The sequence below is a fragment of the Chitinophaga sp. 22620 genome, assembly GCF_052044405.1.
Classification (GTDB): Bacteria; Bacteroidota; Bacteroidia; order Chitinophagales; family Chitinophagaceae; genus Chitinophaga.
The window spans coordinates 57,672-287,580 of record NZ_JBQEMV010000001.1; the positions used below are offsets into that span (position 1 = coordinate 57,672).

Sequence of the window (229,909 nt, forward strand, 5' to 3'; positions counted from 1 at the left end):
TCGTGTTCTATAACTCTTACCTGCCGGAGATCGTTGCGCCTGAATACCAGGACCGTGTGAGCGCACGCGGTTTTTCATTCGGCTACATGGGTAGCGTGCTGATGCAGCTGATAGGCTTTGCATTGGTAACCCTTCATCCTTTCGGCATTACAGACGGCGAAGCCGTACGCATTACTTTCCTCCTTGTCGGCGTCTGGTGGTTCGGTTTCGCGCAGGTCACCTTTAAACGCCTGCCCGCCTCCAAACCCGCCATCAGCGAGCATACCGGCAGCGTGTTCAAAGACGGGTTCGTGGAGCTGAAAAAAGTGTACGCGCAGGTGCGCGTAATGCCCGTCCTGAAAAGGTTCCTCCGGGCGTTTTTCTTTTACAGCATGGGCGTGCAGACCGTGATGATGGTGGCCGTTATTTTCGCCTCGGTGGAACTGAAGATGGAATCTACCAATCTCATTATCTGCGTGGTGCTCATCCAGCTGGTGGCCATTCTCGGCGCATGGGGCATGGCCAGGCTTTCAGGCCGCTTCGGCAACTTTAAGGTGCTGATCGCCACTGTGCTGCTGTGGATCGGGGTATGCATCAACGCCTATTACATTACCACCGAATCACAGTTCTACATCCTCGCGATGGCCGTGGGCCTGGTAATGGGCGGCATCCAGTCGCTGAGCCGCTCCACATACGCCAAGCTGATCCCGGAAACCCGCGACACCGCTTCTTTTTTCTCCTATTACGACGTCACCGAAAAAATGGCCATTGCCATCGGGGTGTTCAGCTTCGGGTATATCGAGCACATGACCAACAACATGCGCACGTCTGTATTGGTATTGATCGGATTTTTCACCATCGGCCTCATCTGGCTTTTTTCTGCTTTGCAGAAACAACGTAGATTAGCAAACGGAAAACCGCAGGCGCCCGCATTCGAAAACAGGGCATAGCCTGCGGGAAGAAAACCTTAACGGATGCAATTACACACGATCAATACCGGCCTTTTTAAACTGGACGGCGGCGCCATGTTCGGCGTTGTGCCCAAAACCATCTGGCAGAAACTGAACCCGCCCGACAGCAACAACATGTGCACCTGGGCCATGCGCTGCCTGCTGATGGAAGATAACAACCGCCTCATCCTGATAGACAACGGCATCGGTAATAAACAGGACGAAAAATTCTTCAGCCACTATTACCTGCATGGCGACGATACGCTGGACAAATCGCTCAAAGCCCTCGGCTACCACCGCGACGACATCACCGACGTATTCCTCACCCACCTGCACTTCGACCATTGCGGCGGCAGCATAGAACGGCAGGGCGACAAGCTGGTGCCTGCCTTCAAAAACGCCACCTACTGGAGCAACGAAGCACACTGGAAATGGGCCACCAATCCCAACGACAGGGAAAAAGCCTCTTTCCTGAAAGAAAATATCCTGCCCATCCAGCAGAGCGGCCAGCTGAAATTCATTGCGCAGCAGGACGGTATTGCATTTACCGACCACATGCGCGTGCGTTTTGCCTTTGGCCATACGGACGCCATGATGCTGCCGGAGATCCGCTACAACGGCCGTACGCTGGTGTACATGGCAGACCTGCTGCCTTCCGCCGGCCACATCCCGCTGCCGTATGTGATGGCCTACGATATGTTCCCGCTCACCACCCTGGAAGAGAAAAAACGCTTCCTCATCGAAGCCAGCGAACGGGAATATGTGCTGTATTTCGAGCACGACCCGGCCATCGAATGCGGCATTTTGCACAGCACCGAAAAAGGCATCAGGCTGAAAGAATCATTCCCGTTAAGCGCATTGTAATCACCCATATAAAACATTTAACCATGCAAAAATTACTTACCCGCATCCTGCCCGTAGCCGCAGCGATTGCGTTTGCAGCCTGCCAGGGCGGAAACACTTCCACCAATACCGCAGCCCTGAAAGATTCACTGGAAATTGATTCCCTCTCCTCCGTTGTGATGACCATCCACGACGAAGGCATGGCCAAAATGATGACCATCCGCCGGCTGAAAGAGCGCGTAGTGGAAGTGAAAGACAGTCTTGCCGCGAAAAAGGCCGACACCGCCGCTTACTTTGTGACCGCCAACCTGCTGGACAGCGCCACCAGCGCGATGAACAGCTGGATGACCGGCTACGACATGGAGTTGAAAGATAAGAACGCACCCGAGAAAAAAGCTTACCTCGAAGCGGAGAGAAAGAAGATCGCAGATGTGCAGGACCTGATGAGCAACAGCATCAAAGGCGCCAAAACCTTACTGAAAGAAGAATAGTCCCTGTCTTAATTAAAAACTGTCCACATGGCTAACCAGGAAGCATTTTCCGAATACATCAAAAACGGCTATACGTTCAAAGGCGAACATTTTAAACTGGGCTGCGCCATGCTGAACGGCGAGGTGGTGACCGGCGCGGATGTGATGCTGCCGCTCAAGACCCTGAACCGCCACGGCCTGATCGCGGGCGCTACCGGCACCGGTAAAACCAAGACCCTGCAGGTGATCGCCGAGGGCCTCAGCGACGCCAGCGTGCCCGTTATGCTCATGGACATCAAGGGCGACCTCAGCGGTATAGCGGCCGCCGGTGCTTCCAATGCAAAGATCGAAGAGCGGTACACGAAGATCGGCGGCACATGGAGCCCCGCGGCTTACCCCGTGGAGCTGCTGAGCCTCAGCCAGGAAAAAGGCGTGCGCCTCCGCGCCACGGTGACCGAATTCGGCCCCGTGCTGCTGTCGAAGATACTGGAGCTGAACGATACGCAGGCCGGCCTGGTAGCCATGATCTTTAAATACTGCGACGATCACAAGCTGCCGCTGCTGGACCTGAAGGACTTTAAAAAAGTGCTGCAGTTCGTTAGCGACGAAGGCAAGAAGGAGCTTGAAAAAGACTACGGCAAAATATCCACCACTTCCACCGGCACCATCCTGCGGAAAGTGATAGAGCTGGAGCAGCAGGGCGGCGCCTTGTTCTTCGGTGAAAAATCCTTTGAAGTGGACGACCTGATGCACATCGGGGACGACGGCCGCGGGAAGATCTCCATTGTGCGCGTAACAGACATACAGGACCGGCCGAAACTCTTTTCCACCTTCATGCTCAGCCTGCTGGCCGAATTGTACGCCACGCTCCCGGAAGAAGGTGATATGGACAAACCCAAGCTGGTGATGTTCATAGACGAGGCGCACCTCATTTTCCAGGAAGCCAGCGACGCGCTGCTGCAGCAGATCGAGACTATCATCAAGCTCATCCGTTCCAAGGGTGTGGGCATCTTTTTCTGCACACAGAACCCGATGGACGTGCCGGCTTCCGTGCTGGGCCAGCTGGGCCTGAAAGTGCAGCACGCCCTTCGCGCGTTCACCGCCAACGACCGCAAGGCCATCAAACAAACGGCGGAGAACTACCCGCTTTCCGATTTCTACAAAACCGATGAGCTGCTCACCCAGATCGGCATTGGCGAAGCGCTGGTAACCTGCCTCAGCGAAAAAGGCACGCCTACGCCACTCGCCGCCACCATGCTGGTAAGCCCCCGTTCGCGGATGGATATTCTCAACCCGGAAGAGCTGGACCAGCTGGTAAGCAGCTCCAAGCTTGTGAAAAAATACAATACCGAGATAGATACCGAAAGCGCTTACGAGATACTGAACGCCAAGCTGGAAGAAGCTGCTGAGCGAACCAAAGCCGAAGAAGAAGCCCCGGCGAAGAAAAGCAGGGCGAAAGAAGAAAAAGGCCTGCTGGAAACGATCATGACCAGCTCAGCCGCAAGGCAGGCAGGCCGTACCGCCGCGAACGTGATCACCCGCAGCCTGCTGGGCGCGCTGGGGCTGGGCGGGCGAAGCAAAAAGAAAACAAGCTGGTTCTAAGCATTAAAAACATTGCCATGGTCAATGTCATAATTGCCGGGCTGGGACTGGTTTACAGCATCCTCGGCGCCTGGATGTGGAAAAAGCCCCCGCGGAAGATCAACCTGCTGGCCGGTTATCGCACGGCCCGGTCCATGAAAAGCCAGGCGGCCTGGGATTTTGCGCAGGTATATGCAGGCAGGCTCATGTGCCTTTGCGGACTGGCTTTGCTGCTGGTGGCGGCACCACTGTTCTGGCTTTCCGGTTACAATTACGAGACAACGAACCCGGCGTTGATTGTATTGCTTCCGATCATTCCGGTAGTTGCAGCTACGATAATTCCTTTATATTTTACAGAGCGAAAACTCAAACAACTTTTCGATAACGAAGGGAATCCGAAAAAATAAAAGATATGTCAGCACCGATCAAAACAGGTTTATGCTCTTACGGCCACAGCGGTTATGCGTTCCATGCGCCGTTCATTCACGTGCACCCGGGCTTTGAGCTTACGGCCGTAGTGGAACGCAGCAAGCACCTCACGCAGCAACGTTATCCATATGTGAAAATTTACCCGGACGTGCAGGCGCTGTTCAAAGACCCGAACCTGGAACTGATCGTGGTGAATACACCCAACTATACACACTACGAGTATTCCAAAGCCGCACTGCTGGCGGGTAAGAACGTGATCGTGGAAAAGCCTTTCACCGTTACTTCCGCCGAAGGCGAAGAACTGATACAGCTCGCCGCTTCCAAAAAATTGCTGCTGAGCGTGTACCAGAACCGCCGTTACGACAGCGATTACAAGATCGTGAAGAAAGTGGTGAACGACGGGCTGCTGGGCGATATCCTGGAAGTAGAGTTCCACTACGACCGTTTTAAGGAAGAGCTGAGCTACAAAGCGCATAAGGAAGTGGCCGCGAAAGGCACCGGCGTACTGTACGATCTAGGCTCGCACCTGATAGACCAGGCGCTGACCATCTTCGGCATGCCCAAAGCCATTTTCGGCGATGTGCGCATCATCCGCAAAGATTCCGTGGTGGATGATTATTTTGAAATGCTGATGTATTACGATACCCTGCGCGTGCGCCTCAAATCCAGCTACCTGGTACGGGAAGCGCTGCCGGCTTACATCCTGCACGGCCGCAAAGGCTCCTTCATCAAATCCAAATCAGACATACAGGAAGCATTGCTCATGAAAGGCGTGCTGCCCGATACGCCGGACTGGGGCGCTGAAGCCGCCAGCGAGTGGGGATTGCTGCACACGGAAATAGACGGCAAGACCGTGAAAGAATACCTTCCAGGCGGCAATGGCAATTACCTGGATTATTACCAGGGCATTTACGCCGCGCTGCGGGAAAACAAACCCAACCCGGTTACACCGGAAGACGGGCTGAATGTCGTAAAAGTTATTGAAGCTGTTTTTAAAAGCAGCGAAGAAGGCCGCGTGATCAATCTTTAGCGGCGGAAAGTATCCCGTCTCCGTCACGCAGCACAAGTCCTTCCGCGATCAGGAACTGCAGGGTGGCCAGCACCCTGCTTTCCTCCGCGTTCACCCGCCTGACAAGATCCTGCACGGAACCTTTTTCCTGCAATGCGTTGAGGATGGCAGTGGCCAGTTTCCCGAACTCACCTTCTTTCAGTTCCCCTTTTTCTTTCTTCACGCATACATCGCAAACACCGCAGGGCTCCGCGTCCTTTTCGCCGAAATAAGCCACCAGCTGCTGTGTGCGGCAGGTATTGCCGTTGCGGGCGTAGTTGGCCATGGCGGCGATGCGCGCTTCCATTACTTTTTTCCGGGCTTCCACGCGGGCCATATTCACTTGCAGAAATTGCGCGCCCACGCGTTCTTCCAGGAAATTCAGCTGGGGATTGTCTTTACGGGGATAATACCGGATGATCGCCTGCCGGTGCAGGAGCTGCAGGTCATGAATCACGTCCTGCTCGCCGATGCGCATAAGCCGGGCGATCTGTTTTTCAAAAATGGGCACCGCATTGTCGAAAATGCCTTCGTAGGTACGGAGCAGAGTTTTAATAAGCGGCTCCATGGCGGGGCTGGCGGTTTCGTATTCGTACAGCGCCTCGCGGCTGGTCGCAAATTCCACGCGCGAAGGCAGGTAAACGCTTTCGCTGAGCTGCCAGACGCCTTCCTGCTCCAGGATGCGCAGCGCGCTGAAAGCGGTGGTAATATTGAGGGAAAAACGTTTTACGAATTCGTTGATGTCGAAGTCGTAGTACACGCCTTCCGTGCCTTTGGGTACCTGTAAGTAATTCACCACTGCCTGGAATACGCCCCTAATTTCTTCAAGGCCGGGAAACTGAAGCGGGATGCGGGCTTCCAGCTCCTGGATATCCCTTTCGGAATAAAGCATCACCGCATAGGCCTTTTGTTCGTCGCGGCCTGCGCGGCCTGCTTCCTGGTAATAGGCTTCAATACTGTCCGGCATATCGGCATGTATCACCATGCGCACATCCGGTTTGTCTATCCCCATTCCGAAGGCATTGGTGCATACCATCACACGTATGTCGCTTTTGATCCAGGCTTCCTGGCGGGTGGAACGTTCGGCGCTGCTGAGGCCCGCGTGGTAATAGCTGGCCGAAATGCCCTGCGCGGAAAGCAGGCCCGCTATCTCCTTGGTCTGCCGCCGGTTCCGGCAGTAAACGATGGCGGAGCCCGGCACGCGGTCCAGTATCTGTTTGATGCGGGTCAGTTTGTTTTCGCCTTCCGCCACGCTGTAGGAAAGGTTCGCCCGGGCAAAACTTTTTACGAATACGGCCGGGTTGCGCAGCTGGAGCTTTTCGCAGATGTCTTCCTTCACTTTCGGTGTAGCCGTGGCCGTTAGCGCCAGCACCGGCGCATCGGGGAACTGTTCCCGGATGCTGGCGATCTGCAGGTACGCCGGCCTGAAATCGTAGCCCCATTGCGAAATACAATGCGCCTCGTCTACCGCGATCAGCTTTACGGGCAGCACATCGCAATACCAGAGGAAGCGGCGGCTTTGCAGGCGCTCCGGCGAAACGTACAGGAATTTTATCTCCCCTTCGCGCGCCAGCGCCAGCACCTTTTCCACGTCGCGGGCCTGCATGCCGGCATAGATCGCAAAAGCGGGAATGCCGCGCTTGTTAAGGTTTTCCACCTGGTCTTTCATCAGCGCGATCAGCGGGGTGATCACCAGGCAAAGCCCATCGTTCATCATGGCCGGCACCTGGAAGCAGATGGATTTGCCGCCGCCGGTGGGCAGCAGCGCCAGCGTATCGCGCCCGGCTGCAACGGACGCCACGATCTCGTCCTGCAGAGGCCTGAACTGCTGGTAACCCCAAAAGCGGTGTAATATGGAAAGTGCCGAAACCATGCGTCAGTGTTTCTGTAAATAGGGTAATGACCAGCCTTTCTTCAGCGCGGTCAAACGGATGCCGATCACCAGCAGAATGCTGCCTACCATGTTCCAGTCCTCGTTCACCCCCAGGTGATGCAGGCCGATATACAATGCTGCGCCGGCCAGGCAGGCCGTGGCGTAGATCTGGCGGCTGAAGATGAGCGGAATTTCATTCACCATCATATCCCTGATCACCCCGCCGAAAATAGCGGAGATCATGCCCAGGATCACCGCGGCCCATGGATGCACACCGTAGAGCAGGGCTTTCTGCAGGCCGATGACGGTATAGAACCCGATACCCAATGTGTCGAACAGGAAAATGGACCGGCGGAAACGCAGCAGCCGCGCGCGGAACAGCACGGTCACCAGTACGCCCAGCCCAATGGCGATGATGTAATTGCTGTCGCTCACCCACACGGGGCGCAGGCCCAGTATGAGGTCGCGCAGGGTGCCGCCGCCAATGGAGGTGACGAATGCGGTGAAGCTCACGCCGAATATGTCGTGGTACATTTTTTTGTCCCAGGCCGCCAATGCGCCTGATATGGCAAAAACAAAAGTACCGATGAGGTCTAACCAGTATATCATTCAGCAAACCGATTGTGATATACGAATTAACGACAATTTTTAATGGTTTACATTTTTGAAGCGGAGGCGGATGGAGTTGATGGCCAGCACTACGTCGGACAAACCCATGATCAGCGCGCCCACAATGGGGTTCAGGAATCCCAGCGCCGCAACGGGAATAGCCACAACATTGTAGATAAAGGCCCAGAAAAGGTTCTGTTTGATGGTGAGATACGTATGTTTCCCCAGCCCGAGCGCCAGCGGCAGGGCGCCGAGGTGGTTGTTCAGCAATATCACGTTGGCGCTCTGCATGGCCACCTGCGTGGAATCGCTGAGCGATATGCCGATGGTAGCCTTTGCCAGGGCAGGCGCGTCGTTGATGCCATCGCCCACCATCGCGGTGGGTGCGGACTGCATCAGCTCGTCTATTTTCTGCAATTTCTGCTCGGGCGATCGTTCGGCGAACACTTCATCGATCCCCAGCTCTTTGGCCAGCTGTTCGCATTTGCGCTGCATATCGCCACTGAGGAGGATGGTGCGGATGCCGCTGCTTTTCAGCTGGCCGATCACGTTCTTCGCTTCGGGGCGCAGCTCGTCGATGAAATCTATCCAGCCTGCGAACGCGCCGTTCCGCAGCAGGTATATGCTATGCGAATCGTCTGTGGTGGCTTCTTTGGCCATGATGTAGGAGCCCAGGCGCCATTCATTCCCTTCTTTGTCTTTAGCCGCCATGCCAACGCCTTTATGTTCGCGTACCTGCTGCAAAACCGTTTCCGGCACGCCTTTCCAGGCCGCGACCAGAGAGCGGGCAATGGGGTGGGAAGAATATTTTTCAAGGCTGAACACGAGGGAGCGGAAGGTATCGTCGCCCATGCCGATGGCTTTCCACTGGCCGATCTGCAATTTGCCGGTGGTAAGCGTACCTGTTTTATCGAATACTATTTGCCGGATGTTGCGGAAAGACTCCAGTGTGTTGGCGCCTTTGATGAGGATGCCGTTGCGCGCGGCGCGGCCCAGGCCCACCATCACAGCGGCCGGCGTGGCAAGGCCCATGGCGCAGGGGCAGGCGATCACCAGCACGGCTACACTCCTCATAATAGCCACATCCAGCGGGGTGCCGCCAATGAAATACCAGCCGAGGAAAGTGACGAGCGCAATGCCCAGCACCGCGGGCACGAAGATGCCGCTGATCTTATCCGCCAGCTTTTGCATGGGCGGTTTGTTATGCTGAGCCTGTTTTACCAGTTCGATGATGTAAGACAAAACGGTATCTTTCCCGGTAGCGGTAATGTACATTTTGATGCTGCCGCTGTCCAGAATAGTACCGCCGATCACTTTATCCTTTTCATTCCGCGACACTGGCTCGCTTTCGCCGGTGATCATGGATTCGTTCACATGGCCGCTGCCCCAGTAAATGGTACCGTCCATGGGTATCTTGTCGCCGGTGTTCACCAGCACGCGGTCGCCTACACGCAGCGCGTTGTTGTCCACTTCGTCGATATGTTCCTGCCCCTCGTTGTTCACATGGATCTTCTTCGCCACCGTATGCTGCATCCTGGCCAGCTCCGCAATGGCCGTGGTGGTGGATTTCACAGACCTTTCCTCCAGCAGGTTGCCCAGGAACACGAGGGTAAGGATGGCCGCGGCTGTTTCGTAGAAGAGGTAATCCGCGCCCATGTTCATCAGCGTACCGGTAAGACTGTAAGCGAATGCGGCGGTGGCGCCGAGCGTGATCAGCACGTCCATATTAGCCATGCCGTTGCGCAGCGAGCGGAAGGCGCTGCGGCCGAAGTGCAGCATGCCCACGATGTAGACCGGCAATGTTAAAGCCAGTTGTACCCAGGCGTTATGCAGCCAATGCCAGCTCACCCACATATGCAGCAGCAGGGGCGCCGTAAACACGAGGCAGAACCAGAATTTGAAGGCAAGCGTGGTATAAAAAGGCCTCCCGGCCGGCCCCTGGTTGGGCAGTACCACTTCGTAACCAAGACTGTTAATACCGCTGATGATCTCACCCGCGTTCGCGCCCTGGGGAACGTTGAAGCTCAGTTCTTCCGTGGCCACGCTGATGGCCACATCTTCCATGCCTTTTTTCTCCAGGTATTTAGAAATGGTAAGGGCGCAGCTGGAGCAGTTCATCCCTTTTACTTTGCAACTGATCGTTTCCATAGCTTTTCAATTATTCCGGGGGGGTAACAGGATGCCCTACAAAATTACCACATACAGCCTTTCGGGACCAGGATTTTTATTGCAACGGCGGTGCTTTTTAGCGCCGCCGGCAGGGCCTTTCCGGCTATGGCCGGGATTTCTCCGGGTGCCGGACTATTATTGCAACAGCGGTGCTTTTTCCGTACCCCCGGCTGCGTGATTAATGGCCCGGAATTGCTAATTTTATGGCTTATACCAGGGATATATAGCGTATGAGGATCACATTTTCACACGAAGAGCTGCCGGAAACCGCCCGCCAGTTCTGGGAAACTTTCACCAATGAGCAGGTTTTTGCGATGAATGGCGAGATGGGCGTGGGAAAGACCACTTTTGTGAAAGCGCTTTGCACTGCCAAAGGAGTAGAAGACTCTACTGCCAGCCCCACTTTTTCGATCATCAACGAATACCGGTACACAGATGCCCGCAAGCGGGAAAAGATCATCTACCACCTGGACCTCTACCGGCTGAAAAGCCTGGAAGAAGCGATAGAAGCGGGGGTGGAAGACTGTCTTTACCATCCGGATGCCATCTGCTTCGTGGAATGGCCGGACGTTGTGGCCCCATTGCTGCCGCAGGATACGGTGTACATATACCTGTCTGTAATGGCGGACCAGCGCAGGAAACTGGTTGCCGGATCGGCCGATCCCGGGGAATTTACGCCGTCCCTGCAATAATAAATGTATCTTTGAAAGTGACCTAACACACTCAATTTTCTACGATTATGGAGCCAAGGCAAAAAACTGTTGTGAGTGCCGGATTTACATATTCCCCGATGGAAGAAACGCTGGATATCCCCACCAAGAATTCCAGGCTGTTCATCGGTATCCCCAAGGAAACATCCTTCCAGGAAAGCCGCATCGCGCTGACGCCCGATGCAGTAAGCATTCTCAGCAACAATGGCCATCACATCGTTGTGGAACATAAAGCCGGCGACGGTTCGCACTTTTATGATACGGACTATTCAGAAGCCGGTGCAGAGATCGTGTATGATAAAAGGGAAGTGTTCAAGGCAGACATCATCGTGAAATCGGCCCCGCTCAACGATGAGGAAATAGAGCTGCTGCGCCCGCACCAGATCGTTATTTCACCCATCCACCTTTCCGTGCTGAAAGCCGAGCAGCTTCAGAAGATGATGGATAAACGCATCACCCTCCTTTCTTTCGAAAACCTGAAAGACGATTCCGGCACCTACCCCATTGTAAGGGCCATGAGTGAAATAGCCGGCGGGGCTGTGATGCTCATTGCAGGGCAATATCTGAGCAATTCCAACAAAGGCAAAGGCATACTGCTGGGCGGCGTTACGGGCATTCCTCCCACCAAGGTGGTGATCATCGGCGCGGGGATTGTAGGCGAATTTGCGGCCCGCACCGCGCTGGCGCTGGGCTCTTCCGTAAAGGTATTCGACAACAACATCTACAAGCTCAAAAGGCTTCAGAACAATATAGGCGTACGTGTATTCACCTCCGTTATCCAGCCAAAGGTACTCGCGGAACAGCTGCGGAACGCCGATGTGGCGGTGGGCGCGCTATCGTCCCAAAGCGGCAGAACGCCCATTGTAGTCAGTGAGAGCATGGTCAGCAACATGAAGGCCGGTTCCGTGATCGTAGATGTGAGCATCGACCGTGGCGGCTGTTTTGAAACCTCTGAAGTGACCACCCACGAGAACCCCGTTTTCAAAAAATACGACGTGATCCATTACTGCGTGCCGAATATCCCTTCCGGCTTCGCGGGCACCGCTTCGCAGGCTATCAGCAACGTACTGATGCCACTGCTGCTGGAAGCCGCGGATGACGGCGGTTTCGAGAACCTGGTGTGGATCAAGCGCGGCGTGCGCAACGGCATTTACCTCTACAAAGGCGCTCTCACCAATTACCACCTCAGCGAGAAGTTCAAGCTGAAGTATACAGACCTTGAGCTGTTGCTGGCGGTGAAGGGATAATCCTGTCAAAACAACGTATACCTCAGCAGCAGCTGCGCGTTGGTAATACTGGAATTCAATGCCAGGAAGGGGCTGATATTATGTGGAAGCACCCACCTCATTTCCGCGTGCAGTTTGTTGTACCTCACGCCGATACCAGCCATTAACGGCAGCATGAACTCCCTTCCGCCGTCCAGGGCTTTTTCAGTGACCACAGGTACGCTGCTGGCCTCCGCATACCGTTTGAGATCATCTTTACCGCCTATGGAGATGGCGCCTGCCACGCCCGCGTTTACATACGGGCGGATGTTGCCTTTCGGATAGGTGTATTTCACCATCGTTTGTATCTGCACGTATTGCAGGTTCACATCCACGTTATATTTGAGGCCGTTACGCATAAAGTCGGAGGTGAAAGCGCGGCTTGTATATACCAGTTCGTTGTTCCAGGAGAACTTCTGGCGGTTGCGGGAAATCGGGATGTCCAGGAAAATACCCAGTACCGGCGTGGCTTTGCTGGCATATTTGCCGTCTGCCAGCGGGTGTGAGCCGGTAAATTTAGTGAAGTTAAGGCTTCCGCCGCCCATTATGCCGATGGTGGCCCGCAGCTGGCGGTCTTCCTTGCGCAGCACTACCTGCTCGCCCGGGTAACGGCAGGCAATGTATTGTTGCAGTATTTTCCGGATCTCAGCTTCGGAATAACCAAGGCGCAGCAGTTTCTGCTGCGGCACGCATCCGGCGGTTAAATTGGCCAGTTGCTGCCGGTAGAAATAGTGGGTTTTGAGCTTGCCGTGATTCCCGGATTCTGTATCGTGAATGTATGTTACTTTTCTTACCAGCTGCGTTACGCTGTCCTTTTCCATCAGGGCAAAGTGCTCCCGGTTGTGCGCGTCGCCGAACACCAGCAGTTTCACAGGGCCGTTCACCAATACGCGGAAAAAGTGCTCGCCCGTAACCGTATCGCGATCCTCAGAGCTGGAAAGCACGCTGACAGCCTCATTGGTAACATCCAGCCAGGCGGCCAGGGAGAGGTAGTGTTCGTCGTTTTCCGCAATGCGGAATCCTTTGATGTCCGCCGGTTTATACGTTTTTTCCACTCCACCATTTTCGCGGAAAACAATCTGCAGGGGGCTTGCATCCCATTTGCGGTAGTCGATACGGCCGGTGGCGCTGTCGCCATTGCGGAGCAGCAGCGTGCCGGGCACGAAGTTTTGCTGCGCGGCAAGCGAAAGCGTTGCCAGAAGGCAGGTACAGGTAAGGTACAGGAATTTCATGTTTGAGTACTTTTGATGCTTTTACGCTTCCATCTTGTAACCCATGAAGAAAGCGGCGAGGATGATAATGCCTACGATGATGCGGTAATAACCCCACATCTTGAAGCCGAATTTCTGCAAGGCTCCTATGAAAAATTTGATGGCCAGCATAGCCACGATAAACGCGACGATGTTGCCGATCACGAGCAGCTTGATATTTTCGCCGGAGCTCATGAGGAGGTCGCGGTGCTTAAGCAGTTTGTAACCGGTGGCGGCGGCCATGGTGGGAACGGCCAGGAAGAAGGAGAACTCGGCGGCGGCATGGCGGGTGAGCTTTTGCTGCATACCGCCGATGATGGTGGCCGCGCTGCGGCTTACGCCCGGAACCAGCGCTATGCACTGGAACAGCCCTATGCGGATGGCCTTGAAATAATCCATTTCCTCGTCTGAAGTGATGGTGGGAGCATTGAACCATTTGTCCACATACAGCAGTAAAATGCCGCCCAGTAAAAGCGTTGCGCCTACCACTTCGGGTTTTTCCAGCAGGCTGTCTATCTGGTCGCCAAGAATATAGCCGAGGCAGAGGGCGGGCAGCACGCCGAGGAAAAGTTTTATATAAAACTGCGGTTTCCCGAAATTGAAGAATTTCTTCCAGTACAGCACCACTACGGCCAGGATGGCTCCCAGCTGGATACATACTTCAAAAAGTTTGGTGAATTCGTCTTTATTGATCCCCATCAGGCTGCTGGCAATGATCATGTGGCCGGTGGACGAAACGGGGATGAATTCTGTCAGTCCTTCTACAATCGCAATAATGATCGCTTCTAAAATGCTCATGGTGCTGAAAAAATAAGAAAAGCGATGAGGTACTCATCGCTGTATGATGTGAATGTTTTCCGTTCTGTTACTGTTTGGGTTTGCGCATGATGGCATATACCTCCACGGCCAGGCCCAGCAGGATCACGATAGGCGCCAGGGTGATGCGGCGGAAGCTGTATACTTCTTCGGGGGAGAAGCGGTTGGGATCGGAGCTGTCGCCGCCCATCATCAGCAGGAAGCCGATCACGATCAGGGCGAGGCCCGCCAGCATCAGCTGGTAATTCATTTTCCCGAAGAGGCTCGGTTGTTGTTCACCTTGTTTAAGTTCTTTAGCCATTATCGTTTCATTAACTTTTGATCAATATAAATCGTCGAGTTTCAGTTTGAGGTATTTCATCACCGCGCGGTGAGTGCTCAGCAGGGAGATCACGATGCCGATGGCGATCAGGCCCAGGAACAGCAGGCTCGTCATCGTATAATCGCGCATCCCTTTCAGTTCGGGCAGGGCCGATTCAGCCATGTACATCAGCGCAATGAGCGCCGCAATGGCCAGGATGGCACTGATGGCGCCGTTGATGATGCTTCTCATATCGAAGGGCTTGGCAATGAACCAGCGCGTTGCCCCAACCATCTGCATGGTTTTGATGAGGAAGCGGTTGCTGTACATGGCCAGGCGGATGGTATTGTCTATGAGGAAAAGCACTACGATCGCCATTACGATGCTGATCACGAGCAGCACCATCCCTATTTTCTGCGCTTTATCCAGCACCTGTGTTACCAAGGCTTTGGGATAGTTCAGCTCACGTACGGCCACGCGGTTCTTGATGTGATCTTCGATCATTTTCAGGCTGTCCGGGTGTACGTAACGTTCATACAGGGTGATGTCTATGCTTGCGTCCAGCGGGTTGTAGCCCAGCACGGCGAAGTTCTCTTCCGGGTTTTCTTTTTTGAATCTTTCCGCTGCCATGTCTTTCGACACATATTCGATCTCTTTCACAAAGGGCATAACGGCCAGGGAATCTTTGAGGAGGTTAGCCTGCTGCTCCTTCACGCTTTCGCGCAGAAACACCTGTAATTCAATGCTTTCCTTGAAATAACGGCTAAGGTTGCGGGCATTGATCATGAAAAGGCCGAGTACGCCGAGCAGGATCAATACCAGTGTAACACCAATGATTGAATAGATATACGACGGCTTCGATTTCTTTGCTGATGATTTCCCTGATTGAGCCATTCCTCTTTAGTTTATGGGCGAAAATAATAAAAATTAGGAGTTATGTTTACATTTGCCATCCCAAACGGTATTTTAACATTTTTTATTATATAGAAATGTGGCCGGTTGGAAAATGGCTTACAAAACCTTAAATTACTACAACCGCCCGGCAATCCGGGCTTTTTACGCATATGGAGTACAATTTCAGGCAGATCGAACGGAAATGGCAGGAGCATTGGGTGAAAAACCATGCATACCGGGTAAGTAACAACAGCAGTAAGCCCAAATGTTATGTGCTGGACATGTTCCCCTACCCTTCCGGGGCAGGTTTGCATGTGGGCCATCCACTTGGGTATATCGCATCGGACATCTACGCCCGCTTCAAACGCCTCAAAGGTTTTAACGTGCTGCACCCTATGGGATACGACGCTTTCGGCCTTCCCGCCGAGCAGTACGCCCTTGAAACCGGGCAGCACCCGGCTGTGACCACGGAGCAGAACATCAATTCCTTCCGCAGCCAGCTGGACAATATCGGGTTCAGCTTCGACTGGGAGCGCGAATTCCGCACCAGCGACCCTTCCTATTACAAATGGACGCAATACATTTTCCTCCAGCTGTTCGACAGCTGGTATAACCGCCATGCCGGCAAAGCCGAGCGTATGGAAACCCTCGTGCGCATTTTTGAGGCGGACGGCAACGCGCATCATGAATGCCCCGGCGACCGGCAGATCCGCTTCAATGCCGATACCTGGAACGGGTATACGTATGAAGAGCAGCAGGCCGTGCTGATGGAATACCGTCTCGCTTACCTCGCGCATGCCGAGGTGAACTGGTGCCCGGCATTAGGCACGGTGCTGGCTAACGACGAGGTGATCAACGGCGTGAGCGAACGCGGCGGTCACCCGGTTATCAAGAAAAAGATGCGCCAGTGGTTCCTCCGCATTACCGAATATGCGGACCGGCTGCTGGAAGGCCTTGACAAGATCACTTTCAGCGAGGCCATGAAAGATATGCAGCGCAACTGGATCGGCAAGAGCCAGGGCGCGGAGATCAAGTTCAACGTGGCGGGCACACTGGATAGCATCGTAGTGTACACCACCCGCCCCGATACCATTTTCGGCGTGGACTTCATGGTGGTTGCGCCCGAGCACGAACTGGTGGAGCGCATTACCACCCAGGAACAATCCAAAGCCATCGCCGCCTATAAGGAATACGTTCAAAGCCGCTCCGAGCGCGAACGTATGGCCGAAGTGAAACAGATCACCGGTTGTTTTACCGGCGCATATGCGGTGAACCCCTTCGACGGGCGGAAAATACCTGTATGGATCTCCGAATACGTGCTGGCAGGTTACGGCACAGGCGCCATCATGGCTGTTCCCTGTGGCGACCAGCGCGACTTTAACTTCGCCAGGCATTTCGATATCCCCGTTACCAATATCCTCGGTCCTGCATTCAATGGTGAAGAAGCCAATCCCACCAAGGAAGGTAAGCTTTACAACAGCGACTTCATCACCGGCATGGAAATGAAAGAGGCTATGGACGCGGTGATCAACAAGATCGAAAGTCTGGGCATCGGTAAAAAGCAGATCAATTACCGCATGCGCGACGCAGGTTTCAGCCGTCAGCGTTACTGGGGCGAGCCTTTCCCGATCGTGTTCCGCAACGGCGTTCCTGAAGCGCTGCCGGAGGATGAACTGCCGCTGGAACTGCCGCACGTCGAAAACTATCGCCCCGGCGAGGAAGGCGAAGGCCCGCTGGCCAATATCACCGAATGGGTGAACCTCCCTGCCGATCCGGGCACTTCACTGCGCCGGGAGACCAATACCATGCCCGGTTACGCCGGCAGCAGCTGGTATTTCCTGCGTTATATGGACCCTCATAACAACGAAACCTTCTGCGACCGGAAAATATCCGATTACTGGGGCCAGGTGGACCTGTACATCGGCGGTACCGAGCATGCCGTGGGGCACCTGCTGTATTCCCGCATGTGGACCAAAGCCTTGTTCGATCTTGGTTATATCGGGTTCGACGAGCCGTATAAGAAGCTCGTGAACCAGGGAATGATCACGGGCAGCAGCAGGCTGGTATACCGTGTGCGCGGCACTAACCAGTACGTATCCGCCGGTCTTAAGGACAAATACGAGACGGACGAGCTGCACGTGGACGTGAACATCGTGGACGGCGTGGAGCTGGATACCGCAGCCTTCCGTGCATGGCGCGCGGATTATGCCAATGCACAATTCATCCTCGAAGATGGAAAATATATCTGCGGCACGCTCTCTGAAAAAATGAGCAAGAGCAAGTTCAACACAGTGAACCCGGACATGCTGGTAGAGAAGTTCGGCGCGGATACTTTCCGGATGTACGAGATGTTCCTGGGCCCGGTGGAGCAGAGCAAACCCTGGGAAACCAAGGGTATTGAAGGCGTGCACCGTTTCCTCAAAAAACTCTGGCGCCTGTTCATGGACGAGCAGAAAGGCCTGATCGTGAAAAGCGGCGAACCGACTGCCGAAGAGCTGAAAGCCCTGCATAAGACCATCCGCAAGATCGAGGAGGATACCGAGCGCCTCTCTTACAACACGGCGGTGAGCGCTTTTATGGTATGCATCAACGAGCTGACGGACCTGAAATGCCACAAAAAAGCCGTGCTGGAGCAGATACTGGTATTGCTCGCGCCTTATGCGCCGCATATCAGCGAAGAGCTGTGGCAGGCTATCGGCAACAGCGGCTCCATCCTGGATGCAACCTTCCCTGTATTCGAGGGAAAGTATATAGTTGAAAGCACCAAGGAGTACCCTGTTTCTGTGAACGGCAAGCTCCGCACCACCATCAACATTTCGCTGGACGCCGGCGAGGAAGAGGTGCGCCAGATCGCACTGTCCAACGAAACCGTGCAGAAGTGGGTGGAAGGCCAGCAGATCAAGAAGGTTATTTTCGTGAAAGGAAAGATGATCAACGTGGTGATCTGATCCCTGTAACGATACCATATAGCCCGGCTGGAAAAGTTTTTCAGCCGGGCTTTTTTGTGCGGTAATGGCCAACCCGTTCGGGATACCATGAGCATTAAATGCCGCGAAGGAAGCCACCAGCATCGGCCAGGCATGTTCGATACCATGAGCATTGCCTGCCGCCAGCCAGGCTAAACCAGCCGGGGATACCTGAGCATTGCATGCCAAAGGATGCGCCAACATTAGCCGGACTTACCTCGCCGGTGAACCGCCTTGCAATTGCCCGGCAAATTTGCCATGCCAACGCCGTCAAACTATCCTGATATGAATACTGCCTCTCCGGATACGACTGCGTCTGAAATACATGATGAAAGGTTTCTTCATCCGCCGATTCCTTCTTAATTTACCGTTAACTAAAATCTCCAGCTTTATGAGAGCTTTACTACCGGGCCTCCTGGCGGCTTTCCTGTACCTGCCCGCCCAGGCACAGACCACAGAAGCCTATTTTACGACTTACCCGACCCTGACCCCTGACGGGCAAACCGTGATCTTCAGCTACGAAGGCGACCTCTGGAAAGCAGATGTACAGCGGCCGCAGGCCACACGCCTCACCGCCATGCAGGGGAATGAGACCCTGCCCAGGGTATCCCCCGACGGCAAATGGATCGCATTCACGGCCACCCAGTTCGGCAACGCGGACATTTTCCTGATACCCATAGAAGGCGGCGAAGTAAGGCAGCTTACCATGCACGAAGCCTCCGACCAGATGGAATCCTGGAGCTGGGATTCCCGCTCGGTATATTTCACTTCCGGCCGCTCCGGTAATGCCACCAGCTACAAGGTAGGCATCGAGGGCGGCACGCCCCTGCGCATATTCCCCCACTATTTCAACCTCATTCACAATATCGCGGAACACCCCACTTCCGGTGAGCTGTTCTTCAACGATACCTGGGAAAGCAGCTTCCAGGCCAACCGCAAACGGTACAAAGGGGATTTTAACCCGGACATCCAGTCGTACATACCCGCCACCAAAGCCTACAAACGTTATACGGACTACCGCGGCAAAGACCTCTGGACTACCATCGACCGTAAAGGGAATATTTACTTCACTTCAGACGAGGCCAATGGCGAATACAATCTCTACACCTTTGCCAACGGCAACAAAAAGGCCCTTACCAGTTTCCCTACTTCCATCAAAAGGCCCTTTGCAAATGCCAATGGCGGCAAAGTGGTGTTCGAGAAGGATTACCAGGTATGGATCTACGACGTAGCCGCCGGCAAATCGGAAAAACTCGCCATCAAACTATTCCGCAACCCTGTGCTCCCGAAAGAACAGGGCTTTGAAGTGAAGGACAAGATCTCTCATTTCGACGTGTCTCCCGACGGCAAAAAGCTCGCCTTCATTTCACGCGGCGAACTGTTCGTTTCAGACATCGAAGGCAAATTCGTACGCCAGCTTTCCCGCCCCGCGGAACGCGCCATGCAGGTGGAATGGCTGGCAGACAACCGTACCCTTCTCTTCAACCAAACCCTCAACGGTTACCTCAACTGGTATACCATCCCGGCAGACGGCAGCGGTTCCGCCAAACAACTCACCAGCGACAAACGCAACAACCGCCAGCTGAACATGAACAAAAACCGCACGCAGGCCGTGTACCTCAGCGGCCGCGATGAAGTGCGCGTGATGGACCTTAAATCCTTCGAATCCAAAACGGTGGTGAAAGACGAGATCTGGGCCTTCCAGAATGCCGACCCGCGCTTTTCTCCCAACGATGAATACATCGTGTTCACCGCCTACCGCAACTTTGAGACGGACATCCTGGTGCATCACCTGAAAAAAAATACCACTACCAACCTTACCAATACAGGGGTAACCGAAACCAATCCCTATTGGTCGCCCGACGGCAAGTACATTTACTTCACTTCTTCCCGTACCAAACCCGCTTATCCCTTCGGCATGAGTAACGCCAAGGTATACCGCATTGCGCTGGAGAAACTGGACGAACCCTTCCGCGCCGATAAATTCGACGAGCTCTTCAAAAAAGAAGAAAAGAAAGAAGAGAAGAAAGATACCTCCAAAAAAGCCGCCGCGCCTGTAGTTACGGATATCTCCATCGATGCCGACAAGATCATGCAGCGCACTGAGCAGGTAGGACCTGACTTCGGTTCCCAGTACGGCCCCTACCATATTTCCCAGAAAGGCGATAAAGCCACCGTATACTTCGCTTCCAATCACTCAGACGGCAAAGGCGCCATGTGGAAAACCGTGATCGAACCCTTTGAAGACAACAAAACGGAAAAGATCGCCGGCTCTGAAAGGGGCGCATCCCCCATCCGTGAAGTAGACGGCAAACTATACGCCCTCTCCGGCGGCAACATCCACAAGCTGAACCCCGACGCCAACAAACTGGACGTCATCAACATCAGCCTGCCTTTCTACCGGAACCTCAGTACTGAATTCCAGCAGATATTTTACGAAACCTGGGCCAACGTGGAAGAAAATTTCTACAATGCCGACTTCCACGGTACCAACTGGACCAGGCTCCGCGACGATTACAGCCGCTTCCTGCCGTACATCAACAACCGCTCGGACCTCCGCATCCTGCTGAACGACCTGCTTGGTGAACTGAACTCCTCGCACCTCGGTTTCAACAGCTCCGGCGATGAAGAAAAGATCAACCTGAGCTACCGCACCATGGAAACCGGCATCCAGTTCGACAACCAGCAACCCTACAAAGTAAGCCGCATCATCGCCAAAAGCAGCGCAGATAAACGCGGTGTGGACATTCGCCCCGGCGATATACTCACCAAGGTGAACGGCACGCCCGTGCAAACGAATCTCTGCCGAGACCAATACTTCACCCGCCCGTCCTTCGAAAGAGAGATCACCCTCACATTCGAGCGTGGCGGCAAACCTTTCGATGTAAGACTTCACCCGCAACCTTACTATTACCTTGGCGACCAGCTCTATGACGAATGGATAGCGGAGAATGAAACACGCGTAGACAAGCTCAGCAACAACAAAGTAGCCTATACCTGCATGAAGAACATGGGTACCGGAGAGCTGGAAAAATTCCTCATAGACATGGCAGCAAAGCTTGGCAGTAAAGACGCCCTCATCCTTGACCTCCGTTACAACACCGGCGGCAATGTGCACGACGAGGTGCTGAAATTCCTGTCTCAACGCCCCTACCTGCAATGGCAATACCGCGAAGGGAAACTCTCTCCCCAGCCGAATTTCGCGCCCGCCGGCAAACCCATCGTGCTGCTGATCAACGAACAATCCCTCAGCGATGCGGAAATGACCGCCGCAGGCTTCAAAGCGCTGAAGCTGGGCAAGATCGTCGGCACCGAATCTTACCGCTGGATCATTTTCACTTCCGGCAAAGGACTGGTCGACGGCTCATTCTACCGCCTCCCCTCCTGGGGCTGCTACACGCTCGATGGTAAAAACCTCGAAAAAGAAGGCGTAGCCCCCGACATCTACGTGAAAACCACTTTCACCGACAGGCTGGAAGATAAAGACCCACAGCTGGAAAGAGCCGTACAGGAAGTGCTGAAGGACATGAAATAAACACACCGGTTTATGCCACTCTTTTTAAAAAAGGACCAGGACCCACCTGGTCCTTTTTTATTGGGCTTTATTGCAGCTCCTGGTCCATGAATGCCCGCAATACCTCCTCCGGTTCCCCTATCGCGCGCAGGGCCGTTCTCACGGCAAATAACGGCACAGGATCCTGGTACATGCGGATCACCACCGGCCGGCCTCCCTCCGGTTGATGCCACTTTTCATAGCCGCCGGCAATAAAGCGGAACACAAAACCCCTGGACGTCAAAAAGGAACGGAAAGCATCGAGGCTGACGGCGGGGTAAGATGAATCTTTCATATGCAGATCGTTTTGGCGGTTAACAAACTACTCAGGCGCAGGCTGAAGAATGCGGTATATCGATCGTGCAGAAAAATCCCCGCACAGCGGAACCATTCTTCATCAGCTCCAGCATATCGTCGAACCCTGCCATATCCGGCAGGGGCGGCCACACCACCTCGCCCCGCAAGGTCCAGCCAAGGCGGGTCATATCCTCTACCAGCGTGCCTTTCAGCAGCATATCCATGAAGTACACCCGCAGCACCACTTCCAGGCAATCTTTGGCTTCCCGCCGCGAAGCACCGTAACCCGTAAGGTCCAGCCCCGGCAAATGCGCAAAATAACAACCCTGCTCATCTTCGAACAGCAGGCCCCGGACCCTTACCGGGCAATAATCCCGGCCCGGCAGGTCAAACGAAAATCTGTCCATATAACGAATTTTTTCACTTGCCCCCCAAATCTAACCACTTATGGAACCCGACGATAAAAATCTGGCCGGGAATATCTCGTGTTAAGAATAGAATATCTCAGGATTTTGAATGTAAACTGAAAAGTATAATTATTAATTTGGCCCCCATGAAAAGGATCACCACCCTACTGCTCTGCCTGTTTGCCGCTTCCACGGCGCTGGCGCAGTCCACCAACATCCGCGTCATGTCTTTCAACATACGCTATAATAACCCGAAAGACAGTATCAATGCCTGGCCCAACAGGAAAGACAAAGTATCTTCCCAGGTCCTGTTCCACCAGCCGCAGCTGCTCGGCGTACAGGAAGCGCTCTGGGACCAGATGGACGACCTCAGCCAGCGCCTCCCCCAATATAAATTCGTGGGAGTGGGCCGCGACGATGGTCAGAAAAAAGGCGAATTCTCCGCTATCTTCTACGATACCACACGCCTGCAGCTGCTGCAATCGAGCACCTTCTGGCTGTCCGAAACCCCGGAAACAGTGGGCAGCAAAGGCTGGGACGCCGCCATCTGCCGCATCGTAACCTATGCCAGGTTCCGCGACCGCAAAACCAAAAAAGAATTCTACCACTTCAATACCCACTTCGATCATATCGGCAAGATCGCCCGCCGCGAAAGTGCGAAGCTGCTGCTGGAAAAAGTTGCAAAAATCAGCGGCAAACTGCCCGCAGTGATCACCGGCGACTTCAACGCCACACCTGCAGACGAACCGATCCGCGTGATCACAGACACGCAGAACCCGCTGCACCTGAAAGACGCCAAGCCCCTCAGCAAAATACCGCACTACGGGCCCGACTGCACTTTCAACAGCTTCAAAGCGCACGAAACCAGCACGGAACCCATCGATTACATCTTCCTGAAAGGAAAATGGACAGTGCTGCAACATGCCACCATCACCCAGTCCTGGAAAGGGCTCTACGCATCGGACCACTACTCCGTGTTTGCCAATCTCAACTTATAAAAGAAAAGGGCCGCTCGGTCAGCGGCCCTTTTTAATATCCCTTACTTCTTTTTATTGTTTCTTTTCTTCCGCAATCCGCGTTGGCGCGTCTTTTCCGCCTACAATGCTGCCGGAGCTTATCGCAATGGCCTCAATAATATCGGCAATGTTCTTCATGTCCATCGATTCCACTTCGTCGTTTACGCTGTGGTAAAGCGTATCCTTATCTATCTGCGTGGTGGAAATAGTATGGGCCGGAACGCCCAGGCGGGCAAGCGTCGCATTGTCTGACCGGTAAAAGAGCCGCTGCTCCGGGTATGGGTCCGGATGGAACTGGAAGCTGGAGCCTTCGAGGTTCTTCTGCAATATCTTCCCGAAATCGGACCGCTCGAAACCCGTGATGAACGCGCTGTTGCGGCCGAATTTGGATTCTTTCCCGATCATTTCGATGTTGAACATGGCGACGATCTTCGCGGGATCGAGCTGTTTGGAAAAGTAGCGCGAGCCGAAGCCGCCGATCTCTTCGGCCGTGAACGTCACGAATATCACGCTGCGCTCAGGCGCATGTTCTTTGAAATAGTTGGCCAGCAGGATCACCGCCGTAACGCCCGATGCGTCATCGTCCGCGCCGTTGGCAATGCTGTCTTCCTCCACGGGTTTCTGTATGCCGATGTGGTCGTAGTGGGCGGAGAAGATCACATATTCATCGGGCTTGCTGCTGCCTTTGATCATTCCGGCCACGTTGTGGAGGAATTTGGGCTCGGAACCTGACGCAAGGGCGGAGTCCAGCGGCACCAGCTTACGGTCCACCATGGCGAAGCGCTGGCGGAAATCCTTTTCACCGGGCAGGGTTTGCAGCCCGGCTTTTTTGAATTCCTCTTCAATGAACAGGGAAGCTTTTTCGATCCCCGGCGTGAAGGTCATGCGGCCCTGCATGCTGTCTGCGGATAAAGTGCTGATGATGCGGCTCACTTCCGTTTCGCTGATCTTTTGCGCCCGGGCGGGCATGATTCCCGCCGCCAGGGCGCCCAGAAGGCATAGTGCGCTTAATTTCATGGCTGATAAAGATTTCGCTAAAAATAATGGAAATATCCTCTACAATTTCTCTTTACTTTTGGATATGAAAGGCGAAGATATGTCCAATTCAAACCTAAGACCAGATGAGAACCGGTTGAGCGCTGCCGAAAAGGAATTTGAGAACAGTATCCGGCCGAGAGAGATCGAGGATTTTTCCGGGCAGGAGCAGATCATTGAGAACCTCAGGATCTTCATCAAAGCGGCTAAAATGCGCGGCGAAGCGCTGGATCACATCCTGTTCCATGGCCCTCCGGGCCTGGGCAAGACCACCCTTTCCCGCATTGTGGCCAACGAGCTGGGCGTGAACATCCGCGAAACCTCCGGCCCCGTGATAGAAAAGCCCGGCGACCTGGCCGGCCTGCTCACCAATCTCGAAACGAACGATGTGCTGTTTGTAGATGAAATACACCGCCTGAGCACCGTGGTGGAGGAATATCTTTATTCTGCCATGGAAGATTACCGGATAGACATCATGATCGATTCCGGCCCCAACGCCCGTTCCGTACAGATCAACCTCCATCCTTTCACGCTGGTGGGCGCCACCACCCGCTCCGGACTGCTAACCGCGCCGCTGCTGAGCCGCTTCGGCATCAAAAGCCGCCTGGAATATTACTCCGCCGCCACGCTGCAAAAGATACTCTGGCGCGCGGCAGGACTGCTGGGCTCCAAGATCACTTCAGACGCTGCGGCCGAGATCGCCCGCCGCTCCCGCGGTACGCCGCGTATTGCCAACGGCCTGCTGCGCCGCGTGCGCGACTTTGCGCAGGTAGTAGGCACCGGTGTGATAGACCTGGAGATCGCGCAATTCAGCCTCAAAGCGCTGAGCGTGGATGAATACGGCCTGGACGAAATGGACAACCGCATCCTGAACGTGATCATCGAGAACTTTAAAGGAGGCCCCGTGGGCATTACCACTATTGCAACCGCCGTGGGCGAAGAAGCCGGCACGCTGGAAGAAGTGTACGAGCCGTTCCTGATACAGGAAGGTTTCATCAAACGCACGCCCCGCGGGCGCGAGGTGACGGAAAAAGCGTATATGCACCTGGGTAAGAGCCCGCTCAAAGGAGGATCCAATCTTTTATTCTGAGGCCGGACGGCATAAAAAAAGCACCGTTGCCGGTGCTTTTCCTTTTAATTTCTTGTTCCCTTAATCTTTCACCACCAGCCTGAAGCCGTTGCCGTGTATGTTCACGATCTCGATATTCTGGTCGTCTTTCAGGTATTTCCTCAGCTTGGCGATGTAAACGTCCATGCTGCGGCCGTTGAAGTATGTATCGCTGCCCCAGATCTTTTTGAGCGCCACTTCGCGCGGCAGCAGGTCGTTCTTATGCTCGCAGAGCATATGCAGCAGCTCGTTCTCTTTGGGGGAAAGCGTATGGCTGTCGTTGGCCTTGGAGAGGGTGCGGAGCCTTGAATTGAAATGATATTGCCCGATCCTGAACTCGAACTGCTCTTCTTCCTTGTTGTTCAGCTCCTGGTTGCGTTTCAGGATAGCTTTTATCTTGAGCAGCAGCAACTCGCTGTCGAAGGGTTTGGAGATGTAATCGTCCGCCCCGAGCTTGTAGCCCTGGATAATGTCTTCCTTCATGGTTTTGGCGGAGAGGAAGAAAAGGGGGATATCGGGGTCCACGTCGCGGATCTCTTCGGCAAGCTTAAAACCATCCATATTGGGCATCATGATATCCAGCAGGCAGATGTCGAATTTCTCGCGGCGGAAGGCTGCCAGCGCCAGAATGCCGTCCCTGCACAATTCCACCTCATAGTCGTTCAGCTCCAGGTAATTTTTCAATACCATGCCGAGGTTGGTATCGTCTTCAGCCAACAGTATCTTAGGTTTGCGTTCTTCCATATCTAAATGATTTTAAGCTGCAACAAATATAACGGATAAAGATGAATCCGGGGGCCGGGCTATCTTTTCTTTACCAGGGCGCTCATGGCATGCCGCAGGTTACTGTAATTGATCATATCCACCTTGATGCTGCCCACGGAAATGGGACTGTCTATACGCAGGGGGATCTTGTTCCCGTCGTCGCTCACCCAAACGGTCATTTGCTCGCCGCCTTCGAAGATGGTGCCTTTAATGAGCAGGGGTCTGAATTTGATGGCCCTGAAGGTGCCGTAGCGGGTGGACACTTCTTCTTTGCCCATGTAGCGGATGTAGATGTTGTACACCTCATCGTCGAGGAACATGGTGAAGGGTATCTTATCTTCCGGTTTGTATTTGGAGAAATCGACATTGCGGGCGTAATAGATGGCGCTGATCACGTCCTGTATGCAATGGGGCACTTTGAAGGTGCCATTGGTGCTGGTAGCCGTGCCGGCTTCGCGGTTGAAACCTACGTTGTTGTAGATCTTATGGCCTCCTTCGTTCACATTGCGGATGAAGCGCATGGGCAGCATGGTGGCCGTGTCTATATAACTTTCGTATTTGTCCCGCACTTTGAAGATCCAGTCGTAGGTGCGGTAGGTGCGCCCTTCGCCGATAACGTGATAGGCGTCTTTGCCGTTGTATTTTTCAAGTTTGGAGGTAAAGGTGGCTTCGCCGGCGCCCACGAAAACGCTGCCGAGGTTGTAGAAGACCTTGAATGTGATGGATTCGCCGGCTTTGAAGCTGGTATTGGTAATGCCACAGAACTGGTCCTGCGCGGCTGCGCCTATGGTAAAAGTTAACCCGCAAAGCAACAATAGAAAATACTTCATCGATCGATCGCTATTTGTCCTTGAAAATTTTTACCCCCAGCAGCAAAATACTGCCGATGGCAGCGGGTAATACCAGGTTTATCAGCCAGATGGCTACGGTGGCGGCCAGTATACCGGCGGTATTGGCGCTCAGCAGCCCGAGAAAATGAAGGCTTACGCTTCCTCTCAACCCGATCTCCGCGATGGCGATGGTTGGGAGCACTGCCATCACAATATAGATCACGTTGATCATGAAAAAGCCCTGCCACCAAACAAATGACACGCCCAACGCATATAATAAAATCAAATATTGTGCCGAGAACACCAGGTAACGCACTGCGCTCAGCAGCAGCAGCTTTTCCAGTTCCTTCGGGGAATATCGGGCTATGATCTGTATGAACACCTTAATTTTCCGGAGCCAGGGTATTTTGTCCACCAGGGTAACAATAATCCGCAACCGAAAATAAAGGATTAACCCGAGCGCGCAAATGACTATGAGTATACTTAACAGTAATTTCTCAGCCACTTGTGGTGCAAAATACCCGTTCCTGCCTGTCAGTTCATATTGATTAATATAATAAATAAACCCGATCAGCCCAAATATGATGGTGGTCATCAGCTGGGAGAAGCTGCCTACGATCGTGGCGGCAATGGCTTTCAGTTTGTTGGGATTGCGGAGGTAGAGGATGCGGCCGCCATATTCCCCGATGCGGTTGGGGGTGTTCACCGAGAGGGAAACGCCGCTGAGGATGGCGCCGAAGGCCCTCGCGAAGGGCACTTCTTCCAGCGGTTTTACGAGCAGCTGCCACTTGCGGGCTTCGAGGCCCCAGTTGGCGAACATCATGACCATGACGAGTATGAGCATCAGCCAGCCCCGTTCCAGTACCATTTCCTTCATATGGGCCCAGGCGGCGGGTAAGTTCTGCTGGTTCTGCACCTGTTGGTAGATCGCGAAGGTTAACCAGATGCACAGTGCCCCGCCCAGCACATAATTGAGGATTATTTTGGTACTTTTGTTCAGACGTTGAAGAGTTTTGGCAAAAATAGTCTCCGCTTGGCAAACAATACAAAAATAATTCTCGGCATAGATCCCGGGACGATCATCATGGGGTATGGATTGATTGCCGTAACGGGCCAGCAGGTGCAGATCATCGAAATGGGCGTGCTGAAAATGAATCCAAAAAAAGACCATTACGAACGGCTCAGGGCGATCCACGACCGTATGATAGGCATTATCAGCCAGCACAAACCCGTTAGTTGCGCCATCGAAGCCCCTTTCTTCGGGAAAAATGTGCAGAGTATGCTCAAGCTCGGAAGAGCCCAGGGAGTGGCCATTGCCACCGCCATGCAGGCGGGGGTGGGCGTATCTGAATATTCCCCCAAGAAAGTCAAGCAATCGATTACAGGCAATGGTAACGCCAATAAGGAACAGGTTTGGCAGATGCTGCAGCGGATCCTGAAGTTTACCGAGCAACCCGAATACCTTGATGCCACGGATGCTCTGGCCGTGGCCGTATGCCACCACTTCCAGGAAACGAGCCCGCTCGCAGCCGCCGGCAAATCAAAAGGCTGGGACAAATTCCTTCAGCAGCATCCCGAAAGGCTTTGCAAGCCGTAGCGTCAAATGAACAAAAGAGGGAGGCTGATGTTTGTTAATTGAGAAATTGTACTTATTTTGAACTAAAATATGGCTGAGGCGCTTTAAACTGTACCGAAATAAAAGCGCAAACTGCAACGTTACAAATGAAATTTTATTCCTTTTATCACCCCTAATATTTTTCGTAGATGGATACGAAGGCTAGAATATTACTAGTGGAGGATGATTATAACCTGGGTGCAATTACCAAAAAACGTCTGGAAGAATCGGGATACGAAGTGACGCATTGCTCTGATGGTGAAATTGCCTGGAAAACGTTTCAAAAAAGCCTGTACGACATATGCCTGCTGGATGTGGTGATGCCCAAAAAGAACGGGTTTGAACTCGCCAAACAGATCAGGCAGCGTAACGACCTTATTCCTATTCTTTTCCTAACCTCCAAGTCGCAAGACGAAGACAAGATCAGCGGATTCAAGCACGGCGCTGACGATTATGTGACCAAACCTTTCTCCATGCAGGAACTGCTGCTGAGAATAGAAGTGTTCCTCAAACGTACCCGCCCGCTGAATGCAGACAAACGCACCACCTTCACCGTTGGCAAAACCACTTTCGACTACGGCGAGCTGAAACTCATGGATAAGTCAGGCAAACTCAAAGCCAGCCTTACCCAGAAAGAAGCAGACCTGCTGAAGTTCTTTTGTGAGAATGCCAACAAAACCCTCAAACGCGAAGAGATCCTGTACCATGTATGGGGTAAAGACGATTATTTCCTGGGAAGGAGTATGGACGTTTTTATCACCAAGATCCGCAAGCACTTCCTGGACGATAAGGATGTGAAGCTGGAGACGCTCCACGGCATCGGTTTTAAATTCTATGTAACGACCTTATAACCTATAATCCCGCTACAATCCGCTCCTGTACCTGTTTAAACTGCTCCGGGCTCAATTTCAGCTTGGCACGCGTAAAGTTCAGATCATCAGCAGAATTAATGGGCACCAGGTGCATATGCGCATGCGGCACTTCGAGGCCTACCACACTAATGCCTACACGATTGCAGGGCACCGCGGCTTCTATGGCCTTCGCAATAGGTTTGGCAAACAACAGCCACTCCGCCATCAGCTCGTCGCTTACGTCGAAGAATTTATCGGTTTCCACTTTGGGCACAATGAGCGTATGCCCCTCCACCAGCGGGAATATATCCAGGAATGCATAGAAATGATCGTTCTCCGCAATGCGGTAGCTGGGTATCTCGCCTTTGATGATCTTGGAAAAAATGGTCATGATAAATAATTAAGCAAATACTAATCTACGGCATAATTCGCATTAAAAAAGGCCCCCAAAACAAAGTTGGCGGGCCTTTTCAATATTCAGCGCCGTATGCAGCTTATACGGTAATGTGATCGATCTTGAACTTCATGGTGCCGTTGGGCGCTACGATATCCGCTTCGTCTCCTACCTTTTTACCCAGCAGGCCCTTGCCGATGGGCGAGGTCACGGAAATCTTACCCAGCTTCAGGTCCGCTTCCTTTTCAGACACCAGCTGGTAAGTCACGGTCTTTTTGTTGGCCAGGTTGGTAATGGTCACTTTACACAGCACGGAAACTTTGGAGGTATCAATAGCATCGGCCTCCACCACCCTGGCGTTGGCAATAATATTTTCCAGTACGGCAATTTTAGCCTCGTGAAGACCCTGCGCCTCTTTGGCGGCATCATATTCCGCGTTTTCCTTCAGGTCCCCCTTTTCCCGCGCCTCGGAAATAGCCTTGGCAATCTCTGCCCTGCCTTTGGTTTTGAGTTGCGTAAGCTCAGCCCTCATTTGTTCAAGGGATTCTTTGGTTACATAATTTACGCCAGACATAACCTTTATTGATTTAGTATAAAGAAAAAAAAATTAACGCCCCCGCTTGCGCAAAGACGTCAATTCAGTATGATTATCGCAAATATAACGAAAAAATGATGTAACGCCTGCACCCGGTCTCACATATAAAAATCGCTAATATAGTGAGTTTCGGCCTGCTAAACGTTTAGCTTTTCCAGTACCACTTTCGCCATTTTAACGCTGGCCTCATGGGAATACCCGGCAATATGAGGGGTGATCACCACCCGCGGATGGTTCAGCAGGAAACGGAACTGCTGCTGCTCTGTTTCATTGAAAGTATCCAGCTTTTCATTCTCCAGCACGTCCAGCCCGGCGCCCGCCAGGGTATCGCTTTCGAGGGCTGCGATCACGTCCGCCGTGCTTACCACTTTACCGCGGGAGGTGTTGAGCAGGTAGATGCGTTTGGCAAAGGAACCGAAGAATTGCAGGTTGGCCAGGTGCCGCGTTTCCTCGTTCAGCGGCAGGTGCAGGCTTACAATGTCCGCCTCGCGGAAAACAGTGTCCAGGTCCGCCTCTTCCACGTATTCGTTACCAAAGCCTTTTTTGTATTTGTCGTATGCCAGTATGCGCATGTCGAAGCCGCGGAGCTTGCGCGCAAAAGCGCTGCCGGTATGGCCGTAGCCGATAATAGCAACGGTTTTGCCACCCAGTTCCCAGGCGCGGTTACCGTCGCGCTCCCAGATGTTCTGCCGCAGCTCCAGGCTGCTTTTGAGCAGGTTGTGCATCAGCATGATGAGCATGCCCACGGCCTGCTCCCCTACTGTTTCGCGGTTGCCTTCGGGGCTGCTGGCGCAGTGAATGCCTTTGCTTTCTGCGTATGCAACGTCTATCAGCTCCATGCCGGAACCCAGCCGGCCGATCCACTCCAGGGAAGCGGCGCGGTCTATCACCGCCTTGTCTACTTTAATACGGGTGGTCACGATCAGGCCGTTCACATCGTGGATCTCCTCCAGCACCTGGTTGTAGGTGATGGAAGGCTGATAGCTGACGGTGTATCCTTTTGCTTCCAGTTCGTTGATGAGATATTCGTGAACTTTAGCCGTGATCAATACTTTCTTACTCATAACATGTGTTCAGCCAGGGCTACAAAATCCGCTACGGAAAGCTCTTCTGCCCTTTTTGTAAATATTGGTTCCTGTAAATATTCTTTATTGAAATGCCCTTTCAGGGGATTGCGCAGCTGTTTCCTCCGCTGGCCGAAAGCCGTTTTTACGAGCAGCTTGAACTTCTTTTCGTTCTTCACTTCGTAAGGCTGTTCCAGCCTGGTAAGCCTTATCACCGCGCTCTTTACCTTGGGCGGCGGGTTGAAGCAGTTCTCATGCACTTCAAACAGGTATTCTATTTTGTAATATACCTGCAGCAGCACGCTCAGGATGCCGTATTCCTTGTTGCCATGGTTGGCGGCGATACGCTGCGCCACTTCTTTCTGGAACATGCCCACCACTACCGGCACCTGGCTTTTCCATTCCAGCACCTGGAACATGATCTGCGTGGAAATGTTGTAAGGGAAATTGCCGATGACGGAGAACTGCCCTTCGTAAGGCGGCTTCATCTCCAGGAAGTTTTCGTTGATCAGCTTCCCGCGGATGGCGGGATAGGTCTGCTCCAGGTATTGCACCTTTTCCGTATCCAGCTCCACCGCTTTGAACTGCACAGGCAGCTCCAGCAGGTATTTGGTGATGGCCCCCGCGCCGGGACCGACCTCCAGCAGCTGCATGCCTTCCTGCACAGGCAGGGCATCCACGATCTGGCGGCACATATTTTCGTCCCGGAGGAAATGCTGGCCTAATGACTTCTTGAGCGTATACATGAAATGGAATAAGCTGCAAATTTAAGGAATCCCCGCCAGTTTGCCCCTGCCCGGGAATCTGTCAACTATTCACCGTATATTTGTCCGGTATTTTTTATACGTACAGCATATGAGTACAGCTACTTCACATACGCACCGCCCCGTAATAGGCATTTCAGTCGGAGACCTGAACAGCATCGGAATGGAGATCATCATCAAGACCTTCGCCGACAACCGTATGCTGGAGATCTGTACCCCGGTGATCTTTGCGTCTAACAAGACCATCAATTTTTACCGGAAGCTGATGAATGAGAACAACTTCAATTACCAGAGCATCAAGGATTTTACGCGGCTCAACCCCAAACAGGTGAGCGTGTTCAACTGCTGGGAAGAGGAAGTGCAGATCACGCCCGGCATTCTCAACGAAACCGGCGGCAAATACGCCGCCCGCTCGCTGGCCGTGGCTATCGAATGCCTGAAAGACAGGCAGATAGAAGGTCTGGTGACCGCTCCCATTCACAAAAAGAATATCCAGAGCAAGGATTTTAATTTCACCGGCCATACCCCCTACCTCCAGCAATCTTTCCAAAGCAAGGACGTGCTGATGTTCATGACCGCTGAAAACATGCGCGTGGGCCTGCTCACCGAGCACGTGCCCGTTGCCGAAATAGCGAAATTCGTGACGAAGGAAAACATCCTCAGCAAGCTGAATATCATGAAAGACAGCCTGGTGAAGGACTTTGGCATAGACAACCCGCGGATCGCCGTGCTGGGCCTCAATCCTCACGCAGGAGACGAAGGGCTGATCGGCGACGAAGAGATCAAACATATTACCCCGGCCATTAAGCAGGCCAAACAAAATGGCATCCTCGCCTTCGGCCCCTACAGCGCCGATGCGTTCTTTGCCCGTGAAATGCACGCCAGCTTCGACGGTGTGCTGGCCATGTACCACGACCAGGGGCTTATTCCTTTCAAATCCCTCGCGCGGGGCGAAGGCGTGAATTATACCGCCGGTCTCCCCATCGTGCGCACCTCCCCTGATCACGGCACCGCTTTCGATATCGCGGGAAAAAATACGGCGGATGAAGCCTCCTTCAGGCAGGCGGTGTTCACCTGCATAGATGTGATCACCCAGCGGCTGCAGTACGAGGAAAATACCCGCAACCCGCTCAAGAAAACGGAACTTATCTCCGAGAAAGGCGCGGTATAACCTACAGGTAAAAGGCCGTCATTTCCATAAAACCTTCCCCTTCTTCATAGAACAGTTCGTTGCGGCCGTTCAGCTTGAATTCTATGTCCTGCAGGGAATCTACCGCGGCCACATCGCCATGCAGCAGGGATACCAGGCGGAATATCTGCGGCCGGCTGTAAGTCTGGAATTTCCCCCCGATAAAACCCTCTATTTTTTTCACCAGATCCCTGTACACCGGCAGCGTATGTTCCGGCACATCATCTTCCGGCAGCAGGTAATCCAGCATCACCACATTCGTTTTGTTCGGTGTTCTGAAAGCCTGCATGGTGTTGAGGAACTGTTCGTCGGTGATGTAATGGATCAACCCTTCAAATACGATAACGGTAGGCTTTTCGGGGGAATACCCCGCATCCCGGAGCTTATCCAGCAGATGCAGGGTATCTGTGATATCCGCCTGAATAAAATGTACCGGGGGCCGTCCTGGCAAAACCCGGCTATATAATGCAGATTTATGTTGAAGATGCGAGCTGTCTATTTCATAGATGCTGCCGATGGCGTTGCGGTAGTTTTCCAGCAGCCAGAGAGACAGCGGGTCCAGCCCGGCGCCCATGATACACACCTGCACGGGCGCGCCGTCCTGCAGATATTGATCGAGCAGGTAGCGGATGAATTTTTTGCGGTAGATAACGATCTCTGTGAAATGTTTGAACATCCGGCTGATCTCCCCGGAGATCTGCTGCACGTCTCCGAGGTCGAGCAGGGCGTAGTAGCGGCCGGTGAGCCCGGAGGTGTAGAGCGGGCGCGCCTGTAGCATCACAATAGCGGCGGTGGGCGCCACTTTGAGTTTTTCAAGTAGTTCCATCTGTGTCTCTTTACGGGTATACAAATGTGCGCTGCGCGGACGATGAAGTTAACACACAGCGCTGCATCCCGTTGTCAGTTATGGAACAGGCTTACTTTCTTTTACCGGCGTATAAATAAGATTGGATGGAATTGACGTATGCCTGGAAAGCCGCTTCCCCCCTGGATGTAATTTTGCAAACGGTCTGCGGGTAATTATCGCGGAACTGTTTGATCACTTCAATGTATTCCGCTTCTTTCAGCTTGTTGATCTGCACGCTCAGGTTGCCCGCCGTGGCGCTGGTCTTTTCTTTCAGGTAAGTGAATTCGGCTTCCTGCTCGCTGATCAGCACGGACATCACGGCCAGCCTTAGCTGGGAATGCAATACCGGGTCCAGTTCTTTAAAGTCCATCAACAGTTGTTTGGTGTAAGAGAAAATTACGGGCAGTTTGGTTTCCTGCCCGTAAAATAATAAAAAAATTATTGCACCTGTTTCATCAGCTCTTTCACATAAGCCTCGCCCCAGTTCGGCGCAATGTCGCTTTCCGGTTTGAAGGAAGAGAATTTTTTCAGCGCCAGGTCGAACATCTCTTTGGCTTTCGTTTTGCTGCCGCCGAAGGCTTCGGGCGTATACAGGAAATTCTGGCCTTTCAGCACGTACACGCGGGGATTTTCGGGGTTCTGTTTCTGCGCGGTTTCCAGCAGTTCAGACGATTCAGGGCCGTATTTCATGCCACGGGTCATGGGGTCCACACCAATGCGCGCGGAAGCTATCAGGGAAAGAATGCAGGAAATTTCGGAATCAGTCCCTTTCAGCGTTTGCGCCTTTTCGATGCTCAGCACCGCTTTGTCGATGATCTCGTCTGTCGTGCTTTTGTTCTGCGTCAGGAATGCCTCGTTTACGCGGCAATAAGCGGCATAATAATAAGGCAGCCATTGTGTTTTTTCAGCTTCCGCAATACGCTCGAAAGTATTGGCAGCCTGTTGCATGCCTGCGGGCGACCAGGTGCTGCTGCTGTCCAGCAGGCCCAGCTGCTGCTTCATGGCGCCGCTGAACTGGTCGCTTTGCGCCTGAACGGTGAAAATAGTGCCGGCTACTGCCATCAGAGAAAAAAGGATCCTTTTCATATGAGTCGGGTTTAAATGTTTATTGTCTGTCTATTACTTCCTGCCTGCGGTCTATACCGAAGCTCATGAACATCCCCACGAAAAAGAAACGTGGCGCCATGGGGCCTACCATGTTCCTCCGCAGCCCGTCGGACGAATAGCGGAAGCCATATTCCTGGTCGTTGCCCAGCACGTTGGTAACCGTTAGCACGAACACGGTGAAGGCTTTGCCTACGGTGGTGAGATAGTTCACGTTCAGCCCGAGCGTATTGAGGCTGCGCGTACGGTCTTTCATGAATTCGCCCTGCGGGCGGTTAGGATTATAATACGGCCTTCCCGTGGCGAATGAATAGGTGGCGCCAAGGTTCAGCTGTATGGAAGGAATGTAATGTTTGTACACGAGCGAAGCGGTATGATCCGCTGCGAAGTCCGGCTGTACCTCGTATGGATAATTGAGGTAATCGCGTTTCGTATCGAGGTAGGAATAGGATATCCAGTAATCCACATTTTTGAAGCTTTTGCGGTCTCTCCAGAACAGCTCCACGCCTTTCGCATAGCCGGTACCGTTATTGTTGAACGAGGGAACGGTCTTCATCAGGTCGTGGTATTTTTTATAGAATACCTCTGTGCGGAAGGTGAAGAACTCCGTCACGCGCTGGTAACTGGCAATGTAGTGGGTGGCGCGCTGGTAATTGAGGTTGCGGAAAAAGCGGAGGTACTGTTGCTCGGGTTTCTGGTAAAACTCGCCGTAGGCAAAGGCTACCTGGCTTTTGGCGTCCAGCTTGTAGGCGAGGGAAGCGCGCGGCGCGATGTTGGCGGCTTTGAGCACGGAAGTGTATTCGAAGCGGGTGCCGAAGCGGCCTACAAAACGCGGTGTGAAATACACATCCGCTTCCGCAAAAGTGGCGGTATAGCTATCTGTATAATCCGCATGCATGTTGTTGAGCGCGCTTCTTTCATCGGCGTACTGGAACTCGCTGCCGAAACGCAGGATGGAGAACTGGCCGAGGTTCTTGCTAAGCACGGCGCGCAGCTGCGTAAAGTCCTGGCGCGCGTTCACATGGCTCGGGGCGGCAGATTTATTGATCGTGTCCATGTACAGCTTGTCGCGGTTGGTGCTGTAAGACGTGCCCAGCTGGATCTTCCAGCCCTTTCCCAAACTTTCTTTATAGCTGATGTTCGTATAGGCGTATTTGTTATCCACCCTGAACTCTTCTTTATCGCCGGGGTATTCCAGGCTTTCTCCAAGAAAGCCGAATTGGTTCCAGCTGCCCGTGAAGAAGATCTTCAGCATGCCGTTCTTCGAGGTTTTGAGGCGGTAGTTGGCGGAGAAGTTCAGGTTCTGCGGCGCTACTACGGGTTCCTGCTGTTGTTTTACGAGTTTGAAGTAAGGGCTCAGGTTTACGTAATCCGCTTCAAAACCGTAGGCTGATTTCTTTTCATTGGAAAGTTTGTCTACCCCCACGCTTGCCCCGATGCTCATAATTCCCAGCGAATACGACGACCGCTCCGGCAGGTCGGTGGATTCGAGGATGAGCGCGCTGGAAAGGCCCTGGCCGTAGAGTGCGGAGTAACCGCCGCTGCTGAAGGTGGTGCCTTTGAACAGGAAAGGGGAAAAGCGGCCGCGGGCAGCAAAGTCGGGCATGCCGGTGGTAAAGGGATTGCGCACGAGCATGCCGTCTATAAAGGTTTGCGTTTCGGTGCCGGTGCCGCCGCGTACGAAGAGCCCTTCTTTTTCGCCCACCTGCTGCGCGCCCGGCAGGGTTTTGAGCGCGCTCACGATGTCGCCGTTGGCGCCCGCCGTGGTCACGATATCCAGCGGCTTGAGCATGGTGTTTTTCTTTTCATCGCTGGCTTCGAAGCTGCCGGCGGAAATGGTCACCATCTTCAGCTCGTTCACGGTTTCTTTCAGCACGAGGTTAAATTCCTGCGGCGCGCCCAGTTCGGCTTTGATCTCCAGCGTCTGGTAACCGGAGAGCGAAGCGGTGAGGATGCGTTCTCCTTTGGCGGAAGTGGTAAAGGAGAAGCTGCCGTCTTTGGCGGAAGTGGCGCCGTCGTAGGAGCCTTTTATGGCGATGTTCACGCCGGCGAGGGGTTTCTTCTTCGCATCGGTGATCCGGCCTTTTACGGCAGTCTGTGCCTGGAGCAAGAGGGGCAGGAGCGTAAAGCAAAGAATGGTTGAAAATAGCTTTAGCATATAGTTAGATTAAATGGCATATCAAAAGTAGACTGGTTTATACTATAAACCAAACGACGGGCGGTGCTACAGGACGCATTGAAAGAGAGTGACCAATCATAATCAATCATTTACGCTTTCAACTATTCGGTAAACGGGGGCAAAAAGCCGGTGAAACCGGTTGGGGGAAGGCAACAAAAAAGCCCCGGCGATATGCCGGGGCTTTCAAATATTCAGAGCAAAAATGCTATTAAGCGAACCTTGGTTTCAGTTCATCTGCCAGGGCCACCATTTTCTTGAGGCCGTCTTCAGGCAGGTTGCCTTTTTTGAATTCGCCCAATACTTCCGGCAGGCGCACTTCCATTTCATGCAGGAAGGCATCTTCGAAAGCGCGGGTGTTTTTCACAGGCACTTCACGCAACAGGCCGTTGGTACCCAGGTAGATGATCGCTACCTGTTTTTCAACGCTGTACGGGCTGAACTGGGGTTGTTTCAGGATCTCCACGTTGCGGGCGCCTTTGTCCAGCACGGATTTGGTAGCCGCATCCAGGTCGCCGCCGAATTTGGAGAACGCTTCCATCTCGCGATAGAGCGCCTGGTCCAGCTTCAGGGTACCGGATACTTTCTTCATGGATTTGATCTGGGCGTTACCACCTACGCGGCTCACGGAGATACCAACGTTGATCGCCGGGCGGATACCTGAGTTGAACAGGTTACCTTCCAGGAAGATCTGGCCGTCGGTGATGGAGATCACGTTCGTGGGGATGTATGCAGATACGTCACCAGCCTGTGTTTCAATGATCGGCAGCGCCGTCAGGGAACCACCGCCTTTAACGAGATGCCTGATGGAATCGGGGCAATCGTTCATCTGCTGTGCGATGTCGTCTCTCGCGATGATCTTCGCAGCGCGTTCGAGCAGGCGGCTATGCAGGTAGAATACGTCGCCGGGATAAGCTTCACGTCCGGGAGGGCGGCGCAGCAGCAGGGATACCTCGCGGTAAGCCACGGCTTGTTTGGACAGGTCATCGTAGATGATCAGCGCCGGGCGGCCGGTGTCGCGGAAGAATTCGCCGATGGCGGCGCCTGCGAACGGAGCGTAGAACTGCAGGGGAGCGGGCTCTGATGCAGAAGCGGCTACGATCACGGTGTAGGCCAGTGCGCCGTTGTCTGCCAGGGTTTTCATCACACCTGCAATGGTGGATGCTTTCTGGCCGATCGCTACGTATATGCAATAAACCGGTTTGCCGGCTTCGTAGAATTCTTTCTGGTTGATGATAGCATCCACGCAGATGGCGGTTTTGCCGGTCTGTCGGTCGCCGATCACCAGCTCACGCTGGCCGCGGCCGATGGGGATCATGGCGTCGATCGCCTTGATACCGGTTTGCAGCGGTTCTTTAACGGGTTCGCGGTAGATTACGCCCGGAGCTTTACGTTCCAGGGGCATTTCATATAATTCGCCAGAGATGGGGCCTTTACCATCGATCGGTTCGCCGAGGGTGTTCACCACGCGGCCTACCATGCCTTCGCCCACCTTGATGGAAGCGATCTGCCTGGTGCGGCGTACGGTAGCGCCTTCTTTGATGCCGGCGGAAGAACCCATCAATACCACACCCACGTTGTCTTCTTCCAGGTTCAATACGATGGCTTTAACGCCGTTCTCGAATTCAACCAGCTCACCGGAGCGAACGTTGTTAAGACCATAAACACGTGCGATACCGTCGCCTACAGAAAGCACGGTACCAACTTCTTCCAGTTCTGCGGAGGCATTGAAGTTGCTCAGTTGCTGGCGTAAGATCGCCGAAATTTCATCTGGCTTAATGTCAACCATTGTTATGTTTTTTTAAAAGAGTCGTTAAGGTTTAAACTAAATATAACGACAACAGCTTTGCGGGTACGCAGCGGCTGCTGTTAAATACAAATTATCTGATCTCGGGCACGTAGATGTTCTTCAGGAACTGTTTCTTGATGTCCATCAGGTCGCGCAGCACGGATGCGTCGAACAGGTTGTTGCCGGTTTCCAGCACAAAACCGCCGATCAGGTCAGGATTTACGGCTGTTTCCAGCTGTATCTTGCGGCCTGCGGATGTTTCCACTTTCTCACGGATCATATTCAGCAGTGCGGGCTCCAGGGGGGCGGCGGAGGTCAGCTTTACATGCGTGATGTTTTTGATCACATTGTATTGCCTGATAAATTCGCCGGCTATTTCAGCCAGTACTGCTTCCCTTCCTTTGATCGCCAGCAGGCGGATAAAACCAGTGGTAATACCGCTGATCTTGCCGTCCAGGATGGCGCCCAGGATCTTTATTTTCTTATCGGCTTTAATTACCGGGCTTCTCAGCAAAGCCACCACGTCCGCATTGCTGCGGGTAATGGCCTGCAACAGCAGTATATCGCTGTGCACTGCATCCAGCTCGTTCCTCTCCACCGCCAGGTCTATCAGCGATTTAGCGTATCTGGTTGCTAAACGGGGATTCTGCATAATTTTTTATTCAGCCGGTTAATTAGTTCATTTTGATTTCAGACGCCAGTTGGCCGATGTAGGCTTCCTGCGCTTTTTTGTCTGACAGTTCTTTGCGCAGCACTTTCTCTGCCACTTCGATCACCAGGGTGCCTACCTGGTTCTTCACTTCTGTAAGCGCCGCCATCTTCTGGTTCTCGATAGCCACGGAAGCGTCCTGTACGATCTTCTTGGCTTCAGCCTGGGCCTGGGCCTTGGCTTCGCTGATGATCTGGTCTTTTAGCTCCTTCGCTTCTTTCAGTATCTTGCTGCGTTCTGCTTTTGCCTCGGCCAGTACGTGTTCATGCTCGGCTTTCATCTGGGCCATTTCCTCTTTCACGCGCTCTGCGGTGGCAATGGAATCTGTAATAGAATCCTCACGCTCTTTCAGGGTGGAAAGGATGGGCTTCCAGGCGAATTTCTTCAGGATCAGGAAAACGATAATGAAGATGAGCAGTGAAATGGTGAACAAGCCTAATTCAGGCATCAACAAATCCATATATCAGTATTTAAATTTTTATTCTTTACGGTTTTGAAGAATTACTGCATCCTTTGCCCTGTGCGCCGGATGCAGTAATAAGTTTGTTCTTACAGAACTACCGCCAGCAGACCGGCGATTACACCGAAGAGGGCAACACCCTCAACCAGCGCAGCTGCCAGGATCATGTTAGCACGGATGTCGTTAGCAGCTTCGGGCTGACGGGCGATGGATTCCAGCGCGCTCTTACCGATGTTGCCTACACCGATACCAGCCGCGATAGCAGCGATACCAGCGCCGATTGCGCCACCAGCTTGTGCCAGACCTGTAGAAGCAGCTTCAGTAGCCTGCATTAAAACAGTTAAAAGTGCCATAATGAAATTGTGTATTTGAAATTAAAAATTAAACAGTTGTCAATTAATGATGCGCGTCATGATGGCCGGTATGCTCCATGGACTGGCCGATGAAAACAGCCGTCAGGTTAGCAAAGATGAAGGCCTGGATGAACGCCACCAGCAGCTCCAGCATCATCATCACGATGTTGAAGGCAATGGTCACCGGCAGGAAGCCGTAACCGATCGCTTTGTTCAGGGAACCGAAAATAAACACCAGGGAAATGATACTCAGGATGATGATGTGGCCGGCCAGGATATTGGCGAACAACCTGATCATCAGGGAAACGGGCTTGGTGAACACGCCGATCAGCTCCACGGGCGCCAGGATAGGCTTTACGAAGCCGGGCACCGGCGGGTTGAAGATGTGGCCCCAGAAATGCCTGTTGGTAGCAGCGAGCATCACCACAAAGCTGATAAGCGCCAGCGCAGCAGTAACGGCAATATTACCGGTTACGTTCGCGGAGCCCGGCAGCAGGCCCAGCAGGTTGTTGATCAGGATGAAGAAGAAGATCGTCAGGATAAAAGGAACGTATTTGTCGCCTTTGGGCCCCGGGATGTTCGGCCTCACCACTTCGTCCCTCATGAAAATGATCACCGGCTCAATAAGGCTCTGGAAGCCTTTGGGCGCCTGGCGGCTGCCACGCAGCCTGTAGGCTTTGGCCACATTCAGCATCAGGATCACCAGCAGCACGGCCGCCAGTATCATGGAGGTAATATTTTTGGTCAGAGACAGGTCGTAGATCTTTTCACCGGTAGGCTGATCGTTCGCGTCTACCGCGATGATCTTGCCTTCTGTATACAGCTTGGGATTCAGGTGATTGGCATGCAGGTAATGGGCGTCCACGATGCGGTAGCCTTCGTAGGACTTATGACCGTGTTCAAATTTGGAAGAAGAGAACATGGAAACGCCACGCTCGGGGTTATACACGATCACCGGCAAAGGCAGGGTAACGTGCAGGTCGCCCAGGCTCAGCAGGTGCCAGTCGTGGGCATCCTTTACGTGGCCAAGGATCACTTCCTTCGCGTTAAAACCTTTCTTTTCTTCGTGCCCGCCTTCAGCATGGGGGTCATGGCCTTCATTGGCTGTGGCAAATGCGCCGGAAACGGCCATTGAAAATACCGTTATCAGGGCTACCAGCTTATATTTGAACCGAGTCAAGGAAATCACCGTTTTCTGAAATTTTGTGCAAAGGTAACCGATTTTACATTAAATAGTAGCGGGGAATGAAAAAACTGACGAGGATCATGTGGAATGAACGGCACCCCGCTAAACGGCTATCTGCCAGCGTCTTAGTATCCTCTACAGCAGCTGAGGGGCCGTTCGTTCATGCTGAAATCCCCCTTCCATTACGATAATATATCATGCAACTAACTTAGTGTATCAACTACACACTTTGGCTTTCCGGCTACATAAAAAGAGAGGCCTGCCCCCTCCGGGCAGGCCTCTCTCCTTTTACTAATTACCGGCTATTTGAACGATATATACTTCTGCTCGTTCTCAATGATCTTATTAAAAAAATCCTTCATCCCTGCAAACACCTCCGGCGTCACGTCTTTATTGGGATCGGTCACGAACTCGCGCCTGATCTTTAATTTGTTGCCGGCCACCTGTTCGTAGCTGAGGGTATAATCCATCCAGTCATATTTCCCTTTAAAACCGGAGGGCACCTGGTTGAACACCTTGCCTTCCGGCAGTTCGATCTCCACTTCGGTTACATATTTTTCGGTGTTCTCATAAGACCAGTACACGAAAGGATATTTCCGTTCCTCATCGGTAAAAATGCCTTGCGTGGCCACCGCCTCGTGGAATGAAGGGCGCAGCATGCTGAAGTCGCCCACGTTCACGATCTCGTTCTTCACCACATAATTCACTTCCTGCGCCACGGTATCCGTCAGGTTGTCCAGGTTGCGGAAGCTGAAGTCTTTCAGTTCCACATGGTTCTTATAAAAGCTGGCTATATCAGACCGTATGCCTTCTTTATTCTCATCCGGCGTGCCATTGCGGAACCGGCCCCGTTGCAGCGAAGCCAGGTTGCCGGTTACGGCGCTGCGCGTTTTCACTTCCACATCCGCCTTGTTCACTTTTACATGAACCTTCCGGATAATGGTGCTGCCATTGCCGCCGGCCGTTGCATCCACTGAAGTTAATTTTTCAGCAGTGCCTTTGTACTGGTAAGGAATAGGCAGCATCTGTGCCAGCTGCACGCTTTGCGGCAGGGCGCCGAAAGGCAGGTAGCGGTCCGTCAGTTCCAGGTAGCGGTGCTGGTTGCCGGCCTTGTATTGCACAATGCAATGGTTAAATTCCATGGAAGGCAGGGTGATGCCCTTCACACCGTTGTTGCGGGTGCTTACCAGCACCATATTGGCCTCCAGCCCCGCTTTGTGGGCAAAGGCCAGAAACAGGGCCGACATGTCTTTACAATCACCCAGCCGGGTGGCCAGCGTTTTTGCCGCGCGCTGCGGAACATATGCACCCTGCCTGAAAGGCACGGAACTGTACCCTATGTTCTCTTCAATGAATTCATATATCTTTTTCGCTTTCTCCATGTCGGACAGCCCGCTTGTTCCCCCGGGGAAAATCTTCGCGAATGCTACGTTCACGTCATATTCCTCGCGGGATTGCATCCTCGTGATATCGCTGTACCATTCGGCTATCATATCCCATGACTTCACCGTGCTAAGATGCAGCACATCCCCGAAATCGTCCACAGAAGGCATAAAGGACTCATGCTTGAAAGCCGGTACATTCTTCATTTCCCAGGTGTAGAGCTTAAAGTCCTCCTGCTTGCTGATGGCCGGCCTGATATCTTTTTTGTTGGAAAAATCGTATCGCAGGGGAACCTGCTCAGCCGCCAGGATGCTGTACCGGGCTGATTTGGTGGGAACAGAAGCGGAGAAATAGAATTTATCCCAGAATTCCCTGCCCAACCGGCCGATGCCGTAGCTGCTCATGCGGTAATGGTAGAAGATGGCATCCCCTGGTTCCAGCTTGGTGAAAACAACCTGGTTGTCATAGATCTCGCCGGGTACTTTGTTGCCGTTCGCTTTTATCACTTCCGCCTTTACGATGGTAATGGTTTCGTATACGCTGTTATAGGGCAGCGTAAGCTCTTTCCAGCTTTCAATGCCGCTGTTGTTGCGCAGGTGTACGGCGGTAAGCACTTCTTTTTCACTCGCGCCGTCAGGATAAAGCACCACGTTCTTTTCGTCGAAGATGTAATAGTGTGAGTGGGTAGTGTCCTCAGGCTTTTTAAAAGCAGCCTGGATGCGGTTATAGACGTCCGCTTCCGGGAAGTAGCTGAAGATATCCTTTTTTCCTTCGAGGCTGCGGATCTGCTTACGGTATGCATACATGCCACCATGCAGGGCCAGCGCCTTTTTGAAATATTCCAGGGCTTTATCTTTATTGTTCTGCTGCAGGTAGCTGTAGCCGATATCTCCCAGCGCTTTGTGATAATACGGGGTAAAGCTGTGCAGCTTATTCTGGTATACAATCGCCGAATCGTATTGCTGGCGGCCGAAGAAGTAAGCAGCCAGCTCTTCATACGGGTTGCTGTCGTAAGGCACGTACTCCAGTATCTTGCGAAGGACCTTTTCGCCTTTTTCCGGCATATTCTGCTTAAAATATTCACTGGCCAGTTTCTTCAGCATTTCATAGTTGAAGGCGCGGGCACAATATTTTTCCAGTACGGCCAGACCAGCTGAGGGATTGCGGTTCAGGTTGGTTTCCAGGTAATGCATCATAGCTACTAAGGAAACATTCTCAGGATAGGCGGCGTATGCTTCTTTCAGCAGCAGTACCATACTATCCAGCTTCTCAAGCCGGCCGATATTGTTGATCCGCTGCAAGGTGGTGGCTTCTGCAGGGCCGGCTTTCGCGATCATTTTATAGACCACATCCAGGGCTTCCTGGTATTTTTTTTCTTCTTCAAGCCGGGTCACTTCCAGGTTCATCATCCAGTAATTATCCGGATCCATTGTTTTAACGGTCTCCAGCTTTTCGGTCATCTCCGTGTGATGGCGCTTTGAAGACAATGTGCGGTAATACTGCAGCTGTATGAAGCTGCTTTGCGGGTATTTTTCAACAAGCGGCGCCAGTATAGCTTTTGCTTTGTCGTTTTCCTCGTTGCGCACGTATACATAGCTCAGCATCACATAATTAGCCAGATCCTTCGGATTTTTTTCGATCTGCCTGCGAAAATACGCTTCTGCAAAATGGGTAACGGGAACCGGCCGGGAAGCGGACAGGTCCCTGGTATAGGGCTGCAGCTTGCTGGTGGAGGTAATGCCTTTCAGCGGCTCATAACGCTCGTCTGTCAGGCGCACGATAAAATTCGGGTTGCTGGTTTCGGTTGTGTACCCGATCTGTACCAATACGCGGTTGTAACCCTTGTTGAGGTGGCATTTCACTTTGTAGAAGTCAAGCTCTGTGGTCTTTTCATCCGGTTCGGAGATCAATTCCTTATCGTTCAGCCATACCCTGAAGGCGCCGCCGCCGCCCAGGCAAAGCAATGCATCTTTTTCAGCGTCTGCATGCACAAAGGTCTGCGTGTACCCGATGGCGGCCGTGGTGGGAAAAACCGTTCCGACAAACAACCAGCCCTGGCGGTTGGTAAGGCTGGGCGTAAACCAATCGATAGCGGTATTGTTGTAGGAAATGAACCCTTTACCGGGTTCCAGCTGCGTTAAAGGACCGTAGTTCTTATTAAAGCCGCTGCCATTGATGTTATCAAAGGGGCCGGCAAACTGCCAGTCTTCCAGCGCCTGCAAGCTCGCGAACATTTCCTTCGACTTTTCCAGTTCCATGGAGCTGTAATAATGGTTGCCTTTGGTGTAGGCGCCAGCCGCTTTCATTGAACCGTTAAACCCGGGAGCGGTAAGCATATGGTCCAGGTTGGAGAGATTATCTGCTTTTTTCTTGCCGTATTCGCTTAATACGCCTTCGTTGAACCAAAGGGCGTACCAGTAAGCTTCCTGCGGGCTGAACTGCCGGGCCGGGTTGTTGTATTTGCTGATCAGCTGCTCGTGAAATCCCTCGTTGGACTCAAAAAGTATGAGGGTCGCCAGGGCGCTGTTCTTATTGTCATTGTTGCGGATGGCTTTTTGAAATAGCTCACGGGCCTTTGTTTTGTCGTTCCGGAGAAGGGCTTCCCACGCTTTTTCGTAATCCCCGGCAATGCCGGTAAGCGGGCGAACGAGGAATAACACGGCCAGGAGGACGGATTGCAGTACAGATTTCATCTGGTGTAAGGTTATAGGGATGATTTAACGGGTCAAATATAACTATCCTGGCAGGAAAACAAAAATCGGTCAGGCGGGGCTCTGGGTCTTCTGGAACTGCATCGTGTACAGCTTATGGTAATACCCTTCCATCCGCAACAGCTCTTCATGGTTCCCCATTTCTTTGATCTCCCCTTTGTCCAGCACAATGATCTGGTCCGCCTTGCTGATCGTGCTGAGCCTGTGCGCGATCACGATCGCGGTGCGCCCGGCTATCAGCTTGTCGATCGCATGCTGGATCAGTTGTTCGGATTCCGTATCAACGGAAGAAGTAGCTTCGTCCAGTATCAGCACCGCAGGATCGTACAGCAGCGCGCGGATAAAGGAGATCAGCTGGCGTTGCCCCAGAGACAGGGTGCTGCCACGTTCCATCACCGGGTAATCGTACCCGCCGGGCAGCTGCAATATAAAGTCATGCATGCCGATCAGCTTCGCGGCATGTTCCACCTGCTCGCGGCTGATGGCCGGGTTGCGCAGGGTGATATTGTCGTAAATGGAACCGGAGAACAGGAACACATCCTGCAGCACCACGCCTATCCGGCTTCTCAGTTCGGAAAGTTTATAATCTGCCAGCGGCACCCCGTCGATGGAAATGCGGCCTTTCTGTATCTCGTACAGCCTGTTCAGGATGCTGATGATGGTGGTTTTTCCTGAACCGGTATGCCCCACCAGCGCAACGGTCTGCCCCGGCTGTGCGTGGAAGGAAATATCTTTCAGCACGTAACGCTCGTCTGTATAGGCGAACCACACGTTCTCGAATTTGATCTCCCCTTTCATGCCGGCGGCGGAATGCGTACCCTTATCCGGCATATATTCCTCGCTGTCCAGCACCTTAAACACGCGCTCGCTGGCCACCATGCCCATTTGCAGGGTATTGAACTTATCCGCCAGGATGCGCAGCGGGCGGAACAGCATATTCAGGTACATGATAAACGCGATCATAACGCCCTGCGTCACTTCGTAGTTCAGCACCTTATTGGCGCCCCACCATACCATCAGCCCCAGCGAAATAGCCAGGATGATCTCCACCACGGGGAAAAACACGGAGTAAGCGAAAATGGCGTCTATATTGGCTTTGCGGTGGTCTTTATTGATCACCCTGAATTTGCCGAACTCCCGGTTCTCCGCTGAAAACGCCTGCACCACCAGCATACCGGTGATGTGCTCCTGCACAAAGGCATTCAAAGCAGCCACTGCGTTGCGCACGCGGTGGAAAGACTTGTTCACCGCCTCCTTGAACCAGTACGTGGCCAGTATCAGCACAGGGAAAGGGGAAAGGCTGATGAGCGTAAGCCGCCAGTCTTCGAAGAACATCACGCCCAGGATGGCCAGTATCATCAGCACATCGGCCACGATGGAAATGATGCCTTCGGAAAAAATATCGTTAATAGCCTCAATGTCGTTGATGGTGCGGGTGGTAAGGGTGCCTATGGGTGTTTTGTCGAAAAAGGAAAGGTTCAGCCTGGTTACCTTGCGGTACACAGCCACGCGAAGATCCTTGATCACAGACTGCCCCAGCCAGTTTGTGATGTATGAAAAGAAAAAACGGACCAGGGTTTCCAGCAACAGCATTACCACCTGTATGATGGTCACGATCACCAGCATCTGTACCCACTGGTTCGTAATGTATTTATCTACGGTGAGCTGTATCAGGTACGGGCGTACCGGGCTGAGCAGCGCCAGCAACACTGTGAGGAACATGGAGACGTAAAAATAGCGCTTGTAAGGCGCTGCAAAGGAGAATACCCGGTTCAGCAGGCTGAAATCAAATACACGTTTGGCCTTTCCGTTGTTCATTCAGTAAAAGTAAATGGATAATCCCAAAATGCAAAAAGGGAGCGGCTGCTCCCTTTTTTAAAATCTTTATGAAGATCAGTTTTCGTCTTTCATCACCTGGCGGTAGGCTTTAATGAAGATGGCGCCCAGGTTCTTGTGCGGCGGCACGTAGTCGTCGAACAGCGGTTTGTTGGCCGGTTCCGCCGCGAATTTCTTGCCAAGGCCGGCCCACATATTCACCCAGTCCACATTCTTCCCGGCGCGTATCAGGTCTTCCAGGCTGCGGATGATGGGTTCGTTCACCCAGCGGGTGCCTACCTGTTTGGAGGAAATGATATGCGCTTCAGGCGCTTTCTCCAGCACGGTGGCCAGGTTGTGGTAGCCGCCGCAGCTGCCGAGTATCACGATGCGGGCGGTGCTTTGCAGGTTATCCAGCGTGGTGTTCACGTGGTAGCTGTGGCCGCGGTGGATAAATATCGTCGGGTGAATGTCTTTTTCATCCAGGTATTCGGCCAGCTTTTCGATCGCGGTCTTGTCCTCCGGTTCTTTCAGCGGGTTATTAGCGAAAATGGTAGTGGGCTTGCCTTTGAGCGAGCTGATGGTGGTCCAGTGCGTATTTTTGCTCACGCTCCACTCGCTGCGCGGGAAGTTGCCCATAAAGCTGGCATAGGAGCTGATCCCGTCTTCATCCCCATAGAAAAACACCTGCTGGTAAATGCGGCCGCTGTCGCTGGGCAGGTCTTTGAACTCCACGTAGTTGATGGGGGGAAGCTTCAGCTTGGCGCTCATCTCGCTGGCCCAGCTGCTGTCGGTACCCTGGCCTTCTTCTGTGAAAATGCTGTTGAGCAGTTCGTAGATGGTCATGCCGCGCTTATCCTTTTTACCGGTCACGAACACGAGATTCTTGCGTACTTCGGTGCGCAGGAAGTCCAGCAGCTTGGGGTCGCGGATGGAGCCGAAGGAATTGGCCACGTCCACGGCGTCTTCCAGGTCAGCCGTTTTTTCCAGGCTGCGCACGAATTTCACCATCAGGTAGTTGGCATTCTCGGGGTCCATCGACTTCAGGAAGTGGTCCAGCGTATTAAAGCCCGCGGCCATGGCAATGAATTTCTTGAAACGGTCGAAGCTCACGAGCATCAGCAGGCTGTCGCCCCTGGAGGGTTTCATGCGCAGCATCATCTGGTCGTAGAGGCCGTTTTTAGCGGCATTGGTATAGCTGGAAGTATACAGCTCTTCCTGCCCGTTGATGATCAGGTAATACAGTTCTTCCGGCGTAAAGTCCTTCACGATGCGGAAACGCACGGCATGCCCTTCGTCGTGCAGATCGTTGATCTCGCGGATGTACCGGAGCGATTTGGCGTGCATGTTCTCCTGCATGGATTTAAGGCCGAGGGGATTCTCCCCGTTGGCTTTCCGCTTCTGCAGGGCGATGGATGCTTTCACCATCTGGCGGAAGTAGTTATCGTCGTCGCTCACGGCCGATTCCAGCTCGCTGAGGGAGGCGGAGCCGTCCAGCAACTGGTCTATGAAAGGCATCAGCTTGGTGCTCTGGGGCGAGCGGCCTATCTGCACGATCTGCTGCACCAGGGGGTCCTGGTTGCGGCGGATGGCGGAGGCGGTGGGCGTGTACGACGTGGCGTAGGTGAGCACTTTATTCGGGTACTGCTTCGCCACTGCGGCTATGATGGAATCGGTGACCGGGTAGTCCAGGTAGGGCCCCAGTTTGGGCATGATATCCTCCAGGTTCTTAAAAGCGTATTTGGAGAACATTTCCGCGCGGGACTCCTGGTAGCCGGGATTTTCCTTGAACGGCTCGATCATCCGCTCCCCTGCTTCGAAGCTGAGCTTGCGGGCAATGGGATAAATGCTGGCCCCTTTGATGTCCGCATGCATCATGGCGCGGTAAGCCTGCACCATGGCGGGCGCTTCTTCCGCGTCTATTCTTTTGAAAGCTCTTTTGGTATTGTAATCTTTGAGGGTCTGCTGCAGGCCTGAAAGGTATTTTACCTTCAAACGGTGATCCAGCGCGGTATCCAGCTCTATTTCGTTCTGGATATCGTCCACCTGTTTGAGGAGGGCATTGGTAACCTGGAGGCTCATGCTCTCGTCGTCTGAAACCTTCACGAAACTATCCTGCTTGCTGTCAAATTTGTCAGCCGCAGTCTGCTCTTTGTCGATATTGTCATGAAAGCCCTGCCGGCTGATGGGGATCTGTACTTTCTGACCATAGGTTAATCCACTGTAAGTAATGCCTAACGCTATGATTAGTAATGTTTTTCTCATATTAGATGATTACGCCTTCTCGAATACTGCAAATTTACTACCAAATATTGCTAAATAATAATTCAGCCAAACCCATATCAATAATCAATAATGCGAAAAATCAATAATATCAGGCGTGAATGGGGAGCGCGGGGAATCAGTATCTTTACATGTGGACGGAGGGCCTGAATTAACAATTACATAATGTTATCTTTTCATGAATGGGAATAATGCTGATTAATTTTGTGCCGTCTTAAAAACCAAATTATGTTGATGGAACCTTCAGTTGCAGTTGGAAAAATCCTGGTAGTGGACGATGAAACCGATATTCTCGAAATCATCAGCTATAACCTGAAGAGCGCCGGATACGAGACCGTTACGGCCAAAGATGGGATAGAAGCGATCCAGAAAGCCAAGATATTCCGCCCCGACCTCATTATGCTGGATATCATGATGCCCAACAAGAACGGCATCGATACCTGCCGCGAGATCAGGAAGCTGCCTGAATTCAAGGAAACCATGGTGCTGTTCCTCACGGCGCTGAACGATGAGAAGAGCGAGATAGAAGGATTGAACATGGGGGCGGACGATTACATTGCAAAGCCCATTAAGCCCAAATTGCTCGTAAGCCGCATCAACGCGCTGTTCCGCAGGCTCAACAAAGTGGAAGAGCAGCAGATGCACCTGGGCGACCTGGTGATAGACCGCGAAAAATTCACTGTTACCTATAAAGGCGTGGAGATCATCCTCGCGAAAAAAGAATTTGAACTCCTCCAGCTCCTGGCTTCCAAACCCGGCCGCGTATTCCTCCGCAACGAGATCCTCAACCAGGTTTGGGGCACCGAAGTGATCGTGGGCGACCGTACCATCGACGTGCACATCCGCAAGATCCGCCAGAAACTGGGCGTGGACCTGATCACCACCGTAAAAGGCGTAGGCTATAAATTCGAACTGTAACCCGCTCCGTATATCCTGTATTCCTCTCCCCGCAGCATGCCCTGTGCGTGACCCTGGCTCCGTGAATTATGGCAAGTAAAAAAATTGGCTTAATTTCCCATTATTACAAAAATTACTCACTCTGGAGTATGTTCAAAGCAAAAAACCTTTCGCCGCAGAAGCTGGCGGGCTTTACAGCGCTGGTGCTTTCCGCCATCATGGCCACCGGTTGCCTTCTTATAGGCGCCACGCTCAGGGAAACCCTCATCGCATTAGGCCTCACCTTCCTGGTGGCGTATTACCTGTACCTCTATACCCTGCAGAACTTCATCTACCGCAAGATCAAGCTTATCTACAAGTTCATTTACCAGACGAAAGCCTCCAAACGCGAGGACTTCTTCAATAAAAACATCCTTCCTCTCAAAACGATCGACGAAGTGAGCGAGGACGTGGAAAAATGGGCTTCCCAGAAAAAGGAAGAGCTGGACAACCTGCGACGCAACGAAGCCTTCCGCAAAGAGTTCCTGCTGAACCTTTCGCATGAGTTAAAAACGCCCATTTTCGCCGTGCAGGGCTACATCCATACCTTGCTGGACGGCGCCATAGAAGACCCTTCCGTCAACAAGATGTTCCTCAAGAACGCCACCAAGAACATCGACCGCCTTTGCCGGCTGATAGACGACCTGGACGAGATATCCAAGCTGGAAAGCGGCGAAATGACCATCAACAAAGAGGTGTTCGTGATACAGGACCTCGTGAAGGATGTGTTCGACACCCTCAGCATCAAGGCCAAGCAGAAGGAAATAAAATTCAGCATCAAAAAAGGCTGCGAAGCACCTGTGCATGTGTATGCGGACAAGGAAAAGATCCGCCAGGTGCTGATCAACCTCATCGAAAACTCCGTGAAATACGGCAAGCAGGACGGGCAGACCATCGCCAGCATTTACAATATGGATGGCAAACGCGTGCTGGTGGAAATTTCCGATACCGGCATCGGTATGGCTGAAGAGCACCTCCCGCGTGTGTTTGAACGTTTTTACCGTACAGACCGTGCGCGCAGCAGGGATATTGGCGGCACCGGGCTGGGCCTCGCCATTGTAAAACATATCGTGGAAGCGCACGACCAGACCATCAACGTGCGCAGCAAAATAGAAGTGGGCTCCACCTTCGGTTTCACCCTGGAACTGGGCAGGGACAGCTGATCTTAAAACTTAACATTGGATTTGTAACCTTTCAAAATTAACACCCGTTTTACAGGTGATTAAAAACTTTTATCCCCCTATCAAATCACCTGTATGAAACATGCTTATTTGTTATTATTGATCACCGGCATTTTTGCTGCCGGGTGTAAGAAAGACAAAAAGAACAACCCTCCCAGCCCCGAGACCCGCATTTACGGCAACTGGAAGCAGGACGGATCGCTGATCCAGACTTTGCCCGGGTATGTGCTTCACACCATCAACTTCCGCCGGGATATGAGTTATACCCTGTATGGCGGCATGGGCCCGGTAAATGAAAGCGGCGCTTACACTGTTTCCCTTACCAATAAGCCCGACTCGGTTGTACTACTGTTGAAGTCCAACGATGGCGGCACACGCACTTTGCAGGTAACGATCGTGGAGGAAGGCCATCTTGCCATTCGCGAATACGGCGATTATTACCCTGTTGAATATTAAACCCGGTTTATGAAACATAGCTATTTATTGCTGCTCGCGGCCGGGCTGTTGGTTGGCGGCTGCACAAAAGAAAAAGTAGTTGTAGTGGAAGAAGTACTCTACAAACCTTATGAATCCCCGGAAGAAAAAGCCATGGGCGTAAATTATTCCCTCGCAGGCCGGTGGGTGATCACCGCAGATGTAATGCAGGATGCGAACGGCATGGGCGCGGACCGCTGGGCCTTCAAGGCAGACAGCACTTATTCGCGATTATATCTCGGTGATATCGGGGAAACCGGCAGTTATAAAACATTCGCCACCACCGGCAACGATGTGATCAACTTCGAACTTTCCGCGGACAGGTCCAACAAGAAAAATTATCTGCTGATAAAGAAAAAATCCTACCGCCATATCCTGGTCAACGGTGTAAACTTTTTCAGGGAGCAGTAATGATCAGAAGCGGTATTGCAGCCTTGCGGTGAACACGTTATCCGCGATATCATCCTCAAACCCTTCTATGCCCGTGGATTCATTCCACACACGGTCGAACCAGAAGGTGGCTTTCATATTTTCATTGAGGTAATACACGTATCCGAAGCCAAAGGTATCGTAACGGATATCGGTAGGAGAAAGGTGTGTGGTGAGGGGTTCTGCTATCTGGCGGCCTTTTACGTCCGTATTAGGATCGTACCAGTCATATTTCAGCACCAGCTGGTGTTTTTTGCTGCCCAGGTGCTGCAGGAAGGTGAAGTATGCCCCGTCGAAATTGCGGATGTAGAGCGGCGCAAAACCCGCGGGTCTCACGGGAATAACGCCGGGCGTTTCACTGTCTCCCAACGTTGCCGTCTGTACGCCGCGGATATATTCCGCTCTCAGCTGGGTAGCGCCCTGCTGGTTGGGGATCACCAGCTGCCCGTCTGCGCCGTAGTAATGGCGCGGGGCTATTTTCCCGATATTGGTCACCGCGGAGTCCACCTTAAAATCGGGATGCCCGTTGGTGGCCGTACCCATGTTGTAAATTTCTTTCGTGAACTGTTCCATGCCGCCGTAGAGCACGCTGGCGCCGACGGACAGCAGCCAGCCCTGCCGGTTGATACGCGTGGGTTTCATGGCCACCCGCGCGATGAGGTCTTTATGGCTGTCGAAGTCCGCGGGGCCGGAGAGGCCCTGGCCGTTGAACAGGCCTACGTCTACTTTCAGCGAATGCAGCGGGTGCGCCCTGTCTCTCGGTTCAAACGTGAGCATGCCTCCCATATCGCGCTCGCTTCTCATCAGTATCTGCGACATACGACCGCGTTCGGGCGCTTCACGGTCGCCCGAGGAGAGGTTCACCTCGTAGCCGAAAGGCCGGGCGAACATACCCATGGTAAGCGCAGCAATGTCCCAGCGGCCGTCGAATATACGGCCCCAGAAATCTCGGATGTTCACACCCCGCTCGGTGCCATCGAACTGGAAAACGAATTGTACGGTGGGGAGGTTTCTTTTATTGTAGTGAGCATAATCAAAGCGCACGCGGCCCCGGCGGAGCATGAAGCGGTTGTTGCTCGCACCGGTAAAGTTACCGCCGGCGTAGCTTTCAATGCCTTTGCCCGACGCATACTGGAACTGCGGCTGCATATAGCCGCTGATCCGCAGGGCGTCGTAACGCATGTACATGGAGATCATTCCCTTGCCCAGGCTGGTGGTCGTGTCGATCATGTCCATCAGGAATTGTGCCTTGGACGCGAAGGAACTAAACATTAAAATTCCGATCAATATTATCTTCCTGGCGGTAGTCTTCATGTTTGTCATACCGCGCAAAAATAGGAAATGCCGCCTTTAAACAAAAACGCCCGTAAACCGGGCGTTTTTGTTTAACCTCACTTTATTACTATTGAATCGTGAAAGGGAATAAGGCAGGAGATGCTGTATAATCAGCACCTGTTACCGTGCATCGGAGATAATATTGCCCCACGGGAAGCGGATTTGCATTAACCGTAAGACTCCATGTAAGCACCCGGCCGTCTTGTTCTTCTTCAAAAAAGGTATGAAGATGCTGCTGATTGGCATCGAGCAGAGTCCATGTGTAAAAATTATCGCCGTATATGGCGGCGGCGAAATGTTGATAAAACGGCGCTCCGTAAGGCACTACCGAGGGTCCGTAAATAGCATTGGTCAGTACGGAATTCCCTGTAACAGGGTACAAATAAGACGCAGCAATCCTGTCATATTCTGAAAAGTGGTCGAATTCGATATTATTTCCGCCGCTGTTCATAACGGAATTGGGGTCTAAAACAGGCGTGCCTGGTATCGCATTGTCCGGGTTCGCAATGTCCGCATGTCTCAGGCCGAGATTATGTCCTAATTCGTGCATGATGAGGAAAGTGCGTTTGCCGGAATATTCCCCCCAAGTCGAACCTGCATTTGCAACGGCGTTCATATCGATCTGGAGCAGGTCGCCAACAGCGCCAAAGGCCGGCCAATCGCCCATTCCAAAAGCCCCTACGCTGCTGAGGTCTCCATCCGTGATGACAAGATCTTCCCAAACACCATCCGGTGTTCTGGATTCGTCGAGGATAAAATTGATCCTGCAATTCAAGAGCACATTCCATTGCGAAATGCCCCACCTGATGCTCTGCATCCATGCAGCATTGGTACGGAGATTACCAGTTACCACCACGTTGATGTTGCAATTCGCATCACCTGAAATGAGGCTTTGATAACTGTGGCGTTGGTTTTCCGTGCCACCGGCTTTTCTCCTTCGGAGGTCTTCGAATACGATACTTTGTTTGAGAGCGATATCTCCTTCAACGATAAAACGTCCGTTCTGCGCAGCTACTTTGATGGTTGTGTCGAAACCTGCTTCATGAAGGTAACGCATCACTTCGGGCGATACGGTTTCTTGGTCCGCGGACATAGCGGTTTCCGTGGGTGCCTGGTCTTTTTTACAGGAAACAATAGTCAGTAGGGCTGCAACCACCGCCAGTCGTGCGGCGGCGAGAATGTGGGATTTTTGCATGGGTAAACAATTTATAAAGGTTTAGGAAAAACAGTGGAATCGGTCTTAAGCTACGGTTAATACAAACTAAATATATCCATTTTCATTCTACGTTTATAAGCCTCCGTATTATGGAATCATTAATAAAAAACGCCCCGACTTTCGTCGGGGCGCCGCGTTAATTATGATCGACAGATGAAATGACTAGTAAACTTTGTTCTGGGGATCGAAGTTGGTCCAGCCGGTGAGCCAGTTGGTAGAACCAAAGGCACCACGGTAAGTAACATTATCGATGCCGGCAAAGGATTTGAACGTACCGCTCAGCGCAGGAGAACCTGTTTTGGGCAGGAAATTCGGGTTAGCCAGGTTGAAAGGATCCGTAAGACCAACAAAGTCAGCGGAAGCAGCAACTGTATTGCCTGCATCAGTCAGCTTGGTAAGGAGCGGAGCAGAAGCCTCAGCGATCATAGCGTCCCTCTGTGCAGAGGTCATCGGGTTAGGATAGCCGGTTGTATACAGGCGGGCAGTCGAAGAATCCGTCCATGCGGTCTTGGCGGTAGCAACTGTAAAAATAATGTTGTTAGAATATGCTGTAGCAGCGTTAGCCAGGAAGTAATCATAAGTAGGCTTGGATTCGAACGCGGTACCGCCTTTCTGGGTACCCAGGATGATGGAGTTCAGGAACACGAAATTGGTAGCTCTTCTCCAGCGGTTGCCATAGTTGTGGTTGCTGGCAGTACCGGCAGCGCCGTTGGGACCTACGATGGTCATGTTGGAGATCACGGGGCGGGTGAACGGTGTCTGGTTGGAAGACTGACCGTCGTTATCGCACTCAATACCGTTACCAGCGTCTCCCGGGTCTACGAACTTAGGATCGCGCAGTGATACAGCGTATTGTACGGTACCAGTGTATCCGAAATCGAAGTCGAAATCGTCATCAGCAGTCGCATAAGCAACCAGGTGGCGGGGGTTTACAGTGCCGCCGAAGATTTCGAAAGCATCGTCGTTGGCATAAGCTGTCATTACATAATCAATAGTAGTACCGCTGCCTACACCGCCGAGGGTGAGGGAGTTGATTTCTGAGTTCTGGAAAGCGGCAATACCAGCGTATTCAATACGCACATACTTCAGTGTGCCTGAATTATCTGCCGCGTCAGTACCACCGTATTGTTCGCCAATACCACCTTCGATCTGGGGATTGGTCTTATTGGTCGGCGCGCTGCCAAGCAGTACGATACCGCCCCAATCGCCAGGACCGCGGGTGCCGGGAGCTTTACCGGAGGTAAATACGATGGGTTTATCCGCAGTACCGATAGCCATCAGCTTGCAACCACGTGTAATGATCAGGGAACCTTTTTCTGTAACGTCGCTTTTAACCACAGTACCCTCTTGAACAGTAAGGGTCGCGCCATTTTTAACTTTCACCTGGCCTTTTAAAATCCATACCCTGTCATTGGTCAGTGTTTTGCTGGTTGTAATATCACCGACAAGTGTTTCAGGCAGAATCGGGTCCAGATCGTCGTCGCCGTCAGTGTCGTTATTCCGGCAGGCAGACAAAAAAACAGCTGCGCCAAATGTAAAGGCAAGAAATTTTGCAAGTTTCATTAGTACTCAGTTTTAAATTTTCGGTGAATATGCTCCGCAAAGGTGTTTGTTGAATGTTACAGGTACTTTAACATAGCGTTACGAAATTGTTAAGGCACCTGTTGTTATATGTTTATTTCTTCTTTCCTAATCCGAATTGATAAGTGAATGTGAGCGACACGTTGGTGCCATATTTGAATGAGCTGATCACCTGGTCATCGCTGTTCTTCTTGTAGCTTTTCTTGTCAGCGCCAACCGGGTTCTGGTAGAAGATCGCCTCATTGTTCAGGATGTCGCTTACATTCAGGCGCAGTTCTCCTTTTTTCCTGATCACTCTTTTGGATATCTGGAAATCGAGGATGTTGCGGCCGTTCTCGTAAATATCCGGGTAGTCTTCAAAGCCTACGAGATAGATGCGGGCACCGATCCTGTTATACAGCACGCCAACCACAAAGTCATTCTCTTCAGCGGCATATTGCAGCCCCGCATTGATCAGGTAAGGGCTCTGGCCCTGGAGGGCACGGGCATTACCATCTGATGTATACCCTTGCAGGTCTACCGTTGAATGGATATAAGAGAAGTTGGTGAATGCCGTCATGCGGTCAAAGAAAGGCTCGGAGCTGATAAAGTCCAATTTTTTCCTCAGTTCCACTTCAAAGCCGAGGGCGGAAGCGGAAGGAGCGTTCCTGAACAACAGCTGGCGCCTGTTCGGGGTCGATCCCGGATCCACATATTGCTCGATCGCATCTTTGAATTGTTTGTAGAACACAGAACCGGTAATGGCTTCGCCCACGCCGGGATAAAGCTCATAGCGGAAGTCGAGGTTCGTAATGTTCGCGCGCTTCAGGTCCGGGTTACCCTGAACGGTGCTGTAGGTAACGAAGTCGTAGTAAACGAAATTGCTCAACTCGCGCAGCTCCGGGCGGCTCACCGTCCTGGAACCAGACAAACGCAGGTTAGACTTTTCGTTCAATGCATAAGAGATGTTCGCGGAAGGCAGGAAATCAAAATAGGTAATATCCCTTTTAATGGACTTGCCGGTTGCATCCGCCGTTTTAATGTACTGGTAATAAGATTCTCCCCTGCCGCCCCAAACGATCCTCCATTTGTCGCCGATCTTGTTGTCGAACTGTACATAACCTGCCATCAGGTCAGATTCAGCGGAGTATTTGTCGGAGTTGTTGGTGATCTCGTTCATCACGAAACCATTGTTCACAATATTTTCGTCAGCAAATATCTGGCCCGGGGCAAGATATTTCAGGGATTCGTTGTAACCTGTGTAGGCAGACCAGATGTAGCCCAGCACCCTGGCTTTGAAATCACGCTGCCGGAATAGCTTCTGGCCTCCGATCTTCACACTCTGCTTTACATCTGAAATATTGAAAGGAACAGTCAGGGAAGCAGTGCCGCCGATGTTGTCTTCCGTCAGGAGAGAATAAAAGCGGGAAGCCTGCCTTGAAGCAGAACCGAAAGGCACCTGCGCCTCGTAGGCTTCAGCGCTGCCAATGTCTTTACGGTAAGACAATATCTTCATATCCGGCTGGTTGCGGTCTATCAGTGAATAGTTCAGGTTCCAGTCCAGTTTCCAGTCCAGTTTGTTCAGCTTATGGCTGCCTTCCAGCTGGGAGTTCAGCAGGGTTTTCATGACCAGTTCCTGGCTGGTTACCAGCAGGTCGGAGTTACTGTCATAGTTTACGCCGGAACGGTCTGTGAAGTTGTTGTCCAGTATACGGTTGAAGATATTTTTGAAGGATATCTTGTTATTACCTTTCACATAAGTGAAGTTGGCGATGGCGCCGATGCTGGTATTATATTTATAAATGTCATCAGAGAAGCGGTAGCTGGCGGCTTTGGTATAGTCGTAGTCAAAGCGGCTGCCAGGCTGAATATTTTCTGCATTACGGTATGTGAGACTGATGATGCTGCCGAATGAACCGTCTTTTTTCAGCCGGATGCGGTTGCCCCATGTAAGCTGGTAGCTCTGTGAAGGCAGGGCGGCGCCGAAGTTTTCCGTAGCGAAACTATTCTTAAAGTCCCTGGTAAGGCTCAGTTGTTTGTCCAGCGGCATCACAGCATATTTGCTGCGGGAAGAAGGGAATGATCCGGGCATCTCGCGCAGGCCGTCGTCGAAGCCCAGCCAGTCATTCTTACCGCGCTGCATGCCTTTTGTATCCTTAAATGTGCTTTGTGAATTATAGCCGTATCCAAGGCTTACGGAAATATAGTTCTCAGTGGGAATGTCTTTCGTGTAAACCTGCACCAGGCCGCCGGCGAATTCACCGGGCATTTCGGGCGATGCGGTTTTGTTGATCACTATATTATCGATGAGGTTGGAAGGAATGATATCGAAGGAGAACGTTTTCCTGTCAGGCTCGGTGCTGGGCAGGATGGCGTTGTTGATGGTAGCGGTATTGTAACGGTCGCTGAGGCCGCGCACGATGATATATTTATTATCCTGGATGCTCGCCCCGCTCACGCGCTTCAGCACTTCGCTGGTATTGCGGTCCGGGGAGCGGCGGATGCTTTCGCCGGAAATACCGCTGGAAATGCTGGGGTTATTTTTCTGCGCAACATACAGCGCGTTGATGGTTTCCTGTTTATAGGAGCCGCGGATCACCACTTCCTGCAGGTCTTTCGATTTAGGTTCATCCAGCGCAATATCCAGGGTTGTCACCTGGCCGTTCTTCACCACTACTTCTGAAATGGATTTGGTCTGGTAACCCATGTATTTAAAATCAAGGGTATAAGTGCCGGGCTCCAGCTGGAGGATGTAACGGCCTTCCACGTCTGTCACGGCGCCTTTGGAGGTATTCTGCACCAGCACTGTAACGCCGATCAGCAGCTCGCCCGTTTTTTTGTCAGTCAGTTTACCGGAGACCTTCCCGGTGTTGTTTTGTGCCTGGACGTTGAAACATCCCAGTAATAAAATCCCGATTAATTGTACAACGATAATGCTTTGTTTCACGATCTATGTTGATTTATGCCGCAAAACTACCGTCAGGTTATTACGCCTATGTTAAGCCAATATTACCAGAATGTTAATTGTTAAGAAATGATTAAAAAATCGTTAAGTCTCCCGGGAAGCAGGAATGCAGCAAGTTAAGGTATAGGTGTGTAGGACGGGCCGGTGAACCGGCCTTGAAAGTATTCAATCAAAAGGGTTTTCAACTGGCTTTACTTTGCCTGCTGAGTTGCTCGATGGATATGTCGAGCGCCCGGTCTGCCCCGTTTCCGCTGCAAGGCGTGATCTGGAACAGCCGCAGGCTTTTATTCATGAATGGTTTCGAGTCCTGGTTACACAGCTCAAGGGTGAAATGGAACTTTTCTTCCAGTTCTTCTTCAAATTCCCGGAGGCTGAGGGTTTCATCGATAGGGTGTTCCACCATGACGTCCTCTTCCAGCCCCGCTTCGCGGAGGGTATCAAATGCATTGGCCAGGGAATGGTGGATATACACGGCCGCGTTGCAATGAAGCAACCGTTGTATCTGCATCTGTAATAAGGATATCGTCATTAATGGATGTAACTTGAGCGTCTTCATCAATATTCTAGCTGGTTTCTCAAACTTACGTTAGCAAGGTTAATTAAATATTACCGCAAGGTTAATTTTAGATGTAATTCCCTGGTTCTTAATTGTACGGTCAGGTGGCAGGGAAAGTAACCACTTTAGCAACCGCGGCCCATTCGGGCAGGCTGACCTCCTCTTCTTCCTCCGGCAGATGGGCTTTCTTTTCGGCGTGCTGGTAAAGTTTCCATTCGCCCTGGTGATATTCGAGGGAGGTAAGGCTTTCCACCCAGTCGCCGGAATTCAGGTAGGTGATGGCTTTGCCGTTGTAATTCATCTGTTTGATCTCCGGCTGGTGGATATGGCCGCAGCATACTACATCAAACTGCTTGTCTGCCGCGATCTCCGCCACCGTCTGCTCAAAATCCGAAATGAATTTCACGGCCTGCTTCACGCCTTCTTTCACTTTTTTGGAAAAAGACATCTTTTCCCGGCCCATTTTTTCCAGCAGGTGGTTCACCAGTCGGTTGAGGATAATGAGGATATCGTACCCCTTTCCGCCGAGCTTGGCGAGCCATTTAGAGTTTTTCATGGTCACGTCGTACACGTCTCCATGGAAGAACCAGTGTTTTTTACCGTCCACGTCCAGGATCAGCTTGTTGTCTATCACAAAATTGCTGAGGCCGAAACCGGCGTATTTGCGCAGGGCTTCGTCGTGGTTGCCCGTGAGATAATACACCTCGGTGCCTTTTCCGATCATTTTGAGGATGCGGCGGATCACTTTGGTATGGGATTTCGGGAAATAACGCTTGCTGAATTGCCAGATATCGATGATATCCCCGTTGAGCACAAGGATGCGGGGATCAATGGAGTCCAGGTACTGGACGAGTTCCTTTGCGTGGCAGCCGTAGATCCCGAGGTGTACGTCGGAGATGACAACTATATCTAATGGGCGTTTGTCTGACATTTTTCGGTTATTCGGAGAAACCCGGGGTTTGATCAAACTATTTAATATAGAGTTTGTTAAATATATGTCTGAGGTACCGGGATCTCCTTTTTCTTATTGCAAAGGAAAAAATGCTATATTACTTTTATATTAATCCAGTGTTACCAAAACATTAATTCTCAAAATTTCTTCGCTCCTATACTTACAGAAAAGCTAATTTTGCGGCAAATTTTTCAACTAACAACAAACTAATATGGGAGGCTTTAATTCTATTGTTAAACTGTTCATGCCGAAAGACAGGGTGTTCTATTCACTTTTTGAAGACGTGGCGGCTAACCTGGTAGAAATGGGCCAGGTGCTTGTTGAGCTGGTGGAAACGAAGGACTTGTCCGTAAGAAAGGATAAAGTGCACCTGATCGAGCGGTTGGAGCACAAGAACGATGACTATACCCATCGAATTTTCGTAGAATTGGGCCAGAACTTCATTACCCCTTTCGACCGGGAGGATATCCACTACCTGGCTTCCACGCTGGATGATGTGGCGGATTACATCCACGGCTCGGCCAAACGTATCGATATTTACAAGGTGAACGAGATGAACGACAGCATCCGTAAGCTGGCGGACCTTATCAACCAGGGCGTTAAGGAACTGGCCCGCGCCATTCCTGAAATGCGTACCATGAGCAATATGAGGGTCATCACCGATGCCTGTGTAAAGATCAACAGCCTTGAGAACCATGCGGATGATATCTACGACCGCGCCATTGCCGACCTGTTCGAGCAGGAAAGCAACGCCGTGGAGCTGATCAAGATGCGCGAGATCTATCAGGCGCTGGAAATCGCAACAGACAAGTGCGAAGATTCCGCCAACGTGATAGAAACCATCATCATCAAATACGCGTAGCCGCAAACTTATACCCATGGCTTTTCTAGTAGTAATCATCATACTGGCTTTCATTTTTGATTATATCAATGGTTTCCACGATGCGGCCAATTCCATCGCCACTATCGTGTCCACCAAGGTGCTCACCCCCTTCCAGGCGGTTCTGTGGGCGGCCCTTTTCAACTTTGCAGCCTTTTTCGTTTCCAAATACATTTACGGGGAGTTCAAGGTGGGGAATACCATCGCCAAATCCGTTTTTGAGAACGCCATCACCCTGAAGGTGATCTTCTCCGGGCTGGTGGCCGCTATTGCCTGGAACCTGCTTACCTGGTGGTACGGGATCCCTTCCAGTTCCTCCCATACCCTCATCGGCGGGTTCATTGGCGCTGCCGTAGCCAACGCCGGCGGCTCCTTCGAAGTGATCAACTACGCCAAAGTACTGCCCACAGTATATTTCATCGTACTTGCGCCCTTCATAGGCATGGTGGTGGCCTTTATTATCACGGTTATCATTGTGAATATCTGTAAAAGGGCCAATCCCTACCGGGCTGAAAACTGGTTCAAACGGCTGCAGCTCGTGTCTTCCGCGGCCTTTTCGCTGGGCCACGGCGGCAACGACGCGCAGAAAGTAATGGGTATCATCGCGGCCGCCATGGTGGCGTACGGCGGCATCCCGGGGGTAAAAAACATCACGGACGTGCCGGATTGGGTTCCATTTGCCTGTTTCACCGCCATCGGCCTGGGTACGCTCAGCGGCGGCTGGAAGATCGTGAAAACGATGGGTACCCGCATCACCAAGGTAACGCCGCTGGAAGGCGTAAGCGCCGAAACCGCGGGCGCCGTTACCCTGTACCTCACGGAAAGCTTCGGCATCCCCGTGAGCACCACCCATACCATCACCGGCGCCATCATCGGCGTGGGCGCCACCAAACGCCTCTCCGCCGTACGCTGGGGGGTAACCGTAAACCTGCTCTGGGCCTGGATACTCACCATTCCCATCAGCGCTTTGCTGGCAGCAGGCGTGTTTTTTGTCGTAAACCTGATACTCTAACCAAGAGTGGTCTTGAAATAACTGAAGCCGCCCCGGGAAAGTACCCGGGGCGGCTTTTTTTGTGTTAATCACAAATTGTTTATGGCAAATTGATCAGACCACCTATTTTTGTGCCTCCAAATATTTGAAAATCCATGAAGGGAATTATACTCGCAGGAGGTTCCGGAACCCGCCTGCACCCCATCACATATGCCATCAGCAAACAGATCATGCCAGTGTATGATAAGCCGATGATCTATTACCCCCTTTCCACCCTCATGCTGGCCGGTATCCGGGAAATACTCATTATCAGCACCCCGCACGACCTGCCTGCCTTTCAACGTCTTTTTGGGGATGGCCGCCAATACGGCCTGGAGCTTTCCTATGCGGAACAGGCAACGCCCAACGGGCTTGCCCAGGCCTTTGTGATCGGCCGGGATTTTATCGGGAACGACAATGTAGCCCTGGTATTGGGAGACAATATATTCTACGGCGCGGGCCTCGGCACGCAGCTGGCCAACAATACCCAGCCTGAGGGCGGGATCGTATATGCCTACCAGGTATCCGACCCTGAGCGCTACGGCGTGGTGGAGTTCGACCAGGATATGAAGGCCGTCAGCATCGAAGAAAAGCCGGAGAAGCCGAAATCGAGCTACGCCGTGCCCGGGCTCTACTTTTACGACAACGAAGTGGTGAATATTGCCGCCGCGCTGCAGCCCAGCCCCCGCGGGGAATACGAGATCACGGATGTGAATAAGGAATACCTCAGGAGGGGAAAGCTCAAAGTATCCATCCTGCCGCGCGGCACCGCCTGGCTGGACACCGGTACTTTCGATTCCCTGATGCAGGCCTCCCAGTTCGTCCAGGTGATCGAACAGCGGCAGGGCATCAAGATCGCCTGCATCGAGGAGATCGCCTACCGTAAAGGCTTCGTGAACAAAACGCAGCTGGAAGAACTGGCCAAACCCCTGGTAAAAAGCGGGTACGGCACTTATCTGATGAACCTGATAAAATAACGCTCTATATTATGCAAAAAGTCCTCGTTACCGGAGGTTGCGGATACATCGGCTCGCATACCATCGTAGACCTGATCAACAACGGATTCGACGTGGTGTCTGTAGACAGCAACATCCGCAGCTCCACCCAGCTCCTGGAAGGGGTGGAAAAGATCACCGGCAAGAAAGTCCGTAATTACAAAGTGGACCTGTGTAACCTGGAAGACACCCATGCCGTGTTCCACGAAAACCGCGACATCGTGGGCGTGATCCACTTTGCCGCCCTCAAAAGCGTGGGAGAGTCTGTAAACGACCCGCTATTCTACTTCCAGAACAACCTGACCTCGCTGGTGAACGTACTGAAATGCATCAAGGAGTTCAACATTCCCAATTTCGTATTCTCTTCTTCCTGCTCCGTATACGGCAATGCCACGGAACTGCCCGTGGTGGAGGAAACGCCGCTCGGCGAAGCCCAGTCTCCCTACGCCCGCACCAAGCAGATGGGCGAGCAGATCATTGAAGACTACAGCCGTGTGAATCCCACCCAGAGCATCCTGCTGCGCTACTTCAATCCCGTGGGCGCGCATTCTTCAGCCCTGATCGGCGAGCTGCCGCTGGGCAAGCCGGACAACCTGGTGCCCGTGATCACGCAGACCGCCATCGGCAAGCTGCCGAAAGTGACCGTTTTCGGCACCCACTACCCCACGCGCGACGGCTCCTGCATCCGCGATTATATTCATGTGATGGATATTGCCAACGCCCATACCAAGGCGATGCAATACCTGATCGGGAAACGCAACAGTAAGAACCTGGAAGTGTTCAACCTCGGTACCGGCACCGGTGTAACCGTACTGGAAGCCATCCACGCATTCGAAAAGATATCCGGCCAGAAGCTGAATTACGAGCTGGGAGCAGAGCGCCCCGGCGATGTGATAGCCATCTACGCCAACAATACCAAAGCCCGCCAGGAACTGGGCTGGGAGCCGAAAGCGGGCATCGAGGACATGATGCGCACGGCCTGGCAGTGGGAAGTGGCGCTGAGAGACCGGGTTTTGAATAATTAAAATATTTTATTTTACTAGCTTTGCGGCTTATAAATTACTGGCATTATGGTAAAAGATATACAAGTACTGAACGAGAAGGAAACCCGCGGCGGATTCGGCGAGGGCATCCTTGAAGCAGGCAAAAGGAATCCCAATGTGATCGCGCTGACGGCGGACCTGCTGGGCTCCATGAAACTCCAGGCGTTCATCAAAGAATTCCCGGACCGCTTTGTACAATGCGGTATCGCCGAAGCCAATATGATCGGCGTGGCGGCAGGTATGACCATCGGCGGCAAGATCCCGTATACTACCACCTTTGCCAACTTCTCCACCGGCCGTGTATATGACCAGATCCGCCAGAGCGTTGCCTATTCCGGCAAAAACGTGAAGATCTGCGCGTCTCACGCCGGCCTTACCCTCGGCGAAGACGGGGCTACCCACCAGATACTGGAAGACATTGGCATGATGAAAATGCTGCCCGGTATGACCGTGATCGTGCCCTGTGACTTTAACCAGACCAAAGCAGCCACCATAGCCGTTGCAGACTATGAAGGCCCGGTATATCTCCGTTTCGGCCGTCCGAAATGGCCGAATTTTACTGCTGAAGACCAAAAATTCGAGATCGGCAAGGCACAAGTGCTCAACGAAGGCACCGACATTACCCTGTTTGCATGCGGCCACCTGGTGTGGAAATGCGTGGAAGCAGGCCGCATCCTCGAAGAAAAAGGCTACAGCGTGGAACTGATCAATATCCACACCATCAAACCGCTGGATGAGGAAGCAGTGATCAGGTCCATCACCAAAACCCGCTGCGCCGTGACCGCCGAAGAGCATAATGTGCTGGGCGGCCTGGGAGACAGCATTGCGCAGGTTGCAGCCCGCCACCTGCCCATTCCCATCGAATACATCGGTACCAAAGATACCTTCGGCGAAAGCGGCAAGCCTACGGACCTGCTGAAAAAATACGGCCTGGATACCCCCCAGATCGTGGAAGCCGCCGAAAAAGCCATTGCCCGTAAAAAAGGTTAAATATTTAAAGGCATTAAACCTTTTGCTGAAAAAACCATCCTAGTGATGGTTTTTTCCGTTTGGGGAACCTGAATCCATGGATAATGGTATATTTATAGTCTACACATCCTCCATGGATACACAACACACTGTTTAACCGCCTATGGCAGTAACGCAAGAAGATAAAGAATTACTGGCGCTTTTCAGGGAACCGGATACAAAGGAGAAGGGATTTACGCTCATTGTGCGCAAATACCAGGAAAGGTTGTACTGGCACGTCAGGCGCCTGGTGATAGATCACGATGATGCCAACGATGTTTTGCAGAACGTATTCATCAAGGTATGGAAGAACCTGGATAATTTCCGGGAGGATGCCCGTTTATACACATGGCTGTATAAAGTTGCCACCAACGAATGCCTCACATTCCTGGAGCAATTGAAGCGCAAATCGGCCATTTCCCTGTCCGACGTGGAAACAGGGCTGGCCAACAAGCTGCAGTCGGACCCGCATTACGACGTGGGGAAAATAGAATGGAAATTACAGAATGCCATCCTCAGCCTGCCTGAAAAACAAAGGGCCGTATTCAACCTGCGTTATTATGATGAAATGCCATATGAAGAAATGAGCAGGGTGCTGGATACGTCTGAAGGCGCGCTGAAAGCTTCTTATCATCATGCGGTGAAAAAAGTGGAAGATTTCCTGAAAAATAATTGATTTTTAAACCATCCGGGATAAATAACGTCTTAATGATATGACGCCCAAAGCAAAAGAAATAGTAGAGGAGTTGGGGCAGATAGCTCCGGAAATAGGCCCGCTGGGCTATCCGCCGGAGTTTAACCTGCCGCCCGGGTACTTTAACCGGTTCCCCGGCGAGCTGATGGCCCGCATCCGGCAGGAAGAGAACGCTGAGGAGGTTGAGCGCGAACTGGCGGAACTGTCTCCCCTGCTGGCCTCCATGCCTCGGAAAACGCCTTATTATACGCCTGCCGGGTATTTCAGCGAACTGGATAAAGAGATGGTGACGAACCGGGAAGCCGAGCCCACCGCCAAAATACTTCCGCTGAACAAACGGATCAGGCTGTTCAAACGCTGCCTGGTAGCCGCCGCCATTGCCGGCGTGATCAGCGTGGGCGCCATATTCGTGGCCAGGGAATATTCCGGCAGCGCGCTGGACCGCCAGCTGGCGCAGATCAGCGACCAGGAGATCGTGGATTATCTTCAATACAATACAGACGAATTTGATAATGAGAATATTTTTACAAATGTTTCGCTGGACGAAGAACTTCCTTCAGTACTGCCCGAAGAGCTGACCAATGAAGAGATAGACAAGATGCTGGAAGAGAATATTTTACAGGAAACACCCTTTAATTAATGCAAGAATGAATCGACGTAAGCTGATCTGGATAGTGCTGGCATTTTTCTGCATGGCCTGGCTGCCCGCCGGCAACCTGCACGCGCAGGACGCCCCGCAGGAAGACGCCGCCGCCAAGCAGGAGAAGATCAAATCCCTGGAACTCCTTTATATTTCCAAGGAACTGGACCTGACGCCCGAAGAAGCCCAGAAATTCTGGCCGGTGTATAACAAATATTCCAAAGAAGTAAATGAACTGATCGCCGAACGCCGGAAAAAGGCAAAAGAACTGAAAAACGTGCCCCGCACCGATAAAGTGGCCGAAGAAGCCATGGATAAGGAACTCGGCTACGAAAAAAAGATGCTGGACATCCGCACCCGCTACAAGCAGGAATTCATGAAAGTGCTCCCCGCCCGGAAAGTGAGCAACCTCTACCGCGCGGAAAGAGAATTCAGGGGCATGATGATCCGGCAGCTGAAAGAAAGAAAGGACAACCGCATGATGCGGCGCCATAAATAATTATCATCAATAAATATGTAGGAAAAAAAAGCGGCCGGCCCTTCTGAGCCGGCTTTTTTTAGCCCGTCATTGCGAGGAGCAGCAGGGCTAAAGCGGGTGGGGCGACGAAGCAATCTCCCACATGGAATGAAGATGGCCCAACATTCGAAGGCTGCTTCGTCGCGGCTCCTGCACAAATAGTATCAGCCGGCTTAAAATTTAGTGGTCGGCAGTTTGGTATCGTGATAAAAAAGGAAGGTCCAGCCCTCCGCCTTTCCCCGCTCCATATATTGCTGCCGCAGCTCCATCGTTTTTTTCCCGTCGTAATCGTATTTCGCAATAAAACGGCTCCGCATCATAGAGATCTGCGGCGCCTCATCTCCCCCGAAAAACACCTTGTCCTCGCCATCGTCTATCAGGAACACCTGGTGGTAAGGGCAATGCCCGCCGCTGTGCTCATAGTGTATATAACCGTCTATCGTGCCATTGCCCTCCGTGAACACCACGTTGTCCCTTTTAGGCAGCAGGTTCACTTCTTCCGCGAGGTACGATTTGCCGTCGTTGGCAATGGCATAATCCAGCTCTTTGCGGCTTACGTAATAGGTGGCATGGGGAAAGCTGAGGGAACGTTCTCCCGTAATAATATCCTCCATGCTCACACCGCCCGCATGGTCCTTATGCAGGTGGCTCATCAGCACCTTGGTCACTTCCATGGGATTGATGCCATTGTCTATCAGGTTCTGGTGCAGCTGCAGAATACCATCCGCATTGCGGAAGCCCAGGCCGGTATCCAGCAGCAGGATGTCCCTGTCTGTGATCACCAGGAAGGGTTGTATCTCCACCAGCAGGGAGCCGGCGCTGCGGTCTTTCATGGAGTCCTTATGTTCGTCGTAAGGAATGAATTTCTTGGTTCCGTCTACTGTAAAACTTCCTTCCGAAAGCGGTATGATTCGTGCCATTCTGCAAAAATAAGCAAAATGAGTATGCGCTTGCTTAGATACATGCAGACTCCGTCGCGCCCCACTTTGGCTCTGCTGCTGCTCGCAATGACGAGCTGTTCACACAACGACGGCATTTGCCCGGCGCCGCATGTAAGCGCCGGCCCAATTATTTGTTGATGATCTTTCTTAAAAGTTCGTCGCCGGTTGAAGCCATATAGCTCACGCTGTTCAGCGAATCGAGTTTGGATTTGGCCCTCATTTCCGGGGAGATGGTGATGGATTCGATCATCTTATCGAGGATGGGCCTGCGTTTGGCGGAAATCGTGTCCGTCAGGTATTTTTCCATCAGAATGCTGGCGATGGGCACTGCATAGGTGGTACTAAAACCGGAGTTCTCCACGATAACGGCTATCGCGATCTTCGGATTGTCTTTCGGTGCAAAACCAACGAACAGCGAGTGGTCTTTCAGCTGCACCGTCTGTCCGTTGATGCGTGCTTTGTTTTCCGCGGTACCTGTTTTACCGCAAACGGCGATACCGTCTATCTGCACGCCTTTGGCGGTGCCTTTGGTCACCACATCTTCCAGGCCCAGCACCACCGAGTTGAACGCTTCGTCTGAAATATTGGCTACGCGGTGTTTTTCTTTGTATGGTTTCAGTACATCAGAACGGTCGTCGTCTATGCTTTCCACGAAATGCGGCACATAATAAAAGCCCCTGTTGGCAATGATGCACATGGCATTGGCAAGCTGCAGCGGCGTAAGGCCCAGTAAACCCTGGCCCATGCCCACATACATCTCGGAGCAGGAATTCCACTGGCCGGCATAACGCCTGTTCATGCGCGCAGTGTCAGGCACATCGCCGCTTTTTTCGTTGGGGATGTCCACGCCCAGCCTTCGCCCAAGACCCATGTCGTTGAGATACGACACCCATTTGGCCTGCCCCGCCCCGATACCGCCCCATTTCCTGTTGTCTACGCTCAGCCGGTAAAGATGCATGAAATAAGCGTTGCAGGAGTTGGCCAGCGCGCTGCGCATGTTGGCCGCATGCCCCACATTGCTGTGCAGGCAGCGGCTGAAGCGGCCGCAATTTCCGTAACCGCCGCGGCAGTCGAAACCGAAGTCCGGCCCTACTACCCCTTCGTCCAGCGCAATGAGGCCGGTGATGGGTTTAAAGGTGGAGCCGGGTGGATAAGAGGCGGAGATCGCGCGGTTGAACATGGGCGACACCGTGTCTGTAAGCAGCCGGCCCAGGTTCTTGGCCCTGTAGGAGCCGGAAAGCAGGTTCGGGTCGAAGGTGGGGCCGCTCACCATTGCGAGGATGCCGCCGGTTTGCGGGTCTATCGCCACGATGCTTCCCACTTTCCCCTTCATCATTTTTTCCCCGAGCAGCTGCAATTCTATATCCATGGCCAGGCGCAGGTTCTTGCCGGCAACGGCGGCCGTGTCGAACTCGCCGTTTTCCAGCGGGCCCTGCGGCCTGTTCAGGTTATCTTTCACCAGGTATTGGATGCCGCGCTGCCCCATCAGTACGTTCTCGTAAGTGCGCTCCAGCCCCGTCATCCCGATGTAATCGCCTTGCTGGTAAGCGCTGTATTTGCCGGAAGTATCGTTCAGCATGCCGGGCGATATTTCGCTGATATAGCCGAACACGTTAGCCCCCACGCCGTAAGGATAGCTGCGCACGGGCCTCAGCACCAGCTCGAAGCCGGGCTGGAACATGTACATGCTTTCCTGCAGCTTGCCGTACACTTCGGGCGTAAGCAGGCTGGCGAATACGGATGGGCGCACCGGCCCTTCCTTCATGCGCGCGTTGGCGATGCGTTTGATGAATTCTTTTTTGTCTATCCCCAGCACTTCACAGAGATACGAAGTGTCTATATTCTTCACGCTGCGCGGGGTCACCATCAGGTCGTACAGCGCTTCGTTGCGCATTACGCTGCGGCCTTTGCGGTCGTAGATAATGCCGCGGCTGGGATAAATTACTTTGCGGAGGTGCGCATTGGCATCCGCCAGCCTGGAGTATTTTGTTTCCACTACCTGCAAATAGAACAATCTGGCTACGATGAGTGCCACCACGCCGAGGCAGATCAGCTGGATCACTCTTTTTCTGGGCTGATTAAAAACAGACATGCAGGTTTCCTTTTAAAAAGATCTCTAAAGTTATTCCGCCTAACGCAGCACCATCTGGCGGTCCGCATCGAGGCGCAGCATAATGAAAATGAGCATGGTGAACGTCATCAGGGAGGAGCCGCCATAGCTCACCAATGGCAGGGGTATGCCTATCACCGGCGCAAGACCGATGGTCATGGAGATATTAATAGCCAGGTGGAAGAAGATAATGCTTGCCACGCCATAGGCGTATACCCGGCTGAATGTCGATCGTTGCCGCTCCGCGATGAAAATGATCCGGAAGAGCAGGGCGATGTAAATACCGAGGAATATGAGGCTGCCGAAGAAGCCGAAGTCTTCTCCGATGGTGCAGAAAATGAAGTCGGTACTTTGTTCCGGCACAAAGTCGAAGCGGGTTTGGGTGCCTTTGAGGTAACCTTTGCCCCAGAGGCCGCCGGAACCGATGGCGATCATACTCTGGCGGGTGTTGTAGGTGGCCTTGGGATCGTTCTCTTTGCCCAGCATTACTTCAATACGGCGCACCTGGTAGTCTTTCAGCACCTTGGTGAAAGCGAACGGCACAACGAACATCACGAAAGCGGAGCAGAATGCCCACAGCCCGATGATCATCACCAGGCGCGAACGTTTGCGCCGTATTTCCCTGCGGCTGAAATAGACCACCAATGCGGCAATGCCGGTAAAGATATACAGCAGCACGTATTTATCCACCAACAGGGCGGACAATACAAGAATGATAGCCGAGAACGCGATCACCAGCAGGATGCCCGGCAGGCCTTCGCGGAACATCACGAGGAAAAAGCAGAAATACACCAGCGCAAGGCCCGTTTCGTCCTGCAAAATGATGAGGCCGAAAGGGATCAGCACCATAGACGCCGCAATCAGGCGGCTGCGCATCTTGGTGAAATCCGTTTCCATGCTGGACAGGTATTTCGCCAATGCCAGGTTGGTGCACAGCTTGGTGAACTCTGCCGGCTGAAAGCGGAACCCGCCCAGTTCCAGCCAGGAGTTGGAACCTTTCACCCCCGTACCGATAGCCAGCACCACCAGCAGCAACAGTATACCGAAGGCATAGAAGAGGTTCGCGGTAGCGGTAAAGAATTTACTGTCTGTGAGCCAGATGCCCAGCGCCAGCACCATAGACACGCCGAACCACAGCACCTGCCTCGCCCAGTTCTTGTTCTGGGAAAGAAGGTTCTGGATCACATGGTCGCCTTCCCGGTACTCCGCGGCAAATATGGCCAGGAAGCCGATAAATACCAGCGCGAGGTACATCCCGAAAATGGGCCAGTCGATGCCTGCTGTGAGTTTCGCTTGTGGGCGGTTCATGGTTTTATTTTGAAAGAATTCTTCTTAATAATGCTTCCCGTTCAATGGAAGAGGCAAACATGTTGTTGAGCGAATCTATTTTGGATCTGGCGCGCATTTCCGTGCTCATGGTAACGGTTTCCATCATTCTTTGCACAATGGGCATACGTTTGGCGGAAATTGTGTCCGTCAGGTATTTTTCCATGAGGATGCTGGCGATAGGCACTGCGTAAGTGGCCCCGAAACCGGCGTTCTCCACGATCACCGCGATGGCGATCTTCGGGTTGTCTCTCGGGGCGAAGCCCACGAACAGCGAGTGGTCCTTCAGCTGCACCACCTTCCCGTCTATCCTCGCCTTGTTTTCGGCGGTACCGGTTTTGCCGCATACGGCAACGCCTTCGATCTGCGCTCCGCGCGCCGTGCCTTTCGATACCACGTCTTCCATCCCCAGTATCACGGAGCTGAAAGCCTCGTCGGAAATGTGTTCCGCTACGGATACTTTCTGTTTGTATTTCCGCAGGATGTCTGAATTGTCGTTATCGATGCCCTCCACGAAATGCGGGATGTAATAGTAGCCCCTGTTGGCAATGATGCACATGGCATTGGCCATTTGCAGCGGCGTCAATATCAGCTGGCCCTGGCCCATGCCCACGTATACCTCCGAGCAGGAATTCCAGGAGCCGCGGTACACGTAGTTCATTCTCGCCGTATCGGGCACCACGCCCCTCACTTCGCCGGGTATGTCTATGCCCAGCCTGCGGCCGAGGCCCATCAGGTTCAGGTAATTGGTCCACTGCACCTGCCCGTTCACTACGCCGCCCCATTTCCGGTTGTCTACAGACAAACGGTAGAGGTGCATGAAATAGGAGTTGCAGGAGTTGGCCAGGGCTACGCGCATGTTGGCCGCGTGGCCGGGATTGCTGTGCGTGCAGCGGATGAAGCGGCCGCACAGGCCGTAGCCGCCATGGCAGGGAAAGCCGAAGTCCGGCGTGATCACGCCTTCGTCCAGCGCTACCAGGCCGGTGATGGGCTTGAAGGTGGAGCCCGGCGGGTAAGCCGCCTGCACTGCGCGGTTGAAGAAAGGTTTGGTGGTATCGAGGTAAAGCTTGTTGTAATTCTGCGAACGGTAAGAACCTGAAAGAAGGTTCGGGTCGAAGGTGGGGCCGCTCACCATGGCCAGGATGCCGCCGGTAGACGGGTCGATGGCTACAATGGAGCCGACCTTGCCCTGCATCATGGCCTCGCCCAATACCTGGAGGTCTATGTCCAGCGCAAGGCGGAGATTTTTACCGGCAACGGCCGCCGTGTCGAACTCGCCGTTTTCCAGCGGGCCCTGCGGCCTGTTGAGGTTGTCTTTCACGAGGTATTGTATACCGCGCTGCCCCATCAGGATATTCTCATAGGTATTTTCCAGACCCGTTCTGCCGATGAAGTCGCCCTGCTGGTAAGCGCTGTAGCGCCCGCTGGAATCGGCCAGCATGGAAGGCGATATTTCGCTGATGTACCCGAGGATGTGGGCGCCCGCGCTATAGGTGTAATTGCGCACGGGCCGCAGCACCAGCTCGAAGCCGGGCTGGAACATGTACATGCTTTCCTGGAGCTTGCCGTATACCTCGGGGGTCAGCAGGCTGGCAAATACAGACGGCCTCACGGGCCCTTCTTTCATGCGGGCCGCGTTGATGCGTTTGATGAATTCTTCGTGTGTGATGGACAATACCTCGCAGAGGTATGCCGTGTCGATATTTTTTACGTTGCGCGGGGTCACCATCAGGTCGTACAGCGCTTCGTTGCGCATTACGCTGCGGCCGTTGCGGTCGTAGATGATGCCCCTGCTGGGATAGATCACCTTGCGGAGGTGCGCGTTGGCGTCCGCCAGCTTTGAATATTTGGTTTCCACTACCTGCAAAAAGAACAACCTCACCACGATGAGGCTCACCATGCCAAGGAAAATCAGTTGGATTACTCTTTTTCTGGGCTGATTAAAAACGGACATGCAGGTATTTTGTTAAAAAATTATCTCTGTATTACTTCCTGCTGAAAAACAACAGCTCATAGATCAAAATGAGGAACAGGCTGGTTGCTGTGCTCAGCAATATTTTTATCAACAGGTACAGGGGATCGGAAAAACTGAAAACGGACAAACAAAAATAAACAATGTGGTGCAACAGCACGAGCACTGATACATAAATGGCAAATTGCGAAGTGCCCATGCTTGTTATGGAAGGCGTGCGCTGCGTTCCTTCAAAGCCGCCCTGCGGCGAAAGGATGTTGAGGATAAAGGGGCGCAGGTAAGCGATGAACACACAGGCCGCCGCATGCAGGCCCATGGTGTCGGTAAACATGTCCAGCGTAATGCCCAGCAAAAATCCGAGCAGCTGCAAAGCGGGCCGGGGAAGGTTGAAAGGCAGCAGCAGGATGAAGAGCATGTACAGGTAAGGGTTTACCAGCTGGTGAATGAGTATCTGGTCCAGCACCAACACCTGGAACAGGATCAATAATATAAACCGGATGATATTTTTTAACAGTACGCTCATTTTAACAGGTTGCGTGTTGAATCTTCCAGCCTGGTCTGCTCATCGCGCAGCAGGTTTTCGATCACATACACATATTGCAGGTTGTAAAAGTTGGTAGCGAGTTTAAGACGGATGGTGTAGGCCGTGCTGGATTTGTCGGACACGTAGAACGTATCTATATAACCCACCGGCAGGTTTTCGGGGAACACGGCGGAGTAACCGCTGGTTACCACTGTATCGCCCTTGTGCAGCTTAGCGCTGCGGGGAATGTCCTTCATCTGTACAAACCCGGCATTCATGCCATCCCAGCCCACGGTGCCCGTTTCGCCGGAGCTGCGCAGGCGGGCGCTCACCCCGAAGTTGGAGGTGTTGCCGGTGCCGCGGCTTTTATAGAGCAGGGAGATCACCACGGCATAGTTCTCGCTTACGCTGCGCACTACGCCCACCACGCCGTTGGGCCCTACCACGCCCATGTTCGGGCGCACGCCGTCTTTACTGCCGCGGCGGATGGTGATGGTATTGATCTCGTTGTTCACGGAATTGTTGATCACTTTGGCCTCGCGGTAGAGGAACTTGCGCACTTCGGTGCTAAGCAGCTTGCGGGCGGTATCGTTGCTGAATTTACGGAGGGTATCGTGCACGATCACGGCGGAAGTGTCCCTGATGTCGAAGCTGCTGGCCAGCTCGTTGTGCAGGCGCAGGTTTTCTCTCACCAGGCTGTCGTTGGTGGCTTTAAGATGGAAATAATACTGAACGTCGTTGTATTGCGTGTAGAGCTTGCCGCTTACGCCGTTGGCGGAGTTGAGGTATACCGCACGCTGGTGGTTGTTGGTCCTGAATACGAAAATAAAGCAGATCACTTCCAGCAGCAGAAACAGAAAGAAGTTGAAGTACCGCCTTAAAAAAATGATCAGATTGCGCACTGGATACGAGTCTAAGGATTCCGTATTTTTATTTCACCCCGGCAGGCCATGACCAACCGGGGTGTAAAGATTTTATTGCATCAGGAAAGGATATTTGCCAATATGTTTCAGGGCAATACCGGTACCTCTGACCACGGCGCGCAGCGGATCGTCTGCTACGTGCACGGGCAGCTTGATCTTCTGGCTGAGGCGCTTGTCCAGCCCGCGCAGCAGGGCCCCGCCACCGGTGAGGTAAAGGCCGCGGCGGTAAATATCCGCTGCCAGCTCGGGAGGGGTTGTTTCCAGCGCTTTCAGGATGGCCTCTTCGATCTTGAAGATGGATTTATCGAGGGCTTCGGCTATTTCCTGGTACGATACCATGATCTGTTTGGGGATGCCGGTCACCAGGTCGCGCCCGTTCACGGGGATGTCGTCCGGCGGATTGTCCAGCTCCTTCAGTGCGGAACCGATGCCGATCTTGATCTGCTCTGCGGTCCTTTCACCGATCAGCAGGGAGTGGTAGCGGCGAAGGGCTTCCATGATATCTGCCGTGAACTCGTCGCCGGCGATGCGGATGCTCTGGTCGCACACGATACCGGCCAGCGCGATCACGGAAATACCGGTGGTACCGCCCCCGATATCGATGATCATGTTACCTACCGGTTCCTCTACGTCTATGCCAATACCAAGGGCGGCTGCCATTGGTTCGTGAATGAGATATACTTCCTTGGCGCCCGCCTGTTCGGCAGAGTCGCGCACGGCGCGCTTTTCCACTTCCGTGATGCTGGAAGGGATGCAGATCACCATTTTCCAGCTTGGCGCAAATAACGGCTTCTTCGGATACACCATTTTGATAAGCTCGCGGAGCATACCCTCTGCAGCATTGAAATCCGCGATCACGCCGTCTTTCAAAGGACGGATCGTGCGCAGGTATTCATGCGTTTTCTCGTGCATCATCATCGCCTTTTTGCCTACAGCAACGATCTTGCCACTGGCGCGTTCTATAGCCACAATGGAAGGTTCGTCCACAACCACCGAATCATTGTGAATGATCAGCGTGTTGGCGGTTCCAAGGTCTATTGCAATCTCCTGAGTTAAAAAGTTAAAGAAGCCCATTGTTTGATACGGTCGAAAATATTTGATGCAAAAATGAATAATTCTAACGAATATACGAGACAATTATTGGATTATTCAACAGATATACAGAAATAAATGAAAGAAATGCTTTATGCATATTTTCGTTATGCCTGAACCCCGTAGATTCTCCTAATTAACAAATTCATAGCCAATGTCCCGCCTGTAATACTTACCCCCGAACGATATGCGCTCTGCCGTCTGTTTTGAATGGGCAAGTGCAAGCTGCAAATCGCTTGCCAAAGATGTGATTGCCAGCACTCTGCCGCCGTTCGTCAACACCCTGTCGCCGTCGGATTTCGTGCCCGCGTGAAACACCAGTTGGTCCTTCGCCGGAGCCGGTATGCCGGTGATCTCCATCCCTTTCTCATATGCTTCGGGGTAACCGCCGCTCACCAGCATAACCGTGGTGGCTGCCCGGGGGTCCTCATATATCTGCAGCTTGTCCAGCTGCCGGCCCGGTACTGCTGCAAACAGCTCCAGCAGGTCGTTCTGCAGGCGCGGCATCACCACTTCCGTTTCAGGATCGCCCATGCGGCAGTTGTATTCTATCACGTACGGAGCGCCGTTCACGCTGATAAGGCCGAAGAAGATGAAACCCTGGTACACGATGTTCTCCGCCGCAAGGCCTTCCACCGTAGGGCGGATCACCTGCTCTTCCACCTGTTTCATAAAAGCCCCGTCTGCAAAAGGCACGGGAGACACGGCGCCCATACCCCCGGTATTGAGACCGGTATCGCCTTCGCCGATGCGCTTGTAATCCTTTGCCACGGGCAGCAGGCGGTAGTTCTTCCCGTCCGTCAGCACGAACACGGAGCATTCGATGCCGGTGAGGAACTGCTCTATCACTACTTTCCGGCCCGCGTCGCCGAACTTGGCGGATTTGATCATCTCGCCGAATTCCTTCACCGCCTCTTCATGGTCCGAGGTGATCACCACGCCTTTGCCGGCCGCCAGCCCGTCTGCCTTCAGCACAATGGGCAGTGAATGCCCGCGCAGGTAAGCCACGCCTTCTTCGAAGTTGTCTGCGCTGAACTCGCGGTAAGCCGCGGTGGGTATGTTGTGGCGGAGCATGAATTCCTTGGCGAAGGCCTTGCTGCCTTCCAGTTTGGCTCCTTCCAGGGAAGGGCCTATCACGGGGATGTGCCGCAAAGCCTCATCCTGCTTGAAATAATCGTAAATGCCGTTCACCAGCGGCTCTTCGGAACCGGGCACCACCATGGCAATCTCATTGCTCAGGCAAAAGCTGCGGATCGCTGCAAAATCGCTCACCCCGATGTTCACATTGGTGCCATGCTGGGCCGTGCCGGCATTGCCAGGGGCAATGAACAGCTGCGTGCAAGCCGGGCTTTGTGTCATTTTCCAGGCCAGGGCATGTTCCCGGCCACCGCTACCTAACAGTAAAATGTTCATAATGGATTGAAACGTAATAAAATGAGGGGAATCTCCGGTGTAGAACGTGATGTAATACCCGCGGAAAATTTTTGCAAAGTACGGTCAAAAAAACCGGTTTTTTCATGTGGATATCTGATTTTCTTTATCTTTCAGCCTTATTTTTATTACGCAACTGTATTATCGTCAAGAAAACAGCAAATCTAAACTGACCATTTATGAATCAACGGGCTACTCAGGTGGGCCACCCGAAAGGACTGTATGTGTTGTTCGCTACAGAAATGTGGGAGCGTTTCAACTATTATGGCATGAGGGCCATCCTTGTACTTTTTCTTACCAAAGCGCTTGCTTTCGATAAGGCTTTCGCCTCCAGCCTTTACGGCAGTTATACCAGCCTTGTTTATCTCACCCCGCTGATAGGCGGGTTTGTGGCAGACCGGTACTGGGGCAACCGCAGGTCCATTATCATCGGCGGCCTGCTGATGGCGCTGGGCGAATTCCTGCTGTTCGGCTGCGCCTCCCTGTACAACACTTCCCAGCAGCTATCCACCTTCCTGTTCTTTTCAGGCCTGGGCTTTATGATCACGGGCAATGGCTTTTTCAAGCCCAACATTTCTTCCATGGTAGGCCAGCTGTACCCTGACGGCGACCGCAGGATCGATGCGGCTTACACTATTTTCTACATGGGCATCAATGTGGGTGGCGCTTTGGGGCCCGCCATCTGCGGCGCTGTAGGCGATACCGGCAACCCGGCGGACTTCAAATGGTCATTCCTCGCGGCGGGCATCGCCATGCTGCTGAGCGTGATCGTATTCCGCTGGCTGAAAGACCATTACATCCGTAAACCTGACGGTACCCCTCTGGGCACTCCGCCCGAAGGCGCGAAACAAGGCAATGCCGTACTGGTGTATATCGGCCTGTTTATTATGTCCGCCGCTATGATCGGTATGCTGTATGTGGATGCGAAGGTGGTACCATTTCTCATTTATCTGCTGCTGCTTGCCGTGATCGTGATCGTCTACCTCGTATTCACCGATAAAACGCTTACCAAAGCAGAGAAAAAAAAGGTGATGGTGATCTTCATCGTATCGTTTTTCGTGATCTTTTTCTGGGCAGCTTTCGAGCAGGCCGGCGCTTCGCTGACCTTCTTTGCGGATGAGCAGACGAACCGGGTGCTGAACTGGAACATCCCTGTGTGGCTGGTTTCCCTGATTTCGGCCATTTTGCTTTATCTGCTGTATAAGGCTTATTCCGGGGCAAGGAAGAACCTGCAGACCGACCCTCCCGGCGTCCGCATCATCATTTACACGTTGCTGACGGCCTGTGTGGTTTATCTCCTCTATGTGAACATTGGCTTCCTGATAAAAGGCCAGCGCTCTATCTTTCTTGGTGAAGTACCGGCCAGTACCTTCCAGTCGCTGAATTCCATTTTCGTAGTGGTGTTCGCCCCGGTATTTGCAGCCGTCTGGCTGAAACTGGGCAAATACGAACCGGCTTCCCCTACGAAAATGGCCATTGGCCTCATGATGCTGGCGGTGGGTTACCTCGTGATCGCCTTCGGCGTGAAAGATGTAGCGCCAGGCGTCAAAGTGACAATGATGTACCTGATCGGCATGTATGCTCTGCACACCTGGGGCGAGCTTTGCCTTTCTCCGATAGGCCTTGCCCTGGTGAACAAACTGGCCCCCATTAAGTTCGCCTCACTGCTAATGGCGGTATGGTTCCTGGCCAACGCGCTCGCCAACAAGCTCGCCGGCGAGCTGAGCGCGCTGTACCCGGATGGCAAAACCACCGTGTTCCTCGGTTACCGCATGAGCAACAACTATGAATTTTTCATGCTTTTTGTAGCTATGGCGGGCATCGCCTCACTGATCCTGTTTGCCCTTACCAAACAGCTCCAGAAGATGATGAATGCCCAATAATGTGTACCGTCCCAAAAAGCATGCAGGTCATAAGGTCTGCATGCTTTTTTATTTACGCACAATAGAAAATCACTATATTTAGGATACCCAATTACAACACTGCTTATGTCTGAAAACAAATTCAAACCTTTTGTTGCGCCTGAGATGACGATGAAAGAGCTGACCCTCAAGAGCATCCTGCTGGGATGCATTGCGGGTGTGATCTTTGGCGCAGCCACCGTATACCTGGCCCTGAAGGCAGGCTTGACCGTATCCGCGTCCATTCCTATCGCCGTGATCGCCATTACGCTGGGGCGGCGGTTCTTTAAGACCACCATCCTGGAGAACAACATTATACAAACTACCGGAAGCGCCGGGGAATCCATCGCCGCGGGCGTGGTGTTCACCCTGCCGGGGTTCCTCTTCCTGTCCGAAGGCAGCGGTGGGGAGTCCTTCTTTGATTATATGACGATCCTGATACTGGCCATATTCGGCGGTATCCTCGGCACGCTGATGATGATACCTTTAAGGCGCTCGCTGATCGTAAAGGAGCACGATACGCTTCCCTACCCTGAAGGAACAGCCTGCGGCTCTGTACTGAAGGCCGGTGAAAAAGGCGGCGAATTTGCCAAAACGGCTTTCCTCGGCCTGGGCTTTGCGCTGGCTTATGCCTTGCTGCAAAAGGTGCTCCATGTGATAGCCGAAGTACCTACCTTCATGACCCGCCAGGCGAACAAGATATTTCCCTCAGCCAAGATCAGCGGCGAGATCACTCCTGAATACCTGGGCGTAGGTTACATTATCGGTCCCAGGATAGCCGGGGTACTGGTAGCGGGCGGCGTGCTGGCCTGGCTCTGCCTGATCCCCCTGCTTGCCTCGCTCATTCCCGGTGAAGTGATTGCCACGCAGCTCGTGAAGCTGGGCCTGCTGGCCAGCCTGGAAACAAGCGGTGGCAGCGGCGCCTGGGATCCCGTTACCCGTACTTTCTCCGATTATTCCGCAGCCATTTACCAGGCATACGTGAAGCAGATCGGTGCAGGCGCAGTAGCGGCGGGCGGTTTTATCACCCTGCTGAAAACCATCCCGACCATCATTTCTTCTTTCAAAGACAGTATGGGCTCGCTGAAAGAAAAAGGCGGCACCACCGCCGTTCCCAGGACTGAAAAAGATATTTCCTTCAAATTCGTGATCGTAGGCAGCATCGTACTTGTGCTGCTGATGGCCTTCCTCCCGCAGCTGCCCGGCGGCTCTATAGGGAATAAACTGCTGATAGGCTTACTGGTCGTGATCTTCGGCGCGTTCTTCGTGACCGTGAGCAGCCGCATCGTAGGCCTTATCGGCAGCAGCAACAACCCGATCTCCGGCATGACCATCGCCACGATCATGGGTACCTGCCTCATCTTTATCGCCATTGGCTGGACGGGTAAAACCTACGAGCCCATGGCCCTGGTGGTAGGCGGCATGATCTGCATCGCGGCGGCAAATGCGGGCGCTACCTCACAGGATCTGAAATCAGGCTACATTGTGGGCGCTACCCCGCGCAACCAGCAGATCGCGTTATTTGCAGGCGCCATCGTATCTTCGCTCGTGATCGGCTGGACTGTGCATATACTGGATACGCCAACCGCGGAAATGGCCTCCAGGGGCATCCAGCATGCCATTGGCACAGAAGCATACCCGGCCCCGCAAGGCACGCTCATGGCCACTCTTATTAAAGGCATCCTGTCTTTTAACCTGGATTGGCAGTTTGTGCTGGTGGGCGTGTTCATCGCCATTACGCTGGAACTTTGCGGGGTTAAATCTTTGTCATTTGCAGTGGGTGCATACCTCCCTCTTTCCACTACATTGCCTATCTTTATCGGCGGTGCCATCCGCGGGCTGGTGGAATGGAAACAGAAACGCTCGGGCGTTAAGCTGACCGCGGAGGAAGAAGAGCTGGGCAAAGGCAACCTCTTCGCAACCGGCCTGGTAGCGGGCGGCGCCGTAGCCGGCGTGATCGTGGCGGTGCTGTCCGTCAATGAAAACGTAGCCTCCGGCCTTGCCAAAGTGAATGCGGAGCATGGTCTTTCGGCAATCATGGGCGGCGGCGGTTACCAATTGCTGGGCGTGCTCTTTTTTGCTATAATGGGTTATACCCTGTACCGCATCGGGCGGCAGAAACAGGAATCCATGGACAAACTGTAAAAACTTAAAAATAATAACACCTATGCCCTCAAAACGCTCCTGTTTAGCTGCTTTGGCTGCCATGGTAATGCTGGCGGCCTGCCAGGGGAAGGAACAGTCGGAAGTGGAACCTAAACGCAGGTTCATTTCCTTTAAAATGGACGGGAAAGTGGCCCTTTCCGAACAATCCAACCGCGCATATTATATGCCCGGCAACACGACGGACGCCGACCCGACGAACGACCATGCCACGATGCTCATCACCGGTTATACCTATAACCGCGATGTGGTCAATATCCGCCTTTCTTCTCCTGAAGCGGAGCTGAAGCCCGGCCGTACATATACCAACAACACGCCCGGCAACCTCTTTGCCATGGAAATGTTCCCTGACTTTGAGCTGCTCACAGCCGATGAAGATTACGGCAGTCTCACCGTGCAGGTGCTGGATATGAAAGATTCCGTGATCAGCGCCAGCTTTTCAGGGGCCATGGTGAGTATGGATGATGGTTCTATCAGGATCATTTCTGACGGGTATTTCAAGATGAAGTACCAGAAAGCGCCCTAGCGGCTGCCTGCAGTAAAAAACATAAAAAATAAAGGAGGCGCTTAACCGGCGCCTCCTTTATTTTCATGCATCATGCGTTACACGGCGATCTTCTCAGCCGGCGTGATCCTCATTTCCACCAGCCTGTTCTGCCGGATAACCCTGATGAACTGGAACTGCCCGATCTTATCGCGGTCCAGCTGGCGGAAAAGCGCATCCGAGGTTTCCACCGGCGTGTCGTTGAAAGACACAACGATATCGCCGTCGGTAATGCCCGCTTTGCCCGCGGGGCTGCCGCTTTCAACGCCGGTTACGAACAGCGCGCTTTTGTTCTTCAGCTCCAGCCCGCTTCTCAGCTTGGGCACCAGGGTAACCTGCTGCAGGCTCAGGCCCAGGTAAGCGCGGCTCACCCTGCCGTTCTTCATCAGCTCCGCCGCTATCATTCTCGCAGTATCTATGCTGATGGCGAAACAGAGGCCCTGCGCGCCGCGGATCATGGCAGTGTTCACTCCTACCACTTCTCCCTTGTAATCTATCAGCGGGCCGCCGGAATTACCCGGGTTCAGCGCCGCGTCCGTCTGGATCAGGCCGTCTATCTGCCGGCCGGTCTCACTGCGCAGCGAACGCCCTAAAGCGCTCACCACGCCGGCGGTAACGGTATGCTGGAACCCCATCGGGTTGCCGATCGCGATCACCAGCTGGCCGATCTGCAGATCTTCGGCACGCCCCAGCTGGGCAGGCTGAAAATCATATGCGCTCGACTTCAGTATGGCAATATCCGTATCGGGATCTTCGCCCGTAAGGGTAGCAGGGTAAACGCTTCCGTCGTGTAACATCACGTTGAAATAACTCCCTTTGTGCACTACATGAGAGTTGGTGAAAAGATAACCGTCGGACGAGAAGAAGAATCCCGATCCGGTGCCGGTCACTTTCCGGTTGGCATCCAGCCGCTCTATTTTTACGACTGACCTGCCGGCGGCTTCCACCGCGTGATGGATGATCTGGGAATAAGCATCCATATAACCTCCTTCTTTCCCCTTCACCCTACCAAAAACAAGCCACCCGGAAAACTTGCCAAATTGACATAAAACCGGTTTCAGGATATGCCCTACATTCGTTCCTCTAATCCAACATTCCATGAAAGTTTTATGCTTAGCCGCAGCAGCCTGCCTGGCCCTGGCCGCCTGCTCCTCCCCCGCAAACCGGAACCAGCAGGCCGCAGACAGTACCCAAACCGCAACAGACAAAAACGCACAGCTCCGCAAAACGATCGACAGTATTGTCACCCAAACGGATGGCAAAGTGGGCGTGGCGATCCAGAACCTGGACACGCGCGATACGCTGACGCTGAACGATACCGCACATTTCCCGATGCAGAGCGCTTACAAATTCCCCATTGCCATGGCCGTGCTGAAACAGGTGGATGAGGGCAAGCTGAAGCTGGACCAGCCCGTGTTCGTCGATAAAAAATGGTATTACAAAACACACAGCCCCCTGCGCGATTCTATCCCCAACGGGAATGTGAACGTACCGCTGAGCCGCCTGGTCAGCCTGATGGTGTCCGCCAGCGACAACGTGGCCTGCGACCTGCTGCTCGACCTCATCGGCGGCGAAGCGGTGGCGAACGACTACATTCACGGCCTCGGCGTAACCGATATCGCGATCGTGGCCAGCGAGAAAAAAATGGCCGCCGCCTGGGAGGTTCAGTTCACCAACTGGGCCCGGCCTTCTGCGTACATCCAGCTGCTGGACATACTGAACAAAGGCACAGCCCTGTCCAAAACCAGCAACGACTTCCTCTGGAAAACCATGCTCGAAACCAGCACAGGCCCGAACCGCATCCGCGGGCTGCTGCCGGAGGAATTACAGGTGATCCACAAAACCGGTACCTCCGGCGTAACGCCCGACGGCCTGGCTGCAGCCACCAATGATGTGGGCATCATTATCCTTCCCAACGGGCAGAAGCTCGCCATCGCGGTATTTGTATCCCTTTCCCATGCAGATGAAGCTACGCGGGAGAAAGTGATTGCACGGATCGCCAAAGCGGCGTATGATAATGCGCTGGGCACGGGGAAATAACACATAAAACAAAAAGCCATCCCGGAGTCGGGATGGCTTTGATATCTCTGAGGTTTTTCAATACTAGATGAAGTTTAGGTGTTCGTACTGTTTTTGCAGTATCGCCTGGTCGTCCGCACCCAGCCACTTCTTCAGCAGGGTGGCGTACACGTTCTTGAAATCCACTTTATACTGCAGGTCGCCTTCGTTGAGGTTCGCCAGGTCGGGGCTTTCGTTGAGAATGCCTTTCTGCTGCAAGCCGCCGCCGATCAGGAACATGTTGTTCGCCGTGCCGTGATCCGTGCCGCCGCTGGCGTTCTGGCCCACGCGCCGCCCGAATTCGGAGAAGGTCATCACCAGCACGTCCTGGAAGCGGTTATTCTTTTTCAGGTCGGTGGTAAAGGAGCCCAGGGCGTCGCTCAGCTGCTCGAAAAGGCGCTGCTGCTGGCCCTGCTGGCCCACGTGCGTATCGAAGCTGCCGTGGCTTACGTAATACACGCTGGTATTAATGTCCGTCATGATCAGCTCCGCGATCGTTTTCATATTGCGGCCCAGTTCCGTACCGGGATATTGTTCCCTGCTCTTGAATGTTTTGTACTGCTGCTGGATATACGATGCGGAAGAGATCGTTTCGGCCATGGTCTTGTACAGGTAATCCACGTTGTGATGCTCGTCGTCGTGCTTTTGTTTGGCCAGCAGTTCCTTGAAGTATTTGTCGTTGCTGGCGCCGAAGAGGCGCTGCGGATCGGTCAGCGCGAGGCCTTTCACCGCATCTCCCTTCAGCGCGAGGCTGAGGGTATCGTCTATTTCGAGGGCCTGGGTGGGTTTATCGCAGCCTTTGCATTGCGCGTCGAGATAGCGGCCCAGCCAGCCGGTGCCCCAGTAATCGCGGGAGTCGCTGGCGCTTTGCCAGATATCCATGGAACGGAAGTGCGAACGGTCGGGATTGGGATACCCCACGCTGTTCAGGATCCCGAGCGAACCATCGTCGTAGAGCGATTTGAAGCTTTTCAGCGCGGGATGTATACCCAGCTCATCCGTGAGCGACAACGCGGCTTCCCTTTTGATGCCGAGGGAAGGGCGGAGCTTGTAATAAATATCATTGCGGTAAGGGATCACGGTATTCAGGCCGTCGTTGCCGCCGGAGAGCTGTACCACCACCAAAACTTTATTGCCTGGCGGCACCAGCTGCCCCTGCTCCATCGCTTTCAGGAATTTCGGCAGCATAAGGCTGGCCGAAGCAAGTGAACCTACCTGTAAGAACCGGCGTCTGTTGATATGCATAATTCGTTGGATTATGATTAACACAATTGATACTCCGGCGTGCTCATTACATCGATCGTTACGGTCTTGATGTAATTTTCACGGGAAGAGTTATCTGAATATTTTTCCAATAATTGTTTGTCGATACCGCTGTTGCGCATCAGCAGCGAAGAAGCGATCGCGTCTGCCAGCTTTTCGCGGGGCGTGTCTTTAAAATCGTCCAGGAACGGCGCCCAATCCACGTTTGCGTTCACCCTGCGCGCGTATTGTTTTTTCAGGAATTCGTTCACCTGCATCGTCATTTTGTAATTCTGCCCTTCGCCCATTTCAGGGGTGATCTCTTTGGGGCGGATATTGAATTCCTGCGAATACAAAATGATCTGCGGCACGCGCATGCGGAACATCAGGCTGGAGCTGTCTATCCAGCTGCGGCCTCCCGGCCATCCGGCTACGTTCGGCGGGTAGAACAATGTTTGCCCCATCACCCGCTGGAACACGAGCATGGCTTCTTCCTGCTCAAACTGCATGGGAATGGACCGGCGCAGGCCCACGATCAGTTCCACCGGGCTCTTGATCCGGGCGCCGATATTTTTTTCCTCGTAGAACCAGTCTGCCATGAATATTTCCTGCATCAGTTCCCGGAGGTCGTAATTGGATTGATAGAATTTCGCTGCCAGCTGGTCGATGCGCGCATCATCCTCTGTTTCGTTCACAAAGTAGCGGTAGATCTTCGCGGTGATGTAACGCGCCGTCTGTTTCTGTTCCAGCAGTATTTTTATCACGTCGTCCCCGTCGAACATGCCGGTTTTGCCAAGCACGGTTTTGCTGCCGGTATCGTGCAGGTTCTTCCTGAAACTGAACTGCCCCATTTCATCGTACCCCCAGCCGGTAAAGGCGCGGGCGGCCTCTTTAATATCTTTTTCGGTATAGTTGCCGCGGCCGAGTGTGAACAGTTCCATCACTTCGCGGGCAAAGTTTTCGTTGGGGCGTTGTTTCCTGTTCTGCTGGTTGTTGAGGAAACCCAGCATGGCGGGGGATTTGGAGACTTCTGTGAGCAGCGTGCCGAAGTTGCTGAGGCCGTGCTGCCGGATCACCTGCAGCAGTTGCTGGTTGAACAGCACGTTCTGCGTGCGGCAGGCGAAATGGCCGTGCCAGAACAGCGCCATCTTTTCCTGCAGGGGATGACCGCTGTTGATCATGGCATGCGTCCACATCACGTTGAGGTCTTTAATGCCGTCCACATTCATTTTCTGAACGGCTTTGCGTTCTTCCGCGCCCATATTCCGCTGGCGGCGGTAATCAGGCAGGTCGGTCTCATCCACTACTTTAATGGATTCCGGGGCCGCGCTGGGGCCAAGGATCACCTTGCGCACCACTTCCTTTCTCCGCTTCTTCGCCCATGAGCGGATCACGGCGGGGTTTTCCCCAAAGCCCGCCCTCCAGCCCAGGTGTTGTAATTGAATTTGTTCGGGAACAACAGCCATATGTTAAAAATTTTGAGTAAGTAAGACGGCTATTTAAAGACATAGTTTAACGATGCTGGCGCCTTTCCGGAAATTTCCGCAAAATTCAAGCCACGGAAGGAAATCCGGTTAATATAAATCCAGCCTGGTTGTTAAATCCGTTGGAAAGCGGGTCAGTACATCTGCATGGTATCGTCTATTTCCTCCGCCCAGGCATGAATGCCGCCCGTAACGTTATATACCTGCTGGAAGCCTGATTTGAGAAGATGTTCCGCCACGGCTTTGCTCCGCATCCCATGGTGGCAGATCACGGCAACGGGGGTTTCTTTGGACAGGCCGGGGATGGATGCGTCTATCCGCCGCATGGGGATATGCAGCGCGCCGTCGATGCGGCAGATATCCCATTCTTCTTTTTCCCGCACGTCTATCAGCTGGAAATCCTCGCCTTCTTCCAGCCAGCGGCTCAGCTCCTTTACGGTGAGGAATTGCATGAGCACGGGGTCGCAGACCTGGTCGCCGTAGGTTTCCTGCAACCGGGTGATGTTGTGGTTGGCAGGGTCCGTCTGGAAAGAGAATACCTGGTGCGTATTGTCGAGGATATTGATCGTAAGCAGTTGATTGGCCAGCGGCTCGCCGATGCCGCAGATCACTTTCACGGCCTCGCTGGCCTGATAGCTGCCTATAATGCCGGGAAGCACGCCCAGCACGCCGATGGCATTGCAGTCCGGCGCATCGCCGGGCTCGGGGAACAGGCAGCGGTAAGTGGCGCTGCCGTTGTAGTTGAATACGCTCACCTGCCCTTCGTACTGGTAAATAGCGCCGGATACAAAGGGTTTGCCCAGTATCACGCAGGCATCGTTGATAAGGTACCGCGTGCCGAAGTTGTCCGTACAATCAATCACCACATCGTATTGCGCAATGATCTCAAGCGCATTGGAAGTGTTCAGGAATGAACGGTGGGGAGCGAACTGTACTTCAGGATTGAGCTGCTGCAGCCTTTCGATGGCGGTTTGCAGCTTGGACCGGCCTTCGTCAGCCGTATTGTAGAGCACCTGGCGTTGCAGGTTGGTGATGGAAATGGTATCTTCTTCAGCGATCCCGATACGGCCTGCGCCCATGGCGGTAAGGTATTGCAGCACCGGCACGCCCAGCCCGCCGGCGCCCACCACCAGGATGGCGGCGTTGCGCAATAATTCCTGCTTCTCAGGGCCAAATCCTGCCAGCCTGATCTGGCGGTCGTATCGGTTCATAAGCTAGTTCTCCCGGTTTAAATTTCGGAATTTTTACAACGCCTGTCAATAGTCGGCCTTGATTTGTTTCCAGGTGCCCTGCAAAGCGGCGGGCAAGGCCGCGGGCTGCCCCGCTTTCATTTCCTTTTTCACATATGCCGCGCGGTTATCCAGGTCCGGGTGACTGCTCAGCCATTCTGAAGGCGCAGCCCCTCCATCTTGTTTGAGTATGCCGAAGAGCCATATGTAACCTTCGGGATTGATGTGCCGCGCTTCCAGCAGCTTCAGCCCGTTCAGGTCCGCTTCTTTTTCCAGCTTGCGGGAATATTCGAGGTTCTTCAGCGTATTCGCATTTTCCACCAGCACCGCCCCAACGCCCGTGAGGTCACCGAAAATGAGGCTCACGGCCATATACGTGCCCAGGCTTTGCATCAGCGAGCGCGTGGTATGCCGCAGCTCCACATGCGAAAATTCGTGAGCCAGAAGGGCCGCCAGCTCTTCGGGCCGCTGCATTTTATCGAGCAGGCCGCTGAACACCACGATGTGGCCGCCGGGCACGGCAAAGGCATTGGTCTGTTTTTCGTCTACCACCGTGATCTGTACCGGGTATTGGGTCCGGATGCCCAGCTCTTTGAAGAACCTGTTCACCAGCTCTGTTTTCTCCGGCAGCACCTTGTATTCTTTGATCAGCGAGTTATACGCTTCATTCCCCATTTTCACTTCATATTCCACCGGCATCGATTTGGCTACACGGCCCGCCAGGAACGGGATAAACCAGAAATACGCCAGCGCCAGCAGGCCGATGATCGCAGCGCCTGTGGTGAGGAATACGGCTGCGGCGGTAGGGAACGTGCGGCCTTTCTGCCGTAATTTCTTTTCCGCGATGTCTGCAAATTCATTGGAAGATACGCGGAGCGTTTGCTGGGGAAGCCCCACATGATGCAATTCCATGCCGCCCGCCGTTTCTTTGCCCTGCCTTACATTGTACCAGTACCAGTGCACCTGGCGCGGGTTGCCGTGCGCGTCCCTGATATGTATCTCGATCCTGTCTTTTTTCAGGCTCACTTCAGCGGCCTGCACGTTATCAGGCGAATCGTAAGTATAATAGCCCTGGTAAAGGTTCATAGGTTATGCGGTTTTCAGGTTTTTGGACATCACCACCAGGTCCACCCATTCACCGTTAGGCTGGCGGATACCTTTGGGGATGCGGCCATGTTCAATGAAATTGAAATTGCGGTACAGCTGTATGGCTCTTTCGTTGGTGGCCAGCACTTCGAAATGAATGGTGGTAAGCTGCGGGTGCTGCTCTGCCCAGCGGATGCCCGCGGTGAGCATACGCCGTCCGATGCCCATGTTCCAGTACTTATGCAGCACGGCCAGGCCCATCAGCGCCATGTGATATTGTTTTTTGAAACGGCTCCGGTTAAGGCTGAAAATACCTGCGATCTCCCCTTCCACATCAGCCACCAGTAAAAGGTTCTCAGGACGCTCCAGGTAGGAGCGGATGAACGCCTCTTCTTCCGCAACGTCCATCTTCATGGCTTCTTCGTGGGTGAAAAGCAGGAAGTCCGTTTCCTTCGTAAACTGCTGGAAACAGGCCAGGCACCCGGCCGCGTCGGCAATGCCGGGCTGGCGGATAACAAGCTGCTGACCGTTTGGAAGAAAATGACGCATGATCACAAATATAAAAAAAGCGGCCCTTGAGCCGCCGTTTTGATTGTAATTCGTTTGAACAAATACTCAGGACGCTTTTGCGTGTTTGGTCACAAAAGCAAGCACGGCGGCTTTCTGGTCCTCGGTGAGCTTTGCTTTGGGGGCCATCCTGTCTATGATTCTCGGCCATCTTTCGCCGGTACGGGTCTCGGGAAGGCGATAGCCATGGCATTTGGCGCATTTTTCCTTGAAAATGGCCTTGCCGTCCGACTCCTCATACTTCGAGAAAGCTGCTTCCACCGCTGCCGTGTCTTTAGGATTCAAGCCACCGGCACATCCGTAAAGCACTACCGCGATCAGACAAAACTGGATTAGTGTTTTCATAATTTGCATTTTAAGACCTGAGAACAAATTAACGTAAAAAATAGAAAAGCGTACGGTTATGACCGTACGCTTTCAAAATTTATACGTTGTTAACACGCATTACGTTGCTTAGGCGATCCTGTCGCTGCCGAAATAAGAACGCAGCGCTTCCGGCAGGATGATGCCTTCGGGCGTCTGGTTATTTTCCAGCAAACAGGCCACTATCCTGGGCAGCGCCAGTGAGCTGCCGTTCAGGGAATGCAGCAGCTGGTTCTTCCCGTTCTCGTCCTTATACCTGATCTTCATCCGGTTGGTCTGGTAGCTCTCGAAGTTGGACACAGAGCTTACCTCCAGCCACTTTTCCTGCGCGGCGGACCATACTTCAAAATCGTAGGTCTGCGCGGAAGTAAAGCTCATATCGCCGCCGCAAAGGTTCAGGATGCGGTAGGGCAGGTTCAGGGAGATGAGCAGCTTTTCCACGTGCTCCACCATTTCCTGCAGTACGGCATATGATTTCTCAGGCTGCACCAGCTGTACCAGCTCCACTTTTTCGAACTGGTGAAGGCGGTTCAGGCCGCGCACATCTTTGCCATAGGAACCGGCTTCGCGGCGGAAGCAGGGCGTGTAGGCGGTCATCCGCACGGGCAGCTCGCTTTCCTTCAGTATCTCGTCGCGGTAAATGTTGGTTACCGGCACTTCCGCGGTGGGTATGAGGTAAAAGTTGTCTTCGGTCACAAAGTACATCTGCCCTTCTTTATCCGGCAGCTGGCCGGTGCCGTAGGCGGAGGCTTCGTTGACCATATAGGGCGGCAGCACTTCCGTATAGCCGTTGGCGGTATTGAAGTCCAGGAAGTAGCTGATCAGCGCGCGTTGCAGGCGGGCGCCCTTGTTTTTATACACGGGAAAACCGCTGCCGGTGATCTTATTTCCCAGCTCAAAATCAATGAGGTCATATTTCTTCGCCAGGTCCCAGTGAGGCACGGAGCCTTCTGCCAGCGTGGGCTTGGCGCCGCCGCTGCGCACTTCCACGTTGTCTTCCGGGGTTTTACCGGCAGGCACATTGGCGCCGGGCAGGTTGGGCAGCTTAACGAGCGTATCGTGCAGTTGTTTTTCCGTTTCCCTGAGCGATTCATCGATCGGGCCAAGGGCCTGTTTGAAGGCGGCAACGTCCTGCTTGCGCGCTTCCGCGCCCGCTTTGTCGCCCGAAGCCATCAGCTTGCCGATCTCTTTTGAGGCCGAATTTACTTTCGCCTGCGTTTCATCATACTCCAATGTAAGTTTCTTCCGCCGGTCGTCCAGCGCCAGCACTTCATCCACGATACCGGGCTCTTTAAAATGCTTTACAGCCAGCCTTTCCAGTACCAGTTCCTTGTTCTGACGAATAAATTGTACCTGTAACATGTATTGCTCTTGAATTTCGACAAAGATAACGGGGTTCTCCCTTAACTCAAATATTTCCCTACAATTGGCACCCTGCGGCCCACGCCAAAGGCTTTGGACGATACGCGGATGATGGGGCAGAACTGGTTCCGCTTGTATTCGTTGGTGTTCACCATTTTCAGCGTACGGGCCACCAGCGCTGCGTCATAACCGCGGGCAATGATCTCTCTCGGGCCCTGGGTGCGCTCGATGTACTGGTAGAGTATCCTGTCCAGCACGGCGTAATCGGGCAGGCTGTCGCTGTCTTTCTGGTTGGGCCGCAGCTCCGCGGAAGGGGCTTTGTCGATGATGTTGTAAGGAATGATCTCCCGGTCGCGGTTGATGTAACGCGCAAGGGCATATACCTGCATCTTGTACACGTCTCCCAGCACAGAAAGGCCGCCGGCCATATCGCCGTACAGCGTGCCGTAGCCGGTGCTCAGCTCGCTTTTGTTGGAGGTATTCAGCAGGATGTAGCCGAACTTGTTGCTCAGCGCCATCAGCAGGTTGCCGCGGATGCGGCTCTGGGTGTTCTCTTCGGCCACGTTAAAGGGAAGGCCGTGGAAGAAGGGGTCCAGCGTATCGAGGAAACACTCATAAATATTGTTGATGCGGATCACGTCGTACGGATTCTCCAGGTTGCGGGAGAGCTGCACGGCATCGTCCACGGAATGTTCGGTGGAATAAGGGGAAGGCATCAGGATGGCTCGCACGTTCTCCTTGCCCAGGGCTTCCACGGCCAGGGCCAGGGTAACGGCGCTGTCTATACCGCCGGAAGAGCCGAGGATGGCCTGTTTGAAGCCCATCTTCCCGAAATAATCGCGGATGCCCAGCACGATGGCGTCGTGTATGCGATGGATGTTATGGTCAAATTCCAGCTCTTCGAGGGCAACGGCTTTCGGCGTGGCACTGCCGGTGGCTTTTGCCTTAGGCAGCTTATCGAGCGAAAAACTACCCATGGCCTCTTCGAAGAAAGGCATTTGCAGCGCGATATTGCCGTCTGCATCAAACACCATGGAACCGCCGTCGAACACGATCTCGGTCTGCGAGCCCACGGTATTGCAGTAGTACATAGGCAGGCGGTATTTGAGCACATTGGCGCGGATGATCTCCCGGCGGCTCTCGTCGTGGTTGTAATCGAAGGGAGAGGCGGACAGGTTGATCATCACATCGGGTTCCTGCGCCATCAGCCGGTCCATGGGGCAAACGCGGTAAAGCGGGTTGTCTCCCAGGTTCCAGATATCCTCGCAAACGGTAACGGCCAGTTTTTTTCCTTTGAAGGGGATCACCTGCCATTCATAGCCGGGCTCGAAATAGCGGTGCTCGTCGAACACATCGTAGGTAGGCAGCAGCGTTTTATGGATCACCTGCTGCACTTTGCCTTCGTACAGGAACCAGGCCGCGTTGAAAAGGTCTTTCCCTTCGATATTGGGGTTCCGGTGCGGAGCGCCTACCAGCACGGCCGTGCGGTGGGTGTGGGCTTTTATCTCGTCGATGGCCGCATAGCTGCGGGCAATGAAATCTTCAAACTCCAGGAAATCCCTCGGGGGATAACCGCAAACGCAAAGTTCTGAAAATACCACCAGGTCTGCCCCCTGCTGCTCTGCTTCTTTGATCGCATGGATGATCTTGGCGGTGTTGGCTTCGAAATTCCCGATATGATAGTTCTGCTGGGCTAAAAAGATGTTCATCCGTTCCTTTTTTTCTGCTGCAAAGGTACGCCTAATCGATGGTTTAAAAATAAACCCCGAGGCGCACAACGAAGTTGTTGGTATTGATGCGGCCATCGTCCCACTTGCTGTTGCGGGTCACGTCTATGAAGTTGTTCTGGTAGATCACGCCCAGTGTGCCGGTGAGGGTTTGGGTGAGGGGGTAATCTATGCCGCCGCCCAGTATCAGCCCGGCTGTAAGGGGATTGATGTCTTTGAAGATATTCACCTTGTCGAACTTCTGCTGCCCGCTGATCACATTGGCCCTGCCCCTGATGGGAATGCCTGTGAAACCGCCGAACTGGCCCCAGATACCCACACCCTGGTCTGTATCCGTACGCAGCTTGAGGGTCACCGGCACTTCGATGTACTGGAGGCGGATATCGTATTCGGAGGCGGCCGCGTTATAATCATCCAGCCCGATGCCGGTGTTGTACTGCATCACGCTGCCCATGTGGCTGATCTGGAGGCCGGAGCCGATGGCGTAATTGCCACTTTCGTCCAGGAAGAAGTCTGCCAGGATGCCGTAGCTGAAATAAAAACGGCCGCTGTTGCGCTCCACGCCGTTGTCTTGCGCTTTCAGGAACGAGGCGCCGGGGTCCAGCTTGAAGCCGAGGCGCATTTTACGGCCTGTTCTTTCAGACAGGGAATTGCTCAGGGTTTGCGCCTGCACGGCGGAAAAGATCAGCAGCGAACAAACAAGCAGCAAAGATTTCGGGAATAGGTTGTTATGCAATATTTTTACCATTTCTAAAGTTTTATTAGGCGATGCAAAATTATAAGAATAAATATTTCCTGTTCACCTTATTCCTGACGGCCTGGATAATTTCAGGATGCGGCGGCGGGAAGAATGTTCCTGATGTGAGCCACATACCTGTAGATGTTACTATCCAGCGGTTCGACAAAGAATTTTTCCGTATCGATACCAATAACGTGCCCGCAGGCTTAAAATTGCTGGAAAAAGCCTATCCTCACTTCGCCCCCGCCTATTTTTCACAGGTGCTCAACTTCGGCCCGCTGGCCGATACTAACCGGCTGATGCCCGTGCAGGTGCGCAATTTCCTGGCCAATAAGGATTTCAGGGCTTTGCAGGATTCGGTGGAAGCGCACTTCAGTAATATCGAACCGCTGGAAGCTGAGCTGACGCAGGCTTTCAGGCTTACGAAATATTATGTCACCAGGTTCAACGCACCCAAAGTGGTGACCTTTATTTCTGCGATCGCCAATTACGGCGCGGTAACGGTGGACTCTACCGTTGGCATCGGGCTGGATATGCATATGGGTGCGGATTTCCCGATCTATGGCATGCTGCCCGATTACCCGGCTTACCTCGTGCGGAAGTTCACGCCGGAATACATCCCGGTGAACGTGATGAAGGTGGTGCAGCAGGACCTTTACCCCCCGCACGAAGAAGGCTCGCAGCTGGTCGCGAACCTCATAGACCTGGGCAGGCAACAGTATTTCCTGGAAAAAGTCTTACCTGAAACGCCGGAGGAAGTGAGGCTCGGCTATACGAAAGAGCAGCTGGATTTTTGTAAGGAGAACGAGGAAATGATATGGCAGTATTTTGTGCAGAATAAGCTGCTCTATACTACGGATTGGCAGGACATTATGCGGTATACCGGCGAAGGCCCTTCCACGCAAGGCATGCCCGCGGGCGCGCCGGGACAGATAGGCGCTTATACAGGCTACCGCATTGTGCAGGCTTACATGCGCAGGAACCCGGAGGTATCGCTGGAGCAGCTGATGGCAACAAAAGATGTGATGACGATCTTCAATAAAGCGAAGTACAGGCCGTAAAGGGGAAATGATATCTGAACCTTGAGCTGGATAAAAACAGTACAGGGAAATATAACCGGGCCGGGAAGCCGGTATGGGCGGCGGAGCGCCGTATATTAGTTCATTTTGAACGGAACCACCATCTGGAATTCGGGGATCTTCACGTCGAACAGCTTTTTATTGAGCTGGTTTTCCATCTGGTAAGTACCGTACATTTTACCGATCTCCGTGCGGAGGTTGGAACCGGAAACGTACTGATAGCTTTCATTGGGCGCCAGCAGCGGCTGTACGCCTACCACTCCTTCCCCTTCCACTTCACGGTGAGAGCCGTTGGAATCGATGATATACCAGTGGCGGCGGAGCAATTTTATCGGAAATGTGTTGTTATTTTCAATGGTGATGCGGTATGCAAACATGAACTCACTTCCTATCGGATTGGAGTAATCCGGCTGATAGAACGTTTCCACGCTGATCGTGATTCCTTCTGTGACCTTCTTGACCATATGATCAACCTTTAACGTAAAAATAAGGAAAATACCCACGTTGCAACATTTTTTTATCATACCCCGGGGGTTTTAACGAATCTTTAGGTTATTTCCACACCATCCAGCTCGCGGACGTTGTGCTCTGCAAGCCTGGCGGCCTTCTCGAAGGGAATGTCGTAGTACCCGAACCGCATCCAGTCCGCCAGGTAACGCCGCAAAAAGCCCCAGAAACCATATTCACGGTACTGGCGTACATGCCGCACTTCATGCCGCACCCAGCGGGTGTTCCGGAGAAATTCGGCCCGGCTTACCCCATGCAGGTGTATCACCCGCCCGAAAACGATGGCGATATTGCTGCTGCCCATCTTCCAGGCAGCCAGGCGGGCCACTTTCGAATTTTCCCTGATCCGGCAATGAAGCGTTTCCATGGCCGCAATTTAATGGAAAATGAAACACGGCCGCCACAGCCGGAAAAGCAGCAGCAGCGGGCCGCTCATCATGAAACCGCCGGCCCCTTGATGACAGTCGCCGGCCTTTCAGCCGGGAACTTTCGCGGTCAAAAATACCCGTAACTGCAACGTGCCGGCGCCGGGCCGGCTTTGCAGTTACGGTTGAAACCCAGTTGGCACAGGTATTTCAGCTAAATGGGGGAAAATTATTTTCCATGGGTGGCCCGCAAAAGGCCAAGCCCTTCGAAAACTCCGGTAAAGATCACAGCAGGTTATTTCCCCAGCGAAAACCTCCTCGAAATATTAAAGCCCCATCTGAACTGGCCCTGCGTCCAGGTGGTGACGGTTTCGGGGATGAACTGGTTTTCCAGCACGGCCGTGGAGTTCGTGAAATTCATATGGAACACGTGGCCGCCCGTTTCGATCTCCACCCCTACGCCCAGCGAGTTGTAGAACTCTATGCCCCGGGATTTGTAATAATCCTTGCTTTCTTCGTCGCGGAAAGGCACGAAATAATCAACCACCAGCGCCATCCGCTTGGAAAACCGTAAACGGCCGCCCACGCCCATGGCGAACATATTGTTCATATCCTTATAACCCACGCGGTTGCGGTGCACGTAAGTGGGCAGCAGCGCCAGCGACATAAAGTCGCCGAACTTGCGGGAGATAATGGCCTGGGCCGTGTAGCTCAGGCGGCTGCTGAATTTATCGAAATAATTCACATCGCTTTTTTCCGGGCTGCTTTTCATGCCGGTCACCACCGCGTTGCCAAACACGGTAACGCCTACGGGTATACGGTTATCCATGGTTTGCTGCAGCACTTTGAACTTGCCCAGCACTTCGTACATCTGGGAAAAGTTCCCGCTGCCCTTGGTGCGGCTGACGCCCGCGGTGAGGCGGTCTGTAATGCCGTATTCAAAAGCGATGCGGATGTCCGTTGAATTGTCCAGCCCGAAAAAGGTGCTGCTGCCGCCGCCGGAGCCGCCCAGATCGCCAAAGCGGTGCGCCACGCGGAAATCCAGGTCGCCTTTGGAGAGCGTTTCGTTGCTCTGCCCGTTGATGATGCGGGTACTTTTAAAAGTGGCGATCACAGGGTCGCGGCGAACGGAATCCTTCCCGAACATTTCGCCCAGGTCGTCCTGCGCCATCGCGGCGGGCGCCGCCAGCAGCAGAACAGGTAACATGCGGAGTTTCAACATATCGTTGGTTTGTTATTTTTTGTTTCTGTTTATTGGTTCTGGCTTGCCGGTTGGTAGGCCGCTTCCAGCGTTACTTCCACCACCTCGGCCACGTTCTTCACCACCAGGCTGGGGATCTTGATGTTATGGTCCGCCACGCGCACGTTGAATTTGGCGCTGGCAGCCAGTTTGCCGTTCTGCACGGTAAGCGTTCCCTTCTCTTTGTACGTTTTGGTAACACCATGTATCTGCAGGCTGCCCTCCACGGTCACCGGGTACACGCCATCCTTCGTCAGGTCCGGGTTTTCCAGCACCTTGCCTTTAAATTCGGCATGCGGGAACTTGTCGCTTTCCAGGTAGTTTTCGTTAAAATGCTCCTGCATCAGCTTTTTCTTAAACTGGAAGGTATTGATGGGCACCTTGAAATAAATGGCCCTGGTAGCGGTATTGATGGCGGAAACGCCCTGCGTGGTCTTCGCTTCTATGTCTTCCAGCGGCGCGCTGGAATAGAAGCGGAACATCACGTTGCGGCATGATTGTATGTTCTGCGCAAAACCGCACAGGCAGCTACAGAGAAGGCAACATATAATGACGAGCTTTTTCATAAAAAATTTTAACAGGTGATCAATCCGGCATGCCATTGCTCACCCAGCAGGCGATGGAATCGCGCACGGCGCGGGGCAGCGGCGGGAAGGACATGCTTTGCGGCATATCGGCATTCTGGCCGGTAACGCGTGCTGTCCAGGATGCGCCGTTGGTGGTGATGTAACTTTTTAATTTTGCCAGCGTCGAGAAATCGGCCAGCAGCGGCGAGCCTGATCCCGGGTGGCAGCTCCGGTTGGTGCAGTTCTGCTGGATGATGGTATACACGCGTGCGCTTTTAATGTCTACGCTGGCGCAGGCCGATGGTGTTTCCGGTTCCGGCGCCTGCTCTGAGGTACAGGCCGCCAATCCGCAGGCGGCGAGGAAAATCAGGTTGTTCAATAATCGTTGCATAGTCTTGTGAGTTCGTGTTAAATGGGCTTACATAGGTTTTTATACGGCACGTATAGAGCATAGGTTGCCTTCCTCCGAAAGATAATAAACAAAATGAGGGCTTCCATTCCTTATTTTTGCACCAAATCTTTGTGCTTTGAACACCGAACAGCTTTACCGGCATTACCTTCAGCACCCGAGCGTACAAACGGATACCCGCAAGCTGCGCGCGGGCGATATTTTCTTCGCCCTCCGCGGGCCTAACTTCAACGGCAACGAATACGCCGCAACCGCGCTGGACGCCGGGGCCAGCCTTGCCGTGGTGGACGATCCGGCATATCATACACAGCCTGAAAAAATGATGCTGGTGCCCGACGTGCTCGCTGCCTTGCAGGACCTTGCGCGGCATCACCGCCGGCAGTTGCAGATACCCTTTATCGGCATTACCGGCACTAACGGGAAAACCACTACGAAAGAAATGGTGCGCACCGTTTTGGGCGCCGCCTTCCGCACGCATGCCACCGAGGGGAACCTCAATAATCATATCGGCGTACCGCTCACTATACTCAGCATCCCGCTGAACGCGGAAATGGCGGTGATAGAAATGGGCGCCAACCACCGCGGGGAAATAGCCGGGTATTGCAAAGTGGCCCTGCCCACGCACGGCCTCATCACCAATATCGGGAAGGCGCACCTGGAAGGGTTCGGCAGCGAAGAAGGCGTGCGCCTGGCCAAGGGCGAGCTGTACGACCACCTGCGGGAGAACGGCGGAACGGTGTTCGTTTGCAAAGATTATCCCTACCTCGTAGACATGAGCAAGGGCATTGATAATATTATCACCTACGGGCGGGGCGAAGCGGATTACGCGGGCGCGCCTTTCCCCGGAACCGCGCTGCTGGAGCTGGAAGCGGTGGAAGCCGGCCATGTGCGCACGCAGCTGGTGGGCGAATACAACTTCCCCAATGTAATGGCCGCCGTTGCCATCGGGTTGCATTTTAAAGTGCCGGGAGAGGCCATCAGGAAAGCGATCGAAGGATATGTGCCTTCCAACAACCGTTCGCAGATCGTGCAGCGGGGAGGCAATACGTTTATCATGGATGCCTACAACGCCAACCCATCCAGCATGAAAGCGGCGGTGGAAAACTTCGCTGCGCTTGACGCAGCGCAGAAAGTATTGTTGCTGGGCGCTATGAAGGAATTAGGGGAAGACAGTGAAAAAGAACACCAGGCGCTGGCGGAGCTGTTGCAGCAAAGACATTGGAAAGCGGTAGTGCTGGTAGGAAAAGAATTTGCCCGGGTGAACCACCCCTACATTTATTTTGAAACTGCGGAAGAGGCCCGTAAATGGCTGGAACAGCAGCGTTACGAGGGCGCTCATATCCTGGTAAAAGGAAGCCGCAGCGTGGGGATGGAAAAAGTGCTCGGCTAAATCTGCTTACCACTGTCGAAGTGTGCGACGCAACGGCGGCTCAATAGTTATTCCTGCGCTGGTTCCCAGCAAAGCCCGTCATTAAAAAAATAAACCTGCGAGTTAAAAAACTCACAGGTTTTCATAACCTATGCCAACTTTAGAGTTATGTTCAAAGCCCACAGGGGCTTGTAATTGCTTATACAGTAAGTATTCCTTACTTACTATATTATCAACGCACGATTAAATAAAAGGTTTAAACAGACGTGACATTTTTTTAGACAAAACCCCAAGTCACTGATTTACAACCGCTCTTGCGTCAACTCCACCAATATGCCGGCGGTACCTTTGGGATGCAGAAAACAAACTAGCTTGTTGTCTGCACCGGGTTTGGGCTCCGTATTCAGCAGCTCGAACCCTTCTGATTGCAGGCGGGCCATTTCCGCTTTAATATCTGCCACTTCGAAGGCGATGTGATGCACCCCTTCTCCCCTTTTGGCGAGGAACTTCGCGATAGGACTGCTTTCTTCCGCCGCTTCCAGCAGCTCGATCTTGGTATCCCCCTGCCTGAAAAACGCCGTGGAAACGCCTTCGGAGGCTATATCCTCGGTCTTGTAACAGGACGTATTCAGCAATTTCTCGAAGAGAGGTACGGAATCCGCCAGCGACTTCACGGCGATCCCGATGTGTTCCACTTTTAACATAATCTTTAAGCTTTGAAATATAGACGGAAGCTATCGCCCCACCGGCCTTTATTGATGGCCGGACCGGCCAAAAGTAGAACTTATATCGTAATTTTGCGGGATGCAGCAGCCGCCGGTATACCTGGATTATAACGCCACCACGCCCTGCGATCCGCGGGTGGTGGAAACCATGCTGCCGTTCTTTACGCGGCACTTCGGCAATGCTGCGTCGCGCAACCATGCATTCGGCTGGGCCGCGGAAGGGGCGGTGGACCATGCAAGGCAGCAGCTGGCGCGGCTCATCGGCGCGGATGCGCAGGAGATCATATTCACCTCCGGCGCCACCGAAGCGGTGAACCTCGGCATCAAAGGGCTCTTTGAAGCATACGCCGGAAAAGGCAATCACATCATTACCGCGGAAACAGAGCACAAAGCCGTGCTCGACACGCTGAGCCACCTCGAAAAACAGGGCGCTTCCGTTACCCGGCTGAAAGTGAATGCCGCAGGGCTGATCAGCCCGGATGAGCTGGAAGCCGCCATCACGGCTGAAACCATCCTGATCGCCATCATGTACGCCAACAACGAGACCGGCGTGATCCAGCCCATAGCGGAGATCAGCCGCATAGCGCAGGAAAAGGGCGTGATCCTGTTCACAGACGGCACGCAGGCCGTTGGCAAAATACCGCTGAACGTGCAGCAGGAAGGCATCGGCATGATGGCTTTCAGCGCACACAAGCTGTACGGGCCCAAAGGCGTGGGCGCGTTGTACATAAGGCGGCGCGGCCCCCGGGTGAAGATCATCGCCCAGATGGACGGGGGCGGCCATGAGCGGGGCATACGCTCCGGCACACTGAACGTTCCGGCCATTGCCGGGTTCGGGAAAGCCTGCGAGCTCGCAGCCGCCGAAATGGCAGCCGTTGCCGACCGCTTATCTGCCATGCGCGACAGGCTGGAAACCACCATCCTGGCCCGGGAACACGCCACGGTAAACGGTTCCGGCGCACCCAGGCTGCCGCATGTGACCAATATCGGCTTCCATGGCATGCAGGGCGACGCTTTGCTGAGGTCCATAAGCCGGCAAATTGCCGTATCTTCGGGCTCAGCCTGCACTTCAGCCAATCCCGAACCCAGCCATGTATTGCTGGCCATGGGGGTGGAAGATGAACTGGCACGCTCTTCGCTCAGGTTTGCCTTAGGAAGGTACACCACCGACGCAGAGATAGATTTTGCCATTGCAGCCGTGGACAATACGATCCGTGAATTCAATGAAATTTTAAAATAAAAGGGAACGATCATGATTTATATAAGCGATAAAGCCAAACAAAAAGTAGACGCATTGAGGGCCGAAGGCACCCTGGGGGCGGACGCTTTCCTGCGGGTGTCCGTAGTGGGCGGCGGCTGCTCGGGCCTGAGCTACAAGCTGGATTTCGACACAGAGACCAAACCGAAAGACCAGGTGTTTGAAGATAAAGGCATTAAAGTGGTAACAGACCTGAAAAGCTTCCTGTACCTCTGCAACACCACCCTCGAATTCTCCGAAGGCCTCAATGGTAAAGGGTTCTATTTCAACAACCCGAACGCCGCCCGCACCTGCGCGTGTGGAGACAGCTTCGCAGTATAACCGCCATTACATACGATTTTAACGGGAAAAGCCGTTTGGAAACTATTCCGGACGGCTTTTTTCTTGTTTAAAAAGAAATAACGGATAACTAAAAATTCAAATATTCTATATTTGTCACCGTCTATGTACGCGATATTCAAAAAAGACATTCACCAGTTTTTCAGCAGTATTACGGGCTATGTGGCCATTATCCTGTTCCTGCTTGCCAACGGGCTCTTCCTCTTCGTTTTCCCGGACACCAGCCTGCTGGACGCCGGGTATGCCAACCTGGACGGTCTTTTTGAACTGGCCCCCATGATCTTCCTCCTCCTGATACCCGCCATCACCATGCGCAGCCTGGCAGATGAGTTCAGGAACGGCACCATGGAGCTGCTCAGCACCAAACCCCTCACCTGGTGGCAGATCGTTTGGGGGAAATACTGGGCCTGCCTGCTGATCGTGCTCATCGCGCTCATACCCACCGTTGTATACTACATTGCCATGGCTCAGCTGGCCGCAACGAACAACGGTCTCGACGGGGGCAGCATCCTCGGCTCCTACATCGGGCTGCTGCTGCTGGGGGGCGTGTTCACCGCCACCGGCATCTGGGCGTCCTCTCTCACCGGCAACGCCGTGGTGGCCTTTCTCATCGCTATCTTCACCTGCTTCATACTGTACAACGGCTTCGATGCGCTCAGCAGGGTTGCTGTGTTTTCAGGCGGGGCGGACTATTACCTTAAAATGGCCGGCATCCGTTACCATTACGACAGCATCAGCCGCGGCGTGGTAGACAGCCGCGACATCATTTATTTTTTCAGTCTTACCGGCCTGATGCTCTACCTCACTAAAATTTCACTGGAACGCAAAATCTGGCAGGGATAATGGAAGTAACGAGAAAGGATAAACGAAAAAAATACCTCCAGCGCACGCTGGGCGTACTCGCCGTGATCGTCGCGCTGAATGTGGCCGCCGCCTACCTGCATGGCCGCTGGGACCTTACCGCCGAAAAACGCTATACCCTCGCCGCTTCCACCCGCAGCCTGCTCAAAAACCTGGATGCGCCGGTGACCATAGAAGTGTATCTCAAAGGCAAATACCCCGCGGGTTTCCGCCAGCTGGCCGATGCCACGCGCGAGCTGCTGGAAGAATTCCAGCAATACGGCGGCAATAATATCCGGTTTACCTTCCTCAATCCAGGTACAGACCTGCCCGATTCCATGCGCACCAGCTTCCAGGATTCCCTGATGGCGCGCGGCATACTGCCGTTCAATTTGCAGGTGCAGGAAGACGGGAAGGATGCTTTCGCTGAAAGGCTCATTTTCCCCGGCGCCGTTATCCAGTACAAAGGCCGCGAAAACGCGGTGAACCTGCTGAAAAGCCAGGGCGGGCTGGACCCGATGGCCGCGCTCAACAACTCAGAAGCCCTGCTCGAATATAAATTCGCCAATGCCATTTACCAGCTGCAACAGGAAGAACGCCCGCTGGTAGGTTATATGCTGGGCCACGGCGAGCCTGAAGGCCCCAACATCTACGACGCCCTTAAGACCCTGCACGAACAATACCAGGTGGATACCATCAACCTCCGCTCCGATTCCCATATCCCGCGCGAGTTTGACGCCATCATGTTTGTTCGCCCCGCCGAAACTTTTACAGACGAAGACAAGCTGAAAATAGACCAGTACGTGATGAACGGCGGCAAAGTGATCTGGTTCATCGATAATCTCAATGCTTCCGTAGACAGTCTTAGAGGCCGCGATTTCGTGGCCTTCGACCGCGGGCTGCAACTGGAAGACCTGCTCTTCAAATACGGCGCCCGTGTGAACCTGGACCTGGTGCAGGACCTGCAGAGCGATGTGATACCGTTGGTGGTAGGCAACATCGGCGATAAACCGCAGATCCAGCCTGTGCCTTTTCCTTTCTTCCCGCTTTTCACGCCTACCAATGCGCATCCCATCGTGAAGAACATGGACCTCGTGATGAGCCGCTTCGCCAATTCCGTGGACACCGTTAAAGGCGGGGACATCCGGAAGACCGTGCTGCTGGCCAGTTCAGAGCATAGCCGCGTGCTCCGCGGGCCCGTGCAGGTAACCCTCGAAAGCGTGCAGCAGCAGCCCAACCCGAGAGATTACCGCCTGCGCAACGTGCCCGTGGCCGTATTGCTCGAAGGGCGCTTCCCCTCCCTGTTCAACCACCGGCTGGGCGCGGCAGAGCAAAAAGCGCTGGAAACCGCTTCAGGAAAGCCTTTCAAAGCAATGGCAGACACCATCGGGAAAATGATCGTGGTGGGGGATGCCGATATTATCACTAATGCTGTTTCCCAGAAAAGCGGCCCTTTGCAAATGGGCGTGAATGAGTTTAATCCGCAATATGTTTTCGCCAACAAAGAATTTTTCCTCAACAGCATCGAATACCTGACCAGCAAAACGCCGATCATGGATACCCGTAATAAGGAGCTGACCCTCAGGCTGCTGGACCCCGAAAAAGTGAAAAACGGCCGCACTAAATGGCAGGTCATTGCGTTTGCCGTTCCCATCGGTGTTATCCTGTTGTTTGCCATGGTTTTCCAGTTCATCCGCCAACGCAAGTATGCCGGGTAAAACCCCGGGGAATCCATTATCTTTGCTGTTCATTAAATTTTCCGCTTTGCATGACACCGCAACAATGGACGTACACCGTATTTGGTATTGTTATCGTCTTGGCCCTGATTTTCGACCTTGGGCTTTTAAGTAAAAAAGGTGAAGTTATTTCCATTAAAAAAGCGCTGGTTCAAACCTGCTTCTGGGTTGCCCTGTCATTCGGCTTTTTTGCATTTATCTGGCATGAGGACGGTTCCAAAATGGCGATCGAATACCTCAGCGCCTACCTCATGGAATGGTCGCTTTCCATCGACAACATTTTCGTATTCATCCTGATCTTCGGGTTCTTCAAGATCAAAGAGACCGCCTATGCGCGGGTGCTCCTGATCGGCATTCTCATGGCTATCGTGTTCCGCGCCATTTTCATTACCGTTGGCGTGGCCCTGATCGCTCAGTTCGGCTGGATACTGTACATATTCGGCGCATTTCTTGTATACACCGGCATCAAGATGTTCATGGTGGACCAGCACGAAGAATTCAAGCCCGAAGAGAACTTTGCATACCGTTTTATGCAGAAATACATGCGCATTTCGCACGCCGAGCCGCATGACCGTTTTACCATCAAACACAGCGGCAAGGTGTATTTCACTTCCCTGGCCGTGGTGGTGGTAATGCTTGCCGTGACGGACATCGTGTTTGCGCTGGATTCCATCCCGGCAGTATTTGCCATTTCGAAAGAACCGCTGGTAGTGTACACTTCCAACATCTTCGCCGTACTGGGCCTGCGTTCCCTGTTCTTCCTGCTCAGGGGCGCTGTAGACAAGTTCGATTACCTGCAGCAGGGTATCGCCATCGTGCTGGTGTTCATCGGTCTCAAAATGCTGGCCGAGATCTGGCACTTCAAGCTGCCGGTTTGGGTGAGCCTCATGGTGATCGTAGTGTGCCTGGCAGGTTCTATTGTGTATTCCATTATATTCGACAAGAAGCTCCCGGTGAAGCCGGTTGAAGAAGAGATAGAAAGTTAGTTAGTCCGGAAAGCGCCCGGGAAAGAGAGTCCCCGGGCGCTTTGTTATTAAAACCATATTAAATTGTATACAGCAGAAAGTATCAGCAAGATCCTGAAGGGCGAATTGATGCAACAGACCGGGTACCCGGAGATCGAACATATTTTGCTGGACAGCCGCAAATTACTTGTTGCCGAAACATCCTTGTTCATTCCCCTCGTCAGCGACCGCCGCAACGCCCACCAGTACATCGATGAGCTGTACCAGAAGGGCGTCAGCAACTTTGTCGTAAGCGAACCCGTAGCCGCAGGTCTTTATCCGAAAGCCAACATCATCCTCGTTAAGAACACCTTGCAGGCGCTGCACGCGCTGGTGGCTTACCACCGCCAGCAGTTCCACATCCCGGTGATAGGCATCACCGGCAGCAACGGCAAAACCATCGTTAAAGAATGGCTCTTCCAGTTGCTGGAAAAGGACTACAACATTGTGCGCAGCCCCAAGAGCTATAATTCGCAGATCGGCGTGCCTTTGTCTGTCTGGCAAATGAAACCCGAGAACCAGCTCGCCATTTTTGAAGCCGGTATTTCACAGCCCGGCGAAATGGTGAACCTCGAAAAGGTCATCCGCCCTACCATCGGCATCTTCACCAATATCGGCGAAGCCCACAACGAAGGTTTCCTGAACATCCGGCAGAAAGTGAACGAAAAGCTCGTGCTCTTCACCCGCGCCGATGTGCTCATTTATTGCAAAGATTACCTTGCGCTGAACGAATGCGTGAACAACTTCCACAACCTCGTTGGCAAGCGCGAGATCGACAACGACCTGCAATTGCTTACCTGGAGCCGCAAAACGGAAGCGGACCTGCGTATCATCGGCGTGGACAAGAACGATAACCATACCCGCATAGACGCGTTGTACAAACAGGATCCGGTCTTCATCCGCATTCCTTTTACGGACGAAGGTTCTATCGAGAACGCCATCCATTGCTGGGCGCTCATGCTCCACCTCGGCAAGCCGCACGATGTGATCCAGGACCGAATGGACCACCTCGGCAACATCGCCATGCGCCTGGAAATGAAGCAGGGCATCAACAATTCAAGCATCATCAACGACAGCTACAATTCCGATCTGGGCTCGCTGGCCATTGCGCTGGACTTCCTGCAACAGCAGCGCCAGCATCCTACCCGCACGGTGATCCTCAGCGACATCCTGCAATCCGGCAAAAGCGAAGGCTCCCTTTACGAAGAAGTGGCCGGCATGCTGGAAAAAAAGGGTATCCAGAAGCTGATCGGCATTGGCAAACATATTTCCCGGGAAAAGCAGAGCTTCCAGAAAGTGCACAGCACCTTCTATGCATCCACCGAAGAGTTCCTGCAAAAAGTGGACACAGCGGATTTCCAGAATGAGTCCATTCTCGTGAAAGGCGCGCGGGTGTTCCAGTTCGAGCGCATCGGCAAGCTGCTGGAACAGAAAGCGCACCAGACCATCCTGGAGATCAACCTCAGCGCCATCGCGCACAACGTGAAAGCGTACCAGGCCCTGCTGAAGCCCGGCACCAAGCTGATGGCCATGGTGAAAGCCTTTGCTTACGGCAGCGGCACTTTCGAGATCGCCAGCCTGCTGCAGTTCCATGGCGTTGACTATCTCGCCGTGGCTTATGCGGATGAAGGCGTGGACCTGCGCCGCGCGGGCATTACGTTGCCCATCATGGTCATGAACCCCGAGCCCAGCAGCTTCGACGCTATCCTTCAATGGAACCTGGAACCGGAACTGTATTCCATGTACACCCTCGAACAATTCGAAGAATCCGTCCGTTACGCGAATAAAACCAATTATCCCGTGCACATCAAGCTGGACACGGGAATGCACCGCCTTGGCTTCGAGCAGCACGAGATCGCCGAGCTGGCGCAGCGCCTGAATGCAGAAGGTTTATTTAAAGTGCAGTCTATTTTCAGCCACCTTGCCGCCAGCGAAGACCCCGCCATGGACGCATTCACCAAAACGCAGGCAGAACGGTTCGCCAAAATGAGCGCCGCGCTCCAGCAGCAGCTGGGCTACGGCGTGATCCGCCACATTGCCAACAGCGCCGCCATTCACCGCCACCCTGACCTCCAGCTGGATATGGTGCGCCTCGGCATCGGCATGTACGGGGTGGACAGTGTGGGTGAATTCCAGGATAAGCTGCGGAACGTGAGCACATTAAAGACCACTGTGGCGCAGGTGAAACGCATTCCCGCCGGGGACACCGTGGGCTACGGCGCTACCTGGAAGGCCGGGAAACCCGCCGTGATAGCCACCGTGCGCATCGGGTATGCGGACGGGTACAAACGCTCGCTGGGCAACGGGAAAGGGCAAATGAAAGTACGCGGCAAACTCGCGCCCGTAGCGGGCGTAGTGGCTATGGACATGCTCATGCTGGACGTCACCCATATTCCTGACGTTACCGAAGGCGATGAAGTGATCGTGTTCGGGGAAGACCTTTCCGTACAGCAGCTTGCCAGGTGGGCCGGCACCATTGCATACGAAATACTGACAAGCATTTCACAGCGGGTAAAACGTGTATATTACCAGGAATAAAACAAGCTGTTAACGGGCTACCATCTTTGAAATAATACATTATTTTTGGAAAAATTTGAAGTTTTGAAATACCGACACATTGTTTTAATAGTAGTGCTGATCCTGGTGGTAGACCAGGCATTGAAGTTCTGGATCAAGACCCATATGACCATTGCTGAACAGTTTCCCGTGATCTCCGACTGGTTCTTCATTCATTTCATTGAAAATGAAGGCATGGCCTACGGCCTGAAGTTCGGCGGCGAATTCGGGAAGATCGCCCTTACCTTGTTCCGCCTCATTGCGGTGGTGATCGGTTTTTTTTATATGAGAAAACTGGTGAAGGAAAAATATCACAATGGTTTGCTGGTTTGCGGCGCGCTCATACTGGCCGGCGCGGCGGGCAACCTGATAGACAGTATGTTCTACGGCCTGATCTTTTCCGAAAGCACCCGTTACGAGCTGGCACAGTTCATGCCTGCCGGCGGCGGATATGGTACTTTCCTGCATGGCAATGTGGTAGACATGCTGTATTTCCCGCTGTTCGACGGAACTTTACCTAGCTGGGTGCCTTTCTGGGGCGGGGAACATTTCATTTTCTTCAGGCCGGTGTTCAACATCGCGGATGCGGCTATATCCGTGGGCGTTATCACCATCCTGCTGTTCCAGAAGCGGTTCCTGCACAGGAAGACCGACGCGGAAAACCAGCCGGTGGGTACTACGCAGCAGGCGGTGTAAGTTGGATTATTTTATTGCAGATAAAAAAAGGAAAGGCGCATTACAGCGCCTTTTTTATTGCGTATAATGCCCGTCAACTATGCGCCAGCATAGATATAAATCCGAGATATTCCACCCAACCGGATAGCTGTCCGCAATAAACAGCATCCTCCCGCGATACTGCGCCGGGATAACATAACACCGCAGGCCTGGCGCACCCTGGCCTTATTTGAAGCCTTGCCCCAGGGCGCGATACCGCTGCCAGGCCCCTGCCTCCGTCATTTTTTAAAACCCGGGCACAAATATTTGGATATACCAGGGATTAGCTATATTTTTAGTCCACAATTCCTGTAGACTATATTAGTATTATAATTTATGTCGCATAATGAGGTGATAGATAAGGCTGAGCAACGCGTAGCTACCGTTGAAACACAAAAGGTGCTGATCGACCTCGTTAACGAGGACAATAAAAAACAGCGCTGGATATGGGTGACCATCGGTATTTCCATTCTCGTGGTGCTTGCAGGCCTCTGGTTCACTTACTACTACGGCATTTCGCACGATACGCAAACCCGCATTGCGCGGTTCGCCAGGAATGTGTTTACCGACAAACTGCTGTTCTTCATGGGTGTGGGCCTTACCGCACAGATGATAGACGGTGCGCTGGGGATGGCTTATGGCGCTACCTCCTCGTCGCTGCTGCTGGGGCTGGGCGTTTCGCCGGCTATGACCAGCACCAGCGTACACGTGGCCGAGGTGTTCACCACCGGCGCGTCGGGCATTGCCCACTTCAAGCTGGGTAACGTGAACAAAAAACTTTTCCTCCACCTGCTCATCCCGGGCATGATAGGCGCCGTCACCGGCGCTTACCTTTTATCCGACAAAATAGACGGCGACATCATCAAACCCTTCATGAGCGCATATCTCATGATCCTGGGCATACTCATCCTGCGTAAAGCGCTGCAGCGCAACAAACCCAAGAGCAAAACCAAAAGGCTGGGCCCGCTGGCTTTTTTCGGCGGTTTCATGGACGCTATCGGCGGCGGCGGCTGGGGCCCGATCGTAACCTCCACCCTGCTCAGCAAGGGCCGCACGGTGAACTATACCATCGGTTCGGTGAATGCCGCAGAGTTCTTTATCTCCGTTTCGAGCGCGGGCACTTTCCTGTTATTCAACGGCGTAGACAGCTGGCAGGTGATCATCGGCCTGATACTCGGCGGCGTGATCGCATCTCCCTTTGCGGCCGTACTGGTAAAGAAAATGAAGCGGAAACCGCTGATGATCATGGTGGGCGTTCTGGTAATAGCCATGAGCCTCCGCACCATCATCATGGTATTCTGGAAATGATCATTATTCAAACGAAATCGAAATACAATAAAAAAAGAGGCTCGCCGGAGCCTCTTTTTTTTATGCGTTGAAAGGATGTTATTGGATCTTGCCGACCATGTTGGCGGGTATCACCCAGGCGTCGAATTCCTCCGGCGTAACATAACCCAGCTTCACGGCCATTTCCTTCAGCGTAGTGCCTTCTTTATGCGCTTTCTGCGCAATTTCAGCCGCCTTGTAATAACCGATCTTCGTGTTGAGGGCTGTTACCAGCATCAGTGAATTATCCACGTGTTTTTTGATGTTCTCTTCGATCGGCGCGATGCCTTCGGCGCATTTGTCGTTGAAGCTCACGCAACCGTCGCCGATGAGGCGGGCGGAGTGCAGGAAATTATAGATCATCATCGGTTTGAACACGTTCAGCTCAAAGTGGCCGGTAGCACCGCCAATGTTGATGGCCACATCGTTGCCCAATACCTGCGCGGCGATCATGGTGAGCGCCTCGCACTGCGTGGGATTCACTTTGCCGGGCATGATGGAAGAACCGGGCTCATTGTCGGGTATGAACAATTCGCCGATGCCGGAGCGGGGGCCGGAGCTGAGCATACGGATGTCGTTGGCGATCTTCATGAGGCTCACAGCCACTGTTTTTAATGCGCCGTGGGCTTCCACGATCGCGTCGTGCGCGGCCAGCGATTCGAATTTGTTCTCGGCGGTCACGAAAGGCAGACCGGTGAGCTCGGCGATCTTCTTCGCCACGTTCTCCGCATAACCTTCGGGCGTGTTAATGCCGGTACCCACCGCAGTGCCGCCCAGGGCCAGCTCGCTGAGGTGCGGCAGGGTGTTATTGATAGCGCGCAGGCCATGGTCCAGCTGGGAAACGTACCCGCTGATCTCCTGGCCGAGCGTGAGCGGCGTGGCATCCATAAAGTGGGTGCGGCCGATCTTCACGACGTGCATGAATTCTTTTGATTTTTTCGCGAGGGTGTCGCGCAGCTTTTTGATACCGGGGATCGTTACTTCCAGCAGCATTTTGTAAGCCGCAATGTGCATGGCAGTGGGGAAGGTATCGTTGGAAGACTGGGATTTATTCACATCGTCGTTCGGATGCACCACTTTGTCCTTATCGGTCAGCTGCCCGCCGTTGATCACGTGGGCGCGGTAGGCCACCACTTCGTTCACGTTCATGTTGCTCTGGGTGCCTGAGCCGGTTTGCCAAACCACGAGCGGGAATTCCGCGTCCAGCTTGCCTTCCAGTATCTCGTCGCACACTTTCCCGATGAGTTCCGCTTTTTCTTTCGGCAACACGCCGGCTTCCTGGTTGGTGAGCGCGGCGGCTTTCTTCAGGTAAGCGAAGGCGCGGATGATCTCTTTGGGCATCCTGTTAATGTCCTGCGCAATCCTGAAATTGTCGATGGAACGTTGGGTTTGGGCGCCGTAATACGCGTTGGCCGGCACTTTCACCTCGCCCATCGTGTCTTTCTCTATCCTGAAATCCATATGCTATAATTTTGGACCACAAAAATACAATTCGGAACGGCAAATCCGCCCCTATTCCCCTTTAAATTGAGGCTGCCGTTTCTGGATAAAGGCTTCCGCCCCTTCCTGCAAGTCTTTCGTGGCAAAACAGGCCGCAAATTCCGCGATCTCGGTTTCGAAACCGCCTTCTTCTTCCATCTTAAAATAAGCGTTCACACATTTGATCACGCGTGAAATGGCCAGGGGCGCCTTGCTTTGTATTTTTTTCAGCAGCTGGCGCGTTTTGTCCAGCAGGGCTTCCTGGGTGGTAACGTGATTCACCAGCCCCAGCTGGCGGGCTTCTTCGGCGCCGATCAGGTCCGCCGTCATCATCAGTTCCAGCGCTTTTCCTTTGCCGATCAGCTGTACCAGCCGCTGCGTGCCGCCATAACCCGGGATGATCCCCAGGTTCACTTCGGGCTGGCCGAACTTCGCATTGTCGCTCGCCACCCTGAAATGGCAGGCCATAGCCAGCTCGCAGCCGCCGCCCAGGGCAAACCCGTTCACCGCGGCCACTATCGGTTTATGACTTTCTTCTATCCGCTGGAATATGGTATGGCCTTTTTTAGCGAGCTCCCCGCCCTGCTCGGGCGAGAGCGACAGGAACTCCGAAATATCCGCGCCCGCAATAAATGCCTTCTGCCCCGCGCCGGTGATCAGCGCGGCGTCTACCCCGGGGTTGGTATAGATCTCGTCTATGGCCAGGGCCAGCTCCTGCATTACTTCCTGGTTGAGGGCGTTCATCTTGTCCGGCCGGTTGATGGTGATCTCCAGGATACCATCCTTCAATTCGGTGCTCAGTGTATTATACATATCGGAAAAGTTTTTATTTGCTTTGGCGTTTAAATTTAAGCCTAAAATCCGGCATGGCGGAAATGAAAAAAGGCTGCACCTGCGTACAGCCCCTTTCGTTGGTCATAGCTATCGATGAGTTTATTTGTCCTCTATTTCGGTCCTTTTTTCGATGATCACCTTGGTGCCTTTACGGTACTTGGTTTTGGTCTGGTGGTAATCATGCGTTTTGCATTTGAAGCCGCCGCTGAAGCTGTAGCTCAGCGTCACGAACATCATATTGGCTTTGATATCCTTGTAGGGCGTGGTTTTTACGCCGTTCACAGTTTCGGTGTAGTCTTTATTGAAGAAATCGTTCAGGTAATACTGCACTTTCACGCCAAACCCGGGCGGGAAGCGGAAACCGGCGAATACCGAGGGCATCAGGATGTCCGTACGGTCGGAGAACCATTCGTTGAACTTGCTTTTCTTGTCGCCGTCCAGGAAATATTTTTCTTTATAGTTGAACGCCAGGTCGTACTCGCCGCCGGCGAAGAAAAAGAACCCGTCGCGCAGGTTACCCACCTTGATACCCAGGGGCACGCCGAGGGTGTATACCCTTTGTTTCAGCTTCACGGAGTCGTTGGGTTTGGTAATAAGCCCTATATTCTTGATATTCAACCCGGTAAAGATGCCGAAGTTGTTGGAAAAGTCGTAGTTGTAATTGGTGCCGACGTTGAAGAACATGGTAAAACGCGGGATGTTGCGCACATGCTCGCCGTTGTTGGTCACCTTGGCGAAAGACAGCAGGGGGCCGTTGCCGCCGGCTGTAATATAGCCCTGGCGGGGCTTGGGCGGGGCATAAATATGGAAATGATAAGACACTTTTTTCTTGACCTCTACGGATGATTCAATAGTGTCGTTCTGCGCCCTGAGCCCTGTGGTAGCGGCCAGGCCGAGAATAAGCATAGTGTAGCGGATAAAGTTCATAAGTTTCAACTTTTGCGGTTTATTGGATTTCACAACGTCAGGCCGGCCCGTCGGGGCTCCCTTCTCTGCCAAGGGAGATATCTTATCTTGCTGCCGTTATATGGAAAAGACGACCCGGTTTTTAAAAAGTTACAAAAAATGTTAAAATTCCCGGTGTTCTTTGGTCCAGTCCGTGATGTAGCCCGCTATTTCCTGGGTATGGGTGCCCGGGGGGAAGAGCTTGCCCACCCCGAGGGCGTACAGTTCCTGCATATCCGCATCGGGGATGATGCCGCCGCCGGTGAGCAGCACGTCGTTCATCCCTTTTTCCTTCATGAGGTTGATGATCTTGGGAAAAACCGTCATATGCGCGCCGGACAGGATGCTGATGCCGATAGCGTCCACATCTTCCTGCAAAGCCGCGTTCACCACCATTTCCGGCGTTTGCCGCAGGCCGGTGTAAATTACTTCCATACCCGCGTCGCGCAGGGCGGAAGCGATCACTTTGGCGCCGCGGTCGTGACCGTCGAGGCCTACTTTCGCTACCAGCACGCGGATGGGGCGTTGATTCGGGTTGACCATAATACTTTATTGGATTGTAAATGTAGTATTTTCCCCGAAAGTGGGATTTACGGGGTGTAAGCACTTTATATTACATTTGCAATTCGGCAAAAGCTACAATTTTTATGAGCGAAGAAAGATCACTGAATTTTTTAGAACAGATCGTGGAAGAGGATATCGCCAAAGGCGCGAACGGAGGGCGGGTGCTCACCCGTTTCCCGCCGGAGCCCAACGGGTACCTGCACATTGGCCATGCCAAAAGCATCTGCCTCAATTTCGGACTGGCTAAAAAATACAACGGGCAAACGAACCTCCGGTTTGATGATACCAATCCCATCACCGAGGATACTGAATACGTGGATTCCATCAAAGCCGATATCCAATGGCTGGGCTTTGAATGGGCCAATGAACTCTATGCCTCCGATTACTTCGAACAGCTGTACCAGTTTGCAGTTGAGCTCATCAAAAAAGGCCTTGCCTATGTGGACGATTCCAGCGCCGCTGAAATAGCCGCCCTGAAAGGCACGCCCACCGAAGCAGGAAAGAACAGCCCCTACCGCGACCGCAGCGTGGAGGAAAACCTCCGCCTTTTCGCCGAAATGCGCGAGGGCAAACATCCTGACGGTTCCAAGGTACTGCGCGCCAAAATAGACATGGCTTCGCCCAATATGCACATGCGCGACCCGCTGATGTACCGCATCAAACACGCACATCACCACCGCACCGGCGATGCCTGGAGCATTTACCCGATGTACGATTTCGCGCACGGGCAAAGCGACAGCATCGAGCAGATCACGCATTCCATCTGTACGCTGGAGTTTGTACCGCACCGCCCGCTGTACGACTGGTTCATCGAAAAGCTGGACATATTCCCTTCGCACCAATATGAGTTCGCGCGGCTGAACCTGACCTATACCGTCATGAGCAAACGCAAGCTGCTGCAGCTGGTGAACGAAGGCCACGTTACCGGTTGGGACGATCCGCGCATGCCTACCCTCAGCGCTTACCGCCGCCGCGGCTATACGCCTGCCAGCATCCGCAACTTCGCGGAGCGCGTAGGCGTACAAAAGCGCGATAACCTGATAGACGTGGGCCTGCTGGAATTTTGCATCCGCGAGGAGCTGAACAGAACCGCCAACCGCGTAATGGCCGTGCTGGACCCGGTGAAGCTGGTGATCACCAACTACCCGGAAAACCAGGCGGCAGAACTGCCGGCAGAAAACAACCCGGAGGATGAATCGGCCGGTTCACGCACCGTTACATTCAGCAATACGCTTTACATAGAGCGGGAAGATTTTATGGAAGATCCTCCCAAGAAGTTCTTCCGCCTGGGCCCCGGCCTGGCTGTGCGCCTGAAGTACGCATACATCATCAAATGCGACAGCTTTGAGAAAGATGCGGACGGCAACGTGACCACGATATATTGTTCTTACATCCCGGAAAGCCTTAGCGGTGGAGACACCAGCGGCCTGAAGGTAAAAGGCACCATTCACTGGGTAAGCGCCGCGCATGCGGCCAAAGCAGAAGTTCGCCTGTACGACCGGCTGTTTTCCGTGGAAAATCCCGCGGCGGAGGAAGGAGATTTCAAATCCTTCATCAATCCTGATTCCTTGCAGGTAATTCCCGAGGCGTACGTGGAGCCGGTGCTGCTGGATGCAAAGCCAGGCGACCGTTTCCAGTTCCTGCGCATGGGATATTTCTGTGCGGACACTGATTCGAAGCCCGGCAAGCCGGTGTTTAACAGGACTGTTACCCTGAAGGATACCTGGGCGAAAGAAGCGAAGAAAAGCTAACAACAATGTTTTTATGCATAGAAGCCGCCCTGGTAAGCCCCGGGCGGCTTTTTTCATCCCCGGCCATCCTCCGCTCAAACCCATGTCAGTCCCGTATCTCCCCCGTGTCAAAGCCGGGGATAAAGCATGGATAAAGCGTGTTTAGTAGTACTTGAAAGCGTGGGGGTATCAGAAATGTACCGCGATTATCCGGCCAAAGCCTTATCAGGCCCGCATCTCCCGTATATTAAAGGAAGATTAAAGTACTTGAAAGAAACGGTATCAGAAATGTACCGCTATTATCCGGCCAACCCCGGCTCAGGCCTGCATCTTCCCAAATTCAAATCCGTGGATAATATGTAGTCCGTCATTGCGAGGAGCAGCAAGGAATCCTGTGCAGCAGTAAGCGCGACGAAGCAATCTCCCAATATTGCGTCTATCAATCCAATGCAGGAGATTGCTTCGTCGCCCCTCCCACTTTGGCTCGGCTGCTTCTCGCAATGACGAATTGCCCTTGCTTCGTCGCCCCCGCTTTGGCTCTGCTGCCTCGCAATGACGAGATCTGCTGCCAACGCTGCCCTTATCTTACTATTGAAAAGCAACCAGCGCCAGCCTGATGCGTTCCACCGTTTCCGCCTTGCCGATCGTTTCAGCAATGGTGAACACGGGCGGGCCGAACTTGCCGCCGCAAAGCATGATCCTGAAAGGCAGCTGCAACTCGCCGGGCTTAATGCCTTTGGCGGTCGCCAGCTGCTTGAAGCTTTCTTCGATCGGCGCGAAGCTGAAATCTTCCAGCCCGTTCAGCACGCTGGCCCATTCTTCGAAAAATGCCTGCTTTTCCGCGCTCCATTTGGGTTTCACGGCATCGAGATCATATTTTTCCGGGCGGATGAAGAAAAAGAAACCATGGTCCCAGATCTCGTTCACGAAATGGCAGCGCTCTTTTACCAGGCCGGCTACAGTGGCCACGTACGCAGGTTCCGGCGCTACGCCTTTTTCCCGGAGCACGGGTTGCAGCAATTCGGCCAGGCGGCTGTTGTCTGTTTTAAGGATGTATTGGTGGTTGAACCATTTGGCCTTATCGTAGTCGAACTTGGCGCCGCCCTTGTGCACACGTTCGATGGAGAACTTTTCGATCAGCTCTTCCATAGAAAATATCTCCTGCTCCGAACCGTCGTTCCAACCGAGCACGGCCAGCATATTGATGAATGCCTCCGGCAGGAAACCGTTTTCACGGAAGCCTTTGGTCAGCTCGTTTGTATTGGGATCGGTCCAGTTCATGGCGTAAACGGGGAAGCCTAAACGGTCGCCGTCGCGCTTGCTGAGCTTGCCATTCCCATCCGGCTTGAGGATGAGCGGAAGATGCGCCCATTCCGGCATTTCCTTTTCCCAGCCCAGGTATTTCCACAGCAGGATATGCACCGGCGCGGAAGGCAGCCATTCTTCACCGCGGAAGGCGTGGGATATCTTCATCAGGTAATCGTCTACCACCACGGCCAGGTGATAAGTGGGCATGCCGTCTGCCTTCAGCAGCACCTTATCGTCCACCGTACTGGTCTGGAAGCTTACGGTGCCGCGGATCATGTCCGTAAAATGCAGTTCCTCGTTTTCCGGCATTTTGATGCGGATCACGTGGGGAGCGCCTTTATCCAGCAATGCTTTTACTTCTGCCGCTTCCAGCGTGAGCGAGTTGCGCATGACGCGGCGGATGGAGTGGTTGTATTGAGGGGAATGGTTGCCGCGGGCTTTTTCCACTTCGCGCATGGCTTCCAGTTCTTCCGGGGTATCGAATGCGTAGTAGGCATGGCCTGATTGCACCAGCTGTTCTGCATATTGCCGGTACAGCGCTTTTCGCTCGCTCTGGCGGTAGGGTGCGAAAGGGCCGCCTTTGTGAGGGCCTTCGTCCGCGTCCAGCCCGCACCAGCGGAGGCATTCAATGATATATTCCTCAGCTCCCGGCACATAACGGGTCTGGTCCGTATCTTCAATCCGCAGCACAAATTCGCCGCCATGGTGGCGGGCAAACAGGTAATTGAACAACACCGTGCGCACGCCGCCGAGGTGTAAACCGCCGGTTGGGCTGGGTGCAAAGCGCACCCGTACTTTTTTATGATCCATACGGCGCAAAAATAATAATTTCGGGCTTGGGAATCATGATTCAAATCCCGGCAATATGTTCTATTTTACGAAAACACCCGCTTTCCTCAAAACACTGTACAAAAGCTGCATCTGGAACTTCTCTCCCGCTGTTCCCGCTGTATACCTTACGTTCGACGACGGGCCTCACCCCAAAGCCACGCCCTTCGTGCTGGAACAGCTGAAGAAATACAAAGCCAAAGGCACTTTTTTCTGTATCGGGAAGAACGTGGTGGAACACCCCGACATTTACCAGCAGATATTGCTGGATGGCCACGCCGTAGGCAATCATACCCACAATCACCTCAATGGCTGGAAAAGCCCTACAGATAAGTATCTCGACAATATCCGCGAAGCCGCGGGATATATCCGTTCCAATCTTTTCAGGCCGCCGTACGGCCGCATTTCCCCGTTCCAGATCAGGGAACTGAAAAAAGACTACAGGATCATTATGTGGGACATCCTCAGCGCGGACTTCGACAAGGAGCTGACCGGCGAGGAATGTGTGCAGAACGTGGTGTTTAAGCTGCAACCCGGCTCCATCGTGGTGTTTCACGACAGCGAGAAAGCCTGGGACCGGATGAACTATGCGCTGCCCAGGATATTGGAGCATTGCAAACGCCAGGGCTGGCGTTGTGAGGCGATCCTCTAGCCTGGTTCATCCCAATAAAAAACGCCCCGGCGTTCACCGGGACGTTCCTCAAAAAGATATGGCAGTAAAGCTTTATTAAGGCTTCAGGGTAATTTCTTTTGTTTTGTCGCCTACGGTCAGGATGGCTTTATTGTCGCAGGTACCTTCGCCGTAGTTGATGGAGGCGGTGTGTGCATTTACGGTAACGGACAGTTCGCCTTTGTCTATCCATGAGCAGGAAATTTTCCTGTGCAGCGGGCTCTTGATCAGGATGTTCGCGCTGCTGGTGCTGTCTTCCAGCTTGGCGTGGCCGGTCAGTTCATATGCATCGTCCAGGATAGACAGTGTTCCGCCGCCTGCTTTCTGCTGCAGGGTACGGGTGCCGCTGTAGTTTATTACAGTTCCGTTGGGATAAGTGAGCTTGCCGCCGGCAACCGCGTAAGTGTAACCGAAACCGCCGTTGGAGGAGAGGTTAGTGAGCGTTTGCGTGCCTTCCACTTTAATCCCGTTCACGAAATAGTTCTCAAAAGTAATGGTAGCGGTGGCGCCGGTGAGCCAAAACATTTTATCCACTTCAACGATGATCTTTCCTTTACGGGTGCGGCCGTTGTTTTCCGTACAGCCGATACCGTAGTCGATGGTGACTGTTTTCGGGAAAGTGATCAGGTCTGGTGGAGTGAAGCTGATCTCCACACCCGCGCAACGGGCAAGGCCTTCTGTGGGCGCGGACTGGCGCTTTTGGCCATTCAGTCCCTGTTGGGTGGCGTTCACATCTATCACCTCGGTAAATGCATCTTCGTATATAGCGTTGATCTCGGTTTCTTTTTCGGCGGCAGATATGGTAAGCACGTCTCTTTGTTCATCAGCGCCCGTTTTATCGTCTTTCTTACAGGCGAAGAAAATGGTGATAGCGCCAATGGCCAATGCAGTAACAGTTAGAACTTTGTTGGTGTTAAAATAGTGTTTCATCATAGTAGTTTTTATAGGTATTGGCTTGTTGAGACTGTACCTTTGCGGAAAGGTTTAACTCAGATATTACAAAATACAAGAAAATAAAGATAAACAATTAATTGAAAAAAACAATATGTAATGAACTGGATTGACACGCATGCCCATTTATATTCCCGTGAATTTGAATCCGACAGGACTGAAATGGTGGGGCGGGCCATCCGGCAGGGCGTGAACAGGTTGTTGCTGCCGAACATAGACGAGGATTCCATAGCCGGTATGCTGGCGCTGGAGGCCGAATTCCCGGGAGAATGCCTGCCTATGATGGGTATACATCCCGTTTACGTGAAAGAAAACGCTGAAGCCCAGTTGGCTATTGTACAGCAATGGCTCGAAAAACGGAAATTCTGGGGTGTGGGCGAGATCGGGCTTGATTTTTACTGGGATACCACCTTCCGGGAACAACAATACCTGGCTTTCAGGCGGCAATTGCAGCTGTCTGCCGAGCATGGGCTGCCGGTATCTATCCATAGCCGGGAGGCCACACGGGCATGTATAGACGTAGTGAAGGAGTTCCCCGCGGGCAGGCTGAGCGGGGTGTTCCATTGTTTTTCCGGCACCCGCGACGAGGCGCAGGAAGTGATAGACCTGGGGTTTTACCTGGGTATCGGCGGGGTGGTGACTTTTAAGAAAGCGGGGTTGGACGTGCTGCTGGAGGATATTGACCTGCAACACGTAGTGCTGGAGACGGATGCGCCTTACCTGGCGCCGGTTCCGTACAGGGGCAAAAGGAACGAGAGCGCATACATCCCGTTGATCGCCCAGCGGATCGCAGATGTAAAAAATCTAAAAATTGAAGAAGTAGCTGCGATTACGACGGGTAATGCACAGAAATTATTCAAAACGCTCTAACTGATAAGTGAATACATTTGCATGCAATTCTATCTGAGATAAATGACGAAGATTCTTATCATCTATACCGGTGGCACCGTGGGGATGATTTACGACGAAAAGACGACAGCACTGCGGCCCATCGGCTTCAATGAGATCAGGAACAATCTACCCGAGCTTTACCGGATGGGAATCGATTTCTACGTTTACGCCTTTAATCCTCCCATGGATTCGTCGGACATGCACCCGGAGATCTGGTCTGAACTGGCCGGCATCATCGAAGACCGGTACGACCGGTACGACGGGTTCGTGATCCTGCATGGCTCCGATACCATGGCGTTTACCGCATCCGCGCTCAGCTTCATGCTCGAAAATCTTTCCAAGCCCGTGATCCTCACCGGCAGCCAGCTGCCCATTGGCAAGATCAGGACCGACGCGAAAGAGAACATCATCACCGCCATGGAGATCGCCTCTACCAAAAGCAACGGCCACTGTATGGTGCCCGAGGTCTGCATTTATTTCGACTTCATGCTCTTCCGCGGCAACCGCGCCAAGAAGTATAACGCGGAAAAGTTCGAGGCCTTTTATTCTATGAACTATCCCGCGCTGGCAGAGGCCGGCATCGACATCAAATACAAGAACAACTACATGTTGCCCGCGCCTGAAAAGGGTTTGGTGGTGCACAAGAATATGGACCCGAACATCGGCGTGCTGAAAATATTCCCCGGCATTACCCGCAAGGCGGTGGAAGCCATCGTGAACACGCCCGGTATGCGCGGCCTGCTGCTGGAAACCTTTGGCAGCGGCAATGCCACTACACAGTCATGGTTCACCGAATGCCTGCAAAAGGCGGCGGACAAAGGGATCATTATGGTGGATATTACCCAGTGCGACGGCGGTTCCGTGGAGCTGGGCAAATATGAAACCAGCCAGCACCTGCAAAAGATAGGCGTGGTAAGCGGTCATGATATGACCTTTGAAGCAGCCACCACCAAGCTGATGTACCTGCTGGGCCAGGACCTGGATGCGGCTGAAATAAAACGCCTGATAGAAACACCCATGCGCGGCGAGCTGACGCCGACCGTGGTGCCGGATCCCGAATAAAGCCGAAAGGTGCTACATTGCGGCCAGCAATCCTCTCAGCGTATCCACATCTTTCTTCAGCTTATCCTGCACGATCTTTTGTTTCTGCGACGCGGAGAGGGATTCTTCCGCCGTGGAGATCAGCGGGTATTCCAGGTGCAGAGAGATGGGCGCTTTGATGTTCAGTTCTTTTATCTTTTTGAAATAAGCCTTAAAATCCACCATTCCCTCGCCCAGCGGCACGTTTTCCAGCACGTATTTGCCGTTCTGTTTCGTCCAGCGTACGTCTTTGATCACGATGGTGTTGATATGCGGGCTGATCAGCTGAAGCCCGAGCGGCCAGCTGTTGGCGCCTTCCACGGTGGCGTGGCGGATGTCGTACTGCACGCCGGCCCAGGCGGGGTCCACCTCTTTGATCATTTCATGGAGGTCCCACACAGCGGCGCCGATCCTCAGGCCGGAATGGTTCTGGTAGGCGGCTTTGACGTTATATTTCCTGTTCAATTCCGCCAGTGCTTTCAGCTGCTTGCCGCGGTTGCGGAGGCTCTCCTGCAGCGGCTTTCCCTTTTCATACTCATACCAGCCCATCCGGTAATACTGGATGCCTTCCGCTGCAGCGGCCTGCAACACCGGCGCCGTAGCCGGATCGTCCGCATACAGGATGGCGGTGGTCATCAGCTTCGCCGAGATCCCCGCTTTATGCGCTGCCGCAACGGCTTTGGGAAGATCCTGCGCCACCTTGTCCGGCGTAACGTGCCCTTCCGGCCTCACCGTATAATCCACGCCATTGAGCCCTGCTGCTGCAAAGGTTTCGCAGAGCATGCTGAAATCCATCCATTTGAACTGGAAAGGTTTGGAGAAGCCGTGTATTTCCCATTCCGCAGCGGGGAAGCCCATAGAACGGAGTGGGATGGCTGCGCCGGCCATGGCGAGGGTTTGCAGGAAGGAGCGGCGGGTATATGGCATGATCTTGGGTTTTCAGTAAAATATTAATTTTAATCTTATGAAAAAAGACTTCAGCAGTTTAAAACGGCCCCGCCACCCGATGCCCGATTTTATTGATGAGGCATTGACGAGCCATCAATTATACGGGAAATACGAAGCCCGGCCGGCTTATCAGCAGAACGATTATATCTGGTGGATCAGCAGTGCGAAGCGGGAGGAAACGCGGCAGAAACGGCTGAAACAGATGCTGGATGAGCTGAAGAAAGGGGATAAGTATATGAATATGGCCTATAACGGCAAATAAAAACCGGAAATTCCCGGAAATTCTTGGATTTTTTGGCCAAAGCGTTATCTTTGCAGCCCTGAATTGAAGAATTCAACCGTACGGAGGAGTGCAGGAGTGGTTGAACTGGCACGCCTGGAAAGTGTGTATAGGAGAAATCCTATCAAGGGTTCGAATCCCTTCTCCTCCGCTAAAGGAAATGATCAGTATTGATTGTTTCCTTTTTTTTATGCCCTCAGGGGACTGATTTATTAAAGCAGCTGTTTTCTGTTTCCCATGCGGGAAAGCGCCCGACAGGTAATATCTGCAAAAGTTTACATAAAGAATTGCTCAGAAATAATTTTACCGTCTTTGACAGTATATACACAGATCTCCTTCATCTGCTGACGATCCATGCCTTTTATTTTGAGGTCCATCGTTAGCACAAAAGAGAATGAATTGCCGGCAATCTGCGGCTCGGAGACGGTTGTGCCGTACCGGGATTCTACCATGGAGCTGAACTTCCTGTCTTTCTCCATTAAAGCGCTTAGCCCCTTCGTTTCTTTCTCGAAACCTGGTACTTCGAAAGGTTCTATGCTCACCGCATCATCCGCGTATAGTTCTGCTTGCGCCAGGCTAAATTGTTCATTGCGGCAATAATTTGCCAAACGGTCTGCAATTTGTTCTACTGTCATAAGAGTAAATTATGTAGTTAAAATTACAATTTCGCGTAGCAATTACAGCGGCCTAAAAAGTCTGTATTATTTGCATGAAACTAATGGCGTGGCATTGTCAAGATCGCGGCTGGCGGGATATGCGGCATCGTACAATATGAGCGCCAGGGCCCGTCTGGGTGTGGACCCAATAACCCGCCCGCGGTGCGCGCTGTTTCCCGGGACGAGATAGGATTGCCCGGCACCAAGACGTTGGCTGCTTTCTGACCTTTCTATACACTGTTCGCCACCGACTATGTAGAATACTTCCGGGCCGGAATGCGTGTGGATTGGTGTTGTGGATCCTGGCATAAGCAGAGATGATAGCACCCGCATCATATATCGGTCCGCCGGAGGCAGCTCAAAAGGACCTATCTCGTCGATGTGCTCACCGCCTTGATGGTCCCCAGCTTTGGCCCCGACAGTCAACAGCCAAAAAGAGCCATGTGCTTCAGTTGCCACACTATTGGCACCGGCTGCTTTCATCGCGGCTTCCAGCGAGTTAAAGCGATCTATATGCCAGTATAGTGCCTTTGCCAGAGACCCAACCAGGAGCCTGTTGGTCAGAATCGTACAACCTTCCTCTCCACGCCGTTCAGGAGAATTTTCCATACACTTTACAGGTGAGCGCGTGATTGCAACCTTCGCATTTTTATTGTCCCTCGTTGTTGCACAAGAACACACCAACAAGAATAAGATCAGGGAAATACAAATTCTTCGTTTCATACGATTACGTTTGGTGAATATTATAAAATAAACGTTAAGCGCCTGTATACTTTTCCTGGTGGCCGTCTACCGGGCACCAGGCCGCTATTTTCTGAGGCCCCGGAATATGAAGGATTTAACGTTACCAGCCGTGTAACAAGTGAATGCCAATTTGCCTGCCTTTCTATTGAAACATCTTTAACCAAAAAATTTTAGCATGAAAACGACATCTTTGTTATGCACAGCTATGCAAAAATTTATACTGTCGGCAATCCTGGCAATGCCAGTTTCAATTGCGGCTCTTGCTCAAACTGGCCAATTACAGGAGCGGAATAAAGATGTGATTCTTAAATACCAGGAACGGATCAATAGTGGCGACGCCAACGGCGCAGTACAATATATCTCAAAAGATATGAAAAATTTCGGGAAAGTGGTAGGGCAGGACGGTGTTCGCGCCGTACTCAATGACGTCTTTACTACATTCCCGGACTGGCGGGCGGAAACTGTAGAAATTGCGGCGGTTGGAGACGCCGTTATAGCGCGCCAAAAGGTCAGCGGTACTCATCTCGGAATTAGCAAAATTCCGGTAAACGGAGGCCTGCTGGTAAACGTTCTCCCAACAGGCAACCGTTTCGAAGTCCCGCACCTCCATTGGTATACAATTCGTGATGGGAAAATCGTTGAACATCATGGTAACCGGGATGATCTTGGCATGATGCAGCAACTAGGACTGGTACCCAGATCACTGCCTGCACCCGGGATTCAACCGCAGCCGGACAATACCACTAATTGCTACCCGTTCAAAGCACCCAGGAACCTTTCAGGATAGCGGCTGCCGGAAACAATACCGGCAGGCATCAAGGCGTCAATGCTGTCAAGATCTTCCCTGGTAAGCTGAACATGCCCAGACGCGATATTTTCCTCAAGATGTTTTATTCTTTTCGAGCCCGGAATGGTGATAATGTCGCTGCCCTGTGCAAGTACCCATGCAATGGCCAGCTGAGCGGGTGTGCAGTTTTTATGTGATGCCAATGTCCTGATCTTTTCAACCAGCTCCAGGTTTTTATAAAAGTTTTCGCCCTGGTAACGCGGCATGTTTGCACGGCTGTCTTTAATATCCTCCGGTTTCCTGAAATCCCCGCTCAGGAAGCCGCGACTTAAAGGCGCGTAAGCAACGAGGCCAATACCTAATTCACGTATAGTTGGAAGCACTTCTGCCTCGATGTCCCTGCTCCATAACGAGTATTCTATCTGCAGCGCGGTGACGGGATGTACGGCGGCCGCCCTGCGAATGGTTTTCGCCGATGCTTCCGACAAACCAATGTAACGGATCACGCCCTTTTGTACGAGATCGGCCAGCGCGCCGATCGTTTCTTCGACCGGAACATTGGGATCTATCCTTCCAGGCGTGTAAAGATCGATATAATCGGTCTTCAGCCGGCGCAGGCTGTAAAATACGGCATTGCGCAGGTGATCCGGACGTGCATTTACCGGCCCCGGAGTCATGCCTCCGTTGGCGCCCGCCGTAACCAGCTGGCCTGTTTTTACAGAAAGGAAAGCATCTTTGCGTTTGCCTTTGATAGCCTGGCCGATCAGCTCCTCGTTGTGGCCAACATTATAATAATCCGCTGTGTCCAAAAAATTGTGGCCGAGTTCAAGCGCCCGCTCAATGGTGGCGATGGATTCCTTTTCCTCCGGTTGCCCGTATGCGCCGGACATGCCCATGCATCCTAAACCTACAGCGGATACCAACGGGCCGTTTGTTCCTAATGTTCTTTTCATTGTTGCTCTTTTTGATGAAACAAAAATGAACAGAACATTCCCGAAGAACCCGGACAAAACGTATTACTTGCCTGACAAATCCTGAAAGAACCCGGCAATCGTTTTACCGGTCACCTTTTTAAACAACCTGGAGAAGTATTCGGGGTCGTTAAATCCTAGCTCAAAGGCAAGCTCCTTAATAGAGGAGCTTTCGTTATAATACAACCGGCGGCGCGCTTCGAGTATCAGGCGGTTGATGATGAACTCCTTGGGCGAAAGACCTGAATAATGTTTGACAATATTATATAAGCTATTAGTGTTGATCGCCAATTCTCCGGCGATGTCCCTGATCCTGGGATGCTCCGTAAGGTTGTTCTCTACAAACACCTTAAAACCGATGTATTTGGAAAGCCTGCTGTCCGCGGGATGCTGATCGGCGTTGAAATATGCGGAATTTATTTCAGCCAGCAAGCTGTTGAGATACGCCAGTATAAGTTCCGGATCGGTGTTCATAACGCTCAGTAACCCCAGCAGTATCTCGAAGATCGATTTTATCCTGGCAGCGGCAGATGATTCAAAGGTGATCTTTGAGGCATTCAAAGGGTTCACCAGGAAAGGATATTGTTTAGGCAACAGGGAAAGGCAGCTTTCATCAAAACCGATCTTAAAATAATCCGCGTTCTCATCCGGGTACGCAAGCTCATGTACCTGGTGGGGAAGAACAACCAGCAGCTCGTTTGCGTTTACGCTGAATTGCTGAAGGTCGACACGGTGTTGCGCGCAGCCATCCACCATAAAAAGAAAGAAATAATATGCTCTGCGGTGGATATACCCATATTTACGGACCTCTTCAGCCGTCAGGTGACCAAAGCCCGGCGTTACAAGGCGTATCGGCAGCTTGTCGTTCTGTTTGATGGCGTCCAGGAGAAAATCCATGTTTGATCTTTACAAAATCAGTAAAATAATTACGGCTCAGCCTGCATCATTGTATATAACCGGCATCTGCCCTTTCCATTGATTCCAGAGGGCCTCATCTGTTATCAGCCTGGCCATAAAATGGGCCACGTTTATACGGCTCGTTTTTCCCGGGTTAAAGATCGCGCTTCTTGTTGGCGATTGATGCAGCGAATACCCGGTTACATTTTCCAGGTCAATTAAAGTATCAGGGCGTACAACTACCCACTCAGCCGAGGGATTTCCCGGCCCGATGTTAACCCTTAAGTAATCGGCTGCCGCTTCATTGTCAGGATGCGGTGGCAGCAATACCCGCAGCACTCCTATTATAATTCTTTGCCCGAATGAAACCGGCTCATCCAGATCCCTGTTGCTATTCCCTGCCGTATTCATCAGTACAAATTTTATTGGCTTTTCAGATGTGGTTTTTGCAATTGCCTCACATATCAACCTTACCGTTCCCGCAACCAACTTCCCTGGTTTTCCATAAATGCCTTTCCAGGTCATGTTATGCCCAAGGCAGCACGCTACTGCCTGACAGCCGGAAAGATGATTTACCATATCGTCCACACTGATCTCTGTAACGTTCCCCTTAATTATTTCCACGCCCTCATGGTTGCTCCAGGTGCCAGGGATATTACCCGAAGAACGGACAATGATCCTGACCCTTTGTCCTGATCTTAACAGTTGTTCCACTAATAGTTTTCCTGTTGCACCGCTTGCTCCTGCTACTAAAGTTTTCATATCGCTGTGGTTGTATTTCCGGAAAGTGAACAGGCTATCAGCATTTTGATCCGGCATCAAATTACGCTTTCCCCAGCCTTTTCGACATCTCATTAATCCAGATCGGGGCAAAAGGAGAAGTACAATCTTTGGAAGTAGGGTAATCGCGGTAGATGCCCAGCTTTTCACCGATGGCAATTGCCCGTTTCCGGTGAGCGGGAAAATAAATACCGATCTGCGCAAGGGCGGAATTCATCGTCCATTGCACTTCCGGTGCGGCTTTTGCCATTTCAGATTCGATCCGGTTGAGAAGGGCAGGAATGTCCAGTCCCTCCGGCTCCCTGGCGATCCGTCCGCTGGTCAGGCTCCAGCCCGCACGGGCGGCCCAGGTGTTTTTTGAATTCATCCATTTTTCACGGAAACTTTCTTTGGCCGGGTGGTTCTTCACAATGTAGGAATTCAGCCAGTCCGCTATCTGCGGAATTCTGCCAGATTGCACCATTTCTTCCAGTTCCGCGGGCGGTAATTTTTTGGGGTTAGTGACCAATATCGCCACCAGTCTTGCTTCCATGTTTCCGGTCTTCCACAAGGCCTTCGCCAACTCATTATCCGCTTTTATCGGTTTTGCCAGCGTCCTGATATCCCCCATCTTGACGCCGAATTGATTGTCGTCCGCCCCGTGCTTTTTGTTTTGAAGACGCAGCTTCTCGTTGCCGAGGGCTTCAAGCTTTTCGAGTATTTCTTCAACTGTCATGTTGCAATATTTTTAATGGATGCTAACGTTAAGGCTTCTCTCACAACTGCATGGCCTGTTTGTATGTTCCTCAAATTTAGCGCAAAGATCTTCCTGGTTCAATCTTGAATTAAAACCAAATACAAAATAGTGATTTTCAATAAAATATGTATTATTGAGATGATCACCCCGGCTGACTGAATAAACCACTTTCTGAAAACAAGCTCAAATCTGGACCCATATCTAAATAGGAATCCTAACTAATATTGCTCATTATTTACCACTCAAAAACTTCAGCAATGAGCAAAGCAAAATTTTATCATGCCGGTTGCCCGGTTTGCGTTAGCGCGGAACAGGATATCGTGAATCTTATAGGACAGGACAAGGTGGAGGTGATTCACCTGGGCGAAAAGCGGAACCTGATCGCACAGGCTGAAAAAGTAGGGGTAAAATCTGTGCCTGCACTGGTAACCGATAATGGAAATGTGCTCCACATCAACTTTGGCGCTTCGCTGGAAGCCGTAAAAGGGTAATGCAAACGGAAATGCCCCACAGGGCTGCCTCCCGGGGCAGCCCTGCTTAACCAACATCCCTACAACAACTTCTGCATGGCCTTCAGGCCGCGCTCCAGCTCTTCCGCAGTCAGGGATGCATAACCAAGCCGCAACGCATTCAATGGTTTCCCGGCAAATGAAAAAGGTTCCGTTGGAATGATGGACACATTCTGCTGCAGCAGTTTTGACGCCAGCTTCCCGGTATCCAGCTGCTTTTTTAATTGTACCCAGTAGGCCAGGCCTCCGCTGGGCTTCCGGAAGTTCACTTTATCGCCTAGATATTCCAGTAGTTTATTCTCCATATTCTCCCTCCGTTCTTCATACACCTTATAAGCCCTTCGCGCATGTTTACGGATAGCGCCTTCTTCCATCAGCTCGGCAATGGCATGTTCCATCACATTGTCTCCCTGCACATCTATCATTTTCCGCAGCGACGCCGCGGCGTTCACGAAAGCTTCCGGCCCTGAGATATACCCCAGCCGCACCGCAGGCGCTACTACCTTGCTCAGCGAGCTGATATAGATCACATTCGCGGCATTCTCATGGCTGGCCAACGGCAACAGGCTTTTGGAACTGAAGTGAAATTCATGGTCATAGTCGTCTTCAATAATCGCAAAACCAAACCGGTTGGACAGTTCGATCAGCTTCAACCGCCTGTCGATCTTCATACTGACGGTGGTGGGAAACTGGTGATGCGGCGTTACATACACGGCCTTGATCTTTGATCTCGCGCAAACCTTTTCAAGGGTGTCTATGCAGATCCCTTCATCATCCGCCCGTACCGGCACCAGCTTAGCCCCGCATTGCGTAAAGGTGTTCCAGGCGGGGGCATAGCCGGGGTCTTCCACCGCTATCCTGTCCCCTTTCTCCACCATGGAATTGGCGGTCAGGTACAAAGCCATCTGGCTGCCCCTGGTAATGCAAAGGCGTTCTTTATCGGCGTTCAGGCCGCGGTCGTGCAGCAGCATCTTTGCGATGGCGGTCCTGATCGTTTCCGTGCCCTTCGGATTGCCATAGCCCATCATCCGCCATCTTGCATTCTGCTGGAAAATGCGCTTATAGCTTCTCACCAGTTCTTCCATGGGCGCCAGCCGCACATCGGGCAGGCCGTCATCAAAAGCGATCAGGTTTTTACCGGCTGGCTTGAACGGAGCGCCTTCCATGGCCATCTGCCTGAACGCAAAGTTCGGCGCGGCCGGCGTTTGTTTTTTATGGCGGTACAGGGTGGTTTGAAGCGGCAGCTTTTCGGAAACAAACGTGCCCCTTTTGCTGACGGAAACCAGCCAGCCTTCAGCAAGCAACTCATCAAAAGCAAGGATGATCGTTTTCCGGTTCACTTCCAGATCCTCCGCCAGCTGCCGGGTACCGGGAAGCGGAGTGCCGGGTACCAACCGCCCTCTTTTTATTTCTTCAATGATCCCATCGGCTATTTGCCTGTAAACGGGCCGTTCACAATCGAAATTCAGCGAAATAACGGTCTTCCAGGGGCGCAGTTTCTGGACCATATGCTTTTCTTATTTCTGGATTACTAAGATGGTCCAAAGTTACTTCATTTTTGCTGTATCAATTATTCACCCAAAAAATTACCAGATATGATCACAACAAAAGAAAAGGAACAGTTTTCCTCGAAAGACTTTCACCAGACGTTTGCCCGGCCCACATTCGTTATGCCCGGCAAGCTCATTCACAGGAACGTGGAACAGGCAGGCGAGCACAACCAGTTTTCCACGGAAAGAAAACACCCGGTGTTCTTCGTCGATCTGCCCACAAAAAACGTCAGCATGACCATTGGCGGCCTGCTTCCCGGCCAGTTGACGAACCGCCACCGCCATACTTACGAAACCGTATTGTATGTCATTGAAGGCAAAGGTTACACCGAGATCGAAGGCCAGCAGGTAGAATGGCAGGCGGGGGACGCCGTGTACATTCCCAGCTGGGCATGGCACCGCCATCAGAACCTGAGCGATGAAAAACCGGCAAAGTACATCGCCTGCGAAAATGCCCCGCAGCTTCAAAACCTGGGCGTAGCGCTCCGCGAAGAAGAAGGAAGGGATCTCTAAACAGGAAGGGCCTTCAGCGGCCCTTTCTTTCATTTAAACAACACATATCATGCAAAAGAACATACCATTCAAAGGCATCATCGCCTACCCGATCACGCCGTTCACCGAAAACGAAACGGTGGATATCCCCTTATTCAAACAATTGGTGGAACGGCTGGTCTCTTCGGGTTCGCATGGCATTGCACCATTGGGCAGCACAGGCGTTTTGCCCTATCTCAGCGACGAAGAAAAAGAAGCGGTAACGGTAGCAACCCTGCAGCAGGTGGCAGGCAGGGTACCGGTGCTTGCCGGCGTATCCAACCTCACCACGGAACGCACCATTTACCATGCAAAATTTGCGGAACAGGCGGGGGCGGACGCGGTGATGATCATTCCCATGTCGTACTGGAAGTTGACGGATGAAGAGATCTTCCGTCATTACGAAGCGGTTGCCGGGAAGATCTCCATTCCCATTATGGCATACAATAACCCGGCTACCAGCGGGGTGGATATGTCGCCGGCCCTTTTGAAACGTCTGCTGCAGATACCGAACGTTACTATGATCAAGGAAAGCACAGGCGATGTGCAGCGGATGCATTACCTGCGGAAAGAGCTGGGAGACGAGGTGGCTTTTTACAACGGCTCCAATCCCCTTGCCCTGGCCGCATTTGCCGCCGGGGCCACCGGGTGGTGCACCGCAGCGCCCAATCTCATCCCGGAACTGAACCTGGACCTATACCAGGCGGTTGCCGGAAACAACTATGAAGCCGCCAGGGATATTTTCTACAGGCAGCTCCGCCTGTTGCAATTCATCGTCAGCAAAGGTCTGCCAAGGGCTATAAAGGCTGGTTTAAAATTGAAAGGCATAGACGCGGGGTACCTGCGTTCACCCTTACAACCTTTAACGGCCGAAGAAACGGGGCAACTGCAAAACATTCTCCGGGATTGTGTGGCAGAAACAGTTTAGTGTTAAAAGAAGGGAGCGGTCTGCTCCCTTCTTTTAAGAAATTATGCTGCTATTGGAAAAATTTAAGACGTCGCAATCCCCTCCTCTTCCATCAGCCATTCTCCATATTTCCCTAACGCATCGATCACCGGCAAAGCTTTTTCCGCCTTCGCGGTGAGCCGGTACTCCACCCTCGGCGGCTTTTCTATATAGATATGCCGCGTCACCATTCCTTTTTCTTCCAGTTCTCTCAGCTGCGAATTCAGCATTTTATGGGAAATATGCGGTATCAGGTTTTTCAGGTCGCCATACCTGACAGGGCCATTACGCAGGGCCAACAACACCGGCATTTTCCAGGTGCCGCCGATAAATGCCATCGCCAGTTCAACCGGGTTGTAGTATACCCGGCTGCGATAGATAAAATCTTTCATGAAGTAAATTTATTCATTTGAAAATCAATTCGTTAAACACAACTGCCTTTATCGACAAAAAAGTATATAAAGCAAAGTAAATCAAACCGATCGTTAGATTTGCCCTCCTTAAAAAAATTGAAAATATGCATAATAAAGAATGGGCTACCGTACCGGTTTTACCTTGCGTTGAACTCGAAGAAACCCTCGCTTTCTGGGAACTGCTGGGGTTCACAACCACCTACAGGCAGCTGCGCCCGTACCAGTATGGCGCGGTAGGCCGCGGAGGATATGAATTGCATTTCGTGCGGGTGAAAGGGGTAGGCCCATCCAACAACTACAGCGGCTGCCTTATAATGGTCGCCGATGCTGAAAAAGTGCACCAGGACTTTACCCGCAGCTTCAAAAAAGGATACGGCAAGGTTCCCGGCGCCGGAACACCGAGAATATCCCGGATGAAGCCCGGGCAAACAAGGTTCACGCTCACAGATGTGGCGGGAAATTCCATCATCTTTATCAGCTACGGCGAAAAAGACCAGGAAACCTACAGCAAAGCTGATGAAGCCTCGCTCACCCCTTTACAAAAATCCATTGCCACAGCCGTCCGCTTCAGCGATTTCAAAAACGACGAACGGGCCGCCGCCAAAACGCTGGACGCCGCGCTGAAACGCGAAGGCAAAGAATCCAAACTGGATATCGCGGAAGCCCTGCTGATGCGGCTGGACCTGGCCCGCATCCTGAAAGAACATAAAAGGGAAAAGGAATGCAGAACGGGATTAATGAGCCTGATGATCACGGTAGATGAACTGGCGTTGCTGAAACAGCGGCTGAATGCGCATTATTGGAAGTTGCTGGAGGGGTTGATGTAGGTCAGGGGATTAACAATTTTAACCTTGTAATCAGATCAGGGAGAAAAGTTTCTTTAATCATCCAGACGATCTTATAATCAATGCCGAAATAATCGTGTACGATCCGGTTCCTGAAGCCCCTGATACGGTGCCAGTCAATATCCGGATACTTCTCTTTGAATTCATCTGGCAACCGGTTGGCAGCTTCACCAATAACTTCAAAATTCCGGATCACCGCGTCAACCACCATGTCATTCTTCACAAAGTCCTCAAAAGACATCGAGCGGGAATAAGTCAGTATCTTATTCCCGCTCTCAATAATATCTTCGATCAGTAACTCAGGATTGCGTTTAGACATACACGATCTCCGGTTCAATTTCCTTGTAATATTTTTCCTTGATACCGTTTTTTGAAACAAGATCCACAGGCCGCTTTAATCTCTTTTCAAGGAAATCAGCCAAATCAATAAACTCAATTCCTACCGGCCCGCTAAAGTCTACAATAATGTCTATATCGCTGGAAGACCGGAAATCGTCGCGCACAACAGAGCCGAATAAGCCGATCAGGTTGACATGATATTTTTCGACCAGCTCTGGCTTTAATTCGAAGAGAACTTTCTTTATGGAGTTCAACTGTATCATGATACAAATATAGACAATCTGGTTTTAATATGATCACCGCTCCGAAATCCCCGGCCTGCCCGGCAGGTAGTACTCACAGCGGTACACCAGGAATTTCCTCACCAGCCGCTCCCCTCTTTTTACTTCGATGGGATGCAAGGGATATACATGCCGGAAATACCTCCGCAGCGAATCTGCAAAATGTTTCTCGGCTACCTCGTTGCCGATGCGGGGAATGGAGTTGATGAACAGCGCGTTCTTCCCTTTCAGCGCCGCCAGCCGCGTACCCACGTAATCGAATTGCAGCGCGGGCTTGCGGATGATGTTCTGCCCGTACACCATTTCGTCCATATAAAAGTTCAATACCGCGCTGGTTTTGTAATCATCTGCGGAAAAGACGAAGTCCGCAGGATAAGCGCGTTTCAGCGCCATCACGGCTCTCGCCATGCGGCCCCAGCCTACCCACACATCGTCTGACCGCACAGGAACAGGATACCAGCGCAGCTCTATGGCCAGGGCAATATGTATCACCACCGCCAGCGCCTGCTGCCAGTTGATCATCTTACGGGAAAAATACCGGCTGACCCATATCACGCCCGTAATGTAAGCCGGCATCATCCAGTTGAGCTTCACCCAGTAGATGAAGGAAATGGAAAGGAACGCGAGGAATACGGGCAGGAAAAAACACAGGAGGAACAATGTATGATCCGGCACGGTCCATAGTTTCGCTTTGTATTTGCGGATGGTCTTGTACAGGATCCATAACAGTGCAAAAAACAACACCGGCGCCAGGATCGCCGCCTGGTGGGCAAGCACGCCGAAAAAATCAATGAGGCTGAATTCAATTCCTCCTGCCCTGCCCGTGGACTGGAACCTGAACGAAACAAAATCATGCTGCACATTCCACCACACCACAGGGCTTAAAGCCAGGATCATTAACACAAATGATAACCAGGGCCAGCCCGTACCCAGCCACTTCCGGTGCGTGGCAGACAATGCCAGGTACAATAAAAGTCCAGCGGGAAGGAACACCGCTGTGTACTTGCTGTCAAAGGCAAGGCCCATCATAACGCCCGCCAGCAGCCAGTATACCTTCTTCTCCAGGAACACAGCCTTGTAAAGGCAAAGCAGGCTCAACGTCCAGCAGAGCATCAGCGGCACATCCGGCGTAGACACCAGGGACAGGATGGTGACCATGAGCGTGGAACTGAACAGCAGCAAAGCATTGGAAGCCCGCCCCCGGCTGAGGAACCGCAGCGAAAGCCGGTAAAAAAAAGCGAGGGTCAGCAGCGTAACGACCGTATCCGCCAATTTCACGGCGTATACCTTTTTCCCCAGAACAGCCGTGAAGATCTCCAGCACCCAGGCAATGCCGGGCGGATGATCGTAATACGACGCAGCCGGATGCTCGGCGTAGAAGGTGTAATACGCATCCTGCGGCATCAGTCCCATTAAACCAATAAAAGCCAGTCTTAACAACAGGATGAACAAGGCAGACAATACCAGCCACCGGTTTTCAGTGTAAGCAGTATGCAGGTCATCCCGGAAACTTTTTATCTTCATATCCGGATGTAAACAGTAAACAGTTATCTCGACAATTTGACATAGCCAGAATCGTTCCGGAATTTTCCGGCTATCTTCCTTCCTGAAACGTATAACCTGTTATTTTTCATATATTTATTCACGTCTAACCGGCAACTTTAACATCGCTGTAACAGTCCCTCAAAACATGAAAAGATACCTGCCCCTTATTTTACTGCTGTGCCTGGTGAAACTGGCCATACATATGGCCGGGAACCACAACTATGATTTCATGCGCGACGAGCTGCTGCACCTGAGCGCGGGCCATCATCCCGCCTGGGGTTATTACGAGTTCCCGCCTTTCATCGGCTGGGTGGCGAGGGTGTCCATTTTCCTGTTCGGGCATTCGCTGGTTGGTATGCGGCTTTTCGCCACGCTGGCGGGAGTTGTTATTGTCGCATTATGCTGCCTGATGGCCATGGAGCTGGGCGGGAAGAAATGGGCTGTTTTTCTTGCAGGGGTTTGCGCGTTGGCATTCCTGCCTTATTACCGCAATCATTTTTTATTTCAGCCCGTCGCGTTCGACCAGCTCTTCTGGGCGCTGGGTTTTTATTTCGTGTTGCGTTATGTGAATACGAAGCGCAATGTATACCTCGTGTACACAGGCATCACAGCGGGTTTCGGGCTGATGAACAAATATACTTTCGTGATATGGATCGCCGGTATTTTGCTTGCGCTGCTCTTTCATGATAAAGCGAAGGTGTACCGCAACAAGTGGCTCTATATCGGCGGGGGCATCGCTTTGCTGATCTTCCTGCCGAACATCATCTGGCAATACCGACATGGCATTCCCTTTTTTCTGCACCTGGAGCAACTAAGCAAAACGCAGCTGGAAAAGAACAGCGTGTTCGAATTCATAATGATGCAGGCATTAACTCCGTTCACTTTGCTGCTGAGCCTTGGCGGCTTGTATTTCGTTATGCGAAGGCCGCAATGGCGTTTCCTGGGAATTGCTTTCCTGCTGATGTTTGTATTGATGTGGGCGCTGCGTTCAAAGTCTTATTATTTCTTTGCCGCTTACCCGCCTATGTTCGCCGCCGGCGCCGTTTGGCTGGAAGCGCTTACCAGCAGGCGGCCTCGCTGGAATATCGCCGTGGCTGCGGTGATGATGGGTTTCGCACTTCTTGCGCTGCCATTGTTAATTCCCGTTCTCCCCATCGAAAGATTTGTAAAATACGCCCGCATCAAACCTGACGCAGAAGGCCGTTACGAGCTCACCAGCGATTATGCGGATATGTTCGGGTGGAGGGAACAGGTGCGGCTGGCAGACAGCATCTACAACACCCTCCCGCCTGAAGACCGGCAGCAATGCATCTTCTGGGCGGAGAACTACGGCGAGGCAGGCGCCATACGGATACTGGGCAACCGTGAGCCGGTATGCCGCCACGGCAGCTTCTGGACCTGGGGGCCGGGGCCGCTATCCGGCGAAGTTGCCATCAGTATAGGTAACGAAGCCGATGTGGTGGACATGATCTATGAAGAACATCAGCTCATCCGGATCATCAAACACCCTTACGCGATCGATGAGGAAAATAATATCCCCGTATACCTCTGCCGTAAACCCAAGATAAAGCTGAAAGACATCTGGCCTACGCTGGAGAAACGGGTGTTTGAATAGCTCAGTTTTTCTTCAGCAGCCATTTCACCAGGTCTGCGGCTGCACTCATATATATATCATCTAAAAAAAGAAGGACCGGAATAATACCAGTCCTTTTTCTATTTTGTGCCGGTTAACAACAATAAGTACTTTTAATTTGTTTATAGCTCAAAACCTGAACCTTATGGAAATTAAATCATCCACGAAGTATTTTGCGGAACTGGTAGGCACCTTTGCCCTTGTATTATTTGGCTGCGGTGCGGCGGTTGTATCCGGCGTTTCGCTTACAGGCCCTGCGGGGATAGGCATCCTGGGTATCGCGTTTGCCTTCGGGCTCGCGGTGCTGGCGATGTGTTATGCCATCGGCGGCATATCAGGCTGCCACATCAATCCCGCTATCACCATTGCCATGCTGGTAGCCGGTAAGATCAAAGGCAGCGAAGCGCTGGGCTACATTATTTCCCAGCTGATCGGCGCCGTGCTCGGCGCGGCCGTATTGTATGCCATACAAAGCGGCCTAAGCGGCTGGGCGCCCGGCGAATGGGCATTAGGCTCCAATGGATGGGGCGAAGGTTATGGCGCGGGGTATAATACCGCTTCCGCGTTCATCGCCGAAGCAGTGCTCACTTTCCTGTTCCTCTTCGTGATCTTCGGCGCCACCGGTAAATGGGGCAACGGAGCCATGGCCGGTATGGCCATCGGGTTAACGCTCACGCTTATTCACATGGTGGCTATTCCCATCACCGGCACGTCTGTGAACCCTGCAAGAAGCTTCGGCCCTGCGCTTTTTGCCGGCGGCAAGGCCATGGCACAGCTCTGGCTTTTCGTAGTGGCGCCCATCGTGGGAGGCATTGCAGCTGCGCTCGTATGGCGCGTGCTGGAGAAAAAATAAAGCGTATTCACTGAATAACACCGGGCCTGACCGTACCACTGCTGGTAGGTTCAGGCCCGGCGCTTTTTATGCTATATTATTGGTTTTCGCAAACGATGTGTATGATTCCGGTGCCGCAGAGGAAACCCTCATGTATTTAAAAAGCCGCCCCGTTTAGCTGACGGGGCGGCTTTGATCTATGCAGGCACGTTAGACGTGATCCTTTCCCTTGCCGCGCGGGCGGCAGCTACCATGTTTTCGAGCGCAGCTTTTGTTTCAGGCCACTTGCGGGTTTTGAGCCCGCAGTCCGGGTTTACCCAGAGGTTGCGCAGCGGCAGCAGCTCCGCCGCTTTTTGCAGCAGCTGCACCATTTCTTCCACACCGGGCACACGCGGCGAATGAATATCGTATACCCCCGGGCCTATTTCGTTCGGGTACTTAAAATCCGCGAACGCTTCCAGCAACTCCATCTGCGACCGCGATGTTTCTATCGTGATCACATCCGCATCCATCGCTGCAATATGTGCAATGATGTCGTTGAATTCGCTGTAGCACATGTGGGTATGCACCTGGGTATCGTCCTTCACGCCACAAACAGCTACCCTGAAGGCTTTCACAGCCCATTCCAGGTATGTATCACGGTCGGCTTTCCTCAATGGCAACCCTTCCCGGATGGCCGGTTCATCCACCTGTATGATGCCAATGCCCCCTTCTTCCAATGCCACGGCTTCGTCGCGGATGGCCAGGGCTATCTGGCTGGTGGTAACGGAACGCGGCTGGTCGTTGCGTACAAACGACCATTGCAGGATCGTTACAGGCCCGGTGAGCATGGCTTTCATGGGCAGGGCCGTGCAGGATTGCGCGAACTTCGTCCAGCGGAGGGTCATGTCCGCAGGGCGGCTCACGTCGCCATAGATTACGGGCGGTTTCACGCAGCGGCTGCCGTAGCTCTGTACCCAGCCGTTTTGGGTGAAGGCGAAACCGTCCAGCATTTCACCGAAATATTCGACCATATCATTCCTTTCAAACTCGCCATGCACGAGCACATCCAGCCCCAGTTCTTCCTGCAGCCTGATGGCGTTCACGGTAGCCTGTTCAAGCGCGGCCTCGTATTGTTCCGAAGGGAGCCCTCCTTTCCGCCACTGCGCCCGCAGCTGGCGGATATCGTCCGTTTGCGGGAAGGAGCCGATAGTGGTGGTGGGGAATAACGGCAAGTTGAAACGCGCAGCCTGCAACTGCTGCCTCGATCCAAAGGGGCTTTGCCTCCGGGCATCGTCGTCCGTAATGGCCGCTGTACGGGCCTTTACAGCTGGCTTATGAATTCTTCCGGAAGCGTTTCTTTCAGCGATAGCTGTGCGGTTCAGTTCCAGCAGGCTGTTGTTGCCGTGGAAAATAGCGTCCAGCGCCGCCACTTCTTCCAGCTTCTGTTTCGCGAACGCCATCCAGGATTTCATTTCCTCGTCCAGCGCTGTTTCCAGGTCCAGGTCGGCAGGGGTATGCAGCAGCGAGCAGGACGGTGCTATCATCACCCGGTCTTCACCGAGCGCTTCAACGGCTTTTCGTATGTGCGGCAACGATATTTCGTAATTATTTTTCCAGATGTTGCGGCCATCTACCACACCTAACGACAGGGAGGTTTTCGGCGGAAGCAACGGAAGCAGCTCATCCAGCTGCTGCGGCGCCCTTACGAGGTCCAGGTGCAGGCAGCAGACGGGCAGGCTGGCTGCCAGCTCTGCATTGTCGCGCAGGCCTTCGAAGTAGGTCGCTACCATTAGTTTGAGGCCTTTGCATTGTTTGCTGATCTCCGTATAGGCATAACGGTAGGCCGCCTTTTCTTCTTCACGGAGGTCCATGGCCAGGAAAGGCTCGTCCAGCTGCACCCATTCCGCGCCTTGCTCCCGCAGCTTTTGCAGGGCGCTGATGTAAACGGGCAGCAGGTTGCGCAGCAGGTCAATGCGGTGGAAGCCGCTTTCTTTTTCCTTTCCCAATAAAAGATAAGATACAGGGCCAATGAGCACCGGCTTGGGCAGGGCATTCAGCGTATGCCGCGCGGCGTCGAACGCATTGAATACCTTGTTGCTCAGCAGGCGGAATGGCTGGTCTTTTTTGAATTCCGGCACGATGTAATGATAATTAGTGTCGAACCACTTCGTCATTTCCATGGCGGTAATGTCCAGCCCATGCTGCTGGTAGCCGCGCGCCATAGCAAAATAAAGATCGATCTCGGCGTTCTCCGCTACTTCCGTTACCACGGGGGCATAGCGGTCGGGCACTGCACCGAGCAGCAGGGTCATGTCCAGCACATGATCATAAAAGCTGAAATCGTTGCAGGGCACGAGGTTCATGCCGGCGGCCTGCTGCAGCTGCCAGTGCTCTTCCTGCAACCGTTTGGCGGCCAGGAACAGCTCGCTGCGGCCAATGCGGCCCTGCCAATAGTGCTCACAGGCTTTTTTAAGCTGTCTTTGGGCTCCCATGCGCGGGTAGCCGAGGCTGTGTTTAAGCATACGTAAAACTTTTTGGTTAAAACATTAATGTGCATTAATGCTCCTTACAGTTTCCGGTACGCTTCCAGGATTGTGTAGTAGATAAGGAATGAAAAGGCACGACGGGCCATGCCCATCCGTTCCCGACTGCTGCTTCTAATCGCGAAAGCATTTGTCTTACACAGCGGGGCAAGTATCCTGGCTCGTAACATCATTACCGTTCTTCTCACCCCGTTCAGGTCGGGGGCAATGAACATCGGTGGCAATGATTCAGGTGCGTTACTTACAGTTGCGCGACAGCCCGTGATTTACACACGGTTCCTTATTAAAGACGGCTTTCGCCGTCTACCTCGCTGTGGAAAGAATGAATAAAAGTAAAGAACTCAGGGTCAAAGATAGGAAGGTACCCGGTCATTTCCTACTAACAGGCACAGGCGAACGTTAATACGCATTAACCAAAAACGATTTTGGCACAGTATATGCAAATGTCACTTTGTACCATTTAACCGTATACTCCCTGACACCTGTGGCCTGGCCATTGAAAGAACAAGTAGTATACCTGTATACGCGTCTCAAATTATTCAAGCATCCATTTTAGCAGCATAAGGTGAAGCCGGAACCCCGGCCGGAAGAGCTATGCCCTTTATGCTGCGTGGAACAACCATGTTTTTTGATATGAAAAGGATTTTGGTAATTGTGGATGATCTGCTGATGATTCATGTGATAGAACTGATCATACAGAAAGAGGGATACGATGCAGACCTGGCCTATAACGGAAAAGAAGCTACTCTTTTGCTTCGCATGTATGATTATGATCTTGTCATTGCAGATCTTAAGCTGCCATTTCCGCACCTGCAGGAACTGGCGGAAGCGCTGCGCCATCAACGGTCGCAGAAGCCTTTCTCCATCCTGGCAATTGTCCCCGCAGCATTCCTGACCGGCACGGTGGAAAGCTGGTTCGGCTTCGATGCGGATGAAACTGTAACCCGGCCTTTCTGCCCATTCGAGTTAACCGGCACGATCAAGCGCCTGCTGGCGCTTTGATTGTTGGCAGGCCTGGTTTTCCGGGCCTGCGTTTTTTATTTTTAGCGATCTTCGCCATATGGACCCTTTTTCCGTTTCCGTCAACGGCCAGCTTTACGAGGTTACGCCTTACGTAAAGGGCTACACCGTTTCCTTTCACATCGATGCGCCGGGAAGCCGCATTTCCTTTGAACTGGACGAGGAAGACAACCTACGCGCCATCACTACCGGCGAACCCGTGGATGCCGCGCTGGTAGAGCAGCTTGCCGCTGCAATTGTACAGCACTTTGGTTGAAATGCCAATATTTTTAGCTAGATTTGCTAATAATAATAGCATTATGATCGCCCTTGTTGACTGTAACAATTTCTATGTCAGCTGCGAACGGCTCTTCCACCCCCGGTTTCTCCGCCGGCCCGTGGTAGTGCTGAGCAATAACGACGGCTGCGTGGTAGCCCGCTCCGAAGAAGCCAAGGCCCTCGGCATCGCCATGGGCGACCCCGCCTTTACCATCGAAAAAACACTGAAAGCGCACAACGTCGTCATGTTCTCTTCGAATTATACCCTTTATGGCAGCCTCAGCAACCGCGTAATGCGGATACTCGCCCATTATTCCCCTGACATGGAAGTGTATAGTATAGACGAGGCTTTCCTGGACCTTTCGGGCATGAAAGACCTCCCGGGCATTGCGGCCGCCATACGTAAACATGTTTTCGACGAAGTCGGCCTGCCGGTATCCGTAGGCGTTGCCCCCACCAAAACGCTCGCCAAAATGGCAAACCGGTATGCCAAAAAGCACCACCGCCGCGCAGGCGTATGGGTCATGGATACGGAAGACGGCATCCGCGAAGTGATGGCCGCCACCGCCGTGGAAGATATATGGGGCATTGGCGCCCAGTATGCGGATAAGCTGCACAAAAAAGGATTTCATACGGCGCTGGAGCTTTCCCGCGCGCCGGACGACTGGATAAGGAAAGAAATGACCGTCACAGGCCTTCGCCTGGTGCTTGAATTGCGCGGCACCCCCAGCATACCCATGCAGGAAGCCGAGCCGCCCAAAAAAGCCATCTGCGTGGCCCGCTCTTTCGGGCAGATATTGACGGAGAAGAACGACCTGCGCGAAACGCTGGCCAATTACACAGCGATCTGCGCGCAGAAACTCCGCAGGCAGCAAAGCTGCGCAGCCGCTATACAGGTTTTCCTGTCCACCAATTACTTCCGCACGCAGGACAAACAATATCACCGCTCCATCACCCTGCACCTGCCCGTTCCCACCAACAGCACACCCACCCTGATACATTTCGCCATGGATGCGCTGGACCGTATCTACCGCCCCGGGTATAATTATAAAAAGGTTGGCGCCCTGGTGCTGGACCTGGTGCCGGAAACCAGCGTGCAACAGAATTTATTTTCGGAAAAGGACCATGCGCGCGAAGCAAAGCTCATGAAAGCGCTGGACGGCATCCATCAACATTTTCACGGCAAGCAGGTCGTAAAATTCGCGGTGCAGGGCAAGGGGGAAAAAGGTAAAATAAAGCGCGACCGGCTTTCTAAATGTTATACCACGCGGCTCACTGAAATTCTTCATTGTAAAACATAACCATATGCACAACCCGCTTTCCATTTTACGTGCCATGGTGCTGGATGGGCTCATCCAGGCGGGACATGTATACTTTGTACGTCAGTCCTACCCCAGAGGCATGTTCAAGAACATCAAGGAATCGCTGCTGATCACGCCTTACAAAAGCGCGGGCGAAGCGAACCTTCATTACAACGCCATTATTGCTGACCCGCGGCGGTATATCTACAGCATATACCATCCCGGCGACAGGGAAAAATTGTATCATGCGGCCAGCCAGCCCGAGGGCTACTGCGTTTATATCGCGTTGCTAAAAGACAGGGAATGGAAGCCCGGCCATTCCTTCGCTGCGGCCCTCAGGCGCTACATGCGGCTGCACGGCAGCAGTCCGGACGGGAGGGTAAGCTTATCTGCCGAACTGTCCATCCGCTTTGGAGAACTTTTTATTAATTTGAAGCGGCATCTGAAGGATGATGATTTTAAGATCCCCCTTTCCGAAATAGAAAAAATATAACGCGATGTGCTACGACCTTGCCTTTTCCGCCACCATCCAATCGGTGTTTGATTATCTCCCTGAGCTTAAAGACATGGGCAACCTGGATATGTCCTTTGAACCGACCTTTCACAAAGTAGCGCAGGCTTATCCCAAATGGCCGGTGGTGGTGAATGATAAGGGCACGCTGAAGCTGATGAAGTTCGAATGGGGCGTGATACCGAATTATATGAAAACGCCGGAAGAGATCAAAAAAGGCCGGAAGTGGATGGTGAACGCCCGTTCGGAAAAAGTGCTGGATACAAAAGCGTACTGGAGCCGCATCCGTTCAAACCGTTGCCTGGTACCGGCTACAGGCTTTTTTGAACACCGGGAGATCCCGGGATGGAAAAACAAAGTGCCTTATTATATCCGGCTGAAGAACCGAGATATGTTTTTCATTGCAGGGCTATACGCCTATTCGCATCTGCCCAACCCTGAAACCGGCGAGCTGCCCGGCACTTTCACCGTGCTCACCCGCGATGCCAACGACATTATGAGCCGCATTCACAACGGCGGCGATAATGCCGGCCGCATGCCGCTGATATTGCCGGTGGAATATGAACAGGAATGGCTCCGGCCGGACCTTTCGGACGAAGGCATCCGGCGCATTCTCAGCTATTCCCTTCCTTCGGATGAAATGGCTTACTGGACAGTAAATTCCGTACGCAAGGCGAAGCCTGATGATGAAGGAGTGATTGAGAAAGTGGAATATGCGGACCTGCCCGCATTATGACGCCTTGATGATCCTGAGCGGGTATGGCGTTTCTTTGCTGAGGTATTTATCCATCACGGAATACAGCCGGTCGAACTCTACCGGCTTGATCAGGTATTCGTTCACGCCCGCATCCAGCGCTTCTTTCTGCTGCTCGCGGAACGCGTCCGCCGAAATGGCGATCACGGGAATGTGCCGCAGCTCGGGGTCTTCACGGAGGAAGCGGATCACTTCGTTGCCGCTGAGCTTGGGCATATGCATATCCATGATGATCAGGTCAGGACGGCAGGTATGCGCCATTTCCAGGCCTTCCTCGCCGTTGTTCGCAATATGCAGTGAAATACCCAGGTGCGAGAAGAAACGCTCCATGATCATTTGATTGATCTCGCTGTCTTCCATCAGCAACACCCTTCTTTCTGCGGGGAAAGCGGCGTATTCCTTGCGTTCGTCGCGGGATTGCTCTTCGGGCCTGGCGGAAGCCTGCTCCACCAGCGGCAGGGTAACCGTAAAAGCGGAGCCCTGGCCGGGTTCGCTCCAAACTTCGATATCGCCGCCCATCAGTTCGGTAATGCGCCGTGAAATAGTAAGGCCGAGGCCGGTGCCGCCGAAGTTCTGGTGAATGGTTTCATCCGCCTGCTCGTAGGGCTGGAAGATCAGTTTCTGTTTTTCCTTCGGTATGCCCACGCCTTCATCCGCCACGCGGATGCACCACTGCGCGGGCTCCTGCGGGTAAATATGCAGTGTTACCTTTTTGCCGGAAGGCGTGAATTTGAGCGCATTGCCCAGCAGGTTATTGAGTATCTGCGTAAGATGCAGCCTGTCTCCCACCACTTCGCCGGGCAGCTTGTGATCTACCTGCAGCTGCAGCTGCACGCCTTTTACTTTTGCGGCATCCTGGTAAATATTCACCACGCTGCGGATCCATTCACGGAGCACGAAAGGTTCGGGACGCAGCTCGTCGGTTTTCCCCGCTTCTATCCTTGCCAGTTCCAGCACGTTATTGATAATGTCCAGCAGACTGTGGCTGCTGTTGTGTATGTTATCGATCATATGCAGGATGCTGCGCGGGATCTTGTTGCGGTTGGCCGGCTCGTGGAGCATCAGGAAACTGATGCCGATGATGGCATTCAGCGGGTTGCGTATCTCATGGCTGATCTCGCGGAGGAACGCCGATTTGGCGGCATTGGCATGCTCAGCTTCGTCGCGGGCCCTCATCAGGTCCTGCTTGAGCGATTCCAGTTCGGCCACGTATCCCTTCAGCTGCTGATCCTGGTCGCGGAGCTGGCTGTTGCTGGTCCTGAGGTTTAACAGCATATCTTCCAGCGCAATATTGCTTTTACGCAGCTGCGTGGTGCGGTTGCGCACTTCTGTTTCCAGCTTGGCGTTGTAATTTTCCAGTTTCGTATAGGCGGCAGCCAGTTCCGCTTCTTTGGTCACCACCAGCTCGTTCTTCTTTTTCAGGGAATCGTTCCGTTTGTTCAGGCGCTTCACCAGCCCGCTGATGTTGATCTGGTAAAAACTGATCACGATCCCGTTCAGCAGTAGCACGATGGACATGATCAGCCAGCGGAACATGAAAGTAAGGTCCCGGCTCATTTCCATCGGCTCTATCACCATAAAATAATAATTGGTTTCCAGCAGCACCAGGCAGGTGAGGATGAGGGAGAGGCAAATGAATTTCAGTTCCTTTTCTTGGTGTGAGCAGATCAGCAGCGGCACGCCAATAAGGAACAGCCCCAGGAAATGCACCTGTGTGCTTTCCCCGAAAGTAACGCCATAATACAGCATCACCATGCAGAACACGAACATGAGGCCGAACTTGGCAGAAGAATATTTTTTATGATGGTTGAGCCAGAGGATAGAGAGGAAGCCGGCTACAAATCCGATGGCGGTGTAAAGAATAGTATAGTCGCCGGACATAAGGGATAGCGATACCCCGCAAAAGGTACACAACAGGGCTGTCAGGAAGCTGAAGGAATTGACGACCATGATCTTGCGGCCGTCGCCGTCTTTCATATCCGAGGAAAGCCCTGTTTTTTTAATGATATTGAACCATTGGCTGATCATGTAGTGCTAAATTGCCCGTCAGAAGTTACAGCTTTTTTCACAGTCTGTCAACAATCTTCTGAAACAGTTTTTGGTTGATATTATTTTGGTTTTCAATAATTTAAATTGATTTGTCTGACTAAGTACCACTTAATCAACAACAACTGATTAACAAAAAAGGTTTACCCAAAAAGGACTAGCCCGATGAAGATCGGGCCAGGAAATTTACTCTCCAATTTATATTTGAACTTACTGGTATACAAGTTTTCCGGTCCCGGGCCGAAATTAACCACACAAAACGTGAAGAATTGTTAATTGGTCGTTAATGAAAGTCAGGATTGCCGTAAAGGAACAGGTCCGGGGAGAACCCCAGACCTGTTAAATACGCTCCAATTTAACTCATTGAAAGCTCGTTACAAACGTAATTGACCTCCAATGACAAACCAAAGGTATATTCCCGTCCGTGGAGGAAGTGTTAAAAGCTTGTTATTAAGAAAAGCTGTTGCAGCAGGATAGCTTTCCCCGCCTTGACCATCATTTTTGAAAAACCTTTCCTTTCCGCCGGTTGTTTCTTAAATTGATCAACGTCAGGTTCCTGCTATGACGGTTGTCAGCACAAACCACCGCCAGGCAGGCTACTTTTGCGATATAAACTCCATATCATGCCCTCTGTAGAAATCCTCTCCCGCATACAATTTGCCTTCACTATAGCCTTCCATTACATCTATCCCCCGCTGAGCATCGGGCTGGGCGTATGCCTCGTGATCATGGAAGGCATGTACCTGCGCACGGGCATCAAGATGTACGAAGACATCACCCGGTTCTGGATCAAGATCTTCGCGCTCATATTCGGCATCGGCGTGGCTACCGGCATTGTTATGGAATTTGAATTCGGCACCAACTGGGCCACTTATTCCCGCTATGTGGGCGATGTGTTCGGCAGCGCGCTGGCCGCGGAAGGCATTTTTGCCTTCGCGCTGGAATCAGGCTTCCTCGGCATACTGATCTTCGGCTGGAACCGCGTAAGCAAAGGCGTTCACTTCTTCTCCACCCTCATGGTCGCGCTTGGCTCTATCTTCTCGGCAATATGGATCGTAGTGGCCAACTCCTGGCAGCAAACGCCCACGGGGTATGTAATTGAAGGAGAAGGGCTGGAAGCGCGGGCCGTTATCACGGACTTCTGGGAAATGGTGTTCAACCCATCCTCGGTGGACCGTTTGTCGCATGTGCTGATAGGCGCTTTCCTGGCGGGCTCCTTCCTCGTAATGAGCGTAGCCGCCTGGTATATCCTGAAAAACAGATTCGTTACGCCCGCAAAAGCGATGTTCAAAGTGGGGTTGACCGTTGCCGCCATCAGCGCACTGGCGCAGCTGTTCACCGGGCACCGCTCCGCGGAATATGTAAGCGAATACCAGCCCGCCAAGCTCGCGGCCATGGAAGGCCACTTCGACAGCTCGGCCGTAGCAGATATGTACATCGTTGGCTGGGTGGACAAAGCTTCCGGGAAAACCGCCGGCATCCGCATCCCCGGCGGGCTTTCCTTTCTCACGCACGGCAGCTTCTCCGCTCCCGTTACCGGCCTGAACGCTTTCCCGGAAAACCAGCGGCCCGGGGCGGTGAACTTTGTTTTCCAGACCTATCACCTCATGGTGGCCATCGGCGTTACGCTCATCGGGCTTACGTTGCTGGCGGCATTCCTGCTCTGGAAGAAAAAATTGTTCAACCAGCGGTGGCTCATGACCATCTTCGTTTGGGCGGTACTGTTGCCGCAGATCGCCAACCAGGCAGGCTGGTACGCCGCGGAAGTAGGCCGCCAGCCCTGGGTGGTGTATGGCCTCCTCCGTACCTCCGACGCATTGAGCAAGGACGTGAAAGCCAACCAGGTCGTGTTTTCGCTGGTGCTTTTTACGTTGGTGTATACCCTTCTTTTTATATTGTTCCTGTACCTGCTGAACAAGAAGATTCAGCACGGGCCGGCCATGACGCCCAATGAAGAAGAAGAAAGCGACGAATTTTCTAAACGTAATATCAAACAGCTGCAGGCGCCTGAACATTCCTGATAAAACGATCAAATTATGGAAACAATTCTTGGATTAGACCTCCCCACCCTGTGGTTTCTCGTGATAGGCGGGCTTATTACCGGCTATGGCGTGCTGGACGGGTTCGACCTGGGGGCGGGAAGCCTTCATCTTTTTTTTAACAAGGAGGAAAGCAGGCGCATCGCGCTCAATGCCATCGGGCCGGTGTGGGACGGGAATGAAGTGTGGCTGGTGATTGCCGGGGGCGCCCTGTTTGCAGGCTTCCCGCTGGTGTACGGCACTATCCTGTCTATTTTTTACATTCCTTTTATGCTGTTCCTCGTGGCGCTCATTTTCCGCGCCATCTCGATAGAATTCAGGAGCAAGGAGCCGATGGCCTGGTGGCGGAAGATGTGGGACATCAGCTATATGGCTTCCAGCACGCTCATCACGCTGCTGTTGGGGCTGGTGCTGGGCAACCTCATCCATGGCATTCCCATCAACGCGAAGCATGAATTCACGGGCGACCTGCTCACTTTCTTCAACCCTTACGCCATCCTCATCGCCTTCACCACCCTTTCGCTGTTCATGCTGCATGGCTCAATTTATCTTGTCATGAAAACAGAGAACCGCCTCTATGCAAAACTGACCGTGCTGGTGAACAACTGCAGTAAATTCTTTATCCTCTGCTTCATTCTCGCCAGCATGTCCACCCTCATCTATATCCCGCATATGACGGATGAATTCAAGCAAAACCCATGGTTGTTCGGCCTGCCGCTGCTGGCTGTGCTGACGGTACTGAACATCAAAAGGAATATCGACAGCCGCAAATACTTCACCGCCTTCGTTTTCTCCAGCTGCATCACCGCCATACTGCTGATCCTGTTCGCCATCGGGCTTTATCCCAATATTGTTATTTCCACTACCAACCCGGCTTACAGCATCAGCATTTACGAGGCCGCATCATCTCCCAAATCGTTGAGGATCATGCTTTTGATGGCCGCGATCGGCACGCCGCTGGTAATTTCCTACACCATATTCGTTTTCTGGACCTTCAGGGGTAAAGTGAAGCTGAATGAAATGAGCTATTAGGCCCAACACCTTGATTAAGAAGCAAAAAGAAGCCCCGATAAGGAATTATCAGGGCTTTACCATTTAACCTAACTATATGCTGTAACAGCAACTAGTATTATAGAAATATCTTGATTTCATGTTTGTTGCTATTGGTTAGACGTCCTTATCAAATAAAACATGTGCGTTGAAACATGTTTTTCTGCGTCATACCATTTGACCATCCGGAAAGTCTTTGGTTTAAATACGTCAAAAAAATACCCGGGGTTTCCCGGACATCCGGGAAAATGTAAATTTGAAGCATGAACCGTATAGACCGCCTGACTGCCATACTTGTACAACTCCAGGGAAAAAAGATCGTCAAGGCCCAGGAAATAGCCGACCGCTACAACCTGAGCCTCCGCACCGTGTACCGCGATGTGAAGGCGCTCATGGAAGCCGGCGTGCCCATTGGTTCCGAAGCCGGCACCGGCTATTACATCGTGGACGGATATCATCTGCCCCCTGTTATGTTCAACCGTACGGAAGCCGCTGCATTGCTTACCGGTGAAAAACTCATGGAAAAGCACAGCGACCGTTCCAATCATCAGCAGTTCAGCAATGCCATGCAAAAGATCCGGGCGGTGCTTCGCGGCAGCGACAAAGATTTCCTCGAATCGCTGGACGATAATATCGCCGTGCTGCGCAGCCCGCGGGTGTCTACCGAAGACCAGTTCCCCAACCGCTTCCTCAGCGATATACAAGACGGTGTGGCCCGGCAGCGCGTGCTGTCTATGGAATATTATTCCTATCACAGCGATTCCGTGAGCCGCCGCGAAATTGAGCCCATCGGCATCTTTCACATGCACAGCAGCTGGCACCTGATCGGGTATTGCCGCCTGCGCAACGATTACCGCGACTTCAGGGCGGACCGGATCAAGAACCTCCACCTGACGGATCAGCAGTTCGACAAAAGCAAACGCATGAGCCTTCAGCAGTACATTACCCGGGAATTCAAAGCTGAGCACGAACAGCCGGTGCTGATAAAAGCGCGCTTTTCCTACGACGTTGCCCGATACCTCCGCGAGCAGAAGTATTATTTCGGCGTAGTGCATGAAAAAAATGAAGAGCAATACGTCGAAATGCATTTCATGTACCAGCAGCTGGAGTACTTCGCGCGCTGGCTGCTGATGCTGGGCAACGGCGCCACTGTGCTGGAACCGGAAAGCCTGAAGGACATCACGCGCAAACAGATCAAATTGCTCAGCGAACATTACAGCTGCTGACATAAGGCTGTCACAACCCCGGTGTTCTTTTGCATAAACCGATGTATATGCAAAAGACGATCCTTTCCAAAGAACTAAAACAATACTACCGCGCCAAAGTCACTCCCGAACTGATCACCGTTGCCGCTGCCAACTACATTTTCGTGGAAGGCGGGGGCGATCCTGATGCCGGCCGGTTCAAAGCGAAGATCAAAGCGCTGTATGCCGTGGCATACAACATCAAAAAGATCAACAAATTCCAGGGCATGGATTTTAAAGTGGCCGCGCTGGAAGGCCTCTGGTGGACCGAAAGCGGCGAACCGGTAAGCAACAGCCCCCGCGGCGAATGGCATTGGAAGCTGCAGATCCAGATGCCGCCATTTGTAACCAGGAATGATTTCAAACAGGCGGTAGCGTTGGCAGCGAATAAAAACCCTGCCCACCTCCATGAACTGCAATGGGAAAACCAGCCCGCCGCGCTGGCCGTGCAGATACTGCATACCGGTCCCCACAGCGCCGAAGCAGCCACCATTGAAAAGCTGGATGATTATATCCGCCAGCACAACCTGGAAGTAAGCGGCGCGCATCATGAGATCTATCTCAGCGACCCGGGCAAAACTGCTGCGGAAAAGCTGAAAACGATCATCAGGCTCGATGTAAAATCTTCAAAGATCTAGACATCAAAGCTACCTGTAAATGTTGAAGGGAATTTGAAGCTGTTTTATTTGTCGTCCCCGCCGATGCCCAGCAGTTCGATGGCCTGGGAGGCTGCGATCTGGCTGGCGTCTTTTTTATTGAAGGCCTTGCCGGTGCATATCAGCTCGCCGTTGAGCATGGCGCCCACGGTGAAAATGCGGCGGCCATTGTCCATTTGCTCTTCGATGAGCTCAAACTCCAGCGTTTTGCCGTTTTTGTTGGCCCAGCCGTAGAGCTTGTTCTTGTGGTTCATTTCCACGGTTTCGAGCGCCTCCAGGTCGATGTAAGGAACTAGGATGCGTTTGTGGACGAACTGTTTGGTCTGGTTGTAACCGCGGTCCAGGTAAACGGCGCCCACCAGGGCTTCCAGGGTATTGCCGAAGATCTGGCTGATCTTGAGGAAGGAATTGTATTTGTCGTAGATGGTGAGTTTGCGCAGGCCCATTTTGATGGCTATATCGTTGAGCTGCTGGCGGTTCACGATCTTGGAACGCATCTCGGTGAGATAACCTTCCGTTTTGTAGGGGTATTTTTTGAAGAGGTAATCACCGATGATAGCTCCCAGGATGGCATCGCCGAGGTACTCCAGCCGCTCGTTGCTTTCGAGGAATTTCTCTTTGCTGGAGCGGTGGCTAAGGGCTACCTCGTACAAGGCCAGGTTACCCGGATGGAATCCGAGTAAATTGTAAAGGTCTTTGTACAGGCGTCTTTTCCCGTAGATGATCTTATATAAGAAACCTGGAAGTATTTTCACACAGTCAAGGAACAAATGTTTTGAAAATAACCGAAGCATTATGCCCGCCGAACCCGAAGGTATTGCTGAGGGCTGCTCTTACTTGTCTTTTTTGTGCTACGTTAAAGGTAAAGTTCAACCTGGCATCCAGTTGGGGATCGTCAGTGAAGTGGTTGATGGTGGGGGGCACGAGGCCTTCCAAAATACTTTTGATAATGGTAATGCTCTCCACAGCACCGGCCGCTCCGAGCAGATGCCCGGTCATGGATTTGGTGGAGCTGATATTCAGTTTGTATGCAGCTTCACCGAATACTTGCTGAATGGCCTTTACCTCCGCAATGTCTCCAAGGGGGGTAGAGGTCCCGTGAACGTTGATATAATCTATGTCTTCCGCATGGAGGTTGGCATCTTTCAGGGCTGCTTTCATCACGTTCAGCGCGCCCAGCCCCTCGGGGTGGGGTGCGGTGATGTGGTGTGCGTCCGCTGTAGCGCCGCCGCCGGCGAGCTCAACATAGATCTTTGCACCACGGGCCATGGCATGTTCGTAGCTTTCCAGCACCAAAGCGCCGGCGCCCTCGCCCATTACAAAACCATCGCGGTCCAGGTCAAACGGCCTGGAAGCGGTTTTCGGATCATCGTTCCGCTCGCTCAATGCCTTCATGGCGTTAAATCCGCCCACACAGGGTTCATTGATGATGTTTTCCGATCCGCCGGTAATGATGATGTCCGCCTTACCGTAGCGGATAGTATACATGGCTTCTATGATGGCGTTGGTAGCGGAGGCGCAAGCCGACACTACCGAAAAGTTAGGGCCTCTGAAACCATGACGCATGGATATATGCCCTGCGGCTATATCCAGGATCAGGCGGGTGATCAGGAAAGGACTGAACCGGGGTGTACCGTCCCCGGCGTGAAATTCCTTTAACTCGTTGGTAAAGTTGATCATCCCGCCAACACCTGTGCCCCAGATAACACCCACCCGGTCCACATCCACAGAATTCCGGTCGATCTTGGCATCTGCCACAGCCTGGTCGGCTGCAATCACGGCTGTTTGTGTGAAAGGGTCCATCTTGCGGGCGTCCTTCCTGTCCATATAATTGGAAGCATCGAAGTCTTTCAGCTCGCAGGCAAAGCGGGTTTTGAATTTGGAAGCATCAAACTGCTTGATATAATCAGCGCCGGATACACCGTTCGCCAATCCCTGCCAAAAGGCATCAACGGAATTGCCGAGCGGTGTCAGCGCGCCTAAACCTGTAACGACTACTCGTCTTGGTTGCATTAAAACAGTTCTGGTTGTTGGATTATTTTACGTGTTCTTCCAGGTAAGCTACTGCCTGGCCAACAGTGGTGATAGTTTCTGCTTGTTCGTCAGGAATGGAGATGTTGAATTCTTTTTCGAATTCCATGATCAGTTCTACCGTATCCAAAGAGTCAGCGCCTAAGTCGTTGGTGAAGCTGGCTTCAGGAGTTACCTCGGCCTCGTCAACGCCTAATTTGTCAATAATGATCTTTTTAACTCTTGATGCAATGTCTGACATAATTTTAAGTGTTTTTGGTTTAAAACTTGACTGCAAAAATATAATTTTTATTCAATTGCCAAGGATATCAGTCAATTTTAACCCAGAATTTCCAATTTACTAACACGCCCGGCACCACTGCAATTCCCGCGTTTAACACGCCCTTGGCAGGTTCCAGCGGATTCCATATGCACGAAAACGCTCATGTCTTTTTACGTTTTACCTCCTCCTTTTACTCCCCTTTACGCCATTATATATACTATATACACCAAACACCACACCCTCTTCAGCCATTATATGCCATTTATGTGTTATGACATATAAGTTGACCATTCAACCTTTTATACCACCACTTAACCACATTTAAAACCGGATCGCCAACGGCTTAACGTCCAACTATTATATTTGTCCGGTTATGAAATCCCGTAACTTGCGGTAACGGGCCCACCATAACTTAACCCGGGGCGAACACTGGCTTCAGACACGGTATTCCGGCAACAGTTAAACTATTATACTCATTTGAAACATGCGAAATAAGACCACTAGAATCGTTCTGTTATTCCTCGTATTGGCAGTAGCCGGCTTCTTTATCTATAAGCTGGCGGCGAAAAGCAACAATCCTAAAGAACCCGAAGCCCCCCGCGGTGGCGCAACAGCAGGAGCAGGCAGGGGCGGCGGAGCCGGAAGGCCCATCCTCGTAGATGCATACGTCGTAACGCCCATCAAGCTGGACGAGAACATCGAAGCCAGCGGTACCCTCCAAAGCAACGAAGAAGTGGAACTCAAACCGGAGATCACCGGCCGCATCACTAAAATATTCTTTAAAGAAGGAGCCAAAGTAAGCAAAGGCACCCTCCTCATTAAATTATACGATGGCGACATCCTCGCCCAGATACGCAAGCTGGAGCTGCAACAGCAGTTGGCCAAAACCACGCTCACCCGTCAGCAACAGCTGTTGAAGATCAACGGTATCAGCCAGCAGGATGTGGATGTGACCAGCAACCAGGTGAGCGCCTATTCAGCGGATATCGAATACAACCGCGCCCAGCTGCAAAAAACGGAGATCAGGGCTCCCTTCAGCGGCACCCTCGGCCTGCGCAATGTAAGCGAAGGCGCCATCGTGGGCTCTACCACTATCATGACCACCCTCCAACAGCTGGACCCACTGAAAATCGATTTTGCATCTCCAGAGAAGTATAAGAACGCCATCCGTAAAGGCGACCCCGTTACCTTTACCGTAGCTGGCGACACCGTTAAATACCGCGGCAGCATTTATGCTATAGATCCAAAGATAGACCTGGCCACCCGCAGCGTGAAGATCCGCGCCGTCGTGCCCAATCCCACCGGCAGGCTGTTCCCGGGCTCTTTCGCCAAAACGACCATTCAGCTGAAAGACAATCCGAATGCCATCATGATCCCGTCTCAGGCTGTAATACCCGGCACCCGCTTCAAGCAGGTGATCGTGGCAGACAGCGGGAAGGCCCGGTTCGTGAACGTGGAAACCGGCGTCCGGAATGAAAATAATGTGCAGATAACCGACGGAATACAGGTAGGCGACACCGTGATCACCACCGGTATATTGCAGCTTAAACCGGGTATGCCGTTCAAATATAACAAGGTGCAGTAAGTGCGTTGACTATGTGCAACGATCATTGATTAACGCTAACAGATATTATCATGAGTTTACCTTCCATGTCCCTCAAACGGCCGGTACTAGCCATTGTGATGAACATCATCATAGTGATCTTCGGTCTCGTGGGCTTTACTTTCCTGGGCGTGCGCGACTTCCCCGCGATCGACCCGCCCGTTGTGAACGTGCGCGCCTCCTACCCCGGCGCGAATTCAGACATCATTGAAACACAGATCACCGAAGTACTGGAAAAAGCCATCAACGGCGTAGCCGGTATTAAAAATATATCCTCTCTCAGCAGCCAGGGCAGCAGCAACATCACCGTGGAGTTCGAGCTCGGCGAAGACCTGGAAGCAGCCACCAACGACGTGCGCGACAAAGTGAGCCAGGCGCAGCGGAACCTCCCGCAAGACCTGGAAGCCCCGCCCGTTGTGTCTAAAGCAGACGCCAACTCCGATGCCATCATCTCCATGACCGTGCAGAGCAACACGCACAACCAGCTGGAGATCACGGAATATGCGACCAACGTGCTCCTGGAAAGGCTGCAGACCATTCCCGGCGTTTCCGCCATCCAGGTATGGGGTGAAAAGAAATACGCCATGCGTATCTGGCTCGACCCTTCGCGCCTTTCCGCCTACAGCCTTACACCCGGCGACGTGCAGGATGCGCTGGCCCGGGAGAACGTGGAGTTGCCTTCCGGTAAGATCGCCGGCAACGCCACGGAACTGACCGTACGTACCTTTGGCCGCCTCGATACGGAAGAGGAATTCAACAACCTGATCATCAAAACCGTGAACGGCGCAGAGATACACCTCCGCGACGTTGGCCAGGCAGTGCTGGGCCCCGAGAACGAAGAAACGCAGCTGAAGGAATCCAATATCCCGCAGATCGCGCTGGCGCTCATTCCGCAGCCGGGCTCCAACTACGTGGCCATTTCAGAAGAATTCTATAAAAGATATGAAGACCTGAAGAAGGAAGTGCCCGACGATTACACGCTGAACATTGCGATGGACAATACCGCATTCATCAAGAAGAGTATCCTTGAAGTGCAGGAAACGCTTGTTATCGCACTGGTGCTTGTGATCCTGATCGTATACCTCTTCTTCCGCGACTGGCTCATGGCCCTCCGCCCGATCGTGGACATTCCCGTTTCGCTGATCGGCGCGTTCTTCATCATGTACGTCTGCGGCTTCACTATCAACATCCTCACCCTGCTGGCCATCGTACTGGCAACGGGGCTGGTGGTGGACGACGGTATCGTGGTAACGGAGAACATCTATAAAAAGATCGAAGCGGGCATGCCCAAAATGCGCGCCGCCAAAGAAGGCTCGGAAGAGATCTTCTTCGCGGTGATCGCCACTTCCATCACACTGGCATTCGTATTCCTTCCCATCATCTTCCTCCAGGGCTTCGTGGGAAGCCTGTTCCGGGAATTCGGTATCGTGGTGGCGGGCGCCGTGCTGATCTCCGCATTTGTGTCGCTCACGCTCACGCCTGTACTGAACGTTAAGCTCGCGCGTAAAACACATAAACATTCCTGGTTCTACGAAAAAACAGAACCTTTCTTCAGCGGCCTCGAGAACGGTTACAAACGTTCGCTGGAAGCGTTCATGAAAGTACGCTGGATGGCATTCGTGGTGATCGCGGGCTGCCTGGTCATGATCTACTTCCTGTTCAGCAACCTGCAATCTGAACTGGCGCCGGTGGAAGACCGCAGCACGTTCCGCCTTTCCGTTACAGCGCCGGAAGGCACTTCCTACGACGCTATGGACAAATACGTGACCAGCCTTGTAGACTTCATGATCGATTCCATCCCGGAAAAGAAAGTGATCCTTTCCGTGACAGCGCCCGGCTTCTCCGGCGCAGGCTCGGTGAACACCGCCTTTTCTTTCGTGACGCTGCCCGAACCTCATGACAGGACCCGTTCGCAGAAAGATATCGTGAACATGGTGAACCGAAACATGTACCGCTTCCCGCAGGGCAAGGTATTCGCCATCGAGCAGCAAACCATCCAGGTGGGCCGCCGCGGCGGTCTTCCCGTAGCCTTCGTATTGCAAAACGTGAACTTCGAAAAGCTCGCCGCCGTGATACCGAAGTTTATGGACGAAGCTTCCGCCAACCCTGTATTCCAGGGAGTGGACGTGGACCTGAAGTTCAACAAACCCGAGCTGCGCATTTCTATTAACCGCGCAAAAGCAAGCGAGCTGGGCGTTTCAGTGGCCGACATTTCCTCCACCCTCCAGCTGGCATTGAGCAACCGCCGCTTCGGTTATTTCATCCGCAACGGCAAACAATACCAGGTAATGGGCCAGGTGTTCCGCGCAGACCGCGACGACCCGATAGACCTGCAAAGCATTTATGTGCGCAATACCCGTGGTGAAGCCATCCAGCTGGACAACCTGGTGAGCATCCAGGAAGAGACCAGCCCGCCGGTTATTTATCACTTCAACCGTATGAAATCCGCCACCATCTCCGCCGGTCTTGCCCCGGGCAAAACCATCGGCGACGGTATAGACGCGATGAATGCCATTTATGCGAAACTCCAGAAAGAAGGCGTGATAGACGAATCGTTTGCCACCGCGCTCAGCGGCTCCAGCCGCGACTATGCGGAGAGCGGCTCCAATACCATGTTCGCCCTCCTGCTCGCTCTGGTGCTCATTTATCTCGTACTGGCCGCGCAGTTCGAAAGCTGGGTGGATCCCTTCATCATCATGCTCACCGTACCCATGGCGTTCGCCGGCGCATTCCTGTCGCTCAAGCTGTTCGGGCAAACCTGGAACATCTTCTCCCAGATCGGGGTGATCATGCTGATAGGGCTTGTAACGAAGAACGGCATCCTGATCGTGGAATTCGCCAACCACATGCGCGACGCAGGCAAGCAGAAAATGCGGGCCGCGGTGGACGGCTCCGTGATGCGCCTCCGCCCGATCCTGATGACGAGCCTCGCGATGGCGCTGGGCGCGCTGCCGATCGCCATGAGCCTCGGCGCGGCCTCTACCAGCCGCATACCGCTTGGTATCGTAATTGTGGGCGGTATCATGTTCTCCCTCGTGCTCACGCTGTACGTGATCCCCGCGATCTATACATACCTGAGCCGCAGAGGAAAGATCAGCGGATCCGACGAAGAAACAGCAGAACAGGAATCTCCCGAAGCAGCAGCCGCTGTATCGCACGCATAAGAATCATCGCTCCCGGCAACGGGAAACGGTAAACTGAATAAAATGAAATTGAACAGAAAATTATTGACGGGGATATTCTTTCTTCAGCTGGCAATAAGCGCTAAAGCACAGGAAGTGCTTACGCTGGAGCAGGCGATAGACCTGGGTTTAAAGAATAACTTCGATATACGGCTGGCCCGCAATGATGCGGATTTAGCCGCCAACGACAACGCATACGCCAACTTCGCTTTTGCGCCGCGCCTGAACGGCACTGCTTCCAATGTATGGAACAACACCGCTACCAAACAGGAATTTGGCAATGGAACCAAAAGAGATACCAGCGGCATCAAGAACCGGCAGCTGCAGGCCGCCATCAACCTCAACTGGACGCTGTTCGACGGGCTCAAGATGTTCGCCACCCGCAACCGCATCCAGGCCATCGAGATTCTGGGCGAGCTGAATGTGAAGAACCAGGTGGAAAATTCTATCGCCAATATCATCAACAGCTATTACAACATTGCCCAGCAAAAGCAGCAGCTGCGCGCACTGGCGGAACAGATGAGCATTTCAGACGAACGGGTGAAGCTCTCCGACGCCAAGTTCCAGACCGGCCTCGCGCCCAAAACAGACTGGCTGCAGGCCAAAGTGGATTACAATGCACAACGTGCCAACTGGCTCCGCCAGCAAACGGTCATCGAGCAAAGCAAGGCCGCGCTCAACCAGCTGCTGGGCATTTCAGACGGCAACCTCAACTATGATGTGAACGACAGCATCCCGGTAAATCTTTCCCTTTCTTACGGAGAAATATTGCAGAACCTGCCGAACACCAATCCGCAATTGCAGGTGGCCCGCCAGAACCTTGAAATATCAAAGCTGGTGCTGAAAGAAAGAAAAGGCGAGTTTTTCCCGGTGATCGCTTTCAATTCCGCATATAACTTCTCACAATCCAACGCCAGCGCGGCCATCAACCAGTTCAGCCCGATATTCAACCAGAACAGGGGCTTCAACTACGGTTTCTCCGCCACGGTCCCGATATTCAACGGCCTCAATGCACATCGCGCGCTGAAAGCGGCCAAGCTGGATATTGCCTACCAGCAGCTGTCGATCGAGAACACGCAGTCGCAGGTGAACCTGCTGCTCACCAATGCTTTCAAAGATTATGAATATTATAAAATGTCTTTAACGCTGGAGCAGGAAAGTGTAGACCTTGCGCGGGAAAATACCATGGTGGCGCTGGAGCGTTTCAGGCAGGGCGTATCCACCACGCTGGAAGTGAAAGAAGCGCAGCAAAGCCTTGAACTGGCCTCCTACAGGCTCATCCAGGCGAGGTACAATACCAAAGTAGCGGAAACGGAGCTGCACAGGCTGAAGGGTTCCCTGTTGAAATAACGCATTCATACCAATAAAAAAAGCGGCTCAGAAGGCCGCTTTTTTTATGAAATATTATTGTGCCGGTGTAGTGTCTTTTCGTAGTATCCCGTGCTGCTTCTGGTATTTTTCAAACGCTTGTTTAATGAACAGCATCAGGTCGTAGTCCGAAGCGCTCAACAGGAAATTGTAAGAGGGGCGGTAATGCAGCATGAAGGAATCCAGTTCCGGGCTTTCCAGTTTGGTCATGCGCTGCACCAGGTCGGGATTGTAACGGTGATCGATATGTTTTTCTTCTTCCCAGTATTTCAGCTGTTCGCCGAACGCTTCCTTGCGTTTGCGGGCTTTGCTGGGGATGAGATAACTTAGTGCGGTGATGGGATTGGAAGGCAGCGTTTTCAGCACATCCAATGCGCCGGGGCGTTTGTACCCGAAATATTTCTCATATTCGTCGCGCATGGCCAGCGAGTCCTGCTTGTAAATGCGGCCGCGGATGTTCACGCCCTGCAGGCCGAAGATGTGCCTTTTCATTTGTACATTCTGCGTACCGGAAATGCCCGGGGTAATGATCTGGGTGCGCACGTAGCTGATCATGCTAAATTCAATGGTATCTCCCGGCATCGCCTCGATATAATAACGGCCGGTTTCGTTGCTCACGGTACCCATGCCGGAGCGTTTATTCCAGACACTGACGGAGGGCAGGCCCGTGCGGGTATCGGCATCGGTCACCATACCCATCAGGCGGATCTGGGCGGCCACTTTCTGTAAACCCGGTACCAGGAACAAGGCCAGTGCAACAGTGTATCTGATCAGAACATGCTTCATACTATTCAATCAAAATTAGCGTTCCCGGATCAAAAGAAACGTTAAAAATATTTATCACACAAGTCATCCAATGCCCGGATTTCCCTAAATTCGGCAAACAACCATTCAAATACTGCGCCATGGCCCGAAAGATACTTTTCTGCACCCAACGGTACCTCTACCTGAAAGAACGCATTCTTGCCCTGGCGCCGGACGACTGGGAAGACGGCCAAATGACCATCCGGGACTTCCCCGACGGGGAACATTACCATCGTATAACCAGCAACGTTAGCGGAAAAGAAGCGGTGCTTATCGGCGGAACAATAGACGATAAGGAAACCCTTGAGCTCTTCGACATTGCCCATGGCTGCATACAGAACGGGGCGCTGTGCATCAGCCTTGTGATCCCCTATTTCGGATATTCCACCATGGAAAGGGCTGTAAAATACGGCGAAATCGTGAAAGCCAAGAACCGCGCCATCCTTTTCTCCGCCCTGCCCACCACTTCGCTGGGCGCAAAGGTGATACTGATAGACCTGCATGTGGACGGCATCTCCTATTATTTTGAAAGCAATATCCGCCCGGTGCACCTTTACGGTAAAACATTCGTGCGCAACGCCGCCCTCGAGATAGCGCAAGGCAGGCCGTTCGTAATGGCCAGTACAGACGCCGGCCGCGCCAAATGGGTGGAATCCCTCGCCAACGACCTCCATGTTTCCGCCGCATTCGTCTTCAAAAAACGGCTTTCCGGCGAAGAAACAGACATCACCGCCATCAGCGCCAACGTGCAGGACCAGCTGGTCATTATTTACGACGATATGATCCGCACCGGCGGCTCCCTTCTCCAGGCCGCAGCGGCCTACCGCGACGCGGGCGCCAGCAGTATTGCCGTGATCACCACTCACGGCATCTTTGCCGGCAACGGTTTTGAAAAGATCAGGAACAGCGGGCTGGTGGAAAAGCTGGTATGTACGGACACCCATCCGAATGCCCTGCAGATCAAGGATCCCTTCCTGGAAGTGAAATCCGTTGCGCCGCTGATACTCGAATATTTACTGGAGGTTCCGGTATGAGCCATAACTTTGCCGCATGTTAACGATCCGGACCATAGAATACGGCAGCTGCGACTACCACGATATGGTGGCCCTGCGCGATAAAATACTGCGCCGCCCGCTGGGGCTCACGTTTTCGCCCGAATATTTACAGCAGGAGATCGCCGATGTGCTTATCGGCGGTTTCGAAAATGAAAAGATCATCGGCTGTTGCATACTCAGCCCGGTGGATGAGAACACCGTGCAGTTAAGACAAATGGCGGTAGACGAAACTATGCAGGGGAGCGGCACAGGCAGCAAAATTCTCGCTTACGCGGAGCAGCAGGCAAAGACAAACGGCTTTTCGGAACTGATGATGCATGCGCGTAAAGAGGCCGTTCCTTTTTATGAAAAAAACGGTTACCAGGTGCGCGGGGAAGAATTTACGGAAGTGAATATACCGCACTATGAAATGTTCAGGCGGCTGTAATCCTCGAAAGTGGATTGCATCAGCGAACTGAAACCGATACGGGCTTCCTCGTTCTCGAATGCGCTGGTGGGAATGAGAAAAAACGTGCGTTTGTCGCGGTAAATAAAAAAGAAATTCCGCGTTTCTATGATCTGTGAAAATATCTTCCAGGGCATGCTGCGCTCTCCCTGCCCGGTTGAAATAGCCATCCCTTCTTCGTTGTAACGCAGGCGTATATTGTCTTTGAAAGTAGCGGCCTTGTTGTAGGTGGAAACCGGCAGCAAATACCAGAAAGCCCAGCCCAACACCACCATCATGACGCAGATGCCGAGCAGGGCATTAAAATTCACCACGTTGAACAGGTAACCTGTAACAGTAGCGATCAGTAAAATTATGAGGGTATTGCGAAATACTTTGATTTCGCCCCGGCGGAGAAAGTGAAATCGTAATGCATTAATAACCTCTTCCTTGTTGTAAGTGAACTGTAGCAAATGCATTCAACGAACTTACGAAATTATTTTGAAGCGGTCAAAGACATTGGTGTGTCCAGGTCGTCACAAGTAGACACTGGCGCATTGTTTTTGCGAATGGAAGAAGTAACGTTGCGTTTATCGCTGAGGTCTTCCTCGTTGAGACCGGGGAAGTTCTTCTTGATAAATTTCAGGTATTGCTGAAGCACCTTGGGATCTACTTTGAATGGAGCCACAACATCTAAGCCGTCATCACCTTTTAAAGGAGTGTTGCTGTTCACGCGGGTTTCATTCTGTAAATACCATTTATAGAGGTCAACGATGGCCTTTTGCATTTCAGCTTCTTCCACCTTTTCCACTTTGTTGGAAGACTGGGGCAATCCCCAAATAAAATCTTCCACCCTCGTAGCGGTTTTGGCTTTTGCACCCTTGTCCGGCTTATCGCCGTTGTTATTTGTTTTATCGCCATTATGGGCGAACGCTGCAGCGGTTGTGACTGTACCCAGTATCAACATGAACAACAGCTTTTTCATACGGGTAAGATTTAATGACCTAAAAATACAAAATAACTGAGATATTTTACCCCTAATTGACGAACAGGTACTTCTACGGTACAAACTGCACATATCCAGGTACTAATCGCAGGGTGTGTATTTAAAAGACGACCGTTAAATCAAAAAGTTGCAGCTTTCCCTGAATTATTTCCTCAGTTCCTGCTGGTTCACCTCGAATCTGCCCAAAACCTGTTTCCCCTTGTCCATGAACTCCAGCTTCAGCACCCGCCCCCCTTTGGGGCCTGAAACGCTGATCTGTGCGAAGTTTTGGGTCACTACCAGCGTGCCCGGCACACGGTAGGGATTGTCTTTTTCATTCCCAAGCAGCACCCCTCCCACACCGGAAGTAAGCGGCGAACTGGTGATGTCGTACAGCGGGTAATTATTCTTCCGGGGCAGCTTTACCACCTCGGAATGGTGACGGTCACCCGTCAGGAAGAGGATGCCGGGGATGTGGTTTTGCTCCAGGAAATTCATAAAGTCATGATACTCAACCGGGAAATGATGAAAGCTGTCATAAATGGAGATGGGATTGAGCGCCTGGCTGCCGGTCACGATGATCTTAAAGGAAGCATTGCTGGTGAGCAGGGCGTTCTTCAGCCACTCCATCTGCTGGTCCCCGTACATTTTTTTGGCGGGGTTGGGCTGGCCGTTGACGCTGTCAGGCAGCTCGCCCGCGCTGGACCAGTACCGCCCGTCCAGCAGGAAAAAGTCCACATCGCTGAAGCTGTAGCGGGTGTAAATGCCTTTGCCTTCTTCCCCGAAGCTGGGGTTGGGCCAGTATTGGGAGAACACTTCGCGGCTCTGCTCACGGAAGATGTAGGATTTATTGGAGTTGTTGGGCCCGTAGTCGTGATCGTCCCAAACAGCGTAATGCGGCATGGCTTGCAGGAAACGCTGCAAAACCGGCAGCGACCTGTCGCGGTGGGCGCGGTATTGCAGACCGGGCACGGAATGGTAGTCTGCATCGCGGGTATACCAGTTGTCGCCCAGCCACATCATAAAATCAGCCGGCACGGCGGCCATGGTCTCGAAAATGGAGGAATCGTTGCCATAGGGTTTGCCCGGGCGGTCGTATGCCGGTTCATTAAAATAGGCGCAGGAGCCGGTGAGGAAAGTAAAATCCGGTGCGGGCCGGCGGTTTTGCCAGAGCGTTTTGGTGGAAAAAGCGGATCTTTTCACCGCTTTCCCGTCCAGCAGCACTTCATATTCATAGGCCGTGCCCGGTTCCAGGTTCACGAGCTGTATTTTGACGGGATTGTAGCGTTTGCCCAGTTCCCCGGTAAAACGTTCCGTTCTGGCGGCGGCCGGTTTCCCTTTTTCGTAATACCTAATGGCGGCCTGTTTCACGGAAGGGGCCGCTTCCAGCCAGATAATAACGTCGCGCAGCTCTACAGAACCCGCCATGGGGCCGGCAACGAGGGCTTTCTGCTGGGCTGTGGCCGGCAGTATCCAGAGCAGCAGGAATAAAAAGGAGACGGATCGCATGAAACAGCATTTTATCAAATATAATATTCCCGGCCCCTGCGGAGAAGGGGATTTTGAATAATTTTACGTTAACATGGAAGCATATATCAACTGGAGCGGGGGCAAAGATGCCGCTTTTGCTCTCTGGCAGCTGCGGCAAACGCCCGGGTACGAGGTGAAGCATTTGTTCACCACATTAAGCGGGGCATTCCGCCGCGTGTCTATGCACGGGGTAAGGGAAGAGCTGCTGGACGAGCAGGCCCGGCAAACGGGGCTGCCCGTAAAAAAGGCATTCCTGCCGGAACATGCGTCCATGGAGGATTACAACCATATCATGCGCGAAGCGCTGGACGAGTTCCAGGCTGCCGGGATACGGCATGCCGTGTTCGGCGACATTTTCCTGGAAGACCTGCGGGCCTACCGCGAAAACCAGCTGGCGCAGGCGGGCATGGAAGGGGTGTTCCCGCTCTGGAAGCAGGACAGTGCAACGCTGGTCCGGAACTTCATTGCAGCCGGCTTTAAAGCGGTGATAGTATGCGTAAACGCGAAATATTTGCCGGCTTCCTTTGCCGGGAGACTGATAGATGAAGCCTTCCTCGCCGATCTGCCCCCGGGAGTGGATCCATGCGGGGAGAACGGTGAGTTCCACAGCTTTGTTTTCGACGGCCCCCTGTTTGCCGCGCCCGTGCCGTTCACCATCGGCGAAACCGTGGAGCGGGTATATTCCCCGGCGGGGAACCAGGGCAGCAATTGTTATAAAGATGATGATGGTGATAACTGCTTTCAAAAGGAAGAACCGGCGAATTGGGATACCCGTTTCTATTTCTGCGACCTGCTGCCGGCATAACCGGGATACCGGGCTTTTCTCTATAAAAGAACAAAAGCAATGGAAAAATCCATTGCTTTCGAGAGTCATTTACTGTGCAAGAAGATTCTCGCGGTGTAGGAATATTTGGTTTTTCATAGGACAGTAACCATATAAAAAATTAATACTTTAACAAATATAAAAATAATTAAATAACTACAACTCCTTTCGTTTATAAATTGAAAACCCGCAAAATCTGCCCCTTAAAATGAATTTTTTAAAACTGAAAGGTCATTTTTTGAATAAAATCGAACAAAAAATAACCACCTGCGCAAAATCGGTCTTGGCGGGCCGCAGTGATTTGTTAATGAAAATGCCCTTTTTTGTTAACCCGCTGGAGTCAAGGCGGTAAAAAAGCGCCTTCCTGTTAACATTTAAATTACCCGGGAAATTTAAGAGCAGGGGGAATAATCACTAAACAGCTGTAAGCCTGTTCGTTATAAACGGAATAGATCCCGGCCGTTATTTTTCGCAAAATTTTTAAGAAAGAAGGAGAAGTGAAACTGAATAAAGGCAAAAGATACTTTTATCTCTGGAAGTGGTGCTTTCTTGATTAGGCTGCGAAAAAAATGCATGCAGCTTCAAACGTACCTGTTTGTTCAATTTTTCTAAAAAAAATTTCCGGAAGGCACGAAATGCGCTGCAATTGATTTGCACAATAAAAATTCAAATGAAAGAGGGGAAAAGAAGGCCTTCGCTGAAATCCTTTGTGGGAGAGGGTATAAAAGAAAAAGGGCACTTAGAAAAGCGCCCTCAATTTGTTACTATCCTATGAAAACCCTATTTGTATACAAAGGTATATCTATGTTAACTTTATCTGAAATTTTTAAACCCGAATAACAAATAATTAACAAAGTTTCTATTCGTCACGATCGCCACAAACCCAATACCATCGCAGATTTCAGCGGACCGTTCATTCTCATCTTTTTCACAAAACTTGTTAAACGCTTTTAAAGAAACGGTATTCCACTGCGCTTTCCAATCAGCTGCAACCCATGCTGTTGCCGCAATTCAGGCATTTATAACAGGTTCCTGAACGCACCGTGATGTGCCCGCAGGTGTTACAGGCCGGCGCATCGCTCTGCATGCTGCGCATGTAATCCTGCGTGCTGCTTTCCCCGCTGGATGCCGCTACCGGCTGCGGTTTTACCGCTTTCGGCCCGCTTGAGCCGGAGCTGTTTCCCATCACACGCACGTTGGACAATTCGGGTTTCACCACCGGCTCGTCCCACTCCTCTTCGCCGGTATTGCCCGGCGCATCCAGGATGTGCACAAGGTCTGTTCTGCCCAGGTATTCATAACCCAGCACACGGAAAATATAATCGATCAGCGAAGTGGACGACTTGATGTTCGGGTGATCCACCATGCCGGCAGGCTCAAAGCGCGTGAACACGAACTTATCTACAAACTCTTCCAGCGGCACTCCGTACTGCAAACCTACAGACACTGCGATCGCAAAGCAGTTCATCAGGCTGCGGAGGGTGGAGCCTTCTTTTGCAAGGTCTATGAAGATCTCGCCCAGCGTCCCGTCGTTGTATTCGCCGGTGCGCAGGAAGATGGGCTGCCCGCCCACTTTTGCTTTCTGCGTGAAGCCGCGGCGCTTCCCTGGCAGCGTTTTTCTTTCCACGATGCGCGACAGCGCGCGTTTCAGCGAAGTGTCCGAGCTGGCGATCATCCTTTTGTTCAGCTCTTCCAGCAGCTCGTCTATCGTGAGCTTGTTCATTTCCACGATCATCTGGCCGGGCGCTTCTGTAGCGGGTTCCGCAGCTTCGGCGGATTTTTTCTTTTTGTCGCTTTTGTTGCTGAGCGGCTGGCTCAGCTTGGAGCCGTCGCGGTAAAGCGCGCAGGCTTTCAGGCCCAGCTCCCAGCTCAGCTTATAAGAATCAGCGATCTCTTCCACCACCGCTTCGTTCGGAAGGTTGATGGTTTTGGAAATAGCGCCGGAAATGAACGGCTGCGTTGCGCCCATCATGCGGATGTGGCCGTGGGCGTGGATGTATCTTTCGCCTTTTTTGCCGCATTTATTGGCGCAATCGAACACGGGGAGATGGGCATCCTTGAGGTAGGGAGCGCCTTCCACGGTCATGGTGCCGCATACATAGTCGTTCGCGGCCTCCATCTGCTCGTCTGTAAAGCCCAGCTCATGCAGCAGGCTGAATTCCATGCTGAAATACTGTTCCGGCTTGAATCCCAGTCTTTGCAGGCATTCTTCGCCCAATGTATATACGTTGAACACAAAAGCGATATCGAAAGAAGAGGCCACGGCCGTATCCAGCTTTTTGATCTCTTCGGAGATAAATCCTTTTTCGCTCAGGCTTTGCGGGTTGATGTAAGGTGCCCCGGCGAAGCTGCCGGTGCCTTTTGCGTAATCCACGATCGCTTTGATCTCGTTTTCTTTATATCCCAGGTGCCTCAGCGCGGAAGGTATGGATTGGTTGATGATCTTGAAATAACCGCCGCCGGAGAGTTTTTTGAACTTCACCAGGGCAAAATCAGGCTCCACGCCGGTTGTATCGCAATCCATCACCAGCCCGATAGTGCCGGTGGGCGCAATCACGGTGGCCTGCGCGTTGCGGTAGCCGTGTTTCTCACCCAGCTTCACCGCGTCGTCCCAGGCTTTGGTGGCGGCTTTCAGTAGGTAATCGGGGCAATACCTCGCATTAATGCCTTGTGGCTTGATCTCGATCCCTTCATACGCATCGGCTGCATCATAAGCGGCCGCGCGGTGGTTGCGCATTACACGCAGCATGTCTTCTTTATTCTCGGCGTATTTCGGGAAAGCGCCCAAATGGGCGGCTATTTCGGCGGAAGTTTTATAGGACACGCCGGTCATGATCGCCGTAATGGCGCCGGCGATGCCGCGCGCTTCTTCGCTGTCGTACGCAATGCCGCTCACCATCAGCATAGAGCCGAGGTTGGCGTAACCCAGGCCCAGGGTGCGGTATTCGTAGCTGAGCTGGGCCACTTCTTTGGAGGGGAACTGCGCCATGAGCACGGAAATCTCCAGCACGGTGGTCCACAGCCTTACGGTGTATTCAAATCCCGGTACGTCGAACAGGCTCTTTTCTTCGTTGAAGAAGCGGCGCAGGTTCACGGAAGCCAGGTTGCAGGCGGTATTGTCCAGGAACATGTATTCGGAGCAGGGATTGGACGCGTTGATGCGGCCACCCTGGGGACAGGTATGCCATTCGTTGATGGTAGTATCGTACTGGGTGCCGGGGTCCGCACAGCGCCAGGCCGCATAGGCGATCTGGTTCCAGAGGTCGGCGGCTTTCACGGTTTTCATCACTTTCCCGTTCATGCGGGCTTTCAGCTCCCAATCCCCATCCGCTTCCAGGGCATGGAAGAAGCTGTTGGGGATGCGCACGGAGTTGTTGGAGTTCTGCCCGGAAACGGTGCGGTAGGCGTCTCCTTCATAATCGGAGGAATAGCCGGCTGCGATGAGGGCGCCTACTTTCTTTTCCTCTTCCACTTTCCAGTTGATGAATTCCAGCACTTCGGGGTGATCCAGGTCCAGGCACACCATTTTAGCCGCCCTGCGGGTGGTGCCGCCGGATTTGATGGCGCCTGCCGCCCTGTCCCCTATTTTCAGGAAGCTCATCAGCCCGCTGGAAGTACCGCCGCCGCTGAGCTTCTCGCCTTCGCCGCGGATCTGGGAGAAGTTGGTGCCCACCCCGGAGCCGTATTTGAAGATGCGGGCTTCACGCACCCAGAGGTCCATGATGCCGCCATCGTTCACCAGGTCGTCGCTCACGCTGAGAATAAAGCAGGCGTGCGGCTGGGGCCTTTCGTATGCGGAGGTGGATTTTTCGAGTTTGCCGGTTTTTTGTTCCACGTAATAATGGCCCTGCGGCTTGCCTTTAATGCCGTAGCTTTCGTGGAGGCCGGTATTGAACCATTGGGGGGAATTGGGTACGCAGGCCTGGTTGAGCATACCGTACACCAGTTCTTCATAGAACACCTGCGCGTCTGAAGCGGAAGCGAAATAGCCATATTTTTCGCCCCACACGCGCCAGCAGTTCGCCATGCGGTGAACCACCTGTTTCACGGAGGTTTCGCGGCCCGTGGAGCCGTCTGCCTGCGGTACGCCGGCCTTCCTGAAGTATTTCTGGGCCAGGATGTCCGTCGCTATCTGCGACCACGCCCTGGGCACTTCCACATTATTCATCTCGAACACTACATCCCCACCCGGGTTGCGGATAACGGACGAGCGCATATCATATTCGAACTGATCGTAGGGACTAACACCTTCCCGGGTAAAGTGGCGGGAAAAAGCGAGGCCGCCAGCCTTATTAACTTGATTTTTCATGCCCTAGAAATTTTTAACAGGATTGAACAAAAATTGATACCGATTACACTTTTGGAGTGGGATTACTAAAATAATTTTAAATGCTCTTCACGCCAATTAGTCTTATCCACAGCCTGTGCATAAGGGCGCATTAACAAACTACGGCCGTTAGGCAGTTTAAAAGACCGCTTTTCACCTCAAATCAATTGCAAAATCAATACCATGCATATTTATTTAACCCTGTGCCTTATTAGAAAAAAATTTATACATTTGCTTCAACCGGAACAATGCAAAATTAATGTACAGAAAAATATACAGTTCCTTTATCGAGAGAAAGGCAAAAGGTATAAAGTCATTCGCAGTTCTGATAGACCCTGACAAGGTTACACCTGCGGGGATTGCTGATCTGACTGCCAAATGCACTGAAGCGAAGGTTGATTATATTTTCCTGGGAGGAAGTCTTGTTATCACGAACCATTTAGACGAAGTGGTGCAGCAGATCAAGGCTACCTGTTCCATTCCGGTGATATTATTCCCCGGCAGCCCGTCGCAGGTATCGCGATACGCTGATGCTTTGCTTTATCTCTCCATGATCTCCGGCCGTAATGCTGAATTGCTGATCGGCCAGCATGTGGTTTCGGCCGCCGCTGTAAAAAAGAGCGGGCTGGAAGTGATCTCCACGGGGTATATGGTTATAGACGGCGGCGCTCCTACCACCGTTTCCTACATCAGCAATGCAACGCCCATCCCGGCGGATAAAGATGATATTGCCATGTGTACTGCCATGGCGGGCGACATGCTCGGCATGAAGGTCATATATATGGACGCCGGCAGCGGCGCGCGCAAACCTATTACAGAATCCATGATCCACCGCGTAGCCAGCCAGGTAGAAGTGCCGGTGATCGTTGGCGGCGGCATCCGCGATGCGGAAAAAGCTTACCTGAACTGTAAGGCCGGCGCAGACATCATTGTGGTGGGCAACGCTATCGAAAAAGATACTTCCCTGATCCGCGAGATCGCGGAAGCCGTTCATAGCGCTCCCGTAAAGGCCGCACGTTAACCCCTCTTTCTTCTTTATTATCCCTGCCTGCCATTTTTTGGAAAAAAATTTATTGTCTAGCCGGAAGAATTTGTTAAAAAAATTGCGGAGGTTATATATCTTGTGCATGATTTTATTAACAAACCAAACCAACCAGTAATTACCGGCACCCCGAATGTGCAGTTGTATCCGTGAATTGACGGGAAACCCTGGTATCATAGCAGCATTAGCATTTTCATTCTGTTGTTTTCAGCAACCTTTCCATATTCCAGCAAAATTTTTTAATCGGGCTAGTAATATATTTCTGCCGCCAGGTGGCAATAAAGGCATTATGCGTCTTTATGGCCATTATGGCCTTTTTTCATAAGCATAATTTAACGGGCTGTTCTTTTCAGGACAGCTCTTTGTTTTCAGGCCTATTCCGCTACAGGAAAGGATTTCAGCCAATAAAAAAAGGAAAGGCCGCAACCTTTCCTTCCCTGGATAATATATCTTCCTCTTTGCCTAGAGGCTCATCATTTCCTTAAATTTCACCGCCTGCCTGCGGCTCACTTCTATCTTCTCCCCTCCGCGCATTTCCAGCAGCAGCCCGCCGTTAAAGTAGGTGTCTATCCTTTCTATCATCCGCAGGTTCACGATATGCTTGCGGTTGGCGCGGAAGAACACCCGTTCGTCCAGCCGTTCTTCCAGCGCGTTCAGCGATTTCAGGATCAGCGGCTTGTTGGTCTCGAAATACACGCGGGCGTAGTTGCCCACGCTTTCGAACAGGCGGATCTCCTGGAGCTTCACAAACCAGCAGCGGTCCCCGTCTTTCACGAACACCTGGTCGTTTTCCCCCAGGATGTTGCGGATGCCGGAAGCGGCCGCCAGGCGCTCTTTTTCGTCTACCTGGTGCAGTTTATGAATGGCGTCCGCCAGGCGTTTGGGCTCAATGGGCTTCAGCAGGTAATCCAGCGCGTTATACTCGAACGCTTTGAGGGCATATTCGTCGTAAGCCGTGGTAAAGATCACCTGGGGCGTTCTTTCCAGTTCCGCCAGCAGGTCGAAGCCGGTCTTGTCCGGCATCTGGATGTCGAGGAACAGCAGGTCGGGCCGCAGCGATTCTATCTTTTCCATGCCGTCTTTCGCATTCACCGCTTCCCCTACCACCACGATCTCCGGGTGGTCCGCCAGCAGCTTCTTGAGTTCGCTCCTGGCCAGTCGTTCATCGTCTATGATCAATGCTTTTTTCATGATACAGTCTGTCTTTTTCGGTTGATGATGTGATGTTCGTCCAAAAGACGCCTTAAATATACTGAAATTCAGATAGTTAGAGTATTGGCATTTGTACTTTGGCTTCTACCATGGCATTATCCAGGTTATAGATCTCGAAAGAAGCCCTTTTGCCGAACAGGATACCGAGGCGCTGCCGGGTGCTTGCCAGGCCAAAGCCATTGCCGTTCAGGTCTTCCACGATCTGCCCGGTGTTCCTGATGGTGATCTCGTGGCGCATATCGTGCACATGCGAGCCTATCAGTATCAGCCCTCCGTTCACTTCCCGGGAAATGCCGTGCTTGATGGCGTTTTCCACCAGGGTTTGCAGCATCAGCGGCGGTACAGGCAGTTCCAGCGTTTCCGGGTCTATGTCGTACTGTACTTTCAATCGCTCTTCAAACCTGATATTCTCCAATGCAAGATAATCTTTTACTATGCTCAGTTCGTTTTCCAGGCTCACCGTCTCCGCTTTGTCCGCCTGCATGGAATTCCGCAGGATATTGCTCAGCTCGGTGATGGCCGTCCGCGCGCGGCGCGGGTTTTCGTCTACCAGCGCGCGGATGCTGTTGAGCGCGTTGAAGATGAAATGCGGGTTCAGCTGGCTTTTGATCGTTTTCAGCTCCAGCGTGCGCACAGTGGCTTCAAGCTTCAGCTGGCCCACCTGCGAATTGCGGCTCTCTTCCACGTAATGCCAGAGAAAATAGATCACCGCCCAAAGGGCCATGAATATGGTCTGCGAGAAGAAGGCCCTCATCCAGCTGTCCTTAAAATCGCCGTCCGGCTGGCCGAGCACGAAATGTGAGATACAGGCCAGCAGGAACGAATCCACGATGGAGCACACGAGGATGCCGAAAAAGAAGTAGATCGCCACGTTCTCAAACGGCTTCTCGATCCATTTGTATTTGACGATAACCGCCCTGAATCCATGCGTGATAAGTATCCCCAGCAAACAATAAGAGAGGATGTACTGTACCTGCGCGGCATCTATCTGATAGAAAAAAAAGCCGAAGAACAAGAAAAGAAAGGCATTAGCTCCCCACCCGAGTATCTGGCACCACCAATATTTTGATATGCGTTTAAACATCCATGAAAAGTTAGCAAAGTCTTATGACAAACTTCGCGTCTGACCAAAAATACCACCTGGCCCACAGGGAGTGAACCCAATTTTTATCAATGGTTGCAGGGGCGTTTAAGTGGGAGGCTCGGAATAAGCGTAAAAACATGTATTTTTGGGCATTAAACCCTAATGCTGATATGGAAATTACGGCCGGTCAATTACTGAGCCAGATCGAATACCCGTCTGATCTGCGAAAATTGAGCAAGGAGCAGCTGCACCAGGTGTGCGACGAGCTGCGCCAGTTCATTATTGACGTAGTGAGTGTACACGGCGGCCACTTCGGGGCCAGCCTGGGTGTGGTGGAGCTTACCGTAGCGCTGCATTATGCATTTAATACGCCTTACGACCAGCTGGTGTGGGACGTGGGCCACCAGGCCTACGGGCATAAGATCCTCACCGGCCGGAAGAATGTGTTCCATACCAACCGGAAATACAAAGGCATCAGCGGTTTCCCCAACCGCGGCGAAAGCGAATACGATACTTTCGGGGTAGGCCACTCCAGCACCTCCATCGGGGCGGCGCTGGGCATGGCCATCGCCTCCAAAAATAAAGGTGAGCACGACCGGCAGCATATTGCCGTGATCGGAGACGGCGCCATGACTGCCGGGATGGCCTTCGAAGCGCTGAACCACGCAGGCGTGGCCAATGCCAACCTGCTGGTCATCCTGAACGACAACTGCATGTCCATAGACCCGAACGTGGGCGCCCTCAAGGAATACCTGACCGATATCACCACTTCCCATACCTACAACAAGTTCCGCGACGACGTGTGGAACCTGCTCGGGAAGCTGCCTATCGGCAAGAATTTCACCAGGGACATGGCTTCCAAGCTGGAAGCCAGCGTAAAAGGCATGGTGTCCAAATCCAGCAACCTGTTCGAAAGCCTCAACCTGCGCTACTTTGGCGCGATAGACGGGCACAACATCACCAAGCTGGTGGATACCCTGCAGGACCTGAAGAACATCCCGGGCCCCAAGCTGCTGCATATCAATACCACCAAAGGGAAAGGATATGCGCTGGCTGAAAAGGACCAGACCAAGTGGCACGCTCCCGGCCTGTTCGACAAGATCACCGGCGAGATCTATAAAAAGGTCATAGAAGCCCCCCAGCCGCCCAAATACCAGGACGTTTTCGGCCATACCATCATTGAGCTGGCCGAACTGAATAAAACCATCATGGGCATTACGCCCGCCATGCCTTCCGGCTCTTCCCTCAAATGGATGATGGAGCAGATGCCGGACCGCGCGATAGACGTGGGCATCTGCGAACAGCACGCCGTAACGCTTTCCGCCGGGCTTGCCACGCAGGGCATGACGGTGTTCTGCAACATCTACTCCTCTTTTATGCAACGGGCTTACGACCAGGTAGTGCACGATGTGGCCATCCAGCACCTGCCGGTGATCTTTTGCCTGGACAGGGCGGGCCTTGTGGGGGAAGACGGCGCCACGCACCACGGCGCATACGATATTCCCTACATGCGCTGCATCCCGAACATGATCGTGAGCGCGCCCATGAACGAAGAAGAGCTCCGCAACCTGATGTATACCGCACAGCTCCCGTCCAACAAATCGCCCTTCGTGATCCGCTACCCGCGCGGCGAAGGCGTGATGCCGGACTGGCGCAGGCCTTTCTCTGAAATAAAAGTAGGCACGGGTCGCAAGATCCAGGACGGCCGCGATGTTGCCATTCTTTCCCTCGGCCACCCGGGCAACTTTGTGACCGAAGCCATGAAAGAACTGATGACGGACGGGCTGCAACCCGCGCATTACGACATGCGCTTCGTGAAACCGCTGGATACCGGCATGCTGCATGATATCTTCCAGCGTTACGACCGCGTGATCACCGTTGAAGACGGCGCGCTCCAGGGCGGCTTCGGTAGCGCAGTGCTGGAATTTATGGCGGATAATGATTACAAGGCGGAAATAAAGCGCCTGGGCATCCCCGACCGGTTGATCGAGCACGGGAAACCCGCCGAATTGCAGCGCGAAGCAGGCTACGACGCTGCCGCCATCGCTTCGGCCGTACGCGAGATGCTTCGCAGTAAAATAACCGTTCACTCCAGCTTATAAAGGCCGTACACGTCCCGGGCCGCTGGTCCGGGACGTCTTTTATCATGCGCGACCTCTACATACAACTACGCATTACCCGCATTATCCAGGAAACGCCGGACGCCTTCACTTATCATTTTGAAAGTGCGGACGGGAAGCCGGTGAAATATCTTGCCGGGCAGTTCCTTACCTTCCTGGTTCAGCTGCACGGCACCGAATACCGCCGTTCCTATTCCCTCAGCTCCACACCGGGCATAGACGATTTCCTGGCCGTTACCGTCAAACGCATTGCCAACGGGGAAATTTCCCGTTATATCCTCCGCAGCTGGATGCTGGGTGATGTGGTCACTTCGTTGCTGCCTTCCGGGCGTTTTACGCTGGACAGCGAGCCGGCGCTTCACCGCGATATCATCCTGCTGGGCGCGGGCAGCGGCATCACTCCCCTCTTCTCCATCCTGCAGCAGGCCCTGCATACGGAAAAAGCGGCGCACATCACGCTCATTTACAGCAACCGCGACGAGAAGAACGCCATCTTCCGCGAACGCCTCCTGGAGCTGCAATCGAAGTTCCCCGAGCGTTTCACCATCGTCTGGCTTTACAGCGATCCCGCCGATGCTTCCGGCGTTTACCGGCGTATGAGCAACAGCCTGCTGGAAATGATCGCGCCGAAGCACCTGCATTACCCGCGGGAAGCGGCACAGTTCTACATTTGCGGCCCGGCGGAATATATGCGGATGGCGCAGTTTACGCTTATATTCATGGGCTTCCGGGAAGACCAGCTGCACAAGGAAAATTTCGTGGTGAACACCGAGGCGAAGATCGCGCGCGTACAGATACCGCAGGATACCACGCTGAAGCAGGTGCACCTGAAACATGCAGGCAACGTACAAACGCTGATGGTGCCCGGCAATGAGAACATCCTGCATGCGGCGCTGCGCCAGCAGGTAGCCTTGCCTTACAGCTGCAAAGGCGGCGTTTGCGGCTCCTGCATTGCCACCTGCACACAGGGAAAGGTCTGGATGTCCGTCAACGAAGTGCTGACCGAAAAAGAGCTGGCAAAAGGGCTTGTGCTTACCTGCACCGGTTATGCGCAGACGGATGAAGTAATGCTGGAGTGGTAGTGAAAAACAAACACCTTTGTGGCCCAAACCCGCTACAGGTCTAAATTGGCCAGTTCCCCGAATTTACCTACATTCAACACTCAAACTACTGAGATGAGCCATACTGCGTTGAAAACCGCAAGCCTTTTCCTGGTCTTCGGGCTTATCTGGCTGGCGGGCTACAACCGTTTACTGGTGCCGTTTACACAGTTATTCCCAGGCCTGGGCCCCGGGTTGCTGCCCTACTTGATGAATGCCTTTTTTATTGTTGTTTCCACTGTTCTCATCTACTTCATTATCCGTCACGATTTCCTGCGCAACAACACCTATTCCACCCAATACCGGCAGCTGTTCTACGAGCACCCGGTGCCGATGTGGATCTACCAGTGGGGTACGTTGAAATTCCTGGCGGTGAACAATGCGGCGGTCAGCAAATACGGTTTCAGCAGGAAGGAATTTGAAGCGATGGACATCCTTTCCATCCGTGAGCCGTCGTCTATCCCGGCGGTGCTGGACGATGTGAAGCGGACCGATAAAAACCTGGACTACCGCGGCATCTGGCAGCACAGGAAGAAGAACGGCGAATTGTTTTACGTGGAATTGTATTCACATACCACCCGTTACAATGGCAAAGAAGCGCGTATCGTGATGGCGATAGATATTGATTCGGAAGTGCGCAACACGATCAAAGCGAAAGACATTGGCACGCGATACGAACTGCTGGCGCAGGTTACGCAGGATTGTATCTATTACTGGGACCTGCTTTCAGGGCGGGTTACGCGCAACCACGGACCTGCGACCATGTTCGGATACAAAGAAGAAGAGGTACTGGAGCATGTGGATTGGTGGAAAGAAAATGTTCATCCCGAAGACATTCAACAGGTGATGGATTCTTTCGGGGAATGCCTGCAAAGCAAGAGCATGCACTGGAATACCGCATACCGTTTCCGTTGTGCTGACGGGAATTACAAGTATGTGCTGGACCGCGCGCATGTCCTTTACAACGATCATGGAAACGCTATGCGCGTGATAGGGGCTATACAGGATGTGGACGAGTCGATGCGGCACGAGGAAGAACGCCGGCAGTTCATCCGCCTGTTGCAGGAACAGAATGAAAAGCTCCAGGAAATTGCGCGCATCAATTCACATGAAATACGGCGGCCCGTGTCCAACATCATGGGCATACTGGCCATGCTGGACCTGGAAAAGAATGAACCTGCGCTGAACGGCCGGCTGTTCGGGCTCCTGCAGCAAAGCACGGCAGAGCTGGACGCTACCCTGTTCAGGATACGGGACAAACTGCAGCAAATGAGAGAATAATAAAACCCAGGCTAACGGAACGATTCAAACCGGGAAAACTCCCCTCTCAGCTCATCATGTAATTTGTGAAATACCTGCATGCGGTCGTGCAGCCGGTCGTAGTCGTCTACGGGCCTGTCGTGGTGAATGATTGCCGGGCGGCCGTACCCCATCGATTTTGCGGATTGTTTCAGATCGTGGAACATTTCATCAGCTACTTCCAACTGGCGGATGAACTGGTTCTGAAAGTGCTCTATTTCCACCATTCTTTCATGGTTGGCCTGGCGGGCGCCGGCCATTTCTTCTAACCTGTTCCTCATTGTGCGCAGGCTGCCACGCACCTGGTCTACTTCGCCTTTCCAGGCACTCAGCTGTGCCTGCAGGTCAGATGACTGTGTTGGTACTTCCATGAGATATTGATTTAAGTTAAATGTTTGACGAGCGTAACCATCATACATCCATGCTGTTAAGTCAATATGTCCATTCCCTTCACTTCTAATTTACGACACTTTTCATTACGGGTAAAAATAAACCCGGTGGAATTTATCCACCGGGCTGAATCCTTTCTACACAGCCATCGGCAGGTCCATGAGCAGGAATTCCGTATTCTCCAATGTTGTAACATTCAATTGTTCCAGGTCTGTAACTGCAATGGCATCGCGCGCGCCAAGGGTTTCGCCGCCGGCTTCCAGGCTGCCGGAAAGCACGAACAGGTATACGCCGTTGCCTTCCTGTTTGGGCTGATATCCAAACTGCCGGCCTTTATCGAAGTTGCCGAGGCTGAACCAGGCATCCTGGTTGATCAGCAGGGTATCGTTGTTCTCTTCGGGCGATACCACCAGCTGCAGTTTGTTCTGCCGGCCGGCGGGATCGAATGTTTTCTGGTCGTACCGCGGCGCGATGTCGCGCTTCTTGGGGAAGAGCCATATCTGCAGGAATTTCACCGGTTCTGTTTTTGAAGCGTTGAACTCCGAGTGCTGTATGCCCGTGCCCGCGCTCATGATCTGTACGTCGTGCTGGTTGATGATCTTGTGGCGGCCGGTATTGTCCTTATGTTCCAGCGCGCCGGTCAGGGGAATGCTGACGATCTCCATGTTGTCGTGCGGGTGCGCGCCAAAGCCCATTCCGCCTTTTACTGTATCATCATTCAGCACGCGCAATGCACCGAAGTGAATGCGTTCAGGGTTGTAATAACCGGCGAAGCTGAAAGTGTGATAGCTCTGTAACCAGTTGTGGTCTGCAAATCCGCGGGTGTTTCCGCGATGAATAACTGTTTTCATAATGTCCTCCTGTATTTTCTATTGCAAATTTCCGCATAAAACAGGCGCTGCGCAATGGACATTCCGGCTAAAAGGGTGGACAATTTATTCTCTTTGAAACAAAGGAGGGATAAGGGTTTCAAGACAACGCCCCTGCTGCAAAAACAAAGGCCGGATCATGTCGTCCGGCCTTTGATATGCTGTATGCTGAAGCGGCTTACACCAGCTTTGCATCCATGGTGATCTCGGTGTTGAGCAGCTTTGAAATGGGGCAGTTCAGCTTTGCGTCTTCCGCCATTTCAGCAAACTTGGCGGCATCCAGGCCGGGTACGCTGGCAGTTACTTCCAGGTGAATGTTGGGAATGGCGCCCGCTTCGAAGGTCACAATGCTCTTCGTGTCTATGCTGGTGGGGGTAAGGCCCGCGCCGGAAATGATGAAGCTCAGCTTCATGCTGAAGCAGCCTGCATGCGCGGCAGCGATCAGCTCTTCGGGGTTGGTGCCGATGCCGTCTTCAAAGCGGCTTGAAAAAGAATACTGGGTATCTTTCAGTACGCCTGTTTGTGTGGAAACCGTGCCTTTCCCTTCTTTACCGGTGCCTTTCCAATTGGCAGTTGCGGATCTTTTCATGAGTTAAAATTTTTTATTTGGGTGAATTATGAACGATAAGAGGTCTTAAAATTAATGAATTGGAATTAAAAAAACCGGGCGAATTGCTTCACCCGGCTTTACCTAAAACCCTGACAACCTTACTACACTTAATTCTATAAATTCCTTCGCATTTCTCTCCATTCCCTGCATGCTGCATTTACCGTCTCCCCGCGCTATAACCAACCGCCGCAACTACAACCCTGCGCAGGTTCCTGTCTTCCAGTCCTGATTTCATCGTAAGCAGCCGCGTTACATCCTTTCACCAGGCACACTATCGTCAGTGATCTTTATCTTATTGTTAAGCTTGTTTTACCAGCTGTACGCCAAGAATGAGGCGCACATCGTCGCTCACTACCAGGCCGCCGGCTTCTGTGGTGGCAGACCAGGAAAGACCGAAGTCTTTGCGGTTGATCTTGCCGGTCAGCTCAAAGCCTGCTTTGGTCTGGCCCCAGGGGTCTACGGTGATGCCGTTGTATTCCACGTTCAGTTCTACGGGTTTGGAAACGCCCCGGATGCTGAGATCGCCTTTCAGGATGAAATTTTCGGCGTCTTTTTTCTTCACTTCGGTAGAGGTGAAAGTAATTTTCGGGTGATTGGGGGCGTCAAAGAAATCGGCGCCCTTCAGGTGCTCATCCCTTTGTGCGTTCTTTGTGCTCACGCTGTTCACGTTGGCTTCGAAGGAGATCTTCGCATCGGAGAAATCTTCCGCGCCGGCTTCAACGGTAGCGTCGTATTCCGCAAAGTGGCCTGTCACGTTGGTGATCATCAGGTGTTTCACTTTAAATTCGATCTCGCTGTGTAAAGGATCAATTTTCCAGGTTGTCATTTTGTTTGGTTTTAAAGTTTTGTGTGATTTATTATCAGGATCTAATTCAGGCGTCCCATTTTGCCGTTGTTGTAATCTTCCACGGCCTGCACGATGTCTTCTTTCGTATTCATCACGAAGGGGCCGTAAGAGAAAACCGGTTCGTTGATCGGCTCGCCGTTCAGCACCAGCAGCGAAGCATCGGTAACGGCGGTAACCGTGATCGTTTCGCCTTTGGTGTCAAACACCGCGAGCTGCACGCCTTTGGCGGTATGCGTATCGTTGAAGCGGGCTTCGCCCTTCAGTACCACGATGCCGGTGTTGTAACCGTCCGGCAGCGTCAGCTCTATGCTTTTGCCGGCTTTCAGCTGTACATCGAACAGGTTCAGCGGGGTAAAGGTTTTTGCAGCTCCTTTTTGTCCATCAAATTCCCCGGCAATTACACGGAGGTAACTTCCGTCTCCCAGGTCCGCCACCGGTATATCTTTCTTTTCGAGGCCCTGGTAGCGGGGCGGGTCCATTTTATGGGCTTTGGGCAGGTTCACCCAGAGCTGCACCATTTCAAGCGTGCCGCCGCTGCGGGTGAATTCGCGCTCGTGCTTTTCTTCATGCACCACGCCGGAGGCAGCCGTCATCCACTGCACGTCGCCGGCACCGATCTTGCCGGAATTGCCGCCGGAATCGCGGTGCTCCAGTGCGCCCTGGTAGGCGATGGTCACCGTTTCAAATCCGCGGTGCGGGTGCTCGTCCACACCGCGCGGCTGGTCCGAAGGCGGGAAATAATGCGGCGCAGCATAATCAAGCAGGAAAAAGGGGCTGAGCTGCCTGCTGCCGATGCGGTTGCCGTTCGGGAAGAGGTTCTGCACCCTGAATCCGTCGCCCACCATATGGGTCTGGGCGCCTTCGTAAATTTTTGCTACTTGTTTTGTGCTTTTCATATTGTGTATCTCCTTAAAGACAACACAAAATTACATGTTGTAACACCTAATAGAAATGGATAGAAAGCGTTAAAGGGTGTACTTTTTTATGTGGCGCGGCGATTGATCGGGCATGTTGAGGCCGGTAAAAACAAAATGTCCCGGAATATCTATCCCCGGGACATCGTAATAAACTGAAAATCAATACATTTATACTCTCGCCAGTTCCTTGAATTCGGAGGGGGACTGGTTCGTGTACTTTTTAAAGAAGCGGGAGAAATAATGCGGGTCCTCAAACCCCAGCTTATAGGCGATCTCCTTCGCCGTAAGGTCGGTGTTATAAAGATAGCGCTGGGCTTCCAGGATCACGCGGTTACGGATGTGCTCGCCGGCGGTGATGCCGGACAGCGACTTGCTGATCTCGTTCAGCAGCACGGGCTTTATATGCAGTAACGCGGCGTATTCGGACACGTTCTTCAGCTCCTTGTACTTTTCCTCGATCAGCGTCTTAAAGTTCATAAAAAGGGCGCTGTTGTGCTTTGCCTGGTATTCCGGTATCACGGCCACCGGCGTGGTGGTATGCCGCGAAGCCACGATCAGGAAATATTGCAGCAGGTTCTGGAAAGCCACCGCATAGCCGGGCGCTTTGCCCTCTATTTCCCGCATCATGCGCTGTACCATCCATTCCAGCTCCTTTTCATCGTCGGGGTCGCTCAGGTGTATCACGGAACTGAAGGCGTCGTTCACAAAAAGGCCTTTGCGCACGCTGGCCATGTCCGACTGGTCGCTGGGGCACATCAGGGAGTCGTGAAAGGCGATCATATAACCGTCCACCTTCTCCGAAAGCTTCAGCTGGTGCACCTGGCCGGGCGCGAGGAAAAACAGCGTATTGCGTTTTACCACGTGGGTCACCGTATCGATCGTGTGGGTAAGCTCACCTTTTTTGATCCAGTAAATGGTGTAGAAGTTGTGCCGGTGCGGGGCGGACTGGTGGTCGAAAAAAGCGCAGCCCAGGTTGCAAAGCGTGGACACGCTGAACTCATACTGCTCGTCCGCCACGTGGGCGTATTCTGATAGTGAAACTACCCCGATCTGTTCTTTTTTTTCCGCCATATGTTTAATCTTCAAATACTACGGGAGCGTCTTCCGGCCTTTCGGAAGGATCCACGTAGTCGATGATAAAGTTATTCCTGCCCTCGCCCACCATAATGCTCAGGTATTTGGCCTGCACCAGCTCCAGCATGCCCAGGAACAGGAAAATGGCATGCACGCGGTCTTTACAGTGGTCGAATATCTTTTCGAAAGCCATGGTCTTTTCGGTACGCGCCAGGTCCATCATATATTCCCTGGAGCCTTCCATGGTGTAATCGTATTTGTACACAACGTGCTGCGGCTTGTTGCTGCGCTCTTTCACGCGCTGCATCACCTTTTCGAAAGTTTTGGTGAGCTTGAAGAGCGTAAGCGTCTGCACTTCGGAGCCTTCGCTGGTAGCCTCCCCTATTTCGGCGAGCTCCTTCGCGATATTCCCTCTTTTTACCTGCAGCATACGGTCCGCTTCCTGCTCTGCCAGCTCGGCGGCGGCCTGCTTGAAGCGTTTGTATTCAAGTATCTTGTCCACCAGCTCCTGGCGCGGGTCTATCTCGTTCCCCGCTTCGTCCAGCTCCTTGCGCGGCAGCAGCATTTTAGCCTTGATGCGCATGAGGGTGGAGATGAAGAGGATGAACTCGCTGGCCAGCTCGATGTTCAGGTTTTCCATGTGGTGGATGTACTCCAGGAAGTCCTTGGTGAGGCCGAAGATGGGTATATTGTATATGTCCAGCTCATCCCTTTCAATGAAGAACAGCAGCAGGTCGAAAGGGCCTTCGAACTGGGGGAGCTTGATTTTATATATTTCCGGGTCGTTACTCATATTTTAAATAATAAAACCTGCCGGGCGGGGCCGACAGGTTTATCAAAAATAATGAATTTCCGGGGGAATCAGAATTTAGCCGTCAGACCCACGCCGATCGTCTGCTTGATCTGCAGCCGCGGCCCCATGGCGCCGGTTTCCTTGTTCTCGAACACCCGCACATCGTCGTCGTAGATCATATCCACGCTGATATTGGCTGATATCCACTTATTTACCTTCAGGGCGATCAGGTTGGTCCAGAACACGTCGATATTGCCGGGATTGTGCTTATAGTTGGAAAACAGCTCCAGCTTGGATTTGTAGGTCACATTTTTCATGATCTCCTTGTTCCAGGTGGCGGATACGTAGGCGCCGAACTCGGATTTCACGTGTTTGCCGGTGTCTACCCCGTAGGAGCCTTTGGCGGAAAGGGTATCGTCCATTACCACTACCCAGCGGGCGGTGATGGGGGACATAAAGAGCGAAAATTCGTCGTTCGGCTTAAAATCCACGCCTGGAGAGAGGATAATGTAAGCCGGGGCGAAGAATTTGGACACGAATTCCTTGGTGGAGTCTGTCGGGTAAAGGTACCCTTCAGTGAACTGGGTGCGGAGGTTGAACAGGCCGCTCAGGTACCAGTTCTTACCGATCTCATACCCGTATTTGGAGGTGAAATCTATCCGGTCGTCGCTTTTGCGGGTGCCGAGGCTGGTGGTGTTCACGTAGCCATAGGCCAGGTCGATGTTATTGTCCCAGTTGTGCCGGTCCTTTTTGTAATTGGCAAAGCCGGCGAAAGTGGCCAGCATGGAAAGGGAGAGCTTGTCGCCGCCCGCGGCCCAGTTGGTGAGCGATCCCTGGTTGAAGGTGAGGCCGAAGGCGCCGCCTTTTTTCCATAGCCTGCCGGTGGTGTCTTTTTCGGTGTTCTTGAGTTTCCCGGCAGCTTCCTCGCGGATTTTTTTCATGCTGTCGTCTTGCGCTTTTACGGTAACGCATGCCATTACGCACACCGTTAAGAGCCATTTGATTTTTTTCATGATACGATCGGTTATACAGGTGTAATAGTGAACGGTTGGCCGCATGGGCAGCCAACCGTTGTATTAAAAAAGAGGTGTATTATTTTTGTTTGAGCTCGTCGCGTATCTCCATCAGCAGTTTCTCCTGCGTGGTGAGTACGGGTTCTGCAGGCGCAGCGGGTTCTTCTTTTTTCATCCGGTTGATGCCTTTGATCACGAGGAACAGCGCGAAGGCGATGATAATGAATTCAACGCACGACTGGATAAACAAACCGTATTTGATCTCAGCGGCTCCCACTTTTACTGCGAGTCCTTTGAAATCAAAACCGCCGATCAATACACCAACAATGGGCATCAGGATAGCATCCACGAGTGCGCTTACAATCTTCCCGAAAGCGGCACCGATCACGATACCTACCGCCAGGTCGATCACATTTCCCTTCATGGCAAATGCTTTAAATTCACTGAAAAAAGACATACGCTAAGGTTTTAGAGTTAAGAAAATGGTGCTTTAACGTCTGCAAGATTAATGATTTATACTTTTTTCTCCGCATTATTTTTGTTTTGGGGCAGCTTCGGGAACTTCATTTTCAGCGATTTCAGTGTATCCCTTACCGTTTGCGCGATCAGGAATTCCTTGTACCAGTTATGGTCGCTCGGCACAATGATCCACGGCACTTTATTGCAATTCCTGAACACGTCCTCATACATTTTCCAGTACGTTTTGAAAAGCTTTGCTTCGGCAAAATCCTTTTCGTTGTACTTCCACATTTTCCTCGGGTCCTGCGTGCGTTCTTCCAGGCGGGCCTGTTGCGCGCCGGGAGACACGTGCAGGTAGAATTTCAGGATATGCGTATTGTTATGCTCCTCCAGCAGCTGCTCGAACCCGTTGATGGCAGCAAAACGTTTCTTCGCCGTATCATCGTCTATCCATTTATGCACCCGCTGCACCAGCACATCTTCGTAATGCGAACGGTTGAACACCTGTATCATGCCTTTCGCCGGCGCATGCTGGTGGATCCTCCAGAGGAAATCATGATCCAGTTCCAGCTCGGTGGGCGCTTTGAAAGGCTGAACGGTTACGCCCATGGGGTTCATGGTGCCGAACACGTCCCTGATCACGCCGTCTTTGCCGCTGGCGTCCATGCCCTGTAATACAACCAATAAGCTGTGTTTATGTTCAGCATAGAGCAGGTTTTGCAGCTCGTCCAGCTCTTCAACAATAAGTTTTAGCGCTTCCTTGGTCTTTTCCTTGTCAGCTTTTTTAGGTGCGGTGGTTGCAATGTCAGCGAGTTTGATCTGAGGCATAAGCGGATGTTTTCTAAATTTAATCAAATTACCGGATGCCGGGAATCGGTATCTTTGCGGTTCTATGAACCAACGCGTGCTTAACTGGGGAATCTTCCTGCTGCTGTCACTCACCTGGGGCAGTTCTTTCATTTTAATGAAACTGGGGCTTGAATCATTCAGCCCGTACCAGGTGGCCAGCATCCGGCTGATATCCGCAGGGCTTGCGCTGCTGCCGGTCTTCGTCCGCTACATCGGGCAAACGCCGGCTAAAAAGATCCCGGTGATCATCCTTTCCGGTCTATTAGGTAACGGAATTCCCGCGTATTTGTTCTGTATTGCCGAAACCCGGATAGACAGCTCGCTGGCGGGCATGCTCAATTCCTTCACCCCCGTGTTCGCCCTGATCTTCACCGTCGCCCTCTTTCACGCGCCGGTAGCGAAGCGGCAGCTAACGGGGCTGGCTATTGGTTTTGTTGGCGTCATCTGCCTGTTCCTCGCCAAAGGGATCGATGCGAATGCTTACTGGTATTATGGTTTCTTCGTGATCATGGCTACTGCCTGTTACGGGTTGAACATTGCGCTGGTGCATCATTACCTGAAAGAGTTCGCTTCCCTGCAGCTGGTGTCGGTCTCTTTATTTTTCATGGCGCTGTTTGCCCTGCCTGTTTTGCTCTTCAGCGATTTCTTCACTGTTTTCGGGAAGGCTGAAGGGGCTTACACCAGCCTGGCGGCCAGCGTAACGCTTGGCTTGTTGGGTACCGGCGTGGCTTCCATCCTGTTCTACCAGCTTATCCGCTCGGCCGGGGCCATCTTCGCGTCTATGGTTACATACGGCCTGCCCGTTGTGGCCATCGGCTGGGGCTTCCTGGCGGGGGAAGATATCAATTCCCTGCAGGTGATCTGCCTGGCGGTGATCATGGGCGGCGTTTACCTGGTGAACCGTAAATAAAAAGAGACGGGCTGTGAACCCATCTCCTCCTGGTATTTTTCAAGCGGCATTAAATTGCCATGATCTCCTTGTCCTTTGCCGCGCAATGCTTGTCGATAATGCCGATGTATTTGTCCGTCAGCACCTGTACTTCTGCTTCGGCATCCTTCGCGATATCTTCACTCAGCCCGTCTTTCTGCAATTTCTTGATCGCTTCAATGCCGTCGCGGCGGATGTTGCGGATGGCTACTTTCGCATGTTCGCCTTCGCCGTTCACTCTTTTCACCAGCTCTTTACGGCGTTCTTCCGTAAGCGGCGGCAGGAATAAGCGGATAATGATGCCGTCGTTCTGGGGGTTCAGCCCGATATTGGATGCAATGATCGCTCTTTCGATCGGCTGAAGCATGTTTTTTTCCCAGGGCTGGATGGTAAGGGTGCGGGCGTCGGCAACGCTTACGTTGGCAACCTGGTTGAGGGCGGTAGGCGCACCATAATAATCTACGGTAATGCCGTCCAGGATCTGGGGATTGGCTTTACCGGCGCGTATCTTGGTCAGCTCGGTTTCCAGGTGCGAAATAGCCTTTTGCATGGAATCTTTTGCATCATCCAGGATTAAATTAAGTTCGTCTTGCATAAGAATTAATACTTAAAGTGCTTGCAAACCTACATGAAATCTTTTAATCATCAAAGGATGAGCAACAGTTGGAACGGCTTGAAAGGAAGTGATGTTTATTTGTCCTGCAGCACGGATTCGGTATTCACGCGCAGAATTTTCGGCTTGGTAATGCTGGGCCTGCTGTCTGCCACTTCGGTTGCAGCCACCATAGCCGGCTTGGGAGTTTCTCTCCGTTTTTTCAGGAAAAAGAGGGCAGTGGTTGCGGCAAACGCCAGGCTGCCGGTAAGCAGCAGGAGGTAAGTGGTACCTATATTCTGAAGGCTGTAGGCCATGAAAATGAAAGCGATGTTGGAGAGCACGGCGATCAGCGTAGCCTGGCTATGCGTAAGCCCCAGGGCCAGCATGTAGTGGTGAATGTGATGCCGGTCTGCCGTGAACGGGGAACGCCCGCGGCTCATCCTGATGGCAAATACACGCAGCGTGTCGAACAGGGGGATGATCAGCACGGCAAAAGCGATGGCGGGAACGGCCTGCAGCGGGAAGGTACCGGCAGGGTTACCGGCCACTTCTATGAATTTCACGATCAGGGTTGCATTCACAAGGCCTACCAGCAGGGAGCCGGTGTCGCCCATGAAGATCCTGGCCGGGGTAATGTTATAAATGAGGAACGCCGCCAGGCCTGCTGCTAATGCAAAGCCCATTACGGCATACAATACTTCGTTCACATACAAAAAGTAAGCACCCAGCACGGCTGAAACCAGGAGGCCTACACTGCCCGCCAGCCCGTCAATCCCGTCTATCAGGTTAAAGGCATTCACGACAACAATGAAGGTGAAATAGGTGAGCAGCAGGCTGAAGTGATAAGGCAGCTCGCCGATGCCAAAAGCGCCGTACATGTTCCTGATCTGCAGGTTACCGAGATAAATGATGGCAAAAGCAGCCACCAGCTGGCCTATGAGCTTTTTTACAGGGGAAAGGCCCACGATATCATCCTTCATACCTACGATGAAAATGATGAAAAACGCTGCCAGAAGATATTGCAATGGGAAAGTCTGCTGTGAGGGAACACAAACGGCGGTAGCCAGCACGAAACCGGCAAAGAATCCCAAACCACCTAAAGTGGGGATCCGTATTTTATGCGATTTGCGCTCATCTGGTTCGTCATATAGATGTTTCAACTCCGCCACCCTGATCAGAACCGGGATAGCAAAATAGGTTATAACGAAACTCAGGACAGTCGCGATAATTACATTCTCCATACGGGGGGTTGTGGTGCAAAGATATTAATTTCAGTGATATGCGTATCAAAAAATTTTAAAGCTCAAAGATTTATGCCATCCTTGGAAAAAATCACTCAATACGCTGAGAATCTGGGTAATTTCTTATTACTTTTGCGGCTCATAAAATGCCAATTATCATGCCAGAACTGAAAGATATCGCCACGCAGATCAGGCGGGACATTGTACGGATGGTACATGCCGTACAAAGCGGTCACCCCGGTGGTTCCCTGGGTTGTACGGAATTCTTTACTGCCTTGTACTTCAAGGTAATGGAGCACACCCCCGTACCCTTCGATATGGATGGTAAGGACCAGGACCTGTTTTTCTTGTCAAACGGACACATTTCCCCCGTGTTCTACAGTGCCCTGGCCAGGTCCGGTTATTTCCCGGTATCTGAACTGGCTACTTTCCGTAAAATAGATTCCCGCCTGCAGGGCCACCCCACCACCCACGAGCATCTGCCCGGCATAAGGGTAGCCAGCGGCTCCCTGGGCCAGGGTATGAGCGTAGCCCTCGGCGCAGCCCTCAGCAAAAAACTGAATAAAGACCCCAAGATCGTATACTCCCTCCATGGAGACGGCGAGCTTGATGAAGGCCAGAACTGGGAAGCCATCATGTTTGCCGCGCACCACAAAGTGGATAATATTATCGCCACGGTTGACTACAACGGCCAGCAGATAGACGGTCCTACAGACAAAGTAATGGGCCTTGGCGACCTGGATGCCAAGTTCTTCTCCTTCGGCTGGAAAGTGCTGCAAATGAACGGAAACGATATGGACGATGTGCTTGCCACGCTCGCAAAAGCCAAAAGCCTTACCGGCAAAGGCCAGCCCATTGTTATTCTCATGAAAACTGCCATGGGTAAAGGTGTGGACTTCATGGAAGGCTCCCACGAATGGCATGGCATCGCTCCTAACGACGAACAGCTGGCCAAAGCATTGGCGCAGTTGCCTGAAACACTGGGCGATTATTGATCCGTTAAATCAAACATTGAAATATAAAGCGCGTCCGGGCTGAGCCGGGACGCGCTTTTTTTATGGATGGGTCAGGTAGCTTTGAGCGCGATCTCCTGCCGCGCCGCCCTTTGCGCAGGGTACCAGCTCGCCAGCACGCCTATTACGAGAATGGTAATGATCACCAGGATAAAATCCTCATAATGCATTTCAACAGGGAATGCATCGATCAGGAAAGAACCGCCGCCGAGTTTGATCAACCCGAAATGTTGCTGCAATAAACAGATGGTGATGGCCAGGCTGAACCCGATGATGCTGCCGGCCCCCGCGATGATGAGCCCTTCCAGGAGGAATATCCGTTGGATGAGGCTGTTTCGCCCTCCCATGGCTTTGAGGATGGTGATGTCTTTTTGTTTTTCTATGACGAGCATAGACAGCGAGCCGATCATATTGAAGGCCGCGATCACGAGTATGAAACTGAGGAAAACGTATACGACCCATTTCTCCGTTTGCATCACGTTGTAAATGGTCGCGTTCTGTTCCACGCGGGTCTGCACCTTCACTTTTTCGCCGAGCAGCTCTTGCAATGCGCGTTTTGTTTTTTGTTCTGAAAAGCCCGGCAGTACAGCTATTTCAAGGGAAGTTACTTCCCCGGGCTGCATGTCGAGCAGGCTGCGGAGGAAGTTGATATCCACCAGCACATATTTGCTGTCGAATTCCTGCTGTATCGCGAAAGTGCCCGCAGGATAAATGACGCCTGAATTCACGGCCTGTTCGGGCAGGGCCGTGCTGAAAACGGCCTCGTCGCGTTTTGGCATGTACACGTTCACCGGCACGCTGCTGTGCTCCACATCCACGCCCAGCGCGCTTTCTATGCCAAGGCCCACAACGGCCTGGTAGCCGGTTTCATGGGAAATGTCGTATGCGCCGCGGATGATCTTGTCCTGCACGCCGGCAACATGCGAAAAAGCGCTGTCTACGCCTTTCAGCACCGCTATCGTTTGTTCGTTCCCGTTACGCAGCACCGCTTTTTCCTCGATGCTGGCGGAAAGGTTTGCCACGCCGCGGATGCGCGCAACCGCCTGTAATTGCTCCGGTGTGAAAAGGATGGTTTTGCCGGTGGCCGGCACTACTTTTAAAGTGGGGTAAAAAGAAGAATAGAGGGATTTCACGAGGCCGGTGAACCCGTTGAACACGCTGAGCACGGTGATGAGCGCGGCGGTGCCTACGGCAATGGCGCCAACGCTCACCCATGCAATGATATTGATGGCGTTGGTGGATTTACGGGCCCGGAAGTAACGAAGTGCGAATTGCCAGATCATTTCTTCTCTTTCTCTTCGTTGATCTTTTTAAAGAGCTCTTCCATCTTGAACACATGATCCAGCGTATCGTCCAGGAAGAAGGTGAGCTCAGGCACGCGGCGAAGCTGCTTGCCCACGCGGTTTCCCAGCTCGCGGCGTATCTCGCTCATTTTCTCGTTCATCCGCCCCAGCATTTCCTCGGGAGATTTTATCTGGAACATGCTTAAATAAACCCTCGCTTCCAGCAGGTCGGGGGTCATCTTAACGGATGAGATCGAGATCATCCCTCCTTCTGTTACGTTGAATCCCATGCGCATGAAAATATCGCTGAGTTCCTGCTGCACCAGCTGCCCTACCTGTTTTTGCCTTTTTGTTTCCTGCATTTTTCTATATTTAAGCTGTACTCTCAAATCCTCCCCTCGCGGGAATTGCCCAAAAATAACCAATTTTAGCGGTTCACAGCATCATCAGCCTCATGCATTGTGGTATCATTTTTGGAGCTTAGGAGCGTGCCAAACGGTACCTTATTTGTTCATCAAACTAATTGCGACCTATGATTTCCGTAATTATACCAGTGCTCAACGAAGGCGCCACCATACGCCAGGTAATCAAGACGATCAGGAAAACCTCCAGGCCCATAGAGATCATTGTCGTAGACGATAATTCAACGGATCATACGGTTGAGGAAGCCCTTAAGGAAAAAGTACGCGTGATCACCAGCAGCCAGCGCGGCAAGGGAATTTCCATGCGGGAAGGCATGATGGCTGCGAAGCATGATATTGTGATGTATGTGGACGGCGATATTCTCACGTACCCGGATCATCTCGTGGAATTGCTGACCGATCCTATCATGAACGACGAAGCCGATTTTGTCAAATCATTTTTTGAAAGACAGGCCGGCCGTGTAACACAGCTGGTTGCCAAACCGCTCCTCAGCATACTTTTCCCGGAGCTGGCCGGCTTCAACCAGCCGCTGAGCGGCATGATCGCGGCGCGCGCATCATTCCTCAAAAATGTGCATTTTGAAAATGATTACGGGGTAGACATCGGGTTGCTCATAGACATGCACCTGAAGCAGGCGCGCATCCGCGAAGTGAATATCGGCAGGCTGGAAAACGCCATGCAGACCTGGGAGCAGCTCAGTAAAATGAGCCGCGAGGTTTCGCGCACCATTCTGAAAAAAGCAGAGAGCATTCCGTTGCAGAACCTGGAAACGCTGGGCAATATCAATATCATCCGCGAGCAGATGGAGTATTCCATCCTCGAATCTATCGACAAGCTGGAGAAGATGGTGATCTTTAACCTGGACGAAACCGTGTTCACGCAAAATTACACCTACCTCGCGGCCGTCGCCTTTGAGCAGGAAGAGCCGCTGGTGCAGGTGCTGCAGCATTATTCGGACCCGATCTCCATCATCAGGCGGTCCGCTGCTTTGTTCCAGGGCCGCAACCTGGCGGAGCTGCTGGAAGTGGCGGATGAAATTCCCGTAACGCCAGACATCCGGCATGTGATCCGGGAGCTGAAGCGGCGCGGGTACATCTGTGGTTTTATCACAGACGGTTTCGAATGCGTGGCGAATCATATGAAGAATAAGCTGGGGGCCGACTTTGCGTTTGCCAACCGGCTGCATCTCGTTCACAGCGTGGCTACGGGCGAAGTGAGCATCCCTGATTATTTCCTGAAGGGAAGCGGCGCCTCGGCCGAGTATAACAAAAGCAATATCCTGAAGTACATTGCCGAGAAATACCACATCCAGCCGCAGAACATCATTTATGTGGGCAACGGGGAAAGCGACAGCGCCATGTTGCAGGAAGCGGGAATTGGTGTGGCATACCATCCACAATATGTAGAAGCGGCTACTGTGGCGGACAAGGTCATTGAAGATGTTTGCATGGCACCGCTGCTGGATATTGCAGTGGCGAGCCCTGAAAAAAACGTGATCCGCTGGCCCACCAAAAAGCAGGTGCGCAACATCGGGCTGGGCAGCCTGGCGGCGCTGGCAACAGCGGGGTTGATCTACCTGGCCGCGCGGCAGGTGCGCAAAGCGTTTCAGCCGGAATGTGCGGATGAGGCGCAGCTGAAACCTGCCTGATTGCAAATTTCTGATCTCCTCCGTTTTTCCGAGATATTACCGGCCGGGCTTAAGAAAGTCCCGGCCTTTTTTCTGCCCCCGGAAACACATTCCTTTTACATTCGTGTACAGAATCGCGGTGACACGGGTCACTTTCCGGCATCGGTTTTTTGCTTTTGCCGTTTTAACATGGATGTATGAAAAAGGGCCGTCCTTCCGGACAGCCCTTTACATCTTTATCATTACCGGCCGGGGCCGGGAACATTATTATTTGCTTTTTGCCAGTTTGGCTTCGATGCTGAGCGTAGCATGCGGCACTGCTTTCAGGCGTGCTTTTTCGATCAGCTTGCCGGTTACGCGGCAGATGCCGTAAGTTTTGTTCTCAATACGCACCAGGGCTTTCTCCAGGTGGTCGATGAACTGGATCTGGCGGCTGGCCATCTGGTTCAGCTGTTCGCGTTCCTGGGAACCGCTGCCATCTTCCATGCTCATGTATTTGTTCTCGGTATCGTCTGTACCTGCTTCGTCCTTGCGGGTGATCAGGCCCTGGAGGTATACCAGTTCTTTTTTCGCTGCTTCCAGTTTTTTCATGATGATCTCCCTGAATTCCTGTAACTCGGGGTCGCTATAGCGATATATCGGGCCGGTAGGAGCTTCCGGCTGATCCAGCACTGATTTGGTGAATTCCGGAGAATAAGTCACGGTTTTCATTACCGGGCGGCTGCCGGCGGCTTTTGAAGGAGTCCTGGAAGACGGTTTCTCAGTAGTCCTTCTGGCAGGTTCTTCTACCCTGGTCTTTTTTACTGGCTCCTTGTCTGATTTATCCTGTTTACTCTTTGATGCCATTATATCTACTTTTTCTACGGGTTTAGAAATAAACGGTTCCGGCCGCGGCGTTTGCTTTTCAGCAGGCTTGCCGGCAACCACGGCGGCCGGTTTGGCCTTCGGCGCGGGGGCGGGAGCCGTTTTCTTTACGGGCGCTTTGGCAGCAAGCGGTTTCTTCGCTGCCGGAGCTTTAGCTGCCGGCGCTTTCGCCGGCGCGGGCTTTACTGCTTTGACGGGCTTTTTGGCCGCTGCCGCTTTCTTTTTGGCAGGAACTGCTTTCGAAGGGGCTGCTTTTGCCGCTACTTTCTTTACTGCCGCTTTTTTTGGTGCGGGCTTCGCTGCTTTAGGCGCCGCCTTTTTAGCAGCAGCCTTTTTAGGCGCAGCCGCAACCTTTTTAGCCGCCGCCGGTTTAGGCGCAGCTTTCTTAGGTGCAGCAGCAGCTTTCTTAGCTACAGCTTTCTTGGCAGGAACCGCCTTCTTGGTAGTTTTACTAGCAACCTTCTTCTTTGTTGCCATGGGATTAGCTTTTTTTGTTAACTAATACGTTGAACTTAAGATCGTTAACCTCTACTTCCACGCCCTCCTGTAATTGCGGCACTATCTCCAAACTATCTGCCAAAATTTCCGTGCAAATATAGTCATTAAAGTTAATTATCGCCGATTTCAGGGCATCTACATCAGCCACTTTTACAGCAATCCGGTCAGTTAATTCAAAATCACTGTCCTTCCGTATCTTCTGGATCCGGTTGACCAGCTCGCGTGCATTGCCTTCGTCCAATAAAACAGGGGTGATGGTGATATCAAGCGCCACAGTCAGCGAACCTTTGTTCGCCACCGTCCATCCGGGAATGTCTTCCGAAATGATCTCAACATCGGTTAACTGAATCGGAATCTGCTCATTCTCAACTATTAAGCCAAAACTGCCGTTCTTCTCCAGCTCAGAAATCTCGTGCTGCGTAAATGCGCTGATCGCACCTGCCACCGCCTTCATTCTGGCTCCCATACGGCTTCCAAGAGTTTTGAAGTTTGGCTTAATCTTTTTCTTGATAAAACCTTCGGTTTCGGTAAGATACTCAATACTTTTTACATTCACTTCGCTTTTTATCAAATGCTCCACCAACCCCAGTTGTTCCCGCATATGCGGGTTCATTACAGGGATAAGTATCTTCTGCAAAGGCTGCCTTACCTTAATATTGGTCTTCTTCCTCAGGCTCAGCACCAGCGAGGAAACGTCCTGCGCCAGCTGCATCCTTTCTTCCAGGTCCGGGTCTATGGCTGCTTCGTCTGCCACGGGGAACCTCGTGAGGTGAACGCTTTCTTCCTGCTGCCTGCCGCTCACGCTGTTCAGGTTGCGGTACAGCCAGTCTGTAAAGAAAGGGCTCACCGGCGCCATCAGCTGTGCGATCTTTTCCAGGCACTCGTACAGCGTCTGGTAAGCGCTGATCTTATCCTGCTCGTACTCCCCTTTCCAGAAACGGCGGCGGCAAAGGCGCACATACCAGTTGCTCAGGTGCTCATCCACAAATTCCTGCACCGCGCGGCCCGCCTGTGTGGGCTCGTAGTCCTCCAGGCTGCCGGTCACCTGCTTCACAAGGGTATTCAGCAGTGAAATGATCCACCGGTCGATCTCAGGGCGCTGGTTCAGCGGGATATATGCTTCCCTGAACGCGAAATTGTCCAGGTTTGCGTACATCGCGAAGAAGTTGTACGTATTATATAATGTACCGAACAGTTTCCGTTGCACCTCTTTAATGCCGTCCACGTCGAACTTCATGTTGTCCCAGGGCGAGGCATTGGTGATCATGTACCAGCGGGTGGCATCTGCGCCGAATTGCCCGATGGTGGCAAACGGATCCACCACATTCCCCAGGCGCTTACTCATTTTGTTGCCGTTCTTGTCCAGCACAAGGCCGTTAGAAACGACTGTTTTATACGCCACGCTGTCGAAAAGCATCACTGCCAGGGCGTGAAGTGTATAAAACCATCCACGGGTCTGGTCCACCCCTTCGGCAATGAAGTTCGCCGGGAAGGCCTGCCCTTTTTCCAGCATCTCCCTGTTCTCGAAGGGATAATGCCACTGGGCCACGGGCATGGCGCCTGAATCGAACCAAACATCTATCAGGTCCGGTTCGCGGCGCATCGGTTTGCCGGTGGAGCTTACCAGGATGATATCGTCCACATAAGGTTTATGCAGGTCGAGGATGCCCTCGTGGAGGTAATGTTTATTGACGTCGCCGCCCAGCACTTCATTGGCCAGCCTGATACCCTCGTTCAGTTCGGCGATGCTGCCGATGCAGATCTCTTCGGTACCGTCTTCCGTGCGCCAGATGGGCAGGGGCGTGCCCCAGTAACGGCTGCGGGAAAGGTTCCAGTCCACCATGTTCTCCAGCCAGCTGCCAAAGCGGCCGGTGCCGGTGGAGGCGGGTTTCCAGTTGATGGTCTTGTTCAGCTCCACCATCCGGTCTTTCATGGCCGTGGTTTTGATGAACCATGCGTCCAGCGGGTAATACAGCACGGGTTTGTCCGTACGCCAGCAATGCGGGTAGGTGTGCTCGTATTTCTCCACTTTAAAGGCGCGGTTCTCTTTTTTGAGCTTTACGGCTATATCCACGTCCACGTCCTTATAGTCCGGGTCGTTCTTATAATCTTTTACATAACGGCCGGAGAATTCACCCACGTTGTCGGTGAATTTACCCTGGCGGTCCACCAGCGTCAGGATGCCGATGCCGTATTTTTTGCCGACGCGGTTATCGTCCGCACCGAAGGCAGGGGCGGTATGCACGATGCCGGTACCGTCTTCGGTGGTCACAAAATCGCCGATCAGCACGCGGAACGGATCGCCTTCCTCGGGTTTGGCGTAAGGCAGCAGCTGTTCATAACGGATGTTCTCCAGTTCGCTTCCTTTAAAGCCGGCCAGTATCTTCCAGGGCAGCACTTTGGTATCTGCCGTATAGGCTTCAAAGTCAGCATTCTCCCCTTCGGGTTTGAAGTATTTCCCCGCCAGATCCTTCGCCAGCACCACGTTGATGGGCAAATGGGTGTAGGGATTGAAGGTTTTCACCAGCACATATTCGATATTGGCGCCCACGGTAAGGCCCAGGTTGCTGGGAAGCGTCCAGGGAGTGGTGGTCCAGGCCAGGAAAAACACCTCGCCGGAGCCGGCGGCATCGAAGAGGAACTGTGAGCGGTCCGACTGCAGGGCTTTGAACATGGCCACGATGGTCGTGTCTTTCACGTCCTTGTAAGTACCGGGCTGGTTCAGCTCATGGGAGCTGAGGCCGGTGCCCGCAGCCGGCGAGTATGGCTGGATGCTGACGCTTTTATAGAGTAACCCTTTTTTATATAATTGCTGCAGGCACCACCACAGGCTTTCGATGTAGGAATTGTCGAAAGTGATGTAAGGATGCTCAAGGTCAACCCAGTAGCCCATTTTGCGGGTCAGGTCTTCCCAGCGGTCTTTATATTTTAATACTTCCTTGCGGCAGGTATCATTATATTCTGCGATGGAGATCTTTTTGCCGATGTCTTCCTTGGTGATGCCGAGTGCTTTCTCCACCCCCAGCTCTACCGGCAGGCCGTGTGTATCCCAGCCGCTTTTCCTTTTCACCTGGAATCCCTGCATGGTCTTGTAACGGCAAACGAGGTCTTTCAGGGCGCGGGAGATCACGTGGTGAATGCCGGGGAGGCCGTTGGCGCTGGGAGGGCCTTCGTAAAATACGAAAGGGGCCGCACCGTCGCGGTTCGAGATGCTTTTCTCAAAAACCTGGTGCGTTTCCCACGCTTGCAGTATATCCTGTTCTATTTGCGGTAAATTCAGTTGATTGTATTCCTGATATTTGCTGGACATAAACAATTTCCCACCCGGGTGCTTAAGTTTGGTATTTAAAATTCTGCAAAGTTACGAAAATACAGGCAGGTTTCAGAGAGCCGCTGTCGTTCATAAAAAATAACAGATTTATGAAAAAAATGCGGGCAAAATTGACTAATTTGCAATAAACTATGCTTGCTTTGCGTTTTTGGCATTGTTTTGGTTAGGATTCTGAAGAGTCTAACGCGATTATAAACCATATCTTTTATGAAAAAAGTAACGTTATTAATATGCGCTGCCATCTTCACATCCGGCATAGCGTTTTCACAACAGAAATCATCTAAAAAAACCAAAACGACCGCCAAAAAAGTGGAAGCACCGGCTCCCGTAAAGGACGCATTTGCACAGAATGCCGAATTTTCAGCCGCTACAGATGCACAATGGAGCAAAACCTCCGGCGGCAACTGGATCGCTTCCTTCAACAGGGAAAATGTGAAGACCGCTGTTGAATATAACGCAGAAGGCGCCTGGGTGGCTACCCGCAGTTCTTTCGAGACCGGCAACCTGCCTGAGAGCGTTTTGGGAACATTGAAGAACAAATACCCGTCCGCAGTTGTTAAAGAAGGGTGGAAAATTGAAAGAGCGGATGTGGCAGCATATTTTAAAGTAAATATCGACGATAACGGGACTGCCAAAACCGTACTGCTGAACGATGCTGGCACTATTGTTGATTAAAGATATTTACTACAAAAACATTCATTAAGTATTTCATAGGTATAGGGATAAATAGGACAGACCCTGCTCTTTTGGGCGGGGTTTTTCTTTTGTGCCAACCGCCGGGCGGCGCAGGGAATAAAAAAAGCCGTCACAGGAAAGTAACGGCTTTATGCAAATTACGGTGGAAAAACTTACTGACTGGCAGTGCAGATTAGGTCTTTGTGGTGTTTGATATGCACTGCTTTTTATAATGGCTTTACTATCGTCTGCAAGCTTTTCCTTAGGTCAAATCTGATAAGGAAGCTTATGAGGAACCGTGGATAGACATCCAAAGATCGTAGCACAAAGAAAGTACAATCTGCAGACTGGTGTTTATCGGATCGGGAAAAGTAATGATCGTAAAAGGAAAAACCGGTTAACGGAGCAGTAACTCACAAGGTTTCAGCCCTGTATGTTTTTTGAATGCAGTGGAGAAATGGGAAATGCAGGAATATCCCATCATAATGGCTACCTCTGAAACGGATAAGCCTCTTTCATATAAAAGGCCTTTGGCCTTTTCCATCCTTTCTTTCTGGAAATAATCGTAGATGGTGGTGCCGTACACCGCTTTGAAACCTTTTTTGAGGTAACATTCGTTCATGGCCACCCTTCTCGCCAGGTCACGGATCGTGATCGGAGCGTCCAGCTGCTCCAGCAGGATGCTGCGCGCTTTTTCGATCTTCTCGCGGTCTTCCAGGTGCGTCAGGAAGCGGCAGCCGTAGCGCTCTTCCGTATCGTTCTGGATAAACTGGTCGGAGCTGAAAAGCAAAAGCTCCAGGGCCTTGCTCTGCAGGAAAATATTTTTCAGGATACCTTCGTAATTATGATGTACCATCTGCTCCAGCACGGCTTTGCTCTTGGTGCAGGGCTGGATGGTTTTTACGAAAGGTTTCTTGGACTGAAGCTCAAAGAGGGAGAAAGAAGTGTTACCTTTTTGCAGGGATTGTATGAAAGCAGGTTGAAAACGCACGGTGATCAGGTCTACGGACGGCAGCTTGGTGTTGCAGTCCGCATGTTTATGACCTTCGATACAAACCTGGTCGGTACAATTAGGTTTCTGGCAATATTTGTTGCCCGCCACGCAATACCGCAGCTCGATAGCTGCGCTTTTTCCACGTTTTGCGGGCTGGTACACCACCATCGCCACATCTTCCACGGGTAACGGGCGTTCGTACACGAAACGCTGGAGGGAATAATCAAGGCAATCAGGAACCGCTACGTTATCGGCCTCTGCAAGCTGCAACTGGTCGCCCATGGCGGGTTGCGGAATAGCGAGCGTTAATATTTCCTGTATTTCTTTCATATTAGAGCCACAAAATTAACGAATCGTAGTTATAATTCTTACAGTTTGACAAAGCCGTTACAAATCCCCGCCCCCGGGGGCGAATTGGTACAGATTTAGCAACAGTAAAGGCGCATGAAGAAGTCCTGGAAGATCATACTAACGGTGGCGGCTATCCTTGCCGCGGTTGTGCTGGGTACCGGCTGGTACCTGAGCGTTCATTGGAAAAACATACTGGACAAAGAATTGCGCCGCTACGTCAGCCAGGGCTCGGATAGTTTATATACCCTCGCCTACGGGAAGATCAACCTGAACCTGCTCACGGGCAGCGTAAGCATACAGAATGTGGCCCTGCTGCCCGACACTGCGGTATATGACCGGCTGGTAAAAGAGCAGCGCGCGCCCCAGGTGATCTACAACGCCAAAATGAACCGGGTGCAGGTTTCGGGGCTGAAGATCTGGCGGTATTTCAGGAACAAGCAGGTAGACGCGGCCGGCTTCACCCTGTCCGAGCCCGAAATTACCGTGGTGCGGGACCTCCGGAGCCGCGATACCACGCCCCGCCGCAGCTTCTACGCTTCCATGAACGAGCTGATCCACGATTTCCGCATCCGGCAGGTCAACCTCTCCAATACCAAATTATCCTATGTGCAGATCGGGGAAGACAGCAGCCGCAGGCTCACCCGCTTCGAAAACCTGGATGTGCGCCTGCGCGACCTGCAGATCGATTCCATGACCGAAAAGGACCTTTCCCGGGTGCTGTACGCCCAGAATTTCGACATCACGCTCCAGCAGTGGGACTACCGCACGCCGGACAGCCTCTACTGGCTGCACGTGAACAATATCAGTTACAATGCCGTGGAAAAGGTGGCCGAGGTGGAAAGCGTGAAGCTGGAGCCGCGCTACAACAGGGCTGATTTCGATAAAAAGAAAGGAACGCAGACAGACCGCTTCGAGCTGGCGTTCAACCACATCCGCGCGGAGGGCATGAGGCTCGAAGACCTGCTGCAGCAGGCGATCTTCATAAAAAGCGTAAGTATAGACGGCGGCGAGCTTCATGCTTACCGGAACCGGGCGATGCCCTACCCGCCGGGAGATAAATACGGCGGCTTCCCCAACCAGCTGCTGGCCAAGCTGAAAATGCCCCTCACCATAGATACCCTCAAGGTACAGGGCGTGAACCTGTCCTACAGCGAGTTCAACCCCGGCAGCGGGCAAACGGGCAAGATCGAATTCCACCAGGCAGGGGGCATCTTTACGCATATCACGAACCAGGATTCGCTTATCCGGCAAAACAATCACTGCATCGCGGAGCTGCATGCGATACTGATGCGCACCGGCAAGCTGAGGGCCCGCTTCGACCTGACCCTGAACGATCCTTCCGGCGCCTTCGGCGTTTCGGGCCAGCTCAGGGATATGGACGGGCGGGAAATGAACCCCGCCACCAAGCCGCTCGGGGAAGTGAGCATCCGCTCGGCCAATATACGGGAGATGGATTTTAACTTCCGCGGCAACGAAAGGTCCTGCTCCGGCACTTTCAAGCTCCTGTACTCCGACCTGAAGATCGATTTCCTGAAAGACATGAAGACCGCGAAAGGCAAGAAACGGAAAAAAGGGCTGGTGAGCTTCCTGGCGAACGTGATGGCGCTGCACAACGAGAACCCGACGCCAGACAGGCCCGTGCGTATGGCCAGGCCCAGGTTCGAGCGCCATCCGAAAAAGTCTTTCTTTAACCTCATCTGGAAGACCATTTTCACCGGCATCAAAGAAACTGTGTTGACAGATGCGGCATCAGGCCTGATGTAGATGACGCGAGCCAACGAAGGCCGGTCATTGCGAGAAGCAGCGGAGCTATAGCGGGAGGGCGACGAAGCAATCTCCACTACTGGATTGATGTACTCCNTAATGGAGGAGATTGCTTCGTCGCCCTCCTGCACAAAATTCCCCGCTGCTCCTCGCAATGACGGTTTTTTCGCCTCATGCATACCCTGCGGCATTTCCGCAATTCACAACCTGTCCACACCCCTCAAATAAGGCCATTTTTTCATGGAAATTAGGCTGATTTTTCGTACATTTGCTGGATTGTCTACCGTTTTGTTAAAAATAGATTTTCAGCTAAAAATATGAGTGAAGAACTAGTGCAAGCAACTACCCCCAGCAACGTTTATGATGCGGGTAGTATTCAAGTATTGGAAGGGTTGGAAGCGGTGCGTAAACGTCCGGCCATGTATATCGGCGATATTGGGGTGAAAGGTTTACACCACCTCGTATACGAAGTAGTCGATAACTCCATCGATGAAGCGCTCGCCGGCTATTGCAAAAACATCGAGGTAACGATCTGCGAGGATAACTCTGTCCGCGTAAAGGACGACGGGCGCGGCATCCCTACCGGTATGCACGCCAAGGAAAAACGCTCTGCGCTGGAAGTGGTAATGACCGTACTGCACGCGGGCGGTAAGTTCGACAAGAACACCTACAAGGTATCCGGCGGTTTGCACGGCGTGGGTGTGAGTTGCGTGAACGCCTTGAGCGATCCTTTGCATGTAACGGTTCATACCCAGGGCAAGATCTTCGAGCAGGAATACAGGATGGGGCAACCCCAGTATTCCGTACGCGAGATCGGCGAAACCGACGTTACCGGCACTACCGTCCATTTTAAGCCAGACGCCACTATTTTCAATGAAACAGTTTATAACCGCGAAACCCTTGCCGGCCGCCTGCGCGAACTGGCCTTCCTGAACAGGAAGATCCGCATCACCCTTACCGATGAGCGCGAAAAGGACGAGAACGGCAACGCTTTCTGCGAAGTATTTTACAGCGAAGGCGGTATCATTGAATTCGTGGAACTGATGGACAAGAACGGGCGCCGCAACCCGCTGGTGCCCCAGCCCATCTACATCGAAACGCACGACGCAGCCTCCAACGTGGCCGTGGAAGTGGCTTTGCTGTACAACGATTCTTTCAACGAGCACATTTTTTCCTACGTAAATAATATCAACACCATCGAAGGCGGTACCCACGTGGCCGGCTTCCGCAGGGCTATCACCCGCGTGTTCAAAGCCTATGGCGATAAGAACAAGATGTTCGAGAAATCGAAGGTAGAGGTAACGGGAGACGACTTCCGCGAAGGCCTCAGCTGCATCGTGAGCGTTAAAGTTCCCGAACCGCAGTTTGAAGGGCAGACCAAAACCAAGCTGGGCAACTCAGACGTGATGGGCATTGTAGACAGTGCAGTGGCCAACGTGCTGAACGATTACCTGGAAGAAAATCCCCGCGAGGCCAAGACCATCATCAATAAAGTGGTGCTGGCCGCACAGGCGCGCGAAGCCGCCCGCAAGGCAAGGCAGATGGTACAGCGCAAGAGCGTGATGACCGGAAGCGGCCTTCCCGGCAAGCTGGCGGACTGCTCCGACAACGACCCCGCCAAATGCGAGCTGTACCTCGTCGAAGGTGATTCCGCGGGTGGTACTGCCAAGCAGGGCCGCAACCGTAACTTCCAGGCCATCCTGCCGCTGCGCGGTAAGATACTGAACGTGGAGAAAGCGCTCGAACATAAGATCTACGAGAACGAGGAGATCAAGAATATATTCACCGCCCTCGGCGTTACCATCGGCACCCCTGAAGATGAAAAAGCCCTGAACCTCAGCAAGCTGCGCTATCACAAGCTCATCATCATGACGGATGCCGACGTGGACGGAAGCCACATTGCCACCCTCATCCTCACCTTCGTGTTCCGTTACATGAAGGAAATGGTGGAGCAGGGTTATGTTTACCTCGCCCAGCCGCCTTTGTACCAGGTGAAAAAAGGCAAAGACCACATCTACGCCTGGACGGATGAACAGCGTAAGGCGGCCGTGACCAAACTGGCCGGCGGCGGCAAGGAAGACAATGTGTCCATCCAGCGTTATAAAGGTCTGGGTGAAATGAACGCCGAACAGTTGTGGGACACTACGATGAACCCGGACGTACGCACGCTGAAGCAGGTAACGATAGACAGCGCTTTTGAAGCCGACCGCATCTTTACCATGCTGATGGGCGATGAAGTACCTCCGCGCAGGGAATTCATTGAGTCTCACGCGAAATACGCAAAGATCGACGCATAAACATTTTTATAAAAAGCAAAAGCCACCCAAACGGGTGGCTTTTTTTATTAACACTACATTACTTATTCATAAAATATTTTCTTAATTTATAAATAAATATTATATTGCATCCGCATTCGTTACCTATACCGACAGAATAATACCCATTACCTATGAAAACCAGATATTTTCTCCCGGCCATCGGCCTTATAGCCGGTTTATGCTTCACCGCCTGCGAAAAGAAAGATCCTTTCAAGGATAACAAAAGCGAAGGTTACCTGACCATGAAGCTGGACGGGCAGGAATTAACGGTGACCAAACAGCTGACCGGCAGCCTCCACGATACCACCACCAACGCCATGCTGGTAGTAAGCGGCATGACCAGCGACAACCAGCTGCTCACGATCAACATTCTTCTTCCCAACAAACAATTAAAACCCGGCACCTATTCCCTGGACCTGAACGGTTTCAATTCCATCGGCTGGATGAAATCGCTGGGTTCCCCTGAAAGTTATTCCGCCGATGATCTTACACTGGGCGCCGCTTCCAGCGTGGTGGTAGAATCCATCAGCGAAACGCGTGCAAAAGGCACTTTCACCGGCCTGCTCATTCACGACGCCGATGAAACCAAAAAGAAAACCGTTACCGAAGGAAAATTCGATGTAACGGTGCTGAAAATGTACTAAGCTCTTTTAATATACCATGTCCTATTTATCCCAACTTACCTGAACTGATGCCTGAGGCATCAAGTAGCAAAATAGAAATGAAAGACAGTTAAAAAACGACAGTAGAAAAGTCATTCGTCTTCCGGCGCAACATGACATCAGACAAGCAAAAAGGGCTACCAGTGACGACTGGAAGCCCTTTTTCTTTTATAGTTTCAGTTCAGTATAACTTATTTGATACCGAATACGGCCCTGACTTCCGCGCGTACCTTGATGGTTTTGAAATCGATGTTGGAATCAGGCGCGCCGCCCATGTCTGCAGCAGCGGCTTTGAACATTCTTTCGTTAGCCATTTGGGGGCGTACGTCGCTGTACTGGTCGGTATTAAATTCCTGTATCTCGATCACGTTGCCGATCTTTTCATCGATAGCGCTCAGCAGGTATTCAGCTTTGTCTTTGGCGGCTTTCAGCGCGTTGATCTTCACCTGCTTGCGGTATTCTTCCATTTTGCTGCTGGAAAAAGAGGCAATGTTCACGCTTTCGATACCTTCTTCGTCCACGGCGGCGAGGATGCCGTTGATCTTGTCCAGCCTGTTCAGCTTAAGGCGGTACTGTTTACGCGCCATAAAGTCTTCAGCTGTTTTTTTCTTCTTCCACCACTGGTCGTAGTTGTAGCCGAACACGTTTTCGATGGTGAAGTTTTCTTTGGCGATGCCCGCGGCTTCCACGGCTTTCTGCAGCTGTGATTCCAGCGTGGTGATGGCCACTTTCTGCGTTTTGTTCTTCATGTATTCACGCAGCGTGATGTTGAGCCAGATCTCGTCGGGGGTGATCTCAATTTCCGCAGAACCATTCACTTCGATCTTTTTCACCGGGGGTTTGGTTTCAGTAGTTTGGGCGAAGGATGTAGCTGTCATAATGAGTGCCATTAATAATACGGTTAATCTTTTCATTGCTTTCAGTTTTAAATTCACAGTCAGGATGCAGGGGAATACCTGGTTTCCATATGCCCTTTCAGGCTTTAACTTTTCTTTGTGTTTTTTTAAAAAGTCAGGTTAATAATGAGGGTGTAACGTTCGGGGCAAAGATATGTTACAATTGATTAACTGCGTGCATCCGCCATTTTACGGAGGAAGTTGTGAAGGTCGTTCATGTTCTTGATACGGTCCACGATCAGCATGAAGTTCTTGCCGATCTGCTTGAGGCGCGCGTTGTTGGTGCGCGTCTGGATATAATGCAGGATGTGCTGGAAAGTGGGTGATTCGAAGTACGGGCTGTCAGGATTATTAATAAAATAACAACGCAGCGTTTCGTCTTTCAGGATCATTTTTTCGAAGCCCAGCTCTATGGCCATCCAGCGGCAGCGGATCATCGTGAAAAGGTCGGCCACCGGCTCGGGAATAGCCCCGAAGCGGTCTTCCATGCCTTTAATGAATTCTTCCAGCTTGTCTTCTTTCGTGATATTATCCAGCTCCTGGTAGAGGTTCAGCCTTTCCTGTATGCTTTCCACGTAAGAATCGGGAATGAGTATTTCCAGGTCGGTATCGATCGTACAGTCGTTGATGAAGTCTTTCTTTTCTTCGAGCTGCTCTTTGAACAGGTCTTTGAAGTCCGTTTGTTTCAGCTCGCGGATCGCTTCGTCCAGGATCTTCTGGTACATGTCAAAACCGATCTCTGCGATGAAACCGCTTTGTTCGCCGCCCAGCAGGTTGCCCGCGCCCCGGATGTCCAGGTCGCGCATGGCTATCTGGAAGCCGCTGCCCAGCTCGCTGTGCTGCTCCAGTGTGGAAAGGCGCTTGCGGCTGTCTGCCGGCAGGGTGCTCATGGGCGGCGCCAGCAGGTAACAGAAAGCTTTTTTATTGCTGCGCCCTACCCTTCCGCGCAGCTGGTGCAGGTCGCTGAGGCCGAAGTGATGGGCGTTGTTGATGATGATGGTATTGGCATTGGAAATGTCCACGCCGCTTTCCACGATATTGGTGCACACCAGCACGTCGTATTTACGGTCAATGAAATCGAGGATCACTTCTTCCAGCTTATGCCCTTCCAGCTGGCCATGCGCTGTGGCAATGCTCAGGTCAGGGCAAAGCTCCTGTATGAGGCCGGCCATTTCGCGGAGGCCGTTGATGCGGTTGTGAATGAAATACACCTGCCCCCCGCGCTCGGTTTCGTAATAGATCGCATCGCGGATCTGCTCTTTATCCCATACCGTTACTTCCGTTTCGATAGGCTGGCGGTTTGGAGGCGGCGTATTGATCACGGAAAGGTCGCGGGCGCCCATGAGGGAGAACTGCAGCGTTCTTGGGATAGGCGTGGCCGTAAGGGTGAGCGTATCCACGTTCACCTTCATGGTCTTCAGCTTTTCCTTGGCGGTTACGCCGAACTTCTGCTCTTCGTCTATCACCATCACACCCAGGTCCTTAAACTTCACTTCTTTTCCCAGCAGCGCATGCGTGCCGATGATGATGTCTATTTTTCCTTCTTCGAGGCGCTTGAGCGTTTCTTTCTTTTCTTTCGCGGATTTGAAGCGGTTGATATAGTCCACGGTGCAGGGGAAATCCTTCAACCGGTCGGAGAATGTTTTATAGTGCTGGAAAGCGAGGATGGTAGTGGGCACCAGTACCGCGGCCTGCTTGCCATCCACCACTGTTTTGAACGCGGCGCGCACGGCCACTTCGGTTTTGCCGAAGCCCACATCGCCGCACACGAGCCTGTCCATCGGGGAAGGTGATTCCATATCGCGTTTTACGTCTGCCGTGGCTTTGCTTTGGTCAGGCGTGTCTTCGTAAATGAAAGAGGCTTCCAGCTCTGTCTGGAGGTATGTATCCGGCGTATGCGCAAACCCTTGCTGGGCTTTACGCGCGGCGTAGAGTTTGATGAGGTCTTTGGCGATGTCCTTCACTTCGGTCTTCGCCTTTTCCTTCAGCTTTTCCCACGCGTCGCTGCCAAGCTTGTTCACTTTCGGCGCTATGCCTTCCTTGCCGGTATATTTGCTGATCTTGTGCAGTGAGTTGATGTTCACATACAGCAGGTCGTTGTTCTTGTAAATGATGCGGATCGCTTCCTGCATCTTCCCGCCCGATTCTATCTTCTGCAGGCCGCTGTACACGCCCACGCCGTGATCGATGTGGGTCACATAGTCGCCGGGCTGCAGTTCTTTCAACGTTTTGAGGGTGATGGCCTTGTTCTTGTTGTAGGCCTGCTTCACCTTGTATTTGTGATAACGCTGGAAGATCTGGTGGTCTGTATAACAAACCACTTTCAGGTCATTGTCTATGAAGCCGGTGCTGATGGCTACAGGGATCGGGAAGAAGGGGATATCCGCTTTCAGGTCTTCAAAAATACTCCGCAAACGCTCCAGCTGGCGCGGGTTTTCGGCGAAGATGAAGATGGAGGACCTGGTAGTGTTGTGTTTGCCGAGGTCTTTTATCAGCAGGTCGAACTGGCGGTTGAACACCGGCTGTTCCGCGGTATGATATGCAATTTCCTGTACGCCTGCCGGTACTTTATCGAAATTAAAATGCGGGCCGAACACGATGCAGGAACGCTGCAACAGCTGCTGCATCAGGTTTTCAGCGGTTTCAAAGTCTTCGCCGGAAAGCTGCATCTCTTCATCTTCCGTTACGCGCACCTTGTTGCCGGTTTGCAGCCAGTCCGCCAGCCGCTCTTCCATCTGGCCTATCACCCCTTGTACATAAGAGGGGTCTTTGATCCAGACCACGGTATTTTCCGGCAGGAAGTCTGCCAGGCTCATTTTCTGGTGGGTAATGGCCCGCGTGTCCATATTGGCGATGAGCGTTACCTGCATGAGCTTGCGTTCGCTGAGCTGGGTTTCCGGGTCGAAGAGGCGGATGGAATCCACTTCGTCGCCGAACAGTTCCATGCGGTAAGGCTTTTCGTTGCCGAAGGAATAGATGTCGAGGATACCGCCGCGCACTGCGTACTGGCCGGGGCCGTATACAAAGTCGGAATGTTCGAAGCCCCAGCTGACGAGCTTTTCCAGCAATGCGTCCACCTTGAGGGTTTCGCCCACTTTTATGTTCACCATGTTGGCATTGTAGGCGGTGTTGCCGGCTACTTTTTCGTAAAGGGCTTCCGGGTAGGTGACCAGCACTTTTTTGTGCACCCTGCCGCCCGTCAGTTTCATGAGGGCTTCGGTGCGCAGCATGCTGTGACTGCTGTTATATTCCTGGAACTGGCCCGTTTTCTTGAAGGAATCCGGGAAATAGAAGATATCCAGTGCCTGGGTCAGCTGCTCCAGGTCGTTGTGGAAATAAGCGGCCTCCTCTTTGTCGTTGAGGATGATGAGGTGGTTGAGCTCGGTGGCGTTCCAGGCGGACGAAGCTACGAAGGCTGCCGCGCTGCCGGTGAGGCCGGTTAGGTGAAAATAGCCGGGAGTGGGCAATATGATCCCGTCCGCCAGTGTTTTCAGGCGGGGGTCGCGTTCATATAACTGTAAAACACCCTGCAAATTCATGAAGATGGCAAAGATAATGCATTTTCGACAGATGCGATTTGAGGGTTGATTTCGGTTATTGTTAATTTTTTGCGTAATTTAAATCAGGTCAGATCTGAGATAAGTTCATTTTACATAAATCCTTCATACATGTCCGAACACGAATGGTATACAGGCGTGGTAACGAAGATTGTGAATGAGACGCATAATACAAGGAGGTACTGGATCCGCATTCCAGAAAAGGCCGCTTTCGAGTTTAAGCCGGGTCAGTTTGTTACCCTGGACCTTCCTATCCACGAGAAGAAAAACAAGCGCTGGCGCAGCTATTCCATCGCCAGCCATCCTAACGGCAGCCCGGAGATCGAGCTGGTGATCGTATTGCTGGAAGGCGGCGCGGGCACCACTTACCTGTTCAACGAGGTGCGGGAGGGCAGCGAACTGCTGCTGCAGGGCCCGCTGGGCAAGTTCACCCTGCCCGAGCCCATGGAAAAAGATCTTTTCCTGGTGTGCACCGGCACGGGCATTGCGCCCTTCCGGTCCATGGTGCACCACCTTCACCTGCACCAGCTTCCCCATCCCAACATCTACCTCATTTTCGGCGTGCGCTACGAAAAGGATATGCTGTACAAAGAGGAAATGCGCCAGCTGGAAGCGGAAATGCCGGGATTCCACTACATCCCCACCCTTTCCCGCGAAGACCATCCATCCTGGACCGGCCGTAAGGGTTACGTGCATTCAGTGTACGAGGACCTGCTGGCAGACCGCAGGCCGGCCAATTTTTTCCTCTGCGGCTGGAAAGCGATGATCGACGAAGCGAAGCAGAAGATACAGGCGATGGGGTACGACCGGCATGATATTCATTTGGAGTTGTATGGATGACCGGTACACTTTTGATACGCACCGGTATCAAAAGTGATACGGACACGCTTTAAAGTACCCTTATCCACGGGTTTGATACGGGTTTGGTACGGGTCTGATACGGCTAAAGGACGGGTTAATATTAAAGAAGATATGCAAAAAAACAGGGGCTGGCCTAAGAAGGCCAGCCCCTGTTTTCTATGTTCAGTTCGGTCAGTTCATTAATCCATCATAGATTTCATCACCATCTCTTTCACGCTGGTGAGCGGGATACGTTCCTGTTCCATGCTGTCGCGGTGACGAACGGTTACGGTGCCGTCTTCTTTCGTCTGGTGATCGATAGTTACGCAGAAAGGCGTACCGATCGCATCCTGGCGGCGGTAACGTTTGCCGATGCTGTCTTTTTCCTCGTAATAGCAGTAAAAGTTTTTCTTGCAATCGGCCATCAGCTCTTTCGCGATCTCAGGCAGGCCGTCCTTTTTCGTTAAAGGAAGAATAGCCAGCTTGATCGGCGCGAGCTTCGGCGGGAATTTCAGCACCACGCGGCTGTCCTGCTTTTCGGCCGTGCTCAGATCCTGCTCTTCGTAAGCTTCGCTCAGCACCATCAGGCAGCAGCGGTCCAGGCCGATAGATGTTTCCACCACGTAAGGGATGTAGTTCTGGTTGATCTCGGGATCGAAGTACTGCATCTTTTTACCGGAGTATTGCTGGTGCTGGCTCAGGTCGAAATCCGTACGGGAGTGGATGCCTTCCACTTCCTTGAAACCGATCGGGAAATTATATTCGATGTCCACCGCCGCATCAGCGTAGTGGGCCAGCTTGGCGTGGTCGTGGTATTGCAGGTGCGCGGGGTTCAGGCCCAGGCTCTTGTGCCATTTCATACGCTCTTCTTTCCAGTAAGCATACCACTCCTGCTGGGTGCCTGGGCGAACGAAGAACTGCATCTCCATCTGCTCGAACTCGCGCATGCGGAATACGAACTGGCGGGCAACGATCTCGTTGCGGAAAGCTTTACCCACCTGCGCAATACCGAAAGGTATCTTCATCCTGCCGGTTTTCTGCACGTTCAGGAAATTCACGAAAATACCCTGCGCGGTTTCCGGGCGGAGGTATATTTCGCTGGCGTCTTCGGCCACGCTCCCCAGCTGGGTGGAGAACATGAGGTTGAACTGGCGGATGTCCGTCCAGTTGGCCGTGCCGCTCACGCCGCAAACGATCTTTTTATCTTCGATGAACTTTTTCAGTCCTGCGTAATCATTTTCTTTCAGCAACGCTTCCATATTGGCGATCACGGCGTCTTTCTCTGCCTCGGGCAACGTGTCGGCATAAGCTTCTACCAGGTGGTCCACCCGGTAACGTTTCTTGCTGTCCTTGTTATCGATCATGGGATCGCTGAAGTTGTCCACGTGGCCGGAAGCTTTCCAGATGGTGGGGTGCATGAAGATCGCGGAGTCTATGCCCACGATGTTCTCATGCATCTGCGTCATGCTTTTCCACCAGTAATCACGAATGTTTTTCTTCAGCTCAGCGCCGTACTGGCCGTAGTCATATACCGCGCTCAACCCGTCGTATATTTCGCTGGATTGGAAAATAAAACCGTATTCTTTACAGTGCGAAATGATCGCCTGGAACTTATTCTGATCTGTTGCCATAGTCGCGCAAATATAAAATCGAATTTCGAAACAACGTATTATATTAATATTACACTTTCAATGTAATGATTATCTGAGCTTTTCATTGTCCTTATGCCGGCTGGCGTCGCGGATGTTCTTTTTATCGAAGTTCTTTTCCAGCGCCACATCCAGGTCTATCCCGGTTTGATTGGCCAGGCAAAGCAGCACCCAGAGCACGTCAGCCAGCTCGTCTGCCAGCTCTTTCTTTTTGTCGGATTCTTTGAAGGACTGGTCGCCGTACTGCCGGGAAATGATCCTGGCCACTTCGCCTACTTCTTCGGTAAGTATAGCCATGTTCGTGAGTTCCGAAAAATAACGGACGCCGGTGGTATTGATCCATTGGTCTACCCTCTCCTGGGCTTCTTTGATGGTCATGCGGATATTTTTATAAAGTTAATCTACTCGCGGTTCTTCGTATCTATAATGATGGTCACGGGGCCGTCGTTCAGCAGCCCCACCTGCATGTCTGCGCCGAACTCCCCGGTATGCACGGGTTTGCCGAGGTCCTTTTCCAGCTGCGCGATCATTTGTTGATACAGCGGGATGGCGGTATCCGGCTTGCCGGCTTTGATGTACGACGGGCGGTTGCCTTTTTTCGTGGAGGCGTGCAGGGTGAACTGGCTTACCAGCAGGATGTTTCCCCCGGTTTCCAGCACGCTCCTGTTCATTACGCCGGCATCGTCGTTGAAAATGCGCAGGTTCACTATTTTAGCGCTGAGCCAGGCAACGTCTTCCTGCCCGTCCGCCTCTTCGATACCCAACAGCACCAGCAGGCCGTTCTCTATGGCCGATCTTATTTTACCGCCGATGGTGACGGAGGCTTGTGTAACGCGTTGTATAACTACCCGCATAATTATTCGTCTTACATTTGTGGTTAAAGATAAGCATTGCGTTATGCTGGACGTATCATCAGAGATAAAATTCAGGACTGCCCGCAGCGGCGGCAAGGGCGGTCAGAATGTGAACAAGGTGGAAACCATGGTGGAGGGGTATTTCGATATCGCCGCCTCCGCATTGCTGACCGAAGAGCAGAAAGCGCGGCTGCTGACGAAGCTGGGGGACAAGCTGAATGCCGAAGGCCTGCTGCAGGTGAAAAGCCAGACCGAACGCAGCCAGCTGGGCAATAAGGGAGAAGTGATCCGGAAAATGAATGACCTGCTGGCCAGGGCGCTCGTGGTGCCGAAGAAACGCATCAAGGTGAAGCCTACCAGGGCCATGGTAGAAAAACGCATCCAGTTCAAAAAACGCCTCAGCGAGAAAAAAAGCAACCGGCGGAATAACTTTGGAAACGACTAAGCCAACAACTATTTTTGGATCAAATTCTTCGAATTGGGAAATATTAAGAAACTGGCGGGACAAACGATCTGGTATGGATTGCCCACCATCGCGCAGCGGATGCTGGGGTTTATCCTCCAACTGTTCCTCACGAGCGTTTTCCTTACTGAAAAGTTCGGCATCATTACCCAGGTATATGCTTTTATTCCTTTCATGAACGTGCTGTTCACGTACGGGATCGAAACCAGTTATTTCCGTTTTGCCCAAAACACAGAAAAGGAACGGCTGTATAATACCCTCAGCATTTCATTGATCGTTTCCAGCATCATCCTTTCCTCCCTGCTGATACTGGGCGCAGCGCCGGTGGCTGCGATGCTCGATCTCCCCGGCCGGGCGGACCTGATCGTGATGGCTTCAGGCATTCTCTTTTTTGATACCCTGATCGTGATGCCTTTTGCCAAGCTGCGGCAGGAAGGCAGGCCTCGCAAATATGCGCTGGTAAAGATACTCACCATTACGACGCAGATACTGCTTACGGCGTTTTTCCTGAGCCTGTGCCCCAGGCTGAAGGCGGAGGGCTATAGCTGGATGGGCTGGTACAACCCGGATGCAGGCGTTGAATATTACATGTTATCCAACCTGCTGGCCAGTTTTCTCGGGGTGGTGTATATTTCAAAAGAATTTTTCTCTTTCCGCTGGCTGTTCGACAAGCCCCTCTGGAAAGAAGTGATCCGTTACAGCCTTCCGCTGATCATAGTAGGGCTGGGCGGCATGGTGAACGAAATGCTGAGCCGGCTTATCTTTCCCAAAGTATATCCTTTCCCGAAAGAGATCACCGACAGCCAGCTGGGCATTTTCGGCGCGAACTACAAGCTGGCGGTGCTGATCACCGTGTTTATACAGGCTTTCAGGATGGGCGCCGAGCCATTTTTCTTCAACCAGAGCCGCAATGAAGATGCCCGGCATACCTACGCCCGGGTCATGAAGTTCTTCGTGATGCTGCTGGGGGCGGTATTTCTGGTGGTATCGCTGTTCCTGGATTTCTGGATATTGCTTATTACACAGGGGCCGGACAAACGGTATGCGGAAGGGATGCATATTGTGCCGGTATTGGCCATGGCCACGGTTTTCCTCGGTATTTATTATAACCTTACGATCTGGTACAAGCTGACCAACCGGAATATGACCGGCGCCTGGATCACCCTGGCCGGCGCGGTAATAACCATCGGGCTGAACATCTGGTGGATACCGCAATTCAGCTACACCGGCTCTTCCTGGGCCACGTTCTGCTGTTATTCGTTTATGATGGCGGTTTCTTACCTGCTGGGCCAGAAATACTACCCGGTTCCTTATGATGTGAAACGCATCCTGTTTTACCTGGGGTTGGCCGCACTGATTTATGCCGGCCATGCCTGGCTTCGCTCCATGCATCCCGGCTTCTGGACGATGCAGCTTACCGGGCTGCTGGGCATAGGTATGTACATGGCCGTTATACTGTATCTGGAGCGCGCGGAGGTAGTCCGGCTGCTGGGCCGCAAGGCGGCGGGCTGAGCCGTCAGGACTACGAAAGCCGCCGTAGTCGTCAGGCGAACCCGGTGCTTGGGTCTTCCGGAACGAAAGGATTATGGAGCTTTTCGAACCCGATGGTGGTTTCGGGGCCATGGCCGGGGTAGACGATCGTATCGTCCGGCAGCTTGTAGAGCTTCTGGCGGATGCTGCGGGCCAGTGTTTCAAAATTACCTCCCGGAAAGTCCGAACGGCCTACGCTTTGTTTAAAAAGCACATCCCCCGCGATCACGAAATGCTGTTTGGCGCAATAGAACGATATGCTGCCGGGGGAATGGCCCGGAGTGAGGATCACTTCCAGCTCATCGTCTCCCAGCTTCACTTTATCCCCCTCTTCCAGGTAACTTTTGGGCATGGGCGAAGGCTCGAAAGGCAGGTTGTACATGGAAGCGCTTTGCTGCGAGCGGTCCAGCACCACCTGGTCTTTCTGGTGCATTTCCAGGCCCGTACCGAACGTTTTTACGACCAGCGCGTTACTGAAAATGTGGTCCAGGTGGCAATGGGTGTTCAGCAGCCGGGCAACGGTGAGCCCGTTTTCCCGTATAAACTGAAGGAATTCTTCCCGTTCATTTTGATAATAAAAGCCCGGGTCTATAATGATACACTGCTTTTGTTCGTTAATTAGTACGTAAGTGTTCTCCTGAAAGGGATTCACCGTGAAATATCTGATTTCGAACATTGTTAGACCTTTTTTACTAATTTTAATTCGCAACACAATATTATCAATACTTTCCGTATGAACCGATTTATTACCAGGTCATTCTTGTTTTTCCTTTTCCTATCGATTGGTACGTTTCACGTTCAGGCACAGACGAATACTATAGAATTCGGTCAAAGCAGGGTTCAGTTCAAAAACTTCAAATGGCGCTTCTACACCACCCGTCATTTTAATACCTATTTTGCCCAGAATGGCCTCGAACTCGGAAAGTATGTGGCACAGGCGGCGGAAAGGGAATTGCCCCAGCTGGAGGAATTCATGGAATATACCTTCAGGCAGAAAGTAAATATTGTGGTGTACAACAATTTCGGCGAATTCAAACAATCCAATATAGGCATCGGGATAGACTGGCAGAACACCGGCGGCGTGACCAAGCTGGTAGGCAACAAGCTGCTCGTGTATTTCGATGGCGACCATAACAACCTCCGCCGCCAGATCCGCCAGGGCATTGCCCGCGTGATGCTGGAAACACTGCTTTTCGGGGAAGACATCGGTGAATTTGCAGGCAATGCCGCGCTGCTGGACTTCCCGAACTGGTTCACCGACGGCTTCATTTCTTATGCCGCCGAAAACTGGAGCTCCAAGCTGGACGAGGAACTGAAAGCCGTGATGGCTTCCGGCAGGTATACCACCTTTAACCAGCTCGCCTTCGACAAGCCGCTGCTGGCCGGGCAGGCATTCTGGTATTACGTGGAAAGCAAATACGGGAAAGACGCTGTGCCCTACCTCATGTACATCACCCGCATCAACCGCGGCCTCAAAAAAGGCTTCGAGCAGGTGCTGCACATGAAACCCAAAGACGCCCAGAAAGATTTCATGACCTACACCATGAAACGTTACCAGGAAGACAACCGCCGCCGCCGCCAGGTTACCCGCGGCATCGGCGTGATCTCCAACGAAGTGAAAGAGAAAAAAGACTATTACCGCTACCAGGCCAATCCTAAGAACAGCATGTATGCCGTGGTGGAATATTCCAAAGGCCTTTACAAAGTGAAGATCAACCTGGGCTGGAGCACCACCAAAGTGCTGCTTAAAAGCGGCGTAAGGCAATACACCTCCAAGCTGGACCCCAACTATCCCCTGCTGGCCTGGAACCAGAAAGGCAACCGCCTGGCCATCGTGTACGAACATGAAGGCAAAACCAAACTGATGGTGTACGACCTGGTCACCAAGATCACCATCCGGCAGGACCTTCCCCAGTTCGACAGGGTAATAGATATGAAATATTTCTTCGAGTTCGACAACTCCCTGCTGCTGAGCGCTGTGAAGAACGGCCATACGGACATCTTCACCTACAGCATCAGCAACGGCAAAACGGAACAGATCACCAACGATGTGTACGACGATCTCGATCCTTCGTTCGTGGCCTTCCCCGGCAAAAGCGGCATCATCTATTCCTCCAACCGCCCCGGCCCGAAAGCCCGCAGCGCAGACACCGTGCTGCCGCATAACAACTACAACATCTTCCTGATCGATAACTGGAACAAGTCTTCCGAAAAACAGATCTCCCAGCTTACGAACCTACCGTACGGCAACGCACGGCTGCCCGTTCAATACAACACCACCCACTTCACCTTCGTAAGCGACGCCAACGGCATCAACAACCGCTACGCGGGTTTCTTCAAATCCGAAAGGGCCGGCGTGGATTCGTTGTATTTCGTAGGCGCGGAGATACTGCACAACCCCGATAAGGAAGAGCTGGATTCAGCGCTTGCCGAATACGGCTCCACCGCGCCGGATTCCGTGCAGGCCATTGCCATTACCAACGATTCCACTTACGTGTTCCCTGTTACCAACTACCAGTACGGCATCAAGGAATCCAGGATCGCGGGAGACCAGGGCATGGTGTCTGAAGTAGTGCAGGTGGGCGATTACAAGCGCCTGTACAAACTCAAGGTAGACACCAATACCCTGCGCAGGCGCAACGTAACCGCCAGGCCCACCCGTTACCGGATGGCGCAGATGCGGGAAGACAGCCTCAGGCTCGGCCTGCCCAGCGTGTACCAGAAAGACACTGCCACCAAACAGAATAATTTCTTCCAGAATGAGTTCGGCAACGAACCGGCAGATACGGCCGCTCCCGTGGAAATGATCGCCACCGCGCCCAAAGAGCCGCCCGTGCTTAGATCCGCCAGGCTGAGCAATTACAAGCTCAAGTTCTCGTCAGACTACCTCGTGGCGCAGCTGGATAACTCGGTACTGATGAACCGTTACCAGCCGTACATGGGCCCCCCCAGCTCGCCCATCCGCCTTACCGACCCGGTGAACGGCCTCGTGCGCATCGGCATCAGCGACCTGATGGAGGATTTTAAATTCAGCGGCGCCTTCCGCATCCCGCTTGCGCTGGATGGTACGGAATACCTGTTCTCTTTCGCGTACCTCAAAAAACGCTTCGACTACAAGTTCAGCTACTACCGCAAGGTGGACCAGGGCGGCGTACTTTACCGGGATACATCCGGGCAGGAATACGATTACCCGATCAAGAACAAAACGAACATCTACCAGCTCGAAGTGCGTTATCCGCTCGACGTGGTGCGCAGCTTCCGCATCTTTGCCGGCCTGCGTACAGATGAAATGGTGATACTCGCCAACGATGAAATTTCGCTCAAAGAGCCGAACTATAAAGAAACGAACGTGCTGGCCCGTTTGGAATACGTGCACGACAATGTGCTGAACCCGGCCATCAATATCTACAAGGGTACGCGGTATAAGATCTATGCGGACCTGATATCGCAGATAAAGAGCAACCGGAATACCGTATTCAACGAAGTGACGCCGAAAGGGAAGTTCACTTACAACATGGGGATAGACGCACGGCATTACGTGGAAATATACCGCAACTTCATATGGGCCACACGCTTTGCCGCGGACCTTTCCCTGGGCAGCCGCAAGCTGATCTACTTCCTCGGCGGTGTGGACAACTGGCTGATCAAACCCGACATTTACACCAACCGGCAGCCCAATCCCAACGAGAATTACGCGTACCAGACGCTGGCGGTGAATATGCGCGGCTACAAACAGAACATCAGGAACGGCAACAACGTGATGCTGATGAATACTGAATTGCGCCTGCCCGTGATCACCACTTTCATAGACAAGCCGATCAATTCCGCGTTCCTGCGCAACTTCCAGCTGATGGCCTTTATGGACATCGGCACTGCCTGGAACGAGAAACTGTCTTTCAAAGACGCCAACTACACCACTTATGTCAATCCTGAAGGCGTAGTGGTTCGGATCAAGGAAGGTTTCCTCGGGCCCTTTGTGGGCGGTTATGGCTTCGGCGCAAGAACCACGCTGCTGGGTTACTTCCTGAGGGTAGACGCCGGCTGGCCGATGACAGGCTTCTTCAGGGGCAAGCCGCTGGTGACCTTCGCGATGGGGGTTGATTTTTGATCTGATCTTATTGATAAAACAAAGCGGGCTGTCTCAAAAGGGCAGCCCATTTTATTTAAATTAGCACCGTGCATACAGCTCACTACAATTGCGTCTGGAAGGATTTCCCGGTATGCCTTTCCGCTCCTGCTGAAGTCCGGGAAGGACCGCCGTTCTTCGATAGCTCACTCATGAAACCACAGTGATCACAGCGCCAGCAGCTTCGGCACGAAAATGATCCCTCCCACAGTGAGCGCCGTAACCGCAGCCACCAGCACAGCGCCGGCGGACACATCTTTGATCCATTTTACTTTCGGGTGAATATCCGGCTGCACGTAGTCCATGATCTTTTCTATCGCGGTATTGAGCATCTCGGTGAGCCATACCATACCCGTAATAATGGCCAGCATGGCCCATTCCGCAAGGGAGCACCTGAGCCAGGCGGCCAGTGCGATGACCGCTATCGTGGCGGCTGCGTGCATACGGCCGTTGGATTCGCTGCGCAGGAACAAGCCAAGGCCGTTAAAAGCATGCCGTAAACCGAAGAAGCGCTTTTGAACAGGCATGTTGTCTTGTTTAGGTGAATGAAAGCGGGAGCCTACTGGTTAAATTTGATCATGGCTTCCAATGCGGCGAGGTGGCCTTTGAAGGCTTTTTCGCCGGCTTTGGTGATGGAGTAGGTGGTGTTGGTCTTTCGCCCGATAAACCCTTTATGCACCTTGATGTAGGCATTTTCCTCCAGCGTGGAAAGATGGGAGGCGAGATTGCCGTCCGTCACTTCCAGCAGTTCTTTCAGATCGTTGAAGCTCACTTCCTCGTTCACGTTCACCATCAATACGCTCATTACGCCCAGGCGGATGCGGCTTTCAAATATTTTATTCAGGTTACCGATCGGGTTCATGCCATCAGGTTTATGCTGCGGGGTTTCTTTCGTATTTCCACCACATGAGGGCGCCGTAAAAAATGTGCATCACGCCGAAGCCCAATGCCCAGAAGAACAGCCCGTTATAAAGATTAAAAAGCGCCAGTATTCCGATCAGTATTTCAGCGTAGCCAAGATACCGGATGTCTGTCACTGTATATTTACTGGCATTCACCAGCCCGAGGCCGTAAAAAACGAGGCAGGCGGGAGCAGCCAGGCCGGCGTAGCCGTTGTACAGCAATCCCAATATGAACAGTCCCCCGGCAAACAGCGGGATGGCGAGGTTGAAGGTCACTTTGCGGGCGGAGGCGTCCCAAACGGGAAGGCCCTGCGCCTGGGCTTTGCGCCAGGTGAAATAAAAGCCGGTGCCCAGGGCGGCAACCAGCACGGCGCCTGCAATAAGGAGCAACTGGAGGATCAGCAGGTTGTCTGCCGGCGTTACGCCGTAAGCGTCCACCCCGCCTGCGCGGGAGGGCTGCGCTTCCCCTTCCAGGAGCTTCCAGGCAAAAAAGGCGCCTACGAGCGCGCTGATACCCGCACCAACACCGCCAAGGCCGCTGAGGGACATAAAGCGGGTGGAGCGCTCCATAATGCGCTTGATATCATGAAGGGAATCGAGATGTTGTTGCTCGTTCATAAAAGCACTTTGTGCATCAAAGTTAGCTTTTTTCCCGGGAGAAAAAAGCTGGCATGTTATTGTATGAACAGAGTGACGGGACGCGTTATGGCATATGGAACATCAGCCGCATCCAGCGCTATCCGAAAGGATAGTATGATGAATGCGGAAAAATAGTAACCTTGTTCCCCTTATGCCCGTTATAGGGGTACTGAAGCCGGCGCACGTCTTTAGTAGGTAACTATGCCAACATTTCCCATCATCCGGACATATTCACCCGGACAAACGGTAAATTATTGTTATAAAACTGTCCCATTTAACCACAATTCGCCTCGATTAGTGCGAAAATCTCTAATTTGCTTCGTGTATGACCGGCCGGAAACGAACCATAGCTTTAATTATTTGCATCATCAGCTTCTTACCCATCAGCGCTCAATACAAGATCAGCGGTAAAGTAAAGGACGCGCACACCCAGGAACTGATCCCCTTTGCCACGCTCCAGTTTGTAGGCACCAATACTGGCATGGTCACCGACGCAGAAGGCTCTTTCCTCTTCGAACTGCCCGCTATACCCTCCGATTCGCTGTTGGTGAGAGTGATGGGATACCAACGCACCGTGCTCTTTGTAGATAAAAATCTCAAAGACCAGACGCTTAATTTTGAGATCTCCCGCGGCGACGTTTCCCTCAAACAACACGAAGTAAAAGCCAATGTCAACTTCGCCCTCATCCTCCTCCGGCACATCATCCGCCGGAAGCCGGACAATAACTACGACCGGCTCAGCAACTACCGGTACGAGATCTACAACAAGCTGGAACTCGATATCAAAAACCTCAATACCACCAAGCTCTCCAGGAACCGCTTTACCAAACCGTTCTCCTTCATACTCCAGAATATAGACAGTACCTCGGAAACCAAACCCTTCCTCCCGGTTTTCCTCACAGAAAGCATCTCCGATTATTACTTCCAGCGCAGCCCGAAAAAAACCAAAGAAATTATCAAGGCATCCCGTACTTCGGGGCTCGACAATGAAAGCGTTTCCAAGTTCCTGGGCGGCATGTACCAGAACGTGAACATATACGACAATCACATCCCCGTGTTCGACAAAAGCTTCGTAAGCCCCATCAGCAACAGCGGCGCGCTTTATTACAGCTACCGGATCACGGACACACAGTATATCAACCAGCAGCGTTTCATCAAAATGAACTTCCAGCCCCGCAGGAAAGGCGAGAACGCTTTCATCGGCGAAATGTGGGTGCAGGACTCCACCTATGCCATACAGAAAATGACCATGGCCGTACCGGGAGACGCCAATATCAATTTCGTGCGTAAGATCAGCATGGTGCAGGAATACAAGCCTTTCCCCGACAGCAGCGGCTGGTTCCTTGCAAAAGATAAATTCATCGTCGATTTCTGGACGCCCGGCCTCAAGCCCACCAAAACCATGGACTTCATCGGCCGCAAAACCACCACCTACGAAAAGGTGATGATAAACGATACTTCCGTTACCAATCTCTTCACAGAGAAACGATACCCCGAGAACATCGTATTGACGGACAGCGCGCGCTACCGCACCGAAGACTTCTGGCAAAGCAACCGCCATGAAGGCCTGAGCAAAAACGAGCAGTCTATTTACCGGATGGTGGACACCCTGCAGAAAATGCCGCTGTTCCAGAAATATTCCAATACCATCCGTTTCCTGGCAACCGGGTATAAACCGTTCGGCATGCTCGAATGGGGCCCTTACTGGTACCTCTTCTCACAGAACAGGCTGGAAGGTTTCAGGGTGCGGTTCGACCTGGGCACCACCCCTAAATTCCATAAGGATCTTTACCTCAACGGCTACCTGGCATACGGCTTCACCGACCAGCACTTCAAAGGCAAACTCTCCGCCCTCTGGCTGCTCAATCGCCACCCGCGCATGTACGTATACGGCTCGTTCATCCGCGACCTGGACAACGGCGCCAATTATTACGATGAAGTAGGAACGGACAACATCTTTTCCGTCGCCATCCGCAAGCCTGGCGTTCCGCAGAAGTTCATGCTCATAGATGAGAAACGCGCTGAATTTTTCAAAGAATATTATTCCGGTTTCTCGCATCACCTGTCTGTAGTGCATAAACAATTCATGCCCTTTGCGCCGCTGCCCACCGGCGGCTTCTTCCCCCACAATGGCAGCGGGCTGGATCCGCTCACCAATATGGAAGTGGCCGTGAAACTTCGTTACGCTTTCCGCGAAGAATTCCTGGAAGGGAATTATTACCGTTTCAGCCTCGGCAGCAGGTACCCCATCGTGGAAGTAAAATATGCCCTCGGCCTGAAAGGCGTGCTCAAAAGCAATTACAACTACCACAAAACCTCGTTTACCGTTTCCGATTATGTCAAAACACCGCCGTTCGGAACGATCTACTATAACTTCTTCGGCGGCAAGATATTCAGCAACGGCGCGCTGCCTTACACCATGCTGGAGATCCATCCCGGCAACGAAATCTACTACTACAATAAATACGCATTCAACATGATGAACCGCTACGAGTTCATCAGCGACCAATATGCCGGCTTCAACGTGGAACATACCATCGGCAGCGGCATCTTCAATTACATCCCCGGCATCAGGAAGCTGAAGTTCCGCCAGTTCTGGACCGCCAAAGGAGTGATCGGCAAGCTCAGCAACGAGAACAAGGCATTCAACCTCAACGCCGGCTACCCTTTCAAAACACTGGAAGGCAGCCCATACATTGAAGTGGGCACCGGCGTGGAGAACATCCTCAAATTCCTCAGGGTCGATTTTGTGTGGCGGGTAGCGCCGAAACCCCTCCCCGGTGAGCCCTACGAAAAAAGGTTCGGGATCTTCGGCAGCTTCAGGTTACAATTCTAAACAATGGATAAAAGGCCGCTCAACGGCGATGCTCCAGCAATTGCTGGTGTATCTCCAGCTGCATCTGCATCACCTGTTGGATAGCTTTGTTGCTGCTCTGCAGCAGCTGCTCCAGCCTGCCGAACAACTCCCGGTAGTTCTTCAGCAATTCGTATAACAGTAATTTGTCTTTCCGGAAATACTCCACCAGCCCCGCCAGTTCCTGCGAAGCCGGGCGGTACAAGGGGGAATGCGGCGACTCCATTCCCTCGAATATCTCCGAATAATGCACCCCCAGCACCTGCGCGATCTCCATCCACCGTCCCAGCGTGATCCGCTTCACATCGCCGCGCTCAATATTACCATAAGCCGTTGCACCGATACCCAGCCTCGCTGCAACATACTCCTGCGTATAATCCCTCGATTCCCTTAACCTCCGTATCCTCGGGCCAACGTTCGTCTCCTTCATGTATAGTGGGTAAGGCTAACAACCATCCATGCAAATAAAATTAGCAGATTGAGAAACTGCCTCCAAAAAAACCTGGTCGAAACTGAGATAGTCTCTGAATCACTAAAGGAAATCTCCAGGTTTCCGGGATAAACAAAAAAAATACGCTCAATCTGAGCGTATCCGTTTCAAAAAAAATGCGCCTGTTACCAGGCGCATCAATGTCTTTGAACAAACAGTCCTTATTTCAGGAACCGCTTCCCTACCCACAAAAATACAAGCGCTCCCGCCACAGCACCGAGCCCGTCCGCCAGCAGGTCGTACATATCAAAGCTCCGGTTCGCCACCAGGTATTTCTGGATGAACTCGATCGCCAGGCCATACAACGTTACCACCGCCACCAGCGAAAACAACGCCAGCCCGCTGATCGCTCCCTTCTGCTTGTAATACCCGTACGCCAGCAACAACACCGTGCCGCCGAACAATACGAAATGCACGATCTTGTCCACATGCAGCTTGTCGAACATAGACATGCTTGGAATAGCCGAGCCCGGGAGCGTGCATAAAAAAAGAATGAGAATGATCCATCCCATTGCTGGCAGATAATAACGGATCATTCTCATGCTTACCTTGTTATTCGGGTTTGATTCATTCATTGTTATTCTCCTACTAACGCCTTGTAGTCGTCTGCACTCAGCAGCCCGTCCACATCAGCGGGGTTATTCACCTGTATTTCCACCATCCAGCCTTCGCCGTACGGATCGGAGTTTACCAGCTCAGGACTACCGTCCAGCGCGGGATTCACTTGCAAAACGGTGGCCGCTACCGGCAGAAACAGGTCAGACACGGTTTTAACCGCCTCTACTGTACCAAAAATCTCTTCCGCATTCAGGGATTTGCCCACCGTGGAGATATCAACAAATACGATATCGCCCAGCTCACGCTGCGCAAATTCGGTGATACCCACCTTTGCGGTGTTCCCTTCTAACAATACCCATTCGTGGTCTTTTGTGTAACGCAGTTGCGACGGAAAATTCATGTCAAGTTTGATTTTGAGCGGTAAAAATAAAGATTGCGCCGGGAATAATAAAAACTTCTTCCCCCGGGATATGTTAAAATTCAATGATTAAAATAACAGGAACTTCTTTTTCAGCCTGATCTTCATCCGTACATCCTGCAAGGGGCGGTTGTTCCCGTCTGTTTTCACGCCCGCAATGCTGTCCACCACATACAGCCCTTTCACCACTTCGCCGAAAACCGTGTAATTCTGGTCCAGGTGCGGGCTTCCGCCAACGGTTTTATACACTTCCCGCTGGTCTACAGGCAGCTTCCGCCCGCCCAGCCGCGTCTGTTCCAGCGTATCCAGCTGCCCGTCTGTGAACCGCTTTCCCTGCACGATATAGAACTGGCAGCCGTCGCTGGCTTTAGTGGGGTTATTGTCCCGCGCGGCCGCCAGCACGCCTTTTTTATGGTACAGGTCCAGCCGGAACTCCGCCGGAACCGTATACCCAACACCGCCGTTACCCAGCGGGGCCCCTGCTGACGCGCGTTTGGAGTCCGGGTCGCCGCCCTGTATCATAAAATTCCGGATCACCCGGTGAAACAGCAGGCTGTCATAAAAATGGCGTTTTACGAGCTTAACGAAATTATCGCGGTGAAGCGGCGTCTGGTCGTACAGCCTGATCACCATCGTGCCGTATTCCGTGATCACTTTCACTTTGCGGTTGCGCTGCGCGCTGGCCGGAAGGGAAACAAGGATCAACAGCGCTGCCAGGATCGTTTTTTGCATGTGGTATTGGGTTGGGTTTCGGCTTTGGGTTCAGCCCCGGGCCTGGGTTGCGTCGCACTCTTCAGCCCCGGGCGCTCTATGTGGCCTATTCTTCGAAATAAGCGATAATATGTTCCTTCAGGAACCGCTCCTGCTCTTCCATGCCCATTTTCGGAACGGGCTGTACCTCCTTGAAATGCGGCCACCCGTCCTTGTCACGCCCTTCGGGCTCAAAATACCCGCTCTGGCTGAGCAACGAACATACGGCGATATGCATCAGGTCCTGCTTTTGTTCCTTTGTAAACTTCGTTTTGGGACTGTTCAGCTCCTGGATGCCGATCAGCAGCAACGTCGCTTCCATATTCGGCGTTTTCCCGAAACGCTCGGTGAGCATATCCTCCACTTTTTTCCATCTTTTATCGAAATCGTCCTGGTCCATCTGTTGGTTTTTAAGATTTTCGGTTCGTGGCATACGTATTGCAGCCTCAAACGGACAACAAATGTACGGTTTACACAAAAAATTGATGTAAATATCAAACCGCTTTCTTAAATTGGAATTTTTTGTAAACCATATCTGCTTACCCGGGAAGCCGTTCAACAACGTCTTTTAACACCAATTTAACGGCCCCAACCCGCCATGGCAGAAGGTTCTAACAAGTAAAACGCTATTTTAGCAAACCTGAAATGTAAAACATGGAAAATACGTCTTACGACATCCGTCAACTGAACGAAAAGATTCACCAGGCCAGCTCTTTTGTGGATATCCTGAACATGGAGATCAACAAAGTGATCGTTGGCCAGAAGTACATGGTGGAACGCCTCATGATAGGCCTGCTGGCACAGGGCCACGTGCTGCTGGAAGGTGTTCCCGGCCTTGCTAAAACACTGTCCATCAAATCACTGTCATCCGCCATCAACGCCCGTTTTTCCCGCATCCAGTTCACGCCCGACCTTTTGCCGGCTGACGTTGTAGGCACCATGATCTATAACCAGCAGCGCAACGAGTTCATGGTACGCAAAGGCCCGATCTTCGCCAACTTTATCCTGGCGGACGAGATCAACCGCGCTCCCGCCAAAGTGCAGAGCGCCCTGCTGGAAGCCATGCAGGAAAAACAGGTAACCATCGGCGACACAACCTTTAAGCTGGAAGAACCCTTCCTCGTACTGGCCACCCAGAACCCGATCGAGCAGGAAGGTACCTATACGCTGCCTGAAGCCCAGGTGGACCGTTTCATGCTGAAAGTCGTGATCGGTTACCCCACCAAGGAAGAAGAACGCCACATCATCCGCCAGAACCTGCAGCCCGAGGGGCAAACGAAGATCAATCCCGTGGTGAACCCGCAGGACATCCTCGATGCGCGCAAGCTGGTGCGCCAGGTGTATATGGACGAAAAGATCGAGCAATATATCATCGACGTGGTGTTCGCCACCCGCAACCCGGAAGATTACAAGCTCGCCAAGCTCAAGCCGCTCATTGCCTACGGCGGTTCTCCACGTGCTTCCATCAACCTCGCCCTCGCTTCCAAAGCCTACGCTTTCATAAAACGCAGGGGATACGTGATACCGGAAGACGTACGCAGCGTTTGTTTCGACGTGATGCGCCACCGCGTGGGCCTCACCTACGAAGCGGAAGCCGAGAACGTGACCAGCGAGAACATCCTGAGCGAAATACTGAATGCCGTGGAAGTGCCATGAGCCGTGAATTAAAACCTGCAACAACATGGAGACTTCAGAAATACTCAAGAAGGTCCGCCAGCTGGAAATAAAGACCAAAGGGCTCACCAATCACATCTTCGCGGGCGAATACCACAGCGCCTTCAAAGGCCGCGGCATGTCGTTCAGCGAAGTACGCGATTACCAGTTCGGCGACGATGTGCGCTCCATCGACTGGAACGTGACCGCCCGCTTCAACCACCCCTTCGTGAAAGTGTTTGAAGAAGAACGCGAGCTCACCGTGATGCTGCTGGTAGACGTGAGCGAAAGCGAAACGTTCGGCACCGCCACCCATACCAAACGCAGCCTCGTTACCGAGCTTTGTGCCGTGCTGGCTTTCTCCGCCATCAAAAACAACGACAAGGTAGGCGTCATCTTTTTCAGCGACGGCATGGAAAAATACATCCCGCCCAAAAAAGGTAAATCGCATATCCTTTTCATCATCCGCGAATTACTATCCTTTACGCCTAAACGTAAAGGCACCAATATTTCCGAAACCCTGCGCTTCTTCAACAATGCCGCGAAGAAACGCAGCATCGTGTTCCTGCTCAGCGACTTCTTCTCCGGCAATTACCAGGACGCGCTCAATATCGCCGCCAAAAAGCACGACGTAGTAGGCGTTCAGGTATACGACCCGCGGGATAAGGAACTGCCCGCAGTAGGGCTCATGCGCATGACAGACGGGGAAACCGGCGCTTCGCAGTGGATAGATACCAGCGACAAAAAAGTACGCCAGTATTACACCCAGCAGTTCCAGCAGCACGCGCAGTACTGCAAAAGCGCCTTCGTGAAAAGCGGGGCAGACCTGATCAGCATCAGGACCGATGAAGATTACGTGAAAGCATTGCAAACATTTTTCCTGAACAGGGTTTAAGACTTACATGAAAGGAATCAAGCACATATTCGTTTATACCCTGCTGGCCGCCCTCTTTACCACAGGCCGCGCACATGCGCAGGATCAGCAGGGCACGCGACAGTATGACGACTATTTTAAAGTAACGGCAGTGCCGGACACTACCTCCATCCGCATCGGCGAACCTGTGAAGATCGGCATTACCGCCCGCGTGGTGATCCGTTCGCTCAAAGGCGCCAACATCAAGGTAGTGTTCCCCAACCTCCCGGATTCCGTGAACCACATCGAAGTGGTGGAGCGCTCGCCGCTGGATACCACCGGCTCCACGCCCGACGAAAAATTCTGGAAACAGACGCTTACCGTTACCAGCTTCGATTCTGGCCGGTGGGAACTGCCGCCCATGAAATTCGAGGTGTTCTCCGTGTCCGACGGGTCGTACGATTCCGTGTTCACCGATCCCATTTTCATTGACGTGAACACCGTGGCCGTGGACACTACCAAGGCATTCAAGCCCATCAAACCCCTGCGTAGCGTAGCCTGGAACATCCTGGACTACTGGCCTTACCTGCTGCCTTTGCTGCTGGTGGTCGCGCTGGTGGTGCTGTATTTCGCATACTGGCGCAAACGCAGGCCCAAAGCGGCTCCCGCCCCGGCCAAACCGTTAAAGACGCCGTACGAAACAGCCATGGAACAGTTGCAGCGGCTGGAAAAGGAAAAGCCCTGGAACAACGACGTTAAATTATATTATACGCAGCTCACCGATGTGCTGCGCCATTATTTCGAGCAGCAGTTCCATATCGCGGCACTGGAGCAAACCAGCGCCGAGCTGTTGCAGAACATCAAGCCCGTGACCGTGCTGAACCAGCAGCGGGATAAGCTGCAGCACATCCTCACGCTGGCAGACCTGGCGAAGTTCGCCAAGATGCAGCCTGCCCCGCATGAGCATGAGGACTGCCTGCAAAAAGCCATTGCAGTGGTAGAGTGGACCAAACGCTCCGCGACCGCTCAAACCGAACAAAGCCTTACCGGCACAAACCAGTAGAACGAACGCATGAACGCTGAACTTTGGAAAAATATTGAATTCGCTTACCCGGCCTTTTTCTGGCTGCTGCTGCTTATTCCCGTAATGATCTGGTGGTTCTTCAGCACCGGCCGCAAGTTCCAGGGATCGGTTCAGGTGAGTTCCCTCCAGGGGCTGAAAGGCTTGCCCGTATCCTGGAAGATCCGCTTCAGGCCGCTGCTGCTGGCCCTGCGGCTCATTGCATTCGCCGCGCTGGTAACCGCTCTCGCCCGCCCGCAAACTTCCAATACCTCCGAAAATATCGACAGCGAAGGGATAGACATCGTACTGAGCATCGACATTTCAGGCAGCATGCTCGCCGAAGACCTGCGGCCCAACCGTATGGAAGCCGCCAAAAAAACGGCCATGGATTTCGTGGACAGCCGCATCAGCGACCGCATCGGTCTCGTGATCTTCTCCGGAGAAAGTTTCACGCAATGCCCCATCACCATGGACCATGGCGTGCTCAAGCAACAGCTCATGCAGATCCGCAGCGGTATGCTGCAGGATGGTACCGCCATCGGCATGGGGCTTGCCACCGCCGTAGACCGCCTGCGCAGCAGCAAAGCCA

Annotated in this window: 208 protein-coding genes, 1 tRNA gene, 1 pseudogene and 1 riboswitch (2 of these 211 only partly in view); of the genes and pseudogenes, 90 read left to right on the top strand and 120 right to left on the bottom strand. The window is 52.6% G+C overall.

The genetic code is table 11. The features are described 5' to 3' along the window. The 6 genes in view from ACTJIK_RS00180 to ACTJIK_RS00205 are tightly spaced (at most 27 nt apart) and all read left to right on the top strand, a layout consistent with a single transcriptional unit that may run on beyond the window. Positions 1-929 carry the 3' portion of an MFS transporter gene (locus tag ACTJIK_RS00180; protein WP_440644218.1) on the top strand. 400 nt of this gene lie to the left of the window's left edge, so only the last 929 of its 1,329 coding nucleotides appear in the window; the start codon falls outside the window, past its left edge; the stop codon is at positions 927-929. Positions 930-953: 24 nt separating this feature from the next. Beyond that, on the top strand, positions 954-1,793 hold the full coding sequence (locus tag ACTJIK_RS00185) for an MBL fold metallo-hydrolase (RefSeq protein ID WP_440644219.1): 840 nt from the start codon (positions 954-956) through the stop codon (positions 1,791-1,793). A gap of 23 nt (positions 1,794-1,816) precedes the next feature. Then, positions 1,817-2,263, top strand: coding sequence for a hypothetical protein (locus ACTJIK_RS00190; protein ID WP_440644220.1), 447 nt, complete (start codon positions 1,817-1,819; stop codon positions 2,261-2,263). Positions 2,264-2,290: 27 nt separating this feature from the next. Further along, entirely contained in the window at positions 2,291-3,844 is a 1,554-nt protein-coding gene (locus ACTJIK_RS00195) for a helicase HerA-like domain-containing protein (protein ID WP_440644221.1), read from the top strand. A gap of 17 nt (positions 3,845-3,861) precedes the next feature. Next, positions 3,862-4,230: an SdpI family protein gene (locus ACTJIK_RS00200; protein ID WP_440644222.1), complete on the top strand. Its 369-nt coding sequence runs from the start codon at positions 3,862-3,864 to the stop codon at positions 4,228-4,230. Positions 4,231-4,235: 5 nt separating this feature from the next. Next, positions 4,236-5,282: a Gfo/Idh/MocA family oxidoreductase gene (locus tag ACTJIK_RS00205; protein WP_440644223.1), complete on the top strand. Its 1,047-nt coding sequence runs from the start codon at positions 4,236-4,238 to the stop codon at positions 5,280-5,282. Here ACTJIK_RS00205 and ACTJIK_RS00210 read toward each other — a convergent pair. The 3 genes from ACTJIK_RS00210 to ACTJIK_RS00220 are packed head-to-tail and all read right to left on the bottom strand — an operon-like array spanning position 5,272 to position 9,930. Continuing rightward, positions 5,272-7,173, bottom strand: coding sequence for a RecQ family ATP-dependent DNA helicase (locus ACTJIK_RS00210; protein ID WP_440644224.1), 1,902 nt, complete (start codon positions 7,171-7,173; stop codon positions 5,272-5,274). The genes ACTJIK_RS00205 and ACTJIK_RS00210 overlap by 11 nt on opposite strands. A 3-nt stretch (positions 7,174-7,176) precedes the next feature. Next, on the bottom strand, positions 7,177-7,782 hold the full coding sequence (locus tag ACTJIK_RS00215; protein ID WP_440644225.1) for a trimeric intracellular cation channel family protein: 606 nt from the start codon (positions 7,780-7,782) through the stop codon (positions 7,177-7,179). 39 nt (positions 7,783-7,821) lie between these two features. Continuing rightward, complete coding sequence (locus ACTJIK_RS00220; protein WP_440644226.1) at positions 7,822-9,930, bottom strand: heavy metal translocating P-type ATPase; 2,109 nt, start codon at positions 9,928-9,930, stop codon at positions 7,822-7,824. A gap of 251 nt (positions 9,931-10,181) precedes the next feature. Between ACTJIK_RS00220 and tsaE the strand changes: the two genes are divergently transcribed. Beyond that, positions 10,182-10,643 carry a tRNA (adenosine(37)-N6)-threonylcarbamoyltransferase complex ATPase subunit type 1 TsaE gene (tsaE, locus tag ACTJIK_RS00225; protein WP_440644227.1) on the top strand — a complete coding sequence of 154 codons (462 nt, stop codon included), beginning with the start codon at positions 10,182-10,184 and terminating at the stop codon, positions 10,641-10,643. A gap of 98 nt (positions 10,644-10,741) precedes the next feature. Beyond that, positions 10,742-11,908 carry an alanine dehydrogenase gene (locus ACTJIK_RS00230; RefSeq protein ID WP_440644228.1) on the top strand — a complete coding sequence of 389 codons (1,167 nt, stop codon included), beginning with the start codon at positions 10,742-10,744 and terminating at the stop codon, positions 11,906-11,908. 5 nt (positions 11,909-11,913) lie between these two features. On the opposite strand, the gene ACTJIK_RS00235 is transcribed toward ACTJIK_RS00230, so the two are convergent. The 4 genes from ACTJIK_RS00235 to ACTJIK_RS00250 all read right to left on the bottom strand — a co-directional run bounded on the left by ACTJIK_RS00235 (position 11,914) and on the right by ACTJIK_RS00250 (position 15,187). Continuing rightward, a complete protein-coding gene (locus ACTJIK_RS00235) occupies positions 11,914-13,158 on the bottom strand; it encodes an outer membrane beta-barrel protein (RefSeq protein ID WP_440644229.1) in 1,245 nt (414 codons plus the stop codon). Between the two features lie 21 nt (positions 13,159-13,179). Then, positions 13,180-13,974 (bottom strand): undecaprenyl-diphosphate phosphatase, encoded by a 795-nt coding sequence (locus ACTJIK_RS00240; protein WP_440644231.1) that lies wholly within the window; start codon positions 13,972-13,974, stop codon positions 13,180-13,182. Between the two features lie 67 nt (positions 13,975-14,041). Next, complete coding sequence (locus ACTJIK_RS00245) at positions 14,042-14,293, bottom strand: DUF3098 domain-containing protein (RefSeq protein WP_440644232.1); 252 nt, start codon at positions 14,291-14,293, stop codon at positions 14,042-14,044. 21 nt (positions 14,294-14,314) lie between these two features. Continuing rightward, positions 14,315-15,187, bottom strand: coding sequence for a cell division protein FtsX (locus ACTJIK_RS00250; protein WP_440644234.1), 873 nt, complete (start codon positions 15,185-15,187; stop codon positions 14,315-14,317). A 170-nt stretch (positions 15,188-15,357) separates the two neighbouring features. Here ACTJIK_RS00250 and leuS point away from each other — a divergent pair, with 170 nt between their 5' ends. Both leuS and ACTJIK_RS00260 read left to right on the top strand, forming a co-directional pair. Continuing rightward, positions 15,358-18,135, top strand: a complete 2,778-nt coding sequence (gene leuS, locus ACTJIK_RS00255; RefSeq protein WP_440644235.1) for a leucine--tRNA ligase — start codon at positions 15,358-15,360, stop codon at positions 18,133-18,135. Between the two features lie 409 nt (positions 18,136-18,544). Beyond that, complete coding sequence (locus ACTJIK_RS00260) at positions 18,545-21,688, top strand: S41 family peptidase (RefSeq protein ID WP_440644237.1); 3,144 nt, start codon at positions 18,545-18,547, stop codon at positions 21,686-21,688. Positions 21,689-21,755: 67 nt separating this feature from the next. On the opposite strand, the gene ACTJIK_RS00265 is transcribed toward ACTJIK_RS00260, so the two are convergent. After that, a complete protein-coding gene (locus ACTJIK_RS00265; protein ID WP_440644239.1) occupies positions 21,756-22,001 on the bottom strand; it encodes a hypothetical protein in 246 nt (81 codons plus the stop codon). Between the two features lie 31 nt (positions 22,002-22,032). Further along, positions 22,033-22,410 (bottom strand): hypothetical protein, encoded by a 378-nt coding sequence (locus ACTJIK_RS00270; RefSeq protein WP_440644240.1) that lies wholly within the window; start codon positions 22,408-22,410, stop codon positions 22,033-22,035. A 146-nt stretch (positions 22,411-22,556) separates the two neighbouring features. On the opposite strand from ACTJIK_RS00270, the gene ACTJIK_RS00275 reads away from it, so the two are divergent. Continuing rightward, entirely contained in the window at positions 22,557-23,408 is an 852-nt protein-coding gene (locus tag ACTJIK_RS00275) for an endonuclease/exonuclease/phosphatase family protein (protein ID WP_440644241.1), read from the top strand. Positions 23,409-23,459: 51 nt separating this feature from the next. Here the strand turns inward: ACTJIK_RS00275 and ACTJIK_RS00280 are convergent, their stop codons facing one another. Further along, positions 23,460-24,443, bottom strand: coding sequence for a M20/M25/M40 family metallo-hydrolase (locus ACTJIK_RS00280; protein WP_440644242.1), 984 nt, complete (start codon positions 24,441-24,443; stop codon positions 23,460-23,462). A gap of 79 nt (positions 24,444-24,522) precedes the next feature. Between ACTJIK_RS00280 and ruvB the strand changes: the two genes are divergently transcribed. After that, positions 24,523-25,551: a Holliday junction branch migration DNA helicase RuvB gene (gene ruvB / locus ACTJIK_RS00285; RefSeq protein WP_440644243.1), complete on the top strand. Its 1,029-nt coding sequence runs from the start codon at positions 24,523-24,525 to the stop codon at positions 25,549-25,551. Between the two features lie 60 nt (positions 25,552-25,611). On the opposite strand, the gene ACTJIK_RS00290 is transcribed toward ruvB, so the two are convergent. The 3 genes from ACTJIK_RS00290 to ACTJIK_RS00300 are packed head-to-tail and all read right to left on the bottom strand — an operon-like array spanning position 25,612 to position 28,131. Continuing rightward, on the bottom strand, positions 25,612-26,313 hold the full coding sequence (locus tag ACTJIK_RS00290; RefSeq protein ID WP_440644244.1) for a response regulator transcription factor: 702 nt from the start codon (positions 26,311-26,313) through the stop codon (positions 25,612-25,614). Positions 26,314-26,372: 59 nt separating this feature from the next. Continuing rightward, positions 26,373-27,164 carry a DUF3108 domain-containing protein gene (locus tag ACTJIK_RS00295; protein ID WP_440644245.1) on the bottom strand — a complete coding sequence of 264 codons (792 nt, stop codon included), beginning with the start codon at positions 27,162-27,164 and terminating at the stop codon, positions 26,373-26,375. A gap of 10 nt (positions 27,165-27,174) precedes the next feature. Then, entirely contained in the window at positions 27,175-28,131 is a 957-nt protein-coding gene (locus ACTJIK_RS00300; protein ID WP_440644246.1) for a lysylphosphatidylglycerol synthase domain-containing protein, read from the bottom strand. A 66-nt stretch (positions 28,132-28,197) separates the two neighbouring features. Here ACTJIK_RS00300 and ruvC point away from each other — a divergent pair, with 66 nt between their 5' ends. Beyond that, on the top strand, positions 28,198-28,761 hold the full coding sequence (gene ruvC / locus ACTJIK_RS00305) for a crossover junction endodeoxyribonuclease RuvC (protein ID WP_440644247.1): 564 nt from the start codon (positions 28,198-28,200) through the stop codon (positions 28,759-28,761). 167 nt (positions 28,762-28,928) lie between these two features. Further along, entirely contained in the window at positions 28,929-29,630 is a 702-nt protein-coding gene (locus ACTJIK_RS00310; RefSeq protein WP_209145438.1) for a response regulator transcription factor, read from the top strand. 1 nt (position 29,631) lies between these two features. Here the strand turns inward: ACTJIK_RS00310 and ACTJIK_RS00315 are convergent, their stop codons facing one another. From ACTJIK_RS00315 to rsmA, 4 genes are all read right to left on the bottom strand, one after another. Continuing rightward, complete coding sequence (locus tag ACTJIK_RS00315; protein ID WP_440644248.1) at positions 29,632-30,021, bottom strand: HIT family protein; 390 nt, start codon at positions 30,019-30,021, stop codon at positions 29,632-29,634. A 103-nt stretch (positions 30,022-30,124) separates the two neighbouring features. Continuing rightward, on the bottom strand, positions 30,125-30,598 hold the full coding sequence (gene greA / locus ACTJIK_RS00320) for a transcription elongation factor GreA (protein ID WP_440644249.1): 474 nt from the start codon (positions 30,596-30,598) through the stop codon (positions 30,125-30,127). Positions 30,599-30,756: 158 nt separating this feature from the next. Continuing rightward, positions 30,757-31,683: an NAD(P)-dependent oxidoreductase gene (locus tag ACTJIK_RS00325; RefSeq protein WP_440644250.1), complete on the bottom strand. Its 927-nt coding sequence runs from the start codon at positions 31,681-31,683 to the stop codon at positions 30,757-30,759. Beyond that, positions 31,680-32,429: a 16S rRNA (adenine(1518)-N(6)/adenine(1519)-N(6))-dimethyltransferase RsmA gene (gene rsmA / locus ACTJIK_RS00330; RefSeq protein ID WP_440644251.1), complete on the bottom strand. Its 750-nt coding sequence runs from the start codon at positions 32,427-32,429 to the stop codon at positions 31,680-31,682. The genes ACTJIK_RS00325 and rsmA overlap by 4 nt, the downstream gene beginning before the upstream one ends. 109 nt (positions 32,430-32,538) lie before the next feature. On the opposite strand from rsmA, the gene pdxA reads away from it, so the two are divergent. Next, on the top strand, positions 32,539-33,618 hold the full coding sequence (gene pdxA / locus ACTJIK_RS00335; protein ID WP_440644252.1) for a 4-hydroxythreonine-4-phosphate dehydrogenase PdxA: 1,080 nt from the start codon (positions 32,539-32,541) through the stop codon (positions 33,616-33,618). A 1-nt stretch (position 33,619) separates the two neighbouring features. Here pdxA and ACTJIK_RS00340 read toward each other — a convergent pair whose 3' ends face one another. From ACTJIK_RS00340 to ACTJIK_RS00395, 12 genes are all read right to left on the bottom strand, one after another. Beyond that, entirely contained in the window at positions 33,620-34,462 is an 843-nt protein-coding gene (locus ACTJIK_RS00340) for a class I SAM-dependent methyltransferase (protein WP_440644253.1), read from the bottom strand. Positions 34,463-34,553: 91 nt separating this feature from the next. Further along, positions 34,554-34,853: a winged helix-turn-helix domain-containing protein gene (locus ACTJIK_RS00345; protein WP_440644254.1), complete on the bottom strand. Its 300-nt coding sequence runs from the start codon at positions 34,851-34,853 to the stop codon at positions 34,554-34,556. Between the two features lie 68 nt (positions 34,854-34,921). Further along, positions 34,922-35,569 (bottom strand): hypothetical protein, encoded by a 648-nt coding sequence (locus ACTJIK_RS00350; RefSeq protein ID WP_440644255.1) that lies wholly within the window; start codon positions 35,567-35,569, stop codon positions 34,922-34,924. 19 nt (positions 35,570-35,588) lie between these two features. Further along, complete coding sequence (locus tag ACTJIK_RS00355) at positions 35,589-37,745, bottom strand: TonB-dependent receptor (protein ID WP_440644256.1); 2,157 nt, start codon at positions 37,743-37,745, stop codon at positions 35,589-35,591. 229 nt (positions 37,746-37,974) lie between these two features. Next, the gene (gene atpA / locus ACTJIK_RS00360) at positions 37,975-39,552 is read right to left on the bottom strand and encodes a F0F1 ATP synthase subunit alpha (RefSeq protein ID WP_440644257.1); all 1,578 of its coding nucleotides are present in this window, start codon (positions 39,550-39,552) and stop codon (positions 37,975-37,977) included. A gap of 91 nt (positions 39,553-39,643) precedes the next feature. Then, positions 39,644-40,204, bottom strand: a complete 561-nt coding sequence (gene atpH, locus ACTJIK_RS00365; RefSeq protein ID WP_440644259.1) for an ATP synthase F1 subunit delta — start codon at positions 40,202-40,204, stop codon at positions 39,644-39,646. Positions 40,205-40,226: 22 nt separating this feature from the next. Next, entirely contained in the window at positions 40,227-40,721 is a 495-nt protein-coding gene (atpF, locus tag ACTJIK_RS00370) for a F0F1 ATP synthase subunit B (protein WP_440644260.1), read from the bottom strand. Positions 40,722-40,810: 89 nt separating this feature from the next. Next, entirely contained in the window at positions 40,811-41,074 is a 264-nt protein-coding gene (gene atpE / locus ACTJIK_RS00375) for an ATP synthase F0 subunit C (protein WP_120518686.1), read from the bottom strand. A 43-nt stretch (positions 41,075-41,117) separates the two neighbouring features. Then, on the bottom strand, positions 41,118-42,263 hold the full coding sequence (gene atpB / locus ACTJIK_RS00380) for a F0F1 ATP synthase subunit A (RefSeq protein WP_440644261.1): 1,146 nt from the start codon (positions 42,261-42,263) through the stop codon (positions 41,118-41,120). Positions 42,264-42,562: 299 nt separating this feature from the next. Further along, complete coding sequence (locus ACTJIK_RS00385; RefSeq protein ID WP_440644262.1) at positions 42,563-46,336, bottom strand: DUF3857 domain-containing protein; 3,774 nt, start codon at positions 46,334-46,336, stop codon at positions 42,563-42,565. 69 nt (positions 46,337-46,405) lie between these two features. Next, complete coding sequence (locus tag ACTJIK_RS00390) at positions 46,406-48,172, bottom strand: ABC transporter ATP-binding protein (protein ID WP_440644263.1); 1,767 nt, start codon at positions 48,170-48,172, stop codon at positions 46,406-46,408. 75 nt (positions 48,173-48,247) lie between these two features. Continuing rightward, positions 48,248-50,434 carry a hypothetical protein gene (locus ACTJIK_RS00395; RefSeq protein ID WP_440644264.1) on the bottom strand — a complete coding sequence of 729 codons (2,187 nt, stop codon included), beginning with the start codon at positions 50,432-50,434 and terminating at the stop codon, positions 48,248-48,250. A 252-nt stretch (positions 50,435-50,686) separates the two neighbouring features. Here ACTJIK_RS00395 and ACTJIK_RS00400 point away from each other — a divergent pair, with 252 nt between their 5' ends. From ACTJIK_RS00400 to ACTJIK_RS00415, 4 genes are all read left to right on the top strand, one after another. Further along, the gene (locus ACTJIK_RS00400; protein ID WP_440644265.1) at positions 50,687-51,370 is read left to right on the top strand and encodes a response regulator transcription factor; all 684 of its coding nucleotides are present in this window, start codon (positions 50,687-50,689) and stop codon (positions 51,368-51,370) included. Between the two features lie 128 nt (positions 51,371-51,498). Next, entirely contained in the window at positions 51,499-52,551 is a 1,053-nt protein-coding gene (locus ACTJIK_RS00405; RefSeq protein WP_440644266.1) for a sensor histidine kinase, read from the top strand. A gap of 93 nt (positions 52,552-52,644) precedes the next feature. Continuing rightward, positions 52,645-53,025, top strand: coding sequence for a hypothetical protein (locus ACTJIK_RS00410; protein WP_440644267.1), 381 nt, complete (start codon positions 52,645-52,647; stop codon positions 53,023-53,025). Positions 53,026-53,034: 9 nt separating this feature from the next. Continuing rightward, the gene (locus ACTJIK_RS00415; RefSeq protein ID WP_440644268.1) at positions 53,035-53,454 is read left to right on the top strand and encodes a hypothetical protein; all 420 of its coding nucleotides are present in this window, start codon (positions 53,035-53,037) and stop codon (positions 53,452-53,454) included. 3 nt (positions 53,455-53,457) lie between these two features. Here ACTJIK_RS00415 and ACTJIK_RS00420 read toward each other — a convergent pair whose 3' ends face one another. The 6 genes from ACTJIK_RS00420 to ACTJIK_RS00445 all read right to left on the bottom strand — a co-directional run bounded on the left by ACTJIK_RS00420 (position 53,458) and on the right by ACTJIK_RS00445 (position 62,035). Then, positions 53,458-54,744, bottom strand: coding sequence for a porin (locus ACTJIK_RS00420; RefSeq protein WP_440644269.1), 1,287 nt, complete (start codon positions 54,742-54,744; stop codon positions 53,458-53,460). A gap of 130 nt (positions 54,745-54,874) precedes the next feature. Continuing rightward, positions 54,875-56,002 carry a M57 family metalloprotease gene (locus ACTJIK_RS00425; protein ID WP_440644270.1) on the bottom strand — a complete coding sequence of 376 codons (1,128 nt, stop codon included), beginning with the start codon at positions 56,000-56,002 and terminating at the stop codon, positions 54,875-54,877. Positions 56,003-56,185: 183 nt separating this feature from the next. After that, a complete protein-coding gene (locus tag ACTJIK_RS00430; protein ID WP_440644271.1) occupies positions 56,186-57,586 on the bottom strand; it encodes a hypothetical protein in 1,401 nt (466 codons plus the stop codon). 112 nt (positions 57,587-57,698) lie between these two features. After that, positions 57,699-60,530, bottom strand: coding sequence for a TonB-dependent receptor domain-containing protein (locus ACTJIK_RS00435; protein ID WP_440644272.1), 2,832 nt, complete (start codon positions 60,528-60,530; stop codon positions 57,699-57,701). A 199-nt stretch (positions 60,531-60,729) separates the two neighbouring features. Further along, a complete protein-coding gene (locus ACTJIK_RS00440) occupies positions 60,730-61,077 on the bottom strand; it encodes a hypothetical protein (protein WP_440644273.1) in 348 nt (115 codons plus the stop codon). Between the two features lie 127 nt (positions 61,078-61,204). Further along, positions 61,205-62,035, bottom strand: a complete 831-nt coding sequence (locus ACTJIK_RS00445; RefSeq protein WP_440644274.1) for a UDP-2,3-diacylglucosamine diphosphatase — start codon at positions 62,033-62,035, stop codon at positions 61,205-61,207. 265 nt (positions 62,036-62,300) lie between these two features. Between ACTJIK_RS00445 and ACTJIK_RS00450 the strand changes: the two genes are divergently transcribed. The 8 genes from ACTJIK_RS00450 to ACTJIK_RS00485 all read left to right on the top strand — a co-directional run bounded on the left by ACTJIK_RS00450 (position 62,301) and on the right by ACTJIK_RS00485 (position 68,845). Continuing rightward, positions 62,301-62,918: a DUF47 domain-containing protein gene (locus tag ACTJIK_RS00450; RefSeq protein WP_440644275.1), complete on the top strand. Its 618-nt coding sequence runs from the start codon at positions 62,301-62,303 to the stop codon at positions 62,916-62,918. A gap of 16 nt (positions 62,919-62,934) precedes the next feature. Then, a complete protein-coding gene (locus ACTJIK_RS00455) occupies positions 62,935-63,948 on the top strand; it encodes an anion permease (RefSeq protein ID WP_440644276.1) in 1,014 nt (337 codons plus the stop codon). 134 nt (positions 63,949-64,082) lie between these two features. Continuing rightward, entirely contained in the window at positions 64,083-64,943 is an 861-nt protein-coding gene (rfbA, locus tag ACTJIK_RS00460; RefSeq protein WP_440644277.1) for a glucose-1-phosphate thymidylyltransferase RfbA, read from the top strand. A gap of 11 nt (positions 64,944-64,954) precedes the next feature. Beyond that, positions 64,955-65,986: a UDP-glucose 4-epimerase GalE gene (gene galE, locus ACTJIK_RS00465; protein ID WP_440644278.1), complete on the top strand. Its 1,032-nt coding sequence runs from the start codon at positions 64,955-64,957 to the stop codon at positions 65,984-65,986. Between the two features lie 45 nt (positions 65,987-66,031). Further along, positions 66,032-66,994: a transketolase family protein gene (locus tag ACTJIK_RS00470; protein ID WP_120518672.1), complete on the top strand. Its 963-nt coding sequence runs from the start codon at positions 66,032-66,034 to the stop codon at positions 66,992-66,994. A 142-nt stretch (positions 66,995-67,136) separates the two neighbouring features. Next, entirely contained in the window at positions 67,137-67,688 is a 552-nt protein-coding gene (locus ACTJIK_RS00475) for an RNA polymerase sigma factor (RefSeq protein ID WP_440644279.1), read from the top strand. A 37-nt stretch (positions 67,689-67,725) separates the two neighbouring features. Beyond that, on the top strand, positions 67,726-68,346 hold the full coding sequence (locus ACTJIK_RS00480; RefSeq protein ID WP_440644280.1) for a hypothetical protein: 621 nt from the start codon (positions 67,726-67,728) through the stop codon (positions 68,344-68,346). 7 nt (positions 68,347-68,353) lie between these two features. After that, entirely contained in the window at positions 68,354-68,845 is a 492-nt protein-coding gene (locus ACTJIK_RS00485; RefSeq protein ID WP_440644281.1) for a hypothetical protein, read from the top strand. A gap of 191 nt (positions 68,846-69,036) precedes the next feature. Here ACTJIK_RS00485 and ACTJIK_RS00490 read toward each other — a convergent pair whose 3' ends face one another. The 8 genes from ACTJIK_RS00490 to purD form a co-directional block, all read right to left on the bottom strand. Then, positions 69,037-69,783 carry an MBL fold metallo-hydrolase gene (locus tag ACTJIK_RS00490; RefSeq protein ID WP_440644282.1) on the bottom strand — a complete coding sequence of 249 codons (747 nt, stop codon included), beginning with the start codon at positions 69,781-69,783 and terminating at the stop codon, positions 69,037-69,039. Between the two features lie 148 nt (positions 69,784-69,931). Next, entirely contained in the window at positions 69,932-71,896 is a 1,965-nt protein-coding gene (gene mrdA / locus ACTJIK_RS00495) for a penicillin-binding protein 2 (protein WP_440644283.1), read from the bottom strand. A 39-nt stretch (positions 71,897-71,935) separates the two neighbouring features. Further along, positions 71,936-73,222: a rod shape-determining protein RodA gene (gene rodA, locus ACTJIK_RS00500; RefSeq protein ID WP_440644284.1), complete on the bottom strand. Its 1,287-nt coding sequence runs from the start codon at positions 73,220-73,222 to the stop codon at positions 71,936-71,938. Positions 73,223-73,226: 4 nt separating this feature from the next. Further along, complete coding sequence (mrdA, locus tag ACTJIK_RS00505) at positions 73,227-75,194, bottom strand: penicillin-binding protein 2 (protein WP_440644285.1); 1,968 nt, start codon at positions 75,192-75,194, stop codon at positions 73,227-73,229. A 31-nt stretch (positions 75,195-75,225) separates the two neighbouring features. Next, positions 75,226-75,735 (bottom strand): rod shape-determining protein MreD, encoded by a 510-nt coding sequence (locus ACTJIK_RS00510; protein WP_440644286.1) that lies wholly within the window; start codon positions 75,733-75,735, stop codon positions 75,226-75,228. Continuing rightward, the gene (mreC, locus tag ACTJIK_RS00515) at positions 75,732-76,637 is read right to left on the bottom strand and encodes a rod shape-determining protein MreC (protein ID WP_440644287.1); all 906 of its coding nucleotides are present in this window, start codon (positions 76,635-76,637) and stop codon (positions 75,732-75,734) included. The genes ACTJIK_RS00510 and mreC overlap by 4 nt, the downstream gene beginning before the upstream one ends. A gap of 72 nt (positions 76,638-76,709) precedes the next feature. Continuing rightward, complete coding sequence (locus ACTJIK_RS00520) at positions 76,710-77,732, bottom strand: rod shape-determining protein (protein WP_120518663.1); 1,023 nt, start codon at positions 77,730-77,732, stop codon at positions 76,710-76,712. A gap of 150 nt (positions 77,733-77,882) precedes the next feature. After that, positions 77,883-79,163: a phosphoribosylamine--glycine ligase gene (gene purD, locus ACTJIK_RS00525; protein ID WP_440644288.1), complete on the bottom strand. Its 1,281-nt coding sequence runs from the start codon at positions 79,161-79,163 to the stop codon at positions 77,883-77,885. A gap of 197 nt (positions 79,164-79,360) precedes the next feature. On the opposite strand from purD, the gene ACTJIK_RS00530 reads away from it, so the two are divergent. The 3 genes from ACTJIK_RS00530 (at position 79,361) to ACTJIK_RS00540 (ending at position 83,771) form a co-directional block, all read left to right on the top strand. Continuing rightward, complete coding sequence (locus ACTJIK_RS00530) at positions 79,361-81,064, top strand: peptide MFS transporter (RefSeq protein WP_440644290.1); 1,704 nt, start codon at positions 79,361-79,363, stop codon at positions 81,062-81,064. Positions 81,065-81,169: 105 nt separating this feature from the next. Continuing rightward, complete coding sequence (locus ACTJIK_RS00535; protein WP_440644291.1) at positions 81,170-83,227, top strand: OPT family oligopeptide transporter; 2,058 nt, start codon at positions 81,170-81,172, stop codon at positions 83,225-83,227. 22 nt (positions 83,228-83,249) lie between these two features. Next, positions 83,250-83,771 carry a hypothetical protein gene (locus ACTJIK_RS00540; RefSeq protein ID WP_440644292.1) on the top strand — a complete coding sequence of 174 codons (522 nt, stop codon included), beginning with the start codon at positions 83,250-83,252 and terminating at the stop codon, positions 83,769-83,771. 77 nt (positions 83,772-83,848) lie between these two features. Here ACTJIK_RS00540 and ACTJIK_RS00545 read toward each other — a convergent pair whose 3' ends face one another. Next, the gene (locus tag ACTJIK_RS00545; protein WP_440644293.1) at positions 83,849-84,769 is read right to left on the bottom strand and encodes a S1C family serine protease; all 921 of its coding nucleotides are present in this window, start codon (positions 84,767-84,769) and stop codon (positions 83,849-83,851) included. Positions 84,770-84,887: 118 nt separating this feature from the next. Here ACTJIK_RS00545 and bla point away from each other — a divergent pair, with 118 nt between their 5' ends. Then, a complete protein-coding gene (gene bla, locus ACTJIK_RS00550; RefSeq protein ID WP_440644294.1) occupies positions 84,888-85,829 on the top strand; it encodes a class A beta-lactamase, subclass A2 in 942 nt (313 codons plus the stop codon). 63 nt (positions 85,830-85,892) lie between these two features. Here the strand turns inward: bla and ACTJIK_RS00555 are convergent, their stop codons facing one another. The 9 genes from ACTJIK_RS00555 to ACTJIK_RS00595 form a co-directional block, all read right to left on the bottom strand. After that, positions 85,893-87,092, bottom strand: a complete 1,200-nt coding sequence (locus ACTJIK_RS00555) for a DUF1501 domain-containing protein (protein ID WP_440644295.1) — start codon at positions 87,090-87,092, stop codon at positions 85,893-85,895. A 17-nt stretch (positions 87,093-87,109) separates the two neighbouring features. Continuing rightward, positions 87,110-88,555 carry a DUF1800 domain-containing protein gene (locus ACTJIK_RS00560; RefSeq protein WP_440644296.1) on the bottom strand — a complete coding sequence of 482 codons (1,446 nt, stop codon included), beginning with the start codon at positions 88,553-88,555 and terminating at the stop codon, positions 87,110-87,112. A gap of 152 nt (positions 88,556-88,707) precedes the next feature. After that, complete coding sequence (locus ACTJIK_RS00565) at positions 88,708-89,784, bottom strand: ThiF family adenylyltransferase (RefSeq protein ID WP_440644297.1); 1,077 nt, start codon at positions 89,782-89,784, stop codon at positions 88,708-88,710. Positions 89,785-89,829: 45 nt separating this feature from the next. Then, positions 89,830-90,888, bottom strand: coding sequence for a M48 family metallopeptidase (locus ACTJIK_RS00570; protein ID WP_440644298.1), 1,059 nt, complete (start codon positions 90,886-90,888; stop codon positions 89,830-89,832). Positions 90,889-90,891: 3 nt separating this feature from the next. Then, positions 90,892-91,437 carry an N-acetyltransferase family protein gene (locus tag ACTJIK_RS00575; RefSeq protein WP_440644299.1) on the bottom strand — a complete coding sequence of 182 codons (546 nt, stop codon included), beginning with the start codon at positions 91,435-91,437 and terminating at the stop codon, positions 90,892-90,894. A 66-nt stretch (positions 91,438-91,503) separates the two neighbouring features. After that, positions 91,504-91,800, bottom strand: coding sequence for a hypothetical protein (locus ACTJIK_RS00580; RefSeq protein WP_440644300.1), 297 nt, complete (start codon positions 91,798-91,800; stop codon positions 91,504-91,506). Between the two features lie 108 nt (positions 91,801-91,908). Next, a complete protein-coding gene (gene serS / locus ACTJIK_RS00585) occupies positions 91,909-93,180 on the bottom strand; it encodes a serine--tRNA ligase (RefSeq protein ID WP_440644301.1) in 1,272 nt (423 codons plus the stop codon). Between the two features lie 41 nt (positions 93,181-93,221). Next, entirely contained in the window at positions 93,222-94,889 is a 1,668-nt protein-coding gene (locus tag ACTJIK_RS00590) for an NAD+ synthase (protein WP_440644302.1), read from the bottom strand. A gap of 43 nt (positions 94,890-94,932) precedes the next feature. Then, on the bottom strand, positions 94,933-95,655 hold the full coding sequence (locus tag ACTJIK_RS00595; protein ID WP_440644303.1) for a porin family protein: 723 nt from the start codon (positions 95,653-95,655) through the stop codon (positions 94,933-94,935). Between the two features lie 20 nt (positions 95,656-95,675). Here ACTJIK_RS00595 and ACTJIK_RS00600 point away from each other — a divergent pair, with 20 nt between their 5' ends. Continuing rightward, a complete protein-coding gene (locus ACTJIK_RS00600; protein ID WP_440644304.1) occupies positions 95,676-96,707 on the top strand; it encodes a hypothetical protein in 1,032 nt (343 codons plus the stop codon). A gap of 95 nt (positions 96,708-96,802) precedes the next feature. Here the strand turns inward: ACTJIK_RS00600 and apaG are convergent, their stop codons facing one another. From apaG to ACTJIK_RS00625, 5 genes are all read right to left on the bottom strand, one after another. After that, positions 96,803-97,189: a Co2+/Mg2+ efflux protein ApaG gene (apaG, locus tag ACTJIK_RS00605; protein ID WP_120517400.1), complete on the bottom strand. Its 387-nt coding sequence runs from the start codon at positions 97,187-97,189 to the stop codon at positions 96,803-96,805. Positions 97,190-97,272: 83 nt separating this feature from the next. Continuing rightward, positions 97,273-97,599, bottom strand: a complete 327-nt coding sequence (locus ACTJIK_RS00610) for a DUF4157 domain-containing protein (RefSeq protein WP_440644305.1) — start codon at positions 97,597-97,599, stop codon at positions 97,273-97,275. A gap of 293 nt (positions 97,600-97,892) precedes the next feature. Further along, positions 97,893-98,819: a DUF5777 family beta-barrel protein gene (locus tag ACTJIK_RS00615; protein WP_440644306.1), complete on the bottom strand. Its 927-nt coding sequence runs from the start codon at positions 98,817-98,819 to the stop codon at positions 97,893-97,895. 29 nt (positions 98,820-98,848) lie between these two features. After that, complete coding sequence (locus ACTJIK_RS00620; protein WP_440644307.1) at positions 98,849-99,403, bottom strand: YceI family protein; 555 nt, start codon at positions 99,401-99,403, stop codon at positions 98,849-98,851. Between the two features lie 19 nt (positions 99,404-99,422). Next, positions 99,423-99,794 (bottom strand): hypothetical protein, encoded by a 372-nt coding sequence (locus ACTJIK_RS00625; RefSeq protein ID WP_440644308.1) that lies wholly within the window; start codon positions 99,792-99,794, stop codon positions 99,423-99,425. 136 nt (positions 99,795-99,930) lie between these two features. Between ACTJIK_RS00625 and ACTJIK_RS00630 the strand changes: the two genes are divergently transcribed. After that, positions 99,931-101,202: a UDP-N-acetylmuramoyl-tripeptide--D-alanyl-D-alanine ligase gene (locus ACTJIK_RS00630; RefSeq protein WP_440644309.1), complete on the top strand. Its 1,272-nt coding sequence runs from the start codon at positions 99,931-99,933 to the stop codon at positions 101,200-101,202. A gap of 281 nt (positions 101,203-101,483) precedes the next feature. Here the strand turns inward: ACTJIK_RS00630 and mce are convergent, their stop codons facing one another. After that, positions 101,484-101,885: a methylmalonyl-CoA epimerase gene (gene mce, locus ACTJIK_RS00635; RefSeq protein WP_440644310.1), complete on the bottom strand. Its 402-nt coding sequence runs from the start codon at positions 101,883-101,885 to the stop codon at positions 101,484-101,486. A gap of 100 nt (positions 101,886-101,985) precedes the next feature. On the opposite strand from mce, the gene ACTJIK_RS00640 reads away from it, so the two are divergent. From ACTJIK_RS00640 to ACTJIK_RS00675, 8 genes are all read left to right on the top strand, one after another. Beyond that, positions 101,986-103,146: a cysteine desulfurase family protein gene (locus ACTJIK_RS00640; RefSeq protein ID WP_440644311.1), complete on the top strand. Its 1,161-nt coding sequence runs from the start codon at positions 101,986-101,988 to the stop codon at positions 103,144-103,146. Between the two features lie 12 nt (positions 103,147-103,158). Continuing rightward, positions 103,159-103,485: a HesB/IscA family protein gene (locus tag ACTJIK_RS00645; RefSeq protein WP_440644312.1), complete on the top strand. Its 327-nt coding sequence runs from the start codon at positions 103,159-103,161 to the stop codon at positions 103,483-103,485. Positions 103,486-103,608: 123 nt separating this feature from the next. Further along, the gene (gene gldF / locus ACTJIK_RS00650) at positions 103,609-104,346 is read left to right on the top strand and encodes a gliding motility-associated ABC transporter permease subunit GldF (protein WP_440644313.1); all 738 of its coding nucleotides are present in this window, start codon (positions 103,609-103,611) and stop codon (positions 104,344-104,346) included. Next, positions 104,346-106,061 (top strand): gliding motility-associated ABC transporter substrate-binding protein GldG, encoded by a 1,716-nt coding sequence (gene gldG, locus ACTJIK_RS00655; protein ID WP_440644314.1) that lies wholly within the window; start codon positions 104,346-104,348, stop codon positions 106,059-106,061. Before gldF ends, gldG begins: the two co-directional genes overlap by 1 nt. Before the next feature lie 50 nt (positions 106,062-106,111). Beyond that, positions 106,112-107,065, top strand: coding sequence for a TerC/Alx family metal homeostasis membrane protein (locus ACTJIK_RS00660; protein WP_440644315.1), 954 nt, complete (start codon positions 106,112-106,114; stop codon positions 107,063-107,065). A gap of 63 nt (positions 107,066-107,128) precedes the next feature. Further along, positions 107,129-109,621, top strand: a complete 2,493-nt coding sequence (locus tag ACTJIK_RS00665) for a bifunctional UDP-N-acetylmuramoyl-tripeptide:D-alanyl-D-alanine ligase/alanine racemase (RefSeq protein ID WP_440644317.1) — start codon at positions 107,129-107,131, stop codon at positions 109,619-109,621. A gap of 63 nt (positions 109,622-109,684) precedes the next feature. After that, positions 109,685-110,335 (top strand): lipoprotein signal peptidase, encoded by a 651-nt coding sequence (locus tag ACTJIK_RS00670; RefSeq protein WP_440644318.1) that lies wholly within the window; start codon positions 109,685-109,687, stop codon positions 110,333-110,335. A 354-nt stretch (positions 110,336-110,689) separates the two neighbouring features. After that, positions 110,690-111,661: a sulfite exporter TauE/SafE family protein gene (locus tag ACTJIK_RS00675; RefSeq protein ID WP_440644319.1), complete on the top strand. Its 972-nt coding sequence runs from the start codon at positions 110,690-110,692 to the stop codon at positions 111,659-111,661. A gap of 78 nt (positions 111,662-111,739) precedes the next feature. On the opposite strand, the gene fumC is transcribed toward ACTJIK_RS00675, so the two are convergent. From fumC to ACTJIK_RS00695, 4 genes are all read right to left on the bottom strand, one after another. After that, positions 111,740-113,140, bottom strand: a complete 1,401-nt coding sequence (gene fumC / locus ACTJIK_RS00680) for a class II fumarate hydratase (RefSeq protein ID WP_440644320.1) — start codon at positions 113,138-113,140, stop codon at positions 111,740-111,742. A gap of 51 nt (positions 113,141-113,191) precedes the next feature. Then, positions 113,192-113,971, bottom strand: a complete 780-nt coding sequence (locus tag ACTJIK_RS00685) for an enoyl-CoA hydratase/isomerase family protein (RefSeq protein ID WP_440644322.1) — start codon at positions 113,969-113,971, stop codon at positions 113,192-113,194. 120 nt (positions 113,972-114,091) lie between these two features. Then, positions 114,092-114,919 (bottom strand): hypothetical protein, encoded by an 828-nt coding sequence (locus tag ACTJIK_RS00690; protein ID WP_440646134.1) that lies wholly within the window; start codon positions 114,917-114,919, stop codon positions 114,092-114,094. A 141-nt stretch (positions 114,920-115,060) separates the two neighbouring features. Next, on the bottom strand, positions 115,061-115,480 hold the full coding sequence (locus ACTJIK_RS00695; protein ID WP_440644323.1) for a cobalamin B12-binding domain-containing protein: 420 nt from the start codon (positions 115,478-115,480) through the stop codon (positions 115,061-115,063). A gap of 104 nt (positions 115,481-115,584) precedes the next feature. Here ACTJIK_RS00695 and ACTJIK_RS00700 point away from each other — a divergent pair, with 104 nt between their 5' ends. Further along, complete coding sequence (locus ACTJIK_RS00700; RefSeq protein ID WP_440644324.1) at positions 115,585-117,252, top strand: glutamine--tRNA ligase/YqeY domain fusion protein; 1,668 nt, start codon at positions 115,585-115,587, stop codon at positions 117,250-117,252. A gap of 567 nt (positions 117,253-117,819) precedes the next feature. Here the strand turns inward: ACTJIK_RS00700 and gltX are convergent. Then, a complete protein-coding gene (gene gltX / locus ACTJIK_RS00705) occupies positions 117,820-119,349 on the bottom strand; it encodes a glutamate--tRNA ligase (RefSeq protein WP_440644325.1) in 1,530 nt (509 codons plus the stop codon). Positions 119,350-119,404: 55 nt separating this feature from the next. Here gltX and ACTJIK_RS00710 point away from each other — a divergent pair, with 55 nt between their 5' ends. Then, on the top strand, positions 119,405-120,019 hold the full coding sequence (locus ACTJIK_RS00710) for a polysaccharide deacetylase family protein (protein WP_440644326.1): 615 nt from the start codon (positions 119,405-119,407) through the stop codon (positions 120,017-120,019). A gap of 75 nt (positions 120,020-120,094) precedes the next feature. Here the strand turns inward: ACTJIK_RS00710 and ACTJIK_RS00715 are convergent, their stop codons facing one another. Continuing rightward, positions 120,095-120,970: a hypothetical protein gene (locus tag ACTJIK_RS00715; protein WP_440644327.1), complete on the bottom strand. Its 876-nt coding sequence runs from the start codon at positions 120,968-120,970 to the stop codon at positions 120,095-120,097. A 117-nt stretch (positions 120,971-121,087) separates the two neighbouring features. Here ACTJIK_RS00715 and ACTJIK_RS00720 point away from each other — a divergent pair, with 117 nt between their 5' ends. Further along, positions 121,088-121,858: a TatD family hydrolase gene (locus tag ACTJIK_RS00720; RefSeq protein WP_440644328.1), complete on the top strand. Its 771-nt coding sequence runs from the start codon at positions 121,088-121,090 to the stop codon at positions 121,856-121,858. Between the two features lie 42 nt (positions 121,859-121,900). Beyond that, on the top strand, positions 121,901-122,941 hold the full coding sequence (locus ACTJIK_RS00725) for an asparaginase (protein WP_440644329.1): 1,041 nt from the start codon (positions 121,901-121,903) through the stop codon (positions 122,939-122,941). 12 nt (positions 122,942-122,953) lie between these two features. Here the strand turns inward: ACTJIK_RS00725 and ACTJIK_RS00730 are convergent, their stop codons facing one another. Then, positions 122,954-123,886 (bottom strand): sugar phosphate isomerase/epimerase family protein, encoded by a 933-nt coding sequence (locus ACTJIK_RS00730; protein WP_440644330.1) that lies wholly within the window; start codon positions 123,884-123,886, stop codon positions 122,954-122,956. A gap of 37 nt (positions 123,887-123,923) precedes the next feature. Here ACTJIK_RS00730 and ACTJIK_RS00735 point away from each other — a divergent pair, with 37 nt between their 5' ends. Beyond that, positions 123,924-124,169 (top strand): YdeI/OmpD-associated family protein, encoded by a 246-nt coding sequence (locus tag ACTJIK_RS00735; RefSeq protein ID WP_440644331.1) that lies wholly within the window; start codon positions 123,924-123,926, stop codon positions 124,167-124,169. A gap of 82 nt (positions 124,170-124,251) precedes the next feature. After that, positions 124,252-124,338, top strand: a tRNA-Ser gene (locus ACTJIK_RS00740). A 124-nt stretch (positions 124,339-124,462) separates the two neighbouring features. Here the strand turns inward: ACTJIK_RS00740 and ACTJIK_RS00745 are convergent. Together ACTJIK_RS00745 and ACTJIK_RS00750 are read right to left on the bottom strand one after the other, a co-directional pair. After that, positions 124,463-124,822, bottom strand: a complete 360-nt coding sequence (locus tag ACTJIK_RS00745) for a SnoaL-like domain-containing protein (RefSeq protein WP_440644332.1) — start codon at positions 124,820-124,822, stop codon at positions 124,463-124,465. Between the two features lie 66 nt (positions 124,823-124,888). Continuing rightward, positions 124,889-125,566, bottom strand: a complete 678-nt coding sequence (locus tag ACTJIK_RS00750; protein WP_440644333.1) for a cupin domain-containing protein — start codon at positions 125,564-125,566, stop codon at positions 124,889-124,891. A 196-nt stretch (positions 125,567-125,762) separates the two neighbouring features. Here ACTJIK_RS00750 and ACTJIK_RS00755 point away from each other — a divergent pair, with 196 nt between their 5' ends. Beyond that, positions 125,763-126,374, top strand: a complete 612-nt coding sequence (locus tag ACTJIK_RS00755) for an ester cyclase (protein WP_440644334.1) — start codon at positions 125,763-125,765, stop codon at positions 126,372-126,374. Here ACTJIK_RS00755 and ACTJIK_RS00760 read toward each other — a convergent pair. The 4 genes from ACTJIK_RS00760 to ACTJIK_RS00775 form a co-directional block, all read right to left on the bottom strand. Further along, positions 126,338-127,327, bottom strand: a complete 990-nt coding sequence (locus ACTJIK_RS00760) for an aldo/keto reductase (RefSeq protein ID WP_440644336.1) — start codon at positions 127,325-127,327, stop codon at positions 126,338-126,340. The two genes, ACTJIK_RS00755 and ACTJIK_RS00760, sit on opposite strands and share 37 nt — an antisense overlap. A gap of 63 nt (positions 127,328-127,390) precedes the next feature. Continuing rightward, on the bottom strand, positions 127,391-128,242 hold the full coding sequence (locus ACTJIK_RS00765; protein ID WP_440644337.1) for an AraC family transcriptional regulator: 852 nt from the start codon (positions 128,240-128,242) through the stop codon (positions 127,391-127,393). Between the two features lie 36 nt (positions 128,243-128,278). Beyond that, a complete protein-coding gene (locus ACTJIK_RS00770; RefSeq protein ID WP_440644339.1) occupies positions 128,279-129,004 on the bottom strand; it encodes an NAD(P)-dependent oxidoreductase in 726 nt (241 codons plus the stop codon). Between the two features lie 61 nt (positions 129,005-129,065). After that, positions 129,066-129,737 carry a DNA alkylation repair protein gene (locus ACTJIK_RS00775; RefSeq protein ID WP_440644340.1) on the bottom strand — a complete coding sequence of 224 codons (672 nt, stop codon included), beginning with the start codon at positions 129,735-129,737 and terminating at the stop codon, positions 129,066-129,068. Between the two features lie 278 nt (positions 129,738-130,015). Between ACTJIK_RS00775 and ACTJIK_RS00780 the strand changes: the two genes are divergently transcribed. Then, on the top strand, positions 130,016-130,249 hold the full coding sequence (locus ACTJIK_RS00780; protein ID WP_440644341.1) for a thioredoxin family protein: 234 nt from the start codon (positions 130,016-130,018) through the stop codon (positions 130,247-130,249). A 59-nt stretch (positions 130,250-130,308) separates the two neighbouring features. Here ACTJIK_RS00780 and pdxR read toward each other — a convergent pair whose 3' ends face one another. Next, positions 130,309-131,775 (bottom strand): MocR-like pyridoxine biosynthesis transcription factor PdxR, encoded by a 1,467-nt coding sequence (gene pdxR / locus ACTJIK_RS00785; RefSeq protein WP_440644342.1) that lies wholly within the window; start codon positions 131,773-131,775, stop codon positions 130,309-130,311. Between the two features lie 87 nt (positions 131,776-131,862). Here pdxR and ACTJIK_RS00790 point away from each other — a divergent pair, with 87 nt between their 5' ends. Further along, positions 131,863-132,330 carry a cupin domain-containing protein gene (locus ACTJIK_RS00790; RefSeq protein ID WP_440644343.1) on the top strand — a complete coding sequence of 156 codons (468 nt, stop codon included), beginning with the start codon at positions 131,863-131,865 and terminating at the stop codon, positions 132,328-132,330. 49 nt (positions 132,331-132,379) lie between these two features. Next, entirely contained in the window at positions 132,380-133,276 is an 897-nt protein-coding gene (locus tag ACTJIK_RS00795) for a dihydrodipicolinate synthase family protein (protein ID WP_440644344.1), read from the top strand. A 62-nt stretch (positions 133,277-133,338) separates the two neighbouring features. On the opposite strand, the gene ACTJIK_RS00800 is transcribed toward ACTJIK_RS00795, so the two are convergent. After that, positions 133,339-133,686 carry a winged helix-turn-helix transcriptional regulator gene (locus ACTJIK_RS00800; protein ID WP_440644345.1) on the bottom strand — a complete coding sequence of 116 codons (348 nt, stop codon included), beginning with the start codon at positions 133,684-133,686 and terminating at the stop codon, positions 133,339-133,341. Positions 133,687-133,811: 125 nt separating this feature from the next. Here ACTJIK_RS00800 and ACTJIK_RS00805 point away from each other — a divergent pair, with 125 nt between their 5' ends. Beyond that, the gene (locus tag ACTJIK_RS00805; RefSeq protein WP_440644346.1) at positions 133,812-134,534 is read left to right on the top strand and encodes a hypothetical protein; all 723 of its coding nucleotides are present in this window, start codon (positions 133,812-133,814) and stop codon (positions 134,532-134,534) included. A gap of 1 nt (position 134,535) precedes the next feature. On the opposite strand, the gene ACTJIK_RS00810 is transcribed toward ACTJIK_RS00805, so the two are convergent. From ACTJIK_RS00810 to ACTJIK_RS00820, 3 genes are read right to left on the bottom strand one after another with little or no spacing between them, the layout of a single operon-like run. Further along, the gene (locus tag ACTJIK_RS00810; protein ID WP_440644347.1) at positions 134,536-134,871 is read right to left on the bottom strand and encodes a HepT-like ribonuclease domain-containing protein; all 336 of its coding nucleotides are present in this window, start codon (positions 134,869-134,871) and stop codon (positions 134,536-134,538) included. After that, the gene (locus ACTJIK_RS00815) at positions 134,864-135,154 is read right to left on the bottom strand and encodes a nucleotidyltransferase family protein (protein WP_440644348.1); all 291 of its coding nucleotides are present in this window, start codon (positions 135,152-135,154) and stop codon (positions 134,864-134,866) included. The genes ACTJIK_RS00810 and ACTJIK_RS00815 overlap by 8 nt, the downstream gene beginning before the upstream one ends. A gap of 33 nt (positions 135,155-135,187) precedes the next feature. Continuing rightward, complete coding sequence (locus tag ACTJIK_RS00820) at positions 135,188-136,696, bottom strand: ArnT family glycosyltransferase (RefSeq protein WP_440644349.1); 1,509 nt, start codon at positions 136,694-136,696, stop codon at positions 135,188-135,190. Between the two features lie 166 nt (positions 136,697-136,862). Between ACTJIK_RS00820 and ACTJIK_RS00825 the strand changes: the two genes are divergently transcribed. Next, positions 136,863-138,332: an ArnT family glycosyltransferase gene (locus ACTJIK_RS00825; protein ID WP_440644350.1), complete on the top strand. Its 1,470-nt coding sequence runs from the start codon at positions 136,863-136,865 to the stop codon at positions 138,330-138,332. Positions 138,333-138,495: 163 nt separating this feature from the next. Continuing rightward, complete coding sequence (gene aqpZ, locus ACTJIK_RS00830) at positions 138,496-139,203, top strand: aquaporin Z (RefSeq protein WP_440644352.1); 708 nt, start codon at positions 138,496-138,498, stop codon at positions 139,201-139,203. Positions 139,204-139,379: 176 nt separating this feature from the next. On the opposite strand, the gene metE is transcribed toward aqpZ, so the two are convergent. Then, a complete protein-coding gene (gene metE, locus ACTJIK_RS00835; protein WP_440644353.1) occupies positions 139,380-141,686 on the bottom strand; it encodes a 5-methyltetrahydropteroyltriglutamate--homocysteine S-methyltransferase in 2,307 nt (768 codons plus the stop codon). A gap of 150 nt (positions 141,687-141,836) precedes the next feature. Then, positions 141,837-142,033, bottom strand: a riboswitch (cobalamin riboswitch). A 307-nt stretch (positions 142,034-142,340) separates the two neighbouring features. On the opposite strand from metE, the gene ACTJIK_RS00840 reads away from it, so the two are divergent. Genes ACTJIK_RS00840 through ACTJIK_RS00860 form a run of 5 tightly spaced genes read left to right on the top strand, consistent with a single transcriptional unit; the run spans position 142,341 to position 145,533 of the window. Then, positions 142,341-142,709 (top strand): response regulator transcription factor, encoded by a 369-nt coding sequence (locus ACTJIK_RS00840; RefSeq protein WP_440644354.1) that lies wholly within the window; start codon positions 142,341-142,343, stop codon positions 142,707-142,709. Positions 142,710-142,767: 58 nt separating this feature from the next. After that, a complete protein-coding gene (locus ACTJIK_RS00845; RefSeq protein WP_440644355.1) occupies positions 142,768-142,983 on the top strand; it encodes a hypothetical protein in 216 nt (71 codons plus the stop codon). Positions 142,984-143,026: 43 nt separating this feature from the next. After that, positions 143,027-144,286: a Y-family DNA polymerase gene (locus ACTJIK_RS00850; RefSeq protein WP_440644356.1), complete on the top strand. Its 1,260-nt coding sequence runs from the start codon at positions 143,027-143,029 to the stop codon at positions 144,284-144,286. Positions 144,287-144,290: 4 nt separating this feature from the next. Next, the gene (locus ACTJIK_RS00855) at positions 144,291-144,779 is read left to right on the top strand and encodes a hypothetical protein (protein ID WP_440644357.1); all 489 of its coding nucleotides are present in this window, start codon (positions 144,291-144,293) and stop codon (positions 144,777-144,779) included. A gap of 4 nt (positions 144,780-144,783) precedes the next feature. Further along, on the top strand, positions 144,784-145,533 hold the full coding sequence (locus ACTJIK_RS00860; protein ID WP_440644358.1) for an SOS response-associated peptidase: 750 nt from the start codon (positions 144,784-144,786) through the stop codon (positions 145,531-145,533). Here ACTJIK_RS00860 and ACTJIK_RS00865 read toward each other — a convergent pair. Beyond that, positions 145,528-147,579 carry an ATP-binding protein gene (locus ACTJIK_RS00865; RefSeq protein WP_440644359.1) on the bottom strand — a complete coding sequence of 684 codons (2,052 nt, stop codon included), beginning with the start codon at positions 147,577-147,579 and terminating at the stop codon, positions 145,528-145,530. The genes ACTJIK_RS00860 and ACTJIK_RS00865 overlap by 6 nt on opposite strands. A 641-nt stretch (positions 147,580-148,220) precedes the next feature. On the opposite strand from ACTJIK_RS00865, the gene ACTJIK_RS00870 reads away from it, so the two are divergent. The 4 genes from ACTJIK_RS00870 (at position 148,221) to ACTJIK_RS00885 (ending at position 152,568) form a co-directional block, all read left to right on the top strand. Next, positions 148,221-149,618 carry a cytochrome ubiquinol oxidase subunit I gene (locus tag ACTJIK_RS00870; protein WP_440644360.1) on the top strand — a complete coding sequence of 466 codons (1,398 nt, stop codon included), beginning with the start codon at positions 148,221-148,223 and terminating at the stop codon, positions 149,616-149,618. Between the two features lie 15 nt (positions 149,619-149,633). Beyond that, on the top strand, positions 149,634-150,668 hold the full coding sequence (gene cydB / locus ACTJIK_RS00875; RefSeq protein ID WP_440644361.1) for a cytochrome d ubiquinol oxidase subunit II: 1,035 nt from the start codon (positions 149,634-149,636) through the stop codon (positions 150,666-150,668). Positions 150,669-150,949: 281 nt separating this feature from the next. Then, positions 150,950-151,912, top strand: coding sequence for a helix-turn-helix transcriptional regulator (locus tag ACTJIK_RS00880; RefSeq protein ID WP_440644362.1), 963 nt, complete (start codon positions 150,950-150,952; stop codon positions 151,910-151,912). 47 nt (positions 151,913-151,959) lie between these two features. Beyond that, the gene (locus ACTJIK_RS00885) at positions 151,960-152,568 is read left to right on the top strand and encodes a GyrI-like domain-containing protein (protein ID WP_440644363.1); all 609 of its coding nucleotides are present in this window, start codon (positions 151,960-151,962) and stop codon (positions 152,566-152,568) included. Between the two features lie 44 nt (positions 152,569-152,612). Here ACTJIK_RS00885 and rnc read toward each other — a convergent pair whose 3' ends face one another. The 3 genes from rnc to ACTJIK_RS00900 are packed head-to-tail and all read right to left on the bottom strand — an operon-like array spanning position 152,613 to position 154,858. Next, positions 152,613-153,341 carry a ribonuclease III gene (gene rnc / locus ACTJIK_RS00890; protein WP_440644364.1) on the bottom strand — a complete coding sequence of 243 codons (729 nt, stop codon included), beginning with the start codon at positions 153,339-153,341 and terminating at the stop codon, positions 152,613-152,615. Positions 153,342-153,345: 4 nt separating this feature from the next. After that, positions 153,346-154,599 (bottom strand): beta-ketoacyl-ACP synthase II, encoded by a 1,254-nt coding sequence (gene fabF / locus ACTJIK_RS00895; RefSeq protein ID WP_440644365.1) that lies wholly within the window; start codon positions 154,597-154,599, stop codon positions 153,346-153,348. Between the two features lie 22 nt (positions 154,600-154,621). Then, positions 154,622-154,858: an acyl carrier protein gene (locus ACTJIK_RS00900; protein ID WP_012788038.1), complete on the bottom strand. Its 237-nt coding sequence runs from the start codon at positions 154,856-154,858 to the stop codon at positions 154,622-154,624. 505 nt (positions 154,859-155,363) lie between these two features. On the opposite strand from ACTJIK_RS00900, the gene ACTJIK_RS00905 reads away from it, so the two are divergent. From ACTJIK_RS00905 to ACTJIK_RS00915, 3 genes are read left to right on the top strand one after another with little or no spacing between them, the layout of a single operon-like run. Beyond that, a complete protein-coding gene (locus ACTJIK_RS00905; RefSeq protein ID WP_440644367.1) occupies positions 155,364-156,464 on the top strand; it encodes an efflux RND transporter periplasmic adaptor subunit in 1,101 nt (366 codons plus the stop codon). Between the two features lie 50 nt (positions 156,465-156,514). Next, the gene (locus ACTJIK_RS00910) at positions 156,515-159,646 is read left to right on the top strand and encodes an efflux RND transporter permease subunit (RefSeq protein ID WP_440644368.1); all 3,132 of its coding nucleotides are present in this window, start codon (positions 156,515-156,517) and stop codon (positions 159,644-159,646) included. Positions 159,647-159,688: 42 nt separating this feature from the next. After that, positions 159,689-161,014, top strand: coding sequence for a TolC family protein (locus tag ACTJIK_RS00915; RefSeq protein WP_440644369.1), 1,326 nt, complete (start codon positions 159,689-159,691; stop codon positions 161,012-161,014). Between the two features lie 540 nt (positions 161,015-161,554). Here the strand turns inward: ACTJIK_RS00915 and ACTJIK_RS00920 are convergent. Next, positions 161,555-161,818 (bottom strand): annotated as a pseudogene (locus ACTJIK_RS00920) (carboxypeptidase-like regulatory domain-containing protein); the annotation flags it as partial. A 119-nt stretch (positions 161,819-161,937) separates the two neighbouring features. Here ACTJIK_RS00920 and prs point away from each other — a divergent pair. Continuing rightward, positions 161,938-162,870, top strand: a complete 933-nt coding sequence (gene prs / locus ACTJIK_RS00925; protein ID WP_440644370.1) for a ribose-phosphate diphosphokinase — start codon at positions 161,938-161,940, stop codon at positions 162,868-162,870. Positions 162,871-162,886: 16 nt separating this feature from the next. After that, a complete protein-coding gene (locus ACTJIK_RS00930) occupies positions 162,887-163,318 on the top strand; it encodes a GNAT family N-acetyltransferase (protein WP_440644371.1) in 432 nt (143 codons plus the stop codon). On the opposite strand, the gene ACTJIK_RS00935 is transcribed toward ACTJIK_RS00930, so the two are convergent. From ACTJIK_RS00935 to ACTJIK_RS00945, 3 genes are all read right to left on the bottom strand, one after another. Further along, positions 163,294-163,794: a YcxB family protein gene (locus tag ACTJIK_RS00935; protein WP_440644372.1), complete on the bottom strand. Its 501-nt coding sequence runs from the start codon at positions 163,792-163,794 to the stop codon at positions 163,294-163,296. The two genes, ACTJIK_RS00930 and ACTJIK_RS00935, sit on opposite strands and share 25 nt — an antisense overlap. Positions 163,795-163,811: 17 nt before the next feature. Beyond that, positions 163,812-164,300 (bottom strand): hypothetical protein, encoded by a 489-nt coding sequence (locus tag ACTJIK_RS00940; protein WP_440644373.1) that lies wholly within the window; start codon positions 164,298-164,300, stop codon positions 163,812-163,814. Positions 164,301-164,465: 165 nt separating this feature from the next. Further along, positions 164,466-165,809, bottom strand: coding sequence for an alkaline phosphatase D family protein (locus tag ACTJIK_RS00945; protein WP_440644374.1), 1,344 nt, complete (start codon positions 165,807-165,809; stop codon positions 164,466-164,468). A gap of 73 nt (positions 165,810-165,882) precedes the next feature. On the opposite strand from ACTJIK_RS00945, the gene ACTJIK_RS00950 reads away from it, so the two are divergent. Further along, positions 165,883-166,635 carry an ATP-binding protein gene (locus ACTJIK_RS00950; protein WP_440644375.1) on the top strand — a complete coding sequence of 251 codons (753 nt, stop codon included), beginning with the start codon at positions 165,883-165,885 and terminating at the stop codon, positions 166,633-166,635. 1,000 nt (positions 166,636-167,635) lie between these two features. Here ACTJIK_RS00950 and ACTJIK_RS00955 read toward each other — a convergent pair. Then, positions 167,636-170,962, bottom strand: a complete 3,327-nt coding sequence (locus tag ACTJIK_RS00955) for a vitamin B12-dependent ribonucleotide reductase (RefSeq protein ID WP_440644376.1) — start codon at positions 170,960-170,962, stop codon at positions 167,636-167,638. A 277-nt stretch (positions 170,963-171,239) separates the two neighbouring features. Here ACTJIK_RS00955 and ACTJIK_RS00960 point away from each other — a divergent pair, with 277 nt between their 5' ends. After that, entirely contained in the window at positions 171,240-172,001 is a 762-nt protein-coding gene (locus ACTJIK_RS00960) for a geranylgeranylglyceryl/heptaprenylglyceryl phosphate synthase (protein WP_440644377.1), read from the top strand. 483 nt (positions 172,002-172,484) lie between these two features. Here ACTJIK_RS00960 and ACTJIK_RS00965 read toward each other — a convergent pair whose 3' ends face one another. Continuing rightward, positions 172,485-173,213: a LytR/AlgR family response regulator transcription factor gene (locus ACTJIK_RS00965; RefSeq protein WP_120517470.1), complete on the bottom strand. Its 729-nt coding sequence runs from the start codon at positions 173,211-173,213 to the stop codon at positions 172,485-172,487. A gap of 76 nt (positions 173,214-173,289) precedes the next feature. After that, positions 173,290-174,318: a sensor histidine kinase gene (locus ACTJIK_RS00970; RefSeq protein WP_440644378.1), complete on the bottom strand. Its 1,029-nt coding sequence runs from the start codon at positions 174,316-174,318 to the stop codon at positions 173,290-173,292. Between the two features lie 170 nt (positions 174,319-174,488). Between ACTJIK_RS00970 and dxs the strand changes: the two genes are divergently transcribed. The 3 genes from dxs to ACTJIK_RS00985 all read left to right on the top strand — a co-directional run bounded on the left by dxs (position 174,489) and on the right by ACTJIK_RS00985 (position 178,819). Then, positions 174,489-176,420 carry a 1-deoxy-D-xylulose-5-phosphate synthase gene (gene dxs, locus ACTJIK_RS00975; protein ID WP_440644379.1) on the top strand — a complete coding sequence of 644 codons (1,932 nt, stop codon included), beginning with the start codon at positions 174,489-174,491 and terminating at the stop codon, positions 176,418-176,420. 44 nt (positions 176,421-176,464) lie between these two features. After that, positions 176,465-177,520 (top strand): 2Fe-2S iron-sulfur cluster-binding protein, encoded by a 1,056-nt coding sequence (locus ACTJIK_RS00980; RefSeq protein WP_440644380.1) that lies wholly within the window; start codon positions 176,465-176,467, stop codon positions 177,518-177,520. Positions 177,521-177,613: 93 nt separating this feature from the next. Beyond that, positions 177,614-178,819, top strand: a complete 1,206-nt coding sequence (locus tag ACTJIK_RS00985; protein WP_440644381.1) for a PAS domain-containing protein — start codon at positions 177,614-177,616, stop codon at positions 178,817-178,819. A gap of 11 nt (positions 178,820-178,830) precedes the next feature. Here ACTJIK_RS00985 and ACTJIK_RS00990 read toward each other — a convergent pair whose 3' ends face one another. From ACTJIK_RS00990 to ACTJIK_RS01035, 10 genes are all read right to left on the bottom strand, one after another. Further along, positions 178,831-179,208: a hypothetical protein gene (locus tag ACTJIK_RS00990; protein WP_440644382.1), complete on the bottom strand. Its 378-nt coding sequence runs from the start codon at positions 179,206-179,208 to the stop codon at positions 178,831-178,833. Between the two features lie 156 nt (positions 179,209-179,364). Continuing rightward, the gene (locus tag ACTJIK_RS00995; protein WP_440644384.1) at positions 179,365-180,078 is read right to left on the bottom strand and encodes a pirin family protein; all 714 of its coding nucleotides are present in this window, start codon (positions 180,076-180,078) and stop codon (positions 179,365-179,367) included. Between the two features lie 196 nt (positions 180,079-180,274). After that, a complete protein-coding gene (locus ACTJIK_RS01000; RefSeq protein WP_346317340.1) occupies positions 180,275-180,685 on the bottom strand; it encodes an OsmC family protein in 411 nt (136 codons plus the stop codon). A gap of 319 nt (positions 180,686-181,004) precedes the next feature. Then, complete coding sequence (locus ACTJIK_RS01005) at positions 181,005-181,532, bottom strand: YceI family protein (protein ID WP_440644385.1); 528 nt, start codon at positions 181,530-181,532, stop codon at positions 181,005-181,007. Positions 181,533-181,573: 41 nt separating this feature from the next. Next, on the bottom strand, positions 181,574-182,449 hold the full coding sequence (locus ACTJIK_RS01010; protein WP_440644386.1) for a pirin family protein: 876 nt from the start codon (positions 182,447-182,449) through the stop codon (positions 181,574-181,576). 189 nt (positions 182,450-182,638) lie between these two features. Further along, positions 182,639-183,541: a helix-turn-helix domain-containing protein gene (locus ACTJIK_RS01015; RefSeq protein WP_440644387.1), complete on the bottom strand. Its 903-nt coding sequence runs from the start codon at positions 183,539-183,541 to the stop codon at positions 182,639-182,641. Between the two features lie 4 nt (positions 183,542-183,545). Continuing rightward, positions 183,546-184,337 (bottom strand): segregation and condensation protein A, encoded by a 792-nt coding sequence (locus ACTJIK_RS01020; protein WP_440644388.1) that lies wholly within the window; start codon positions 184,335-184,337, stop codon positions 183,546-183,548. 68 nt (positions 184,338-184,405) lie between these two features. After that, on the bottom strand, positions 184,406-185,350 hold the full coding sequence (locus ACTJIK_RS01025) for a DUF3078 domain-containing protein (RefSeq protein ID WP_440644389.1): 945 nt from the start codon (positions 185,348-185,350) through the stop codon (positions 184,406-184,408). A 79-nt stretch (positions 185,351-185,429) separates the two neighbouring features. Then, complete coding sequence (gene mscL, locus ACTJIK_RS01030; protein WP_440644390.1) at positions 185,430-185,807, bottom strand: large-conductance mechanosensitive channel protein MscL; 378 nt, start codon at positions 185,805-185,807, stop codon at positions 185,430-185,432. Positions 185,808-185,863: 56 nt separating this feature from the next. Then, a complete protein-coding gene (locus ACTJIK_RS01035) occupies positions 185,864-186,637 on the bottom strand; it encodes a PPK2 family polyphosphate kinase (RefSeq protein WP_440644391.1) in 774 nt (257 codons plus the stop codon). 64 nt (positions 186,638-186,701) lie between these two features. Here ACTJIK_RS01035 and ACTJIK_RS01040 point away from each other — a divergent pair, with 64 nt between their 5' ends. After that, positions 186,702-187,568 (top strand): DMT family transporter, encoded by an 867-nt coding sequence (locus tag ACTJIK_RS01040; protein WP_440644392.1) that lies wholly within the window; start codon positions 186,702-186,704, stop codon positions 187,566-187,568. A 49-nt stretch (positions 187,569-187,617) separates the two neighbouring features. On the opposite strand, the gene frr is transcribed toward ACTJIK_RS01040, so the two are convergent. Both frr and ACTJIK_RS01050 read right to left on the bottom strand, forming a co-directional pair. Next, positions 187,618-188,181, bottom strand: a complete 564-nt coding sequence (frr, locus tag ACTJIK_RS01045; protein WP_440644394.1) for a ribosome recycling factor — start codon at positions 188,179-188,181, stop codon at positions 187,618-187,620. 95 nt (positions 188,182-188,276) lie between these two features. Continuing rightward, complete coding sequence (locus ACTJIK_RS01050) at positions 188,277-189,422, bottom strand: glycosyltransferase family 4 protein (RefSeq protein ID WP_440644395.1); 1,146 nt, start codon at positions 189,420-189,422, stop codon at positions 188,277-188,279. Between the two features lie 158 nt (positions 189,423-189,580). On the opposite strand from ACTJIK_RS01050, the gene ACTJIK_RS01055 reads away from it, so the two are divergent. Beyond that, entirely contained in the window at positions 189,581-190,417 is an 837-nt protein-coding gene (locus ACTJIK_RS01055; protein ID WP_440644396.1) for a transketolase, read from the top strand. A 71-nt stretch (positions 190,418-190,488) separates the two neighbouring features. Here the strand turns inward: ACTJIK_RS01055 and ACTJIK_RS01060 are convergent, their stop codons facing one another. Then, the gene (locus tag ACTJIK_RS01060; RefSeq protein ID WP_440644398.1) at positions 190,489-191,718 is read right to left on the bottom strand and encodes an FtsX-like permease family protein; all 1,230 of its coding nucleotides are present in this window, start codon (positions 191,716-191,718) and stop codon (positions 190,489-190,491) included. Further along, complete coding sequence (gene rbfA / locus ACTJIK_RS01065) at positions 191,715-192,080, bottom strand: 30S ribosome-binding factor RbfA (protein WP_440644399.1); 366 nt, start codon at positions 192,078-192,080, stop codon at positions 191,715-191,717. Before rbfA ends, ACTJIK_RS01060 begins: the two co-directional genes overlap by 4 nt. A 170-nt stretch (positions 192,081-192,250) precedes the next feature. Here rbfA and ACTJIK_RS01070 point away from each other — a divergent pair, with 170 nt between their 5' ends. Further along, positions 192,251-193,789: a glycosyltransferase gene (locus ACTJIK_RS01070; RefSeq protein WP_440644400.1), complete on the top strand. Its 1,539-nt coding sequence runs from the start codon at positions 192,251-192,253 to the stop codon at positions 193,787-193,789. A 246-nt stretch (positions 193,790-194,035) separates the two neighbouring features. On the opposite strand, the gene ACTJIK_RS01075 is transcribed toward ACTJIK_RS01070, so the two are convergent. Next, complete coding sequence (locus ACTJIK_RS01075; protein ID WP_440644401.1) at positions 194,036-194,614, bottom strand: TraR/DksA family transcriptional regulator; 579 nt, start codon at positions 194,612-194,614, stop codon at positions 194,036-194,038. On the opposite strand from ACTJIK_RS01075, the gene ACTJIK_RS01080 reads away from it, so the two are divergent. After that, positions 194,580-195,134 (top strand): hypothetical protein, encoded by a 555-nt coding sequence (locus tag ACTJIK_RS01080; protein ID WP_440644402.1) that lies wholly within the window; start codon positions 194,580-194,582, stop codon positions 195,132-195,134. The two genes, ACTJIK_RS01075 and ACTJIK_RS01080, sit on opposite strands and share 35 nt — an antisense overlap. On the opposite strand, the gene ileS is transcribed toward ACTJIK_RS01080, so the two are convergent. Then, on the bottom strand, positions 195,114-198,440 hold the full coding sequence (ileS, locus tag ACTJIK_RS01085; protein WP_440644403.1) for an isoleucine--tRNA ligase: 3,327 nt from the start codon (positions 198,438-198,440) through the stop codon (positions 195,114-195,116). The genes ACTJIK_RS01080 and ileS overlap by 21 nt on opposite strands. Before the next feature lie 228 nt (positions 198,441-198,668). On the opposite strand from ileS, the gene ACTJIK_RS01090 reads away from it, so the two are divergent. Then, positions 198,669-199,136, top strand: a complete 468-nt coding sequence (locus ACTJIK_RS01090) for a hypothetical protein (RefSeq protein ID WP_440644404.1) — start codon at positions 198,669-198,671, stop codon at positions 199,134-199,136. Positions 199,137-199,533: 397 nt separating this feature from the next. Here ACTJIK_RS01090 and ACTJIK_RS01095 read toward each other — a convergent pair whose 3' ends face one another. Continuing rightward, complete coding sequence (locus ACTJIK_RS01095) at positions 199,534-200,460, bottom strand: helix-turn-helix domain-containing protein (RefSeq protein ID WP_440644406.1); 927 nt, start codon at positions 200,458-200,460, stop codon at positions 199,534-199,536. 114 nt (positions 200,461-200,574) lie between these two features. Here ACTJIK_RS01095 and ACTJIK_RS01100 point away from each other — a divergent pair, with 114 nt between their 5' ends. The 3 genes from ACTJIK_RS01100 (at position 200,575) to ACTJIK_RS01110 (ending at position 205,207) form a co-directional block, all read left to right on the top strand. Next, entirely contained in the window at positions 200,575-202,245 is a 1,671-nt protein-coding gene (locus ACTJIK_RS01100) for a hypothetical protein (RefSeq protein WP_440644407.1), read from the top strand. Between the two features lie 317 nt (positions 202,246-202,562). Beyond that, positions 202,563-204,542 (top strand): DNA topoisomerase (ATP-hydrolyzing) subunit B, encoded by a 1,980-nt coding sequence (gyrB, locus tag ACTJIK_RS01105; RefSeq protein WP_440644409.1) that lies wholly within the window; start codon positions 202,563-202,565, stop codon positions 204,540-204,542. Positions 204,543-204,694: 152 nt separating this feature from the next. Next, positions 204,695-205,207, top strand: a complete 513-nt coding sequence (locus ACTJIK_RS01110) for a hypothetical protein (RefSeq protein WP_440644410.1) — start codon at positions 204,695-204,697, stop codon at positions 205,205-205,207. A gap of 209 nt (positions 205,208-205,416) precedes the next feature. Here the strand turns inward: ACTJIK_RS01110 and ACTJIK_RS01115 are convergent, their stop codons facing one another. After that, the gene (locus tag ACTJIK_RS01115; RefSeq protein ID WP_440644411.1) at positions 205,417-206,139 is read right to left on the bottom strand and encodes an SIMPL domain-containing protein; all 723 of its coding nucleotides are present in this window, start codon (positions 206,137-206,139) and stop codon (positions 205,417-205,419) included. 149 nt (positions 206,140-206,288) lie between these two features. Further along, complete coding sequence (gene mfd / locus ACTJIK_RS01120) at positions 206,289-209,660, bottom strand: transcription-repair coupling factor (protein WP_440644412.1); 3,372 nt, start codon at positions 209,658-209,660, stop codon at positions 206,289-206,291. Positions 209,661-209,789: 129 nt separating this feature from the next. On the opposite strand from mfd, the gene ACTJIK_RS01125 reads away from it, so the two are divergent. Next, entirely contained in the window at positions 209,790-210,518 is a 729-nt protein-coding gene (locus ACTJIK_RS01125; protein ID WP_440644413.1) for a ferredoxin--NADP reductase, read from the top strand. A 200-nt stretch (positions 210,519-210,718) separates the two neighbouring features. Here ACTJIK_RS01125 and ACTJIK_RS01130 read toward each other — a convergent pair whose 3' ends face one another. From ACTJIK_RS01130 to dtd, 3 genes are all read right to left on the bottom strand, one after another. Beyond that, positions 210,719-212,149 carry a glycine--tRNA ligase gene (locus ACTJIK_RS01130; protein WP_440644414.1) on the bottom strand — a complete coding sequence of 477 codons (1,431 nt, stop codon included), beginning with the start codon at positions 212,147-212,149 and terminating at the stop codon, positions 210,719-210,721. A 69-nt stretch (positions 212,150-212,218) separates the two neighbouring features. Further along, entirely contained in the window at positions 212,219-212,545 is a 327-nt protein-coding gene (locus ACTJIK_RS01135) for a nucleotide pyrophosphohydrolase (RefSeq protein ID WP_346317311.1), read from the bottom strand. A 23-nt stretch (positions 212,546-212,568) separates the two neighbouring features. Beyond that, positions 212,569-213,021 carry a D-aminoacyl-tRNA deacylase gene (dtd, locus tag ACTJIK_RS01140; protein ID WP_440644415.1) on the bottom strand — a complete coding sequence of 151 codons (453 nt, stop codon included), beginning with the start codon at positions 213,019-213,021 and terminating at the stop codon, positions 212,569-212,571. A 43-nt stretch (positions 213,022-213,064) separates the two neighbouring features. Here dtd and arfB point away from each other — a divergent pair, with 43 nt between their 5' ends. Together arfB and ACTJIK_RS01150 are read left to right on the top strand one after the other, a co-directional pair. After that, a complete protein-coding gene (gene arfB, locus ACTJIK_RS01145; RefSeq protein WP_440644416.1) occupies positions 213,065-213,466 on the top strand; it encodes an alternative ribosome rescue aminoacyl-tRNA hydrolase ArfB in 402 nt (133 codons plus the stop codon). A 33-nt stretch (positions 213,467-213,499) separates the two neighbouring features. Beyond that, the gene (locus ACTJIK_RS01150) at positions 213,500-214,996 is read left to right on the top strand and encodes a lipopolysaccharide biosynthesis protein (protein WP_440644417.1); all 1,497 of its coding nucleotides are present in this window, start codon (positions 213,500-213,502) and stop codon (positions 214,994-214,996) included. 31 nt (positions 214,997-215,027) lie between these two features. Here the strand turns inward: ACTJIK_RS01150 and ACTJIK_RS01155 are convergent, their stop codons facing one another. Next, positions 215,028-215,690, bottom strand: a complete 663-nt coding sequence (locus tag ACTJIK_RS01155) for an MBL fold metallo-hydrolase (RefSeq protein WP_440644418.1) — start codon at positions 215,688-215,690, stop codon at positions 215,028-215,030. A gap of 57 nt (positions 215,691-215,747) precedes the next feature. Between ACTJIK_RS01155 and ACTJIK_RS01160 the strand changes: the two genes are divergently transcribed. Further along, a complete protein-coding gene (locus tag ACTJIK_RS01160; protein WP_440644419.1) occupies positions 215,748-219,122 on the top strand; it encodes a hypothetical protein in 3,375 nt (1,124 codons plus the stop codon). A 185-nt stretch (positions 219,123-219,307) separates the two neighbouring features. Here ACTJIK_RS01160 and ACTJIK_RS01165 read toward each other — a convergent pair whose 3' ends face one another. From ACTJIK_RS01165 to ACTJIK_RS01175, 3 genes are read right to left on the bottom strand one after another with little or no spacing between them, the layout of a single operon-like run. Then, a complete protein-coding gene (locus ACTJIK_RS01165) occupies positions 219,308-219,667 on the bottom strand; it encodes a diacylglycerol kinase family protein (protein WP_440644420.1) in 360 nt (119 codons plus the stop codon). 32 nt (positions 219,668-219,699) lie between these two features. Continuing rightward, complete coding sequence (locus ACTJIK_RS01170; RefSeq protein ID WP_209145599.1) at positions 219,700-220,002, bottom strand: winged helix-turn-helix domain-containing protein; 303 nt, start codon at positions 220,000-220,002, stop codon at positions 219,700-219,702. Positions 220,003-220,012: 10 nt separating this feature from the next. Beyond that, positions 220,013-220,660 (bottom strand): hypothetical protein, encoded by a 648-nt coding sequence (locus ACTJIK_RS01175; protein WP_440644422.1) that lies wholly within the window; start codon positions 220,658-220,660, stop codon positions 220,013-220,015. 346 nt (positions 220,661-221,006) lie between these two features. On the opposite strand from ACTJIK_RS01175, the gene ACTJIK_RS01180 reads away from it, so the two are divergent. Further along, positions 221,007-223,517: a DUF5686 family protein gene (locus tag ACTJIK_RS01180; RefSeq protein WP_440644423.1), complete on the top strand. Its 2,511-nt coding sequence runs from the start codon at positions 221,007-221,009 to the stop codon at positions 223,515-223,517. 19 nt (positions 223,518-223,536) lie between these two features. Here ACTJIK_RS01180 and ACTJIK_RS01185 read toward each other — a convergent pair whose 3' ends face one another. The 5 genes from ACTJIK_RS01185 to ACTJIK_RS01205 form a co-directional block, all read right to left on the bottom strand. Beyond that, positions 223,537-223,965 (bottom strand): helix-turn-helix domain-containing protein, encoded by a 429-nt coding sequence (locus ACTJIK_RS01185; RefSeq protein ID WP_440644424.1) that lies wholly within the window; start codon positions 223,963-223,965, stop codon positions 223,537-223,539. 221 nt (positions 223,966-224,186) lie between these two features. Then, positions 224,187-224,537 (bottom strand): VanZ family protein, encoded by a 351-nt coding sequence (locus ACTJIK_RS01190; protein ID WP_440644425.1) that lies wholly within the window; start codon positions 224,535-224,537, stop codon positions 224,187-224,189. Between the two features lie 65 nt (positions 224,538-224,602). Continuing rightward, positions 224,603-224,983, bottom strand: a complete 381-nt coding sequence (gene gcvH, locus ACTJIK_RS01195) for a glycine cleavage system protein GcvH (protein ID WP_440644426.1) — start codon at positions 224,981-224,983, stop codon at positions 224,603-224,605. 87 nt (positions 224,984-225,070) lie between these two features. Further along, the gene (locus ACTJIK_RS01200) at positions 225,071-225,733 is read right to left on the bottom strand and encodes a peptidylprolyl isomerase (RefSeq protein ID WP_440644427.1); all 663 of its coding nucleotides are present in this window, start codon (positions 225,731-225,733) and stop codon (positions 225,071-225,073) included. A gap of 85 nt (positions 225,734-225,818) precedes the next feature. Continuing rightward, on the bottom strand, positions 225,819-226,151 hold the full coding sequence (locus ACTJIK_RS01205) for a hypothetical protein (protein ID WP_440644429.1): 333 nt from the start codon (positions 226,149-226,151) through the stop codon (positions 225,819-225,821). 254 nt (positions 226,152-226,405) lie between these two features. Here ACTJIK_RS01205 and ACTJIK_RS01210 point away from each other — a divergent pair, with 254 nt between their 5' ends. The 4 genes in view from ACTJIK_RS01210 to ACTJIK_RS01225 are tightly spaced (at most 25 nt apart) and all read left to right on the top strand, a layout consistent with a single transcriptional unit that may run on beyond the window. Next, positions 226,406-227,407 carry an AAA family ATPase gene (locus ACTJIK_RS01210; RefSeq protein WP_440644430.1) on the top strand — a complete coding sequence of 334 codons (1,002 nt, stop codon included), beginning with the start codon at positions 226,406-226,408 and terminating at the stop codon, positions 227,405-227,407. 25 nt (positions 227,408-227,432) lie between these two features. Beyond that, the gene (locus ACTJIK_RS01215) at positions 227,433-228,299 is read left to right on the top strand and encodes a DUF58 domain-containing protein (RefSeq protein ID WP_440644431.1); all 867 of its coding nucleotides are present in this window, start codon (positions 227,433-227,435) and stop codon (positions 228,297-228,299) included. Positions 228,300-228,306: 7 nt separating this feature from the next. Further along, positions 228,307-229,320 (top strand): hypothetical protein, encoded by a 1,014-nt coding sequence (locus ACTJIK_RS01220; RefSeq protein ID WP_440644432.1) that lies wholly within the window; start codon positions 228,307-228,309, stop codon positions 229,318-229,320. Between the two features lie 9 nt (positions 229,321-229,329). Further along, positions 229,330-229,909, top strand: partial view of a vWA domain-containing protein gene (locus ACTJIK_RS01225; protein ID WP_440644433.1) — the 5' portion only. The gene runs 431 nt beyond the window's last position; only the first 580 of its 1,011 coding nucleotides appear in the window; the start codon lies at positions 229,330-229,332; its stop codon lies off the right edge, out of view.

What these genes read in the sequence shown, in the direction of transcription:
- ACTJIK_RS00885 (WP_440644363.1), top strand. Translation starts at nt 151,960, where the DNA reads ATGCAAAAGACGATCCTTTCCAAAGAACTAAAACAATACTACCGCGCC.
- fumC (WP_440644320.1), bottom strand. Translation starts at nt 113,140, where the DNA reads ATGGATTTCAGGATAGAGAAAGACACGATGGGCGAGGTGAAAGTGCCG.
- ACTJIK_RS00235 (WP_440644229.1), bottom strand. Translation starts at nt 13,158, where the DNA reads ATGAAATTCCTGTACCTTACCTGTACCTGCCTTCTGGCAACGCTTTCG.
- serS (WP_440644301.1), bottom strand. Translation starts at nt 93,180, where the DNA reads ATGTTACAGGTACAATTTATTCGTCAGAACAAGGAACTGGTACTGGAA.
- pdxR (WP_440644342.1), bottom strand. Translation starts at nt 131,775, where the DNA reads ATGGTCCAGAAACTGCGCCCCTGGAAGACCGTTATTTCGCTGAATTTC.
- ACTJIK_RS00210 (WP_440644224.1), bottom strand. Translation starts at nt 7,173, where the DNA reads ATGGTTTCGGCACTTTCCATATTACACCGCTTTTGGGGTTACCAGCAG.
- ACTJIK_RS00385 (WP_440644262.1), bottom strand. Translation starts at nt 46,336, where the DNA reads ATGAAATCTGTACTGCAATCCGTCCTCCTGGCCGTGTTATTCCTCGTT.
- atpA (WP_440644257.1), bottom strand. Translation starts at nt 39,552, where the DNA reads ATGGTTGACATTAAGCCAGATGAAATTTCGGCGATCTTACGCCAGCAA.
- aqpZ (WP_440644352.1), top strand. Translation starts at nt 138,496, where the DNA reads ATGGAAATTAAATCATCCACGAAGTATTTTGCGGAACTGGTAGGCACC.
- ACTJIK_RS01125 (WP_440644413.1), top strand. Translation starts at nt 209,790, where the DNA reads ATGTCCGAACACGAATGGTATACAGGCGTGGTAACGAAGATTGTGAAT.
- ACTJIK_RS00390 (WP_440644263.1), bottom strand. Translation starts at nt 48,172, where the DNA reads ATGAACAACGGAAAGGCCAAACGTGTATTTGATTTCAGCCTGCTGAAC.
- metE (WP_440644353.1), bottom strand. Translation starts at nt 141,686, where the DNA reads ATGCTTAAACACAGCCTCGGCTACCCGCGCATGGGAGCCCAAAGACAG.
- ACTJIK_RS00295 (WP_440644245.1), bottom strand. Translation starts at nt 27,164, where the DNA reads ATGAAGTATTTTCTATTGTTGCTTTGCGGGTTAACTTTTACCATAGGC.
- ACTJIK_RS01205 (WP_440644429.1), bottom strand. Translation starts at nt 226,151, where the DNA reads ATGGACCAGGACGATTTCGATAAAAGATGGAAAAAAGTGGAGGATATG.
- ACTJIK_RS00915 (WP_440644369.1), top strand. Translation starts at nt 159,689, where the DNA reads ATGAAATTGAACAGAAAATTATTGACGGGGATATTCTTTCTTCAGCTG.
- ACTJIK_RS01185 (WP_440644424.1), bottom strand. Translation starts at nt 223,965, where the DNA reads ATGAAGGAGACGAACGTTGGCCCGAGGATACGGAGGTTAAGGGAATCG.
- ACTJIK_RS01210 (WP_440644430.1), top strand. Translation starts at nt 226,406, where the DNA reads ATGGAAAATACGTCTTACGACATCCGTCAACTGAACGAAAAGATTCAC.
- ACTJIK_RS00590 (WP_440644302.1), bottom strand. Translation starts at nt 94,889, where the DNA reads ATGAACATCTTTTTAGCCCAGCAGAACTATCATATCGGGAATTTCGAA.
- ACTJIK_RS00750 (WP_440644333.1), bottom strand. Translation starts at nt 125,566, where the DNA reads ATGAAACGAAGAATTTGTATTTCCCTGATCTTATTCTTGTTGGTGTGT.
- ACTJIK_RS00910 (WP_440644368.1), top strand. Translation starts at nt 156,515, where the DNA reads ATGAGTTTACCTTCCATGTCCCTCAAACGGCCGGTACTAGCCATTGTG.
- ACTJIK_RS00245 (WP_440644232.1), bottom strand. Translation starts at nt 14,293, where the DNA reads ATGGCTAAAGAACTTAAACAAGGTGAACAACAACCGAGCCTCTTCGGG.
- ACTJIK_RS01100 (WP_440644407.1), top strand. Translation starts at nt 200,575, where the DNA reads ATGAAGAAGTCCTGGAAGATCATACTAACGGTGGCGGCTATCCTTGCC.
- ACTJIK_RS01040 (WP_440644392.1), top strand. Translation starts at nt 186,702, where the DNA reads ATGAACCAACGCGTGCTTAACTGGGGAATCTTCCTGCTGCTGTCACTC.
- rodA (WP_440644284.1), bottom strand. Translation starts at nt 73,222, where the DNA reads ATGAACCGCCCACAAGCGAAACTCACAGCAGGCATCGACTGGCCCATT.
- ACTJIK_RS00950 (WP_440644375.1), top strand. Translation starts at nt 165,883, where the DNA reads ATGGAAGCATATATCAACTGGAGCGGGGGCAAAGATGCCGCTTTTGCT.
- ACTJIK_RS01050 (WP_440644395.1), bottom strand. Translation starts at nt 189,422, where the DNA reads ATGGAGAATGTAATTATCGCGACTGTCCTGAGTTTCGTTATAACCTAT.
- gldG (WP_440644314.1), top strand. Translation starts at nt 104,346, where the DNA reads ATGGAAGTAACGAGAAAGGATAAACGAAAAAAATACCTCCAGCGCACG.
- ACTJIK_RS00575 (WP_440644299.1), bottom strand. Translation starts at nt 91,437, where the DNA reads ATGCGTCATTTTCTTCCAAACGGTCAGCAGCTTGTTATCCGCCAGCCC.
- ACTJIK_RS00810 (WP_440644347.1), bottom strand. Translation starts at nt 134,871, where the DNA reads ATGTCTAAACGCAATCCTGAGTTACTGATCGAAGATATTATTGAGAGC.
- ACTJIK_RS00640 (WP_440644311.1), top strand. Translation starts at nt 101,986, where the DNA reads ATGCAGCAGCCGCCGGTATACCTGGATTATAACGCCACCACGCCCTGC.
- ACTJIK_RS00425 (WP_440644270.1), bottom strand. Translation starts at nt 56,002, where the DNA reads ATGCAAAAATCCCACATTCTCGCCGCCGCACGACTGGCGGTGGTTGCA.
- ACTJIK_RS01095 (WP_440644406.1), bottom strand. Translation starts at nt 200,460, where the DNA reads ATGAAAGAAATACAGGAAATATTAACGCTCGCTATTCCGCAACCCGCC.
- ACTJIK_RS01015 (WP_440644387.1), bottom strand. Translation starts at nt 183,541, where the DNA reads ATGGCGGAAAAAAAAGAACAGATCGGGGTAGTTTCACTATCAGAATAC.
- cydB (WP_440644361.1), top strand. Translation starts at nt 149,634, where the DNA reads ATGGAAACAATTCTTGGATTAGACCTCCCCACCCTGTGGTTTCTCGTG.
- ACTJIK_RS00340 (WP_440644253.1), bottom strand. Translation starts at nt 34,462, where the DNA reads ATGGAACTACTTGAAAAACTCAAAGTGGCGCCCACCGCCGCTATTGTG.
- ACTJIK_RS00720 (WP_440644328.1), top strand. Translation starts at nt 121,088, where the DNA reads ATGAACTGGATTGACACGCATGCCCATTTATATTCCCGTGAATTTGAA.
- ACTJIK_RS00545 (WP_440644293.1), bottom strand. Translation starts at nt 84,769, where the DNA reads ATGGATGCTTATTCCCAGATCATCCATCACGCGGTGGAAGCCGCCGGC.
- ACTJIK_RS00855 (WP_440644357.1), top strand. Translation starts at nt 144,291, where the DNA reads ATGCACAACCCGCTTTCCATTTTACGTGCCATGGTGCTGGATGGGCTC.
- ACTJIK_RS00580 (WP_440644300.1), bottom strand. Translation starts at nt 91,800, where the DNA reads ATGAAAACACTAATCCAGTTTTGTCTGATCGCGGTAGTGCTTTACGGA.
- ACTJIK_RS00880 (WP_440644362.1), top strand. Translation starts at nt 150,950, where the DNA reads ATGAACCGTATAGACCGCCTGACTGCCATACTTGTACAACTCCAGGGA.
- ACTJIK_RS00470 (WP_120518672.1), top strand. Translation starts at nt 66,032, where the DNA reads ATGGTAAAAGATATACAAGTACTGAACGAGAAGGAAACCCGCGGCGGA.
- ACTJIK_RS01180 (WP_440644423.1), top strand. Translation starts at nt 221,007, where the DNA reads ATGACCGGCCGGAAACGAACCATAGCTTTAATTATTTGCATCATCAGC.
- atpF (WP_440644260.1), bottom strand. Translation starts at nt 40,721, where the DNA reads ATGGATTTGTTGATGCCTGAATTAGGCTTGTTCACCATTTCACTGCTC.
- ACTJIK_RS00450 (WP_440644275.1), top strand. Translation starts at nt 62,301, where the DNA reads ATGCCGAAAGACAGGGTGTTCTATTCACTTTTTGAAGACGTGGCGGCT.
- ACTJIK_RS00825 (WP_440644350.1), top strand. Translation starts at nt 136,863, where the DNA reads ATGAAAAGATACCTGCCCCTTATTTTACTGCTGTGCCTGGTGAAACTG.
- ACTJIK_RS00485 (WP_440644281.1), top strand. Translation starts at nt 68,354, where the DNA reads ATGAATCGACGTAAGCTGATCTGGATAGTGCTGGCATTTTTCTGCATG.
- ACTJIK_RS00820 (WP_440644349.1), bottom strand. Translation starts at nt 136,696, where the DNA reads ATGAAGATAAAAAGTTTCCGGGATGACCTGCATACTGCTTACACTGAA.
- ACTJIK_RS00695 (WP_440644323.1), bottom strand. Translation starts at nt 115,480, where the DNA reads ATGGTCAACCCGAATCAACGCCCCATCCGCGTGCTGGTAGCGAAAGTA.
- dxs (WP_440644379.1), top strand. Translation starts at nt 174,489, where the DNA reads ATGGAAATTACGGCCGGTCAATTACTGAGCCAGATCGAATACCCGTCT.
- ACTJIK_RS00865 (WP_440644359.1), bottom strand. Translation starts at nt 147,579, where the DNA reads ATGATCAGCCAATGGTTCAATATCATTAAAAAAACAGGGCTTTCCTCG.
- gltX (WP_440644325.1), bottom strand. Translation starts at nt 119,349, where the DNA reads ATGGATCATAAAAAAGTACGGGTGCGCTTTGCACCCAGCCCAACCGGC.
- ACTJIK_RS00275 (WP_440644241.1), top strand. Translation starts at nt 22,557, where the DNA reads ATGAAAAGGATCACCACCCTACTGCTCTGCCTGTTTGCCGCTTCCACG.
- ACTJIK_RS00690 (WP_440646134.1), bottom strand. Translation starts at nt 114,919, where the DNA reads ATGAACTTTATCCGCTACACTATGCTTATTCTCGGCCTGGCCGCTACC.
- ACTJIK_RS00530 (WP_440644290.1), top strand. Translation starts at nt 79,361, where the DNA reads ATGAATCAACGGGCTACTCAGGTGGGCCACCCGAAAGGACTGTATGTG.
- ACTJIK_RS01020 (WP_440644388.1), bottom strand. Translation starts at nt 184,337, where the DNA reads ATGAGTAACGACCCGGAAATATATAAAATCAAGCTCCCCCAGTTCGAA.
- ACTJIK_RS00420 (WP_440644269.1), bottom strand. Translation starts at nt 54,744, where the DNA reads ATGTTTAGTTCCTTCGCGTCCAAGGCACAATTCCTGATGGACATGATC.
- ACTJIK_RS00240 (WP_440644231.1), bottom strand. Translation starts at nt 13,974, where the DNA reads ATGAGCATTTTAGAAGCGATCATTATTGCGATTGTAGAAGGACTGACA.
- ACTJIK_RS00615 (WP_440644306.1), bottom strand. Translation starts at nt 98,819, where the DNA reads ATGTTGAAACTCCGCATGTTACCTGTTCTGCTGCTGGCGGCGCCCGCC.
- ACTJIK_RS00790 (WP_440644343.1), top strand. Translation starts at nt 131,863, where the DNA reads ATGATCACAACAAAAGAAAAGGAACAGTTTTCCTCGAAAGACTTTCAC.
- ruvB (WP_440644243.1), top strand. Translation starts at nt 24,523, where the DNA reads ATGTCCAATTCAAACCTAAGACCAGATGAGAACCGGTTGAGCGCTGCC.
- ACTJIK_RS00475 (WP_440644279.1), top strand. Translation starts at nt 67,137, where the DNA reads ATGGCAGTAACGCAAGAAGATAAAGAATTACTGGCGCTTTTCAGGGAA.
- ACTJIK_RS00675 (WP_440644319.1), top strand. Translation starts at nt 110,690, where the DNA reads ATGTCGCATAATGAGGTGATAGATAAGGCTGAGCAACGCGTAGCTACC.
- ACTJIK_RS00350 (WP_440644255.1), bottom strand. Translation starts at nt 35,569, where the DNA reads ATGAAAAGGATCCTTTTTTCTCTGATGGCAGTAGCCGGCACTATTTTC.
- ACTJIK_RS00315 (WP_440644248.1), bottom strand. Translation starts at nt 30,021, where the DNA reads ATGACCATTTTTTCCAAGATCATCAAAGGCGAGATACCCAGCTACCGC.
- arfB (WP_440644416.1), top strand. Translation starts at nt 213,065, where the DNA reads ATGCTGGACGTATCATCAGAGATAAAATTCAGGACTGCCCGCAGCGGC.
- ACTJIK_RS00570 (WP_440644298.1), bottom strand. Translation starts at nt 90,888, where the DNA reads ATGAACCTTTACCAGGGCTATTATACTTACGATTCGCCTGATAACGTG.
- ACTJIK_RS00215 (WP_440644225.1), bottom strand. Translation starts at nt 7,782, where the DNA reads ATGATATACTGGTTAGACCTCATCGGTACTTTTGTTTTTGCCATATCA.
- ACTJIK_RS00555 (WP_440644295.1), bottom strand. Translation starts at nt 87,092, where the DNA reads ATGCATATCAACAGACGCCGGTTCTTACAGGTAGGTTCACTTGCTTCG.
- ACTJIK_RS00345 (WP_440644254.1), bottom strand. Translation starts at nt 34,853, where the DNA reads ATGGACTTTAAAGAACTGGACCCGGTATTGCATTCCCAGCTAAGGCTG.
- ACTJIK_RS00850 (WP_440644356.1), top strand. Translation starts at nt 143,027, where the DNA reads ATGATCGCCCTTGTTGACTGTAACAATTTCTATGTCAGCTGCGAACGG.
- ACTJIK_RS00200 (WP_440644222.1), top strand. Translation starts at nt 3,862, where the DNA reads ATGGTCAATGTCATAATTGCCGGGCTGGGACTGGTTTACAGCATCCTC.
- galE (WP_440644278.1), top strand. Translation starts at nt 64,955, where the DNA reads ATGCAAAAAGTCCTCGTTACCGGAGGTTGCGGATACATCGGCTCGCAT.
- ACTJIK_RS00800 (WP_440644345.1), bottom strand. Translation starts at nt 133,686, where the DNA reads ATGAAAGATTTTATCTATCGCAGCCGGGTATACTACAACCCGGTTGAA.
- ACTJIK_RS01135 (WP_346317311.1), bottom strand. Translation starts at nt 212,545, where the DNA reads ATGACCATCAAAGAAGCCCAGGAGAGGGTAGACCAATGGATCAATACC.
- ACTJIK_RS01090 (WP_440644404.1), top strand. Translation starts at nt 198,669, where the DNA reads ATGAAAAAAGTAACGTTATTAATATGCGCTGCCATCTTCACATCCGGC.
- mce (WP_440644310.1), bottom strand. Translation starts at nt 101,885, where the DNA reads ATGTTAAAAGTGGAACACATCGGGATCGCCGTGAAGTCGCTGGCGGAT.
- ACTJIK_RS00270 (WP_440644240.1), bottom strand. Translation starts at nt 22,410, where the DNA reads ATGGACAGATTTTCGTTTGACCTGCCGGGCCGGGATTATTGCCCGGTA.
- ACTJIK_RS00965 (WP_120517470.1), bottom strand. Translation starts at nt 173,213, where the DNA reads ATGAAAAAAGCATTGATCATAGACGATGAACGACTGGCCAGGAGCGAA.
- mscL (WP_440644390.1), bottom strand. Translation starts at nt 185,807, where the DNA reads ATGTCTTTTTTCAGTGAATTTAAAGCATTTGCCATGAAGGGAAATGTG.
- ACTJIK_RS00945 (WP_440644374.1), bottom strand. Translation starts at nt 165,809, where the DNA reads ATGCGATCCGTCTCCTTTTTATTCCTGCTGCTCTGGATACTGCCGGCC.
- ACTJIK_RS01160 (WP_440644419.1), top strand. Translation starts at nt 215,748, where the DNA reads ATGAACCGATTTATTACCAGGTCATTCTTGTTTTTCCTTTTCCTATCG.
- ACTJIK_RS00190 (WP_440644220.1), top strand. Translation starts at nt 1,817, where the DNA reads ATGCAAAAATTACTTACCCGCATCCTGCCCGTAGCCGCAGCGATTGCG.
- ACTJIK_RS00935 (WP_440644372.1), bottom strand. Translation starts at nt 163,794, where the DNA reads ATGCATTTGCTACAGTTCACTTACAACAAGGAAGAGGTTATTAATGCA.
- ACTJIK_RS00815 (WP_440644348.1), bottom strand. Translation starts at nt 135,154, where the DNA reads ATGATACAGTTGAACTCCATAAAGAAAGTTCTCTTCGAATTAAAGCCA.
- ACTJIK_RS00735 (WP_440644331.1), top strand. Translation starts at nt 123,924, where the DNA reads ATGAAAAAAGACTTCAGCAGTTTAAAACGGCCCCGCCACCCGATGCCC.
- bla (WP_440644294.1), top strand. Translation starts at nt 84,888, where the DNA reads ATGAAAGTTTTATGCTTAGCCGCAGCAGCCTGCCTGGCCCTGGCCGCC.
- ACTJIK_RS00985 (WP_440644381.1), top strand. Translation starts at nt 177,614, where the DNA reads ATGAGCCATACTGCGTTGAAAACCGCAAGCCTTTTCCTGGTCTTCGGG.
- ACTJIK_RS01220 (WP_440644432.1), top strand. Translation starts at nt 228,307, where the DNA reads ATGAAAGGAATCAAGCACATATTCGTTTATACCCTGCTGGCCGCCCTC.
- ACTJIK_RS01215 (WP_440644431.1), top strand. Translation starts at nt 227,433, where the DNA reads ATGGAGACTTCAGAAATACTCAAGAAGGTCCGCCAGCTGGAAATAAAG.
- ACTJIK_RS00600 (WP_440644304.1), top strand. Translation starts at nt 95,676, where the DNA reads ATGCAAAATTATAAGAATAAATATTTCCTGTTCACCTTATTCCTGACG.
- ACTJIK_RS00395 (WP_440644264.1), bottom strand. Translation starts at nt 50,434, where the DNA reads ATGAGAAAAACATTACTAATCATAGCGTTAGGCATTACTTACAGTGGA.
- ACTJIK_RS00905 (WP_440644367.1), top strand. Translation starts at nt 155,364, where the DNA reads ATGCGAAATAAGACCACTAGAATCGTTCTGTTATTCCTCGTATTGGCA.
- ACTJIK_RS00715 (WP_440644327.1), bottom strand. Translation starts at nt 120,970, where the DNA reads ATGATGAAACACTATTTTAACACCAACAAAGTTCTAACTGTTACTGCA.
- ACTJIK_RS01070 (WP_440644400.1), top strand. Translation starts at nt 192,251, where the DNA reads ATGATTTCCGTAATTATACCAGTGCTCAACGAAGGCGCCACCATACGC.
- ACTJIK_RS00290 (WP_440644244.1), bottom strand. Translation starts at nt 26,313, where the DNA reads ATGGAAGAACGCAAACCTAAGATACTGTTGGCTGAAGACGATACCAAC.
- ACTJIK_RS01025 (WP_440644389.1), bottom strand. Translation starts at nt 185,350, where the DNA reads ATGAAAAAAATCAAATGGCTCTTAACGGTGTGCGTAATGGCATGCGTT.
- ACTJIK_RS00400 (WP_440644265.1), top strand. Translation starts at nt 50,687, where the DNA reads ATGGAACCTTCAGTTGCAGTTGGAAAAATCCTGGTAGTGGACGATGAA.
- ACTJIK_RS00490 (WP_440644282.1), bottom strand. Translation starts at nt 69,783, where the DNA reads ATGGCACGAATCATACCGCTTTCGGAAGGAAGTTTTACAGTAGACGGA.
- ACTJIK_RS00355 (WP_440644256.1), bottom strand. Translation starts at nt 37,745, where the DNA reads ATGCTAAAGCTATTTTCAACCATTCTTTGCTTTACGCTCCTGCCCCTC.
- ACTJIK_RS01010 (WP_440644386.1), bottom strand. Translation starts at nt 182,449, where the DNA reads ATGAAAAGCACAAAACAAGTAGCAAAAATTTACGAAGGCGCCCAGACC.
- ACTJIK_RS00760 (WP_440644336.1), bottom strand. Translation starts at nt 127,327, where the DNA reads ATGAAAAGAACATTAGGAACAAACGGCCCGTTGGTATCCGCTGTAGGT.
- ACTJIK_RS01000 (WP_346317340.1), bottom strand. Translation starts at nt 180,685, where the DNA reads ATGAAAAGATCCGCAACTGCCAATTGGAAAGGCACCGGTAAAGAAGGG.
- ACTJIK_RS00280 (WP_440644242.1), bottom strand. Translation starts at nt 24,443, where the DNA reads ATGAAATTAAGCGCACTATGCCTTCTGGGCGCCCTGGCGGCGGGAATC.
- ACTJIK_RS00195 (WP_440644221.1), top strand. Translation starts at nt 2,291, where the DNA reads ATGGCTAACCAGGAAGCATTTTCCGAATACATCAAAAACGGCTATACG.
- ACTJIK_RS00960 (WP_440644377.1), top strand. Translation starts at nt 171,240, where the DNA reads ATGTACAGAAAAATATACAGTTCCTTTATCGAGAGAAAGGCAAAAGGT.
- ileS (WP_440644403.1), bottom strand. Translation starts at nt 198,440, where the DNA reads ATGTCCAGCAAATATCAGGAATACAATCAACTGAATTTACCGCAAATA.
- ACTJIK_RS00990 (WP_440644382.1), bottom strand. Translation starts at nt 179,208, where the DNA reads ATGGAAGTACCAACACAGTCATCTGACCTGCAGGCACAGCTGAGTGCC.
- mrdA (WP_440644283.1), bottom strand. Translation starts at nt 71,896, where the DNA reads ATGTCTGTTTTTAATCAGCCCAGAAAAAGAGTGATCCAGCTGATCTGC.
- tsaE (WP_440644227.1), top strand. Translation starts at nt 10,182, where the DNA reads ATGAGGATCACATTTTCACACGAAGAGCTGCCGGAAACCGCCCGCCAG.
- prs (WP_440644370.1), top strand. Translation starts at nt 161,938, where the DNA reads ATGGCCCGAAAGATACTTTTCTGCACCCAACGGTACCTCTACCTGAAA.
- apaG (WP_120517400.1), bottom strand. Translation starts at nt 97,189, where the DNA reads ATGGTCAAGAAGGTCACAGAAGGAATCACGATCAGCGTGGAAACGTTC.
- atpE (WP_120518686.1), bottom strand. Translation starts at nt 41,074, where the DNA reads ATGGCACTTTTAACTGTTTTAATGCAGGCTACTGAAGCTGCTTCTACA.
- ACTJIK_RS00430 (WP_440644271.1), bottom strand. Translation starts at nt 57,586, where the DNA reads ATGAAACTTGCAAAATTTCTTGCCTTTACATTTGGCGCAGCTGTTTTT.
- ACTJIK_RS00405 (WP_440644266.1), top strand. Translation starts at nt 51,499, where the DNA reads ATGTTCAAAGCAAAAAACCTTTCGCCGCAGAAGCTGGCGGGCTTTACA.
- ACTJIK_RS00415 (WP_440644268.1), top strand. Translation starts at nt 53,035, where the DNA reads ATGAAACATAGCTATTTATTGCTGCTCGCGGCCGGGCTGTTGGTTGGC.
- ACTJIK_RS00770 (WP_440644339.1), bottom strand. Translation starts at nt 129,004, where the DNA reads ATGAAAACTTTAGTAGCAGGAGCAAGCGGTGCAACAGGAAAACTATTA.
- leuS (WP_440644235.1), top strand. Translation starts at nt 15,358, where the DNA reads ATGGAGTACAATTTCAGGCAGATCGAACGGAAATGGCAGGAGCATTGG.
- ACTJIK_RS00265 (WP_440644239.1), bottom strand. Translation starts at nt 22,001, where the DNA reads ATGAAAGATTCATCTTACCCCGCCGTCAGCCTCGATGCTTTCCGTTCC.
- ACTJIK_RS00930 (WP_440644371.1), top strand. Translation starts at nt 162,887, where the DNA reads ATGTTAACGATCCGGACCATAGAATACGGCAGCTGCGACTACCACGAT.
- ACTJIK_RS00870 (WP_440644360.1), top strand. Translation starts at nt 148,221, where the DNA reads ATGCCCTCTGTAGAAATCCTCTCCCGCATACAATTTGCCTTCACTATA.
- ACTJIK_RS01130 (WP_440644414.1), bottom strand. Translation starts at nt 212,149, where the DNA reads ATGGCAACAGATCAGAATAAGTTCCAGGCGATCATTTCGCACTGTAAA.
- ACTJIK_RS00455 (WP_440644276.1), top strand. Translation starts at nt 62,935, where the DNA reads ATGGCTTTTCTAGTAGTAATCATCATACTGGCTTTCATTTTTGATTAT.
- ACTJIK_RS01155 (WP_440644418.1), bottom strand. Translation starts at nt 215,690, where the DNA reads ATGTTCGAAATCAGATATTTCACGGTGAATCCCTTTCAGGAGAACACT.
- ACTJIK_RS00220 (WP_440644226.1), bottom strand. Translation starts at nt 9,930, where the DNA reads ATGGAAACGATCAGTTGCAAAGTAAAAGGGATGAACTGCTCCAGCTGC.
- ACTJIK_RS00725 (WP_440644329.1), top strand. Translation starts at nt 121,901, where the DNA reads ATGACGAAGATTCTTATCATCTATACCGGTGGCACCGTGGGGATGATT.
- ACTJIK_RS00565 (WP_440644297.1), bottom strand. Translation starts at nt 89,784, where the DNA reads ATGAACCGATACGACCGCCAGATCAGGCTGGCAGGATTTGGCCCTGAG.
- ACTJIK_RS00845 (WP_440644355.1), top strand. Translation starts at nt 142,768, where the DNA reads ATGGACCCTTTTTCCGTTTCCGTCAACGGCCAGCTTTACGAGGTTACG.
- ACTJIK_RS00955 (WP_440644376.1), bottom strand. Translation starts at nt 170,962, where the DNA reads ATGAAAAATCAAGTTAATAAGGCTGGCGGCCTCGCTTTTTCCCGCCAC.
- ACTJIK_RS00755 (WP_440644334.1), top strand. Translation starts at nt 125,763, where the DNA reads ATGAAAACGACATCTTTGTTATGCACAGCTATGCAAAAATTTATACTG.
- ACTJIK_RS01035 (WP_440644391.1), bottom strand. Translation starts at nt 186,637, where the DNA reads ATGCCTCAGATCAAACTCGCTGACATTGCAACCACCGCACCTAAAAAA.
- ACTJIK_RS01055 (WP_440644396.1), top strand. Translation starts at nt 189,581, where the DNA reads ATGCCAGAACTGAAAGATATCGCCACGCAGATCAGGCGGGACATTGTA.
- ACTJIK_RS00325 (WP_440644250.1), bottom strand. Translation starts at nt 31,683, where the DNA reads ATGAGTAAGAAAGTATTGATCACGGCTAAAGTTCACGAATATCTCATC.
- dtd (WP_440644415.1), bottom strand. Translation starts at nt 213,021, where the DNA reads ATGCGGGTAGTTATACAACGCGTTACACAAGCCTCCGTCACCATCGGC.
- ACTJIK_RS00840 (WP_440644354.1), top strand. Translation starts at nt 142,341, where the DNA reads ATGAAAAGGATTTTGGTAATTGTGGATGATCTGCTGATGATTCATGTG.
- greA (WP_440644249.1), bottom strand. Translation starts at nt 30,598, where the DNA reads ATGTCTGGCGTAAATTATGTAACCAAAGAATCCCTTGAACAAATGAGG.
- gcvH (WP_440644426.1), bottom strand. Translation starts at nt 224,983, where the DNA reads ATGAATTTTCCGTCGCAACTGCGTTACACAAAAGACCACGAATGGGTA.
- ACTJIK_RS00410 (WP_440644267.1), top strand. Translation starts at nt 52,645, where the DNA reads ATGAAACATGCTTATTTGTTATTATTGATCACCGGCATTTTTGCTGCC.
- ACTJIK_RS01175 (WP_440644422.1), bottom strand. Translation starts at nt 220,660, where the DNA reads ATGAACGAGCAACAACATCTCGATTCCCTTCATGATATCAAGCGCATT.
- ACTJIK_RS01110 (WP_440644410.1), top strand. Translation starts at nt 204,695, where the DNA reads ATGAAAACCAGATATTTTCTCCCGGCCATCGGCCTTATAGCCGGTTTA.
- ACTJIK_RS00445 (WP_440644274.1), bottom strand. Translation starts at nt 62,035, where the DNA reads ATGTCAGACAAACGCCCATTAGATATAGTTGTCATCTCCGACGTACAC.
- ACTJIK_RS01115 (WP_440644411.1), bottom strand. Translation starts at nt 206,139, where the DNA reads ATGAAAAGATTAACCGTATTATTAATGGCACTCATTATGACAGCTACA.
- ACTJIK_RS00540 (WP_440644292.1), top strand. Translation starts at nt 83,250, where the DNA reads ATGCCCTCAAAACGCTCCTGTTTAGCTGCTTTGGCTGCCATGGTAATG.
- ACTJIK_RS00480 (WP_440644280.1), top strand. Translation starts at nt 67,726, where the DNA reads ATGACGCCCAAAGCAAAAGAAATAGTAGAGGAGTTGGGGCAGATAGCT.
- ACTJIK_RS00660 (WP_440644315.1), top strand. Translation starts at nt 106,112, where the DNA reads ATGACACCGCAACAATGGACGTACACCGTATTTGGTATTGTTATCGTC.
- gyrB (WP_440644409.1), top strand. Translation starts at nt 202,563, where the DNA reads ATGAGTGAAGAACTAGTGCAAGCAACTACCCCCAGCAACGTTTATGAT.
- ACTJIK_RS01005 (WP_440644385.1), bottom strand. Translation starts at nt 181,532, where the DNA reads ATGACAACCTGGAAAATTGATCCTTTACACAGCGAGATCGAATTTAAA.
- ACTJIK_RS00700 (WP_440644324.1), top strand. Translation starts at nt 115,585, where the DNA reads ATGAGCGAAGAAAGATCACTGAATTTTTTAGAACAGATCGTGGAAGAG.
- ACTJIK_RS00805 (WP_440644346.1), top strand. Translation starts at nt 133,812, where the DNA reads ATGCATAATAAAGAATGGGCTACCGTACCGGTTTTACCTTGCGTTGAA.
- ACTJIK_RS00900 (WP_012788038.1), bottom strand. Translation starts at nt 154,858, where the DNA reads ATGTCAGACATTGCATCAAGAGTTAAAAAGATCATTATTGACAAATTA.
- gldF (WP_440644313.1), top strand. Translation starts at nt 103,609, where the DNA reads ATGTACGCGATATTCAAAAAAGACATTCACCAGTTTTTCAGCAGTATT.
- ACTJIK_RS00310 (WP_209145438.1), top strand. Translation starts at nt 28,929, where the DNA reads ATGGATACGAAGGCTAGAATATTACTAGTGGAGGATGATTATAACCTG.
- ACTJIK_RS00775 (WP_440644340.1), bottom strand. Translation starts at nt 129,737, where the DNA reads ATGACAGTTGAAGAAATACTCGAAAAGCTTGAAGCCCTCGGCAACGAG.
- mrdA (WP_440644285.1), bottom strand. Translation starts at nt 75,194, where the DNA reads ATGTCCGTTTTTAATCAGCCCAGAAAAAGAGTAATCCAACTGATTTTC.
- ACTJIK_RS00230 (WP_440644228.1), top strand. Translation starts at nt 10,742, where the DNA reads ATGGAAGAAACGCTGGATATCCCCACCAAGAATTCCAGGCTGTTCATC.
- rfbA (WP_440644277.1), top strand. Translation starts at nt 64,083, where the DNA reads ATGAAGGGAATTATACTCGCAGGAGGTTCCGGAACCCGCCTGCACCCC.
- ACTJIK_RS00645 (WP_440644312.1), top strand. Translation starts at nt 103,159, where the DNA reads ATGATTTATATAAGCGATAAAGCCAAACAAAAAGTAGACGCATTGAGG.
- ACTJIK_RS00610 (WP_440644305.1), bottom strand. Translation starts at nt 97,599, where the DNA reads ATGGAAACGCTTCATTGCCGGATCAGGGAAAATTCGAAAGTGGCCCGC.
- ACTJIK_RS00520 (WP_120518663.1), bottom strand. Translation starts at nt 77,732, where the DNA reads ATGGGCTTCTTTAACTTTTTAACTCAGGAGATTGCAATAGACCTTGGA.
- ACTJIK_RS00205 (WP_440644223.1), top strand. Translation starts at nt 4,236, where the DNA reads ATGTCAGCACCGATCAAAACAGGTTTATGCTCTTACGGCCACAGCGGT.
- ACTJIK_RS00780 (WP_440644341.1), top strand. Translation starts at nt 130,016, where the DNA reads ATGAGCAAAGCAAAATTTTATCATGCCGGTTGCCCGGTTTGCGTTAGC.
- ACTJIK_RS01200 (WP_440644427.1), bottom strand. Translation starts at nt 225,733, where the DNA reads ATGCAAAAAACGATCCTGGCAGCGCTGTTGATCCTTGTTTCCCTTCCG.
- ACTJIK_RS00730 (WP_440644330.1), bottom strand. Translation starts at nt 123,886, where the DNA reads ATGCCATATACCCGCCGCTCCTTCCTGCAAACCCTCGCCATGGCCGGC.
- fabF (WP_440644365.1), bottom strand. Translation starts at nt 154,599, where the DNA reads ATGCAACCAAGACGAGTAGTCGTTACAGGTTTAGGCGCGCTGACACCG.
- ACTJIK_RS00995 (WP_440644384.1), bottom strand. Translation starts at nt 180,078, where the DNA reads ATGAAAACAGTTATTCATCGCGGAAACACCCGCGGATTTGCAGACCAC.
- ACTJIK_RS00510 (WP_440644286.1), bottom strand. Translation starts at nt 75,735, where the DNA reads ATGAGCGTACTGTTAAAAAATATCATCCGGTTTATATTATTGATCCTG.
- ACTJIK_RS01165 (WP_440644420.1), bottom strand. Translation starts at nt 219,667, where the DNA reads ATGCCTGTTCAAAAGCGCTTCTTCGGTTTACGGCATGCTTTTAACGGC.
- ACTJIK_RS01170 (WP_209145599.1), bottom strand. Translation starts at nt 220,002, where the DNA reads ATGAACCCGATCGGTAACCTGAATAAAATATTTGAAAGCCGCATCCGC.
- purD (WP_440644288.1), bottom strand. Translation starts at nt 79,163, where the DNA reads ATGAACATTTTACTGTTAGGTAGCGGTGGCCGGGAACATGCCCTGGCC.
- ACTJIK_RS00250 (WP_440644234.1), bottom strand. Translation starts at nt 15,187, where the DNA reads ATGGCTCAATCAGGGAAATCATCAGCAAAGAAATCGAAGCCGTCGTAT.
- ACTJIK_RS01060 (WP_440644398.1), bottom strand. Translation starts at nt 191,718, where the DNA reads ATGATCTGGCAATTCGCACTTCGTTACTTCCGGGCCCGTAAATCCACC.
- pdxA (WP_440644252.1), top strand. Translation starts at nt 32,539, where the DNA reads ATGAGTACAGCTACTTCACATACGCACCGCCCCGTAATAGGCATTTCA.
- ACTJIK_RS00710 (WP_440644326.1), top strand. Translation starts at nt 119,405, where the DNA reads ATGTTCTATTTTACGAAAACACCCGCTTTCCTCAAAACACTGTACAAA.
- ACTJIK_RS01075 (WP_440644401.1), bottom strand. Translation starts at nt 194,614, where the DNA reads ATGGCATCAAAGAGTAAACAGGATAAATCAGACAAGGAGCCAGTAAAA.
- rbfA (WP_440644399.1), bottom strand. Translation starts at nt 192,080, where the DNA reads ATGCAGGAAACAAAAAGGCAAAAACAGGTAGGGCAGCTGGTGCAGCAG.
- ACTJIK_RS00440 (WP_440644273.1), bottom strand. Translation starts at nt 61,077, where the DNA reads ATGACGATATCCTTATTACAGATGCAGATACAACGGTTGCTTCATTGC.
- ACTJIK_RS00185 (WP_440644219.1), top strand. Translation starts at nt 954, where the DNA reads ATGCAATTACACACGATCAATACCGGCCTTTTTAAACTGGACGGCGGC.
- ACTJIK_RS00745 (WP_440644332.1), bottom strand. Translation starts at nt 124,822, where the DNA reads ATGACAGTAGAACAAATTGCAGACCGTTTGGCAAATTATTGCCGCAAT.
- ACTJIK_RS00620 (WP_440644307.1), bottom strand. Translation starts at nt 99,403, where the DNA reads ATGAAAAAGCTCGTCATTATATGTTGCCTTCTCTGTAGCTGCCTGTGC.
- atpH (WP_440644259.1), bottom strand. Translation starts at nt 40,204, where the DNA reads ATGCAGAATCCCCGTTTAGCAACCAGATACGCTAAATCGCTGATAGAC.
- ACTJIK_RS00940 (WP_440644373.1), bottom strand. Translation starts at nt 164,300, where the DNA reads ATGAAAAAGCTGTTGTTCATGTTGATACTGGGTACAGTCACAACCGCT.
- mfd (WP_440644412.1), bottom strand. Translation starts at nt 209,660, where the DNA reads ATGAATTTGCAGGGTGTTTTACAGTTATATGAACGCGACCCCCGCCTG.
- ACTJIK_RS00560 (WP_440644296.1), bottom strand. Translation starts at nt 88,555, where the DNA reads ATGGCTGTTGTTCCCGAACAAATTCAATTACAACACCTGGGCTGGAGG.
- ACTJIK_RS00970 (WP_440644378.1), bottom strand. Translation starts at nt 174,318, where the DNA reads ATGTTTAAACGCATATCAAAATATTGGTGGTGCCAGATACTCGGGTGG.
- ACTJIK_RS00595 (WP_440644303.1), bottom strand. Translation starts at nt 95,655, where the DNA reads ATGGTAAAAATATTGCATAACAACCTATTCCCGAAATCTTTGCTGCTT.
- ACTJIK_RS00260 (WP_440644237.1), top strand. Translation starts at nt 18,545, where the DNA reads ATGAGAGCTTTACTACCGGGCCTCCTGGCGGCTTTCCTGTACCTGCCC.
- ACTJIK_RS00685 (WP_440644322.1), bottom strand. Translation starts at nt 113,971, where the DNA reads ATGTATAATACACTGAGCACCGAATTGAAGGATGGTATCCTGGAGATC.
- rsmA (WP_440644251.1), bottom strand. Translation starts at nt 32,429, where the DNA reads ATGTATACGCTCAAGAAGTCATTAGGCCAGCATTTCCTCCGGGACGAA.
- ACTJIK_RS01190 (WP_440644425.1), bottom strand. Translation starts at nt 224,537, where the DNA reads ATGGGATGGATCATTCTCATTCTTTTTTTATGCACGCTCCCGGGCTCG.
- ACTJIK_RS00765 (WP_440644337.1), bottom strand. Translation starts at nt 128,242, where the DNA reads ATGGATTTTCTCCTGGACGCCATCAAACAGAACGACAAGCTGCCGATA.
- ACTJIK_RS00795 (WP_440644344.1), top strand. Translation starts at nt 132,380, where the DNA reads ATGCAAAAGAACATACCATTCAAAGGCATCATCGCCTACCCGATCACG.
- ACTJIK_RS00625 (WP_440644308.1), bottom strand. Translation starts at nt 99,794, where the DNA reads ATGCAACGATTATTGAACAACCTGATTTTCCTCGCCGCCTGCGGATTG.
- ACTJIK_RS00535 (WP_440644291.1), top strand. Translation starts at nt 81,170, where the DNA reads ATGTCTGAAAACAAATTCAAACCTTTTGTTGCGCCTGAGATGACGATG.
- ACTJIK_RS00980 (WP_440644380.1), top strand. Translation starts at nt 176,465, where the DNA reads ATGCGCGACCTCTACATACAACTACGCATTACCCGCATTATCCAGGAA.
- frr (WP_440644394.1), bottom strand. Translation starts at nt 188,181, where the DNA reads ATGCAAGACGAACTTAATTTAATCCTGGATGATGCAAAAGATTCCATG.
- ACTJIK_RS00860 (WP_440644358.1), top strand. Translation starts at nt 144,784, where the DNA reads ATGTGCTACGACCTTGCCTTTTCCGCCACCATCCAATCGGTGTTTGAT.